Origin of the sequence: Bradyrhizobium lablabi (assembly GCF_018131005.1) — a bacterium.
Lineage (GTDB): Bacteria > Pseudomonadota > Alphaproteobacteria > Rhizobiales > Xanthobacteraceae > Bradyrhizobium > Bradyrhizobium lablabi_D.
Genome location: NZ_JAFCJK010000004.1, coordinates 55349 through 286034 on the forward strand (window position 1 = coordinate 55349; position 230686 = coordinate 286034).

General features: G+C 62.9%; 190 protein-coding genes, 1 tRNA gene and 11 pseudogenes (2 of these 202 cut by a window edge). 86 read left to right on the plus strand and 116 right to left on the minus strand.

Annotated features, from left to right (window positions below; translation table 11 throughout):
• The 4 genes from JQ553_RS13385 to JQ553_RS13400 form a co-directional block, all read left to right on the plus strand.
• Positions 1 to 1539 carry the 3' portion of a cation:proton antiporter gene (locus JQ553_RS13385; protein ID WP_212500447.1) on the plus strand. 189 nt of this gene lie to the left of the window's left edge, so only the last 1539 of its 1728 coding nucleotides appear in the window; its start codon lies beyond the left edge, outside the window; it ends in the stop codon at positions 1537 to 1539.
• Positions 1540 to 1705: 166 nt separating this feature from the next.
• Positions 1706 to 2782 (plus strand): 3,4-dihydroxy-2-butanone-4-phosphate synthase, encoded by a 1077-nt coding sequence (ribB, locus tag JQ553_RS13390; RefSeq protein WP_212500448.1) that lies wholly within the window; start codon positions 1706 to 1708, stop codon positions 2780 to 2782.
• Between the two features lie 139 nt (positions 2783 to 2921).
• Entirely contained in the window at positions 2922 to 4136 is a 1215-nt protein-coding gene (locus JQ553_RS13395) for an acyl-CoA dehydrogenase (RefSeq protein ID WP_212500449.1), read from the plus strand.
• A gap of 148 nt (positions 4137 to 4284) precedes the next feature.
• Positions 4285 to 5202, plus strand: coding sequence for an MBL fold metallo-hydrolase (locus tag JQ553_RS13400; protein ID WP_212500450.1), 918 nt, complete (start codon positions 4285 to 4287; stop codon positions 5200 to 5202).
• Between the two features lie 75 nt (positions 5203 to 5277).
• On the opposite strand, the gene JQ553_RS13405 is transcribed toward JQ553_RS13400, so the two are convergent.
• Positions 5278 to 6132 (minus strand): DUF1499 domain-containing protein, encoded by an 855-nt coding sequence (locus JQ553_RS13405; protein ID WP_212500451.1) that lies wholly within the window; start codon positions 6130 to 6132, stop codon positions 5278 to 5280.
• A 146-nt stretch (positions 6133 to 6278) separates the two neighbouring features.
• Complete coding sequence (locus tag JQ553_RS13410; RefSeq protein ID WP_212500452.1) at positions 6279 to 7907, minus strand: fatty-acid--CoA ligase; 1629 nt, start codon at positions 7905 to 7907, stop codon at positions 6279 to 6281.
• Positions 7908 to 7983: 76 nt separating this feature from the next.
• Here JQ553_RS13410 and JQ553_RS13415 point away from each other — a divergent pair, with 76 nt between their 5' ends.
• A complete protein-coding gene (locus JQ553_RS13415; protein WP_409363059.1) occupies positions 7984 to 9072 on the plus strand; it encodes an extensin family protein in 1089 nt (362 codons plus the stop codon).
• A gap of 25 nt (positions 9073 to 9097) precedes the next feature.
• Here the strand turns inward: JQ553_RS13415 and JQ553_RS13420 are convergent, their stop codons facing one another.
• Positions 9098 to 9775 carry a L,D-transpeptidase gene (locus tag JQ553_RS13420; protein WP_212500453.1) on the minus strand — a complete coding sequence of 226 codons (678 nt, stop codon included), beginning with the start codon at positions 9773 to 9775 and terminating at the stop codon, positions 9098 to 9100.
• A gap of 335 nt (positions 9776 to 10110) precedes the next feature.
• Here JQ553_RS13420 and JQ553_RS13425 point away from each other — a divergent pair, with 335 nt between their 5' ends.
• Complete coding sequence (locus JQ553_RS13425) at positions 10111 to 11088, plus strand: magnesium transporter CorA family protein (protein ID WP_212500454.1); 978 nt, start codon at positions 10111 to 10113, stop codon at positions 11086 to 11088.
• 138 nt (positions 11089 to 11226) lie between these two features.
• The gene (locus tag JQ553_RS13430; protein ID WP_249144265.1) at positions 11227 to 11448 is read left to right on the plus strand and encodes a hypothetical protein; all 222 of its coding nucleotides are present in this window, start codon (positions 11227 to 11229) and stop codon (positions 11446 to 11448) included.
• A 112-nt stretch (positions 11449 to 11560) separates the two neighbouring features.
• Here the strand turns inward: JQ553_RS13430 and JQ553_RS13435 are convergent, their stop codons facing one another.
• On the minus strand, positions 11561 to 12313 hold the full coding sequence (locus JQ553_RS13435; RefSeq protein ID WP_212500455.1) for an SDR family NAD(P)-dependent oxidoreductase: 753 nt from the start codon (positions 12311 to 12313) through the stop codon (positions 11561 to 11563).
• Positions 12314 to 12336: 23 nt separating this feature from the next.
• Positions 12337 to 12978, minus strand: a complete 642-nt coding sequence (gene pdxH / locus JQ553_RS13440) for a pyridoxamine 5'-phosphate oxidase (RefSeq protein ID WP_212500456.1) — start codon at positions 12976 to 12978, stop codon at positions 12337 to 12339.
• Positions 12979 to 12993: 15 nt separating this feature from the next.
• Between pdxH and JQ553_RS13445 the strand changes: the two genes are divergently transcribed.
• Positions 12994 to 13491 carry an RT0821/Lpp0805 family surface protein gene (locus JQ553_RS13445; protein WP_249144266.1) on the plus strand — a complete coding sequence of 166 codons (498 nt, stop codon included), beginning with the start codon at positions 12994 to 12996 and terminating at the stop codon, positions 13489 to 13491.
• Between the two features lie 146 nt (positions 13492 to 13637).
• Positions 13638 to 14594 (plus strand): DnaJ C-terminal domain-containing protein, encoded by a 957-nt coding sequence (locus tag JQ553_RS13450; RefSeq protein ID WP_212500457.1) that lies wholly within the window; start codon positions 13638 to 13640, stop codon positions 14592 to 14594.
• A 506-nt stretch (positions 14595 to 15100) separates the two neighbouring features.
• Here JQ553_RS13450 and JQ553_RS13455 read toward each other — a convergent pair.
• Together JQ553_RS13455 and JQ553_RS13460 are read right to left on the minus strand one after the other, a co-directional pair.
• Complete coding sequence (locus JQ553_RS13455) at positions 15101 to 15865, minus strand: anti-sigma factor (protein ID WP_212500458.1); 765 nt, start codon at positions 15863 to 15865, stop codon at positions 15101 to 15103.
• Positions 15866 to 15932: 67 nt separating this feature from the next.
• Positions 15933 to 16421 carry a sigma-70 family RNA polymerase sigma factor gene (locus JQ553_RS13460; protein WP_212500459.1) on the minus strand — a complete coding sequence of 163 codons (489 nt, stop codon included), beginning with the start codon at positions 16419 to 16421 and terminating at the stop codon, positions 15933 to 15935.
• A gap of 306 nt (positions 16422 to 16727) precedes the next feature.
• Here JQ553_RS13460 and JQ553_RS13465 point away from each other — a divergent pair, with 306 nt between their 5' ends.
• From JQ553_RS13465 to JQ553_RS13475, 3 genes are all read left to right on the plus strand, one after another.
• On the plus strand, positions 16728 to 17327 hold the full coding sequence (locus JQ553_RS13465) for a histidine phosphatase family protein (RefSeq protein ID WP_212500460.1): 600 nt from the start codon (positions 16728 to 16730) through the stop codon (positions 17325 to 17327).
• Between the two features lie 127 nt (positions 17328 to 17454).
• On the plus strand, positions 17455 to 18543 hold the full coding sequence (aroC, locus tag JQ553_RS13470) for a chorismate synthase (RefSeq protein WP_212500461.1): 1089 nt from the start codon (positions 17455 to 17457) through the stop codon (positions 18541 to 18543).
• Between the two features lie 51 nt (positions 18544 to 18594).
• The gene (locus JQ553_RS13475) at positions 18595 to 19782 is read left to right on the plus strand and encodes an adenylate/guanylate cyclase domain-containing protein (RefSeq protein WP_212500462.1); all 1188 of its coding nucleotides are present in this window, start codon (positions 18595 to 18597) and stop codon (positions 19780 to 19782) included.
• 213 nt (positions 19783 to 19995) lie between these two features.
• On the opposite strand, the gene JQ553_RS13480 is transcribed toward JQ553_RS13475, so the two are convergent.
• Positions 19996 to 21210: an MFS transporter gene (locus tag JQ553_RS13480; RefSeq protein WP_312015139.1), complete on the minus strand. Its 1215-nt coding sequence runs from the start codon at positions 21208 to 21210 to the stop codon at positions 19996 to 19998.
• A 22-nt stretch (positions 21211 to 21232) separates the two neighbouring features.
• Positions 21233 to 21538, minus strand: a complete 306-nt coding sequence (gene clpS, locus JQ553_RS13485) for an ATP-dependent Clp protease adapter ClpS (protein ID WP_212500463.1) — start codon at positions 21536 to 21538, stop codon at positions 21233 to 21235.
• A 201-nt stretch (positions 21539 to 21739) separates the two neighbouring features.
• On the opposite strand from clpS, the gene JQ553_RS13490 reads away from it, so the two are divergent.
• The gene (locus tag JQ553_RS13490) at positions 21740 to 22612 is read left to right on the plus strand and encodes a DUF1194 domain-containing protein (protein ID WP_212500464.1); all 873 of its coding nucleotides are present in this window, start codon (positions 21740 to 21742) and stop codon (positions 22610 to 22612) included.
• A gap of 128 nt (positions 22613 to 22740) precedes the next feature.
• Here JQ553_RS13490 and JQ553_RS13495 read toward each other — a convergent pair.
• The 9 genes and pseudogenes from JQ553_RS13495 to JQ553_RS13535 form a co-directional block, all read right to left on the minus strand.
• Positions 22741 to 22977: pseudogene (locus tag JQ553_RS13495) on the minus strand (N-acetyltransferase); the annotation flags it as partial.
• Between the two features lie 90 nt (positions 22978 to 23067).
• Positions 23068 to 24306, minus strand: coding sequence for a methyltransferase (locus JQ553_RS13500; protein WP_212500465.1), 1239 nt, complete (start codon positions 24304 to 24306; stop codon positions 23068 to 23070).
• The gene (locus tag JQ553_RS13505) at positions 24299 to 25051 is read right to left on the minus strand and encodes a TlyA family RNA methyltransferase (protein ID WP_249144268.1); all 753 of its coding nucleotides are present in this window, start codon (positions 25049 to 25051) and stop codon (positions 24299 to 24301) included. The genes JQ553_RS13500 and JQ553_RS13505 overlap by 8 nt, the downstream gene beginning before the upstream one ends.
• Positions 25048 to 25605 carry a nucleoside 2-deoxyribosyltransferase gene (locus tag JQ553_RS13510; protein ID WP_212500466.1) on the minus strand — a complete coding sequence of 186 codons (558 nt, stop codon included), beginning with the start codon at positions 25603 to 25605 and terminating at the stop codon, positions 25048 to 25050. Before JQ553_RS13510 ends, JQ553_RS13505 begins: the two co-directional genes overlap by 4 nt.
• Before the next feature lie 33 nt (positions 25606 to 25638).
• Positions 25639 to 27564 carry a 1-deoxy-D-xylulose-5-phosphate synthase gene (gene dxs, locus JQ553_RS13515; RefSeq protein WP_212500467.1) on the minus strand — a complete coding sequence of 642 codons (1926 nt, stop codon included), beginning with the start codon at positions 27562 to 27564 and terminating at the stop codon, positions 25639 to 25641.
• 489 nt (positions 27565 to 28053) lie between these two features.
• Entirely contained in the window at positions 28054 to 28305 is a 252-nt protein-coding gene (locus tag JQ553_RS13520; RefSeq protein ID WP_212500468.1) for an exodeoxyribonuclease VII small subunit, read from the minus strand.
• Positions 28306 to 28434: 129 nt separating this feature from the next.
• Positions 28435 to 29361, minus strand: a complete 927-nt coding sequence (locus JQ553_RS13525; protein ID WP_212500469.1) for a histone deacetylase family protein — start codon at positions 29359 to 29361, stop codon at positions 28435 to 28437.
• Between the two features lie 116 nt (positions 29362 to 29477).
• Positions 29478 to 31139, minus strand: coding sequence for a bifunctional UDP-sugar hydrolase/5'-nucleotidase (locus JQ553_RS13530; RefSeq protein ID WP_212500470.1), 1662 nt, complete (start codon positions 31137 to 31139; stop codon positions 29478 to 29480).
• Between the two features lie 46 nt (positions 31140 to 31185).
• Positions 31186 to 31947, minus strand: a complete 762-nt coding sequence (locus JQ553_RS13535) for an enoyl-CoA hydratase-related protein (RefSeq protein ID WP_212500471.1) — start codon at positions 31945 to 31947, stop codon at positions 31186 to 31188.
• A gap of 473 nt (positions 31948 to 32420) precedes the next feature.
• Between JQ553_RS13535 and paoA the strand changes: the two genes are divergently transcribed.
• From paoA to JQ553_RS13555, 4 genes are all read left to right on the plus strand, one after another.
• A complete protein-coding gene (paoA, locus tag JQ553_RS13540) occupies positions 32421 to 33065 on the plus strand; it encodes an aldehyde dehydrogenase iron-sulfur subunit PaoA (RefSeq protein WP_212500472.1) in 645 nt (214 codons plus the stop codon).
• Positions 33062 to 34012: a xanthine dehydrogenase family protein subunit M gene (locus tag JQ553_RS13545; RefSeq protein ID WP_212500473.1), complete on the plus strand. Its 951-nt coding sequence runs from the start codon at positions 33062 to 33064 to the stop codon at positions 34010 to 34012. Before paoA ends, JQ553_RS13545 begins: the two co-directional genes overlap by 4 nt.
• Positions 34013 to 34015: 3 nt before the next feature.
• A complete protein-coding gene (gene paoC, locus JQ553_RS13550) occupies positions 34016 to 36223 on the plus strand; it encodes an aldehyde oxidoreductase molybdenum-binding subunit PaoC (protein ID WP_212500474.1) in 2208 nt (735 codons plus the stop codon).
• A 261-nt stretch (positions 36224 to 36484) separates the two neighbouring features.
• Positions 36485 to 38074, plus strand: a complete 1590-nt coding sequence (locus JQ553_RS13555) for a class I adenylate-forming enzyme family protein (protein WP_212500475.1) — start codon at positions 36485 to 36487, stop codon at positions 38072 to 38074.
• Positions 38075 to 38788: 714 nt separating this feature from the next.
• Here the strand turns inward: JQ553_RS13555 and JQ553_RS13560 are convergent.
• Positions 38789 to 39352 carry a hemerythrin domain-containing protein gene (locus JQ553_RS13560; protein ID WP_212500476.1) on the minus strand — a complete coding sequence of 188 codons (564 nt, stop codon included), beginning with the start codon at positions 39350 to 39352 and terminating at the stop codon, positions 38789 to 38791.
• A gap of 285 nt (positions 39353 to 39637) precedes the next feature.
• Positions 39638 to 40009, minus strand: a complete 372-nt coding sequence (locus JQ553_RS13565) for a globin domain-containing protein (protein WP_249144269.1) — start codon at positions 40007 to 40009, stop codon at positions 39638 to 39640.
• 591 nt (positions 40010 to 40600) lie between these two features.
• Here JQ553_RS13565 and JQ553_RS13570 point away from each other — a divergent pair.
• From JQ553_RS13570 to JQ553_RS13580, 3 genes are all read left to right on the plus strand, one after another.
• Entirely contained in the window at positions 40601 to 41191 is a 591-nt protein-coding gene (locus JQ553_RS13570; RefSeq protein ID WP_212500477.1) for a histidine phosphatase family protein, read from the plus strand.
• Positions 41192 to 41366: 175 nt separating this feature from the next.
• Positions 41367 to 41714, plus strand: coding sequence for a hypothetical protein (locus JQ553_RS13575; protein ID WP_212500478.1), 348 nt, complete (start codon positions 41367 to 41369; stop codon positions 41712 to 41714).
• Between the two features lie 252 nt (positions 41715 to 41966).
• The gene (locus tag JQ553_RS13580; RefSeq protein WP_212500479.1) at positions 41967 to 42242 is read left to right on the plus strand and encodes a hypothetical protein; all 276 of its coding nucleotides are present in this window, start codon (positions 41967 to 41969) and stop codon (positions 42240 to 42242) included.
• A 132-nt stretch (positions 42243 to 42374) separates the two neighbouring features.
• Here the strand turns inward: JQ553_RS13580 and JQ553_RS13585 are convergent, their stop codons facing one another.
• Positions 42375 to 42764: a nuclear transport factor 2 family protein gene (locus tag JQ553_RS13585; RefSeq protein WP_212500480.1), complete on the minus strand. Its 390-nt coding sequence runs from the start codon at positions 42762 to 42764 to the stop codon at positions 42375 to 42377.
• Positions 42765 to 43342: 578 nt separating this feature from the next.
• Here JQ553_RS13585 and JQ553_RS13590 point away from each other — a divergent pair.
• The 5 genes and pseudogenes from JQ553_RS13590 to JQ553_RS13605 form a co-directional block, all read left to right on the plus strand.
• Positions 43343 to 44545, plus strand: coding sequence for a hypothetical protein (locus JQ553_RS13590; protein ID WP_212500481.1), 1203 nt, complete (start codon positions 43343 to 43345; stop codon positions 44543 to 44545).
• A 459-nt stretch (positions 44546 to 45004) separates the two neighbouring features.
• Complete coding sequence (locus JQ553_RS13595) at positions 45005 to 45196, plus strand: hypothetical protein (RefSeq protein ID WP_212500482.1); 192 nt, start codon at positions 45005 to 45007, stop codon at positions 45194 to 45196.
• Between the two features lie 122 nt (positions 45197 to 45318).
• Positions 45319 to 45801 carry a hypothetical protein gene (locus tag JQ553_RS13600; RefSeq protein ID WP_212500483.1) on the plus strand — a complete coding sequence of 161 codons (483 nt, stop codon included), beginning with the start codon at positions 45319 to 45321 and terminating at the stop codon, positions 45799 to 45801.
• 111 nt (positions 45802 to 45912) lie between these two features.
• A pseudogene (locus JQ553_RS35260) lies at positions 45913 to 46327 on the plus strand (hypothetical protein).
• Between the two features lie 442 nt (positions 46328 to 46769).
• Positions 46770 to 46946, plus strand: a pseudogene (locus tag JQ553_RS13605) (SOS response-associated peptidase); the annotation flags it as partial.
• 471 nt (positions 46947 to 47417) lie between these two features.
• Here JQ553_RS13605 and JQ553_RS13610 read toward each other — a convergent pair.
• Positions 47418 to 47684, minus strand: a pseudogene (locus JQ553_RS13610) (hypothetical protein); the annotation flags it as partial.
• Between the two features lie 646 nt (positions 47685 to 48330).
• Positions 48331 to 49215, minus strand: coding sequence for an ABC transporter substrate-binding protein (locus tag JQ553_RS13615; protein WP_212500484.1), 885 nt, complete (start codon positions 49213 to 49215; stop codon positions 48331 to 48333).
• A 951-nt stretch (positions 49216 to 50166) separates the two neighbouring features.
• Here JQ553_RS13615 and JQ553_RS13620 point away from each other — a divergent pair.
• Positions 50167 to 51177, plus strand: a complete 1011-nt coding sequence (locus tag JQ553_RS13620; protein WP_212500485.1) for an ABC transporter substrate-binding protein — start codon at positions 50167 to 50169, stop codon at positions 51175 to 51177.
• A 291-nt stretch (positions 51178 to 51468) separates the two neighbouring features.
• On the opposite strand, the gene JQ553_RS13625 is transcribed toward JQ553_RS13620, so the two are convergent.
• The 4 genes from JQ553_RS13625 to JQ553_RS13640 all read right to left on the minus strand — a co-directional run bounded on the left by JQ553_RS13625 (position 51469) and on the right by JQ553_RS13640 (position 59696).
• Positions 51469 to 51954 carry an AAA family ATPase gene (locus JQ553_RS13625; protein WP_212500486.1) on the minus strand — a complete coding sequence of 162 codons (486 nt, stop codon included), beginning with the start codon at positions 51952 to 51954 and terminating at the stop codon, positions 51469 to 51471.
• Positions 51955 to 53100: 1146 nt separating this feature from the next.
• Positions 53101 to 56604 carry a hypothetical protein gene (locus JQ553_RS13630; protein ID WP_212500487.1) on the minus strand — a complete coding sequence of 1168 codons (3504 nt, stop codon included), beginning with the start codon at positions 56602 to 56604 and terminating at the stop codon, positions 53101 to 53103.
• An 11-nt stretch (positions 56605 to 56615) separates the two neighbouring features.
• Positions 56616 to 57965: an HlyD family type I secretion periplasmic adaptor subunit gene (locus JQ553_RS13635; protein ID WP_212500488.1), complete on the minus strand. Its 1350-nt coding sequence runs from the start codon at positions 57963 to 57965 to the stop codon at positions 56616 to 56618.
• Positions 57966 to 58379: 414 nt separating this feature from the next.
• Entirely contained in the window at positions 58380 to 59696 is a 1317-nt protein-coding gene (locus JQ553_RS13640) for a diguanylate cyclase (RefSeq protein ID WP_212500489.1), read from the minus strand.
• Between the two features lie 329 nt (positions 59697 to 60025).
• Here JQ553_RS13640 and JQ553_RS13645 point away from each other — a divergent pair, with 329 nt between their 5' ends.
• From JQ553_RS13645 to JQ553_RS13660, 4 genes and pseudogenes are all read left to right on the plus strand, one after another.
• Positions 60026 to 63826, plus strand: a complete 3801-nt coding sequence (locus JQ553_RS13645) for an ABC transporter transmembrane domain-containing protein (protein ID WP_212500490.1) — start codon at positions 60026 to 60028, stop codon at positions 63824 to 63826.
• Positions 63823 to 64974: an amino acid ABC transporter substrate-binding protein gene (locus JQ553_RS13650; protein WP_409363060.1), complete on the plus strand. Its 1152-nt coding sequence runs from the start codon at positions 63823 to 63825 to the stop codon at positions 64972 to 64974. Before JQ553_RS13645 ends, JQ553_RS13650 begins: the two co-directional genes overlap by 4 nt.
• A gap of 360 nt (positions 64975 to 65334) precedes the next feature.
• Positions 65335 to 65568: pseudogene (locus JQ553_RS13655) on the plus strand (recombinase family protein); the annotation flags it as partial.
• A gap of 249 nt (positions 65569 to 65817) precedes the next feature.
• A complete protein-coding gene (locus JQ553_RS13660) occupies positions 65818 to 66045 on the plus strand; it encodes a hypothetical protein (protein WP_212500491.1) in 228 nt (75 codons plus the stop codon).
• A 205-nt stretch (positions 66046 to 66250) separates the two neighbouring features.
• Here the strand turns inward: JQ553_RS13660 and JQ553_RS13665 are convergent, their stop codons facing one another.
• The 3 genes from JQ553_RS13665 to JQ553_RS13675 form a co-directional block, all read right to left on the minus strand.
• Positions 66251 to 67582 (minus strand): AmpG family muropeptide MFS transporter, encoded by a 1332-nt coding sequence (locus JQ553_RS13665; RefSeq protein WP_212500492.1) that lies wholly within the window; start codon positions 67580 to 67582, stop codon positions 66251 to 66253.
• A gap of 841 nt (positions 67583 to 68423) precedes the next feature.
• On the minus strand, positions 68424 to 69392 hold the full coding sequence (locus JQ553_RS13670) for a LysR family transcriptional regulator (protein ID WP_212500493.1): 969 nt from the start codon (positions 69390 to 69392) through the stop codon (positions 68424 to 68426).
• Positions 69393 to 70190: 798 nt separating this feature from the next.
• A complete protein-coding gene (locus JQ553_RS13675; protein ID WP_212500494.1) occupies positions 70191 to 71312 on the minus strand; it encodes a branched-chain amino acid ABC transporter substrate-binding protein in 1122 nt (373 codons plus the stop codon).
• Positions 71313 to 71683: 371 nt separating this feature from the next.
• Between JQ553_RS13675 and JQ553_RS34435 the strand changes: the two genes are divergently transcribed.
• Together JQ553_RS34435 and JQ553_RS13685 are read left to right on the plus strand one after the other, a co-directional pair.
• Positions 71684 to 74065, plus strand: a complete 2382-nt coding sequence (locus tag JQ553_RS34435) for an ATP-binding protein (protein WP_249144296.1) — start codon at positions 71684 to 71686, stop codon at positions 74063 to 74065.
• Positions 74062 to 74480: pseudogene (locus tag JQ553_RS13685) on the plus strand (response regulator). The gene JQ553_RS34435 and the pseudogene JQ553_RS13685 overlap by 4 nt, the downstream one beginning before the upstream one ends.
• Before the next feature lie 18 nt (positions 74481 to 74498).
• Here JQ553_RS13685 and JQ553_RS13690 read toward each other — a convergent pair.
• The 5 genes from JQ553_RS13690 to JQ553_RS13710 form a co-directional block, all read right to left on the minus strand.
• Positions 74499 to 74885 (minus strand): ester cyclase, encoded by a 387-nt coding sequence (locus JQ553_RS13690; protein ID WP_212500495.1) that lies wholly within the window; start codon positions 74883 to 74885, stop codon positions 74499 to 74501.
• 300 nt (positions 74886 to 75185) lie between these two features.
• Complete coding sequence (locus JQ553_RS13695) at positions 75186 to 76442, minus strand: NAD(P)-binding domain-containing protein (RefSeq protein ID WP_212500496.1); 1257 nt, start codon at positions 76440 to 76442, stop codon at positions 75186 to 75188.
• A 35-nt stretch (positions 76443 to 76477) separates the two neighbouring features.
• The gene (locus JQ553_RS13700) at positions 76478 to 77035 is read right to left on the minus strand and encodes an OsmC family protein (RefSeq protein ID WP_027526663.1); all 558 of its coding nucleotides are present in this window, start codon (positions 77033 to 77035) and stop codon (positions 76478 to 76480) included.
• 85 nt (positions 77036 to 77120) lie between these two features.
• Positions 77121 to 77633 (minus strand): OsmC family protein, encoded by a 513-nt coding sequence (locus JQ553_RS34440; RefSeq protein ID WP_212500497.1) that lies wholly within the window; start codon positions 77631 to 77633, stop codon positions 77121 to 77123.
• Positions 77634 to 77686: 53 nt separating this feature from the next.
• On the minus strand, positions 77687 to 78502 hold the full coding sequence (locus tag JQ553_RS13710) for a class I SAM-dependent methyltransferase (protein ID WP_212500498.1): 816 nt from the start codon (positions 78500 to 78502) through the stop codon (positions 77687 to 77689).
• Positions 78503 to 79161: 659 nt separating this feature from the next.
• Here JQ553_RS13710 and JQ553_RS13715 point away from each other — a divergent pair.
• Together JQ553_RS13715 and JQ553_RS35265 are read left to right on the plus strand one after the other, a co-directional pair.
• The gene (locus JQ553_RS13715) at positions 79162 to 80739 is read left to right on the plus strand and encodes a winged helix-turn-helix domain-containing tetratricopeptide repeat protein (protein ID WP_212500499.1); all 1578 of its coding nucleotides are present in this window, start codon (positions 79162 to 79164) and stop codon (positions 80737 to 80739) included.
• A gap of 82 nt (positions 80740 to 80821) precedes the next feature.
• Positions 80822 to 81012: pseudogene (locus JQ553_RS35265) on the plus strand (hypothetical protein).
• Here the strand turns inward: JQ553_RS35265 and JQ553_RS13720 are convergent.
• Positions 81009 to 81314, minus strand: coding sequence for an ABC transporter ATP-binding protein (locus JQ553_RS13720; RefSeq protein WP_212500942.1), 306 nt, complete (start codon positions 81312 to 81314; stop codon positions 81009 to 81011). The pseudogene JQ553_RS35265 and the gene JQ553_RS13720 sit on opposite strands and share 4 nt — an antisense overlap.
• Positions 81211 to 81808, minus strand: a pseudogene (locus JQ553_RS13725) (ATP-binding cassette domain-containing protein). The gene JQ553_RS13720 and the pseudogene JQ553_RS13725 overlap by 104 nt, the downstream one beginning before the upstream one ends.
• Before the next feature lie 121 nt (positions 81809 to 81929).
• Between JQ553_RS13725 and JQ553_RS13730 the strand changes: the two are divergent.
• A complete protein-coding gene (locus JQ553_RS13730; RefSeq protein ID WP_212500501.1) occupies positions 81930 to 82388 on the plus strand; it encodes a hypothetical protein in 459 nt (152 codons plus the stop codon).
• A 145-nt stretch (positions 82389 to 82533) separates the two neighbouring features.
• On the opposite strand, the gene JQ553_RS13735 is transcribed toward JQ553_RS13730, so the two are convergent.
• The 12 genes from JQ553_RS13735 to JQ553_RS13790 all read right to left on the minus strand — a co-directional run bounded on the left by JQ553_RS13735 (position 82534) and on the right by JQ553_RS13790 (position 93050).
• Entirely contained in the window at positions 82534 to 83988 is a 1455-nt protein-coding gene (locus JQ553_RS13735) for an acetamidase/formamidase family protein (RefSeq protein WP_212500502.1), read from the minus strand.
• A 209-nt stretch (positions 83989 to 84197) separates the two neighbouring features.
• Positions 84198 to 84488, minus strand: coding sequence for a hypothetical protein (locus JQ553_RS13740; protein ID WP_212500503.1), 291 nt, complete (start codon positions 84486 to 84488; stop codon positions 84198 to 84200).
• Between the two features lie 23 nt (positions 84489 to 84511).
• Complete coding sequence (locus tag JQ553_RS13745) at positions 84512 to 86524, minus strand: DNA polymerase (protein WP_212500504.1); 2013 nt, start codon at positions 86522 to 86524, stop codon at positions 84512 to 84514.
• On the minus strand, positions 86514 to 86789 hold the full coding sequence (locus JQ553_RS13750; protein WP_212500505.1) for a hypothetical protein: 276 nt from the start codon (positions 86787 to 86789) through the stop codon (positions 86514 to 86516). The genes JQ553_RS13745 and JQ553_RS13750 overlap by 11 nt, the downstream gene beginning before the upstream one ends.
• 22 nt (positions 86790 to 86811) lie before the next feature.
• The gene (locus JQ553_RS13755; RefSeq protein ID WP_212500506.1) at positions 86812 to 87426 is read right to left on the minus strand and encodes an MT-A70 family methyltransferase; all 615 of its coding nucleotides are present in this window, start codon (positions 87424 to 87426) and stop codon (positions 86812 to 86814) included.
• Entirely contained in the window at positions 87416 to 87619 is a 204-nt protein-coding gene (locus JQ553_RS13760; RefSeq protein ID WP_212500507.1) for a hypothetical protein, read from the minus strand. Before JQ553_RS13760 ends, JQ553_RS13755 begins: the two co-directional genes overlap by 11 nt.
• A complete protein-coding gene (locus JQ553_RS13765) occupies positions 87616 to 87897 on the minus strand; it encodes a hypothetical protein (RefSeq protein ID WP_212500508.1) in 282 nt (93 codons plus the stop codon). Before JQ553_RS13765 ends, JQ553_RS13760 begins: the two co-directional genes overlap by 4 nt.
• A gap of 38 nt (positions 87898 to 87935) precedes the next feature.
• Positions 87936 to 88160: a hypothetical protein gene (locus JQ553_RS13770; protein WP_212500509.1), complete on the minus strand. Its 225-nt coding sequence runs from the start codon at positions 88158 to 88160 to the stop codon at positions 87936 to 87938.
• Between the two features lie 317 nt (positions 88161 to 88477).
• The gene (locus JQ553_RS13775; protein WP_212500510.1) at positions 88478 to 88696 is read right to left on the minus strand and encodes a hypothetical protein; all 219 of its coding nucleotides are present in this window, start codon (positions 88694 to 88696) and stop codon (positions 88478 to 88480) included.
• A 281-nt stretch (positions 88697 to 88977) separates the two neighbouring features.
• On the minus strand, positions 88978 to 89442 hold the full coding sequence (locus JQ553_RS13780) for a hypothetical protein (protein WP_212500511.1): 465 nt from the start codon (positions 89440 to 89442) through the stop codon (positions 88978 to 88980).
• A gap of 3 nt (positions 89443 to 89445) precedes the next feature.
• A complete protein-coding gene (locus JQ553_RS13785) occupies positions 89446 to 90696 on the minus strand; it encodes a site-specific integrase (RefSeq protein ID WP_212500512.1) in 1251 nt (416 codons plus the stop codon).
• A gap of 575 nt (positions 90697 to 91271) precedes the next feature.
• The gene (locus tag JQ553_RS13790) at positions 91272 to 93050 is read right to left on the minus strand and encodes an acyl-CoA dehydrogenase (protein WP_212500513.1); all 1779 of its coding nucleotides are present in this window, start codon (positions 93048 to 93050) and stop codon (positions 91272 to 91274) included.
• A gap of 220 nt (positions 93051 to 93270) precedes the next feature.
• Between JQ553_RS13790 and JQ553_RS13795 the strand changes: the two genes are divergently transcribed.
• Positions 93271 to 93345: transfer RNA gene (locus JQ553_RS13795), tRNA-Gln, on the plus strand.
• 672 nt (positions 93346 to 94017) lie between these two features.
• Here JQ553_RS13795 and JQ553_RS13800 read toward each other — a convergent pair.
• On the minus strand, positions 94018 to 94959 hold the full coding sequence (locus tag JQ553_RS13800; protein WP_212500514.1) for a helix-turn-helix domain-containing protein: 942 nt from the start codon (positions 94957 to 94959) through the stop codon (positions 94018 to 94020).
• Between the two features lie 472 nt (positions 94960 to 95431).
• Between JQ553_RS13800 and JQ553_RS13805 the strand changes: the two genes are divergently transcribed.
• Positions 95432 to 95788 (plus strand): hypothetical protein, encoded by a 357-nt coding sequence (locus tag JQ553_RS13805; protein ID WP_212500515.1) that lies wholly within the window; start codon positions 95432 to 95434, stop codon positions 95786 to 95788.
• 354 nt (positions 95789 to 96142) lie between these two features.
• On the opposite strand, the gene JQ553_RS13810 is transcribed toward JQ553_RS13805, so the two are convergent.
• The 12 genes and pseudogenes from JQ553_RS13810 to JQ553_RS13870 all read right to left on the minus strand — a co-directional run bounded on the left by JQ553_RS13810 (position 96143) and on the right by JQ553_RS13870 (position 107024).
• Positions 96143 to 96367: a hypothetical protein gene (locus tag JQ553_RS13810; RefSeq protein WP_212500516.1), complete on the minus strand. Its 225-nt coding sequence runs from the start codon at positions 96365 to 96367 to the stop codon at positions 96143 to 96145.
• A gap of 63 nt (positions 96368 to 96430) precedes the next feature.
• Positions 96431 to 96736 (minus strand): annotated as a pseudogene (locus tag JQ553_RS13815) (hypothetical protein); the annotation flags it as partial.
• Positions 96737 to 96765: 29 nt separating this feature from the next.
• Positions 96766 to 96975, minus strand: coding sequence for a hypothetical protein (locus tag JQ553_RS34445; protein WP_249144331.1), 210 nt, complete (start codon positions 96973 to 96975; stop codon positions 96766 to 96768).
• A gap of 197 nt (positions 96976 to 97172) precedes the next feature.
• Positions 97173 to 98033 carry an SDR family oxidoreductase gene (locus tag JQ553_RS13820; protein ID WP_212500517.1) on the minus strand — a complete coding sequence of 287 codons (861 nt, stop codon included), beginning with the start codon at positions 98031 to 98033 and terminating at the stop codon, positions 97173 to 97175.
• A 157-nt stretch (positions 98034 to 98190) separates the two neighbouring features.
• A complete protein-coding gene (locus tag JQ553_RS13825) occupies positions 98191 to 98739 on the minus strand; it encodes a PaaI family thioesterase (protein ID WP_212500518.1) in 549 nt (182 codons plus the stop codon).
• Between the two features lie 1053 nt (positions 98740 to 99792).
• Positions 99793 to 100005, minus strand: a complete 213-nt coding sequence (locus tag JQ553_RS13830; protein WP_212500519.1) for a hypothetical protein — start codon at positions 100003 to 100005, stop codon at positions 99793 to 99795.
• Between the two features lie 345 nt (positions 100006 to 100350).
• The gene (locus JQ553_RS13835; RefSeq protein ID WP_249144270.1) at positions 100351 to 101574 is read right to left on the minus strand and encodes a cytochrome P450; all 1224 of its coding nucleotides are present in this window, start codon (positions 101572 to 101574) and stop codon (positions 100351 to 100353) included.
• A gap of 383 nt (positions 101575 to 101957) precedes the next feature.
• Positions 101958 to 102743, minus strand: a complete 786-nt coding sequence (gene mddA, locus JQ553_RS13840) for a methanethiol S-methyltransferase (RefSeq protein WP_212500520.1) — start codon at positions 102741 to 102743, stop codon at positions 101958 to 101960.
• Between the two features lie 359 nt (positions 102744 to 103102).
• Positions 103103 to 103470: pseudogene (locus tag JQ553_RS35270) on the minus strand (tautomerase family protein).
• A gap of 378 nt (positions 103471 to 103848) precedes the next feature.
• Positions 103849 to 105174: a multidrug effflux MFS transporter gene (locus JQ553_RS13860; protein WP_249144271.1), complete on the minus strand. Its 1326-nt coding sequence runs from the start codon at positions 105172 to 105174 to the stop codon at positions 103849 to 103851.
• Positions 105175 to 105191: 17 nt separating this feature from the next.
• A complete protein-coding gene (locus JQ553_RS13865) occupies positions 105192 to 106568 on the minus strand; it encodes a nucleotide disphospho-sugar-binding domain-containing protein (RefSeq protein ID WP_312015140.1) in 1377 nt (458 codons plus the stop codon).
• 132 nt (positions 106569 to 106700) lie between these two features.
• The gene (locus JQ553_RS13870) at positions 106701 to 107024 is read right to left on the minus strand and encodes a hypothetical protein (RefSeq protein WP_212500522.1); all 324 of its coding nucleotides are present in this window, start codon (positions 107022 to 107024) and stop codon (positions 106701 to 106703) included.
• A 524-nt stretch (positions 107025 to 107548) separates the two neighbouring features.
• Between JQ553_RS13870 and JQ553_RS13875 the strand changes: the two genes are divergently transcribed.
• From JQ553_RS13875 to JQ553_RS13905, 7 genes are all read left to right on the plus strand, one after another.
• Positions 107549 to 108619 carry a helix-turn-helix domain-containing protein gene (locus JQ553_RS13875; protein WP_212500523.1) on the plus strand — a complete coding sequence of 357 codons (1071 nt, stop codon included), beginning with the start codon at positions 107549 to 107551 and terminating at the stop codon, positions 108617 to 108619.
• Positions 108620 to 109549: 930 nt separating this feature from the next.
• Positions 109550 to 110605, plus strand: coding sequence for an alpha/beta fold hydrolase (locus tag JQ553_RS13880; protein ID WP_212500524.1), 1056 nt, complete (start codon positions 109550 to 109552; stop codon positions 110603 to 110605).
• Positions 110606 to 110878: 273 nt separating this feature from the next.
• Positions 110879 to 111655 (plus strand): adenylate/guanylate cyclase domain-containing protein, encoded by a 777-nt coding sequence (locus tag JQ553_RS13885; RefSeq protein WP_212500525.1) that lies wholly within the window; start codon positions 110879 to 110881, stop codon positions 111653 to 111655.
• 464 nt (positions 111656 to 112119) lie between these two features.
• Positions 112120 to 113433 (plus strand): ABC transporter substrate-binding protein, encoded by a 1314-nt coding sequence (locus JQ553_RS13890; protein ID WP_212500526.1) that lies wholly within the window; start codon positions 112120 to 112122, stop codon positions 113431 to 113433.
• Between the two features lie 152 nt (positions 113434 to 113585).
• The gene (locus tag JQ553_RS13895) at positions 113586 to 114515 is read left to right on the plus strand and encodes a carbohydrate ABC transporter permease (RefSeq protein WP_212500527.1); all 930 of its coding nucleotides are present in this window, start codon (positions 113586 to 113588) and stop codon (positions 114513 to 114515) included.
• Between the two features lie 3 nt (positions 114516 to 114518).
• The gene (locus JQ553_RS13900; protein ID WP_212500528.1) at positions 114519 to 115370 is read left to right on the plus strand and encodes a carbohydrate ABC transporter permease; all 852 of its coding nucleotides are present in this window, start codon (positions 114519 to 114521) and stop codon (positions 115368 to 115370) included.
• Positions 115371 to 115440: 70 nt separating this feature from the next.
• A complete protein-coding gene (locus JQ553_RS13905) occupies positions 115441 to 116532 on the plus strand; it encodes an ABC transporter ATP-binding protein (RefSeq protein ID WP_212500529.1) in 1092 nt (363 codons plus the stop codon).
• 649 nt (positions 116533 to 117181) lie between these two features.
• Here the strand turns inward: JQ553_RS13905 and JQ553_RS13910 are convergent.
• Positions 117182 to 117526 carry a hypothetical protein gene (locus tag JQ553_RS13910; RefSeq protein ID WP_212500530.1) on the minus strand — a complete coding sequence of 115 codons (345 nt, stop codon included), beginning with the start codon at positions 117524 to 117526 and terminating at the stop codon, positions 117182 to 117184.
• A gap of 522 nt (positions 117527 to 118048) precedes the next feature.
• Here JQ553_RS13910 and JQ553_RS13915 point away from each other — a divergent pair.
• A complete protein-coding gene (locus JQ553_RS13915) occupies positions 118049 to 120220 on the plus strand; it encodes a carbamoyltransferase C-terminal domain-containing protein (protein ID WP_212500531.1) in 2172 nt (723 codons plus the stop codon).
• A gap of 281 nt (positions 120221 to 120501) precedes the next feature.
• Here the strand turns inward: JQ553_RS13915 and JQ553_RS13920 are convergent, their stop codons facing one another.
• Positions 120502 to 121215, minus strand: a complete 714-nt coding sequence (locus tag JQ553_RS13920; protein ID WP_212500532.1) for a 4'-phosphopantetheinyl transferase — start codon at positions 121213 to 121215, stop codon at positions 120502 to 120504.
• Between the two features lie 111 nt (positions 121216 to 121326).
• Positions 121327 to 121701 carry a hypothetical protein gene (locus JQ553_RS13925; RefSeq protein ID WP_212500533.1) on the minus strand — a complete coding sequence of 125 codons (375 nt, stop codon included), beginning with the start codon at positions 121699 to 121701 and terminating at the stop codon, positions 121327 to 121329.
• A gap of 564 nt (positions 121702 to 122265) precedes the next feature.
• Between JQ553_RS13925 and hutH the strand changes: the two genes are divergently transcribed.
• The 3 genes from hutH (at position 122266) to JQ553_RS13940 (ending at position 127172) form a co-directional block, all read left to right on the plus strand.
• Entirely contained in the window at positions 122266 to 123822 is a 1557-nt protein-coding gene (gene hutH, locus JQ553_RS13930) for a histidine ammonia-lyase (RefSeq protein ID WP_212500534.1), read from the plus strand.
• A 54-nt stretch (positions 123823 to 123876) separates the two neighbouring features.
• The gene (locus JQ553_RS13935) at positions 123877 to 125160 is read left to right on the plus strand and encodes a cystathionine gamma-synthase family protein (RefSeq protein ID WP_212500535.1); all 1284 of its coding nucleotides are present in this window, start codon (positions 123877 to 123879) and stop codon (positions 125158 to 125160) included.
• Between the two features lie 479 nt (positions 125161 to 125639).
• Positions 125640 to 127172: a porin gene (locus JQ553_RS13940; protein ID WP_212500536.1), complete on the plus strand. Its 1533-nt coding sequence runs from the start codon at positions 125640 to 125642 to the stop codon at positions 127170 to 127172.
• A gap of 86 nt (positions 127173 to 127258) precedes the next feature.
• On the opposite strand, the gene JQ553_RS13945 is transcribed toward JQ553_RS13940, so the two are convergent.
• From JQ553_RS13945 to JQ553_RS13955, 3 genes are all read right to left on the minus strand, one after another.
• On the minus strand, positions 127259 to 128293 hold the full coding sequence (locus tag JQ553_RS13945; RefSeq protein WP_212500537.1) for an LLM class flavin-dependent oxidoreductase: 1035 nt from the start codon (positions 128291 to 128293) through the stop codon (positions 127259 to 127261).
• 248 nt (positions 128294 to 128541) lie between these two features.
• Entirely contained in the window at positions 128542 to 129300 is a 759-nt protein-coding gene (locus JQ553_RS13950; protein ID WP_212500538.1) for an SDR family NAD(P)-dependent oxidoreductase, read from the minus strand.
• 39 nt (positions 129301 to 129339) lie between these two features.
• Positions 129340 to 129909: a TetR/AcrR family transcriptional regulator gene (locus tag JQ553_RS13955; RefSeq protein WP_212500539.1), complete on the minus strand. Its 570-nt coding sequence runs from the start codon at positions 129907 to 129909 to the stop codon at positions 129340 to 129342.
• Between the two features lie 109 nt (positions 129910 to 130018).
• On the opposite strand from JQ553_RS13955, the gene JQ553_RS13960 reads away from it, so the two are divergent.
• Complete coding sequence (locus tag JQ553_RS13960; protein WP_212500540.1) at positions 130019 to 130807, plus strand: crotonase/enoyl-CoA hydratase family protein; 789 nt, start codon at positions 130019 to 130021, stop codon at positions 130805 to 130807.
• Positions 130808 to 131081: 274 nt separating this feature from the next.
• A complete protein-coding gene (locus tag JQ553_RS13965) occupies positions 131082 to 131933 on the plus strand; it encodes a division plane positioning ATPase MipZ (RefSeq protein ID WP_249144272.1) in 852 nt (283 codons plus the stop codon).
• 13 nt (positions 131934 to 131946) lie between these two features.
• On the opposite strand, the gene JQ553_RS13970 is transcribed toward JQ553_RS13965, so the two are convergent.
• From JQ553_RS13970 to JQ553_RS13980, 3 genes are all read right to left on the minus strand, one after another.
• Positions 131947 to 133446, minus strand: a complete 1500-nt coding sequence (locus tag JQ553_RS13970) for a hypothetical protein (RefSeq protein WP_249144273.1) — start codon at positions 133444 to 133446, stop codon at positions 131947 to 131949.
• 356 nt (positions 133447 to 133802) lie between these two features.
• A complete protein-coding gene (locus JQ553_RS13975) occupies positions 133803 to 135149 on the minus strand; it encodes an MFS transporter (protein ID WP_212500542.1) in 1347 nt (448 codons plus the stop codon).
• A gap of 159 nt (positions 135150 to 135308) precedes the next feature.
• Positions 135309 to 136181: a phytanoyl-CoA dioxygenase family protein gene (locus JQ553_RS13980; RefSeq protein ID WP_212500543.1), complete on the minus strand. Its 873-nt coding sequence runs from the start codon at positions 136179 to 136181 to the stop codon at positions 135309 to 135311.
• 97 nt (positions 136182 to 136278) lie between these two features.
• On the opposite strand from JQ553_RS13980, the gene JQ553_RS13985 reads away from it, so the two are divergent.
• Positions 136279 to 137289 (plus strand): LacI family DNA-binding transcriptional regulator, encoded by a 1011-nt coding sequence (locus tag JQ553_RS13985; protein ID WP_212500544.1) that lies wholly within the window; start codon positions 136279 to 136281, stop codon positions 137287 to 137289.
• A gap of 59 nt (positions 137290 to 137348) precedes the next feature.
• Here JQ553_RS13985 and JQ553_RS13990 read toward each other — a convergent pair.
• Positions 137349 to 138587 (minus strand): annotated as a pseudogene (locus tag JQ553_RS13990) (SulP family inorganic anion transporter); the annotation flags it as partial.
• Between the two features lie 71 nt (positions 138588 to 138658).
• On the opposite strand from JQ553_RS13990, the gene JQ553_RS13995 reads away from it, so the two are divergent.
• On the plus strand, positions 138659 to 138919 hold the full coding sequence (locus tag JQ553_RS13995; protein ID WP_212500546.1) for a hypothetical protein: 261 nt from the start codon (positions 138659 to 138661) through the stop codon (positions 138917 to 138919).
• On the plus strand, positions 138909 to 139778 hold the full coding sequence (locus JQ553_RS14000) for an aldose 1-epimerase family protein (RefSeq protein ID WP_212500547.1): 870 nt from the start codon (positions 138909 to 138911) through the stop codon (positions 139776 to 139778). Before JQ553_RS13995 ends, JQ553_RS14000 begins: the two co-directional genes overlap by 11 nt.
• Here JQ553_RS14000 and JQ553_RS14005 read toward each other — a convergent pair.
• Complete coding sequence (locus JQ553_RS14005; protein WP_212500548.1) at positions 139771 to 140505, minus strand: SDR family NAD(P)-dependent oxidoreductase; 735 nt, start codon at positions 140503 to 140505, stop codon at positions 139771 to 139773. The genes JQ553_RS14000 and JQ553_RS14005 overlap by 8 nt on opposite strands.
• Positions 140506 to 140707: 202 nt before the next feature.
• Here JQ553_RS14005 and JQ553_RS14010 point away from each other — a divergent pair, with 202 nt between their 5' ends.
• Complete coding sequence (locus JQ553_RS14010; RefSeq protein ID WP_212500549.1) at positions 140708 to 141121, plus strand: DUF3830 family protein; 414 nt, start codon at positions 140708 to 140710, stop codon at positions 141119 to 141121.
• A gap of 1 nt (position 141122) precedes the next feature.
• The gene (puuE, locus tag JQ553_RS14015) at positions 141123 to 142061 is read left to right on the plus strand and encodes an allantoinase PuuE (protein ID WP_212500550.1); all 939 of its coding nucleotides are present in this window, start codon (positions 141123 to 141125) and stop codon (positions 142059 to 142061) included.
• 7 nt (positions 142062 to 142068) lie between these two features.
• Here puuE and JQ553_RS14020 read toward each other — a convergent pair whose 3' ends face one another.
• Genes JQ553_RS14020 through JQ553_RS14040 form a run of 5 tightly spaced genes read right to left on the minus strand, consistent with a single transcriptional unit; the run spans position 142069 to position 147449 of the window.
• Positions 142069 to 143601 (minus strand): ABC transporter ATP-binding protein, encoded by a 1533-nt coding sequence (locus JQ553_RS14020; protein ID WP_212500551.1) that lies wholly within the window; start codon positions 143599 to 143601, stop codon positions 142069 to 142071.
• Positions 143598 to 144281 (minus strand): cysteine hydrolase family protein, encoded by a 684-nt coding sequence (locus tag JQ553_RS14025; RefSeq protein WP_212500552.1) that lies wholly within the window; start codon positions 144279 to 144281, stop codon positions 143598 to 143600. Before JQ553_RS14025 ends, JQ553_RS14020 begins: the two co-directional genes overlap by 4 nt.
• Positions 144282 to 144305: 24 nt before the next feature.
• Positions 144306 to 145232 (minus strand): ABC transporter permease, encoded by a 927-nt coding sequence (locus JQ553_RS14030; RefSeq protein WP_212500553.1) that lies wholly within the window; start codon positions 145230 to 145232, stop codon positions 144306 to 144308.
• A 1-nt stretch (position 145233) separates the two neighbouring features.
• Positions 145234 to 146343, minus strand: coding sequence for an ABC transporter permease (locus JQ553_RS14035; protein WP_212500554.1), 1110 nt, complete (start codon positions 146341 to 146343; stop codon positions 145234 to 145236).
• Positions 146340 to 147449 carry a BMP family ABC transporter substrate-binding protein gene (locus JQ553_RS14040; protein ID WP_212500555.1) on the minus strand — a complete coding sequence of 370 codons (1110 nt, stop codon included), beginning with the start codon at positions 147447 to 147449 and terminating at the stop codon, positions 146340 to 146342. Before JQ553_RS14040 ends, JQ553_RS14035 begins: the two co-directional genes overlap by 4 nt.
• Positions 147450 to 147833: 384 nt before the next feature.
• On the opposite strand from JQ553_RS14040, the gene JQ553_RS14045 reads away from it, so the two are divergent.
• The 3 genes from JQ553_RS14045 to JQ553_RS14055 all read left to right on the plus strand — a co-directional run bounded on the left by JQ553_RS14045 (position 147834) and on the right by JQ553_RS14055 (position 150824).
• Positions 147834 to 149087, plus strand: a complete 1254-nt coding sequence (locus tag JQ553_RS14045) for an allantoate amidohydrolase (protein ID WP_212500556.1) — start codon at positions 147834 to 147836, stop codon at positions 149085 to 149087.
• Positions 149088 to 149215: 128 nt separating this feature from the next.
• Positions 149216 to 150454 (plus strand): ATP-binding protein, encoded by a 1239-nt coding sequence (locus JQ553_RS14050; RefSeq protein ID WP_212500557.1) that lies wholly within the window; start codon positions 149216 to 149218, stop codon positions 150452 to 150454.
• Positions 150455 to 150602: 148 nt separating this feature from the next.
• On the plus strand, positions 150603 to 150824 hold the full coding sequence (locus tag JQ553_RS14055) for a hypothetical protein (RefSeq protein WP_249144275.1): 222 nt from the start codon (positions 150603 to 150605) through the stop codon (positions 150822 to 150824).
• Here JQ553_RS14055 and JQ553_RS14060 read toward each other — a convergent pair.
• Positions 150766 to 151755, minus strand: a complete 990-nt coding sequence (locus JQ553_RS14060; protein WP_212500559.1) for a LysR family transcriptional regulator — start codon at positions 151753 to 151755, stop codon at positions 150766 to 150768. The two genes, JQ553_RS14055 and JQ553_RS14060, sit on opposite strands and share 59 nt — an antisense overlap.
• Before the next feature lie 134 nt (positions 151756 to 151889).
• On the opposite strand from JQ553_RS14060, the gene JQ553_RS14065 reads away from it, so the two are divergent.
• The gene (locus JQ553_RS14065; RefSeq protein WP_312015152.1) at positions 151890 to 152909 is read left to right on the plus strand and encodes a putative sulfate exporter family transporter; all 1020 of its coding nucleotides are present in this window, start codon (positions 151890 to 151892) and stop codon (positions 152907 to 152909) included.
• Positions 152910 to 152927: 18 nt separating this feature from the next.
• Here JQ553_RS14065 and JQ553_RS14070 read toward each other — a convergent pair whose 3' ends face one another.
• The gene (locus tag JQ553_RS14070) at positions 152928 to 153941 is read right to left on the minus strand and encodes a formamidase (protein WP_212500560.1); all 1014 of its coding nucleotides are present in this window, start codon (positions 153939 to 153941) and stop codon (positions 152928 to 152930) included.
• Between the two features lie 315 nt (positions 153942 to 154256).
• Here JQ553_RS14070 and JQ553_RS14075 point away from each other — a divergent pair, with 315 nt between their 5' ends.
• The gene (locus JQ553_RS14075; RefSeq protein ID WP_212500561.1) at positions 154257 to 154949 is read left to right on the plus strand and encodes a cysteine hydrolase family protein; all 693 of its coding nucleotides are present in this window, start codon (positions 154257 to 154259) and stop codon (positions 154947 to 154949) included.
• Here JQ553_RS14075 and JQ553_RS14080 read toward each other — a convergent pair.
• The 4 genes from JQ553_RS14080 to JQ553_RS14095 all read right to left on the minus strand — a co-directional run bounded on the left by JQ553_RS14080 (position 154936) and on the right by JQ553_RS14095 (position 159082).
• Positions 154936 to 155760, minus strand: a complete 825-nt coding sequence (locus tag JQ553_RS14080; protein WP_212500562.1) for a carbohydrate ABC transporter permease — start codon at positions 155758 to 155760, stop codon at positions 154936 to 154938. The genes JQ553_RS14075 and JQ553_RS14080 overlap by 14 nt on opposite strands.
• Positions 155757 to 156692, minus strand: coding sequence for a carbohydrate ABC transporter permease (locus JQ553_RS14085; protein WP_212500563.1), 936 nt, complete (start codon positions 156690 to 156692; stop codon positions 155757 to 155759). The genes JQ553_RS14080 and JQ553_RS14085 overlap by 4 nt, the downstream gene beginning before the upstream one ends.
• Complete coding sequence (locus tag JQ553_RS14090; protein WP_212500564.1) at positions 156689 to 158014, minus strand: sugar ABC transporter substrate-binding protein; 1326 nt, start codon at positions 158012 to 158014, stop codon at positions 156689 to 156691. The genes JQ553_RS14085 and JQ553_RS14090 overlap by 4 nt, the downstream gene beginning before the upstream one ends.
• A gap of 213 nt (positions 158015 to 158227) precedes the next feature.
• The gene (locus JQ553_RS14095; protein ID WP_212500565.1) at positions 158228 to 159082 is read right to left on the minus strand and encodes a VOC family protein; all 855 of its coding nucleotides are present in this window, start codon (positions 159080 to 159082) and stop codon (positions 158228 to 158230) included.
• A 75-nt stretch (positions 159083 to 159157) separates the two neighbouring features.
• Between JQ553_RS14095 and JQ553_RS14100 the strand changes: the two genes are divergently transcribed.
• Both JQ553_RS14100 and JQ553_RS14105 read left to right on the plus strand, forming a co-directional pair.
• Positions 159158 to 160459, plus strand: a complete 1302-nt coding sequence (locus tag JQ553_RS14100) for an FAD-binding oxidoreductase (RefSeq protein ID WP_212500917.1) — start codon at positions 159158 to 159160, stop codon at positions 160457 to 160459.
• Positions 160460 to 160649: 190 nt separating this feature from the next.
• Positions 160650 to 161837 carry a 6-phosphofructokinase gene (locus JQ553_RS14105; RefSeq protein WP_212500566.1) on the plus strand — a complete coding sequence of 396 codons (1188 nt, stop codon included), beginning with the start codon at positions 160650 to 160652 and terminating at the stop codon, positions 161835 to 161837.
• A 59-nt stretch (positions 161838 to 161896) separates the two neighbouring features.
• On the opposite strand, the gene JQ553_RS14110 is transcribed toward JQ553_RS14105, so the two are convergent.
• The 4 genes from JQ553_RS14110 to JQ553_RS14125 form a co-directional block, all read right to left on the minus strand.
• Positions 161897 to 163522: an ABC transporter ATP-binding protein gene (locus JQ553_RS14110; protein ID WP_212500567.1), complete on the minus strand. Its 1626-nt coding sequence runs from the start codon at positions 163520 to 163522 to the stop codon at positions 161897 to 161899.
• Positions 163519 to 164349, minus strand: coding sequence for an ABC transporter permease (locus JQ553_RS14115; protein WP_212500568.1), 831 nt, complete (start codon positions 164347 to 164349; stop codon positions 163519 to 163521). Before JQ553_RS14115 ends, JQ553_RS14110 begins: the two co-directional genes overlap by 4 nt.
• Position 164350: 1 nt before the next feature.
• Positions 164351 to 165328, minus strand: coding sequence for an ABC transporter permease (locus JQ553_RS14120; protein ID WP_212500569.1), 978 nt, complete (start codon positions 165326 to 165328; stop codon positions 164351 to 164353).
• Between the two features lie 237 nt (positions 165329 to 165565).
• Positions 165566 to 167179: an ABC transporter substrate-binding protein gene (locus JQ553_RS14125; protein WP_212500570.1), complete on the minus strand. Its 1614-nt coding sequence runs from the start codon at positions 167177 to 167179 to the stop codon at positions 165566 to 165568.
• Positions 167180 to 167600: 421 nt separating this feature from the next.
• Between JQ553_RS14125 and JQ553_RS14130 the strand changes: the two genes are divergently transcribed.
• The 5 genes from JQ553_RS14130 (at position 167601) to JQ553_RS14150 (ending at position 175625) form a co-directional block, all read left to right on the plus strand.
• Positions 167601 to 167900, plus strand: a complete 300-nt coding sequence (locus JQ553_RS14130; protein ID WP_212500571.1) for an HU family DNA-binding protein — start codon at positions 167601 to 167603, stop codon at positions 167898 to 167900.
• 435 nt (positions 167901 to 168335) lie between these two features.
• The gene (locus tag JQ553_RS14135) at positions 168336 to 169187 is read left to right on the plus strand and encodes a CmcJ/NvfI family oxidoreductase (RefSeq protein WP_212500918.1); all 852 of its coding nucleotides are present in this window, start codon (positions 168336 to 168338) and stop codon (positions 169185 to 169187) included.
• 506 nt (positions 169188 to 169693) lie between these two features.
• Positions 169694 to 172885, plus strand: coding sequence for an efflux RND transporter permease subunit (locus JQ553_RS14140; RefSeq protein ID WP_212500572.1), 3192 nt, complete (start codon positions 169694 to 169696; stop codon positions 172883 to 172885).
• Positions 172882 to 174144, plus strand: coding sequence for an efflux RND transporter periplasmic adaptor subunit (locus JQ553_RS14145; protein WP_212500573.1), 1263 nt, complete (start codon positions 172882 to 172884; stop codon positions 174142 to 174144). The genes JQ553_RS14140 and JQ553_RS14145 overlap by 4 nt, the downstream gene beginning before the upstream one ends.
• 230 nt (positions 174145 to 174374) lie before the next feature.
• On the plus strand, positions 174375 to 175625 hold the full coding sequence (locus JQ553_RS14150; protein ID WP_312015141.1) for an MFS transporter: 1251 nt from the start codon (positions 174375 to 174377) through the stop codon (positions 175623 to 175625).
• A gap of 128 nt (positions 175626 to 175753) precedes the next feature.
• Here the strand turns inward: JQ553_RS14150 and JQ553_RS14155 are convergent, their stop codons facing one another.
• The 5 genes from JQ553_RS14155 to JQ553_RS14175 all read right to left on the minus strand — a co-directional run bounded on the left by JQ553_RS14155 (position 175754) and on the right by JQ553_RS14175 (position 181203).
• Entirely contained in the window at positions 175754 to 177775 is a 2022-nt protein-coding gene (locus JQ553_RS14155; RefSeq protein ID WP_312015142.1) for an alpha/beta hydrolase domain-containing protein, read from the minus strand.
• Between the two features lie 194 nt (positions 177776 to 177969).
• Positions 177970 to 178734: an anti-sigma factor gene (locus tag JQ553_RS14160; RefSeq protein WP_212500574.1), complete on the minus strand. Its 765-nt coding sequence runs from the start codon at positions 178732 to 178734 to the stop codon at positions 177970 to 177972.
• The gene (locus JQ553_RS14165; protein WP_212500575.1) at positions 178731 to 179261 is read right to left on the minus strand and encodes an RNA polymerase sigma factor; all 531 of its coding nucleotides are present in this window, start codon (positions 179259 to 179261) and stop codon (positions 178731 to 178733) included. Before JQ553_RS14165 ends, JQ553_RS14160 begins: the two co-directional genes overlap by 4 nt.
• Complete coding sequence (locus JQ553_RS14170) at positions 179258 to 180715, minus strand: YncE family protein (RefSeq protein ID WP_212500576.1); 1458 nt, start codon at positions 180713 to 180715, stop codon at positions 179258 to 179260. The genes JQ553_RS14165 and JQ553_RS14170 overlap by 4 nt, the downstream gene beginning before the upstream one ends.
• 11 nt (positions 180716 to 180726) lie before the next feature.
• Positions 180727 to 181203: a DUF305 domain-containing protein gene (locus JQ553_RS14175; protein WP_212500577.1), complete on the minus strand. Its 477-nt coding sequence runs from the start codon at positions 181201 to 181203 to the stop codon at positions 180727 to 180729.
• Between the two features lie 291 nt (positions 181204 to 181494).
• Between JQ553_RS14175 and JQ553_RS14180 the strand changes: the two genes are divergently transcribed.
• From JQ553_RS14180 to JQ553_RS14190, 3 genes are all read left to right on the plus strand, one after another.
• Positions 181495 to 183147, plus strand: coding sequence for a hydantoinase B/oxoprolinase family protein (locus tag JQ553_RS14180; RefSeq protein WP_212500578.1), 1653 nt, complete (start codon positions 181495 to 181497; stop codon positions 183145 to 183147).
• 6 nt (positions 183148 to 183153) lie between these two features.
• A complete protein-coding gene (locus JQ553_RS14185) occupies positions 183154 to 185193 on the plus strand; it encodes a hydantoinase/oxoprolinase family protein (protein ID WP_212500579.1) in 2040 nt (679 codons plus the stop codon).
• A 187-nt stretch (positions 185194 to 185380) separates the two neighbouring features.
• Entirely contained in the window at positions 185381 to 186613 is a 1233-nt protein-coding gene (locus JQ553_RS14190; protein ID WP_212500580.1) for an ABC transporter substrate-binding protein, read from the plus strand.
• A 162-nt stretch (positions 186614 to 186775) separates the two neighbouring features.
• On the opposite strand, the gene JQ553_RS14195 is transcribed toward JQ553_RS14190, so the two are convergent.
• Positions 186776 to 187999, minus strand: a complete 1224-nt coding sequence (locus tag JQ553_RS14195) for a mandelate racemase/muconate lactonizing enzyme family protein (protein WP_212500581.1) — start codon at positions 187997 to 187999, stop codon at positions 186776 to 186778.
• Between JQ553_RS14195 and JQ553_RS14200 the strand changes: the two genes are divergently transcribed.
• Positions 187998 to 188375 (plus strand): hypothetical protein, encoded by a 378-nt coding sequence (locus JQ553_RS14200; protein WP_212500582.1) that lies wholly within the window; start codon positions 187998 to 188000, stop codon positions 188373 to 188375. The genes JQ553_RS14195 and JQ553_RS14200 overlap by 2 nt on opposite strands.
• Positions 188376 to 189009: 634 nt before the next feature.
• Here the strand turns inward: JQ553_RS14200 and JQ553_RS14205 are convergent.
• Entirely contained in the window at positions 189010 to 190641 is a 1632-nt protein-coding gene (locus JQ553_RS14205; protein ID WP_312015143.1) for an NAD(P)/FAD-dependent oxidoreductase, read from the minus strand.
• 253 nt (positions 190642 to 190894) lie between these two features.
• Here JQ553_RS14205 and JQ553_RS14210 point away from each other — a divergent pair, with 253 nt between their 5' ends.
• The 3 genes from JQ553_RS14210 (at position 190895) to JQ553_RS14220 (ending at position 194054) form a co-directional block, all read left to right on the plus strand.
• Positions 190895 to 192493 (plus strand): GMC family oxidoreductase, encoded by a 1599-nt coding sequence (locus JQ553_RS14210; protein ID WP_212500583.1) that lies wholly within the window; start codon positions 190895 to 190897, stop codon positions 192491 to 192493.
• A 7-nt stretch (positions 192494 to 192500) separates the two neighbouring features.
• Entirely contained in the window at positions 192501 to 192950 is a 450-nt protein-coding gene (locus JQ553_RS14215) for a hypothetical protein (protein WP_212500584.1), read from the plus strand.
• A gap of 81 nt (positions 192951 to 193031) precedes the next feature.
• Positions 193032 to 194054: a S1C family serine protease gene (locus JQ553_RS14220; RefSeq protein WP_212500585.1), complete on the plus strand. Its 1023-nt coding sequence runs from the start codon at positions 193032 to 193034 to the stop codon at positions 194052 to 194054.
• Here JQ553_RS14220 and JQ553_RS14225 read toward each other — a convergent pair whose 3' ends face one another.
• The 5 genes from JQ553_RS14225 to JQ553_RS14245 are packed head-to-tail and all read right to left on the minus strand — an operon-like array spanning position 194055 to position 201556.
• Entirely contained in the window at positions 194055 to 194834 is a 780-nt protein-coding gene (locus JQ553_RS14225; RefSeq protein WP_212500586.1) for an alpha/beta fold hydrolase, read from the minus strand. It abuts the gene before it with no gap.
• A 3-nt stretch (positions 194835 to 194837) separates the two neighbouring features.
• Positions 194838 to 196133 (minus strand): O-acetylhomoserine aminocarboxypropyltransferase, encoded by a 1296-nt coding sequence (locus JQ553_RS14230; protein ID WP_212500587.1) that lies wholly within the window; start codon positions 196131 to 196133, stop codon positions 194838 to 194840.
• A 45-nt stretch (positions 196134 to 196178) separates the two neighbouring features.
• Positions 196179 to 197483, minus strand: coding sequence for a nicotinate phosphoribosyltransferase (gene pncB, locus JQ553_RS14235; protein WP_212500588.1), 1305 nt, complete (start codon positions 197481 to 197483; stop codon positions 196179 to 196181).
• 60 nt (positions 197484 to 197543) lie between these two features.
• Positions 197544 to 201089 (minus strand): molybdopterin cofactor-binding domain-containing protein, encoded by a 3546-nt coding sequence (locus JQ553_RS14240; protein WP_212500589.1) that lies wholly within the window; start codon positions 201087 to 201089, stop codon positions 197544 to 197546.
• Positions 201089 to 201556, minus strand: coding sequence for a (2Fe-2S)-binding protein (locus tag JQ553_RS14245; protein WP_212500590.1), 468 nt, complete (start codon positions 201554 to 201556; stop codon positions 201089 to 201091). The genes JQ553_RS14240 and JQ553_RS14245 overlap by 1 nt, the downstream gene beginning before the upstream one ends.
• Positions 201557 to 201849: 293 nt before the next feature.
• Here JQ553_RS14245 and JQ553_RS14250 point away from each other — a divergent pair, with 293 nt between their 5' ends.
• The 8 genes from JQ553_RS14250 to JQ553_RS14285 all read left to right on the plus strand — a co-directional run bounded on the left by JQ553_RS14250 (position 201850) and on the right by JQ553_RS14285 (position 210055).
• On the plus strand, positions 201850 to 203298 hold the full coding sequence (locus tag JQ553_RS14250) for a 6-hydroxynicotinate reductase (RefSeq protein ID WP_212500591.1): 1449 nt from the start codon (positions 201850 to 201852) through the stop codon (positions 203296 to 203298).
• Positions 203295 to 204203: a UPF0280 family protein gene (locus JQ553_RS14255; protein WP_212500592.1), complete on the plus strand. Its 909-nt coding sequence runs from the start codon at positions 203295 to 203297 to the stop codon at positions 204201 to 204203. The genes JQ553_RS14250 and JQ553_RS14255 overlap by 4 nt, the downstream gene beginning before the upstream one ends.
• 20 nt (positions 204204 to 204223) lie before the next feature.
• Positions 204224 to 204808 (plus strand): amino acid synthesis family protein, encoded by a 585-nt coding sequence (locus tag JQ553_RS14260; RefSeq protein WP_212500593.1) that lies wholly within the window; start codon positions 204224 to 204226, stop codon positions 204806 to 204808.
• 26 nt (positions 204809 to 204834) lie between these two features.
• Positions 204835 to 206034, plus strand: a complete 1200-nt coding sequence (locus tag JQ553_RS14265) for an ABC transporter substrate-binding protein (protein ID WP_212500594.1) — start codon at positions 204835 to 204837, stop codon at positions 206032 to 206034.
• A gap of 177 nt (positions 206035 to 206211) precedes the next feature.
• Complete coding sequence (locus tag JQ553_RS14270) at positions 206212 to 208101, plus strand: ABC transporter permease (protein WP_212500595.1); 1890 nt, start codon at positions 206212 to 206214, stop codon at positions 208099 to 208101.
• Complete coding sequence (locus JQ553_RS14275; RefSeq protein WP_212500596.1) at positions 208098 to 208889, plus strand: ABC transporter ATP-binding protein; 792 nt, start codon at positions 208098 to 208100, stop codon at positions 208887 to 208889. The genes JQ553_RS14270 and JQ553_RS14275 overlap by 4 nt, the downstream gene beginning before the upstream one ends.
• Positions 208886 to 209590: an ABC transporter ATP-binding protein gene (locus JQ553_RS14280; RefSeq protein WP_212500597.1), complete on the plus strand. Its 705-nt coding sequence runs from the start codon at positions 208886 to 208888 to the stop codon at positions 209588 to 209590. The genes JQ553_RS14275 and JQ553_RS14280 overlap by 4 nt, the downstream gene beginning before the upstream one ends.
• Before the next feature lie 9 nt (positions 209591 to 209599).
• Entirely contained in the window at positions 209600 to 210055 is a 456-nt protein-coding gene (locus JQ553_RS14285) for a MarR family winged helix-turn-helix transcriptional regulator (RefSeq protein ID WP_212500598.1), read from the plus strand.
• Between the two features lies 1 nt (position 210056).
• On the opposite strand, the gene JQ553_RS14290 is transcribed toward JQ553_RS14285, so the two are convergent.
• The 3 genes from JQ553_RS14290 to JQ553_RS14300 form a co-directional block, all read right to left on the minus strand.
• Entirely contained in the window at positions 210057 to 210725 is a 669-nt protein-coding gene (locus tag JQ553_RS14290; protein WP_212500599.1) for a hypothetical protein, read from the minus strand.
• A 2-nt stretch (positions 210726 to 210727) separates the two neighbouring features.
• On the minus strand, positions 210728 to 212128 hold the full coding sequence (locus JQ553_RS14295; RefSeq protein WP_212500600.1) for a selenium-binding protein SBP56-related protein: 1401 nt from the start codon (positions 212126 to 212128) through the stop codon (positions 210728 to 210730).
• 260 nt (positions 212129 to 212388) lie between these two features.
• Positions 212389 to 213585, minus strand: a complete 1197-nt coding sequence (locus JQ553_RS14300) for an amidohydrolase family protein (protein ID WP_212500601.1) — start codon at positions 213583 to 213585, stop codon at positions 212389 to 212391.
• Between the two features lie 180 nt (positions 213586 to 213765).
• On the opposite strand from JQ553_RS14300, the gene JQ553_RS14305 reads away from it, so the two are divergent.
• Positions 213766 to 214539 carry a ferredoxin--NADP reductase gene (locus JQ553_RS14305; RefSeq protein WP_212500602.1) on the plus strand — a complete coding sequence of 258 codons (774 nt, stop codon included), beginning with the start codon at positions 213766 to 213768 and terminating at the stop codon, positions 214537 to 214539.
• Between the two features lie 91 nt (positions 214540 to 214630).
• Here the strand turns inward: JQ553_RS14305 and soxA are convergent, their stop codons facing one another.
• The 8 genes from soxA to JQ553_RS14345 all read right to left on the minus strand — a co-directional run bounded on the left by soxA (position 214631) and on the right by JQ553_RS14345 (position 222227).
• Complete coding sequence (gene soxA, locus JQ553_RS14310) at positions 214631 to 215404, minus strand: sulfur oxidation c-type cytochrome SoxA (protein WP_212500603.1); 774 nt, start codon at positions 215402 to 215404, stop codon at positions 214631 to 214633.
• Positions 215401 to 215721 carry a thiosulfate oxidation carrier complex protein SoxZ gene (gene soxZ / locus JQ553_RS14315; protein ID WP_212500604.1) on the minus strand — a complete coding sequence of 107 codons (321 nt, stop codon included), beginning with the start codon at positions 215719 to 215721 and terminating at the stop codon, positions 215401 to 215403. Before soxZ ends, soxA begins: the two co-directional genes overlap by 4 nt.
• Positions 215721 to 216200, minus strand: a complete 480-nt coding sequence (locus JQ553_RS14320) for a SoxY-related AACIE arm protein (protein WP_212500605.1) — start codon at positions 216198 to 216200, stop codon at positions 215721 to 215723. Before JQ553_RS14320 ends, soxZ begins: the two co-directional genes overlap by 1 nt.
• Before the next feature lie 63 nt (positions 216201 to 216263).
• Positions 216264 to 216713: a sulfur oxidation c-type cytochrome SoxX gene (soxX, locus tag JQ553_RS14325; protein ID WP_409363061.1), complete on the minus strand. Its 450-nt coding sequence runs from the start codon at positions 216711 to 216713 to the stop codon at positions 216264 to 216266.
• Positions 216706 to 217974 carry an FCSD flavin-binding domain-containing protein gene (locus tag JQ553_RS14330; protein WP_212500606.1) on the minus strand — a complete coding sequence of 423 codons (1269 nt, stop codon included), beginning with the start codon at positions 217972 to 217974 and terminating at the stop codon, positions 216706 to 216708. The genes soxX and JQ553_RS14330 overlap by 8 nt, the downstream gene beginning before the upstream one ends.
• A 55-nt stretch (positions 217975 to 218029) precedes the next feature.
• Positions 218030 to 220216 (minus strand): molybdopterin cofactor-binding domain-containing protein, encoded by a 2187-nt coding sequence (locus JQ553_RS14335; RefSeq protein WP_212500607.1) that lies wholly within the window; start codon positions 220214 to 220216, stop codon positions 218030 to 218032.
• A 10-nt stretch (positions 220217 to 220226) separates the two neighbouring features.
• Positions 220227 to 220676 (minus strand): (2Fe-2S)-binding protein, encoded by a 450-nt coding sequence (locus JQ553_RS14340; RefSeq protein WP_212500608.1) that lies wholly within the window; start codon positions 220674 to 220676, stop codon positions 220227 to 220229.
• A 153-nt stretch (positions 220677 to 220829) separates the two neighbouring features.
• Positions 220830 to 222227 (minus strand): MFS transporter, encoded by a 1398-nt coding sequence (locus JQ553_RS14345; RefSeq protein ID WP_212500609.1) that lies wholly within the window; start codon positions 222225 to 222227, stop codon positions 220830 to 220832.
• A gap of 226 nt (positions 222228 to 222453) precedes the next feature.
• Between JQ553_RS14345 and JQ553_RS14350 the strand changes: the two genes are divergently transcribed.
• Genes JQ553_RS14350 through JQ553_RS14360 form a run of 3 tightly spaced genes read left to right on the plus strand, consistent with a single transcriptional unit; the run spans position 222454 to position 226398 of the window.
• A complete protein-coding gene (locus JQ553_RS14350; RefSeq protein ID WP_212500610.1) occupies positions 222454 to 224223 on the plus strand; it encodes an iron ABC transporter permease in 1770 nt (589 codons plus the stop codon).
• 24 nt (positions 224224 to 224247) lie between these two features.
• Entirely contained in the window at positions 224248 to 225273 is a 1026-nt protein-coding gene (locus JQ553_RS14355) for an ABC transporter substrate-binding protein (RefSeq protein ID WP_249144276.1), read from the plus strand.
• 21 nt (positions 225274 to 225294) lie between these two features.
• Positions 225295 to 226398 carry an ABC transporter ATP-binding protein gene (locus tag JQ553_RS14360; protein ID WP_212500611.1) on the plus strand — a complete coding sequence of 368 codons (1104 nt, stop codon included), beginning with the start codon at positions 225295 to 225297 and terminating at the stop codon, positions 226396 to 226398.
• Positions 226399 to 226430: 32 nt separating this feature from the next.
• Here the strand turns inward: JQ553_RS14360 and JQ553_RS14365 are convergent, their stop codons facing one another.
• The 5 genes in view from JQ553_RS14365 to JQ553_RS14385 are tightly spaced (at most 15 nt apart) and all read right to left on the minus strand, a layout consistent with a single transcriptional unit that may run on beyond the window.
• Complete coding sequence (locus JQ553_RS14365) at positions 226431 to 227216, minus strand: ABC transporter ATP-binding protein (protein ID WP_212500612.1); 786 nt, start codon at positions 227214 to 227216, stop codon at positions 226431 to 226433.
• Complete coding sequence (locus JQ553_RS14370) at positions 227204 to 228259, minus strand: dihydrodipicolinate synthase family protein (protein WP_212500613.1); 1056 nt, start codon at positions 228257 to 228259, stop codon at positions 227204 to 227206. Before JQ553_RS14370 ends, JQ553_RS14365 begins: the two co-directional genes overlap by 13 nt.
• An 8-nt stretch (positions 228260 to 228267) precedes the next feature.
• Positions 228268 to 229092: a GNAT family N-acetyltransferase gene (locus JQ553_RS14375; protein WP_212500614.1), complete on the minus strand. Its 825-nt coding sequence runs from the start codon at positions 229090 to 229092 to the stop codon at positions 228268 to 228270.
• Positions 229079 to 230116 carry an NAD(P)-dependent oxidoreductase gene (locus tag JQ553_RS14380; RefSeq protein WP_212500615.1) on the minus strand — a complete coding sequence of 346 codons (1038 nt, stop codon included), beginning with the start codon at positions 230114 to 230116 and terminating at the stop codon, positions 229079 to 229081. The genes JQ553_RS14375 and JQ553_RS14380 overlap by 14 nt, the downstream gene beginning before the upstream one ends.
• A gap of 15 nt (positions 230117 to 230131) precedes the next feature.
• Positions 230132 to 230686: the 3' portion of an ABC transporter permease gene (locus JQ553_RS14385; RefSeq protein WP_212500616.1), read on the minus strand. The gene runs 216 nt beyond the window's last position; only the last 555 of its 771 coding nucleotides appear in the window; its start codon lies off the right edge, out of view; the stop codon is at positions 230132 to 230134.

Here is a 230686-nt window from a genome sequence, read left to right on the forward strand (position 1 = left end):
TTCATGCTGTTCATGATCGGGCTCGAGATCGATCTGAAGAAGATCGTGCGCGCCGGCAAGGTCATCCTGTTCGCGGGCGCCGGCCAGTTGCTCGGCGGCTGCCTGCTCGGGATCCTGTTCTTTGCCGCGATCGGCCTGTCGATCGGGGGCGGCAGGTTCGATGCGCTGTATCTCTGTGTTGCCTGCGCGCTGTCCTCGACGGTCATCATCGTCAAGGTGCTCTACGAGAAGCGTGAGCTCGATACGCTGCCTGGCCGCATCACGCTTGGCGTGCTGGTGTTGCAGGACATCTTCGCAATCCTGTTCCTCGCGGTGCAGCCGAGCCTCGACAATCTGCAAATCGGGGTGGTGGTGCTCTCGATCGCGCGCGTCGCGGCGCTGGTCGCGACCGCGCTGGTCCTGAGCCGCTATGTGTTGCCACGACTGTTCCACCAGATCGCCCGCCGGCCGGAGCTGGTGCTGCTCGGCGCGCTGGCCTGGTGCTTTCTGATCGGCGAGATCGCCGAGAAGCTGCATCTGTCGCGCGAGATGGGTTCGCTGGTCGCCGGCGTCTCGCTGTCGACCTTCCCCTATGCGCTCGATGTCACCGCCAAGGTGACGACGCTGCGCGATTTCTTCATCACCCTGTTCTTTGTCGCGCTCGGTATGACGATCCCGATCCCCGGCCCGTCGGTGATCGGGCTCGCGCTGGTTATCGCGGCCTTCACGGTCGTGAGCCGCGCGGTCACGACGTTCACACCGCTCTATCTGATGAAGCAGGGGCTGCGCGCAAGCCTGTTGCCCGCGGTCAACCTGGCGCAGATCTCCGAATTCTCGCTGGTCGTGATCCAGACCGGGGTGGCCGCCAACCACATCTCGATGGAGACCGCGAACGCCGCCTCGTTCGCCTTCGTGGTGCTGGCGGTGCTCAGCACTTTCGTGATGAGCCGCAGCGACCAGGTCGTGCGCGGCTTGATCGGTCCGTTGAAGCGGATCGGTATTCGCGACCTCGACCATCGCCAGCAGGCCGAACGCGGCCACGAGGGTGGCCACGGCGAGATCAGGCGCATCGTCATTCTCGGCTTTTTCCGTGCGGCGAGCGCCCTGCTCAGCCAGATCGAGCGGCAAAACCAGTCGCTGCTCGAGCAGATCAGCGTGATCGACTTCAATCCGCTGGTGTTCCGCACGCTCTCCGACCGTGGCATGCACGTGATCTATGGCGACATCAGCAATGTCGACACGCTGGTCCATGCCGGCATCGGCAAGGCCGAGATCATCATTCTGAGCGTGCCGGATTTTCTCCTGGTCGGCGCGGACAACGAGAAGCTCGTCCGCCATGTCCGGACCTTGAACCCGACGGCGAAGATCGTCGCGACCGCGGACCTGCTCGCCGACGTCGAGGACCTTTACGCCGCCGGCGCCGACTATGTGACCGTGACCCGGATCAGCGACGCCGGCGAACTTTATGCCGTGATCGAGGCCGCCGACGCCGGCCTGCTCGAGGACAAGCGTGCCGAGCTGGATGTCCAGCTCTGCGAGCGGCGCGAGGTGCTGCCGTAGGCGGGATGTTCGCTCACGTCTCCCGAGGGTGAGGCGAACCTTTCTACGCGGCGGTGGCCGGCTGTCCTGGTATGCCCGTGCAACGCATGGCGGGTTGCATTATGATACTGGCGCGCGGTTCGGAACCCGGCTAATCCAATGCCTGCAATAGAGAGATCTTTGGACAATGGCCGATACGATCGAGGAAGTGCTGCAAGCCTTTGCAAAGGGCGAAATCGTCGTCGTCACCGATGACGACGACCGGGAAGGCGAGGGCGATCTGATCGTGCCGGCCTCGCTGTGCACGGCGGAGAAGATGGCCTTCATCATCCGCCACACCTCCGGCATCGTCTGCGCGCCGATCACGATTGATGACGCGCGGCGCCTGCGGCTCGATCCGATGGTGGCGCATAACGAGTCCAATCACACCACCGCCTTCACGGTCTCGATCGACTACAAGGCGGACGGCGGTACCGGCATATCGGCGGAGGAACGCGCGTCCTGCTGCCGCGCGCTCGCCAATCCCAATGTCGGCGCGAGCGATTTTGCGCGTCCGGGCCACATCTTTCCGTTGATCGCGCGGGACGGCGGCGTGCTCTTGCGTTCCGGCCATACCGAAGCGGCGGTGGATCTCTGCAAATTGTCCGGGTTGCCACCGGTCGGCGTCATCAGCGAGCTGATGAACGACGACGGCACGGTGATGAAGGGCACGCAGGTCTCGAACTTCGCCGCCGCCCACAAGCTCAAGCATGTCACGATCGCTGACATGATCGCCTATCGCCAGGCCCGCGAGAAGCTGATCAAGCGGGTCGCGACCTTTACCACGGAGAGCCCGATCGGCCCGCTGCAGGGCTACGCCTACCGCTCGCCGTTCGACGAGATCATGCACGCTGCCTTCGTCTACAACGGCATCGGCGACGGCAAGAACGTGCTGACCCGGCTGCACAAGCCCAACATCGTGAAAGACCTCTTCACCGGTCGGGCGCGGATGGAGGCGGTCTTGCGTCATTTCAAGGACGCCGGCCGCGGCGTACTTGTCTATTTGCGCGACGGCGCTGCCGGCGTTCCGGTCGAGCCTGTGGGCGAGACGAAAACCGCGGAAGCCGATCGCAACAAGCAGTGGCTCGAGGTCGGCGTAGGCGCGCAAATCCTGAGGGATCTCGGCGTCACCTCGATCCGCCACCTCACGTCGACGACACACGACTACAAGGGCCTGTCGGGTTTCGGCATCGAGATCGTCTCCAACGAGAAACTCGAAAGCTGACGGGGAGTCATTCCGCCCATCGCGCGCAGGCAACAGACCGCAGCTGCGTGGTTTGCATGTCGAGTCACCCCAATTGCGCTTCGCAGCACAGAGCTTTACTTTATCACCAATTCCGAGACCCGAGACGAAAGGATGTTTCATGAGCGTGCGCCCCCAGGCCAAGGACAAGCCGGCTGCGGCCGGTTTCCAGTGGGATGATCCGTTCCTGCTCGACGACCAACTAACCGAAGACGAACGCCTGATCCGCGACACCGCGCGTGCCTATGCGCAGGACAAGCTCTTGCCGCGGGTTATCAAGGCCTATCTGGAAGAGAAGACCGACCGCGAGATCTTCAACGAAATGGGCGAGCTCGGCCTGATCGGCGTCACGCTGCCGGAGGAATATGGCTGCGCCAATGCGAGCTACGTGGCCTACGGCCTGGTCGCGCGCGAGATCGAGCGTGTCGATTCCGGCTACCGTTCGATGAATTCGGTGCAGTCGTCGCTGGTGATGTACCCGATCTATGCCTATGGCGACGAAACCCAGCGCAAGAAATATCTGCCCAAGCTCGCGACCGGCGAATGGGTCGGCTGCTTCGGCCTGACCGAGCCGGACGCCGGCTCCGATCCCGGCGGCATGAAGACCCGCGTCGAGAAGGTGTCGGACGGCTATAAGCTGACCGGCAGCAAGATGTGGATTTCGAACGCGCCGATCGCCGACGTCTTCGTTGTCTGGGCCAAGTCGGCCGCGCATGACAACCAGATCCGCGGCTTTATCCTGGAGAAGGGCATGAAGGGCCTGTCGGCGCCGAAGGTCGGCGGCAAGCTCTCCCTTCGTGCCTCGATTACCGGCGAGATCGTGCTCGACAACGTGGTCGTGCCGGAAAGTGCGCTGCTGCCCAACGTTTCCGGCCTGAAGGGACCGTTCGGCTGCCTCAACCGGGCCCGTTACGGTATCTCGTGGGGCGCAATGGGTGCCGCGGAGGACTGCTTCCACCGCGCGCGGCAATACACGCTCGACCGCAAGCAGTTCAACCGCCCGCTCGCCGCCACCCAGCTCGTCCAGAAGAAGCTCGCCGACATGGAAACCGAGATCGCGCTCGGCCTGCAAGCGTCGTTGCGCGTCGGCCGCCTGATGGATGAGGGCAAGATGGCGCCCGAGATGATCTCGATCGTCAAGCGCAACAATTGCGGTAAGGCGCTCGACATCGCCCGCGTGTCCCGCGACATGCACGGCGGCAACGGCATCCAGATTGAATATCACGTGATGCGTCACACCGCGAACCTGGAAACCGTGAACACCTATGAGGGCACTCACGACGTCCACGCCCTGATCCTCGGGCGCGCCATCACCGGCATCCAGGCGTTTTCGTAAGGACCGCGAGCGTGCCCTCAAACACCGCTGTCATCGTCCGCGAAGGCGGACGATCCAGTATTGCGGCGTCCGCTCGTTCAGGCTCGACTGCCGTGTTTACTGGATTCCCGCGTTCGCGGGGAATGACAGCGAGCAGGTAATCTCCTCCATGACCGACAATGACGACATCCCGTTCAACCGCGACTTTCCGCTGAAGCCCGGCATCGTCGAGCAGGTTCGCCCCGGCGTTCGCCGCGTGCTCTGCAACAATCCGAGCCCGTTCACCTTCACCGGCACGGTCAGCTACATCGTGGGCCACGGCAAGGTCGCTATCATCGATCCCGGCCCTGACGACGAAACCCATGCGATGGCGCTGCTGAATGCCGTCCGCGGCGAGACCGTGACGCATATCCTGGTGACCCACACCCACCGGGACCACTCGCCAAACACCTCGCGGATCAAGGCTGCGACGGGCGCAACCGTCTATGCCGAGGGACCGCACCGCGCCTCGCGCCCGCGGTTCGAGAGCGAGAAGCACAATCCGGAATCCGGCGCCGATCGCGAGTTCCGGCCCGACGTCCAGGTGAAGCACGGCGAGGTCGTCGAAGGTTCCGGCTTTGCGCTGGAGGCGGTGGCAACGCCCGGCCACACTGCCAATCATCTCGCCTTCGCGTGGGCCGCGCGCAGCATCACCTTCGTCGGCGACCATGTGATGGGCTGGTCGACCTCGATAGTCGCGCCACCCGACGGCTCGATGATCGACTACATGGCTTCATTGGAGCGGCTGGAGCAGCGGCCCGAGCAACTTTACTTCTCGGGCCATGGGCCGGAAATCCCGGACGGGCCGCGCTTTGTCCGCTTTCTGGCCCGCCACCGCCGCGCGCGCGAGGCCTCGATCCTGCATCGCCTCGGCAAGGGCGACGCTGATATCCCGACCATGGTGCGTGCGATCTATATCGGGCTCGATCCGCGGCTCGCAGGCGCCGCCGGCTATTCCGTGCTCGCGCATCTGGAGGATCTCGTCGCGCGCGGCATCGTGGCGACGGAGGGCGATCCGGTGATCGGCGGGACGTACCGGCTGGCGTAGGGGCGAATGGGAAGTAGCGATTAGGGAAAGCGCGATCAGTTCCTTTCCCTATTCGCTACTCGCCATTTGCTGCTTCTACTTTTTCACCGTTTTGGCGGCCGGTGCCTTCGGCGGTGGCGGGGCTGCCTTCACCGGCTTTTTGGCAGCCGCCTCGGCGGCGGTGTTGATGTCCTCGATCAGTTTCGCCACCCGCGTGGCGTTACTGCCGAGGTCCGCGTCGAAGTAGCGGGAGGCCGAGCGGATATCGACCCGAGAGTCCTCGCCGTCAGGCGTGACACGGATCGAGACGTCCTCGCGGAAGCCCATGATCGGCGTGCGCGCCACCGCCTCGATCCGGCCAATTCGGCGCGGCGGCTGCGGCGCCCGCTCGTCGATGACGAGCCATTTGCGCCGGTTCACCAGGCGCAGCGTCACATCGTAGGCGCGGTCGACTGGCAGTTCGAGTTCGACGGTCTCGATGCCTGGGTAGGCGCGGCGTTGCTGCTCGGCCGAGTAAAGCCCGGCATACACGGCGGGGTTTGTGCCCTCGCCGGTACGCAGCCGGGCCAGCGCTTCGAATTTCGGCGGATCGATCGGATCGGTGGTGATGTCGTAGATCGGCGGCAGCTTGCGGAACTGGTAGGCAAGATAGGCGGGGTAGGCGAGCACGGCGCAGTTGATCAGCAGCGCGAGCGAAATCCGCCCCATGCCGCGACTGCCGTTCTGCCAGATCGCGGCAAAGGCGGCGAGGCCGACCAGGATCGACAGGACGGCTAATCCCAGCGCGCCGAAGAACGTCGCCAGCGCGGGCTTCACCTCGAGGAAACCGAAGCGCACGATGATGATCGAGACCAGCACCGCAATGACGGAAAAGATGGCGAGATTGCGTGACCAGGTGGCGAGACCGGATACGGGCTCCTGTTGATAGGGAGCGGAAAACCTGCGGGCCATCGTCGAGAAATCTGCCGGTTGAAATGTGCGACGACCCAAGGCCGCCGTCATCGGCCGTGTGAGACCATGGCCCTGCGGCAAATTCAAGGGAATTTGGCCGAATCGTCCTCCCCCTCAGGGGTCCTCGAGGGGGAGGACAAGGCTCCTTACGCAGCCGCGTTCGGAAAACTGTAGCTCTTGAACTGGTCGCGCAGCGCCGTCTTCAGGATCTTTCCAGTCGCAGTGTGCGGAATGCCTTCGACGAAGGCGACGTCGTCGGGCATCCACCATTTGGCGATCTTGCCTTCCATGAAGCTCAGGATGTCCTCGCGCGAGGCCTTCTGGCCCTCCTTGAGTTGCACGATCAAGAGCGGCCGCTCGTCCCATTTCGGATGATGGACGCCGATCACCGCCGCCTCAGCGACCGCGGGATGAGCGACTGCGAGGTTTTCCAGGTCAATCGATGAGATCCACTCGCCGCCGGATTTGATCACGTCCTTGGAACGGTCGGTGATGCGCATATAGCCGTGTCCGTCGATGGTCGAGACGTCGCCGGTGTCGAAATAGCCGTCCTCGTCGAGGATATTGGCGTCGACCCGGAAGTAGGCCTTTGCGATCGCAGGACCCGAGACCTTGAGCCGGCCGAACGTCTTGCCGTCCCACGGTAGCTCCTTGCCGGCGTCGTCGGTGATCTTCATCTGGACCCCGAAAGGCGGGTAGCCCTGGGTTTGCAGGACGTCGAGCCGCTCCTCGCCGGAGCGTTCGGCAAACGGCGGCTTGAGCGTGGCGAGCGTGCCGAGCGGGCTCATCTCGGTCATGCCCCAGGCGTGGCGCACCTCGGTGCCCATGTCGAGGAACGACTTGATCATCGAGCGCGGCATCGCCGAGCCGCCGCACACCACCATCCTCAGATGTGGCAGCGTCAGTTTGTTTGAGGCCATGTGATTGAGCAGCATCAGCCACACCGTCGGAACGCCGGCGGTATGGGTCACCTTCTCGGTCTCGAGCAATTCATAGACCGACGCGCCGTCGAGCTTCGGGCCGGGCATCACGAGCTTGGTGCCCATCGAGGGTGCCGAGAAGGCGATGCCCCAACTGTTGGCATGGAACAACGGGACAACCGGGAGCATTGTGTCTGAGGCGGAGGTGCCGAGCGCGTCCTTCGAGTTGGCCATCAGCGCATGCAACACGTTGGAACGGTGCGAGTAGAGCACACCCTTGGGATCGCCCGTCGTGCCGGACGTGTAGCACATCGCCGCCGCGGTGTTCTCGTCGAAGGTCTTCCACTGGAACTTGCCGTCGGACGCCGCGATCCAGTCCTCATAAGCCACCGCATTCTTAAGCGTGGTGTTCGGCATGTGCGCCTTGTCGGTCAGCACGATGTAGCGCTCCACGCTCGGCAGGCTGCCGGCGATCTTCTCCAAAACCGGAACGAAGGTGAGGTCGGTGATCACCGTGCGGTCCTGGGCGTGGTTGATGATCCAGGCGATCTGCTCCGGAAACAGGCGCGGATTGACCGTATGGCAGATCGCGCCGATCCCCATGACGCCATACCAGACTTCGAGATGACGCCAGGTATTCCAGGCGATGGTGGCGACGCGGTCACCGAGCTTGATGCCGTCGCGCTCGAGGCTTTGCGAGACTTTCAGTGCGCGAGCATGAATTTCGGCGTAGTTGGTCCGATGAATCGGGCCTTCGACGGACCGCGTAATCACTTCGCGCGTGCCGTGGTATTTCGCGGCGTGTTCGATGATCCGGTGACACAGCAAGGGCCAATCTTGCATCAAGCCAAGCATACGCGCGTCCCTCCTCGTTTCTTACGCAAGACCTGCCGGCGCCTTGAGCGGCCGGCAGCGAAGTAATGGAATTGACATGAACTGTAGCGCGGAGAAAGCAAGCCGAAAATGGGCCACCGGCGCGTTTGGTCGCGGGGGGGCGGCAATGGTTACCGTCACGGCGGCGCTGCTTTGGCTTGGCATGCAAGCCGAACCGGCGGAGGCGGCACGCCGGCCGGTGCGCTTCCCGTGGGATGACCTGTTTGCTCCGGCTCCGTCGCGTCCGCGGGCAAGCCCGCATCGTCACGCCGTGCCCTTGCCGCGCCCGCGCCCGGCCGAGGCGCCGGTGGCCGAACCCGAGCAGCCAGCGGCGCGAGAGCAGGCGCCGGCGGAGGCAGCCAAACCGGCCGAGCCGGAGGCGCCGCCCGCGCCTTCGGCCTGTCGGCAGGCACTGACGGAGGCCATCGCAATCGCGCCCAGCATCCCCGACATCTATGGCGCCGGCGGCTGCGGCGGAGAGGACCTGGTGCGGCTTGAGGCGATCGTGCTGCCGGACAAGCGCAAGGTCGCGGTGAAACCCGCAGCGATCCTCCGCTGCAAGATGGCGGCCGCCATCTCCAACTGGATCCGATCAGACATTGCGCCGCTTTCACAGCAGTTCGGGAGTGCCATCAGCGACCTCGACAATTTCGACTCGTTCGAATGCCGTGGCCGCAACCGTGTCGCCGGTGCCCTGCTTTCCGAGCACGGTCGCGCCAACGCGCTCGACGTGCGAGCCTTTACGCTCGCCAACGGCAAATCGATCTCGCTGACCGACCGCGCGGTGCCGCGCGAGCTTCGCGAAACCGTGCTGCAATCGGTGTGCGCGCGGTTTACCACCGTGCTCGGCCCGGGCTCGGACGCGTACCACGAGGACCACATCCATCTCGACCTCATGGAACGGCGCAACGATTACCGGATCTGCCAGTGGAACGTGTACGACGCGCTGCCGCATGTCGCGCCGCTGTTGCCGGCCGAGCGGCCGGAGGAGGCACCGCCGCGCGAGGTCGCGGCCAAATCCGACTCCGCCAAATCCGGCAACGGCAAAGCCGAGACGGTGAAGTCCGACGAAGGGGCGGCACCGCGCGGCGCCGCCGGGACCGGGCCGCAACCAACAAAAAAGCGCCGGCATAGCCGGCGCCTTTGATTCGTTCGGGGCGTGTCGCGAGAACTCAGTAGGCGTAGCCGCTGTTGCCGCCCTGCAAGGCCATCTGCGGCTTGAAGGGCGAATCCCCATGCTTCGGTTCCAAAACCACGACGACCGTGCCAAGGCCGACCCGGTCATAGAGATCGATGACATCCTCGTTGGTCATGCGGATGCAGCCCGACGAAATCGAGGAACCGATGTATTCCGGCTGGTTGGTGCCGTGAATGCGGAACAGCGTATCCTTGCCGCCCGAGTAGAGGTAGAGAGCGCGCGAACCCATCGGGTTGTCCGGTCCCGGCGCGACATAGGTGGGAACGCCGAGGCGCGATATTTCGCCCGGAGTCGGGTGCCACGCCGGCCACTCCGTCTTGCTGCCGATCTTGGCGATGCCGGACCACGCCATCGCTTCCTCGCCGACAGTGATGCCGTAGCGGATGGCCTTGCCGTCCCTCTGGACCAGGTACAGGTAGTGGTTGTCGGTATCGACCACGATGGAACCAGGGGCTTCCTTGCGGTGATACTCGACGATGGCGCGGCGGAACGGTTCAGCGATCGGCGTCTTCACATAGGTGGTTTTCGCGAGCAGTTCCTTGTCGCGCGGCTTGAAATTGGCGGTGTTGGTGGCCTCGTAAGTCGTGGCCTGCATGCAGCCCGACAGCGTCAGGCCGGCGGCCAGGATTGCCAAGGTAACTTTGAGCGACATGAGTTCATTCCAATTGATCCGCGCTCAAAGGTGCCCAGATTGCGCCCCAAACGCCACGATTCCACTAATGGCATTATTGCCGAAACCTGCCATTATTCCCACCATTTAGATGCCAGTGCCGCGCTGCGGGATGCCTTCTGTTGCTTTTTTGCCTCAAGTCTGCTGATGAGGTGGCTGCTTTTTGTGCAAAAGGGCAACAATTGCCCGTTTAGCGCCATGCCACCGCCGTCCAGCCGCCGCACCTGTGGATGGCCGTTAATGAGCCGGTCATGAAGCACTTGCGAGAATCGCGCTAAATCCGCGGACTTCCATCTGCCCGCCTCGTGGAGTTCCCTATGCTGTCGGTGTTCGTTGCCTCCGATTTTTCGCTCAAGAAGAGCACGCCGTCCGATCTGACGTCGCTGCCGGAAAACGCCGTCTGGGTCGACCTCGTGAACCCGACGACGGAGGAGGATCGCGCGGTGGAGCGGTTGGCTGGCATCGCGGTTCCGACCCGCGAGGACATGCAGGAGATCGAGATTTCCAGCCGCCTCTACATTGAAAACAGCGCGCGCTACATGACCGCGACGCTGATGTGCAATTCTGACTCGGACATGCCACGCACCACGGCCGTCACCTTCATCCTGGTCGGTCATCGCCTCGTGACTGTGCGCTATGAACTGCCGAGACCGTTCGCTTTGGTGGAGGCCAAGCTGGCCCGCACGTGCTCGCCCGGCATCACCGGCGAGATGGTGCTGATGGAACTCCTCGACGCGGTGATCGACCGCTGCGCCGACATTCTGGAGCGTTGCGGGCTCGACATCGACCAGGTCTCGCATGACATCTTCGAACCCGAAAGCGAGCGCCACGGCCACGCCAAGCAATATTCGCAGATCCTGATCGCGATCGGCCGCAAGGGCGACCTGACCTCCAAGGTTCGCGAAAGCCTGGTCTCGATCGGCCGCCTGGTCACTTTCATGTCGGCGGTGATAGAAGGCATTAAATGGTCGAAGGACATGCGCGAGCAGCTCAAAACCATGCAGCGCGACGTGACGTCCCTGACCGACCACGCTTCCTATCTGTCCAACAAGATCACCTTCGTGCTCGACGCCATGCTCGGTGTCGTCAATCTCGAGCAAAACAACATCATCAAGCTATTCTCGGTGATGGCCGTCGTCCTGATGCCGCCGACGCTGATCGCCTCGATCTACGGCATGAATTTCAAGGTGATGCCGGAACTCGAATGGGTGCACGGCTATCCGATGGCGCTGGTCATGATGCTCTTCGCGGCGATCGTGCCGTACTGGCTCTTCAGATGGAAGAAGTGGCTATGAAGCTTGTGCCAGCGCAAACGTCGCGTTTTGGGATTGCGGCGGCGTGCCTTATTTCCTCTCATAAAATTTGAGCGTTGCGCTGAACGTTTGGGCGAAATTTGTCTGCGATAACGCCCGCCTCGAAGCCGGAGGATCGCAATGGTTGAGAAGATCATAACGCCACGGCGTAACGTCATCGACTTTGCGCGCTATCAACAGGACCGCGCACTCGGCAGGGTACGGGCGATCTCGCCCAGGCTCTGCCGTTTTTGTGGCGCTGCGCTGCTCGATGGTGAGAACGAAGACGAATGCTCCAGCGCGCTGAACGACATCGCGCTGCAGCCGATTGAGACGAAGCCGCGCAGGTTTTACGCGGACTAGAGGCAGGAGCCTCCTTGCATCATTGCATGTGCAATTGAAGCAATCCCGAGAAGAGGCCGCGGCGGCGGCCGGGATCGCTTTCTCCCTCCGGCAGTAATGGCCTCATTCGCTCCTAGACGTGCTGGCCGCCGTTGATGTGGATTTCCGCACCGTTCACGTAAGAGCTCGTTTCCGTACAGAGCACGTAGATGATTTTGGCGACTTCGTCGGGTGTGCCCAGGCGATGCATCGGAATCTGCTGGTCGACGATCTTCTCGGTGCCGGGCGACAGGATCGAGGTGTCGATCTCGCCAGGCGCGATCGCGTTGACCCGAACGCCGACACGGCCGAAATCCGAGGCCATCTCGCGTGTCAGCGAAGCGAGCGCCGCCTTCGATGTCGCGTAGGCAGCGCCCGCGAACGGGTGCACGCGTGAGCCGGCGATCGAGGTGACGTTTACCACCGCGCCCTTGGCGTGCTTCAACTCCTCGATCAGGCCGCGGGCCAACATGATCGGTGCGAAGAAATTGACGCGGAACACGTGCAGCCACATCTCAACGTCCGTGTCCAGGGTGCCAAGCCGCGCACCACCACCACCCTTCGGCGAGATCGCCGCATTGTTGACCAGCGCGTGCAGTTCGTCGTTCACCAGCCGTTTGCGGATTTCCGCGATCGCACGAACCGTGTCGTCATAGTCGCCGAAGTCGACCTCGATGTGATCTTCCGGTCCCGCGCCCCAGGGGCATACTTCCGGAAACGCGTGCCGTGAGCAGGTGATGACGCGCCAGCCGGCGGAAGAAAATCGGATCGCGGTGGCGTGGCCGATGCCGCGGCTGGCGCCGGTGAGAAGCAGCGTGCGCCGCGGCGCGTTGGAAGGAGGGGACATGGCAGTCTTTCAGGCTGTCGTCATCACGGATAGAGCCGCACCTTCGCCCACGCGCCGGCGGCGCCCTCGCGGCGGAATTCGATGCGGTCGTGCAGGCGATAGGGACGGTCGTGCCAGAATTCGATGCGCAGTGGTGTGATCCGCCAGCCGCTCCAGCCCGGCGGGCGCGGAACCGCGCCGATCATGTGCCTGGCGGCAACCTTCGCAATCGCCTGCTCGAAGGCGAACCGGCTTTCCAGCGGCTGCGACTGCTTGCTCGCCCAGGCGCCGATCTGCGCCTGCTTCGGCCGCGTGGCAAAATAGGCGTCCGCCTCGACATCGGTCACCGGCGAAACGTTGCCGCGAATGCGCACCTGCCGGCGCAGCGATTTCCAGTGAAACAGCAACGCGGCTTTAGGATTTGCGGCAAGTTCGCGGCCCTTGGCGCTCGCAATGTGGCTGTAGAACACGAAGCCGTCGGCATCAAAGCCCTTCATCAGCACCATCCGCACGTCGGGTAACCCGTCGGCATCGACGGTTGCGAGCGCCATCGCATTCGGATCGTTCGGCTCGGACTTGGCTGCCTCCGCGAACCATTCGCCAAACAGGGCGAACGGGTCCTCCGCCGTGGTGAAATCACCCGATGTTAACGGTGTCGGGTGTTTGATGGAGGTGGTGTCGGTCATTTCCGGAGTCCCGATTTGCGGGCGTTCGTGTCCGAGAACGCGTTGCTTGCCCTATATAGAATATGGGGACGCGTTGGCCTATCGCCGATCCGGCCGGCCGGCACGGTCGCGACACTTATTCTGATCGGCATCGGCGCGGGCGGCTGCAGCCTGTTGCGCACCGATGCCATCGCCGGGATGGACGATGGCGTGACCGGCTCGATCAGGCCGACGCGGGCAAGCGCGCCGGCGCCAACCGAGAGCGATCTCGCCTATGCCCGCAACGCCGCCTCCGACGTGCTGACCAAGGGCGGCAAGGATTACAGCCAGCCCTGGGAAAACCCCGAGACCGGTGCGCGTGGCTCGGTGACGCCGCTGGCCAACGCCTATGCGGGCGAGGACGGTCGGACCTGCCGGGATTTCCTGGCAAGCTACGTCAATGGGACCACGGAGAGCTGGCTGCAGGGCGCCGCGTGCAAGGCTGGACAGGGACGGTGGGAAATCCATACTCTGAAGCCTTGGAGACGGTCCTGAATGACATGGCGTTTTCGAGCGAAAAGCAGGCGTCTCATGGGACGCCGAGCTCGTTGCAAAAATGCCACTGAGCCCCCAAATGGTTGGTAGATGGGGCCAGCCGGTTCCGATTCCAGGACAGTTTTTCCGTGAAGGAGACGTGACGGATGCGCGACCCCTATGAGGTCTTGGGGGTGCAGCGGAGCGCCAGCGCCGCGGCGATCAAGAGCGCCTATCGCAAGCTCGCCAAGAAGCATCACCCCGACAACAACAAGAACGATCCGAAGGCCGCGGCGCGCTTCGCCGAAATTAATTCGGCCAACGAGATCGTCGGCGACGAGGACAAGCGCCGCCAGTTCGACCGGGGCGAAATCGATGCCGAGGGCAAGCCTCGCTTCCAGGGCTTCCCTGGTGGCGGCGGGGCGGGCGCGCGAAGCGGTCCGGGCGGCTTTGAGTACAGCTTCCGCACCGGCCCCGGCGGCGGCGCGGCCGGCGGAAGCTTCGAGGACATCCTCAACAGCATGTTCGGCAACGCCAGCCGTGCCGGCGCGCGCGGTGCACGGTCCGGCCAGTTCGAATTCGATACCGGCGGTGTCGGGCTCGACCTCGATCTCAGCGTCGCCATGACGGTGACGCTGGAAGAATCGGTGAATGGTGGCGAGAAACGCGTTCGCCTGCCGACGGGCCGCGAGCTCAACGTCAAGATTCCCGCCGGCGTGACCGCCGGCCAGCAGATCCGGCTGAAGGGGCAAGGTGAGACTGCGGCCGGTCATCCGCCCGGCGACCTCCTGATCACGGTGAGCATAACGCCGCATCCGTACTTCAAGGTGGACGGCAACGATCTCCGGATCGATTTGCCGATCACGCTGTATGAGGCGGTTCTTGGGGGCAAGGTCCGCGTGCCGACCCTCGGCAGCGCGGTCGAACTGTCCATCCCGAAGAACACGTCGAGCGGCCGCACCTTCCGCCTCAAGGGCAAGGGATTGCCGAAGGCCGGCGCCACAGGCGATCTCTACGTCACGACCCGCATTATGCTTCCCGACGGGAACGATGCCGAGCTTGAGGCATTGATGCAGAAGTGGCGCGACGGACACCCCTATAATCCGCGCAATGATATCGGCTGATCGCCGATAACGCGCACCAGACGCGAAACTGTCCTACCCCGGAGTCTTTCGGGGTAGACAGCGGGCGTCGGGAACGCGCTAGAACAAGGAACCACCGTCCGATTCTGCGGCGAGCAGACCAGCCGGGCGGCGGATAAAGGAGTGCGGCCTCGAGAGGGGGACCAGCGCGGTACCAAACCCCAATCGAGGCCGCGTGCGCCGATCGGCGGATCGAGCGCAGTCTCATTTTCGCGTGAACATACGGTGCGATATTGAGACGCGGTCGTGACGCGATTCCAGATTTTCAATGTCGGAATTGGGACCTTGAGTGAGGTATGATTCACTCTTTGCTTCGCCTCGGCCGGCTCATCGCAAGCGCAAGCGAGAGCACGCAAACTCGGCCTTGAGTGAATCACCAGTCCCGCTCAGCGAGGAAGCCAGCAGGAGCCCGGTTCCGCGAGTGGAACTTGTTGCAGGAGAGGTGCGCTCCGTGACGTGGTGGCGCAGGCGTGAGCCATCCCGGCAGCTCAACCGCTGCTCTTCTCCATCTGGTCGTAGACCGCCTGTGCGATCTGGGTGAGCCGCGCACGGTCGCTCGCGCCGCTGACGACATAAGCCACGCCGCGATCGGCCCAGAACAGCGCGCCATCGTCGCCGCGGCTCGAGTATCGCATCTGGGTTGCCTGGGTTGCCGCCTTCGCGGTGTAGACCGTGAAGCGCTCGCCGGATGCGCTTTCATACATCAGAAACGACGCCGGCCCGCTCGGCCCTGGCAGCAGCCGGCCGCCGACCAGTTTCAGCCCGGCGAGCTCCGGCGCGCGGACATCCCAGCCGCAGCGCTTGGTCAGCCATTGTTGCAGATGCGCGCGCTCGCTGCCGGGCACTTCGACGGGATGGCGGACTTCGACGACGTAGAGGCGGTGTGCATCGAGCGCATCGAGCGTGAAGCTTTGGGAGACCGAGGGCGCCGCCGCGGCGCCACGCGCGATCCAGCCGATGCCGCCGCCGGCGACGAACGCGGCGAGCGTCGCGGCCACCGCGCCATAAAGCCAGCGGCGCGGCTGGCGCACCAGCCGCTCGATCTCAAGCCGCCTCGGCACCGCCTCGTCAAGCACGGAATCATAACGCGCATGCAGTACATCCGCCATTGCCCGCCACGACCGCACGCGAGCCGCTTCGTCGGGATGCGCCGCGAGCCACGCTTCGACATCGCCGCGGCGCTCAGGCGGCAGCTCGTTGTCGATGTAGGCATGAAGCTCGTCTTCGGTGACGGGAATCTTGGGATCGGTCATATCGCTTGTCTCTGTCAAATCTCGTTTTGGTATCGCTTGTGCACAACGCGAGCCGCTACGCGCCTCGTCACTTTACCCGCCTGAGCGGCGGACGCTCTCCGTCCAACGATGCTTTCACGTGCGCGCGTGCGCGGGCAAGCCGGGACATCACGGTGCCGATCGGCACGCCCTGGATGTCGGCGACCTCGCGGTAGCTCATCCCCTCCAGCATCACCAAAAGCAGCACCGAGCGCTGCTCCTCCACCAGCGTCGACAGCGCGCGCTCGATGTCGCGTCCTTCCGCCTCGGTGCCGCTGGCATCGGCATTGTTGTCGAGCAGCGGCATGAATTGCGGCCGCCGCGCCAGCGAGCGGCGGCGGTTCTTGTTCAGATTGGTCAGGATCGTGTAGAGCCAGCTCCTGACATCACCGCCCAGGAACAGCCGCTCCGAGCGCAATGCGCGCACCAGCGTGTCCTGCACCAGATCGTCGGCGATGTCGGCGTCACGCGCGAGCGCGCGCGCGTAGCGGCGGAGCGCCGGAATCATGGCCTCGACACTTTGACGGAACGCGCTCATGCACACGGTCTCTTGATCATCACCAACAGGCTTGGCGCAAGCGCCTTGCCAAACATAACACCCGGATTGCGCGACTATTCCGGTCGCGCGGATTTGCCGGACAGCGTTGACCAGCAGTGATTTGGGCTGTACCCGGCCGGAGTGCTGGTGTACCTCCAGATCGAAAAATTGGAAGCGTGACCAAAAACCTCATGTCGCAGACGTCAACGACGCGAAATGCTCGAGGCGACTGAAATGCTTCCTTTCGACAAAACTTTTTTGGAGTGAAGGGCGTGCTCTCTATAAGGGACCTCCTCGATTAGTTCGATGCCCCTTCCCACCATCTACTACATCCGCCACGGCGAGACCTCGTGGAATGCGGAAGGCAGGCTACAGGGCGTGCAGGACATCGGCCTGAACGAGCTGGGCCGCCGCCAGGCGGCTCATGCAGGCCGCGTCCTCGCCGACCTGCTCGCGCGCGACGGCTGCGACATGGCGGCGCTGTCGTTCGTCGCAAGCCCACTGATCCGGGCGCGCGCGACCATGGAGCTGGTTCGCGCCGAACTCGGCCTGCCGCAGGGCGACTATGCGCTCGACAGCCGCCTGCGCGAAATCGGCTACGGCGCGTGGGAAGGCTCGACGCTGGCGGAAGCGCAAGCAGCCGATCCCGCGCTCTACGCACGGCGCCAGACTGAGAAATGGACGGTGTCGGTGCCCGGTGGTGAAAGCTATGTCGACGTGCAGGTCCGAATGACCGGCTGGTACCGCTCGGTGACCGCGGACACCGTCGCCGTCGCCCATGGCGGCACGGCGCGGGCGCTGATGGTGGCGCTCGGTTTCGAGACGCCGGCCTCAGCCGCAGACCTCTTCATCGAGCAGGGCGCAGTCTACGTATTCCGCGCCGGCGGGCTGACAAAATATAGTTAAGGGCGTCGGTCCCACACGATTCCGGGTCTGGTGCCCCGGACCATCCCGTAGTGACGCCGCAAGCCGTTTGACCGCGATGCCCCCGCGCGTTACGACAAGTCAGAATTGACTTACGCCCGGCAGGAACATGTCGTTCAACACCTTCGGCCATATGTTCCGCGTCACGACCTTTGGCGAGAGCCATGGGGTTGCGATCGGCTGCGTAGTCGATGGTTGTCCGCCCCTGATCCCGCTTACGGCAGAGGAGATCCAGCGGGACCTCGATCGCCGACGGCCGGGGCAGTCGCGCTTCACCACCCAGCGTCAGGAGCCGGACGTGGTGAAAATCCTGTCGGGCGTGATGGCGCATCCGGAGACCGGCGCGCAGGTGACCACGGGCACACCGATTGCGCTTCTGATCGAGAACACTGACCAGCGCTCGAAAGACTATTCCGAGATCAAGGACAAGTTTCGCCCGGGTCACGCCGACTTCACCTATGAGGCCAAGTACGGCCTACGCGACTATCGCGGCGGCGGCCGCTCGTCGGCGCGCGAGACGGCGACCCGCGTCGCGGCCGGCGCGATCGCCCGCAAGGTCTTGCCCGAGGTGAAGGTGCGCGGGGCGTTGGTGCAGATCGGCCCACACAAGATCGACCGCGACAAATGGGATTGGGACGAGGTCGCGAACAACCCGTTCTTCTGCCCGGACAAGGACAAGGCCGCCGTCTTCGAGAGCTACCTCGACGGTATCAGAAAGAGCGGCTCCTCGATCGGCGCGGTGATCGAGGTTGTCGCCGAGGGCGTGCCTGCCGGGCTCGGTGCGCCTATCTATGGCAAGCTCGACAGTGACCTCGCGGCCGCGATGATGAGCATAAACGCGGTGAAGGGCGTCGAGATCGGCGCGGGCTTCGCCGCGGCCGAACTTTCCGGCGAACAGAACGCGGACGAGATGCGCGCCGGCAACAACGGCACTCGCTTCCTCTCCAACAATGCGGGCGGCGTTCTGGGCGGCATCTCGACCGGGCAGCCGGTTGTGGTGCGCTTCGCGGTCAAGCCGACCTCGTCAATTCTGACGCCGCGCCGCACCGTTGACCGCGCGGGCACCGACACCGACATCCTGACCAAGGGGCGGCACGACCCCTGCGTCGGCATCCGCGCGGTCCCGGTCGGGGAGGCGATGATGGCCTGCGTGCTGGCGGATCATTTTCTGCGCGATCGCGGGCAGATCGGGCGCTGACCCCTATATAGTGGTGGTTGCCAGATCGGGTCCTTCGCCTGGGGTGCGGCCATGAACGCGGCGGATTTTCAGGAGATCAACGAGTGGCTGATCGGCGGCGCTCGGTCGGCTCCCACGCCCTCGCAGATGATGTCGGAATGCTGCGAACGCCTGGTGCGGGCTGGTCTGCCGCTGTGGCGCGTCGGAGTCTTCGTGCGTACGCTGCATCCCGAGATTTTCGGCCGCAACTTCATCTGGAAGCCCGGAGCCGAGGTAGAACTGGGCACCGTCGATTTCGACATCCAGAACTCCCCCGAATTTTCGGCCAGCCCGCTCGCGATCGTCTTCAGGCAGGGACTTGAAGTGAGGGCGCGGATCGATGACCCGGCAAGCACACGTTTTCCGATCGTTGAGGACCTGCGCGCGGAAGGCATTACAGACTATGTCGCCCTGCCGCTTGTCTACACCGACGGCTTCATCAATGCGTCGAGCTGGACCACCAAGCAACCGGGCGGCTTTACCGACCAGCAATTGAGCGCGCTCCGGTCGATCGCGGTTCCGCTGGCGCGCTATATCGAAATCGTCACCCTGCGCCGCACCGCCTCGCTTCTGCTGGACACCTATGTCGGCAACCGCGCCGGCGAGCGCATTCTAGGCGGCCAGATCAGGCGTGGTCACACCGATACGATGAACGCCGCGATCTGGTTGTCGGATCTGCGCGGCTTCACCGCCCTGTCAGACCGGCTGCCGCCCGAGACCGTGGTTGATATCCTCAACCAGTATTTCGATTGTCAGGTCGCCTCGATCCTCGCGCATGGCGGCGAAGTGTTGAAATACATGGGTGACGGACTGCTCGCAGTGTTTCCGATCGACGAATATGTCGATGACGCGCCCAACGTCTGCTCGAATGTGCTGGAGGCCGCGCGCGAATCCCGCGAGGCGGTCACGGCGCTGCAAGTGCCGGTCGGCGAGAGCACCGAGCGCTTTCGCTTCGGGGTCGCGCTGCATGTCGGACGCATCCTCTACGGCAATATCGGCGGCGGCAACCGGCTCGACTTCACCTGTATCGGCCCCGCCGTCAATCTCGCCGCGCGGCTGGAAAAGATCGCGAGCCGTCTCGGCCGCACGGTGGTGGCGTCCGAGGGCTTCGCCGGCATCTGCCGCGGCAGCTGGAGCGATCTCGGCGAGTTTCCGGTCGCGGGCTTCTCGAAGGCCGCACGTGTCTACGGCCTGTTCGATGAGACGCCGGTCGAGGTGTGAGCAGCAGCGGGATGCTTAGAGCATGATCCGGAAGAGAGAAGTGTGTCACGGTTTTCCCTCGCGACTAACGCGAAGCGTTTGCGCGGAAATCATGCTCAAACTATAGCGCTTTCAAGCGAAGTGGATGCCGGTTCGCGTGAAGAAAACGCGTCAAAACAAGAATCTAGAGCGTCCGTTCTGATTCGATCAGAACCGATAAGGCTCTAGAAGAGATCACAAGCCTTCCGGCTTGATGCGTCGACCGCTGATCGCAAGCAGCCCTGCGAACGACACCAGCGTGAAGGCAAAGCCCGCGAGAAAGGTGCCAGCCGGCCCGTAGGCGTCCCAAAGCGCGCCGGCGATGATGCTCGCGCCAAGCATGGCGATCCCCGTCAACAGGTTGAAATACCCGTACGCGGTGCCGCGTAGCGCCGGCGGTGACGTGTCGGCTACGAGCGCGGCGAACAGGCCCTGGGTGAATCCCATATGCAGCCCCCACAGCGAGACGCCGAGCACCAAGCCTCCGAGGCTCGGCAACAGCGCGAGCGCGAGGTCGGCACCTGCGAGGAACAACAGGCCGAACGCCAGCAGTCCGGTTCGGTTGATGCGGTCGGACAGGGCTCCGGCGGGGTAGGCCGACAACGCGTAGACGACGTTCATCAGCACCAGCACCGCGGGGACCCACATCGCATTGAGACCGACATTCTGCGCCCGCAGAATCAGGAATGCTTCGCTGAAGCGCGCCAGCGTGAACACGACGCCGACGCCGACGACGCGCCAGTATGCCGGCCCAAGCCGTCGAAGCGCGGCCATATTCAACGGATTCTGCGCTATGCGCCGCTCCGTCTGCGTCGCGGGTTCGTGGACCGCAAGGACGATGAGTGCCAGCGACAGGAACGCCGGCAGCACCGCAGCCCAGAATACCATCCTGAAGTTGTCCAACGTCCACCACATCAGGCCAATCGCGAGCAGGGGACCGAGGAAAGCGCCGACGGTGTCGAGCGATTGGCGAAGCCCGAAACTTGCCCCGCGCAGCTCCGGCGGGGCGACGTCGGCAATCAGCGCATCGCGTGGCGCGCCGCGAATTCCCTTGCCGATGCGATCGATGAAGCGGGCCGCGACCAGCCATTCCACGCTCGGCGCCAGCGGAAACATAGGCTTGGTGGCAGCGGCCAGGCCGTATCCGATCGCCGCCAGCAGCTTCCGCCGGCCGAGCCAATCAGACAGCGCGCCCGAGAAGATCTTGGTGATGGAGGCCGTCGCTTCTGCAACGCCCTCGATAAAGCCCACCGCTACCGCCGAACTACCCAGAACGGTGACGAGATAGATCGGAAGCAGGGCATGGATCATCTCGGATGAGATGTCCATGAGCAGGGAGACGAAGCCGAGCACCCAGACGGTCCTCGGGAGCCGGGTCGGCGAGGGGCTCAGCTTGTCTGTCGTCGTCACGTCGCAAACCGCCGTCGACGCCTTACTCTTCCGGTTCGGTGGTGAACAGGAGCGGATAGCCCTTGGCGCGACCGGCGTCGGTGGCGCGCGTTGCCTTGGTCTCGGCAACGTCCTTGGTGAAGACCGCAACGACGCAGACGCCGCGCTGATGCGCAGTCAGCATGACCTTGTAGGCCTGGTCGTCGGTCATGCGGAATTCGGCCTTGAGTACGGTCACGACGAATTCGCGCGGTGTATAGTCGTCGTTGACGAGGATCACCTTGTGCAGGCGCGGCCGCTCGACCTTGGTCTTCACCCTGGTTTTCGGCTTGACGACGGTATCGGGCATCGCCCGCCACCTCTCTCACATTTGACCTCCGTAAAGATACTGCCTTCCAGCCATCGTTGGAACTGGCCGATTTGCACGGGCTCATTGCGGCAGCAACGCGGCGCGCGTCACCTAACCTGAATGTGAAGGATGCATGATGTTGGCTCTTTGCGAAGGCCGATTTGCATGTCACGATAATGCTCACTCGACGGGAGGGCCACGATGCGTTGGTATGTCTCGATCGGAGCTGTACTTGTCGCGGGCGTGCTCGCCGGCGGCGATGTGGCTGGTTTTGCCGCGCCGGGCGTGACCGGACCAGGTCCGGGGAACAAAGCCAGCCGTCAATTGGCAGAGAAGGAATCCGCAGCAAGCGTCGATGTCGAACTGATCCTCGCGGTCGATGTATCCTATTCGATGGACCTGGACGAACTCGCGATCCAGCGCGAGGGCTACGCTCAGGCGATCGTCTCCAAGGAGTTTCTGCAGGCCCTGAAGGCCGGCCCTAACGGCAAGATCTCGGTGACCTATTTCGAGTGGGCCGCCTCTACCGACCAGAAGATAATCATTCCGTGGCGCGTGATCGACGGGCCGGAATCCGCCGACGCGGTCGCCGCCGAAATCATGAAGACGCCGATCCGCCGCGCCTCGCGGACCTCGATCTCGGGCGCGATCTATTTCGCAATGCCGCTGTTCGACGAGAACCCGCATCGCGGCTTGCGGCGCGTGATCGACATTTCCGGCGACGGTCCCAACAACAACGGCTTGCCGATCCTCGCTGCGCGCGATGCCGCGCTTGAGAAGGGTATCGTCATCAACGGCCTGCCGATCATGGTGAAGGAGCCGTCCTACTCGACGATGGATATCGACAATCTCGATTATTACTACGAGGACTGCGTGATCGGCGGACCGGGTTCCTTCGTGGTGACGATCAAGGACCGCGACAAGTTCAAGGAGGCGATCCGAACGAAGCTCCTGATGGAAGTTGCCGGGCGGGTGCCGGAACCGCGCTTCGTGCCGGTCGCCGAGAAAGAGAAAGAGCCGCGCGTCAACTGCATGATCGGCGAGAAAATCTGGCAGGACCGCTGGGGCAGATGAGGGGCGTCATAGCGATGCTGCAATATCTGCGATCGATCTGAACAGAACCAACGGATATCTTTTGAAGGAATGAACCCGCGCCGCTTCCAGAAAGCAGCAGCGCCGTCGTCGACCGCGTTGACGATCAATGCGCGGCCTTCGATCAGGCTCGCCGCAGTGACACAGCGTTCCAGCGCGTGCTTGAGCAGACCCGTACCAACTCCCTTGCCAGCCCAATTCACGTCAGTCGCAAGTTGCCCCAACAGCAGACAGGGCACGGGATCAGGCGGTTGTCCGGTCCGGATGGATCGCGGCAGTCGTGTTGGGACAATCGCTGTCGGGGCGAAACCGTAGTAGCCGATCACCCGGTTGGCTTCGTGGGCCACCAGGACGGACGGCTGTGAAGCCCTTTTCCTGATTTGAAAGCGCGCGGGTCTTGAGCCAGCGGTCAAGTGATTTTGCAATACGGGCAGGCTTCAGCGCGAAAACCGCGCCACCAGCTCGACATGCGGGGTGTGGCGAAACTGATCGACCGGCGTGACGCCCTCGATCCGATAGCCGCTCTCGATCAGGATATTCGCATCGCGCGCAAACGTCGCCGCGTTGCAGGAGACCGCGACGACGGTCGCCACTCTGCTCGCTGCAAGCTGCGTCACTTGCGCCTGCGCGCCCTGCCGCGGCGGATCGAACACGACAGCGTCATAGTCACGCAATTCCTGCGGCACCAGCGGCCGGCGAAACAGGTCGCGTGCCTCGGCCTTGATCGGCTTCAGCCCCTTGGTTGCGGTCGCAGCCTTCTGCAGGGACGTCACGGCGCCGGCGTCGCTGTCGAACGCGGTCACCCGCGCGCTCGTGGCGAGTCGCAGCGCGAAAGGCCCGACGCCGCAGAACAGGTCGGCAATGTGCTTGGCGCGCTTGCAGTGCCCCTGCACCAGCGCGGCCAGTGTCGCCTCGCCGGCCGCTGTCGCCTGCAGGAATGAGCCCGGTGGCAGCGGGACCTGCGCGGCGCCGATCGTGACGGTCGGGGCGTTGCGCATCAGCACGAGCTCGCCATGGCGGGTCAGCCGCGCCAGCCGATGCTTTTCCGCGACGCGCGACAGCGTCGCGACGGTCGCCGCCGGGACGGATCCCGAGCCGCGGACATCGACATCGAGGCCGTTGCCGGTGGCGGTGATCTGGATGTCGAGCGGCTTGTTGGTTGGCTTCAGCGCCTCGGCGACCGCGCGAGCGGCGTCGAGCGCGCCGCACATCGCTGGGTCGAGGATCGGGCAATCGGCGATCGCGACGATCGCGTGGCTGCCGGCGGCGGCAAAGCCCACGCGCAATTCGCCGTCGGCGCCGCGGCGGGCATGGACGGTGACGCGCCGCCGGCCCGCGCCATGAGCGTCGACGAGATCGGCGACGTTGCAGGTGATGCCGGCCTGCGCCAGCGTGTCGACGACGATCCGCCGCTTCCACGCACGATAGGCATCGGCGTGCCAGTGCTGGATGGCGCAGCCGCCGCATTGTCCGAAATAGTCGCAGAATGGCGGGATCCGCTCGGGGCTCGGCTGCGCGACGCGAAGGAGGCGCGCCCGCTCCGGATCGCCATCGGCGGTATCGATTTCGACGATTTCACCGGCCAGCGCATAGGGCACGTAGATCGACCTTGGGCCGTCGATGGCAACACCGTCACCGCGATGGCCGACGTGATCGATGGTGACTGTTTCAGCCACGTCGCGCGCCGATGAAGAATTCGATATTGCCGTCGCCGCCGGTGATCGGCGACGGAAATACCTGGATCTCAGTGCAGCCGAGCGAGGCTGCGAACGCGGCGATGTCGTCGCAGATTTCCTGGTGCACCATCGCGTTGCGGATGATGCCGCGCTTGGAATGCTTGCGCTGCGCCTCGAATTGCGGCTTGACCAGCGCGAGCAGATGCATCGGCGCCGCCGCGAGCGACAGCGCCACCGGCAGCACCGCCTTCAGCGAGATGAAGCTGACGTCGATCACGACGACGTCGGGCCGCGCCGGCAGGCGCTTGCTTTCAAAACTCCTGATGTCGGTCGCCTCCATCGAGACGATTTTCGGATGTCCATGCAGCGAGGGATGCAACTGGCCATGGCCGACGTCGATGGCGAAGACCAGGCTCGCGCCGTTGGCGAGCAGCACTTCAGTGAAGCCGCCGGTGGAGGCGCCGACGTCGAGGCAAACATGATCCTCGATCTCGATCGGATAGTGCTCCAGCGCGCCCGCGAGCTTGACGCCGCCTCGCGAGACATAGGGATGGGCGGGCTCGGCGGCGAGCGAGGCGTCGGGCGCGACGATCTCGGACGCCTTCAAGACCCGCCTGCCTTCGGCGATAACGAGGCCCGCGTCGATTGCCGCGCGCGCCCGCGCCCGGCTTTCGAACAGGCCGCGCTCGACCAGCAGCACGTCGATGCGCTTGCCGGGCGGCTCGCTGTCGCGCCTGCCGATCAAATTAAGCCCGCGTGCCTGGCGGCGACCCGGACACAGGCTTCAAAAGAGGCGAGATCGCGCCAGATGTCTTCCGGCGCTTGTCGCGGCGTCACCAGCGGGCTGCCGTGCAGCTCGAGCGCGTGCATCATCATCAGATTGTCGGGCAATCCGAACTCTTCCACCATCATTCCCTCCGCATCGATCAAGCGGCCGTCGGGCGCCGCCGCCACCTGGTGCAGCCGTGCCACGCGATTGGCGTAGGACGCGGGATCGTTGCTGTAGGCGAGGCACAGCTTGCCGCGCCCGGCCATGTAGCCGAGTTCGTAGACTGTGCCTGCGTCGGCACTGGGGCCGCGAAACGGCGTCAAATTGGCGATGATGGCGTCCGCGGACTCCATCATCGTTTCGTTGCTCCTGAAGATGGTGCGGGACGCGTGGGCGGCCGCCGGGTTCACGGCATTGTCAAGCGGATAGAGTCCCGTGAGCCCGTGCAGCGCGCAGATCTCGGCCTTGCGGCGGCCAATCTCGACGGCATCCGGCAGGAACACGTCGGGGCCGGCCAGGTAGATCAGCATGAACTTGCCGGCGCTTGCGCACCGCCCGGGCGGTTACGCGAGCTTGACGGTCTCGGCCTTGAACTCCTTGCCAAGGGTTTCGAATACCTTGGCAACGATGCTCTTTGCGTCGAGGCCTGCGCGGGCATACATCTGCGCCGGCGTATCGTGGTCGAGGAACACGTCGGGCAGGATCATCGAGCGCATGCGCAAGCCGCCGTCCAGCATGCCGTTGTCGGAGAGCAACTGCATGACATGGGAACCGAAACCGCCGATCGAGCCTTCCTCGATGGTGATCAGGATCTCGTGCTCGCGCGCAAGCTTCATGATCATGTCGACATCGAGCGGCTTCATGAAGCGCGCGTCCGCGATCGTGGCGGAGAGGCCGTGGGCGGCAAGCTCGTCCGCCGCCTTCTCGCACTCGGCGAGACGGGTACCGAAGGAGAGCAGGGCGACCTTCTTGCCCTCGCGGATGATGCGGCCCTTGCCGATCGGCAGCGGAACGCCGACTTCCGGCATCTCGACGCCGCGGCCTTCGCCGCGCGGATAGCGCACCGCGCTCGGACGGTCGCTGATCGCGACCTGTGTCGCCACCATGTGCACGAGTTCGGCCTCGTCGGCCGCCGCCATGATCACGAAGTTAGGCAGACAGCCGAGATAGGCGTTGTCGAAGGAGCCGGCATGGGTGGCGCCGTCGGCGCCGACCAGGCCCGCACGGTCGATCGCGAAGCGGACCGGCAGACTCTGGATCGCGACGTCATGGACCACCTGGTCATAGCCGCGCTGCAGGAAGGTCGAATAGATCGCGCAGAACGGCTTGTAGCCTTCGCTGGCGAGGCCCGCCGCGAACGTCACCGCGTGCTGCTCGGCGATGCCGACGTCGAAGGTGCGGTCCGGGAACGCCTTGTTGAAGATGTCGATGCCGGTGCCGGAGGGCATCGCGGCGGTGATGCCGACAATCTTGTCGTCCTTCTCGGCTTCCTTGGCGAGGCTCTGGCCGAACACGTTCTGATAGGCGGGCGCGTTCGGCTTGGCCTTCGCCTGGGCGCCGGTCGCGACGTCGAACTTCACCACCGCGTGATATTTGTCGGCGGACGCCTCGGCGGGCGGATAGCCCTTGCCCTTCTGCGTCACGACATGGACCAGGATCGGGCCGGTCTCCATGTCGCGGACGTTCTTCAGCACCGGCAGCAGGTGGTCGAGATTGTGCCCGTCGATGGGCCCGACATAGTAGAACCCGAGTTCCTCGAACAGCGTGCCGCCGTCCATCATGAAGCCGCGGGAGTATTCCTCGACGCGGTTGGCGCGGTTGGCGATCACCTTCGGCAGATGCTGGTTGATCTGCTTGGCGGCCTCGCGCAGCGAGCGGTAGGTCTTGCCGGAATAGAGGCGCGACAGATAGGCGCTCATTGCGCCGACCGGCGGCGCGATCGACATGTCATTGTCGTTGAGGATCACGATCAGGCGCGAATTCATCGCGCCAGCGTTGTTCATGGCCTCATAGGCCATGCCGGCCGACATCGCACCGTCGCCGATCACGGCAATGACGTTGTTCTTGGCGCCCGAGAGGTCGCGGGCCACCGCCATGCCGAGACCGGCCGAGATCGAGGTCGAGGAATGCGCGGCCCCGAACGGATCGTAGTCGCTTTCGGCGCGCTTGGTGAAGCCCGACAGGCCACCGCCGGTGCGCAGCGTGCGGATGCGGTCGCGCCGTCCGGTCAGGATCTTGTGCGGATAGGCCTGGTGGCCGACGTCCCAGATCAATCGGTCGCGCGGCGTGTCGAAGGTGTAGTGGATCGCCGTTGTCAGTTCGACCACGCCGAGGCCTGCGCCGAAATGCCCGCCGGTCACCGAGACCGCGTCGATAGTTTCCTGGCGCAACTCGTCGGCAACCTGCCGCACTTGCTCGATCTTGAGCTTGCGCAGGTCTTCCGGTGTGCGAATAGTATCAAGAAGCGGCGTTTTGCTATATGTGGTCACAGCGACATTCCAATTTTCCAGGTCGGAGCCTTCGCTCCGACGCGAGATGGGTTGCGCGCTCACCGCGCAGCGAAAAAGCCGGACACTGGGTGCCGTCCTGGCAGGCCGGTGCCCGAGTGAAAGCCTAGTGGTACTTCCGGATTGCACCCCGCGATGTCCGTCGCGTCGGTGCCTCATTCCCGTCCCGGTTCAGTCTTCTCGAACCATTCGAAGCGCTTGCCGCCGGAAGAATTTGGCCGCCCGCCGCCCTCAAATGCCCATAGAACCGAAACCTTTACACTAAAGCGGTGGCCAAAGCCAACCCGCAGGCACAATCGGGTTCCCGCCGCCGGAACACGAAAACGCCAAATTTTTCAACGTGAAAAGCGGCCGGAGGTTCCACCCCGCCCGTTTTGACGGCAGATTTGATCGGCCGAAAGCGCCGCGCGGAGAGCCGATCGCCGGCCGTGAGGTTCGGCCGGTCGAAGCGAAGTGCTCCCGCTTGCAACGTTACTGCACGTCCAGCGGCTCGGTGCCGGTCGCCTGGCCGGAAGCGTCGGTGGTGATTTTGTCGACCCGTGCTTCGGCCTGGCGAAGCAGTTCCTCACAGCGTCGCTTCAGCGATTCGCCGCGCTCATAGATCGCGACCGATTCCTCAAGCGGGACCTTGCCGTCCTCGAGCCGCTTCACGATCGATTCCAGTTCCTCGATGGCGCGTTCGAAGGAAAGCTTCTGGACGTCGACTTGGGTGATTTCGGCCATTTCATGTTCCCGGTTACGCAGGTCAGTTTGAGCATGATCCGATCCGGAAAAACCGGCTTCTACTTTTCCGGATCATGCTGCCTGAGCGCGGAATCAAACGAATTTTTGCGGGCGTATTGTGGCGGCGATTCAAGCGCCCATCAATGCGGTGACGTGGGAAGCCACCGACTCTTTCAGCCCCTCCAGGTCGTAGCCGCCCTCGAGCACCGAGACCACGCGACCCCCCGCGCGCTTGTCGGCGAGGTCCATCAGCTTGCGCGTTACCCAGCCGAAATCCTCGGCGTTCAAATTGATCGATGCCAGCGGATCGCGGTGGTGGGCGTCGAACCCTGCCGAGATGATCAGAAGCTCGGGCGAAAATTGTTGCAGCCGCGGCAGGATCAGATTCTCGAAGGCGGAGCGGAACTTGGCGCTGCCGTCTTCGGGAGCGAGCGGCGCGTTGACGACGGTGTCGTGCTCTCCGCGTTCGCCCTTGGCGCCGGTGCCGGGGAACAGCGGCATCTGGTGCGTCGAGCAGTACATCACGGTCGGATCGGACCAGAAGATGTCCTGAGTGCCGTTGCCGTGGTGGACATCGAAATCGATTACCGCGGCGCGCTTGATGCCGTATTTGCGCTGCGCATGGCGCGCGGCGATCGCGGCGTTGTCGAAGAAGCAGAAGCCCATCGGCGTCGATTTCTCGGCATGATGTCCGGGCGGGCGCACCGCGACGAAAGCGTTCGGGTGCTCGCCGGCCATGACTGCGTCGGTTGCCGCGACTGCGCCGCCAACGCCGCGCATCACCGCTTCCCAGGTGCCCGGCGACATCGACGTGTCGCCATCGATATAAATCATGCCGGAGGCCGGCGCGATGTGGCGGAGCTCGCCGACATAATGCTCGCCGTGGCAGAGCAGCACGGAATCGAGGCTGCCCTCCGGCGCCTCGCCGCGCACCAGCGGTTTGAAACGCTCTTCCGCCAGCACCTGATCGACCGCCCGCAGCCGGTCGGGCCTTTCCGGGTGTCCAGGTGGGGTGAGGTGGTCGAGGCAGGCAGAATGCGTCAGCAGCAGTGTCATGCAGAGTCCCGGCGCAAGCGGTGCGCGTTTGATCAATCGCCAATCTATCGCTTTTTGGCGGCGAGTGGAAACCGCTTCGCGCGACGAAATCACGTGAAGTACAACATTCTGAAACGTCAATTGATCCGCTGGATGCGCTGGCCCGCGGTCGGTCCGACCGGGCTGTTGTCTTTGAAATAGGCGAAAAGCGCATCGACGTCGTAGACGCCGAACCGCTGCGCCGTCCCTTGCGTGAACACCGTGAAGCCGTCACCGCCTTCCGCGAGGTAGTTGTTCACGGTGACACGATAATTCGCGGCCGGATCGATCGGCTTGCCCTCGAGCCACATTCTTTCCGCGATGATGCGATCTCCGTCCGGCTTGGCGGCGTCCCACGCATAGGCAAAGCCCTTGGAGACTTGCAGGACGCGTGCCCGCTTCGGATCGGTCCATTGCTGCTCGAGCATCTCCTTCAACTGCCTTCCCGTCAGCGTCATGGTCACGAGCTGGTTGCGGAACGGCTGGCTTGCGAAGATATCGGCATAGGTGACCGCGCCATCCTCGCGCCTGACGATGTCGGTGCGCACGCCGCCCGGATTGGTGAAGGCGATCACCGCGCCGCCCGTCGCCGCGGCGGCGGTTGCGGCGAGTTGCGCGTCGGCAACGATATCGCCGAGCGAGCTTTCGCCGGCCTCGTTCGGCGTGCGCGACAGCGTTTCCATCACCGCGCCTGCGGGGCGGTTGGCGAGCGGCGCCGCCAGCCGGTCATACGCTTCGAGCAGCGCACTCTGCTCGGGATCCTTGGCCGTGGTGGCAACGCGCACGATGGTGTTGGCAGCCTTGGCGCTGATTACGTCGCGCGTCCTGGGATCGAGCTGGACGTCGATCGCGGTGACCAGCGTGCCGTATTTGTCGGCCGAGGTGACGAGCCGTCCGTCGATCTCGCAGACATAGGCCTGATGGGTGTGGCCGGAAACCACGATGTCTACGGCGCGATCGAATTTCTTCACGATGTCGACGATCGGTCCGGAGATGCCAGGGCATTCATTGTAGTCGCCGGTCGGGAAGCCGCCCTCGTGAATCAGCACAACGATCGCCTCGACGCCGCGCGCCTTCAGTTCGGGGACCAGCGCGTTGACGGTCTCGGCCTCGTCGCGGAATTCGAGGTTCGCGACGCCGACCGGCGAGACCAGGTTCGGCGTGTTTTTTAGCGTCAGCCCGATGAAGGCGACCGGAATGCCGTCGAACTCCTTGATCTCGTAAGGTGGGAACAGCGTCGTGCCGGTGGCCTTCTCGATCGTGCTGGCGGCGAGATAGCGGAATTTGGCTCCTGTGAAGGGATGCGGTCCCTGGCATTTGTCGACCGGATTGCAGCCACCGTTCTGCATCCGCAGCAGTTCGTCCTTGCCCTCGTCGAACTCGTGATTGCCGACCGAGGAGATCGCGAGCCCCATCATCGACAGCGACTCGATGGTAGGCTCGTCGTGGAACATCGCCGACAGGAACGGGCTCGCGCCGATCAGGTCGCCGGCGGCGACGAAGATATTGTTCTTGTGCCCTTCGCGCAGTTGCTTGACGAGGGTTGCCATGCGCTCGGAGCCCCCGGCGGGCACCACGATCTTCTTGGTCCTGTCCTCGGGATCGGTGATGCGGATGCCGCCCGGCGGCGGCCGCAAATAGCCGTGAAAGTCGTTGATCGCGAGAATGCGCAAATCGACGGGTGCCGCGGTCTGCGCCAGGCAGGGGCCGGCAAGTGACAGCATCGCGGCGGCGACAAGCGAAAGGCGGGAGCGTCTCATCAGGCGACCTTCGGGCGGCGGCGCAACATTTTTGCGACGCGGCTGTTCACTCCTTCGTGCGCGCAATGAACGCCCTGAAGGCGGAGACGGCGTCGCTCGAGCGCATGCGCTCGGTGAACAAGTGGTTTTCCTGGTCGATCCGGCGGGTGACATCCTCGGGCGGCAGCCTGATCAGGCGACGCGAGATCGCGACCGCCTCCGCCGGCAGCGTGCAAATCTCACGCGCCACCTTGTGCGCCTCGACCTCGGCATGGCCCGGCGCCACCACCGTGTTGACGAAGCCGGCGACACGCGCGTCGTCGGCCGTCATGGTGCGACCCATCACCAGCATCGCAAATGCCCGCTGGTGGCCCATGCTACGGGGCATCAGCAGGCTGGAGGCGCCCTCGGGCACGAGGCCGAAATTGCTGAACGGGGTCGAGAACAGCGCTGTTTTGGTGGCGAGCACGTAATCGCAGTGGAACAGCATGGTCGTGCCGATGCCAATCGCAACGCCGTCGACGGCCGCGATGATCGGCTTGACGTTGTGGGCAAGCGAATAGAGGAACTTGACCAGGTTGGAGACGCGCGGCGGATCGCCTTGCGAGGAGCCCTCGTTCAGGAGGTCCTCGATATCGTTGCCCGCGGTGAACACGCCGGAGCCGCCGGTGACGATAAGGCAGCGGATCTTGGGATTGTTCTGCGCCTTGTCGATCGCGTCGCTCATCGCGCGATACATATCCTGGGTGATCGCGTTCTTCTTTTCCGGCCGACGCAGCTTGATCAGGCGCGTGGCGCCTTCATCGGTCACGATCACATGCGCAGTCATCACATGGTCCCTGGGCGGGCGGCGTCGCCGCCGCCGGTTAAGGTCGTGCCCGTATCCTACATGATCCGCTGCATGCCCCAAGTATTCCGGGCAGCTTTTCCTCTCAGGCGTGCATGAGTACGACGCAGGCCAGTTAACCGGAATTTACCATTCGGGGGCAGGCGGACGGTTGGTCGCGCGGGCCGCGAACTCGTAAGAAAATATTCCGCAAATGGCATCAACCCCGGATCAGCGTGCGCAGCCCGGACAGGGGCCGCGACATCCGGGGCTCGAGTCGCCGCGATCCCACATGTCGCTTCGCTCATGCAGGTCATCTCTTGGCTCATACAGCCTCGCGAATTGTTTAGCATCGCATCAGAAACAATCCGCCTCTCGGGGCATTCATGATTCCGGTTAATCATCCATGCCGAGTTCGGCCGCTCATCGCCGTCGGGTTGGTGCTCGGTTCCCATGGAGTGCATGAGGAGAGCGGCATGCAAATATCCGGTCGTTTGGAACTATCGCGGCGCCATTTGTTGATTGTGGGAGCCGCCTCGCTTGGCGCGTCCGCAATGCGGCCTGCGCCCTCAGTCGCGGCCGATCAATATGCGCCGACCGGAGCGCCCATGATGACCAGAGTATCCTTTGACGTGAACGGCAAGACGCACGCGCTCGAACTCGATACAAGAACCACATTGCTCGACGCGCTGCGCGAGCACCTGCATTTGACCGGCACCAAGAAGGGCTGTGACCACGGCCAGTGTGGCGCATGCACCGTCATCGTCGATGGAAGGCGGATCAATTCGTGCCTGACGCTCGCGGTCATGCACGAGGGCGACGAGATCACGACGATCGAGGGACTGGGCAAGCCGGACACGTTGCATCCGATGCAGGCCGCCTTCGTCAAGCATGACGGCTATCAATGCGGCTATTGCACGCCTGGCCAGATTTGCTCGGCGGTTGCCGTGCTCGACGAGATCAAGGCAGGCATCCCAAGCCACGTGACTGATGACCTCAACGCGCCACTGCGTTTGACCAATGCCGAACTTCGCGAGCGCATGAGCGGCAACATCTGCCGCTGCGGGGCCTATTCCAACATTGCGGAAGCGATTAGCGAGGTCGCCGGGAGGAGCGCATGAGATCCTTTACCTACGAGCGGGCACACTCTCCCGCCGAAGCCGCCGGCGTGGCCGCACGCACCACCGGCGCCAAGTTCATTGCCGGCGGAACCAACCTGCTCGACCTGATGAAGCTCGAGATCGAGACGCCGGCGCATCTGATCGACGTCAATGGTCTCGCGCTCGATAGGATCGAGCCGACGCCGGATGGCGGCCTGCGGATCGGTGCGCTGGTGCGCAACACCGATCTGGCGGCGGATGCGCGCGTGCGCCGCGACTATGGCGTGCTGTCGCGAGCGCTGCTCGCCGGCGCGTCCGGCCAGTTGCGCAACAAGGCGACGACGGCAGGCAATCTGTTGCAGCGGACACGCTGTCCCTATTTCTATGACACCAACATGCCCTGCAACAAGCGCAACCCCGGCAGCGGCTGCGCGGCGATCGGCGGCTTCAGCCGCCAGCACGCGGTGATCGGCGCGAGCGACGCCTGCATCGCGACCCATCCGAGCGACATGGCGGTCGCGATGCGCGCGCTCGATGCGACGGTGGAAACAGTGAAGGCCGACGGCACCACGCGAAGCCTCCCGATTGCTGAACTCCATCGCCTGCCAGGAGACACCCCGGAGATCGAGACCGCGCTGCAGCCTGGCGATCTGATCACCGCCGTTTTGCTGCCGAAGCCGGTCGGCGGCGCACAGGCCTACCGAAAGGTCCGCGACCGCGCCTCCTATGCCTTCGCGCTGGTTTCGGTCGCCGCGATCGTGCAGCGCGACGGCTCGGGCCGGGTCGCGCTCGGTGGCGTCGCGCCCAAGCCGTGGCGCGTCGAGGCGGCCGAGGCGGAGTTGCCGCGTGGCGGCAAGGCCGTGGCTGCGCGCCTGTTCGCCGACGCCAAGCCGACACAGGACAACGCATTCAAGTTGCTGCTCGCCGAACGAACGCTGTCGGCTGTGCTGCGCGAAGCAAGGGCCTAGACCATGCGATTCGAACATCCCGCCACCTTCAATCCGATCGACCAGCTCAAGGTGATCGGCCATCCGACCAGCCGGATCGAGGGGCCGCTGAAGACCACAGGCACCGCGTCCTATGCCTATGAGCGGCACGATGTCGCGCCGAACCAGGCCTACGGCTATGTGATCGGCTCCTCGATCGCCAAAGGGCGGATCGCCGCGATCGACCTCGAGGCGGCAAAGGCGGCGCCCGGCGTGCTCGCGATCGTTACGGCTGACAATGCGGGCAGGCTGGAGAAGGGGGAGCGGAATGCGGCGCCGCTGCTCGGCGGACCGGAGATCGCGCATTATCACCAGGCGGTCGCCATCGTCGTAGCGGACAGTTTTGAGCGGGCGCGCGCCGCGGCGCAGCTTGTTCGCGTCGATTACGTGAAGGCCGACGGCAAATTCGATCTCGCCGCGATCCTCGACACGGCCAGCACCCCCAAGCCTCAGTTTGGCGGCCCGGCCGACACCGCCGTCGGCGATTTCGCCTCGGCCTTCGCCGCGGCACCGGTGCAACTCGACGCGACCTACACGACGCCCGATCAGGCGCATGCCATGATGGAGCCGCATGCCACGATCGCGGCGTGGGACGGCGACCGAGTGACGCTATGGACCTCCAACCAGATGATCGCCTGGGGCGCCGACGACATGGCGAAGACGCTCGGAATCCCCAAGGAGAATGTTCGCCTGATATCGCCCTATATCGGCGGTGGTTTCGGCGGCAAACTGTTTCTGCGGGCCGATGTGCTGCTCGCAGCCCTCGGCGCGCGCGCCGCCGGGCGCTCGGTCAAGGTGGCGCTGCAACGCCCACTAATGTTCAACAACACCACACACCGGCCGGCCACGATCCAGCGCATTCGCATCGGCGCCGAACGCGACGGCAGGATTACCGCGATCGGCCATGAAAGCTGGTCCGGCAACGTCAAGGGCGGCGAGCCAGAGACGGCCGTCAGCCAGACGAGGCTGCTCTATGCGGGCGCCAATCGGATGAGCGCGATGCGGCTTTCGGAGCTCGACCTGCCCGAAGGCAATGCCATGCGCGCTCCGGGGGAGGCCTCGGGCATGATGGCGCTCGAGGTCGCGATCGACGAACTCGCCGAAAAGCTCGGCATGGATCCGGTTGCGCTGCGCATCAACAACGACACACAGGTCGATCCGGAACATCCGGAGCGGCGGTTCTCGCAGCGTCAGCTCGTGGAGTGCATGCGCGAGGGCGCCGAACGCTTCGGCTGGAGCCGGCGCAACCCGCAGCCCGGCCAGGTCCGTGATGGAGGCTGGCTGGTCGGCATGGGCATCGCAGCCGCCTTCCGCAACAACCTGGTGACGAAATCGGCGGCGCGCGTGCGCCTCGACCAGAGCGGGGCGGTGACGGTCGAAACCGATATGACTGATATCGGCACCGGCTCCTACACCATCATCGCGCAGACGGCGGCCGAGATGATGGGCGTGCCGCTGGAGAAAGTGATCGTTCGGCTCGGCGACTCCGACTTCCCGGTCTCCTGTGGATCCGGCGGCCAGTGGGGCGGCAACAATTCCACCGCCGGCGTCTATGCCGCCTGCATGAAGCTGCGCGAGACCATCGCGCAGAAGCTCGGCTTCAACTCCGCCGAGGCGGCGTTTTCCGACGGCGTGGTCAGCTCGGGCAATCGCAGCGTGCCGCTGGCGCAGGCGGCCGGCGAGGGCGGCATCATGGCGGAAGATGCGATCGAGTATGGCGACCTCGCCAAGACCTATCAGCAATCGACATTCGGCGCGCATTTTGTTGAGGTCGGCGTTGACGCTGCGACGGCCGAGATCCGCGTGCGGCGCATGCTCGCGGTCTGTGCCGCCGGCCGCATCCTGAATCCGAAGGCGGCGCGCAGCCAGGTGATCGGTGCGATGACGATGGGCGTTGGCGCGGCGCTGATGGAGGCTCTCGTGGTCGACAAGCGTCACGGCTTCTTCGTCAACCACGACCTCGCCGGCTACGAGGTGCCTGTGCATGCCGACATCCCGCATCTGGACATGATCTTTCTCGACGAGACCGATCCGATGTCATCGCCGATGAAGGCCAAGGGTGTCGGCGAGCTCGGCATCTGCGGCGCCGCCGCGGCGGTCGCCAATGCGGTCTATAATGCGACGGGCATCCGCGTGCGCGAGTATCCGATCACGCTCGACAAGTTGATTGAGCGGATGCCGGAGGTCGGATGAGAGGCGGCAGCTTTTGTCTGCCGGAACTTGGATGCCCGGCTTCGGCCGCAAAACCGATAGTCGCACGTGATCACGGATATGTTCCGCTTTTCGAGCTTGGTGGGCTCGGGCCTTAACAGACCCACCCCAGCCTTCGTCCGGCTCTAACATCGAAGTGACATCGCATGTCTTACAGATGCAATAATTTTTCGCGAACTGAAATCGCTCGGTAACGGGACCTGCGCAGCTTGGAGTCTCCTCGTCACATAGGAGATTCCCAATATGGTGCGCCCGACCGAAGTCTTGATGCAACAGGCAAAGTCTCGGCCCCAAGGCGCGGCCTTCACCTTTCAAGAACGCGTGTGGACCTACCATAGGCTTGCTCACGAATCCGAGTGTGTTGCGCGAGGACTTGCGGCAATCGGTGTCAAGGCCGGCGACCGCGTTGTGCTGCATATGATGAACCGGCCCGAAATGCTGGTTGCCTATTATGCATGTTTCAGGCTGGGCGCGATTGCGGCGCCGCTTCGCACTGCGTTTAGGTTTGCCGAGCTCGCGCCGATGCTGCAGCGACTGCAGCCCGCGCTCTATATCGGCCAATCCTCTCTCTACCCCAATGTTGAGGCGGTCGATGCCGCGATCCTTCCTCACGAGAGACGCGTCATCCTTGATGACGCCGACGGAACGCATGGCGTGCAGCCGTGGGAGGTTCTGCAACAATTCGCGGGTGCGGAGCTGCCTATTCCCCCCTCAAGTGAGCCCGCGGTGCTGATCAATACCTCCGGAAGCACCGGCCAGCCCAAATTCGTCATGCATACGCAGGATACGCTTGCTGCAATGACGCCTCTTCTTGGTAAGCATTTTGACTTCTCGGCGAACGACGTCATCATTTCGCCGTTGCAGTTGGCCCATGGCAGCGGCCTCTTCTGCTCGCTGAGCTTTGTCCAGGCAGGCCTGCCCTTTGTCATGCTCCAGACGGCAGATCCCGACGGGATCCTTGACAGTATCGAACGCTATCGGGCGACATGGCTGCTCGGCTTCCCCTACCAATATGCAGGGTTGCTCGAGGCGCAGCAGGCAAGGCCCCGCGACGTGTCGTCGCTCCGGATTTGCCTGACCGGAGCCGACACTTGTCCGGTCGATCTGCAGAATCGGGTCTCGGCAGCGTTGGGAGCGCCTCTCTATAATGTCTGGGCGTCCACCGAGGTGGTAGGCCAGTTGACCTATGGACGGCAACCCGGACCCGTGGTTCGCATCACCAAGGACGCCCAGATCCGGCTTGTCGACGAGTACGGCGTCGACGTTGCGCACGGTGAGATCGGCGAACTCCTGATCCGCGGCAAGAATGTTTTCGTCGGTTACTGGAACGATCCGGCGGCGACTGCCCAAAGCCTCAAGGACGGCTGGTATCATACCGGCGACCTCATGAGACGCGGGCACGGCGATGAGCTCTGGTTCGTATCGCGCAAGAAGGACATCATCATTCGTGGCGGCACCAATATCTCGCCTGCGGAGGTGGAGGAAGCATTGGTAGCCTGCCATCCGGCCGTGGTGGAGGCGGCTGTCGTCGGCAAGCCCGATCCGGTGCTCGGCCAGCGCGTATTCGGTTTTGTCAGGCTCACGGAGGGCGCCAACGAACGTATTGTCGCCGAGATTCTTCAAAATGTGGGGAAACGCCTTGCGCCCTTCAAGGTACCTGAAGGTCTTCGGGTGATCGATGCGTTGCCGCGCAATGCGCTGAGCAAGGTCGACCGCAGGGCGTTGGAGAAATTGATTGCCGAAGATGAGAGCACTGCTGGCTCTCGCTCCGCAGCGGTGTCTTCGCGCGCGGGCGGCGGGCTGCCCGCACGTCGCATCGCGCAAAAGAGATAATTCGCGCGGGCGAGAGACCAAGTGACACGGCAATGGCGTGGCTGCCTGCTACTGTCGTGTCACCTCCCGTCTCACTCACTGATTTGCCCGACGAGGCAAGTGCGCGCGGCAAAAATATTGTGCTTCCCCTCCGACCCCAAATCAGTGGTCTAATAGCGCATCCCACCCGGTAAGAGGGGCGGATCGCGATCGTCACGAACGTGGTGTGGGATGCGGTGGACGCGAAGCGCGCGAACGACGAGCATGCGCAGCGCGGACGGCGAAGTCGTGTGGTTCTTACGCCGCGACGCTGGCGGAAAGTTCGTGGAGAGGCCAACGCCTCTTGCGGATGACGGTGGCAAAAAAGCCCGCTCACCGGGAAGAGCGCGAAGTAAGCCGTAAACCATCGCGCAGGGAAAGTATTGTCATAAAAAGCATATATAAATCAATTAGATAGATCTTTTGTATCGTCATTTGTGTCGCGATCCGCGCGCTGAGGCGATCCCCAGCTTTTCGAGCACTGATCCTGCCCCGCTTCGCGGGGACGGACGCCCTTCGCCTCTGGCGATCGTGGCCCGTGGCCGCCTGTGCGCTGGCGCGGCCTGGCTCAGCGTCCTGCAGCCCGCGCGTTGTACGGCCCTTCCTGCGGCCTCGCCCCTGACGCCTTGCGCCGCCGCTCCCGGTGCGCGCTGCCTGCCGTCCCGTGAGGTCGAGCTATCGGGGTGCGAGTCTCGACTAATGTCGTGCGGCTTCAGCCTCTCGTTCCAACTGCAAAATGCGCGCTCGTAGCGCGCTGAAGGTTTCTTCGGCAGCCTCGTGGAACAGCGGATCCTCAGGATCGATTGAGGCCGAAGCGATCTCCGTCCAATCTTGAGCCTCTAAAGCCTTGAGGGCGACAGGAAAGAAATCACGATCTTCCATCATAATGTGACGCCGCTCGCTCTCTATGAAATCGCGAACGACCTGGTCCACATTTTGGCGCGGGATTTCACGATCCGCGAGGACACGATGGACTGCTTGACCAACGCGGCGCAAACGCTCAGCCGCTTTTTGGTGCTCGAGTGTGAGCTCACCGACCTTTGCAGCCGCGGCGGGATCGCGAAGTTTTAGCTTGGCAAACACCAACTCTTCTAGCGGGTGGTGATACAACTCAGGATAGAGTTCGAAATAGTAGATAATCCCGCGAATGACCTGATAGTCAGGGCGGTCCCCGCGATCGAAAATCTCTAGTTCGTGCTCGAGGACGGCGAGCAGCGTCTCAACATTGCGATGCTCTCGGGATAAGCGCTCAATGATCATTGCAGCCTCTGATGAAGCACTGAGAGACAGCCAAATTAGGGTGAAATCATCTAGGCTTCTTGTGCTAGATCAAACCCTGGTCCAAAAAGGCGATGTCGTCGAAAGGATCAATGGGTCAAGATGTCTTTCCTGATACACCCGCACTCCCGTTTGGTTCTGGACGTCATCGTCTTTGGCCCAAAGCGGCGATCCCGGATCGTCCGCTCTCGCGTCCCTGTTGGGGCTAAGCAGAAACCTCCCTGACGATCTAGATCTCTACGGCCGCGCGCTGCATCTCGATCTGCACTATGGCGTAGAGTGCCGTACAGGCTTCCCGCAGCTCCGGGGTGAACGACACACCGAACGGCAATCAAGGCTCCAGATCAACGCCTCGCCCATTGCGACATGTTGTGATGGCTGAACGCCAAATCTGGCGTGCCTGCGACCTGAATTCGTAACCAGCGATTGGAACAGCGGATGCTCGTCGAGCGAGCCGACCAGCGCCGCGATCATGTCCATCAGCTTGATCCGCTGTCGCTCCATGTCGCCTGCGAACAGGTCTCTTGCACCGGGGGCTAGTTCGAAGAACCGGCTGTAACACAGGTCGGCGATGTCGCGATGCATCGGCCACATCGCATCGAACGATTTCCTTATGAGATCGACCTGCTCAGGCGTCATTGATCAGACGAGAAGGCTCGTAAAGAATTGCTCCGTTACCTCGCTGACTGACGGCTCCTTCTCGTCGGAGGTGACGACCGTGACAAATTCGTTCTTGCAGTTCCAGCAGTGCCAAAGATCATGAACTTCCCGTGCATTGACACGTTCATGCCACTCGAGGTGGACTAACCCAGAACCACACCGAGGACATTCTTCGCGAGGTGTTTTTGAGATCGACGACATGTAGAACCTCCCTCGCTTCTTATGTGCAGCGTACCGTTCCGGGAAGTTTCGGACATGATCTGTATCAAGAGTGCTCGTTTTGATGGATGAGCGACGTGGCAAGTCCCTGCTGCCGGGAGGTGGAGCGTAGCCGCCTCTTATCTCCACGCGAAAACTCCTAAGGAACATCGGTCACCATCTGTGACCTAGTTGCACCCGACCATTCTTGGCCGGGGTCCTTCCAATCGGATCGATGAACGCGGGGTACGCGCGACTGCACCTATCGAGGATATTTGTTGCGAGAAAATCCCCGGTTGCAGTTGCGGGAAGACAGTGCGTCTTACTCGGCGTCAGCTATACTTTCCTTGAACCAAAAGCATCTGCAACCCAATGCTGACAAGTTCGAACCGGATAGCCCTCGTCCTCCTTTGTTTTGCGTCTTTACTAACGCAGTCGGCGGGATGGGCCTTTGCCAACGATGAGCAGATCTGGGCGGCGTTAAAGCGGGGTGGGACGGTCGTCCTCCTGCGCCACACTCACGTCGATATGCGAGAGGGGATAGGGCACCTCGCGCCCGGAAACTGTGCGGAGGAAATAAACCTTTCGTCCAGCGGCATAGATCAAGCCAAACGTATCGGAGAAGCCTTCCATGCTCACGGCATTGAGGTCGGGGAGGTCCTGACCAGCCCTTATTGCCGTTGCATCGATACCGGCAGGCTTGCATTCGGTCGCGCGACGCCTGTCCAATATCTGATGCCGCCAGGCGTTGTATCCGACACCCAAGCCAAGTTGAACCAAGAGCAGGTCTTGAAAGACATTCGGAACTATCGCTCCTCATCGAATTTGATGATGATCACCCACGATCTCAACATCTCCAACATTGTTCTTGAGCCATCAATCGCCATGGGTGACTTTTTCGTGCTTAGACCCAATGGAGCGGATTTCGACATCGTCGGTAAAATTCGCATAGGTGACAAGTAGCTTTACCTACACAAGCCTGCGCAGACGCCGCAGGCCGCCCCCTGGGGAGAACCTACTCCGTCGGCAAAGTCAGCGCTACCAGCGCTGATCCTTAACTTGGCCCGGCTTGGGTCTTGATACATGTCAAGGGGCGGTTCGTCGGTTGCCCTTTCTTTTTTCAAAAGGAAATAAGCCCATGAAACGCATGTTCGTTACCATCGCCATGATCCTTGCGGCATCAACACCAGCGTTCACTCAAAACACCGAACAGGAAAACAATGCGGCCATGGCTGCCGTGACCTACATGATCGCGCAGAAGCGCTGCAACCTGACCAGCGGGGAAGATGGCAAGCTTCGCGGAATGACCACCTCCGTGATCGAGGGCCAAGGCTTCAGCTGGGAAAAGGTGGTCTACGGTGAGAAGCCGATGATCAATGATTTCCTGAACGACAATCCGGTCTATGAGAAGGCTACCAAGAATGATCCTGCTGCCGTCAGGACCGTCTGCAATAGCGCGCGCTCCATGCTTGGCAGGAAGAAGTAGACCTTACGGTTTTCCGGCGGCAACATAATGACGGTCTATGACGGCGGGCGGCCGGAATGTCGGACGGTCCACGACGAACCGCTGACGCGTCGGCGCGCGAGACGCTTCAGCGTCGAAGGATGGGCGACCCCTCGCAAGCTTGGCTGGGTCCTCTGGGGCCTGCGGAAGACGCGGGGTCCGCGCGACCGCACCCTTTCAGCATATATGGAATTTTCGTTTTTCGACTTTCCTTTGCTGAATTATGCTCGCTACATGCGGCGCACTGATCTAGCCGAGGCGACGATGGAAGGCTGGGCGCGGCTCGACGAAGCGCAACGGCAGCGGTCTTTCATGGCGTTCGTGTCGGCGGCGATGCGGCTCGACAGGCTTGAGCTGCGCGCTTGGCTTTTGCGGCGGCTCAGAAATCCGCCGTTGGCCCCTCCGATCGATCCGGCTCGCTTGATGCTTGGGGATGTCGACATTGCCTTCATCCAGAGGACCGTGGGCGAAGCTGCCTGCGGGCCGGACAGGGACGAGGCTGGCGGCTAGCTAGAACCCGTAGCCCCAATGCTGTGGGCTCACTTCCGCTTTCGGCGGGATAGCGGACCATGCCAAACTTGCGACTGGTTCAATCCGGTTGCGAATTTGTGCTCGTATATCGCTCGAGGAGACGACGGCGTCTCAAGACCAGAACCGGTCCTCCCGCTGCTCATCGCCTTGATACTCGCGGAAGCCGGTCGCCTTTCCGTTCTTCATCTGCCAAACGTGGATCTCCGGAAACGACGCGGACAACCCGTTTCGTTCTGCGTTCACGGTAACCAAGGCGACAACGAGATCGTCTTCAGCCAGCACATTGTGCACATCGATACTGAACGCGCCTCCCGAAAGCTCCATCGTGCGTTGAAAGAAGCCCCCGACCTGATCATGACCAGTATAGTCGCCTGATAGGGGACTATGACCGGGAACGTGCCATGTGATGCCGGCGTCGAAAACCGCGAAAACCGAGGGGATGTTTCCTACCGCAAAGTCTTCGTAGGCCTTGCGGACAATCACCGAATTCAAATCGCCCATTGTTGTCTCCCCTAAAAGGGTCAGCACTTCTACGGGACTAATCGTGGTCACGGTGACGTACCAACCCCGAATATAGCAGGCAATCGGTCGCCTCGGAATGTCTCCTCCTAACCCATGGCGTCATTTTCATACGGAGGGAAAGTTCGTCGCTGTCAGCCCATCGCGGACGTTCGCCTTCGCCTGTAACTGCAACCACGGATTTTCTTGCGGCAGATATCCTCGATGAGTGCGGTCGCGCGTTCCGGCGCGCGAACTCGCTCCCGCAAAGGACCCTGAACACGGCTGCCACGAGTGGTCGCCGTCTATGCCCCGGCTCCTTATCCATTGATCTATCTCAATTCGCGCACGTTTCCCGGGTGCAGCCTACTGTGGCTAGGAAACTCGAACGGGGCGCACGTGCTACCCTCGTCCGATGGCCGCATTTCGCAAAAATTCGGCCTCGGATCACAAAACAGAACAGCAATGGCCGCCTAGCGACTTTTTCGCGGTCACCGCTTTTGCCTCCGATTTGGCGGCGGATTTGCTCCGGCTAGATCGCAAAGGAGCCGCAAGACGCTGCGAACAGAAAGATAGCAAACATGAAACTCAGCTTGCTGACTGCGGCTGGTGCCGTGCTATTTCCGATGACTGCGGCCATAGTTCAGGCTCAGCCTTTCGGTTTGCCGAACGTTGGCGGATTGCCAGTTCCGGGCATCTCAAACGCTCAACCTGCGCAAACCCGGCAACGTAGTGCGCCACCACCGTCCGAGGCCCTTAAGGGCACTTGCGGGGGCTTCGGTTCTCTCATCATCAAATGGATCGAGGAGACCGCTGAGGATTACAGCACCGCGAGGTTCGCTAATGGCCTTGAGGCGAGGAAGGCCGTGATGAAGGAAGCCAAGTCAAAATTTGACAAAGGGTGGCCGGAGATTGCGCGCCAGAACCCCAATGGCCGCTGGGCTGCACCGGATGGACGCATCTTGGTATCGCAGGGTCTTCTTATGCCAGCCCGGATGGGTAGTTTAGCAGACTACGTACCTGACGATCAGACATTGCGGGCGTGTTTCCCCACCCTTGCGAAGCTAATAGCTGACACCGACACGCGTGTGGTCACGGAACAGCAGGCGGAAACGGCGCGACAGGCGGCGGAAGCTGAGCGGCAGGCTGCGACAGCCAAGCGCCTCGCGGAAGAAGAGGCGGAGCGGCGTCGGAAAGCGAGAGAGCGCGAGGCCGAATTACGCGCGGCCGCAGAGGAGCAAGCCAAGCGTGAAGCGGAGGAACAGCGGGTCGCTGCGGAAAAACGGCGGGTCGCTGCGGAGGAGCAAGCTAAGCGCGAAGCCGATGCGGCTGCGATCCGTGCAGCGGAACAGAAGGTTGCCGCAGAGCAGCGCGCCAGACGCGAGGCTGAAGTGGCGGCGATCCGGGCGGAAGAAGAACGAACTGCAGCGGCAGAAGCCGCTAAGCGCCGCGCAGCAGAAGAGGCTGACGAGGCTTCGCCGCACGGCCAGGTCCGGCGCGCCTACGCAGCTTATGCGCTTGTTCGCTATTGCTACCAGATCAGGGAGGGCTACGCCGTCAAGTACATCAACGACGTGGAGATGGAACGCGCCGAGGTCATGATCAAGGCCGTCGTGGTCAAGTGGAAGAAGGAAGAGCCGGGGATGGACACTGACCTGATGTGGACACAGGCAATGCAGAGGGCGCAGGACAAGCCGATTGATGCCCAGTCGTGCACGCGCTACTACGCTGTGCTCGGCGAGTTGAGCCCGGTGCCCGCCATCAGCATTCAGAAGCCGTTGTGAAGGAACGGGCTCCAAGCCGGTCGGGGCCATGCATGCCCCATTTAAGCCGAGGGCAGCAGGACGAGGCAACCGCCACGAACGGGGGCAGCGCTAGAGGCCGCCGAGCAGGCCGCGCCAGCGTGCATTTACAGTGAAACTAGGGCCTATCGGGGCCTAGAGCGTTTCGGGCGCGCCTTCCACTTAATCAGCAGGGAAGGAAAATGCCTTTATTTTCCGGCATTTCCGGCTTCTCGATTGCACCCGGACCTACATCGGTAAGCTCGAAGCCGACGGCGTCATCCAGCAACAAGGTGACGGCTTCCCGCTCGACCGGAGCCGTGTCGCCTATCTACTTGCGGCGCGAGCGGCGGCAATCGCCGCGCAATGAGGCGGATGCTGAGCATGCAAAAGCTAGGGCGGCGTTGCTTCGCCTCCGCATCGCCGAGAAGCAGCGCGAGTTGGTGCCCCGAGCGGATTTCGATGCGGTCATCGACGACATTGCCGGGGTTGTTCTCGCATCGGTGCGGCGTGGCGGCGCGGTGCTCCAACGATCTGGCGGTTCGGCGCAAGATCGACGCCGTGGTGTATGAGGTCCGCAAGAAGATGGCGAAAGTCACCCTCGAAATGGCCGACAAGAACGGTTTTCCGCCGGTAAATGCTTCGTCCTCGTAGGGATCGGGTCGGCGACGGGGATTGTATCACCTAGCATTCGCTTGATCTGCATCAAGCGCTTTCGCGGTGCCCTGGGTGAAAGCGTTCGACAGGGTAGGAAGTTCAATCAAGGAGAATAGATCATGTCTGTCGCCTTCTTTGAGACCAAACCTCGTGTCTTCAATCCTCTGGCCACCTCTGGGCTCACCAAAGAGGCCCTCGAAGGCGCGAACGCAGCCCTGAAGGCATTGGTCACGTGGCGAAACGAAATTGCCGACACAAACCAGAAAAATGGCGAGCGTGTCCTCGACCAAATGGCGCTGGCCGCGAAGACACTCGGGTGGCCAGCGCAGATCGTCGATGCCGCCCGCACGCAGCTGAAAAGCGTCAGCGAACTCCAAGTTAAAACGATGGACCAAATGATGGACGCTTGGGAAGAGCAGCTCAAATTGCCGAACCCGATGACCGCGTCACCATCGGCTATGCTGTCAAAACTAACCTCCTTGCCGGGTCTCGCAGCAAGTCCGGTTGCGGCAGGGAACCCGGTCGAAGTGTGGATGAAGCTAGCAGAGCAGTGGCAACGAAACTGGGTCGACATGTTCGACGCGACCGGCAAGCGCCAATAGGTAGCCTGCGGGCAGGCCAGCACCGCGTAGTAGCGCGTTGTGCCCCTCGCGTTGTCCACCGCGATCTGTAGCGGCTTGCCTGTCCTGGACGGCCCGACGCATCCTCTCGCAATGGGCACCAAGTCACGTGAGGCCATTTACGGCGCATCAGTCCGGGCGGCGCAGAGCGGGCAGCCGAAGCGCGCAGGAAAGCCGACCGGCTCGCGTGCGAGCCGTCGACGATGCGCATCCTTGGCTTTCAGGATCCGGCGCAGCTATCGCCCACCCTCGGCGACGCTCTCAACGCGGGTTTTCGGTACCTTGAGGTGAAGTGCCTCGGCGCGACACGGACCAGACTGTTGCTCTTGACGTCGTGCGGCGACCGAAGAACACCGTCGGTTCACGAACCGGAGCGTTACATGCGGTGCAAGGACTGCTCGCAAGTGCGCAGCTATCCGTTCAAGCGCAGCCATCTGGTGGCGCTGCGCGCCACCAGATCACGGCGAGCGATCCGCCGTCAACGTGGTGGCCGGGCGAGCGAGACTAGCCATGCGATTTGCAAGCTACTAGCGCTCGCCGACAAGGTGATCGAATTGAGCGCAGCCCAACGGACGAAGCGACAATGTTCTTCAGCAAACTGGCCCGAGTACTAGCCATCGTAGCCCTTGTGCTTGGCTTACTTCGTGTCCTGGTTGGGTTTGGTGTCGCGACGATCGAACCGAAAGAAGCGTACGAGGCTGCTCGCGCTCGTTACATAGGCAGCAAATCATCCGGGCAGCGATTGATGATGGATTTACACGTTCCTCTTCGCGGTGGCGCTGGGCACTCTGGCCGAGATCAGCTTTTCAATGCGCAAGAGGTCATCAGCGGCGGGTCAGAACCCAGACATAGCCAGCAGGACAACTCGGTGTCTGCTTTGGCTTGCCCGGGGCATTCTGGCTAATATCAACGCTCCGCCTGCCGAACGGCCCGCGTACGCATCGACCACCATGTGCAATCTCTATTCGATCACGACCAACCAAGCCGCGATCATCAACCTGTTTCGCGTGATCAATCGATACGTCGGCAACCTCGCACCGACGCCCGACGTCTTCCCGGACTACTCCGCGCCGGTGATCCGCAACACCGACGCCGGCACCGAGATGACCCTGATGCGAGACGGCCTCCGGCTTTTTCTGCCGTCCGCTTGGCATCGGCACCAGTCGCCGGTTGCGGCTCATGTGACCTGATCGCCGTCCCGCCACGCACAACCATGTCGGTCGTCGTGTGCGCGGTCGCCGCATCTCCTCGACACGGAGTGAGCCATGGAGAAGAAGTACACCGGCGGAAGGATCGGCTTCCCGTGCGACCTGAAATGAGAATGCTCACTCCAGTGGCTGGACCGGCGGCGCGGTGGAAGGAGTGGTAGCGGGTCCTGCGGGCGCCGCCGCTTGAGGGGCTGCCTGAACCGGCGGCGCGGTGGAAGCAATGGCAGCGGGCCGTGCGGGCGCCGCCGCTTGAGGGGCTGCCTGATCTTGGGGCGCAGGTGGAGTGGAGCCGGGTTGACCCTCGCCGGTGGGAACACGTGGCTCACGACGTGCGACGCTACGGGGCTGGCGCGGCGCACTTGATTGGTTCGGGCTCCATGAATGCCGCGAGCGATAATAAGGCGTGCCGAACACGCCCTTGACCGCGCCCACGGCGCCACCGACCCCAGCGCCGACCGCGCCCCCGACGATGCCGCCGATAGGGCCCGCAACCCGGCTGCCTTCATAGGCTCCTTGCTGCGCGCCGCGCACGATGCCTTGGGCGTGACTGGCGCGCGGCGGCAAGAGCAATGCAAGCAGGATGACAGCTGTCACGAAGATGAACGCGAGCGCCAGGAAGGGCGGCCGCATCGCGCTCTGAGCCCGGGCTTTCTGCATTTTGATCCCTTGAATTTGTCACCAGGGACTCGGGAATTTGAACCGGCGATGCGGCCAAATGGTTGCGCCTCTGTGGCCAATTCGAGAAGGGATTGGGAACGACCAAGCCTCGTCGAGCCCGCACCCGTCGAGGTCAAACCTCACCCTTCCAATAACCCAGGCTGGCAGGAGGCTTAGGGGGCCCCACCTGTGGACCCTAGCTACTAGGTCTCGCGGCCCCTGAAAATGGACCAGCCAAGCTCCCCCAAGGTGGAACTTAGCGCCCGGAGCGCCTGAACCAGGCGGAGGTGGCTTGGCCTAGTATCGTTTTAGCTTCCAGCGTGCAGGCCGCAGCCTGTACGTCCGAGAGGAATCCGGCGGCGAGCGTCGGCGGTGAGGATCAGTGCAGCACCCGCGGCACTACGGTAACAGTCGTCGTCAGCACTTCGACATCATCGCCGCAACCCGGCGCCAGCAACAATACAATCAGCGGCACCAACCCGGAGCGGCGAATTGCGGCGGCATCACGGCGTGCCGGGGCCAACTCAGGCACGCAGCAACCGTCGGCTTCGGTGCGTCCTACTCAATGTCCGCTATGCCCCGATGGCGACCGGATTTCGCAGCGCAGAGAAATGTCGCGAAGGGCCAACACCAGAAGTGGGCCGGTCTATTCAATCACCTCGTCAGCACGGGCAACGAGCGACTCAGGGATCACGAGGCCGAGTGCCTTCGCGGTCTTGAGATTGACCACGAGCTCGAACGACGTCGCTGCCTGCACCGGCAGGTCGCCCGGTCTCTCACCCTTCAAGATGCGGTTCACGTATCCAGCAGCGCGTTGATAGGACTCGTGTGGCTCCGGCCCGTAGGAGACGAGGCCTCCGCTCACCACGTGATAGCGAAATGGATAAACCGCCGGCAAGCGGTGGCGGGCCGCAAGTGCAATGATCACATCGCGATTGACCGCGGTGTAAGCGCTTGCCGTTATGACCAACCCGCCATCCGGCTTCGCCGCGAAGGCGGTTATTCCCCGCTCAATTTCGCCAGCGTCGCGTACTCCGATCGGGACCGACTCCATGCCCAGCCCCGGTGCCGCCAACTGGACTGCTGCGAACTGCGCTGGCCCCTCGTTCGTCGCCAAGTCGCGCAAGATGGCCACCCGCTTCACGTGAGGCGCAATCTGCTTCAGCAGTTCGAGCCACTTGCCGCCCATTTTGTATTCAAACTGGGTAAACCCGGTGGCATTGCCGTCAGGTTTAGCGAGACTCGCAACATAGCCGGAACCGACGGGATCGACGGTCTGCACGAATACGATCGGGAGCGAGCGCGTGGCATCCATCAGCGCTGGCATTGTTGAACCTGAACCTGCAAGGACGACGTCCGGCGCAAGGCCAATTAGTTCGGCAGCGCAGCCGCGATAGCGCTCGGCTTTGCCGGCGCCCCAGCACGTGTCGACACGCAGGTTGCGGCCTTCGGCCCAACCCTGCTTTTCCAGCGCCTGCAGAAACACCTTGAGCCGAACCTGCCCCTCGGGGTCGTCGGGCGCGAGATTCATCAGCACCCCGACCCGCCGCACCCGCTCGGGCTCCTGCGCGCCTACCGCCAGGGGCCATACCGCCGCACCGCCGACTACCGTGATGAATTCGCGCCGCCTCATGTTCGCTTCCCGGACGAAGGGTTGGATCGTAGCGTGTCGAGCCTGTCGCCGGAAGAGGTCAACTCATGCCCGTTCCGGGTTGCGTTACTCAGGAGCGGCCGCGCGAGGTTAGCAAGTCACTCCACGAGCGCACCTGCTGGCGGCACGTCGGGTGGGAGTTCTGATGCAAACACCATTCGCAGTACGGCGCATACCCGGTCCACACGCTTCGCGGACTTGAATGATAATCGCGTCCGGCCGTTGGAGGGGTACCAGGGGCATGGCCTGCGCCGATGACACCAACGCCAGTGCGAAGGCAAGAGCAAATAACCTGATCATTGTTACTCTCCTGTTGAAGTCGCTCAAAGCAAGGTTGCTGCCCTTTGGGGCGCATCGGCCCACGCCTGGGCCGAAGGTCTTTGATCTAGGTCAACGCGAGTAGCCTGCCGAGTTGGGTCGTCGCGTACGCGGTGCGGTGACTGCATGAATGATTGGATCACTTGCGACCGGGTTGAGCCGGCAGCAAGTCCGGGCATGGTCCGCTATGCCCCCGAAAGGGAGCTGCCCGACCGCACTTATTGAGGACATCCGGTCCAGGAAAATCCGTGGTTGCAGTTACAGGGGAAGCGACACGTCTGCTGAGGACGCCTTCAAATCGAGATTGCAGTGCGTCCTACTGAATGTCCGCTATGCACCGATGACGGCCAGATTTCGCAGCGCAGGAAAGTCGCGATAGGCCATGAACGGACATGGTCGATAATGTGCGGCCGCACTAACTTCTCTTTTCCTTAGGGATGCCCAACTGATAAGTAGATTGCAAACCCAGCGAACACGAGACGAAATGTCCTCGCCAGATCGGGGAATGGTCACATGAAACGACGCTTCGTCATCACCCTGATCGGTTGCGGGATCGTGTCCGCACTGTGGCCGCGACGGGCGCGATCGACCGAAAAAGTCTTTCGCATCGCATTTGTCGTTCCGACCGGCCAATTCGTCGACGCCAAGGAGGGTGATGCCTGGAAAGGCCCTGTGGTCGCCTTCCTCCAAGGCATGCGGGAGCTTGGCTACGTGGACGGCAAGAACATGAAGTTCGATTTTTATTCGGCCGATGGGAAACTCGGACGAATCGATGAAATCGCGGCACGGGTCCTTGAGACTTCACCCGACGTTATCCTGGCGGGAGGAGGCGGCGCCAACGAGGTCGCGCACGCCTTCCAGCGCTCAACGCGAACCGTGCCGGTCGTCATGGCCAACAGCTCGGACCCCGCCACGCAGGGGCTCGTCGCCAGTCTCGCCCGACCGGGTGGCAACATCACAGGCTTTTCAGGCAACACAGGACCAGAATTTGAGGCGAGTAGATTGCAGTTGTTGACCGAGGTCGCACCGAATGCGAGCCGAGCGGCCTATCTGGGGCTGAAACTCGATTGGGAAAGCCCGGCCGCGATCGGCGTGCGCAACGCCGCGCAGAGGCTTGGGATTACGTTGCTTCATGCCGAGCACACGCCGACGAACTACGATGATGCGTTTGGGTTGATAGCCCGGGAGCGATTGCAGGGGTTGTTCGTTGCCCGCAATCCGTGGAATTTCTCAAACCGACGCGCCATCACCGGATTTGCAGCAGGTCAACGGATGGCGGCGGTATACCCGACGCGAGAGTTTGCCGAGGTTACCGGCCTGATCTCCTATGGGCCAAGTCTTTTCGACCTCTACCGCCGTGCAGCAGGTCACGTCGACAAAATTCTCAAAGGGGCGAGGCCGGCGGAGCTGCCTGTCGAACAGCCGACTAAGTTCGAGCTGGTGGTCCACCTCAAGACGGCTAGAACCCTTGAGCTGACCATTCCGCCTTCGTTGATTGCGGTCGCCGACGATGTAATCGATTGAGCGGGAGATGGCTGTGACCCGATGTCTGTTCCGGGATCATTTCGCGACCGGGTTGAGCTGGCGGTAAGTCCGGCATGGTCTGCTATGCCACTGAAAGCGCAAGTGAGCTAGCCGCCACCGGCTGCTCCACCACACGACCTCTGCCGCTTTGTGAACAAAGCGGAGATGCGCTTCGTTGTGCCACACCATCAGATTTGTGAGCACGCGCCTCTGGCGAAGCGTAACCCAACAATTCCGAATTACGGTGAGAGTAACTCGTCGCGACCGGCCGCGCTAACAAGTGCACTGTCACTACAATATTCGGAGGATCTCATCGACGGTTGCGTTGATCGGCCTAGTTGTGTCGATCTCGTAGTCCGCAGACTTCCTTAACACAGGCTCGATGGTTGAGATCAGTTGGCAAACCTTCTGCCGCTCCTCCGCGATTTGTCCGTAGCCGCTGGATCGCATCGCGAGCCGCTCCATGATTGTTGCGACCGGAGCAGAGAGAAGAATTATGGCGTCGATCAAGAAAAAAAGTTGGCGCATGTTTTCGGCACAGCCGCTAATGAACAGCATCCCGTCTCCTGGCTTGGACAGGAGCGCGCGGACACGATCTTCTCGCCAGGCCCAGTCCCTTCCTTGAGCTGGCGTCAACATGTCTGCGGGATCTGTGTCGACCCATTGAGACCATTCGGGTGTGTCGAGGTCGTAAGCGTGATGACCTCGCGCAACCAACTCTTCGATCACGGACGATTTCCCCGTTCCAGACATGCCCGTAATCAAGACGCGCTTCATACATGTTCCTCGCCCTGAAGGAATCGGCAGCTACCCGACGGCCGCTTCCCGGACCCACACCTACCTCGATCAAAAATGCTCGCGACGCCTCCGCATGCCAGAGCACGCCAAACGCTGCTTCTTTGTCAAGCGACTCCGCCAAATCTTCGACAAAGTGACGGCAGACCTCTCTCTATCGCTCCTGGCCCTCTCGGACCTCGCGGCATGTCTCCTTTTGCGCTGCTACTGGGGGGTTTTGCGCTGCTACTGGGGGGCAAGCGGACATCAATCGCTCCGGCAGCGGCTGTCGAAACCTTTGAGCGCCAAGTTAGAGCGATCTATGTGAACGGCTTCACGCACGGCTACTTTTTTGGGGTCTAACCTTAATCGTCCGATGCGAGGAATTTTGTGTTAGTTAAGGAGTTCGATTATGGAAACTTCCAAGCTAAGCACACTCGCTTTTGCGGCTTTCGCAGGTTTGATAGCCGCATACCTGGCATTTGAAGGGACGGGTCGAGAAGCGCTTCTTGCAATTGCAGTATTGGTGCAGTGACGCGGCGCCGACCCAAAAGCGGCATGAGGTTTGGGTCGATGCAGCGTCCGGCGAGCCCTTCCGATGGGCGTCGCCCTCGGGGAACAAACTGCACCCACATCGCGGCGCAAGTTGTGGTTTATCTTTCCCCACCCCTCATCCAGTAATTGTCAGCCCCCCAACACTCCCAGTCGTCGGCGCGGGAGGTCACGGCAGCCCCGGCGTAGTCTTTGCCGATTTGCGCCGGGGCTCGCCTGGAGGTGCGCTGGACCCCCTCCGCCAGCGGAGTGGCCGCCCTGGCGCGCCGCTTCGAGCTGGATCTTCTCGACGGCGCGGTCTGGTTCAAACGGACGAGGCAATCTGTACATCACCGCTTCCGACGGGACAGGGACGGTGTCGCGAATGTCCCTGGCCGTAGTTACAGGGAGGCAACACGTCTTGCCTTGCTGTGAACTTACAGACCTACCGCGAGGCTCGCCGGAAAGACTGGCGACGCTTCAACTGACGGCGGATGACCACTTGGCCGGCTGCATCAACGCCGTGCGCTCGATTTGTGCGCGAAACGTAATCTGAACCTCAAGACTTAATCGCCGACGGTGGAGTCGTTGCTTCTTTGAGAAGTGCGAGCCAATTGACTATCCGTGGTGGCCTCGATCCGTCTCCACCGGCGCCTCCATGGGCGGCGGGGCGTGGGCCGCGCCGCTATCGTCGTGCATCGGCTGCAAATCGTGGCTCGCGTCGCCCGGTCCATGCACGGCACCGGTCTCCACGAAAAGCTGGTCGGGTGCAATGGAATGCTGATGGTCCTCAGGCGGCGCAGCGTTGCCTGCCATTTGCGTGTAGTCGGACGCGCCCTGATCATGGCCGCCGCCATGGAGCGCTTGTCCCGCATCGCCTTCATGGGGCTGCGCCAATGCAAGATATTCGCTCGCCGGCGACGGCGCCTCGCCGTGATGTCCGCCGGCCGCATCGCCGATGGTGACATCGTGCCCGTGCTCGAATGACGACGTGCCGCCGGCCTCGGCTCGCGCCCCATCCTGGTGATCAGTCGCCTGCGACTGTGCGACCAGGTCCTGATAGGGCTGCGTGCCATCCGAGAACCCGCCGTGCCCCTGGCCGGTGTGCAGACCCATGTCGCCATGGATCCCCTGTCCATCATGGTCCTGGCCGATGTGGAGTCCCATGTCGCCGTGATGATCACCACCGCCATGGTCCTGACCGATGTGCAGCCCCATGTCGCCGTGGTGACCATGATCACCCTGATCCTGGCCGAGATGCAGTCCCATGTCACCGTGGTGATCACCGTCGCCATGGTCCTGACCGATGTGGAGCCCCATGTCGCCGTGATGATCACCACCGCCATGGTCCTGACCGATGTGGAGTCCCATGTCGCCGTGGTGACCATGATCACCCTGATCCTGGCCGAGATGCAGTCCCATGTCGCCATGATGATCGTGGCCGGCCTGGTGCTCGCCGGAATCCAACCCGATACGGCCATGGCTCTCACCGTCGCCGCCGTCCTTGCCAACGTGCAGTCCCGTGGCGCCGTGATCGACATCGTGCGCCGCGCTGCCTTGGTGTCCGCCGTTGTGGTCAGTCGCCGGTGCAGCGGCAATCTGTTTGGCGCCGCCTGCGTCGACAACAGATGCGTCGGAGTGAAGCGCGGTGTCGGAAGTCGTCGCGGAGTCGGTTGGATGCTGATCGCCGCCTGCTGTCGAGGCGGCCGTCGTATCCGTGGGCGTTGTGCCAGCCGATGCCGATGCGTCATGGGCCGTCGCATCCGCCGTCGTGGTTGCATCGGCAACATTCGTGGTCGATCCGCCATCATGCGTCGCGGTCGCCGTGTCCGAGTTCGCATGCGCGTCCGTGTCGCTCAAGGCCGGCGCTGTCGCACTCACTGCCGCGGCGGCCGCCGGATCGCTGCTTGCCGCAGCCGTGTCGGTCGTCGCCGCATCGGCCGAACCGGCCGCCGGGTTTGCGGAGGCGGTGGTCGTTGCCGTGGCGGCCGTCGGATCGAGATCTTGGAAGGAGAACGAGATGTCGCTCTGGTTGAAGCCGGTGTTCTGGACCTGAATAGTGAACTGGATCGTATCTCCTGCGTGCAGTTCGGGCTGGTAGGCCTGGCCCGCGTTGGTGAACGTGCCTGTCGCGGGATCGAAGGTCACGGTGCCGTTGAAGCCGTCGAGCCAGCCGGTCGAGATGCTCGCATTCGGATTGTCGAGACCGATCTGCAGGCTCCATCCGTCGACGATGCCGCCATGCAACATGTCGTCGGTGAGCGTGAGCTGGAACGTCGCGTTGTAGCCGCCGCCCCAGTTCGGATTGTACCAGTCGTTGACGCTGACGAGCGTGATCTGCCCGTCCGCGTTCACCGGCCCGCTTGCAGCGGGCGGCGTAACTTCGCTTCCGGTGCCGCCTTGCGTCGCGCCTGTGCCCGCAGCGCCGCCGTCTGTTGACGTACCGCCGCCTGCCACAGTGCTCCCGGAGCCAGCATCGCTGCTGCCTGTCGACGGGCTCCCGCCTTGTGCCGTGGTGCCCGAACTGGACGTGCCGTCACCTGTCGACGTGCCGCCGTCATGCGCTGTCGTGTCGAGGCCTGTGTCCGTGGTGCCGGTCGAGGTGCCGGAGCCTTGCGCGGTCGTGCCTGAACCATCCGTTATTGGATCGCCCGTCGATGACGTGCCGTCACCGATCGATGTGCCGCCGTCATGTCCTGTGGTGCCGGAGCCTGCGTCGCTGCCGCCGGTCGAGGTGCCGGAGCCCTGCGCGGTCGTGCCTGAACCATCCGTCGTTGGATCACCCGTCGACGATGACGCGCCGTCACCGCTGGAGCCGGTGTCATGGCCGACCTGATTGCCCTGGTTGATGCCTTGGTTGCCCACGCCATTGTCGGTGCCGGTGCCAGCCTGCTGACCAGTCTGGCCGTCACCGCTGGAGCCGGTGTCATGGCCGACCTGATTGCCCTGGTTGATGCCTTGGTTGCCTACGCCGTTGTCCGTGCCAGTGCCGATCTGGTCGTCTCCGCCGGAACTGGCGCCATGACCTGCACCCTGATTGCCTTGGCCGCCATGATTGCCTTGGTTGCCCTGATTTCCCTGGTTGCCTTGACTACCCTGGCCATCACCACCGCCGCCGGCGGTCTGACCGCCTTGCCCATCACCGCCCGACGTGGTGCCCTGTCCCGGATCGGTCATGCCCGTGCTGCCGCCCTGGTTGCCTTGACTACCCTGGCCATCACCACCGCCGCCGGCGGTCTGACCGCCTTGCCCATCACCGCCGGACGTGGTGCCTTGTCCCGGATCGGTCGTGCCGGTGCTGCCGCCCTGATCGCCTTGACTACCCTGGCCATCACCACCGCCGCCGGCGGTCTGACCGCCTTGTCCATCACCGCCCGACGTGGTGCCCTGTCCCGGATCGGTCGTGCCGGTGCTGCCACCTTGGCCAGTCTGTCCGTCATCGCCTCCACCGTGAGGAGTGCGGCCGTCATCGCCGAAGTTGGGAGCGCCGCCGCTGCCGCCAGTCTGGCTGCCCTGCGTGCCGTCGCCGGAGATTCCGCCGTGATCACCGCCGGTGTGGTCGCGCGTGGTCGTTGTCGGGCTTCGCGTCCCTCCAGTGACGTCGAGGAAGCTGGTCGCGCCCTTGTTCGATCCGTCGTCGGCACTACTGCCGCCACCGCCACCGCCGCCAGCATGCACCGGCGCAGGAGTGGATCCGGAATCATGGAGCGGCGCGGAGCGAGCGCCCGTCGTAGCGGGTGTTATCAAGCCGCCCGAGCCGATGTGAACCGTCGCGGCCGCCTGTGCGTGCGATGCCTGACCGCTGCTGGGATCGGCAGTGCTGACGACTTCGGCAGACGGACCAGCCGGCCTGGTATCTCCAGAGACCGCGCCGCTCGTCTGATGTCCTGAGTGCGGCGGCTCCGGCGAGAGTGGTCCCAACGGATCGACGTTTGATGGCGCACCGCCACGCTCGCCGCCCACCACGGGCACCAGATTGCCGTCGGCATCGAGCAGCCAGCCGAACGGCTGCTCCTCGCGCGCCGGGTCGGGCTGACCAATAGGCCTGTCGATCGCCTTCTTGAGGTCCTGCGGCGAGGACGGGATCGTGGTGTTTCCTGAGCCCTTCGCGGACTTGGCCATGAGTGACCTCCTCAGCGTTCGCGCATCGCCGTATCCATTGTCGTGTAGATAGGCTTCAGCAGATATTGAAAGATCGTCTTCTGCCCCGTGAGGATCGTTGCTTCACCGGTCATGCCTGGCGTTACCACATGCGCGACGTCGGCACCTACGTGAGGCCGGTCGAGCTCGATCTCGACCTGGAAGTAGGGCGCCTGGCCCGGTCCGCCGACGGTGCTTGATGGCGCAATACGCACGACCTTGCCCGGGATCGATCCAAAGCGGCTGTAGTCGAACGCATCCGATTTCACGATCGCCGCTTGGCCGAGCCGCACGAAGCCGATGTCGCGCGGCGACACGCGCGCCTGGATCAGCACGCCGCCCGCAGGCACGATCTCGCAGACGGTGCCGCCCGGCGGAATCACGGTGCCGATCGGCGTCTCCGAGATCTTCTGCACGACGCCGTCGACCGGCGCCCGTACCTCGATGTCCGCGGACCGGCTCTGATAGGCGGCCTGAGTTGCCTTGAGCTCGTCGAGTTGCACCATCAGCTCGGAGCGCTGGTTGCGCGCGTCGGCGGCGGACTTCGCGAGCACGGCTTGGCGCTGCGCCTCGAGCCCCTTGATCTTCGCGCTGTGCTGATCGAGCGAGGCGACGAGCTGGGTGTGGACTCGCTCGGATTCCGCCGCCTGCTCCTGTGCCTGCGCCAGCCGATTGGCGGGAATGACGCCCATGTCGACGCCCTGGCGCATGCGCTGCAGCAGTTCCTGCGTGGCATCCTGGCTGGTCTTGGCCGAGGGTATCTCGCGATTGGCCGCATCGAGTGCCGACTTTTCCGCCTCGATCTGCTTGTCCTTTTCCTCGAGGTTGTGCGTGAGCTCGCGCTGCTGCTGCTCGCCGAGCGACACGGCTTCCTTCACCATTCCAGGATACTTCGCCTGGTATTGGTCGAACACGGCGGGGCGGTTGAGGGCGAACGCATCCAACCGCTCGATCTGGACGGCCAGATAGGCCATTCGCACCTCGGAACGCGCAAGGTCGCGCAGGAGGTCCTCGGCGCGGAATTTTGCGATCAGCTGCCCCTTCGTCACCCGCTGGTCGTTTTGCACCGACACCGCTTCAAGCGCGCCACCTTCGGGCGCCTGGATCACCTGCATGCGTCCGAGCGGCACGAACTCGCCGCGCGCACGCGCGACCTCCTCGACGGGGATGATGATGGACAGCCCCACGAGAACCGCCACCAGCCCCACGACGCCGATCAGCAGCATGCGAACGCCGCGCGTGACCTTGGAATACTCGACATCACCTCCGATCTGCTCGGCCGGGCGCTGCTCCTGGGCCATCGACAGGACCGTGTCTTTGTCTTTGCCAGCTTGCGCGTCCAAGCAATCCTCCCGTCCGGTCGTCTATGAAGTTTGCGTCAGTCGTTGTGGAAACACGCATCCGGACGGGGCCGCATACGGCGCAGCGTCCGGATTGATCATCACGGTGTGAGCGCTGTCATGTCCAAGGCGGGAAAGTGCGCGCAGATCGACGCGGCCGCGCTCGGCGCGGCTATCGTTGTCGGCCTGACCTCTGCCGCTCAGCACCGCCGACGCTCCTCCCCTTGAACAACGAGGGCTTCATCAATGTCGGAACGCCTGAGCTTCTTCTCTGTCTCTCAGGCTATATCCTTGAGAACATGACGAGTTGAATACAATTCAACAAAAAGAGGCGGTCGAGTGTTCCCATAATAACATGCAACCAGTAATGGTGACCGATTGTCGCGAAAAGTTGATGGTCCTTGCGCGCGCGACGGTTCAAGAGCTTTGCTCCTCCTCGACGCGATTGCGTCCGTTTCCCTTGGCCCTGTAGAGAGCCAGGTCCGCACGTTTGAGGATGGCTTCGAGGTCACGCTCTCCGGGCGCGCGCGTTGCCACGCCGATGCTGACGGTGAAGGGAATGGCGTTCCCCGTGCGCCAGGTGTGCGGGAATTCCTGCCGCTCGAACGTCGATCTAAGCTTCTCGGCGGCGGCGCGAGCCTGTTCCGCGGTCTTTCCCGGGAGCGCCGCCACGAATTCCTCACCGCCCCATCGGGCAAACACATCCAGTTTGCTGCTGGCGGCGATGCCGACCTCGGCCAGCACGCGCAGAACCTCGTCGCCGGCATCGTGTCCGTACGTGTCATTGACCTTCTTGAACAGGTCCACGTCGAGCATGAGCACGGAGAAATCCTCGTTCGATCTCATTATGTTTTCCACGACATCGAGGAATTCCCGGCGATTTGGCAGGCCCGTCAACTCGTCCGTCACGGCCTGCTTCTGCAACAGATCCATCAGGCGCACGCGGTCGGCGATGTCCCTTATGATGGCGGTGAATTCGACCAATCCGCCGACATTGATCTTCGAGATGGCGATTTCCACGGGCAGCAGCGATCCATCCCTGTGCTGGGCGTAAATGCGGTTGCGTTCATTCATCTGGCGCGAACGCACGGGAGATCGTGCAAACTGGTGGACGTAACCGTCGTGCTTCTGTCGAAAGCTTTCCGGAATGAGCCGCAGAACCGGCTGGCCAATCATCTCGGACGAGTCGTATCCGAAGAGATCTTCGGCAGCGCGATTGAACAAGGTGATGTTGTGCTGCTGATCGATCGTGATGATCGCGTCATAGGCGGCATCGACCACAGACCGGAACCGCGATGTGCTGACCTCCAGTTCATGCGTCAGGATCATTTTTGGCGTGATGTTAAGTCCGGTAACGAGGATCTCGAGGACCGGTTCATTGCCGCCGGGATGCCGAAACGGCTTCAGGGACAGCCGCCACCATTCGGTTCCCTCCCTCAGGTCGTAGGCCTGCTCCAGCTCCTGCGCGAGGCCGGTGTCGAAGCATTCCAGCAGTTTCTTGCGGAGTTCATGCCGGGCATAGCTCGGCATCAAGAGGTCAAACGAGACGGGAAAGCGTCGAAAGGTTCCGCGCCGACCGCCGGACATGTCGAAGAAACTGTCGTTGCAGGCCAATACGACGAGTTCGCCCGCCTCTCCGCGTCCGACGATCGCCACGCTTGCAGCAATTCCGTCGACGAACTCCTGGATACTGTGGGGCCAGACCCCCGCAATGGAAACCTGTTCGGTTGTCACGTCCAGCTTCGACCTCCATCCGGCAAAACGGCGTGTAGGGCCGCGGCCGAATCCTTGGTGCCGGTCTGTCACGCGGTCTGCTCTGGGCCGTCACCAGTAACAGCAAATCCACTCCCGAGCGCGCGGCTCGCAGGAGTGAACAATTCGCAATTGAACTAATAAAAATTTGGCCGAGATGCGCCGCGACAAGGAAGCGGAAGTATCGTCAACCGGGCGCTGATTTCGAATTCTATCAAAAGATGTGTCGCCGTCAATCTGACACTGGCGGAACGCGCGGGCGGGAGTCTAGAATGCAATAGAGGCTGCCAACACGTGCAAGGACAGGTGCCTTGGCAAACTTCAACCTTGAGAAGCCACCAGGAGCGACAGCGCTCAGTGCAGCGGCCTCCGTCGCGAGCCATCTGCTCGCGCTCGCATTGCCGCTCGCCTTGCTCCAGACATACGACCGCATCCTGCCGAACCAGGCCTACAGCACGACCTTCGTCCTGGCCGTGGTCGTCACCGTCGCGATCGTTCTCGAGGCCGTGCTGCGATATGCCCGTTCGGTGCTGCTGGCCCATGTTGGATCGGCCTTCGAATCTCAGATCACGGTTCGCCTGCTCAATCGGGTGCTGCGTGCGGACGCGAAGGCCTTTCATCAATTGAGCACGCCCGACCTGAGTTATGCGATGCGCGGCGTCGGAGAAGTCCGCGAATTTTGGTCCGGCAGCGCCGCGGTGGCATTGCATGAGCTGCCCTTCGCGCTGATCTACATCGTCCTGATCGCATACATCGGCTCGTGGCTGGCCCTGATCCCGCTCGGGCTTACGATCGTGGCGCTGGTCGCAGCGATCATCGCCGCCCGCTCGACGGCGATGACGCTCGGTGATCTCGAACAGGCCCAGCAAAAGCGCCGAAATCTCGGATGGGGAATTTTCCAGGGTATCGTCGAAGCGAAGGCGATGGCCGCCGAGACTTTGCTGACGCGTCGCTATCACGATGCCGTGGTGCCCGTCATGGACGCGACGGCGCGCATGGAGAGACAGATGGCGGTGCTCTCCGAGAACGGCTCCCTGCTGGCGCAGCTATCGACGATCGGCATCCTCACCGCGGGCGCGTTCATGGTCGTCGGGGGTGGGTTGACGATCGGCGGTCTTGCTGCCTGCACCCTGCTTGCCGGCCGGTCGGTCGGCCCGGTGACGAGCGCTCTTCTTTATCTCAGCCGCCGCGGTCAGCGGCTCGAGGCCGAAAGCAGAATCGACAAGGTCCTGTCGCTGCCGGAGGCGCCGGTGTGGGCAGGGGAGTCGGCCGGCGAAAAGCGACCGTTCACAGGCGGCACCATCGTGTTGTCGGGGCAGGCCCTGCACAGACACGGTGGCTCGATTTCGATTCCCCAAGGTACGTTCGTTCGTCTCGACGTACCGAACTCTCCCGTCGCGGCCATGGCGCTTGGGACCGTGGCGAGGCTCCAGGACTTGCTGGGGCTGACCATCACCTTCGATGGCCGTCCGAGCGGCGCCTATGATCCGTGCAGCTTCCGGCGAGGCGTGACGATGGCAAGTTCGCACTGCGAGCTGATCCAGGGCACGCTGCTCGACAATCTTACGCTGTTCGGCAGGCGCTACGAGGCCGCGGCAATCCGGCTGTCCGGGCGCCTTGGACTCAGCGCGTTCATCGATGGCCTGCATCAGGGCTTCATGACACCGGTCGGTCCGGGTGGCGTCAATGTGAGCCCCGGGATTGCGGCGCGCATCGGTCTCATTCGGGCCCTGGTGCGTCAGCCTCTCGTGCTCTGTCTGGACAATGCCGATGGCTCGCTCGATCTTGCAGGGGTGAAGCATCTTCGCGAGTTCCTGAAGGAGTTGAAGGGGATCGCCACGGTGTTCATGGTCTCGAGCGCGCCGGCGCTGATGGAGCTCGCAGACGTCACAATTCATGTCGATCGCCGCATGGATGATGCCGCGGCGGTGGTCGCCGTCATCGCGCCGGTCGTGCCGTTGGCACCTCCACAGGAGCCGCCGGCCTGGAGCGAAAAAGTTTGGCGGGAACGTCTGGAGGATGCGATCGGCGCCGACAGATCCACCGCATCGCCCGTCGCTGCGGCGTTGCCGTCAATGCTCGTGGCGCTGGGCTGGGTCGGCACTGCGCGAACCCTTTCGGCTTTGCTGCCTCCCGCCGGTCAGCCGGTCACGCTCGACTATCTCGAGACCATATTGCCGGCGATCGGGTACCGCACGCGGCGGACGATCGCAACCGGCGCCCGGTCGGACACCGATCGGCTGCGCGCCGGCAGCCTTGCGCAGACCCGCTCCGGCTATGTTGGGGTCTATCTCGGTCGGCCGGATGGCAATGATCTGTGGCTGTTCGACGGCAGCCACCGCAGCCTTGCGCTGTCCGCCGGCGATACGGTCCTCGCGGTTGATCCCGACACCGGCTTCCAGCCGGTCGACCGGGCCCAGCCCAACTGGTTCCGCGGGCTCTTCGAGCAGATGCGCGATCAGCTCTTCAAGCTTTTCGCCATGAGCTGCGTCATCAACGTGCTGGCGCTCGCCGTGTCGCTCTACGTCCTGGTCGTCTACAGCGTCGTGATCCCGTCCGGTGCCACGAATGTTTGGGGCCTGGCGCTGTTCGCGGTCGTCGCGGTGATCGGCGGGTGGGCGCTCCGCATCGGACGCCAGTCGGCGAGCTCGCGGTTGGGCGCCTGGGCCGGCACACGCATCGCCACGGCGACAATGCGCAAGATGCTGGCGCTGCCGATCGAGACCACGACGCGGCTCGGCGTCCAGAACAATGTGGTTCGGATGCGCGGCTTCGAGACGGCGCGCGACTTCCTCAGCCGCTCGGGCGGCCTCTATCTTATCGACTATCCGTTCATCGCGATCTTCCTGCTGGCGATCGCACTGATGGGCGGATGGCTGGTCATCGTACCGATCGTTGCTCTCTTCGTCTTCGGCGTGCTGGCATGGCCGACGTCCGACTACGTGGCCAGCAAGTTGACCGAGGCAGGCATAGCCTCCGGACGCCTCGAGGAGCATGCGGTATCCGCCTTCCTCGGAGCCGACTCCTTCTTCCGGGCCGGCGCTGACAGCCACTGGCTCTACAACTTCTCCGATCTCGCGCGCAACACGGCGAACCGCAATCGCGACTATTCGATCGCCGTCGCCCGCGCCCAGGTGATCGGCCAGGCGCTCGGCATGCTGACGGTACTTGCGACCCTGTGCATCGGCATCCTGCTCGTGCTCGGCGACGCGATGAACGCCGGTGGACTGGTCGCGGCCATGATTCTGATCTGGCGTATTATCACGCCGGCGCAGCAGGGGTTCGGCTCACTGGTCCGCTTGCGCCAGGTTCGCAGTTCCGTGCAACAGGTCGACCGGCTGATGGCAACGCCGGCCGAACCTTCAGGCTCCGAGTTCACCAGCCCGGCTGCGCTCACGAAGGTCGGGCTGACGGTCGAACGGGTCTATTATCGCCCCGACGCCGACTACGAAGCTGCGCTGAACGGCGTCTCCTTCAGCGTGCCGGCGGGACAACGGGTTGCTGTCGTAGGTCCGAGCGGCTGCGGGAAAAGCGTGCTGCTGGAATGCCTGGCCGGCCTGCGGCGGCCACAGTCCGGACGCATCCTCCTGGGCGGGCGAGACATCAGGCAGTTCGATACCACGGAATATCGCGCCTGGATCGGCTACGTGCCGCAGATCGTGCCGGCACTGCCGCTGACCGTCCGCGACTACCTGCGGCTGCGCGCGCCGAAGCTCGAGGACGACGAGGCCTTTGCCGCCTTCGCGAGGCTGATCGGGCCGGACTGGCGCGGGCTTTCAGCGTTCGGCCGCAGCGCCGATAAGGTCCTGGACAGGACGTTCAACTCGTTCTCCCAGGATATCGCCGAACTGCAATTCCGTCACATCATCGCCTTCGTCGCCGCGACGCTCAATCGGCCGGCGGTCCTGCTACTCGACGGCGATGGCGTCGCCCGCTCTCCCGAATGGGAGCCGCGAATTCTTCGCTATCTCGATTCGATCCGCGGTTCGACGACGGTCGTGTGGGCGCCTCACCTGACGGCCCACATCCAGACCTGCCAGCAGATCGTCGTGCTCGACCGTGGAAATGTGCTGCGGGTCGGCCAGACGGCGCAACTGGCGGCCGCGCAGTGATGGGCGATGCGAGGAACGAATCCCATCGCGACAAGCGCAAATCCCTCTCGAGGAGGATCGCCATGACTTTGGCAGCTACACTGAAATCCTCCGCCGCTGCTGTTGTGCGCCGCTGCCGACTGGTGCCTGTGGCGATCGTGAGCTGCGTCCTCCTTGCGACCGCCGTCGCTTCAGCCAAGGCGCAGGCAATCTCTTCAAGGCCGACGCTGGATGCGGTCAAGCAACGCGGCAACCTCCGCTGCGGCATCCCCAGCGATGTGCCCGGCTTTGCCTCGAAAGACGCGAACGGTGTCTGGAGGGGCTTCACCGTCGATGTTTGCCGAGCCTTTGCGGCGGCGATTTTCGACGACCCGTCGAAGGTCACCTTCACGCCGCTCACCGTGGAGAACGGTTTCGTACCGCTTCTGTCTCGCGAGATCGACGTGTTGGCGCGCGTGAACACCTGGACGCTTTCCAGGGAAGCAGCGCTGGGGATCCAGTTCGCCTTTGTGAGCTACTATGATGGACAAGGCTTCATGGTGCGCAAAAGCCGCGGGGCTAACTCTGCACGCGATCTCGGCGGCATCAAGGTTTGCGTCCAGCGCGAAAGCACGAGCGAACTTAACCTCGCTGACTACTTTAGTGCCAGTGAGCTCAAATATGAAGAGGTAGCGCTGTCCAACCCGCGCGAGATCCTGGCGGCGTATGATGAAGGCCGCTGTGACGCCGTCACCAGCGACATATCGCGGCTTCATTCCGCACGGCTGCAGTTGAAGTCGCCCGATGAGCACGTCATTCTGCCGGACGTCATCGCGAAGGAGCCGCTCGGTCCGGCGGTGCGCAATGGCGATGACCAATGGCTTACCCTGGTCAAATGGGTCTATTTCGCCATGGTCAATGCCGAAGAGCTGGGCGTAAGCCAGAAGACGCTGTCCGACGAGCTGAACTCGGAGAGGACCAAGACCAAACGCCTGCTCGGAAGCTATGCGGCGCTTGGGGAAGCACTCGGCCTTTCCAATGATTGGGTCGTGCGCATCATTCGCCACGTCGGCAACTATGGCGAAGCCTATGACCGCAACCTGGGCGCCGGCTCCAGGCTCGCCATCCCGCGCGGGCTCAATCGGCTGTGGACCGACGGTGGTCTGCAATACGCGCCGCCGATGCGGTGACGTTTCCCTTCGGCTGCCCCTTGGGATGTCTAAGGCCTACAAACTTCCGAGACGCTCGGAGTTGAACTCTTAACCCGGGCCCGTCGAGGGATGCGCTTCGCTCATCTCAAGACCCACCACGGGTTACCGCAGGCCCTCTGTTGCTGGCAGCCGAATTCCCGGCGATCACAAAGGATAAGTGGGCGCTAACGAGTTGAGCGGTAAAGACGCCTCAAGGAGTTTGGCGCCCGTAACCGGTACCGGTACCCGCTCGCCTTCAATCCCGGCTAACCGCCCCCCGGGTCAGCCCACCCCCTCCAATGGCGGTCCGGCGATCCATTGATGCGCCTGCGGCTAATGTCACGCAGTCCGCTCTCCAGCACCTCGACGGCGGCGAGAAAGTACTTCCTCGACATGCTCGGCGTTTTCGAGACCAACCTTCGACAGCTTGAGGGGATAGCGAGCGCTAAGGCGCGCGGCGTCGACAAGGTGCGCAAGGCAAGCATTGACGCGGCGAAGATCAGATAGATGAAGGCTGAGGGCTTGGGTCCGTCCGCCATTGCGAAGCCACTCAAGATTGGTCGCGTATCAGTTTATCGAGCCCTCACGGAGTAACCGGCTCGCAGCTGCTGGTTGGTCTGGAGAAGCAAGGCCGCCTCGGTTGGCGGCCTCTTCGTTTGAGAAATGCCGACGCACGGTAACGTTGTCTGTTGCGGGCAGAGCGGTCGGTACCCCGGCCAAAACGACACGATTGGTCCATCTCGAACTGTTGACTCGACAGACTGCCGCCGACCCTGAAAATGCCGGCGATATTCGGGATTGTGGAACCAGCAGTGGTTGACGGCCCTATCGGGAGAAACGGCCATGCCCCAATTCGACCTCGTGCTCATCGAAGCAATGAAGAAGGTCCTTGAGGACACTATGACTAGAGTGCCCGTAGAACATTCAACCCCGGCAGTGAAGGCATACTTTGCCGAGTTTATTTTGAAAGCTGCCGCTCAAGGTCAAACCAGCTACGACGCGCCGATCGTTGCGGCAGCTGATCAAATAGAGGTGTTTGTATCTTTGTTCAGTCAGGGCATCACTCCTTGATGGCGGCTAGTTTCTCTGAAGCGTCATGACGGACTTTAAGTCTAAGCACCGCCCGAAGATGCGAAACCGGACGACGCCGTGCAAACACTGAGCGGCGCAGGACGGTAGGGCGATATGATCCTTCGTTGCCCATCCGCCGGACCGTGATGCGGATGTCGCCGTCGGCCTCGCCGGCTTGAGGCTGTGGCGCGCGTCCCCAGCCGCGTTAATGCCCTCCCTCGACCTGGATCGTCACCTCGTCCGATATCCCGACCCGGTACCATACAAAGACCGCCAACAACGCGACCGGGATGCCGATGAGCGAGGTCCAGATGAAGAACCAAACGAATCCCGTATGCTCGATCACGAAGCCCGAGAACCCAGCCAAAATGCTGCCTGGAAAGGCGCAGAGGGAGGTCAGCAGGCCGAACTGGCTCGCCGCATGCTCCACTGACGCGAGCGTCGACATGTAAGTGATGAGCACGATCGACGCGAAGGCGTAAGCAAAGCCCTCAACGCCGACCGCCAGCGCGAAAGTCCAGAACGCTTTGCCGCCATCCCCACCGTGCGCAGCAAGCAGCGCGAGCGCGAGATGCGATGACGAGCCCGCGACCGTGCCGATGATGAGACTCGACATCATGCCGATGCGCGGGATCAGCCATCCGGCCATGAAGGTGCCGCCAAGCGCGATCCAGAAGCCGAAGACCTTGGTGACAGTCGCGATATCCGTGTTCGTGAAGCCCTGGTGCTTGAACAGCGGCACGGCCATCGCATTCGCGATGTAGCCCGGCATGCGGAAGCCCGCAACGAGCAGTAGGATAGCGACCGCCATCGGACCGAGCCGCTTGAGGAGGTCACGGATCGGCGCCCAGATGGTCTCGACGAAGCCAGCATGCGGCTTGTGGGGCTCCACGTCGGAGGGTGGCTCGGGTGCAAATAACGTCGCCACGATCCCCACCAGCATCAGGACGGCCATGCTCAGATAGGCACCCCTCCAGCCGATACGATCAGCGAGGTAGAGTGCGCCTGCGCCGGCCGCGAGATTGCCGACGCGCCAGCCGATCTCAGTCCAAGAGGACAGCACCGCCTGTTTCTCCGGCGGGCGCACACTCGTGATACGCCAGCCGTCGAGCACGAGATCGAGCGTTGCGCCCGCGATCCCGAGCGCGAATGAGAATCCGACCGTCCACCAGATCCAATGGCTCGGATCGCCGACGGCGATCCCGGCCAATATGGCCATGACGGCGAGAATGGCCACGATCAACCAGCCGCGCCGCCGCCCCAGCACACGTCCGATCAGCGGCGGATCGTACTGATCGAGAAATGGTGCCCAGACGAACTTGAACTTGTAGGCCAGCGTCAGTTCGCTAAGCAGACCGATCGTCGCCAGCGGCACTCCCGCATCGGTCAGCCAAGCCGATTGCGTGGAATAGGTCAGCAGAAACGGCATCCCGGACGTGAAGCCCAGACCCAAGGCCGGGGCCATTCGCCTGTCCTTGACAAGGGCCGACCAGAAAGGGACACGTTCGGCATCGGTACTCGCGATCGTCGCCTGCATCCTGAGTCCTCGCGTTGACAACCGGCCCGAGACGGAAGCCTATCCTCACGAAGTCTCGACGGCTTCCTAAACCGGACCGCCAAACCGCAAAAAAGGTAGACCAGCCTGTCCTGATCGAAGCAGGAGTACATGTAGCAATAACCGGTAGCGGTACCCGACGCGATTCGATCCCGCATCACCGCCCCGGGGTCTCCCACCCTTGCCGCCCGGCCGACCGCTCGGGAGCGCCGTGGACGAAAATCGTGCGCTACAGCGTGAGCCGTAGGTCCGCCCGGCGTTCTGTTGGTTTGAGTGCAAGCAAGCGAAATCAACGCACAGGCGGCTCGCTCGGAGTCAGCCAGACGATTCTGATCACAACCGCAGAGACTAACGCCGAGCGTGTCGTTCTAGGCGCTGCGGCCGAATGAGCCTTTAGCCAACTTTCAAAAAGTAGAGTTTTTGAAAGTTAGAGATGCGCCGGGTGCCGCGCCAACTGCCGAGGCTATTCATTGCGTGTAGCCAAGCTTCTTGAGAACAGCCGGAGCGTACCCGGGCTGGTCCCGAAATCTGCCGCTCGACATCTAGCGACCACAGCGCTTAGCATTCTGAGTCCACCCCGCAATGGGGGACCAAAAGCGTCAGCATTGGAAAAAACAAGCCCAGCCGGGGCGGCCTGCGGATGTCCGTCTTTGAGGCTACAACGGACGTGCCGCGCAAGCAGGCGTACTTTCGAGTTTGACCCGGAGCGGACTATATCCTCGAACGTGGCTGGCGCGCTTCGACTCGCTGCATAAGCAAGAATGATGGGGAGGAAGACCGACGCAGCGTACGGCGAGCGCAGTGCTGAGACCTCGAGCGCACGTCATCGGCGGCGCACCGTTGGCGGATCCTCATGGTCCCGTGGTCTTGGTAACGGCGGTGCCACCGCGTTGAACGGCTTGCCCGGAAAGGTGCGGCGAGTGTATGCCTCCAGCTCCGCGATGAAGGCTTCCCCGTAGACTGGCAAGGACCGGCGCAAATCCCACACCACGGCGCTCCACGTACCGAGTGATTTCCCATCCTGGACGATCGGCATGATCCGGATCTTCCTTGACAAAAAGCGTACCGTCGACGGCACGACGGCGATCCCATGGCCCGCTTCGGCAAGGGCGATCAGCGAGTGGACTGCGTTACTCTCCAGCACGCCCCGCGGCCGGATGTGAGTGATCCGGCAAGCGGCATCGAAGAGCTGGCGGGTCCCGAAGTCGCGGTTGAGCAACAATAGGGGTTCATCGGCGAGGTCCACGACCTCGATCGTCGCGCGCTGCTTCCATCGCCGCCCGGCGGCCGCGATCGCGAGCAGGCGAATGGGAAACAGGAGGCGGCCGCCGAATCGCGCACCTGGGAGGATGCCGCCCACGGCGAGATCCAGGTCGCCGTGCGCGACGAGATCTAAGAGGCGAACGCCGCCTGCCTCGGTCAGGGTCACCTCAATACTCGGCCGCGAACGCCGGTATTCAGCCAGAAATCCAGCCATGACGCTCTGGAAAGTCTGCGACGTTGCGCCGACACGAAGGCGTCCCACTGCGCCAGCCGTGAGCTGCCGTGCCCGTTCGCGGATCGCTTCGGCCCGAGCCAGCACGTCGCGGCTTCGTTCCAACAGATCCTCACCTTCGGGGGTGAGCCGGATTCGGCGGCCGACGCGGTCGAAGAGACATAGGCCAAGCTCGTTCTCGAGGTTATGGATCTGCCGCGAGAGGGCGGGCTGGCTGATGTGCACCCGAAGGGCGGCCTTCGAGACGCTCGCCGTCTCGGCGACGTTGACGAAGTACCTGAGATGCCTCAGGTCCATCGACGCTTGATACCTTGTGCGCATGGATCATAGAGGATCTTGGCATTGGACGGCATAAACTAGAAGGGGCAGTCTCGTCACCAAGTGACGGGGAGGGCTCTTCGCAACGCCGGGCAGCCACTCCGGTGCGCGACGCAGGTGGCGTACGAACTGACCCAGTTCGTGAACGATCTCAGGACGATCACGGCCGAGATGCACGATCCACGTGCCGGCCTCGTGCGCGTTCCGCTCGCTCTGGCGAGCACGGCTCGTTTCAGCCCGACTCGGTCGAAAGCGTCGTCAACGAGTCTACGCCGCGTGACGGTCTCGCGATTACACGTCGCGCTCGGGGCACCGATACCAGGAGGCCATGATCATGAAGCGTCCAACAATAACCAGCCTAGTTCTCGTGCTGATGGCAGCGATCACGGAGGGCGCGATCGGCGTTCTCGAAGAGCGTTTGCAACCGCGTTTCATCCCTAAGTGAGAACGGGCGAGCAGGGGCCGGATCGGCCATGCTCCAATCCCACCACAGATAGAAACCTCACCGTCAATGCTGCTACCACAATACAGGAATGCTCGCTCCGCACCGGCGTTTGCCCTGCGATCTCCGCGCGGCGCACCGGTGGGTCGCGGCATTTTCCCGTGCTACTTCCGCCTGACAGAGGCGGACCGATTGAAATCGAAGTGGAGCTCGGGTTTGCGAGCGAAGAAAACACCTCGCCGTGTATGGTCTGCCTCGCCGAATAGAAAACGCAAGGGGTGACCATGTTCGTGAAAGCGTTGGTCTCGGCCAAGGACAGCGAGCGGAACGCGGCCCTATTTATTAGTTATGCCCTGCTCCACCGGCACATACGTGCCTTCCGCCCGCCACACGTACCATTGCCACGGTTCAAAACCAGTTACGTCGCCCTTTTCGTTGAAACCGATTTTCCCCAGGACTGTGTCGAACCGGCTGCCGTGCATGGCCTTGACCACCGCCGCGAGGTCCAGCGACCCCACTTCCTCCACGGCGCGGGCCCAAACTTGCACAGCGGCATAAGCATAAAGAGTAAAGCCGACAGGCTCGTAGCCATGCGCGCGGAATCGCGCCACGACCTCCGCCGCGCCAGGATTCGCGCGCGCGTCCGTCGCGGCGGCCATGAACGTACCCTCGACGCCCCGACCCGCAATCATTGGGAAGTCGCCGGTCGCGCTCGAGCTAGGCGCCACGAGTCGAACATCATAGCCGCGGTCGTGCGCCTGGCGAAAGATCAGGCCCGTCTCCGGGTGAAGGCCGCCAACAAAAAAGATGTCGATACCGGTGCTCTGCATCTTGGAAACTAGGGCGGAGTAGTCCGATGCGCCTGGGCTGAAGGTGTAGTCCAGAGCCACTCGCACACCGAGCTCGTCCAACCTGCGTCTAACCGCATTAGCAAGACCGGCCCCAAACGTCGTGCCGTCGTCCAGGATCGCGATCCTCTTGCTTGCCCACTGGTTGGCGAGGTGGTTGGCTACTTTCGTGCCTTGCTGGTCATCGCGGCCGCACAAACGAAAGACGTTTGGCCGGCCCTCGTCGGTCAGCTTCGAGCTGACAGAGCCCGGGCTAACCTGAAGAATTCCTGCCTCCTGATAGATCTGCGCGGCCACGATTGAGGAGTGCGAGCAAAAATGGCCAGCAACGAAGACGACTCCATCACTGGTCAGTTTGCGGGCGACCGCGGCGGCCTGATCGCGGTCGCAGAAGTCATCTCCCACGATGAGTTCGACCCGCTGGCCGAGCACGCCGCCACGAGAGTTGAGATCTTCAACCGCCATCTCGGCGGCACGCAGATATTGCTCGCCGATCCAAGCTGCGGGTCCGGTCATCGGGCCTGCTGTAGCGATTCGAATCTCGGCCTCAGCCCTTGGAGCGTGCAGCCCCGCAATCAAGACAATTGCAATCAGTCGTTGGCAGAGCATGGATTGATCCTCAACCATAGTGAGAGCAGGAGGGAGACCCAGATCTCCGGTACGGCCTTCGACTGGCAGGGATAATTCGACTGGCAGGATAATACTGCTCCCCCTCTCAGATCGGGTCAACTCTACGTCTTGGCCAACAAGCAAACGGAAACAGTAACCGGCACAGTGTCGGGGCCAAAGCAGATCCGGCCACTGTGCACCGCGTCATGCTCGCCGCCTCCAAAGGCGGCTTGCCAGAGCGTTGGCCTCTGAAGCGACTACCGTCGGGCCCACTAACGACTAGGGCGCTTTCCTCACCACATAACCTGTGCCAGTGTGTATCAAGATGCGCGTCGACAGCCCTGCGATCTAGGGGGCCGCCAGTGCTCACCATGAATGTCCGCGGGCGTTTCCTTCTCGCCTTTCTCGGCATCAGTACGTTTGCCGTGCTCGCCGCCGCCGCGGCGATGTGGGCATTTCTTCAGCTTGGTCGTGTGGTAGCCCGAATTACCGAGGAACGGGCCCCTGCGGCATTGGCGTCACTTGAATTATCGCGCCAAGCGGAGCGGATCGCCGCCGCCGCACCGGCGCTGCTGGCGGCACGCAGCGAGGAGGCGCGCATCAAGGTGGCGGCCCATATTCGGAAGCAATTCGCCAGCCTTGAGGCGTTGCGCGCGCACCTGGGCGGGGCTTCAACTGATCCTGACGCGATGAGAGCGATCGAGGCGGCTGTCGTCGGGCTCGATCGCAACCTCGACGCGCTCAACGGGCTTGTGGCTGAGCGACTTGGCGCCGCGAGGCGCAAGGAGGAGCTGCAGCGTCGACTGTCGACGACAATGATCGGCGCCCAACGGCTGGTGGATCCTGGCATCCTGGTCCATAACTACAAGCTTGCAGCTGCGCGACGCGGCGGGCCAGAAACAGGCGCAGGGGTAAGCGAAACTATCGCGCAGTTCGTTCCGCTGCAAAATGCAAAGTTCGAGATCGAGGCCGTCAACAACAACCTGCTACGAGCGGCCGAGGCGCAGGGCATCGCCGACTTGCCGCTTCTCGCCTTCGCGCTCCGACGGGCACTTGAGGCGCTTGAGGCACTGACGCCCGGACTTGAGCCGCAGCTCCAAGAGCGATTCGCGGAACGGGTGCGCGATCTCAAGAGCCTCGCTGAGGGACCTTCGAGTCTGCCCGCTGCGCGTGAGAAGGAGCTCCAAGCTCTCGCGCACGGCGAACAGCTGCTGGCGGAGAATGTGACATTGTCGGGCGGATTGACCCTCGCGGTTGATCGCTTGGTAGCGGCTGCCAAGGCCGACATCACTGCGGCGGGTGGCGAGGCCGTAATGGTTCGCCGGACCAGCACCGCCATCTTAATGGCCGCCGTGCTCGCAAGCCTTTTGAGTTCGGTCGTGATTGTCTGGCTCTACGTCGACCGCAATCTAGTGAGCCGGCTCCGGGCGCTGGCTCAGAGCATGCTGGCTATCGCCGGCGGGAATCTCCACGCGTCTCTGCCGGCGACCAGCCCAGACGAGCTCGGGCAAATGGCTCAGGCGCTACGGGTGTTCCGCGATACGGCTGTGGAGGTTGAGGAGCAGCGGCTGCGTGAGCGCCAAGTGGTCCTGGATACGATCGACTATGGCGTCCTCATTCTCGACCCCGAGTTACGGGTGAGAATGTACAACCGCGCTTTCCGCGATCTCTGGGAGCTTCCCGATGAGGTCCTCCGGGCGCGCCATACCCTGGAAGACCTGCTGCAGGGCTCCGCTGGCCGCCTGCATGGCGTGCCCGAGGAGGAGTGGGATGGTTATGTTGCCCGTCGCTTGGCTGAGGTGCGCGCGGCATCAACGCCGCCGCGAGAGTGGCATCGCCCGGACGGGCGTGTGCTCCAGTACGAGGTCATGGCTCTCCCAGATGGCGGACGGATGCTCACCTACTTCGACTTGACGCGTCTCAAGCGTGCCGAGGACGCATTGGTTCATGCGCAGAAGATGGCGGCGCTCGGGCAATTGACTGCAGGCATCGCCCACGAGATCAAAAACCCACTCAACTTCGTGAACAATTTTGCCGCACTCTCATCCGAGTTGACGAACGAGTTGAGCGACGTACTCAAGCCAGTTTCATTGCCCGGCAAGGTCCGCGAGGAAGTCGAAGAGCTGACCGGCACCTTGAAGGACAATCTTGGGAGGGTCGTGCAGCACGGCAAGCGCGCTGACTCCATCGTCAACAACATGCTGCTGCATTCTCGCGAGGGCTCGGGCGAGCATCGGCCAGTCGAGATCAACGCGATCATTGACGATAGTCTAAGCCTCGCCTACCATGGCGCTCGCGCCGAGAAACAGGGGTTCAATATCACGCTGGAGCGTGATTTCGATCCGGGCGCGGGCGTTGCGGACATTTACCCGCAGGAAATCACCCGGGCGCTCTTGAACCTGATCTCGAACGGATTCTACGCCGCAACTCAGCGCGCGAGAACGGCCGGCAACGGCTTTGAATCGAATCTGAAGGCGGTCACACGAAATCTCGGTGACTGGGTCGAAGTCCGTATCCGCGACAACGGGATGGGCATACCGCCTGATATCAGGGAAAAGATCTTCAACCCGTTCTTCACGACGAAACCGGCCGGCGAAGGTACCGGGCTTGGGCTATCGATGAGCCACGACATCGTCGTGAAGCAGCACGGGGGTACAATTGATGTGGTGACCGAGCCCGGTTCTTTTACCGAGGTCATCATTACACTACCGCGTGTCATGCCCACGCAACCAGGAGCGGGGGGCAGAAGTTGAGCACCTATATTCTTGTGGTCGATGACGAACCCGACGTCGAACACTTATTTCGCCAGCAATTCCGCCACGACATTCACTCCGAGCGTTTTGTCATAGAGTTTGCGAACTCAGCGCCGGAGGCTCTTGAGCGCGCGAAGACAATTGCAGACCCTTCGCTGATCCTGATGCTGTCGGACATTAACATGCCCGGCATGAGCGGGCTTGAAATGCTGCCGAAGGTGACGGCGGCGCGACCGAACGTGCCGTGATCATGATCAGTGCTTATGGCGATGAGGCGACCAAAAAGAACGCGGCCCAACTCGGGGCGCCTGGCTTGCTGACAAAGCCGATCGATTTTAGCCTTTTGCGAACCGGCCCGTGCAAGGTCACCACCGGAACGGTGCGAGTCGGGTACGAAGTCCGTGGTCGGTCTTGAGAACAAGCACCTGCGCCGCTACAGCTGCGCTTCGATAGCTGCTTTATCGATGACGGACCATACCGATCTGATTTTCCCGTGGTCGAACTCGTAAAACACGTTCTCCGCAAAGGATATCTTGCGCCCATTGACCTCAAGGCCGAGGAAACTTCCCTTCGGCGTGCAGTCAAATTTCAAACGGCTCGCGATCCGAGGAGGCTCGCAGATCAGAAAGTAAATATTGAAATGAAGGTCCGGGATTTCACGAAAATCCCTCTCCAGCATTTTGCGATAACCGGGCAACCCGATCTGTTCGCCGTTGTAGTGCACTTCGTCATGAACGAAATGCGTTAGCTCAGCCCAATCCTGCCGGTTGAGACAGTCAATATAGTCGCGGTAGATGGTGGAAAGACTTGTCTCGGCCAAAGTGTGTGGCTCCGTTGAGCCGTCGCCGCAGAGCGCGCTTGGGCGTCCAAGGTGGCTTGTCCACTCCTGACGGATATTTCGTAACGCCAATAATGGCTAAATCGGGTCTAGCCGTGACCTCTTACAGACGTAACAACAATGTCCGGAACTGGCCAGCTCACTTCGTGCAATGTCCGCTTCCGCGCCGCTGTTGGGGTAAAGCAGAAATCTTGTGCTCGATCCGAGTTTTACCGGTCGGGACCCATAGCGGACCTCAGCTCAGCTGCTCGCATAGCGCCAGTCCTGACGGATCAGACGCGATCACGCGCTCATCCGCTGAGCCGCATTGTCCAGATAGGCGGCGAGATGCGCGCTGAGGTCGCGCGCGTCATCGCCGGCGCCATCGATCAATGCTGACTTCCGACGCCGCAGGAACTGCATCCCCATGAGGTAAACGCCCGGCGCCGGGACAACGCCGCCGTCATGCGTGACGTAGCCTTTGCGGTCGAGCACCGGCAGCTCCAGCCAGGAATAATCCGGCCGATAGCCGGAAGCCCATATGATGGTCCTGATCCCGCTCTTGACGAGGTCCATGCCGAGCGGGGGTGCGTCCTCGACGCGGGTCGGCGGCAGCCGATCGGGCGGCGCCACCGCGCCGTCGAGACTGTTCGCGCACGCCCATTCATCGAGGAACTCGAGCAACCTCCGCATCTTGAAATCAGAAAGCGCGCACATGTTGCGCAGCGAGCCAGAAAATTGCGCCTTGCCGTCCTGTGTGATGCCAGCGAGCCGGCCGGTAAGCTTTACACCAATGTCGGAGAGCGCATTGAGGTCGAGCGTCGAGCGGTCCGGCGTGCCGGCAAGCTGCAGCGAGGGAACGCGCCGCGCCCGCACGACGTCGTCCACCTGGTCATAGCGTTCGTCGAGCACGCCTGCGGCGTCCATCCACCATTCCAGATCCTTGCCGCGATAGACGCGCGGGGCCCGGATATGCTCGCCGACCGCGAGCGTGACTGGCCGTCCCGAGCGCTGGAGTTCGTGCGCGATCTGTGTGCCGCTCGAGGACGCGCCGACGACGAGAACGCCACCGTCGGCGATCTGAGCCGGATTGCGATAGGATTGCGCTGTCAGCGTCGCGACCGACGGCGGCACGCTCACCGCAAAGCTCGGCACCTTCGCGGTGTTGCACGCACCCGAGGCAATGACGACGGTACGGCATCGCCAGTCGCCGCGATTCGTGCGCACGAGGTACCCCGCGCCATCGCTGCGCACGGAGGTGACGGTCGTATGCGTTCGCACCGGGGCCGAGATCGATTTCGCATAGCCTGCGATGAAGTCGACGATTTCCGGCAGCGTCCGATAACCATCGGGATCGCTGCCCGTATAGGTGAATCCGGGCAGCCGGCTCTGCCAGTTGGGCGTGAGCAGTCGCAGCGAGTCCCATCGCTCGGCACGCCAGCTCTGCGCGACTTCGCCGCGCTCCAGCAGGACATGGTCGATCGAACGCTCCGCGAGGCAGCGGCTCATCGCAAGAGCCGCGTGCCCCGCACCGACAATGACGGTGGTGACAGCGCTCATCGGCCCGCTCGGCAAGACATTGGTCGCTGCCGCGATCAGTTCACCACCACGGTAACGTTCGTCGGATTGGTCACGATGTCATAGACGGCCGAACGCTTCTGCGATTGCGCAACTAGCGCCTCGATGTCCTCGGGCTTCGCGTCGGCATCGATCTTATATTTCACCGTGATGCCCTTGAAGCCGTTGCGCACCTCGCTATCGATGCCGAGGATGCCGGCAAGGTCCATGTCGCCCTCGATGGTCGCGGTCACGGACTTCAACTGGATGTTCCGGTTCTGCGCGACCGCCGCGACGCCCGCGGTGAGACAGCTTGCCAGTCCGACCAGGACGAACTCCACGGGCGTCGCGCCCTTGTCCTCGGAGGCGAAGACCTCCGGATGATCGGCATCGAAGTTGAAGGTGGTCTTGCGGTGCTGCTCTTCGCCGAGGCCGAAGAAGCTTTCGACGGTCGAATGGCTGTGGGTGCCGTTCTTCCACTCGCACGCCGCGCGCCACTTGAACTGCGCGGCCTCCGGAGCCTTGGTGAGAGCGTCGCGCGCGTCGAGCAAAGCCTGAACGTTGACGCCATTGCTGACAGTTGTACCGTTTGCCATGATCTGTCTCCCTGTTAATATCCGTGCGGTTGAGTACTAATCCCGCGGTAATTTCGTTGCCGCGCGATCAGAAGTTCTGAAAGAGCTAGACAATCGAAACCTCGATTGCCAGCGGCGACCGCTCCCTGAGGGTGCAGTTCACGGTGGATTGCGTCTCGGCGATTTCGGCCAGATCACGCAATTGCTGATCAGGGACATTTTCCGCCCCGATCTCAATCGACATACGCAGGCTACTGAGCGCTGTCGAAACTCCATCGATGCCCGTCATTCCGCGAGCGTCTGTCTCACTGTGTACGGTCACCCTGAGCGATCTCAGGGTGATACCGAGGCGAGCAGCACGCATGGCGATCGACGTAGCAGTACATGAAGCCATAGAGGCTCGCAGCAGCCAGCCAGGGTTCGGCCCACTCGCATCACCTCCCATGGCAGGCGGCATGTCGGTGATGACCCTCTCCCCGTGGGGTCCCGTGACTTCACACCGCAATCCATTCTGCCACGTTGCGCTCGCCGGCGGGTTCGACTTCTTGGCTGCCGCCGGGCGTTCGAGGAACACACGGTGTAGTCTTTCCAATGACTCGCGCACGCGCGAATTTGACATGGTCAAATCCTCCCAAATGGACGTACCGAACTGTTCGTCCGGCGAAAGGGGTGTCACTTCGCTCCTGCAACGACAACGAATTCTCCCGGTATCGAATAGTGGTCGCTAATCAGATAGGCCCTGAGGGACTCGAGATATTCCTTGCGCGCTTCTGACTTCGTGTCGGGCGAAAAGTGACTGTAGGCGAGCGCCACCGGTCCGCCGACGAATGCCGCATCACAGGCTTCGTCGCCCGTGGCGTATTCGAGTCGTGTCTCAAGTCGCCTCTCGACAATGTCGCCAAACCCGGCAGCGCTGAACGCATGCTGCAGGTTCTGGGCTGTGCCAAGGCGAAAGAACATTGGGCAAACCTCCGATTGGACACGCGCATCAACGATGGGGAAAATTTCCGCCCACCCACACTTGCCCCGCTGGCCCCAAACGGCGCATACGGTGCGCCCCCCCGGCCGCAGCACTCTATGGAAGTCGCGTATCGCCTTCTCGGGATCAGGCACGTACATCAGGCCTAGAGCGCAAAGCACGACGTCGAATGAATTGTCGCCGAAGGTCGACTGCTCGGCCTCCATGCGTTCGAACTGAGCATTTGCGATTCCCCGACCGGCCGCGACGTCTCGCGCGGCGAGGATCATCTGCTCCGAAATGTCCGTGCCGACGATCCTGCCGCCAGGAACAATCAACGCGGCAGCTTTCAGGGCCACAAGACCCGTGCCACAGGCAACGTCCAAAACCTCTATCCCCGGCTTGAGGCCGGCCAGTTCGAGTAGGGCAGACTGTGCCGGTTCGAGTTGGCTCTGCCACGAACGCTCATAATGCGAGGCGGCCTTGTCCCATCCGTAGCGTTGAACGCGTCGTTGCAGCTTGGCGTCCATCTTCAGGAATCCTCGAAACGCTCAATAGCTGCGAGCGCAGCCGAACAAAAAGGCAGCAGCAATGCCCTAACCGGTTGGCGGCCATCAATTCGGGCCAGAACCGGTCGTCAAACGTGCGATGAGCTAGCGCCGTAGGATCAAGCGCGGCCATAAGGGCCTCCTACGCTTTGTGCTTCTATCGCAGAGCAGCTTCGCTCCGTATCGTGGGTTTGACCGTTTGAACCTGCGTTGAAAATGCCTCCTGCGCCTACCGTTCGGTGGACGCTTCTTCGTCGGTGACGGGTTCCACTGCGGCGATCTCGGCAAATGGCGCGAGTCGCTCGAGCGGCAGGCCGAACAGCCGATCGTTGTAGGAGGCGCCGTAACCCCGCCTTGACTTCTTTCGTCACTGGATTTGCGCCCGTGAATGGGCGAGGCTTCTCTTCTAGGGCCGGCGCGCCGGCGGGGATCTCGAAGGTCGTTTCCTGTCCTGACACGGGCGCCTCCATCACCGGCAAATCGCGATAGGATCGCGTAGATGGAGGCTGGCATGCCCGCTCCCAATTCGCTTTGACGCCGCGTCGATTTTTCGTCGAGACCGTCTTGATTTTTTCTTCGCCGGAATGCGCTAGAATGGAGCGACGCAGCGCCCCACCGGCCGGTCTGAGGGGCCACTTACGATGCTGTTTCTGTTCGAGAATTTTGCCCTGGATACGGATCGGCGGGAACTTCGCCGCGGACCCGATCTGCTGTCCTTGGAACCGCAGGTGTTTGATCTACTCGTCTTTCTTCTCGAGAACCGGGACTGGGTCGTCAGCCGAGACGATGTGCTTCAGTCGGTATGGGGTGGGCGAACTGTATCCGAATCGACGCTCGCTACCCGGATCAGTGCTGCGCGGCGGGCGCTCGACGACACCGGCGAACAGCAGCGCCTGATCCGTACCGTGCTCCGCAAGGGCTTTCGCTTCATCGGCGCCGCGCAGGAAGTGCAAACGCCCGTGGAGCGCCGTTTGACACCTTGCGATCGGACGCCCGATGCGGGGCGGATGGCTGAACCCCCGCGACCTTCACAGCACGGCCGCCGCGCATCGATCGCCGTCATGCCGTTCACCGCAGCGCCGGGATGTGCTCGCAGCTTCGCGGACGGAATCACCCACGATATCATATCTGGCCTGGCGAGGTTGAGGGCGCTCTTCGTCGTTGCTCGCGGCAGTACATTTGCGCTGCGCGATCAGATGTCGCATCCGGGTGAGATCGGCCGCGTGCTCCACGTCAACTATGCGGCGATCGGCTCCGTCGAGGACAATGGCGATCGGCTCCACATCACCGCAGAGCTATGCACGACCGACGACAACCGTGTCATCTGGACGGATTCCTACGAGATTCCGCGTGGTGACGCTTTCCTGATTACCGGCAAAATTGCGACGCGGATCGTCAGCTCGCTCGACGCCGAAATCGAGGCGACCGAGCGCAATCGTGCGGTACTTAAGCCGCCCAACTTGCTGAATGCCTGGGAGGCGCACCATCGTGGACTGTGGCACATGTATCGGTTTACGGAACCGGACAATGAGCAGGCGCAAAGGTATTTCAGGCGCGCCATAAAACTCGATCCCACGTTCTCGCGCGCTTATGCGGGGCTTTCCTTCACCCATTGGTACAATGCTTTCCAGTTCAAATCGACCGCCAAACAGGCGGAGGCCGATAGCGCTTTTGTTTCCGCCAGCCGCGGCCTCCTCGCGGACCATCGCGATCCCGCAGCGCACTGGGCCATGGGGCGGGCGCTCTGGCTTCGCGGCGAGGACGAGGCATCGATCCGCGAGCTCAACGAAGCCATTGGCTTGAGTCCCAATTTTGCCTTAGCTCACTATCAGCTCGGTTTTGTTCAAGCACAGACCGGTGATGCTCAAGCCGCCGTCGAGGCTGTCGAGGTCGCGCGTCAATTGAGCCCGTTTGATCCAATGCTATACGCGATGTGCGCAGCTCGCGCATGGGCCCTGTTTCGCCTGAAACGCTTCGAAGAAGCTGGCGAATGGGCTCTCAACACGATACGGCAACCCAATGCGTCTCTGCATGCGCGCGCTCTCTCCGCCCTCGTACTCGCTTGCGTCGGGAGGTTGGAGGAATCACTGCGCGAGGTCGACGTGGTCCGTCGCCTGCGACCGGGCTATACTATCAATGACTTTTTTCTTGCATTCCACGTGTTGGCTGACGACAAGCCCGTGTATCTCGCCGCAGCCAAGCAGATCGGCATGGGTTGATTGTTGGCGCGATCATGGACTTGATTGCGAAGTATTTGCGCTCCTTCCGTCCCGCCCAATTTGCCCACTAACCGAGAGGCCAATCGCATGTCGATTGCGTCCGTGGCTTTGCGACACCTACTCGCACATGATGCGACGCCCCCCGGCCGAGACCACCATTTCCGCGTCAGCCCACCCTCGGTCCATCAGATGGTCGTGACGCTCGAAAGAAATGGCTTGATCCGACGCCAACCCGACGCGCCGAGGAGCATCGATCTGCCCATCCTAAGCTAGTCGGCGTCGAACTTTCCGAATTGAAAGTTCCGCCCGGGCGCTGAATCAAACAGCGCCCGGGTGTAGTCGTGCTTCGGCGCCGCGAATACCGCCGCAGTCGAGCCTTCCTCCACGACCTCGCCCTTGTGCATCACGGCGATGCGGTCGCACACCTGCGCGGTGACACGCAGGTCGTGGGTGATGAACAGCACCGCGAGATTAAAGCGCTTGCGCGCGTCGTCGATCAGCTCGAGCACCTGCGCTTGCACCGAGACATCGAGCGCCGAGACCGGCTCGTCGGCGATCAGAATTTCCGGATCCATCGCGAGCGCGCGCGATGCAGATGCGCTGGCGCTGCCCGCCGGACAACTGGTGCGGATAGACGTCGATGGTGCGCTCGGGCTCGGGCAGGCGCACCGCGTGCATCACCTCGAGCACGCGCGCGCCGCTCGCGCTCGTTGAGCTTGGTATGGATGTCGAGCACTTCGGCGATCTGGTCGCCGACGCGCATCACTTGATTGAGCGCCGTCATCGGCTCCTGGAAGATCATCGAGATGCGGTCGCCGCGGATGCGGCGCATCTCGGCCGGCGACTTGGTCAGCAGGTCGTTGCCGTCGAGCAGGGCGCGTCCGCCGGCGACGGTCAACTGGTTCGGCGGCAACAGCCTCATGATGGCGTGCGCCGTCACGGACTTGCCGGAATCGGATTCGCCCACCACGCAGACGATCTCGCCCGGCGCCACTGCAAACGACACGTTCTCGACCGCGTTGACGCGGTCCGCGCCGGCAGGGAGGTGGGCGGCGAGGTCGTTATTCATCTGCACACCATCGTCCACGCCATTGCGCTGTTGGGGCGCGACTACGCGCCGACGCCAGCCGAGCTGGCCCGCGCTCGCAAAACGAAGGCTGACCGTTTCCTCTCGTTCGACGAGATACCCGGTGCCGCTAATCTATGACGGCAAATTCAATGCACCGATGCTGTGGAACAGCAACTTCTTCATGACGCTCGAAAGCATGAAGATCCTGCGCGTGCTGACCGACGTGTGGCTCCCCGATTTCAAATTCGGCCCCGGCCGTTGCGCGATGACGCTGGCGAAGACGCCATGGTACTGGGAGACGGTGACGCGCAACATTGCGCTGCTCGACGAATGGGGAGAGGATTTTTCCATCCGCCACCTGGTGATGCCCAGTCACGTCGAGTGTTGCACCTATCCGGTCCTGGAATGGATTGCCACGCGCGTGCCCGCAGCGCCCGTGAACGTGATTCGAAATCATTTCGTTCGAGCGCTGGAGTGCTTTTGGTATGTGATCGGGGCGGCCTCTGCGCGTTCTTGGCGAGCTCAATTCATGCCGAAAACGGCGCGCCTTAGGAGACTCGAACTGCTGACATATTCTTAGAATTTGTGACGATTGAAGACGCAGTCTAGTCCAATTCAACCGATCAGGTGGCGCTCCTGAACCGAGACGGACCTCAAAGCGGTTGCCCCGAAATGCAGCGCGACGCGGCCAGCTCCTGCGGAAGCCGACCGCGTCGGTGTAAGGATCAAGTTTCGCCGCCGGCGAAGATATCCTTCTTGATGACGGCGTGAACACCCCAATTTCCATCCACGACCTGGGTGATGCCGAAGTCGACGCCAATCGTAATCAAGGAGATCGCCTCATCCTCGGTTAGCTTCTTGGTTGTCATCAGGAATTTGCGCATCTTCCGGAACGCATCGCGCAAAGCGAGGTCAACCGACGATTTCGAGTAAATGTCCGACTGTGCCTTGTCCCCCAATTCGGTGAGATAATTGGCAAAGCTGAAGCCGTGCACCAGCCACTCGTCCTTGGTTTCCAGCATCGGATAGTCAAGAGCTTCGAGAGCCGTACCGACCAGATCGTTTTTCTTGTGCAGGATGATCTGGAAGGTGCCGTTCAACGAGCATTCGATTGCGGTGCCGCACAGCTCTGAATCTCCCTGAGAAGCATGCGAATCGCCAACCGATAACAGGCCACCTTCGACAGCAACCGGATAGTACATCGTGGCGCCCTTGCCGATCCGCCAATTGTCGATGTTGCCGCCGGTATAGCTCGGCGGAATCGAGTCGACGATATCAGCCTCCTTGGGTGCCAAGCCGATCACACCGAAATGCGGACGTATCGGAATGCGCACATTCTTCAGGATGCCATGATTTTCCTTGATCGTAGAGTGATCGACTGGAACGCCAGGATAGTCGATGGTTTTGTGAACTACGCCAGATGGGTCCGTCTGTGGCGTCCATCGGAAGTTATACACGGCCTTGGCCCAGTTGCGTTCGCCGGTGGCGTCGACTTCGTAGATCGTGATCACCTCACGCGGCTTTGGCTCGGTGAGCAGGTCCTTATAGTGAAATCCCCACCATGCGGCCGCGTTGCTGCCAAAAGCCTTTCCGGGATATTGCGGATTGGCGCAAGGCCGGGGTGTAACGTCGATAATGCGCAACTCGATCACGTCGCCCTCCTGGGCGCCGCGTACGTAGACTGGGCCGGTGCAAATGTGCACGCCAAGGCCCTCGCCAGCGCCACGCCCAAACAGCGAGGCATCCATCGGTCCCGCGCCGCGTCGGTTTACGCCCTTTTTCTCCTTGGTCCACAGGAACACGCTTTCGGCGCCGGGATCGCCCTTCACCATGCGCTCAGCGTCGTCGTTGGCATGGTGGGTTAATGCCTCAATGGTGATGAAGTCGCCGGAATCGATCTCGACCTGCGGTTTTAACTTCTTGCTGAAATAACCCCAATGCACTGTGTCGGCGTTCGCCGGCAAATGGTGATAGGACCGCTTGGCTGGCTGATTCCTCTCGGCGGCAGCCGCCATCTGCGGCGTCACCAGAGAAATGCCGCCCGCGGTCATCGCCGCCGCGCCCCCGGCTGCGGCGAAGCTGGACCTCAAGAACGACCGACGTTCCCGATCGAGCGTTTCCTTGAACTTGCGGTGGTGCAATTCGAATTCCGGACAGTTCTTGTCGTCACCCGCGCACATCGGATCTCTCCTGGTTTGAACGTGGATTAAGCGCGCCTTCATCCCATCGCAGTTCATCGGAACAGTCAAACTTGTGCATCATGTCAATTTGACTGTTGCATAGCGAATGTCGCGTCGCCGTCTAACAAGCCAGGGGATACACAGACGCTCGCCTATTGCTTCAGCATTGTGTGCTCAAATTTTGAGAGCACACGGACATTGGTTGAGAGCTAAGAGTGCTCACCGTTGTCATGCGATAAATTCTTAGCAACGCTCGAAGCAATGGACGGCTGTTTCTGGGTGATTGTCGATGCGTTTGCCGAAGGGCGTGAGCCAAGACATATCCCCCACCAGCGTGAGCGGGCGACGCCCGCAACCTTGGTGCGCTCGGCCCTGCCGGAGATCATCAAGCAATCGGAGGCGTCCTTCACCAACTTGCCATTGGCGTCGAGCGAGAGTTTCTTGGTGAGCGGCCCGCTCGTGTTGGTGAGCACTGTCAGCTCGATTTCCTTGGCAGCCATGGCAAACTTCCAGGTCATTTGCGTTAGCGCGGCCCCATCCAGGCGTTTGCCGCGATCGGCAGGTCCGGCGCCCACGAGGGGTTGCGCGTCATCAACTCGATGAATTCCTTGAGACTGGCGGATCCGGCCGGCACCTCGGCGACGATCTCATCGTGGACGTGCATGACGATTGGATAGCCGGCAGCGTCGATCCGCAGCATGGCCTCGGCCAGTATGTCGCGCGCGATTCCGGAGACGACGTTCTCAGTCCAGACACCGCCATAGGCGCCTTGCCCATTGCGGCAGTCTCGGAACTGACCGGCGCCGTTGTCGGCGTACACGACATGGTGCTTACCGCGGTCATCTTGGGTGAGGCGAGGAAAGGGATAGGACAACAGACGCCCGCTCGGCAGCTCGATCCGCAGGAACATTCCGGCGCATTCCAGCTTGATTCGGCCGCAGCGAACGGCCGAATTGTCGCGCACGCACATGGCGGCGACGGCGGCCCGGTCAATGTCAGACCAGAACTGCTTGATCCTCAGGTGGGTCGCGCGCCATTCGTTCTTGAACAGCTCAACCTCGGCGTCGGAGAACTGGTCCGGCTCGAACTTCCGCCAGGCACGCAAGCCGCCTTGGTAGCCGAACGCGAGGTCACAGGTCTTGCCGACTTTGCGCTCCGGCGAGTCTTTGGCGATCGAGCCGAGCGGTCTGCGATAGATCACACAGGCGGTCGTGCAGTAGGGCTCAAGCTTCGGATCCTGGGTCGCATCGAACTGGCGATAGGCGTCAATCTTCCAGACTTCGTTGGCAATCCACGCCAAGATCCGGCTTTCGATCGAACTGAAATCGGCGCCGATCAACACGTGCCCGGGCGTGGCTGATATCATCGCGCGGCTGCAATCCCCGATGACGGCGAGCGGCTTCGGATACAGCTTCTTCACGTGGGAGTAGTCGCCGGTCGCGACCGCGGCGATCGCGGAGTCGAGATCCTTGATCTTGGCCTTTTTCAGGTTCTGCGGCTGAACGCCTTCTCCACTCCACCTCCCGGTCGACGCGCCATGGAAACGGAAGGCACCCCGGACGCGATCATCGGCGTCGGCACGGGCCAGCAGGGCATCAATCTTCTTAGTCGCGGCCTGAGCGCCGTCAAGCCGGAGCTCGAGGACGCGGCGGACCGGCGCTGCGAGCGCGTCATCGCCGAGCAGCTTTTCGATGGTGTCGCGATCGAGCGCCGGCGTCATGCAGCCCTGCGCTTCCAGCCAACCCTTCATCCGCTCGATCTGGTTGATTCCGGTGCAGACGCCGCCGGTGATCCCGGCCAGCTCGGTGTCGATCTCAGGCGCTGCGGCTTTGGCGATCTGGCGCGCCGCTTGGGCGAATCGCCGATCGATGTGGAAGCCGCGAGCGTTGATTACATTCGAGAGCAGCCACAGCACCTGCTCGGAATCCGAGAGCGGTGGCAGGCGACCGTCTAGCTCGCGCTCGACTTCGACATCCGCCATGCAATAGGCGCCAAGCCGCTGCAGCCGCTCCTCGTCGTTGAACCAGTACAAGCCGAATGGGTCTTCTTCTTTGTGCGACCGCCGCGGCCTTGACATCAAGTGCATCAAGCGTTCACCGGCGGCATCCTTGCGGTGAACCAATCCTAGCGTGTCAGCGACGGCGCCGAGCTTGGCCGGCAGTCCGAGCGTGAGGCACGCCGCCATGGTGCAGCGGTGGCGTTCGGGCGGGATCAGCAGAAAGCCGTAGCGGGGATGCAGGACGTATCTCTCGATGAGACTCTCGAACCCATCATTATGCGCGACCGCGCACCAGCTCGGGTTTGTTGCAGCCTCGAAATATTCCGGCGGAATCGGATCGCCCAGGCGCCACAGCTGCACGGGACCGTCGTCGACGACGTATCCAACCCACAGAATTTCGGTTGACGGATCGGCAGCATAGACATGCGCGCCGACCTTTCTCAGATCGACCTTGCTCCGCGCCTCGTAGTCGCGGTGCAAAGTGTGCGCGGTTGCGATGTCGGTCGGGGCTGCGGTGCGGTGGGGCTCATGCATCATTGTCCGGCCTCCGCCGCCATTGCGGTATTGAGGCCTGCGTCGCTGCCGCTATCGTTGGTAATGATACGCCGAGATTGACCGCGGTGTAGCCGGGACCTTGATCATTCTGCCTCAGCGCCACCCAGCCGAAATCGTGGTCGATCAGGTCGAGAACGACAACGCCAAGCACTGCATCGTCGTCGGTCGCAAACCACGCAAGATCGCGGTAGAACGGGAGGCTGAGCCTCGCAATGTCATAATGGCTCTCGTCAACTGAACGGATCATTTTCGTTCCTCCCGCTTGGCGCCTACTCCGCCGCCTCGGCCGTTGGCGCTTCAAAGCCCCAGCAATCCCATCCCGGCCGCGCGCGACGCGCGAACAACTCGACCTTCGGAAGGTTCGGGAAATACTCTTCGGCCAGCCGGTAGTTCCATTCCGGTTTGGTCGAGTGCGCCGTGCGCCGCTCGACCATCACGCTTGGCCACTGCGTGCCCGGCGCCGGAGCCGGCACCTTGCCGCGCGTTCCGAGGAGAAGCAGCTCGTGCCGGTTACGAAACCAGTACCCGGTGCCTATAATTTCCTTGTCCCACACGACCTGGGATTTGTAGGTGAAGCCCCAGGCCTGCATCACCTCCCGCGCCTGCGGCATCATCGGTGACGTGGCCCACAGGAACAGAACGGAGTCGTCCGCAGCGATCGAAGCGACGTCGAGCGCCTTGATCACCGCAAGCTCGCAGGTCGCGTAGTGATTGTCGGCGGCGCGATCCATGCCGGTCTCGCGCGACCGTGGTTCGAAGCGCCAGCCAGGATCAGAGAGAATTGCGCCGTAACGCTTGTCCGGCAGCGCCAGGATCTTGCCGGCAAGTTCGCGCTCGCGTTCTGCGCGACGAGCCTGACGCTGGAGCGTCCAATCACTGGGCATTTTGCGCTCCTTCCTTCATTTGCCGCCGCACGTCGGCGCGCACGAGGCGCAAGGCACCGCGGCTGCGCGGTGTGCCAGAGAAGGTCACGGACTTTCCGCTGGGAAGTCGCAGGCGATAATGATTTCCGCCCGTGACGTCGATGGTGGCGTTGGGAAATTGGCGTTTGAGTTCGCGTTCAAGCTTGCGGGTCATGACGCGGACCTCTGCGCCTTGAGCCAGGCATTCAGTTCGCGGGCGATGGCTTTGACCCTGGCGGTCTTGTTGCTCAGGCCGTCAAATGTGCCGATGACGACGGCGGCAATGGACTTTTTGCTGTCGCTGCGACTGAAAGTATTCCCATCGCCGCGCTGCTTGAGGCGAAGCAATTCCTCCTGCAGCTCGACATTGGCCGCCTTCAGCTTCGCCAGCGGCGACGGCTCATGATCCTCCGCAGGCGTCGCCTTTGCCTTCGCCTTGAAGCGGTTAAGCACCGCTTTGGGGTGGTTCGGGTGACGTTTGTCCGGACCGGTCAGCGTCGAGCGCCACTCTGATATCGCGGGGTTGCTGATGACCTCGCGAAGGGCGCAGCGCTCCTGTTTCGAGAGCGGCTTGTCGTTTTTGCCAGCACTAGATTCATATCATCCCAACGCCGGTTGAATTCCTTCACCACGCGTTTGTTGTCCGGATTCCACTTCAAGGCGCCGACTTCAACCAGCGCCTCCTCGGTGATGATCGCCAGCGCCACGCCGACCATCAGCCAGTCCTCCCACGTCACGTCGCCGTGAAGGCGGCCGAGGCTCGCGAGGCCGTTCGCCTTGATCCGCTGCACGCGCTCGGCATCGTCGGGGGCGATGACTTGCGCCGCAGGCGCCGGCGGGCTGGACGAATTTGCGAGAGGCAGGTCTCCTAATGGGACCTTGCCGGGAGGGAGTGAGGCGCTTGTTGGTTCAGATGAGAATGAATATAAAGACATTGATGAGCCTCTTTTCTGCTTGGCGGCGGAGAGTGAAGTTTCATCGGACGGACGGCGCGTGGCTCGCCCCGGGTTGCGCGCCGTCGTCTTTCGGTAGTTCAGGAGTTAGCCGCGCGCTCGCGACGCCATGCTGCAGCGGCCTCGCGCGAAATCAGGACGCGGGTGCCCACATTGAAAGTTGCCGGCATCTGGGCCCTGAACTTGTAAAAAAGTTGAGGACTGATGCGGTGACGCCGGCAAAACTCGGCGACGCTGAACGCGTCAACATCGTCGGCGGTTGCAACCAGCTTTTCGCCCGTCACTTCGGGCCGTGCCATGCTTGATCCTCCGCATCTATCTCGATGCGCAGGATGATCAGGCCGAGTACCGTTTGAAGGAAATGGTTTCCCTTCGAAAATAAGCCTTTCTGTTCGGAAATAAGCGAGGCACCTAATTTCCGATTGCCAGTTTCTTATTTTCGAACAGAAAGGCTTATTTTCGAAGAGAAAATTCTTGACACGCGGGAAGCTAACTCTCCGTAGGCGAGTCGTTTAAGAACAACCGAGCCGGTTTAATGATATGGGCGTACAACGTGGTGTCGCCGGCATCGATGCCTGCGTCACGCAGCATTCTGCGCGCGCCTCTTTGTCTGACATTCCAGATAGGCGACCCGAGCCGCGCAGGAGATCGATGCCACGGTCGATCTGCTTTCGCGTGAGAACGCGATGACGACCGGCGCCGGGTCTGCGCTTGCGTTTGTCAGGCGAAGCGGGCGAGGTGTTCCCAATACGCGTCTGGCGACGTCGCTCTCTTGCTGCAGCCGGCTCGCCCTCTCCTCGCGAGCGATGGCGGCGATCGCCTTTTGCATCGGCGACAGCGGTTTGCGGTCCATGTCGACGACCACTTGCTCCGCAAGCGATAACGGTCTGCGGCTGATTGCGCGGAGAAGCGTCCGCTTTTTGAGTGCTGCCGGTGATGACAGTTCGCGTTCCACCTCGGCGATCGCTTGCTGCAACAGCGACGACGGCTCGCGATCGTGGCCGAAATTCAGCTTGCGCCAGATTTCCAACAGAGGGCGCGGCATGGATCACCGCGGCAGCGTAACGACGTTCTCGCCGCTCGGCGGCTCGGGCTGTAGCAGCGCCACGCGGGCGTGTTCGTCGCCGTGCTCGGTGATGTGCTTCGAGTAGTGTTTTTCGATCATCGCGACGCTGGTGTTGTGCAGGCTCGCGACCAATCGAACCGGGATATTCGCGAGCAGCATGCGGACGATGCTGCTGTGCCGCAGCGCGTACATCGTCACATCGGCAGGATCGAGTCCGATGGTCGTGACGACCTTGTCCACCTGGCGGTGATAGTTCTGCCCTGGATTTCTATCCCAAGGGCGGCCGTCGCCTTGCAGCAACAGGGGCGCATCGTCAGCGCGACCCTTAGCCGCTTCTTTCAGCTTCGCTGCCAACTGCGTGCTGATTGGAATGGAAAAGCGCTCGGTCTTTTTCACGCTACGGTTTCTGCCACCGCCCTTGGCGCTCTTCGGCATCATCAGTTTCGGCCGCACCGGATGATCGTGCAAGTCCTCGACGCGCAGCCGGACGGCCTGACTCGGACGTGCGCCGGTGATCGCCAGCGTATCGGTCATCAGCCCAAACTGAAGATCCAGCCCGTAGGCGGTGGCGACGAATTCGCGCACCTTGTCGTCAGGGATGATGACGTTGCGCGCCTCCTGCGCGTCCGGCAGAGCGGCCAGCCCGATCTCCCACGCCTGCCGATTCTTGATGCGCTCGTCGTGCTGTCGCGCCAATTCCAACGCGGCAAACAGGCATCGACAGACTCGATTAATTGTCGCAGGCTTGATCTTGCCCAGCAGGCTATCGCGCCATTTCTTCAGCTCGGTTGCGGTGAGTAACGCCACCGGCTTGGCGAGCAGCACCTTGGTCAGATGCACGCGAGGTGGTTCAGCGTTGTAGGGATTGGCATTGCGTGCTTCGAGATCGCGCCGGTAGTCCTTCAGCGCGCCATCGACCGTGACCGGCGCGGTGTCGGCGCTGCCATCCTCACCACGTGCCAATCGCTTTGCGGCGTCCTGCGCCGCGTAGAACGTCAGTATATTCTTGCCGTCGGCGTCCTCGAAGTCGTCAGCGAGCGCAAAGCCCTTGGTCCAATACGCGCCGTGGCCGTCGCTGCTCTTGAGCACCCAGCTGCCGTTCGTCTTGTTGCGGCGGTACATCAGCGAGATGCCGCGCGCGAGCGATGGGCCGCTGTAGGGCCTGCGGCGGATTTTCAATCGCAGCCGCGCGCTGCGGCTTTCCAGTGCGCTGAAGCTGACTTTGCGTGCCATGATGCCTGCCCCGTTCTCGCGAAGTGTCGCGATGGTGTCTGCGAACGCTTGTGGAAGCGCATGGCATCATATGGGAGTAAGTTTCGTTTGATCAATGACTTAGGCATTCCACGCGAGTCTCTACGAACCCATACGGATATTTATTTTCCCTCGCGCAGGGAAGGCCGGGTTGTTTCCGGTTTCACCTGTGGTCCTACCCCGTGCTTCTTGTTGCACGGGACCCATGGGTGCGATCGGCGCCCGGTCTTCCCTGCGCCCTCCGATCGATGAGAGGGCGGACGTTCAAGCAAGACTCGGACAATTCATGTCGCGAGAACGCGAACTCATATCCTCTCAACTGTCATGCCCCGCAGAAGCGGGGCATCCAGTACACCGCGGCCCTTCGGCTCACGCTGCCGCACGCCTGTTTGGCAAGGTTGATCGTGTGCGGCGCACTCAATTTGTCACCGTCATGCTGAGGAGGCCGCGTGAGCGGCCATCTCGAAGCACGACGGTCACCGGCCGGGTCGCGCATCCTTCGAGACGCGCGTTCCGCGCTCCTCAAGGATGACGGGTCCCACTCTCACCGCGCAGATCTACCCAAGCAGCACCGCATCCGCGCCGTTCACCGCCTCGGCGCTGTCGGTGACCGTCTTCTCCAGCGAGGTTGCCTGCACCGCGATGTTCTCGGCAAAGAAGCGAGCGAGGGCGAGATAGCGCTGAGGCTCGGTCTCGCCATTGGCCTTGGCGGCGAGCGCTTCGCCCGCCAGCAAGCAGCCGCCGAGCGTCACGCCGAACAGGCGCAGGTAAGGCGTGGCGCCGGCGAGCGCGTCGTTCGGCGCGGCGGCGAGGCGTTCGAGCAGCCATTTGCTGGTGCGCTCGAGCGCGCCGAGCGCATCGCGCAATTTTGCGCCTGTCGTGCCGAAGGCCGGATCGTTGGAGGCCTCGACCTGCTTGACGGTCGCGGACAGCTCGTCGAGCAGCGTCCACACCGAGGCTCCTCCATTGGCGCCAAGCTTGCGCGTGACGAGGTCGATCGACTGGATGCCGTTGGTGCCTTCATAGATCGCGGTGATGCGTGCGTCGCGATAATGCTGTGCGGCGCCGGTTTCCTCGATGAAGCCCATGCCGCCGTGGACCTGGACGCCGAGATAGGCGACCTCGTTGCCGATATCGGTGGAGAACGCTTTTGCGATCGGCGTCAGCAGCGCGCCGCGCGCGGCCGCATCGGCCCGCACCTTCGCGTCCTTGGCGCGCACCGAGACGTCGAGCGCCACCGCGGTGGCATAGCAGATCGAGCGCGCGGCCGCCGTCATGCCGCGCATCTGCATCAGCATCCGCTTGACGTCGGGATGCACGATGATCGGGTCCATCCCGTCGCCCTTTTTGCCGACGGCCTTGCCCTGGCGGCGCTCCTGCGCGTACGCGAGCGCCTGCTGATAGGCGCGGTCTGCGACGCCGACGCCCTCGAGGCCGACGCCGAGGCGGGCCTGGTTCATCATCGTGAACATGCAGCGCATGCCCTGGTTTTCCTCGCCGATCAGATAGCCGATCGCGCCGCCCTGATCCCCCATGGTCATGGTGCAGGTCGGCGAGGCATGCATGCCGAGCTTGTGCTCGACGCCGCTCGCATAGATGTCGTTGCGTGCGCCGAGCGAGCGGTCGGCATTGACCAGGAACTTTGGAATCAGGAACAGCGAAATCCCCTTGGTGCCGGCGGGCGCATAGGGCAGCCGTGCGAGCACGAAATGCACGATGTTGTCGGTCATGTCGTGCTCGCCATAGGTGATGAAGATCTTGGTGCCCTTGATGCGGTAGGTGCCGTCGGACTGCTTCTCGGCGCGGGTGCGCAGCGCGCCGACGTCGGAGCCGGCGTTGGGCTCGGTGAGTTGCATCGTGCCGGTCCATTCGCCGGTGACGAGCTTCTCCAGGTAGATTTTCTTCAACTCCTCGCTGCCATGGGCATCGAGCGCCTCGATCGCCGACAAGGTGAGCAGCGGGCAGAGCCCGAAGGCGACGTTCGAAGCGCTCCAGATCTCGGTGCATGCGGCGTTGATCGCGAGCGGCAGGCCCTGGCCGCCGAAGGCTTCCGGCCCCGACACCGCGTTCCACCCCGCTGCAGTCCAGCGCTGATAGGCGTCGGGCCAGCCGGGGGCTGTCGTCACCTTGCCGGCATCGAGCTTGATGCCGTGCTCGTCGCCGACCCGATTGAGCGGCGCCAGCACGTCGCTCGCGAACTTGCCGGCCTCCTCCAGCACGGCGGCGGTGACGTCGCCGTCGAAATCACCGTAGTGACCGGCCTTCACGGCGGCGGCGAGGCCCGCGCCGTGGTTAAGGGACAAGAGGATATCGGTGATCGGCGCGCGGTAGGTCATGGCGTTACTCCCGACGAGGCGTTTGGTGCTGGTCTTCCCACGAAACCGGTCGCCTCTCAACTCTTGGAAGGGACATCCCGCAGTCCGTTTCGGTCACCATGGGCGCCTGCGATCATGACGGTAGCGCAATGGTCGGGCTGCTTTCCCGGAATTTCGATTGCGGCCCTGTTGAAATCGTGGGGCTCACTCTATAGACCGGCGTTGCCCTCGATCGGCGCGTTGGGGCGTAGCCAAGCGGTAAGGCAGCGGATTTTGATTCCGCCATTCGGAGGTTCGATCCCTCCCGCCCCAGCCAACCATTCGTCTCTCCGGAGAATATCCTTCTCTCTCGCCGAAAAGCCGGCCAATTGCGGGCTTTTCTTATCTTTAAGAGCGCCCGGAGGCGCCTGTCGGCGGGCTTCCGGGGAGGGGGTGGCCAAATGTCTCCGTCCAAACCAGCAAAAGTTCCCATTTTCGGGAGACACTCGTCGGAGACTGTAGAATAAATCCACTGCGTGCCGAGGACGGCAGTCGATTTTGCGTACAGATAAGCTCCCGGCCGCAGCGATACGCCGTCGCAACGGACTTCACACTGGGCAGCATCGAACTGGGAAGTTCTTTGCTACCTGCACCGCGCGAAATGCACCGCGCTGGACCTTGCGCCTCGCATTGGCGCGGCGCCGACGCCCGATCCTACATATTTCCCGATGAGACCGCCGGCGGTCCGCAAATCCCGGAGCCCTTCCAGGGTCCGCTCTCCGGCCCGAGCGACATAGCCGTCCCGCCGGATCAACCCAAAGAAGGCTCGTTTAAGCGCTTTGGATGGGCGATAGTCGCGAAGACCAAGAGCCATCTAAAGGTTAATTGTTGGCGAGCAGAGCAGCGCCACGGGTCGGCAGTTGGTCCAGAAGCTGACTCTGCTGGTCACATCGCCTCGTCGAGGGCCTTTCGATGTTGCCCAATGTGCGCGCGGGCTCGTGTGTTGTCATTACCGGGGACGCGTTGCTCCGATGGAGCCCGGCGCGGTGCCGAAACGCTGGCGGAATCCGCGCGCAAAATACGTGTAATCGCGAAAGCCGCTGGCGTAGGCGATATCGCTGAGAGGCTGACCTGTCTTCATCGACGCGCGACACTCGATCAGATGCGCCGCATGATCCAGACGAAGCGAAGATATGTAGTGAGTGTATGTCGACCCTCGGGCCGTGAACAGCTTCTGCAAATAGCGTAGGGAGATTCCCATCTCGGTAGCCACCTCACGCGGAGAGATGTCCGGATCGGCATAACGGTCCTTGATGATGCCGCAGATTCGCGCGAACAGTTTGTCGGTGTGGCGAGAGCAAAGCGGGGCGGGCGGCGCAAACAGTGCGCCGAGGAGATCATAGACCACCAGACGCATATAGTCGTCAGCCGACGCGACCGCCGGCTCTGCATTGCCGACGGGGTCAAGAGCGAGTTGCCTGAGTATACGTGCTGCCTGCCCCTGCCCGCGACCGCACGTGCCACCGTGCGGCTCGAAGCCGAGATGCGACACCAGGTTCTGGCGCGGCAACTGCAAGCCAAGCCATTGCGCCTGCTGGACCCCAACGAGTGTCACGGGTCTCGTGGAATCGAGCAGGACGAGTTCGCCAGCAGCAGCATTTACAACTCGGTCGTTCTGAATGATTGTCGATCCGCCCGTCAGCTGAGCTACGACGAAGTAATACTCCATGTCATCACGGCGAATGTCCAGCTTCGTCCGGTCAACGCGGACAGTGTCGCAGGCGAGATCCACCGCAGCCAACCCGAAGACGCGCCGCGGGCGCACCCTGCCTGCGAAGATGTTGGTTCCGCGAGCAGGACTAAAACATCCAAAATTCTCGCGCAGTGCAGCTATGAAACCATCATAGCACAATTCTGGAGCGCTGAGAAAATCATTGTTCGGCTGCACCATCGACTCCCCAGGCAAATGATTTTCAAACCTAACATTAGGTTTTACTACTGCCCGCGCCGAAGCCACGGGCAAACGCTCTTCAGCTTGGCATGGTCCCCAGACAGGTGCCGCGCAACTCCGCGTCACGCTCGATCACACCTCCGAGATCGTATCAATGCTGCTGCGCGGCTTGCGCGCCAGTAAGGACGATTGGGCGCGATCGCCTCACGACGTCTAGGGTTCAACCGTCTAGGTTCCGATCTTGGCAGTCACGCGTTGCAGAGATCGGAGTCAAAGTATGAAAAGTTCGCCGCGCCAAAGCTGGTTCTTGGTGCCCTGTTCGAGAACTGCGCTCCGAATAACCGCATCAATCGGCGCGTCTGGTGACCTAAGCGACGCCGGATCGGTCGTGGGACAGCTGCAACTTTAGTCGCCCGATAGCTCACGCAATTTGATTGGCTTACGAGGTCGAATATTCCGGATCGGATGTGAGATGGACAATCGCTTTCGGCGCGCGACGCTTATTCTATTCATTATCATTCTGCCGATTTACACAATTGGTCACGCTCCCGGCCACGATCATCAGCGCCCGGAGCTAAACGGTTGGTACGCTAGCCTGCATAGCGGCAAAGGGCCTTGCTGCGACGGCACCGACGCGAGGCGCGTTGATGACGCCGATTGGGACACTAAGGACGATCACTATCGTGTGCGCATAGACGGCGAGTGGGTCGATGTTCCGAAAGACGCTGTTGTGGACGGACCGAACCGCGCTGGCCGCACGATGGTCTGGCCCTACTATCTGGATGGTCATCCGAAGGCACGCTGCTTTATGCCGGGGAGCATGGGCTGATGACGAACGCACGGCGACCAGCGCCTTGCACCAGCGTTCATACGCTGAGTTGTTTAACACGGGCGCTGCGCATCGTCCGGTTGTCGCCCGTGCCAAGTTGAGGTCGGAAAAATGACCTCAAGCCGACATTTAGCCCGAACCATGGTGCACACCGCCGCCGCGAGGCTGGCCCCTATGGTCTGATAAATTAGGTCAGATCAATCAACGGGTGCTTCGTGGCGAGCGAGGGCGTTGAGCATTGCAGCTATTGTGGGCACTGACGTGCCGGGCTACTCGCGGCTTATGCGCGACAACGAAGGGGCCACACACGTCTAACTGGTGGTGCGCTGCTCGCAGATGGTGTCGTGCCTGCCATTACGGAATGTCCGTGCGTACGCACAGGCTTTCATCGCGCTGATGAGCTTTATCGTCCTCGGCGTGTTTTGGCTCAGCCATCATCGACGCCTCATCCTTGCGCCGGAAAGCAACCCCCATCTTGACGAATGCGTCATTTCCGACGGATTGATTGACTAGAATATGTCCGGCGAGCTTGGGGAGACCCACACTGCTCAACTGGCGTTCGGTGACGGAGTGGGCCACAAAAGGGGTTTTACGAGATGGACCTGTTGGTTGATCAACTCGCGGTAAAGGTGAGCGTCTGCTTCACCGATCGCGGTCGAGATGACGGCCGCCGTTTTTCTTCCCGCTGCAAAGGCTTTCACGCCTTCGGCGATACGGCACCTTGCCGACATGGCCACGCTTATCGAATTTCCACTTTGCGCCAGAAGCGGACTTTTTTAGTTCAACAGTCGGGCATCGCGGTATTAACGTGTGCACGAGATCGATGAAAGCCAGATCGAAGAACACAACCACATCTTCGGCGTGGTTGATGATGTATATGATCTGCTCTGCGAACAGCCTTGGATTAATCGTGTGACAAACGGCTCCAATTCCGGAGATACCGAAGTATAGCTCGAGATGCCGATAACTGTTCCAGGCTAACGTCGCAACGCGATCGCTGGCTCGATGCCGATCGAGCCCAGCAAATTTGCGAGCTGAGAGCTGCGCCGGCGAAGGCCGCTGTAGCTGGTGATGTGATCGCGCTTGTCGGGGTGTCGGGATACGATCTCGACATCCGGAAAGGAGCGTGCCGCGTGCATAAGAATGGACGACAGGAGCAACGGAGTTTGCATCATCAAGCCGAGCATGGTGAATGGATCCTCGATTTCGACGCCTTCGCCTCAGCCGCAAGCAAACACTCGCGTAGGCAGGAGATCGTTTGCACCGGGGGGGCGTTTGGCGGGAAGTGCCGCTGATGCCATTCGCCCACGCCCATCAGGTTGGCCGTGGGACAAAGGCCATAATTCACCGCGGCACACTGCTAGTTCGCACGCACCAAAGCACTTCATGAGAGTTCTTCGAGATGCGCGAGGCCCAAACCGCCGACGACGGCTTTCTGGACGGGCGCGACGTCGGCATTGATCTTGTCAGCACCGAATGACGTGCCCACCACCGTCCGAGCGGCGCGACTGCCCTTCGACTGGCCGACGAGCTTGGCGACGGCCTCGGCAATGTCATGAAGCTGCGGAGCGTCCTTACTTTGCAGCATTGACGTGAAGGTCTTGTAAATCGCGTCGGGAATCTGGCCGACCTCGCCGTAAGACTTCGTGATGTCGTCGTCCGCAGGTCTTTGGATGCTCGAGTACAGGCTTGTCGGGTAAGCCCCAGGCTGAACTTCCACCACGTCTATCCCGAGTTGGGAGACCTCCAGCCGAATGCTGTCTGTCAAAGCTTCGATCGCCATCTTGCTCGCGCCGTAGATGCCGACGAAAGGGAATGTCACCCGGCCGAGGACCGAGCCCATGTTGATAATGAGGCCCTCGCGCTCCCGACGCATCGAAGGCAGCACTGCCCGCGTAACGCGAAGGAGCCCGATGACGTTGGTGTCGAAGATCGCCTTCGCCTGATCGGCCGTGAAGGCTTCGGTCACACCCACCGACGCAATGCCGGCGTTGTTGACCAGCACGTTGATCTTGCCGGCTTCGGCGAGGATCGAAGCAATGGCACGATCGACCGAGCCGTCATCGGTAACGTCGAGCTCCACGACGCCTATTTTCTGGCTTCGCAGCGCGTCGGCGTGGCCGCGATTGCGGCCGGCGATGTCGCGCATCGAGGCAAACACGCGATAGCCGTCGCGCGCCAGCCTTTCCGCTGTTCCGCGGCCGAAGCCGCTCGATGTGCCGGTGATGAGAATAGTTCTGGTCATGGTGTGCCTCCAATGATGAGGGTTGCGGGGCAATGCGAGATGATCAACCGGTATGGCTGGTCACGAACTGGCCGGGTGCCGCGACCAGGATGTCCGAGAGCGAGCTTGAACAGACGTCGGGCGCGGCGGTTTGGGGTGATGAAGCCTTCGACGTGAGTCAGAATGCGAATTCCAGGCTGGCGTGTGCAACCAGCTTTCCCGTAGACGCAAACGAAACGCGGGCCTCCGTAAAGGCCGAAGCTCGGCCAAAGCGCAGTACTTCTGCTCTTACATAATAGTCGTCGTTGACGGCTGGACGTAAGAAGTGAGTGTGTTGATATACGGTGCCTTTGGTGACGCGCTCTGTCGTGGCCATAGACAATGATGCAACGGTGTCAATGGCTGCCATAATAGCCTGACCACATACCGCGCCGCTTGAAAACTTGAGCGCATCATTTTGCGGAAGCATTGCAGACACGATGCCCGGACGGACCTTGAATTCACGAAGGTCGAGCATTCTCACCCAGGGCGCGATAACATACTCGTACAGCTCGAGAACCGTGTTATCTGTTAGTGGCAAGCAATGAACGGGAACTGGTATTGCCATATCGTTCGTCTCAGGCCGCCTGACTCCCAAGGCAGGAGCGGCCCCGTTTTGCGTTGCTTGCTCCGTCACAAGAGTCCGTGTTCCCGTTGGCATCATCGTATTTTCAACTTGCCTAATCATTCGTGTTCTCCGTTTAGCTCCAACGCGCGACTGCCGGATCGGAATCTAGGCGGTCAAACCTCAGATGTCGTGAGGCGATCGCGTCCAATCGTTCGTACTGGCGCGTATCGCGTGACGCGCCGAGCGGTGACGCTGACACGATCTCGGTGGCATGATCAGGTGTGACGCAGAGTTGGGCGGGACCTATCTTGCAACCAGCTAGGCTGCTTGAGGTCAGCCTACGGCTTCGCCGCAGGCTGCCATTGAAACCGATTATCGGTTCCCACGCACCGTGTTTTCTGACGACTGGCTCGTGCTGCAAGAGCGACGTTGCCGTTGAAAAGCAAGAAGCAATCTTCGCGCAGCGCCTTGGCCGAAGAAGCGGTAAGTTAGCAGGCGGCGTTAGAAGCAGAAATCGTCGCTGTCGACCCTGCGAACTGTCGATACTCCGCTGTTGACAAAACCCCTCGTGCTATCAGCGTCCGGTGTCTACCGACCTTCATATCTGGCCGGCGAGATGCGTCGTGTCATGCGCTGAACAAACACCTTGAGATGTACAAACCGGCGCCGGGCGCCGCCCAGGACGCTATGGGGATTGCGCACTACGAACGACGCCGCGATATATATCACTTCGATCCACATTATCATTTGGATTTCCGTTTCACGAATCATGCGAGTGTGTGGTTGACGTCAATCGTCAGCCACGGAGCCACGACCCGCCGGTGTGGTGCCGCCGATGCTACGAATGAAGCGAAGCTTCGGGGGGCTAGATGTCGTGAGCAGCAGGCGCCGTCCCCGATACGGACACGCACCGCTCACTGCCACATCGCATCGCGACCCCGGCGATTGGGAAGCTCACTGTCCCTGCGTGGGTACAACTGCGACCATCGGCATTCGTGACCGGCGATCCCGTACAATGACAGCGGGCACAGCTATTCGAACGCGAAAATCGTCTTCCAGTCGTTCTTCATGCTGATGACGGTGCAGTAGTTCTTCTTTGCCTCAGCATAGAGCTCGGGAGTGAACGCACCAATCTTGGTATCGGGTAGCCCCAGCGCCGGACCATAAGCGTACTCACGCTTTGCGTCGTCGTGCAATGAAGGTCTTGAAACCATTAGCTCGCAGGTAAGTCATCGCCTCCAGCATCGGTTGGTAGACCAGCTCCATATAGGGGCGGTTCCAGCGTGGGTGCTTCGCGGAGGCTAGCCAATTCTTTGCTTCGACCGCGAACTCGTCGGCTGTCAAACCGGTGAGTGTTGCAAGGGCGATTTTTTCGATATCGCGCATCGAGAGCCTGGCCAACGCTCCGCGGTTTCCCGAGAGCACCGTCTTGAATGGCTCGACCTGCGACGGTCGATGCCGGAGCGCAGAATGGTTTCTATCATGTTCGGCTTCTCCTTAATTCAAATGGATCGGGAGCTTTTCGAAGGTTGCTGCCGCCCCGGGCCACTTTCGCTTCTCTCAAGAGCGGGCTTTGGTCAGCTCATTTGGCATGACCGCTTCGTGTCGATATTGCTGGAAAGGTCTTTCTTGGCGTGGCGAACGGAAATGTCGCGATCCCGTAGCAGCCCCTGCGCGTTCCGGATGCGATGGACCGCACTGCCGCGGGTGCGCCTGGGCCATCGAGCGGTGCTAGTCAGCGCGCACCCAAAGCGCTGTTAGCCCATTGAAGTTCAGCATCGCCCGGCGCTCCAAGGGTCGCTCGGTTCTCAGGCGGAGCCTCGGGAATTGCTCGAAGAGCATCGAAAGAGCGATCTGTGCCTCGGCGCGGGCCAATGGCGCGCCGAGACAGAAATGGGCGCCGCCGCCAAATGAGATGTGACGTTTGTCTGGCCGTTCGATGTCAAACCGCTTTGGATTGGGATGGGCCGCGGGGTCATGATTCGCTGCATAGAGCATGGCATTGATGGTCTGCCCAGCGGCGACCGGACACCCGCCGATCTGCATCGCTTTGGTTGCGATTCGAGTGCCTTGCATGACCGGCGTGTCATAGCGCAACACTTCCTCGACGGCGCTACGGACCAGGTTTGGCTCAGCGAGCAGTTTGCTAAGTTCACTGGGATGCTGCAGCAGCGCCAACACTGCGTTACCGATAAGGTCGGTTGTCGTCACGTTGCCTGCCAAGAGCAAACTATGGCAAACATCTATGATCTCCGCCTCGTCAAGTTGCTCGCCGTCCTCTTCCGCGTCGATCAGGCGGCTGATCAGATCTGCCCGGCGTTCCTTGCGGCGCTTTTGGATCACCTCAGTGAGGTAGCCGGAGAGAGCAGCATTGCAGGATGCCAGGATGGCCTCCTGTTCCGGCGTGCGCTGCGGGCTGAACATCTGTATTATGCCGGCAAACCACCGCTTGAAGTCGTCGCTGCGGGCGATATCGACGCCCAACATCAGCGCGATGACTATCGTCGGCAACGGTCGGGCATAAGTGTCCATAATATCGAAGCAGGATGGATCGTCGATATCATCCAACAAGTCGCATGCGACCTTGGTGATACGCGGGCGCATGGCATCGACCGCGACCTTGTTGAACGCCTTTGCGACCAGGTTACGCAAGCGTTTGTGGTCCGGGTCGTCCATATGCAGTATGAGCGGCCGAAATGTCTCATCCACCGTCAGTTGCGCCCGAGAGAACGAACCCGAGCGGGATTTCCGCGGATCGGAGGCCAGGTTGCGATTATTCATAGCTGCATCGACATCGACCGCACGGGTCAGCACCACCCGGTCGAACATCCGATCCCGGTGCACCGGCTCCCGTGACCTCAGTATATCGAGATATTCGTTCGGCCGTTCGCGAAAGACGGGATCCAAGTGGGTCAGAGATACTCCCGTTGGCACCGTGGTCTCGTTATCACTCATGGTTTCATCCTTTCGCTAAGCTCTACTTCCGATCGGCCGGAGCGAGCCTCCATAGCTATGGCAGGCCGATCCGTCTCGCCGACAGCCCCAAGTGACAACGCTTGGAAGCTTCCGTTCTTTGTCTTCGATTGTTGCAACGCATGACCGTCAAGGTCAGAACCTAACCAGCCGGGCCGCAGGTGTCGTGAGGTGATCGCGCCCAATCAGCTGCACTCACGCGCACCGCGTGGCGCGCTCCAGCTTCAATCGATCGTGCCGCCAGCCTCTCTGTTGTCCTCAACAGCGCGATGTGCATGACAATCAATGCAACCGGAACGTACGCCGGAATGCTAATAGGCGTACAGCACGTCCAATGCAGTGTGCGAGGATGGCGCCACGTATGTTCAGAACAGGCCAGGCAGCAACATGGCGACCTTTTGCTTGTAGCGGCGGTATTCCTCACCGAACAACGCGGCAAGATCGCGCTCTTCGAGCCAGATACCGACAAAGATGTAAGTTGTCGTCACCGCCGCGAATAGCAGATGGCCCAGCGTCACGGTCGGCGTCGACCAGAATGCGATGATGAAGCCGAGATAGATAGGGTGCCGGATCACCCGATAGAGGCCGGGCGTCTTGAACTTGATCGGCTCGGCGATCCGGCCCGTGAAATGAGTGACCACCTGCGTCAAGCCGAACAGCTCGAAATGGCTGATCAGGAACGTGCTGTAAAGCACGATCAGCCAGCCGAGAAAGCCCCCGGCAATCGCGGCAGAGACAAGCGCAGGCGTTTTGATTTGCCAAACGACCGCCGTGATTGGCTCCCACTGCCAGAACAGTAGCAGAAGCGCCAAGCTCGCCAGCAGCACATAAGTGCTGCGTTCGAGCGCAGGCGAGGCAACGCTCGCAGACAGCTTCTTGAAGCCTTGTCGTGCCATGCCGCTGTGCTGGACAGCGAAGAGCGACATCAGCGCAAGGTCGACAATCAAGGCATGCAGACGTGAGTTCGCGGTACCACTATCGATTGTCTTCGGCACCAGTAGCTGCGACACGAAGCCGATAGCGTATAGGATCGCGCCGAGAAAGATGAGATAGGCGAGCGTCCCATAAACGAGCACGAGGCTCCGTGCGACGAGCGAGGCGAGGGCGGAGGCCGGCCGATGGGTTGGCCCGTCTTGCATGGATGTAGACATGTTTTCAGTTCCCACAATGCTAGGTGCGAAATCGCCGTTGCCAAATTCCGCAACGTGTGACAGCCAAGATCGGACTCTATGCAGCTGGACCTCAGGTGTCGTGAAGCGATCGCGCCCAATCGTCCGTCCTGGCGCGCCCGCGGCGATGCTGACACCATCTTGGCGGCGTAAGGCGGAGCGCGGAGGTGAGCGGGACTTATTGTGAGCCGTGCCAGGCTGATCAACGTCGGTCGGGTGGCTCGGCGCAAACCGTTACAATCTATACGATTAGGCTTGCAAGATTATCGCCTGGTGGAGCCGGTGGTGCACGGATTGATGGCCATCGCCGCAATCAGCTCGCTGAAGGTTGCGCCCCACACTCAGGTATATGCCGACGGGCGGTCTTCGCTGACCCAGTGCTTTTCAGCCTCGGAGTCGGGGGCCGGCGGCTTCATACCTTGGATGGTCCAGAATCGATTGGCGTTTCGTCAATATGGACCTCCCAGCGAAGACCCTGCTCGCGTGCGAAGGGATCGAGCGTCCTGTTGACGCGTTCCAGCCACCACGCGCGCCGCTCGGGAGCAGTTGCGCGAGCAATCTGATCAATCCAAATCCTGACAAAATCGTTCGTTGCCGTTCCGCCGACAAAGAACGAGTTCTGCGGCAACTCGTGAAAGACAACCCTTGCATAGAACCGGGGCAAGCCGACATCCGCGTAGAGCCCGTGATACGCGTCGCTAGCGCGCACTTGTCCTCAGCTGAGTACACATCTTCCGGATGATAAATATGCCACAGGGGCATTTGAGTTCTCCTTGTTAGGCCTTGGCGATATTCGCCATTCCCGAGATCGGAAGCTAGGCGCGCGGACCTTAGGTGTCGTGAGACGATCGCGCCCAATTTTCCGTACTAGCGCGCACCACCCGCTGCGCGCCGCACCAATGTGAGGCGCAAGGTCTGCCTTGGGTGATTAGTTGCGGTCAGCAGCAGCACTGGACAAGTCAGGCTTACCCGTCACAAGGAAGTGCGGAGACTTCGATCATCTTCGACTCAGAGGACGCCATCGGCTGTGCATGCCGTGGGCGCGGCCTACACTTCAGGGATATTCTCGCCCAGCGCGGGCATGACGCTAACTTGCAAAACCGCGACGCTCGGCGGGACGGGCAATCAGCAGATAGGATGCCAGCGCAAGAAGGGAACACGATGTCATGACCGCGGCCATCGATAGCGCTGATCGTCCATCGTAAAGACACGTCACAAGCCCGCTTGTGATGGCGCCTGCCATCATCTGAATGCTTCCGGAAACAGCGCTTACCGCACCGGCGATCTGTGGCAACGGATGCATCGCCGCGCTGATGATGTTCGAAATGCTCAATCCGAAGGCAACGGCAACAGCGACCAGAAGAGAGACGATAAGGGGTAGCGATGCCCAGCCGACCAATGTCGTGGCGAGGAACAGCCCTGACGCCGTCGCAGAGACTGTCAAGCTCGTCATCAGCACGTGAGTTGGTGAGAAGTGTCGAGCGGCGAGCCGCCGATCGAGGAAAGCCCCGGCCATGACTGATCCGGAACACCCACTGAAAATCAGACCATACTGGTTAGGCCGTAGCCCCATGCCGTTGATGAAGAACAGGGCGGACCCTGTGACATAAGCCATAACGGTCCCGCCGGCGGCTGCACCGACCAGAATGTATGCGGACGAGATCGGATGCGTCAGGACATGAAGATAGCCGCGGCCAATGATCGATGGTGCCAAGCTATCGGTCTGACCGGTCTTTCCGATCTTTGCACTTTCGGCAAAGCCCGTGACCAATGCGATTAACAAAGCCAGACCCATTATAAACTGAATCGTGTAAATCAGGCGCCAGCTGCCCAGCGCCAGTAGAGCCCCGCCTGCGGTCGGTGCGATCACCGTAACGGCATTTACGGCTATGACGACGTTGGCCATCTTCGCGCGCGCATTATCCCCCTCAAACAGGTCGCGGATGATCGCAAATGTCACCGTTGTACTGGCCGCGCCGCAGCCTTGGCTGAAGCGGCACACGAGCAGCACCGGCAGTGATTGGGCTAGCGCGCAAGCGAGACTGCCGACGACAAAGAGCGCGACACCGAATACAACGACGGGCCTGCGACCGTACCGATCGGATACTGGCCCATAGACAAGCGGCGCCGTCGCCAGGCTGAGCATAAAGACACTCATCGTAAAGCCGACATTTGCGGGCCGCGCGCCGAGAGCGACGCCAGTGGCCGCCAGTGCCGGTAGGCTCATGTCAATGCCTGAATACGGAACCGAGGCAAGAAGGCCCAGCAATAGCGTGAAGGCAAATGATGCAGGTTGAATACGCATGGGTTGAATATCCGATACGTTCCTTGTTCCATATCGCCAGATACGGAGCATGTCTGGGGAGATATCGATGGCCTCCCAGGCGAAAGACGGAAGAATCAGCCCTTCCATCTTTCCCGGGAGTGGAATCAAATTATCGATTGGCGGCGGTACGTCGGCCTTGCTTGGCGACCGTTGTGCCACCAGGGTCCATTCGAGCCTTGCCGAACTTGATTGATGATCCGCAGGATCTCGGAACGAGTGTCGATCGCCTTGAACTCGTCGGCCATAGCTGAGGCAGCCAAACGATAGTCCGGTTTGTCGAGTACGACCCGCACGGCCTCGCGCAACGTTTGCGGTGTCGGGTTGTTGGTAGCAAGATTGATACCGACGCCGGACCATGCCACACGCACGTTCACGTCCGCCTTGTCTTCCGTCAACCCTGCGGTCACAAGCGGAATTCCAAAGCTCATCGCCTGGTTGACACTCCCGTATCCGCCGTTGGTGACGAGCACATCTACCTTAGGTAGAAGCCACTCGAACGGCAGATAGCTGGCGAGACGCGCATTGTCGGGAATTGGGCCGGGAATGTCGTCGATCGCGCGACCGCCCGCTGTGATAACCACAAGCAAGTCAGGTTCGTTCGCGAGTCCTGCGAGCGCCGGCGCGATCAAGAGGTTGAGATCGTGGTTTGCCACCGTACCCTGCGTCACAAGCACGACCTTGCGCGAGCCGTCGAGTTCGTGCGCCCACGCCGGCAGCGGGACCTGATTGGGTATAATCGGAGGGACGCCAATAAAAGTCACGGAAGAAGGGATATCGCGTGGAAATTCAAAACGCGGCACCGTCAATTGCATATAGGCATCTGCAAGCTCTACGACCGATTCGAAGAGAGGCTTGGACACCGGTCCAACGCCCAGGTCCTTCAGGTACCGATTGACGCAAAGGCCGAGGGGCCCGTCGACGATCTTGTCGTGTTCCCGCGCGAAGGCAGCATATTCGTCGAGCTGCGCTTGGGTGGCCGCGGGCGGCAAACCCGCAAACGTCGGGGCCTTGTCCTTGCGCTGCCAGTGCAAGATGGATGTGCCGCAAAGAACAATAGGCAAGCGGTTCGACCGCGGTTCGACCAGCATGGGCAGGACACCGAAAAACATATCGTCGCCAATGATGATCTCGGCGGGGAATTCCCGCAGGACATTTTGCACGCCGCTGTACTGGGCGGGAATGGTATCGACGAAGAAGCGCTCGACTAGTGTGCGCAACCATTGTGGCCCGGGTGGTACGCCCTTCATCGCGTCGGACGTGATGACGTCCCGTGCGGTCAGATCCGCCTCTTCGGGGAGCGGATAGAATTTTGCTCCGAACTGTTCGACACGGTTACGCAAGAAGGTCCCAGTCAAACAGGCAAGTTCGTGGCCCTCCGAGTTCAAGATACGGCCGATCGCCAGAAGCGGATCGAGGTGGCCGGTTCCCGGGGTCGAGACGAAGAGAATCTTCATTTGATCGTTTCGTCCGATTGTCGACATAGCGATCTCCTTTGGGTTGCGATGCAAAGCCTGTAGCGCGCAGAGGCTGAAGCGCGCTGCGGTATTGCGTCCAGCTCCGGCCGCTTTCCCCGCATTGGAATCTTCGTGAGAGGCGGCAACTGGCCGGAAAATCTAGTTCGAGACTGATTTCACCTTGCGGACGAGCACGCTGTCGCCGTCCCGCCTGATTTCGACCGCACCTTCCTGGCGCGGTGTTGAGAAAGCCAAACGCTGACCCGGCGCAAGAACAGATACGACGCGGATCGGCGTTCCCGCGCCCTGTGCAAGGGTCGTGACAACATGGAATCCGTCGCGCCCGACGGTGTAGTAGGCAGCACCAGACACTTCGCCAAGGTCGATGCTTATGGCACTCATCGGACGCAGGCCATCGGCGTGGGCGGCGTAGAGAGAGGCTGAGGCGAGTCCTGCGGCAACAAGCATGCTACGGATCGACATAGCGATCTCCTTTGGGTTGCGAACTAAAAATTGTAAAACATAGAGGTTGAGGAGCACTGGGCCGGCCGGCCGGGTGAGTGCTGCACCGGTACGTTTTCGGGGTCCAGGCGTTCGCGCTGCTGTCGACGGCAAACGGCGAGCCGGTGACGTATTGGGCCGTCGCACTCGCCAGGAATGCCACCACGTTGACGCAAAATTGCCGAGACCATTGATCGACAGTGTTTGGAAATTTCCATTCGTTTCTCCATCTCTGCAGCGCGTGACGGCGAAGATCGAAAACTAAGCGGCTCGACGTCGGGTGTCGTGAGCCGATCGCGCCCAATCGTCCGTACTGGCGCGCACCACCCGGCGCGCTCACGGTGACGCTGACACGATCTCGGAGGCGTGACTTGACGTGACCCAGAGTTGAGCGCGTCTATCTCGGAGCCACGCTAGGTATATCGGCCTTCGCCCGTGGCTTCGGCGCGGGCCGTTACCGACCACACGATCTGGCTTCCAGGATTGTTTGCCCCACGGAGTCGATAGTGCATTCAAACGACGATTTTCTCAGCGCGCCAAAATTGGACTATGACGGTTTCCGAGCTGCGCTGCGCGAGGATTGGGGATGGTTTAGTCCTGCTTTCGAAGCCAATATCTTCACCGGCAAGGTGCGCACGCGCCGCGTCTTCGGATTCGTTGCAACGGATCTCGCCTGCAATACGACTCGCGTTGAGCGTACGAAATCGGATATTCGCCGTGATAACATGGAGTACTATTACGCCGTGGTCCAGCTCACAGGCGGATCGACAATCAATCAGGACGAGCGAGTCGTAAATGTCGCCGCTGGCGATGTCGTCCTGCTCGATTCCACAAGACCCGTAACATTCGTCCCGGACGCCGAGCACCGGAACGCGCGATGGCTTAGTTTGCAATTGCCGCGCCAAAACCTGGTTTCGCATCTCGGCTTCGAACCACAAGGTGGCGCGTGCGGTCGCAGGCAGGCGCAAGCGTCGCGTCTGCTCTGTCAACTCGCTCTTGAGCCAGCGAGCGAACCAGAACCGGCGTTCGCATCAGCCGACAGATTCATGCCTCTGGTGGTCTATGATCTCCTCGGGGCACTGTTTGCACCGCCCGCCCCGCTCGGCTCACGCCACAGCGATAAGCTGTTCATGCGCGCCTGCCACATCATAAAGAACCGCTTTGCCGATCCGGACATCTCTCCGCGCGAGGTGGCCGCCGAGGCGGGAATTTCGCTACGCTATTTGCAGAAGTTGTTCGCGGTCCGTGGTTCGACATGCAGTCACCACATATGTTCGGCCCGTCTGGATCACGCGGCGCGTCTGATCGAACGCCGCGCGTTGATGAAGACAGGTCAGCCTCTCAGCGATATTGCCTACGCTTGCGGCTTTCGCGATTACACGTATTTTGCGCGCGGATTTCGACGGCGTTTCGGCACCGCACCTGGCGCCGCCGGCAGCGGCAACGCACGATTCCGCGCTGAGATTGGCGATGTTGAAAGGCCCTCTACGGAGCGATGCGACAAGCGCGCCATTTGGCCTGCGCAAGCCGACGTAACAACAAGCGGTGCTCCCGAAGGGGAGGAATACGCCGAGTAACCCGATGGATGCGCGCGTCGTGGTCGCGGAGCGTGACGAGGCCTCGCCCGTAGGCGGAAACCTTCTACAAGCAGGCCAATGTCTGCTTTGGGTCTTGGCCGTGTAAAAATGGCTTTCAGCGGGACACATCCGGATGGCGGGGACGGAGTGTGGCTCAAGCCGCGATCGCGGCGATCAGTGGCTTGGTCCCGACGATCGAGCGAAGCAAGGAGCTTCTCGTAGACGGTAAGCTTGCCTATTTCCTCCTTCAGCTGGTCAGCTTCTCGGTCGGCCTCGTCACATTTGCAACCAGTGTCTTGGTCGGCTCCTGTCGGTCGGGCGGTGTCAAGCTGACTTGGATGGCGCGCGACGCTCTCCTCTAGCTGGGTACGCCGCCGCTGCACCTCCGATGGCCGCAATCGTCACCCGGGCAGGGAAGGTGAGCTTCACCCATCGCCGGGTTGGCGGCGCGACGTGGCGATGAGCGGTGCGCGCCAGTACGGGTGAAATGACGCACGCGGCTCGCGACATCCAGCTTCCAGAGTCCTAGCTTCATTCACATCATCGAATCCAAATCGTGCTTGGACGACACATGCCCCTGTCAATCATATGGCTCGTCACGTCCTTGCGATCAGACTGCTCGTCATGGACTTCATGCGTGTCATCCCTCTCAGGTCTCGCGCGAAGGCGCTTTCGGGGATCGGGCGCCCGAGGGGGCGAGGGGGGCGAGACGTCGCCCTGGCGGATCAAAACGTCCCGCCAAAGGGACCCGTGCGGACGATATCCTGCCTGCGCGAATAGTTGCTTGCGGCTGAAACGAAAGCCCGGAGCGGCCATCGGCATAGATCGGCGGCGTCGGCAACTACAGCCAGCAGTGTGACGCGATTGCAGCGAACGGCCACCGAGGCTTCGCGATGACCTGATGACAGCGGTGACGGGAGAAAAAATCCGATGAGCACGAATCCCTACTACGGTCAGGAAGGGTACGGTCCGTACGAATCGATCGGAATCGGCAGCCTCGAACTCGAGGAGGGCGGCACTATTCCGGATTGTCAGCTTGCCGTGGCGACCCACGGCACGCTGAACGCAGCGAAGGACAATGCCATCCTGGTTCCGACCTGGTTCTCTGGAACCAGCAAGATCGTAGAGCAGGTCTACATCGGAAACGGGCGTGCGCTCGATCCGGCGAAGTATTTCATTATTGTCGTCAACCAGATTGGAAATGGCCTTTCCACCTCACCGCATAACAGCGATGGAACGCAGGCCGGACCGATGTTTCCGAAAGTGCGTATTGGTGACGACGTTCGCGCCCAGTATAAGCTTCTGAGCGTGAAATACGGTCTGAAGAGCCTCGCGCTGGTCGTCGGCGCCTCCATGGGCGCTCAGCAGACTTATGAATGGGCCGTGCGCTATCCGGACTTCGTCAAGCGCGCCGCTCCGATCGCCGGCACCGCCAAGAACACCGAGCACGGCTTCGTCTTCACCGAGACACTTTCCGACGCGATCACATCCGATCCAGGGTTCAACGGCGGCAAGTACGGTTCGCCCACCGATGTCGCCGCCGGCCTTTCTCGCCACGCCAAGCTGTGGACAGTGATGGGGTGGAGCACCGAGTTCTTCCGGGAAGGCCGGCACAAGGCGCTCGGCTTCGATTCGATGCGGGCCTTCGTCGATACCTTCATGGCCGGATATTTCGCGCCGATGGATCCGAACGATCTTCTGGCGATGGCGTGGAGGTGGCAACGAGGCGACGTGAGCCGCAACACCGGTGACGATCTCGCGTCGGCGCTCGGCCGTATCAAGGCGAAGACTTACGTGATGCCGATTAGTCACGACATGTTCTTTCCGCCGAGCGACTGCGCGGTAGAGCAACGGCTGATCTCGGGTAGCCAGTTCCGTCCGCCGAAAAGCATCTGCGGACATCTCGGTCTGTTCGGCGTCGATCCCGAGCTGCTTGCGCAGCTTGACGCGAATCTGAACGAGCTGCTCGCGACACCTGTGAGCTGACGAGGCGGATGATTATGGGCACCGCTCACCTGTTTCGGCGGCGTCAGCGCCCAATAGCTCCGAGCCCTGGAGAATTGCATGACCGTTGTCCAGGCCGCAGCCGCGCAGATCGGCTCGTGCTGAACAGCATAGGACTGCCAAAGAGCGTGAGAATTAGAAGGGCGCCTGCGTTCGGTGGCAGTCACTGTGGCTACTGGGCGGACGGCGGTTGTCTCCCAAATGCATTTCCTGAAGGCCCGCGTGACTCCGGGATAGTCGCCAAGAGCAGCTAACATGTTCCACTCTCCACGCTCACGACTGCTTATCTTCGGAGTCGGGCTGGCGGTATGCATCTTCCTCGTCGATACTCTCTCATCTCTCCACTTTGCCGTGGCTTCTTTGTACGTGACCGCGATTTTGATTGGCACGCATGATCTTGAATGCGCAGGTATATTATTTGGCGGGGTTTCATGCGTGGCGTTTACCGCGCTCAGCTATCTGCTAACGCACGGGTTCACTTTTGTCGGCGCGGCGCCGTTGAGGCTCTTTGTCAGCTTCGTATCGATCGCAACTACGACAGCTTTGGTGATCAAGAACCGATCGGCAAGCCGGAATTTTGCCGAACTTAATCGAGAACGTGAGAACCTGGCACGCTTCTTCTCTCCAAAAATTGTGAAACAGCTTGTTGAGATCGACGTGCCCCTCTCCGTGGCGCGTCGTGGGAATGCGGCGGTGTTATTTGCAGATGTTGTCGAGTTCACCGCCTATTCGTCTGGAAAGGCACCCGATGAGATCATCGCATTCTTACGCGAGTTATTAGCTTTGCTTGGCGAAGCCGTATTCGCGCACGAGGGATCGATCGATAAATTCCTTGGAGATGGTCTAATGGCTGTATTTGGTCCGCCTCTTGCCAGCAACCAAGACGCAACGAACGCGGCGCTTTGTGCAATGCGAATCCGCGATCGCCTTAGCCGCTGGAATGCACAACACGCGAACGACCCTGGCAAGGCCATTCGCGTTGCGGTCGGTATCCATTGGGGTGAGCGAGCGTCCCCACAAGGACGCGATTGACTTAACTCAGATATGCGTTGCTTCGAGTGGCGGGATTTGGTGGGCAAAACCTTCAGTCCGGTCGCTAAGACGGCGGCCAGTTTAGGCGAAGGAAGGCGTCAAAAGGAGCACTTGATTTCCTGCTGCGACCAGTGACAATGAGCGCGCGCCAGTATTCCGGTACCAGATTGTTATAAGACGGGGAAAACTCGCTCAGCTACGGCAAACCGGCTGCGGCGCCAGGGAGGACACCGGTATGGCGGTATGGTCCATGCGCTGGCTGCAGCGCTCGCTCTGCGAAGAATTCACCCTGTTTCGCGCTGAGATCGCCACCGACACTGGACGGGTGGAAGCACCAACAAATGGTCGTCGAGACAACGCTTGCGCACGCGAGAATCCGCGCGCCCGTTGAACCATGGAGACGTGATGGACTGAAAGGGACTTCAAGCTGGCGTCAGACCGGCTGAATCACGGAGGAGGAATGCATGACGACGGTAACCCGACGACAGGTTCTCAAGAGCGGTGCCGCGGTTGCAGGCGGCATGGCGGGCATCCTCGCAACCGGCCGCGCGCCCGCCTTTGCTCAGGGCACGACGGTACACTGGCTGCGTTGGAACGATTTCGTGCCGGCTTCCGATCAGCTGCTGCGCAAGGAACTGCTGCCCGCCGCCGAGAAAGCGCTGGGAATGAAGATCAATTTCGAGACAGTGAATGGCAACGATCTGCAGCCGCGTATCACCTCGGCGATTCAGTCGGGTTCAGGTCCCGACATCATCATGCTCTTCAACAACCATCCGCAGATCTATTCGGAGAGCGTCATCGATCTATCCGACATCGCAGGTCGTGTGAGCGAGGCCGAAGACGGCTATTATGATCTGTGCAAGTCCAACTCCGCCGACGGCCAAAAGTGGATCTCTTTGCCGTGGACCATCGTCGGCGCCATGATCGCCTACCGAAGATCCTGGTTCGATGAGGTCGGCTCCTCGACCTTTCCCGACACGTGGGAGAAGTATCGCGAGGTTGGCAAGAAGCTCAAAGCCCAAGGCCGGCCGATCGGTCAGACGCTCGGCCACACGTTCGGCGACGCGCCGACGTTCAGTTATCCCTACATGTGGTCGTGGGGCGGCACCGAGGTTGAGAAGGACGGCAAGACTGTCAACATAAACAAGAAAGAGGTCATCGAGTCCGTCAAGTTCATGACGGCGTTCTGGAAGGAAGCTCACGACGAGGGCGGGCTTGCCTGGGACGATACCAACAATAACCGTGCGTTTCTGTCGCAAACGATCTGCGCCACGCTTAACGGCGCTTCGATCTACATTGAATCGCTACGCAACCCCGACAAGTACATCAGCGAGAAAGGCGCGCAGCTGAAAACCGACATCCAGCACTCGCCGCTGCCCAAAGGCCCGGCCGGCCAATTCGCCATGCACACCTACTTCTCTCACGTCATTCCGAACTATTCGAAGAATCAGGACGGTGCGAAGGCGTTGTTGAAGTGGATTCATACCAAGGCGAATTACGAGCCGTGGTTCGTCTCCCAGAAGGGTTTCGCGACGCCGCCGACCCACGAATGGGAGAAGCACAAGTTGTGGGAGGAGGACAAGGTCATGGCGCCCTTCAAGATCGCGGGCCTCCTTGGTCAGACGCCCGGGTATCCTCTGCCCTCGTCAGGCAAGAAAGCTGCCGAAGTACTCACCAAATACATCATCACAGATATGTACGCCAAAGCGGTTCAGGGTGCGACGGCGGAGGATTCCGTGAAATGGGCGGAAGTCGAGCTCAAGAAGATCTATGCTTGAAAGTATGCGCGCAGCCCGTCGGCACTGCCGCGAAAGTGGCTGCCGCGCATTTAGCGTCTCGGACTTGTACGATCGCGCCGTCTCCCTGTGAGGCAGCGCGATCACGGTTTCGCATGACCGGCCTCTTGGCGTGCGCATCAAGGTGAAGCGAGATGGCGATAGCCGAGACCCAAGTCTACATGCCGCAGGCGCCGCAGCCCAGATTCCGGCTGCTCGAGGACGAGCGATGGCTCGCATTCATGCTGCTGGTACCGACCATGGCGCTGCTCGGTACGTTCATCGCCTATCCGTTCCTGCGTGGCATCTTGTTGTCGGTGACCGACGCGCGCGTGGGTGTGCCCGGCGATTTTGTCGGCCTCGCAAACTTCTACAAAATCTTCAATGACGGGATCTTTCGGACCTCTGTCTACAACACCTTCCTCTACACCGGCGTGACCACCGTCTTCAAGCTCGCGCTCGGCCTGTGGCTCGCCATGCTGCTCAACCGCAATTTTCGCGGCAAGGCTTTCACGCGTGCCTTCATCCTGCTGCCTTTCATCATCCCGACCGTGCTTTCAACTTTCGCCTGGAAGTGGATGTTCGATCCAACATTCAGCGTTCTCAATTGGCTCCTCTATCATCTCGGCTTGATCACCGGTCGGATCAACTGGCTCGGCGATCCCGAGTTGGCCATGATCTCGATCATCATCGTCAATATCTGGCGCGGCGTGCCTTTCTTCGCCATCAGCCTGCTCGCCGGCTTGCAGACTATCAGTCCCGAACTCAGCGAGGCCGCCGCCATCGATGGCGCCAGGCCGTGGCAGCGGTTCTGGTATGTCACCTGGCCGCTGCTCTTGCCCGTGACCATGGTCGTGGTGCTGTTCTCGGTGATTCAGACATTCGCTGACTTCCAGATCGTCTATGTCATGACTGGGGGCGGACCAGCCAATGCGACGCACCTATTCGCCACCTACGCATATCAGATCGGCATCGGCACGGGCCTTTTGAGCGAGGGCGCCGCCATTTCGCTTGCGATGTTTCCGGTGCTATTCCTGGTTGTCATCATCCAACTTCTCTACATCCGCCGCGTAGAGGTCCGTTGAGTCATGATCGAAGGTGCATGGTGGCGAAAGTGGGTGTTCTTCTACGTCCCGATGGCGCTGTTCCTGCTTTTCCTGCTGTTCCCATTCTATTGGATGGTGATCACTTCGGTGCGCCCGGATGGCGAGCTTTACCGACCCTGGAATTCGATCAACTACAATCCGTTTTGGACCTGGAACCCGACCTGGGATCACGTGAGATATCTGTTCGAGGAGACGCTGTTTGCATCGTGGCTGTGGAACACGACGTTCATCGCACTCGCGTCAACCGCTATCTCGCTCGTGTGCGGAGTGTTCGCCGGCTATGCTCTCTCACGGCTTAACTTTCCATTTGCCGGCAGCCTGGGGACTGGCATCTTCATTACCTATCTGGTGCCGCAAACACTGCTGTTCATTCCGCTCGCCGAGATCATCCGCAACTATCGGCTAGGCGACACGCCGTGGTCGTTGATTCTGACCTATCCGACCTTTCTTATTCCGTTCTGCACCTGGCTCATGATGGGCTACTTCAAGGCAGTGCCCAAGGAGCTCGAGGAATGCGCGCGCATTGACGGCGCCTCGCGCTGGCAGGCCATGCTTTACATCGTCATACCGGTGGCGATCCCGGGTATCCTCTCGGCCGGCATCTTCGCCTTCACGCTGTCGTGGAATGAGTTCATCTACGCACTCGTATTTCTGTCCTCGCCTGGGCAGAAGACTGTGCCGGTTGGCGTCACATCCGAGCTGATCCGCGGCGATGTCTTCTTCTGGGGACCACTGATGGCTGGCGCCCTGCTCGGATCGATCCCAGTAGCGATCGCCTATTCGTTTTTCGTCGAGCACTACGTCGCAGGACTGACCGGATCGGTGAAGGGTTGACAGTCCCCGGATGCTGGCAATTGGAAAGCGGGCAGGCAGAATTACGGTGGATGGGAGGCAGGCGAGACCAATGGGACAGGTCGTCCTCAGAGAGGTCAACAAGTTCTACGACAGCGTCCATGCTGTCAAAGACGTCAATCTACAGATCCGCGACAAGGAGTTCGTGGTATTCGTCGGACCGTCTGGCTGCGGCAAGACGACCACGCTCAGAATGATCGCGGGGCTTGAACCGATCAGCTCCGGCGATATCTCAATCGACGGCAACGTGATCAATGAACTGGCGCCCATGGACCGCGACATCGCCATGGTGTTCCAGAACTATGCGCTCTACCCGCACATGAGCGTGTACGACAATATGGCGTTCGGCTTGAAGATGCGCAAATTCGGAAGGCCCGAGATTGAGAAGCGAGTGCGGGAGACGGCCGACGTCCTTGGCATCAGCGAATTGCTAGTGCGCAAGCCGCGCCAGCTTTCCGGCGGCCAGCGCCAGCGCGTAGCGTTAGGCCGTGCTATCGTGCGCCACCCGCGCGTGTTCCTGTTTGACGAGCCGCTGTCGAACCTCGATGCCAAGCTGCGGGTGCAGATGCGCGTTGAGCTCAAGAAGCTGCATCTGCGTCTCGGCACCACCGCCATTTACGTCACCCACGATCAGGTTGAGGCAATGACGCTGGGTGACCGGGTCATCGTCATGAAGGACGGCGTCGTGCAGCAGGTGGGGGAGCCACTCGAACTGTACAATCAGCCCGCCAACAAGTTCGTCGCCGGCTTCATCGGCTCCCCGGCCATGAATTTCGCCGCCGTTACAGTGACCGAGGCGAACGGATCACTGATCGCCGAGAACTCCGGCATGCGCATCAAGCTGCCGGACGAGACGGCTCAGCGCCTGCGCGGGTATATTGGCCACGAAGTCACGCTTGGCGTGCGCCCGGAGGACCTCACCGTGGCGGGGGCAGCCGATCTCGATCGCCCGTGCTTTGATGCTGTGATCGAGGTGGTCGAGCAACTCGGTTCGGAAATCCTGCTCGACATGAAGGTCGGCGAGGGTGTCATGGTGGCGTGCGTCGAGCCGACAGCGAGGGTGAAGGTGCGCGACAAGCTGCGCGTTGCCATGCGCCCTTCGAGGCTTCACGTTTTCGACGCGAGGACCGAGGCGGCAATCTAACGCAGACACAGTCGGCGCCTAGTGTCCTTCTTAGCGCGCGCCGACGAGGTGATCGAACGACGATGCTGTTGCTGCGGGGCCGATGTTGGCATTTTTCAGACCTCAAGCTTCATCAAGTCCGCTTTGCGTCATTTTCGACCGATTCAATCGATCCTTCCATCCCGTTCACGTCTGCTTCGCCCCGAAAGCCGATACGAGGACGACGGACCAAAGGCGCGTTGGCCAGACGTCTAAGTTTCAAGCTCCCAAACTGGGAGGGTCGCCCGTGCCCGCCGAAGAGCTTCTGTGCGAAGTACCTAGGTGGGAGTACCACCCGCACATGCGACGCTCACCAGCGCGGTCGACCCATGCGTTATTTTCAAGGGCGACAGTGAGACACCGACCGGTGCGTCGACGCGTCAGCGATCTCCGAACGCGGTTTGAGAGCCCGCAACGACCAGGCGCGGGAGGCGGTCGAAATAAGAGGGGCTCCTCCCTTTCGAGCGCGGCGGCTGGCATAACCAAATCTCGTCATCAACAAATCCGAAGGAGAGACAGTCCAAACGATTTTTAGGCTATATCTGGAGTTTCGATCGTTCGGAAAGCCGGTTGCAGAACTCGATCGTCGAAAGATTTTTACCAGACGCCGCAACACAAAAGCCGCAAAATATCAGGGCGGCTGGCTCATCGTGTCAATCAACAGTCGCGCAACAAGCGGCGAGGAAACATAAGAATCTTGGTAGGACGCTTGCACGATGCCAGATCTCGGCCAGCTGCCGCAGCTCGTCAGCAACTGGATAATGATCTTCGAAGCGCGAGCGCCGAAACTAACGAGGTCGCAATCTAGTTCCGAACCGATCTGAACGAGCTGAGCTTCCGGAGACGGAAGCAATGTGTCCAGGTCGATCGCAGTGAATTGCAGGGCGACCAACGCTCTCGGGGTCTTATCGTTCGGATCCGGGTTTTGTTTTCGGTGGCATGACAATGGCGCCAGTGTTCGGGTGATGATCGCCAACGAGCACCCTCTGCCGGGCGCCGTCACCCCGCATTCGCCCATCAAACAGGAACGGACTTGTTTTATTTGCGCCGGCGACGGCCGACGTGTTCGATTGTTCAGACTTGGTATCTTGCGCGTGGACCGCGGTTACTGCCAGTGTCAACGCAAACGCGATTGCTAGTCTCGACATGACGGGGCACATCCTTGGGTTTCGATCACTATCGGCGAGGAAGTTGGCGTCATGATGTCTGCGAAGAACGATGTGTCCGCTCAGGGCCATTTCCGTCATTTTTGGCCCATTCGCCGGATGTGCGCCCAGCCCCGGATCGCGGCGCGGAAGCAGACATTGCACGAGGTCCGAGAAGGGCCATGAACAGGCATTCACAGAAAGCACGTCCCTGCTTTCAGTCGCACGGGTTGATCCTTTCGAGGAGTGCAGGATGCTGATTTTCCAAATATGGTAGAATGGCGTGCCTGAGGTCCGCTTGGCGTTTGCCCAGGAGATTTGTTGTGCGAAATGCAAGTCGAGCCGGGCGCTTCATGCCACTTCATCCGCGGCTTGCGGCAGCGGGGTTCAAGGTCGCGCTACCACTTGCGGAACGATTCTTCCGGCATGAAGGTATTCATCGTCCGAACAGCCAATTCGCTGCCGAGCGGGCGCGGGATTTGGTCGCAAGGCTGGCGCGCGGCGAAACGGCCTATCTCGTTGGCATAAGTATCGGCGGATTCCACAACACTGGAGTTGCGCTCGTCGAGGTGACTCCTGCTGGCGGTCCCCGGATCATCTGCAACAATGAGGAAGAGCGCTTCTCGGGCCGAAAGCATACCAACGCCTATCCTCGCTCATCGCTCGAAGCGCTGACTGAAATCATGAAGGGTTTGGGCATTGGCCCCGAGCGGATCGTCGCTTGTCTCGCGACCTACGATTACGCTCTGCTTATGGCCTCGGGGCTTCGGTCCCTTCTGGAGGAATTTCCTGCAAGCCTGTACCTGCCGTTCCAGGGTAACGCTGCGGCCTTCGAAGGCGACCAATTGAAGGAGGGATTTAAAGCTCCAGCTCGGTTGGGTCAGCTTTTCGGCCTCAATTGCAGCGTGCCAATCATTGGCATGCCGCACCACGACAATCACGCATGGTTCTCATATTTGGCCTCGCCTTTCGCTAGAGAGCGGCAAAAGACGATGATCGTAGTTGTCGATGGTTCGGGCGACTTCGCCTCGACTACGCTCTATCTCGGCGAGAACGGCGTCGTTCGGCAAATCCGGAGCAACGCCAGCATATTCGACTCGCTCGGTATGTTTTACGCCATCATCAGCTCGACGCAGGGCGGCTGGACAGCGCTCAGCAGCGAAGGCAGATACATGGGCGCCGCGGCCTATGGCGACATGGATCGTTCGACCAACACTTTCTATCGGCAGCTGCAAAACATCTTTGATCTCCGGGCGGACGGCGACGTGTATCTCAACCGGTCGCTCGCGAATTGGCCCCGGCGCATGCTTCGTCAACCCTACACCGAGGGTCTCTCCCAAATCCTGGGCCCACCCATCGCGCCTGAGGAGATGTGGAACCCCGACGCCGTCCTGCGTGTCGAAGACATCCATCACCGGCCGAATACGCAGGAGAGGCTCGACAAGGCGGCGGCCACCCAGATGGTTTTCGAGGATGGGCTCGTCCACATCATTGACGGTCTCATCCGCATGACCGGCAGCGACCGGCTAGTACTCACCGGAGGGGCGGCGCTCAACGCAGTTGCGAACATGGGCGTGCTGGAGCATTTCGACGCCGGCTACTATGGCCGCGTCCTCAAGCAATCGACGCGGCTTCATTTGTGGACGCCGCCTGTGCCGAACGACGCCGGGGTCACGGTAGGAGCAGCTTACGCATTCGCCGCCGCCGCCGGGGTGGGTCTTGGGCCGTCGCTCCAGCACGCTTTCTATTGCGGTCGCGCGCCCCGCATGTCCGATATCCTCGTCGCTCTGGACGGTGCCGCCGACGTGGCCTGGATCGGCGTCGGCGACGCGTCGCACAAATCCGGGATAGAGGCCATCGCCGACCTCATGGCGTTCATCACCGCGAGAGATGGGATCATTGCGATCTTCCGGGGACCGGCAGAGACGGGGCCGCGGGCGCTGGGTCACAGATCGATCTTGGCCAACCCTTGCAACCCGCGCACGCGCGAACTGCTTAACGAGCGCGTCAAATATCGCGAAGCGATCCGGCCGCTCGCGCCTATGGCGACGCTTTCAGCGGCAAAGGCTTTGTTCGACTTGTCCGAGGGCGCCTCGGACGATGATTACAATGCCTATAACTACATGGTCCTGACCGCGAGAGCCAAGCCTCAAGCGCGCGCCCAAATTCCCGCCGTCATTCACGTCGATGGAACTGCCCGGCTGCAGATCGCGCGCGAGCATACCGATGCCGTAGCGCACGCCTATTTGACGGCGCTTGGAAGGCGAATCGGCGTCGAAGTTGCAGTGAACACATCCTTCAACGTCGGGGGACCGATCGCGCAAACCCCCATCCAGGCGCTTGATACACTGCGCCGCGCGAAGGGCATGGACGGTGTATTCATGTTCTCAGAGGAAGGGCAGGTTATCGCGGCCTGGATTAGGAAAACGGGAACCGGAGCGGCGGCCCGGATCCCTGAATGGCTCGTGGAATGGCAAAGCGAAACGAACGCCGCGGTCGAGTTATCTGGAGTGCGGGCATGTTGAAAAGCGATTGTGTCGACGGGCGGGATGTCCCGTTCGGGTCAATCGCGCCAGTTTGGTCTGTTCGCCGGATGGCGGCTTATCCCCTGACAGCGGCGGAATAGCAGACATCCCGCTAACGTCGCTTGGGGGCCAACAACAGACCTCGCCCCTATTCAATCACCTCGTCGGTGCGCGCGAGCAACGTGGCCGGAAATGAGCGGGCTCGTAGAGCCCGCTCCCAGGGAATCACGAATAACTGACGGGCTCCAACTGCTATACACGCCGATCACGGGATTCATCATTCAAGGATTTATCGCCTCCAAAACCGCAAGCGTGGCAATTACACCGTCGGACCTGCGGATTTTTCCAGTTGTCCTGCGAACCCTGTCCCACTCACCGCCGACGCGGCCAATTCCCGATACACAAAATGAACCGTTCTGAAGATCGATAGAGAGCTCCACATCAGTAAACTCAAGAAATTGTTCGGTGATAGCATACTGACATTTATAGAATGCCTCTTTTGCACTGAAGAGTATTTTTGCGGCGTGGCCACTTTCCGGACTTTTGTACTGATCAAGCCATCTTCTTTCAGTCGACGTGCATATCAAGGTCTGTAGTTCAGATTCAAGCGGCGCATCGATCTCGAGATCAAGACCGAGGCTTGCGATGCGAGGCGAGGTTGTGACTGCCACTCCGCAGAGTTTGTCGGTGTGGGAAATGCTCCCGACAACACCGGGCGGCCATTGCGGCGACCGATCGGCACGCGGAACCAAAGAACAGGGCGGAATGCCCAACCTGGATAGTGCGTGGCGCGCGCACACGCGTGCGGTACCGAATTCGGCTCTACGCTTCTCGACCGCATGCTGGATATATTTGACTTCATCCGGAAATAGCGCTCCGGAGTCGATCGAGGGAACACCTTCAGAAAAAACGATCTCGCGCTCGCAGGCGGATTCGAGTAAGGCCAAAGGCGAGCAGAAAGAACTAGGCGTCGACAGGCCATCGTCTCTCGGCATTTCGGCACTCTCCATTCTTGAACTCAGGCTTGGCGAGACATCATGAGCAGAACGCGTTGATCGCGAAGACCATGCCGCTCTACCTTTGCGCGATCAAGCACTCTCGCGACGTCAGTATTGCTCAAGGATCCTGGCGCTGAACTTCAACAACGTCTTGGGGATGTCGTGCCGATGATCGTCTTTGCGGTTGTGCGCCATGTGGCCGGTGGCGGCAATAAGGTATGCGAGATAATGCGCCCATCCGCGGCGGATGCAGCACGCGATGAACGGGGAGACATTGCACGACTTTATTTCCCTGTTAACGAGGTGCGGATTGGACTTCTCTTCGAGGCTTGCTTCGACGGGGCGAGGCCGGGCCGTAGTCGTCGTCCGAAACGAGGTCAGGAGGCGCGCCAGGTTGCTGCGCCGGCGCGCGAAGCAAGTCGCCGTGGAGGCCGTTCGCTGGGCGAGATGTTCGCCGGAATGCCTGCCGCCCGAGCGCGTCAAAGCCCGCCGCCGCGATCAAAGCCGAATGCTCAAAGCCCGGCAGACATTGCCGTCTGCCGGGCGAACGCAAGTATGACTAGATGAATGCAGGGATAATATGACGTTATTGGCCGCAGAAGTATCCGGGAAAATACCGCGTATGTTATAGCCCATTTGCGTGTGCCGGGTCGTCTTGCGAGCCTGCGGCTCTTAACTCTGTGCGCGGAAACCTGCGTTCAAAAGTGAACAGACACGCGATTGTCACGCAATCTATCTATGCCCGCATTACCGCGCAGGGAGGGTCGAGCAAAAAGACTCGAACAGCGACCACAATTTCAATTGCACGGTACGGACCGCCGGGGGATTGCGAAGGGCTCCGGCGGTCCACCCCCCCGTCACCTCTAAAGTTCCCATCTGCACCGCGATCGGCGTGACGGGCACGCGTCAAGCGCGATTTTCCGTGCGTCCACACGAAAACCAGCATCCGGCCGCTTTCCGCAGCAATCCGGCCAACGTTTCTTGACGCGCGCGTAGTGCTCGCGGAAGCTCATTCAATCACGTGCGCGACGGGGCGTGGAGAGAGCGATGAGCCGGCAGACGTCCATTCAGGTTTCGCCCGGGTGCGTCGGCCTCGACGATCTCGTGCAAGTGCTCGACGGCGCATCCGTGCTGCTTGATCCGTCCTTCTGGCCGCGCGTCGAGGCCGCCTCCGCCATCGTCGCGGCGGCGGCGGGCGCGGACGTTCCGGTGTACGGCATCAATACCGGGTTCGGAAAACTGGCATCGAAGCGCATTGCGTCCGATCAGACGGTGCTGCTCCAGCGCAATCTCATCGTGTCCCATTGCTGCGGCGTGGGGATGCCCACGCCCGAGCCGATCGTCCGGCTGATGATCGCGCTCAAGATCGTCTCGCTGGGCCGCGGGGCCTCCGGGGTTCGGCGTACCGTCATTGAGCACCTCCAGGCGTTGCTTGAGCGCGGGGTCTATCCGCTCGTTCCGCAGCAGGGCTCGGTCGGCGCGTCCGGCGATCTGGCGCCGCTCGCGCATATGACGGCGGTCATGATCGGCGAGGGGCAGGCGATCATAGACGGCAGGCTCGTGCCGGGGGGCGAGGCGCTGGCGGCGGCTAACCTCGCGCCGTTGACGCTCGGGCCGAAGGAAGGTCTCGCCCTTATCAACGGAACGCAATTCTCGACCGCCTACGCGGTTGCAGGGCTTGTGCGCGCCCACCGTCTCGCCTGTGCCGCGCTGTTGACCGGGGCCTTGTCGGTCGATGCGGCGATGGCCTCGACCGCCCCGTTCCGCCCCGAAATCCAGGAGCTTCGCGGGCATGCCGGGCAGATCGCCGCCGCCGCGGCCCTGACCGCATTGTTGGCGGGCAGTGACATCAGGATGTCGCATCTTGAAGGCGACGAACGGGTGCAGGATCCCTATTGCCTCCGTTGCCAGCCGCAGGTGGCCGGCGCGGCGCTCGATCTGCTCGCACAGGCTGCGCGCACCTTGACCATCGAGGTCAACGCCGTCACGGACAATCCGCTGGTCCTGGTCGAGACAGGCGAGATCGTCTCGGGTGGAAATTTCCACGCCGAGCCGGTTGCCTTCGCCGCCGACCAGATCGCGCTCGCCCTGTCCGAGATCGGCGCCATCAGCGAGCGGCGCATCGCGACCCTGGTCGATCCCGCGCTCAACTTCGGACTGCCGCCGTTCCTCACACCCGAGCCCGGCATCAACTCCGGCTTCATGATCGCGGAAGTGACCGCCGCCGCGCTCTATGCCGAGAACAAGCAACGCGCTGCCCCCGGCTCGATCGATTCAACGCCGACCAGCGCCAATCAGGAAGACCATGTGTCCATGGCCGCGCACGCGGCACGCCGGCTGTCTGACATGGCCGACAATCTTGCCGGCATTCTCGGGATCGAACTGCTGGTTGCCGCGCAAGGCATCACGCTGCGCCTGCCCCATGCGACCAGCGCTCCGCTTGAAGCTGTTCTTGCCTTGTTGCGCGAGCAAGTGCCGCCGCTCGGTTATGATCGCTACATGGCCGACGATCTCGCCAGGGCAAGGGAACTGATCGAGCGCGGCGCATTGCCTGCCGCAGCGATATCCGTGCTCGCGCACAACCCGTTCCCGGCGCTTGCCTGAAAGATTGCTCATGAGGTGCGGGGCGCGACGTTTCTTCAAGACTGCGAGGCAACCATGGTGAAACCGTTTCCGTCGAAGACCCATATCGGCAACCACGCGCTGCATCCCGAAACGCTGATGCTCAACTACGGCTACGATCCGCAATTGTCGGAAGGAGCCGTGAAGCCGCCGGTCTTCCTGACCTCGACCTTCGTGTTCAGGACCGCCGACGATGGCAAGGACTTCTTCGATTTCGTTTCGGGCCGGCGCGAGCCGCCCGAGGGCATGGGTGCGGGCCTCGTCTATTCGCGGTTCAATCATCCAAACAGCGAGATCGTCGAAGACAGGCTTGCCGTCTACGAGCGCACGGAGAGCTGCGCGCTGTTCTCCTCCGGCATGGCGGCGATTGCGACCACGATCCTCGCTTACGCGCGGCCCGGCGACGTGATCCTGCATTCGCAGCCACTCTATGGCGGCACGGAAACGCTGCTTGCGAAGACGCTTGCTGGCCTCTCGATCGGCGCCGTGGGTTTTGCCGACGGTGTCGACGAAGCTGCAGTCAGAGCGGCGGCGGAGAGCGCCATGCGCGGTGGCCGCGTGTCGATGATCTTCATCGAAACTCCGGCAAACCCCACCAACAGTCTGGTCGATATCGCGATGGTCCGTCGCATCGCCGAGGCGATCGGCAAGGCCCAGGGACACACGCCGATCATCGCATGCGACAATACGCTGCTCGGGCCGCTGTTTCAGCGGCCGATCGAACATGGCGCGGATATTTCATTGTACTCGCTGACCAAATATGTCGGCGGTCATTCGGACTTGATCGCGGGCGCCGCTCTCGGCTCGAAGGTCCACATGAAGGACGTCAAGGCATTGCGCGGCGCTATCGGGACCCAACTGGATCCGCACTCATGCTGGATGATCAGCCGCTCGCTCGAGACGCTGAGCCTTCGCATGGAAAAGGCCAACGCAAACGCGCGGCTTGTAGCTGATTACCTGCGCGACCATCCCAAGGTGATGAAGGTCCATTACCTCGCCCATCTCGACGCGGATTCGCCCGCCGGCGGTTTGTTCGCGAGGCAATGCAGCGGCGCAGGCTCCACCTTCTCGTTCGACATCGCCGGCGGCCAGGCCGCCGCGGCGCAATTTCTGAACGCGCTGCAGATATTCAAGCTGGCGGTAAGCCTGGGTGGCACCGAGTCGCTCGCCAGCCTGCCAGCAACGATGACCCATTCAGGCGTCCCGGCAGACATCCGCCAGAAGATCGGCGTTCTTGACACGACGATCCGCCTGTCGATCGGCATCGAGCACCCCTCCGACCTGATCGCGGACATCGCGCAGGCGTTGCAAAGTGCATAGGCGCATTTTTGGAGGTCCGGTTGGGAGACGGAATCAGTGCATCGAAAGGGAAGGTGATTCCGGCCTTTCCGTAGGACCACGCCTCCTGCATAGCGTTGCGCCAATCATTGCCCAATTTCCAGCCGTTGGCCGGGCTGCAATTATTCCCCTTTTCGGTCAATGGCTTAGGGATCACGAGTGACTCACATGCCCGTGATATTTGTGCAACAATTGTCCGAAAACCGCCGAAACTGGGCCGAAACGACGCGGTCTTTTGTTGCGTGATCGGGGGGCTTCTGTCTCTTATGGAACTACGACGGAGGGGGGCATCCCAAGGTCGTCCCGTCTTGGTGGTTCGCTTAAGTCCCTCGCGTTCATGCGGGTGTGTCCGAAGGCGCGAAGTGACTGAGCGGGGTTAAGGGACAAGGGGACCAACCTTAGGGTGTTTCACCCAGCGGATCCGGAACCTTCCCTGAGATAGAGCAACTTGGAGGTTTAACATGAAGATGGTTAAGAGCCTTATACTCGGCTCGGCGGCGGCTCTAGTCGCTGTCGGCGGAGCTCAGGCGGCCGATCTTCCCGTCAAGGCCAAAGCGGTCGAGTACGTGAAGATCTGTTCCCTGTATGGTCCCGGATTCTACTACATTCCCGGCACTGACACCTGCATCAAGCTGGGCGGCTACCTGCGCGTTGAAACTGCGTGGAACGGCTCGGTGTTCAACGGTGCGTACAACGGACAACTGGGTGCCCAGAACCGCTTGTCGAACTACTACACCTTCCGCTCTCGTGAAGACCTGAACATCGATACGCGCACCGCGACCGAATACGGCGTGGTCCGCACCTTCTTCGACGCCACCTTCTCATGGACCTCCGGTTCATACGGCGGAGCGGGCACGGGCGGCACCACGTACAGCGCTGCTACCGGCAACGTCGGCAACCCCTCAGACGGTGGTATCGCCGGTGGTTCGGTCGGCGTCTACTACGCCTTCATCCAGTTCGCCGGCTTCACGATGGGTAAAGCCGTGTCGCAGTTCGACACGCCCTGGACCAACTACCCGGCCAACAACTTCGACGGTCTCGTCGGCGGCGGCGGCACGGTCACTGGTGTGAACCAGTTCACCTACACCGCTGAGTTCGGCAACGGCGTGTCGCTTTCTTTGTCGGCTCAGGATCCGACGGCGTACGGCCAGAGCAACCTGTATAACGCAAGTGCTGCGCTCGTGACCCCGGCGGTCTTCACCGGCGGCGCTTACGGCCTCAGCGACTTCGGTGGTACAAGGTCTCCTGACTTCATCGCCATGTTGCGCGTCGATCAGGCCTGGGGTCTGTTCCAGTTCTCGGCCGCGGCGCATGACAACCATGCGGCGTACTACGGCACAACCGAGATCACGGGTCACCCCGACGACAAGTGGGGCTGGGCGGCGCAGGTTGCCTTGTCGATCAAGAACATCCCGACAGGCCCCGGCGACACCGTCAACATGCAGGCGGTCTACACCGACGGTGCAACCCGCTACAACTTCCAGAGCTTGAACGTATCGAACTACACAATGTTCGGCGGCTCCAGCTTGCCGGGCGTCTACCAGAGCATTGGCATCGCTGGCGTTGCTGACGGCGTGTTCGCGAACGGAACCGGTATCTCCACGGTTCAGACCTGGGGCTTCCGCGGTGGTTACACCCACAACTGGGATGCCTACTGGAACACGGGTATCTACGGTGCGTACGCTCAGCTGAAGTACGGCAACGGTGGTGCGGCTATCGTTTGCGCATCGATCGCAGGCCTGGGTGCAGCGACTGCTGGTATCACCAACTGCAACCCGGACTTCAACATCGCTCAGATCGGTGTGATCACCCGCTGGACTCCGGTGAAGAACCTGACGTTCTCGGCTGACGTCCTCTACACCCACCTCGACCAGAAGTTCTCTGGCACGATCAACGTGCCCGCGATCAACAGTGTCGCCAAGCCGGCGGCCGTGTACGAGCTGAAGGACCAGGACACCGTGGCCCTGCTGCTCCGCGCTCAGCGCAACTGGTAATACCGGTTGATCTGATCATCGATCTAACAGAACCCCCGGCGGGAAACCGCCGGGGGTTTTGCTTTCAAGTGTGCCGAGCGGACGAATCACGACGCGAGCATGTCGCGTACCAGCGGCACCACCTTGCGACCATAGAGCTCAATGCTCTTCATCAGCTTCGCGTGTGGCAACGGGCCGGCCGAATATTTCAGTTGGAATCGCGCAAGCCCCAGCGCTTTCACGTTCGAGGTGATCTTCCGGGCCACGGTTTCCGGCGCGCCGACGTAGAGCGAGCCGTGATCGGCCTCATGCACGAACTCGTCGCGGTTCATCGCCGGCCAGCCGCGCTCCTTGCCGATTCGGTCGCGCATGACCTTGTAGTCAGGCCACAGCTCCTCGCGCGCCTGAGCGTCGGTCTCCGCGACGTAACCCGGTGAATGCACGCCGATCGGCTGCGGCTCGCGGCCAAACTGCCGGTATGCGCGCTGATGGAGGTCGACGTAGGGGGCGAAGCGCCTCGGGTCACCGCCGATGATGGCGAGCATCAGCGGCAGGTCGTAATGCGCCGCGCGCACCACCGATTCCGGGCTGCCGCCAACGCCGATCCAGGTCTTCAACCTGCCACGCTCGACCGGCGGGTAGACGGACTGGCTGGCAAGTGGTGGGCGCAGCTTGCCCTGCCAGGTCACCGGCTCCTGCTTCAGCAGCTCCGCGAACAGACCAAGCTTTTCCTCGAACAATTCGTTGTACTGGCGGAGGTCGAAGCCGAACAACGGAAACGACTCGGTGAAGGAGCCGCGGCCGAGAATCACCTCGGCGCGGCCGTTCGACACTGCATCGACGGTGGAGAAGCGCTGGAAGACACGGATCGGATCGTCCGAGCTCAGCACGGTGACGGCCGAGCCGAGCCGGATTCGATGGGTGCGCGTGGCGATCGCCGCCAGCACCACTTCGGGCGAGGAGATCGCGAAATCGGCACGGTGGTGCTCGCCGAGCCCAATGGAGTCGATCCCGAGCTGGTCAGCCAGCACCGCCTCCTCGACGACGTTGCGGATCATTTGGGCATGCGGCAGAGGCGCACCGCCCGCATCCTTGGTGACATCGCCAAAGGTATCGAGTCCGAATTCGATGGGGGTTGTCATCGGTTGATCCATTCGTCGGCCTGACATCCACGGGCGCGATGAACTCGCGTCACGTCAACAAGCCCGAGCAAGTAGGTTACGGTTACATTTGATTGGAGCTAATGGCCGCCCGTGCCCGGACAAGGCCGCGTACCGAAACGCTGGGTTTCGATGTGCGGCTCACGGCCGGGCGGGCAGGGCCGCGCAGATACAAGATCTCGCGAGAGCGCAACGGATTTCCCGGCACACCGTCGCTGCCCGGTCGAGCGTCAGAACGCTTCCGCCCAAGGGCGCAGATCGAGCTCCAGCGTCCAGGCACTGCGATGCTGGTGATGCAACACCCAATAGGCGTCCGCGATGGCCGCGATGTTGAGCAGCCCGTCGGGTCCGCGATCGCCCTTCAATTGGGGACGAACGCCCAACAATCGATCGCCCTCGATGCCCCCGTCGACCACGATGTGCCCGACATGAATGCCTTGCGGGCCAAACTCGCGCGCCACGCTCTGCGCCAGCGCACGGAGCGCGGCCTTCGCCGCGGCGAACGGCGCGTAGTTGGCCTTGCCGCGCAGCGAGCCGCTGGCGCCCGTAAACACCAGCGTGCCGCCGCCGCGCTTAAGCAGCGCCGGGATCACGGCCTGCGCCAGCTGGAAGCCGCCGAGTGCGTGCTCGCGCCAATGCTCCTCAAACCGTTGTTCGGTCACCTTCAGGAACGGCGCGGGGCGGTTGGAGCCCGCATTGTGCACCGCCATCGCCAGCGGTGCGAGTCGCTCGGCGGCTTCGACGAAGCGGGCTACATCTGCGGCGACTGAGGCATCGCCGACGACATGGACGACCTTCGCCCCGGTCGCGACGAGCTCGGCCGCAGTCGCTGCAAGCTTGTCGGCATTGCGGCCGGCGATTGCGACGGGATAGCCGCCCGCGGCAAAGCGGCGCGCAATCGCGGCGCCGAGACCGTTCGACGCACCGACGCCTGCGATCAGCACGCTTCCCTGTACCGCACTCGATTCGAGAGCCGATTGATCGTTCATTGCTTTGCTCCGTTCGACACGCTAGCAGCGCAGGCTGATTCATTCATCCGGGGACATCGCGACGATGCCGTCGCGAACCGCGCGCAACACGGCGTCCGACCGCTTCGGGTCGGTGATGACACGCGACATGGCGAGCGCGCCGACCATCGCGCTCACCGCCAGGATCGCCCGTTCGTCGTCATCATCGCCGAGCACCTCCGTGACCTTGGCGATGAACGCCTCGATGTAGGGCTCCATCACGGCGCGACACTTCTCATTGGCGCGTCCAACGTCTGAGATCAGGGCGGCGATCGCGCAGCCCGTCTTGCGAGAGTCGCGATGCGCGCGGCTGAGATAGCTTCTCGCCATCGCGCTCGCGCTGCCCGGCTTGTCGGGATCGTTGGAGACGCGCGCAGCGGCCTCGCCCCCGGCCAGCGCCTGACCCAGCGCGGCGGCAATCAAGTCCGATCGCGAGTCGAAATGGCCGTAGAAGCCGCCATGGGTGAGGTTTACCCGTTGCATCAGGCCGCCAATGCTGAGCGCATCCAATCCGCCCTCGCGGATCTGCAGGGCGGCCGCGTTCAGTATGCGTTCGTGGCTCCTCGCCTTGTCAGCCCGGGAATGACCCATGTCGTGCTGCCCCCAATGCCGTTTGACTCTCCACCAAGATTATGGCCATCATACTACTGGATGACAAGCGTCATCCAGAATTCGTCAGCCAAAAAGATGGGAGGATCGGATGACGGACAGCGCGAGAGAGGGCCAGGTTCGTCACGAACAGCACGACCACATCCTGAAGATCGTCATCGACAATCCCACCAAGAAAAACGCTTTCAGCCCGGAGATGATGGCTCAACTGTCGGACGCACTGACGCTTCTCGACAGGGACGACAGCCTCTGGGCGGGCGTGCTCTGTGCAGCCGGCGAAAACTTCACTGCGGGCCTCGACATGCCAAAATTCTTCGGCCCGACCGCAAAGCGCAGGCCGGTGCCGGACGGCAACATCGATCCGTTCGGACTGTCCAATCGCTGCCGCAAGCCGATCGTTACCGCGGTGCAGGGTATCGTCTTCACCATCGGCATCGAAATGATGCTGGCCGGCGACATCGTCGTCGCGGCGGACGATTGCCGCTTCTGTCAGATGGAAGCCAAGCGCGGCATCGCGCCGCTGGCCGGGGCGCATTTTCGCTACATCAGTCGTGCCGGATGGGGCGATGCGATGTATCACCTTCTGCTGTGCGACGAGTTCTCGGCGGCGGAAGCGCACCGGATCGGGCTTGTACAGGAGGTCGTGCCCGCGGGTCAGCAGGTCGACCGCGCTATGACGTTGGCGCAAATTATCGCGCGCAACGCGCCGCTTGGCATCCAGGTGACGAAGGAGGCGGGGCGCAAGTTCATCGAGGCCGGCGAGCAGGCGGCGATTGCAATCATACCTCAGATCCGCGAACGCGTGCTCAACACCGCCGACGCGGCCGAGGGCATCAAGTCGTTCGTGGAGCGCCGCGCGGCGGTGTTTCAGGGACGCTAGAGCTTCGGTTCTGATTGAATCAGAACCGAAGCTCCGGATACTTGTTTTGACGCGCTTTCTTTCGCGCGAACCGGCATCGACCTCGATCGAAGCGCTATGGTCGCGCTCACGAGCATGACACGCTGCGGCTGTGGCATTGATGTCGCAGCCGCTCCGGATAAATTGTGACGAAGTCAAGACGACTCTTGTCGCGATTCGTCGAATCAACGAGATTCGTCCTTACCCGAAATCAATTTCATTCAGCTTTTGACTCAAGCGTCCGATGAGGAGCCGCATGACAAGCGCACGTGTAATTGTCGTAGGAAATAACAAGGGCGGCTCCGGCAAATCGACAATTGCCATGCATGTCGCCATCGCCCTGATCAAGGCCGGTCAGCGCGTCGCCACCATCGATCTCGACACAAAGCAGAAGACGCTCACCCATTACGTCGACAATCGGCGGGACTGGGCACGGGAAACCTCGCTCGATCTGGGCGCTCCGACGCATATGTGCTTCGAGACGGTCGGCAGCGGCAACAGCGAAGTCGAGACGCTCGGGCGCAGCGCGCTTGGCGAGATCGTCGAACGGCTGAGCCGGTCGCATGATTTCGTCGTCATCGACAGTCCTGGCCACGACACCTATCTGACGACATTCGCGCACTCGCTGGCGAACACCTTGATCACTCCGCTCAACGACAGCTTCCTGGACTTCGACGTGCTTGGCACCGTCGATGCGAACGACTTCAAGGTCACCGGCATCAGCCACTATTCGATGATGGTGGAGGAAGCGCGGCGGCAGCGCGGCCTCAACGATCAGGCGGCGTTCGACTGGGTCGTGTTGCGGAGCCGGCTCTCCACGCTGGGATCACGCAACAAGCGCCTGGTTGGCGAAGCCTTGAGCGAACTGTCGAAGACGCTGAACTTCAGGCTGGTCGATGGCCTTGCCGAGCGGGTGATCTTCCGCGAATTCTTTCCGCGCGGTCTGACCGCTATCGATGATGTCAGCCAATTGACGCTCGGCGCGCGGCCGACCATGTCGCATGTCACTGCGCGGATCGAGATGGAGCGCCTGATAACGGCAATCATGCTCGGCCATCTTGTCGCGGTGCCGCAGGATTCGACGGAGGCTAGCCGAACCGCGGCGTGAGATGCCCCTTTCGCTAGCGGCAATCGGCGTTGTGCGCTTCGGCAACGACAAGGAAGGTGATAGTTGCCGGAGCGAGCGTGATCGTTCCTGCCGGAATCGCTTCACCGGGGAGGGATGGGAGTTGATCCTCGGAATCGAGCGTCAGCGTTCTGCCGTTGAGCTGGACGGTGCCGTCCCCGAGATGTTTGCTTGCTAACGTGTAGCGTTGCGACGCGGCTGGTAACGCCAGCTCGTGCGGCTTCTCCCGATCATTGTTGATCACGAGCAGGGCAACCCCGCTTGGGATGTCGCGCGCGCAATGGGCATACAGATGAATGCCGGGCTGAAGAGCAGTCCCTGTGTCCAGCACGGTGGTTGCCATCAGCCGCCGCCACAACAAGGCGGCCCAATAGTTTGGCCGCGGCTCATGCGTCCGCTCGTCGAGCAGGCCATAGTCGCTTGCGGCGAGAGTGTTGTGCATTACGACCTGCACGCCGGCCTTGGCGAGACGCCCGAGCTGATCGAGATAGCGGAAGCTGTCCAGGAAGGTGGCAGCCCAGCGGTTGCCGCCGCACGCCGCCTCCGCCGTCTCGGTGAGCCAGAGCGGCTTGCCCGGTGCGAGGCGATCCCTCAGCAGGCGGTAGAATGCAAACGTGTTCTCGCTTCGCGCAAGCCAGCCGTCCGCGAGCGCCGCTTCCGGCGTGCGATCACCGCCGCATCGCGCCGAGAGCGCACCATAATGATGATAGGAGATCGCATCGACGTCTTGCGCGGACGCGGCGAAAAGGGCTTCAGCGTCGGCTCCGGTGCCGGCCGTGCCTGGACCGAGGATCGTCACATCAGGCGCGGCCTGCTTGATGAAAGCACGAAACGCGGCAAAGTCCCGCGCGTAAGCCGAGGCGTCGTAGCCGTCAGGCGCGCCGCCAATCGCCGGAAGATCGGGCTCGTTCATGAATTCGGCCGCGGCGATGCGTCCGTTGATGGATCGTGTGTAGGCGAGGAGGTGCTGCGCCTGCTCCGGAATCCAGACGCCCTTGGTGTTGCGCGTACCCGCACTGATTGCGAATGATGTGACGACGGGCGCATCGACAGCACGCGAGAAGTCGATCACGCCTCGCCATTGCTGGCGTGTCAGCGTGCCCTTGAAGCCTGCCGGCGGTGCGGATGGAGGCGTGTCGGAATCCGCGAAGAAGGTGCTGTTGGCCCAGGTGCCGCTGACGCGCAAATAGGCCGGTGACAGGGCCGCCGCCAGCCTGCGCAGCCTGGCGTCGCCGAGGTCGATCGGGGCGCGCTCGGCGAACAGGTCGGGATTCGGGCCCGCAGGCGCATCGGTTGACGCGTAGGGCCGCCAGAAGCGGCCGCCGGTGACCTCGACCATCTCGATGTTGTAGGACTGGAATCGCGGGTCGACCGTCGCAACGCGCGGCATGTCCGCGACGTTCAGCGACAGTTCGGCCGCGCGGATCTCGGCGCCGATGGAGGCAGCAGAGATCAGCGCGACAGTGCGTGCAAGGCATGGGAGCAGGTTGGTCAAGCTGCTAACGTGCACGGCGTCCGGTGCTTCCTGAAGTTTCGCTTGCTTCAGGATGCCGCTGGACTCGGGTGGAATCAACGCGCCGGCTACGGCGTTTTCGATCGAAGTGGATGCCAGTTGGAGTAAGGAAAACAAAACAAGATTCTAGAGCTTCGGTTCTGTTTCAATCAGAACCGATATTGCTCTGGCTTTGCCTCTCGTCGGCGATCTGGTCCCACAACGCGCGGATCATACTCTTCATCACCAGCGCATTGCGCCTGCCAGATCATGCCGTGCGCAAAGGAAATCGGTCACATCGCGCGCAAAGGCGGGATCGATGAAGCGCACGCCGACACCGTCAAACCCGGCGTCGCGGATCAGGCCCGCGCCGGCATCGCCGAGGGCAATTCGTCCGTTGCGGCCTCATTGGCCTCGATGTCCTCCCGATAGGTCTCGGGCCCGATCCAGATTGCGACCACGGTACAGGCGGACAGGAACATCGCGTAGCAGGCCACCGGCCACCACGTGCCGTAAGCCGCCACCAGAGCGGTTGCGACAAACGGCGCCGGGCCGCCTGACAAAAGCGAGCCGAGCTCGCGCGCGAACGCGAAGCCGGCGAAACGGCGCTGCGGCGGGAACAGCTCGGCGAAATAGGCCGCCTGCGGTCCGAACATCGCGGCCGTTACCACGGCACGGGCCAGGATGAAGGCGAGCGCGATCATGATCCACTGCTTGGTGCCGACCATCCAGAAGAACGGGAAGGCAAGAGCGACGCCGGCGAGCGCGCCGAACATGTAGACCGGCCGCCGTCCGATCCGGTCGGACAAGGCAGCGAAGCCAAGAATCGCGAACAGCTCGATCGTGAATGCCAGCATCAGCGCACTGAGCGCATCCGATTTCGGAACGCCCACGGTGTTGATTATGTAGCTCAGGCCGAACACCGGGAAGAAATAGCCGAGCCCGTTCTCGGCCATCCGCGCGCCCAGCACGACAAAGAAATTGCGCGGGTGCCGGCGCAGCGCCTCCATCGCCGGATTGCTCTCCACCTTGCCGCGCGCGACCACCGCATCGGTATAGACCGGCGTCTCGGTCACGCGGATGCGGACGAAGATGCCGACGAGAATCAGGAGGAAGCTCGCCAGGAAGGGCAGGCGCCAGCCCCAGTTCATCAGGTCCTCGCGCGGCAGCATCGTCACCAGCGCGAACGCGCCGGCGGCGAGCAGATTGCCGACGGAGACGCCGAGCGGCGCAAAGCCACCCCAAAGGCCGCGATGCTTCGGCGGTGCGTTCTCGACCAGATAGATGACCGCGCCGCCATACTCTGCGCCGGCGCCGAGGCCTTGGACGACGCGCATCGCGACCAGCAGGATAGGCGCCCAGGCGCCGATCTGCGCATAGGTCGGCAGGAAGCCGATCGCGGTGGTGCCGATGCCGATCATCAGGAGCGTTGCGACCAGCACCGGCTTGCGGCCGTACCGATCGCCGAGGATGCCGAACAAGAGGCCGCCCAGCGGCCGCACCACGAAGCCCACGCCGAAGGTCAGGAACGAAAGCAGCGTGCCGACCACGGGATCACTCTTCGGAAAGAACAGCTCGCCGAACACCAGAGCCGCGGCGGTGCCGTAGAGGAAGAAGTCGTACCATTCGAGCGCGGATCCGATGCTCGCAGCCAGGATCACGCGCAGGCGCGATTTGCTGGCGCCGTCTTTTGCCATCTCGGTCATTCGTTTCCCCGTTGTGTCTATTTTTTGTGGTCGTTTTGTTTGAGCATGGTCTATTCGGAAAACCGCTGCCTACTTTGGGCTACGCGGCCCTCCGGGTCCGGATCATGCTCTGGCAAGCAGCGATGCCCGCGGCTGGCCGCGGGCATCGTGGTCGGTTCTTCAGGCAGCACGCGTGAAGTAGGATTTCTTCGACGCCGACTGGGTCTCGTAGATCGACCCCTGCCGCTTCGCCGGCGGCAGCGGCATCCGCACCGGCACGTCAGTGAGTCGCGGCGCGATCACCGGAGGGCCAGCCAGCAGGCGGCCGTTGAACTCCTCGAAGTCCTTCACCCCCATCAGCGGCCAGGCGTCGCTGGCAGCGACTTCGTAAAGCAGCAGGTTGCGCGGCTTGTTCGAAGTGTTGGTTGCCGAGCCGTGCAGCGCGCGCACATGGTGGAACGACATGCTGCCGGCCTTGCCCATGCAGGGCACCGCGCGCTTGATGTCGTCCTGGATCAGGTCGGGATCGATCAGGCCGGCGAAGCAGCCGTCGTCGCCATGGTGATCCCACATGGTGTCGCCGCTGTGCGAACCCGGCGTCACCAGCATCGGGCCGTTCTCGATATCGCAATCGTCGAGCAGCACGCCGATCGCGAGAATGTCGTCATTGGTGTGCGGATAGAACGCCCAGTCCTGGTGCCACTCGACCGGCGAGCCGTATTGCGCCGACTTCATGTTGAGCTTCGAGCCGTGCAGGCGAAGTCCCGGGCCGATCAGCCTGGTGAGGATCGACATCACGGCCGGGCTACGGACGATCTCGTCGAAGATCGGGTGTACCTTGTGCGGCGCCTTGATGCGGCGGACGCGTGGGTTTTCGGGCGTATGGCTGGGCTCGAGGTCGTAGACATCGGTGTGCTCGGTCACTTTTGCCGCGCCGGCGACCAGTTCGGCAAGGACACTGCGCACCCGCGCCAGCGTCTCTCGGTCGAGCACCTCGGGTACCACGATTACCCCGTCGCGCTTGTAGGTCTGAACCAGGTCGTCCGAAATCATACTGCTTTCCCTTCTTGACGTTATGTTAGCGCTAACATACACGGGTGTTAGCGCTAACATCATGGTTTGGCAACCCGGAATCGTGCAGGCTCCCGCCATGAGTTCCGATCTGACTGAACCCGAGGCGGGCCCGGCCGACGTCGCGCCCACGCTCTCAGCGGTGGCCAAACGTGCCGGCGTGTCCGCGATCACGGTCAGCCGCGTGGTGCGAACGCCTGAGCTGGTGGCGCCGGAAACGCGGGCGCGGATCGAGCAGGCAATGCGCGACCTCGGCTACGTGCCGAACCTGGTCGCGGGCGCGCTGGCGAGCGCGCGGACCAATTCGGTCGGCGTGCTGGTCCCAACCATCGCCAATTCGATCTTCGCCGATACGGTGCAGGGACTGTCCGACAAGCTCGAGCCGCTCGGCTTCTCCGTGATCCTGGCGCAGTCGCGCTACGACGCCGCGCGCGAAGACCGCATGCTGGCGGCGCTGCTGTCGCGGCGGCCCGAGGCGATCATCATGGTCGGCTCACCCGCGACGGAGGAAGGCAGCCGCCTGTTGCGTCACGCGCGCATTCCGATCGTCGAGACCTGGGATCTGCCGGCGATGCCGATCGATGCGGTCGCAGGCTTTGACAATTACAAGGCCGGCGTTGCGGTCGCGAAACATCTCGTCGCGCAGGGACGCAAGCAGCTCGCTTTCATCGGCGGTGACGATCCGCGCGCGACGCGACGCTGGCTCGGCTTCAAGGACGAGATTTTGGCGAGCGGCCTTGCCGAGCCGCGCCGGCTGATCCTCGATCGCAACGCATCCGGCAGTGTTGTGGCGCATGCGCGATTACCCGGGGTCGACGCGGTGTTCGCCGCAAATGATGCTCATGCGATCGGATTCATGGCGGGACTGCGCCGTGCCGGACTCCTGCGCGAGGGACCGGCGTCCGCGCAGCCGGTCGCGGTGATCGGCCTCGGCGATCTCGAGATGGGTCGGCTGATTTCTCCGACATTAACCACGATCAGCGTGCACGGCGACGCCATCGGCAGCACCGCGGCGACACTTACGCTCGAGCGCGGCGGCGAGCGCCACGTCGATCTCGGCTTCGAGCTGGTGCTGCGCGACAGCGGTTAGCGATACTGGGGGCGGGGCTAGCCCTTCTTGCCGGCATACCAGCGGTCGATGCCGGCGAACATTGCGGCAAGCAGGCATCCGGTGATGATGCCGAATGTCAGGTCCTTGAACAGCGTCAGCGCAAAGGTCGTGGTCAGCACCGCGGCGCTGCGCCGATCCCCGATCAGGCGCAGGAATTCCTCCTTCTCCGCCATGTACCAGCACACCACGACCAGAACGCCAGCCAGCGCGGAGAGGGGAATATAGGCCGCGAGCGGCGCGCCCAGCACCATGAACAGGAGCAGGAACGCCGAATGCATCATGCCCGAGAGCGGGCTGCGCGCGCCGGCGCGGATGTTGGTCGCGGTGCGCGCGATCGTGCCGGTGACGCTGATGCCGCCGAACAGCGCGGAGGCGACGTTGGCGATGCCCTGCGCCACCAGCTCCATGTTGGAACGGTGCTTGCGGCCCGTCATACTGTCGGCGACCTTGGCTGAGAGCAGGCTCTCGACGCCGCCGAGCAGCGTGAAGGAAAACGCCGCGGGCAGGATCTGCCAGAGCAGCGCCGACGAGAACTCCGGCACATGCGGCATGGGCAGGCCGCGCGGAATCTCGCCGAACCGGCTGCCGATGGTCTCGACCGGCAAATGCAGCAGCTGTACCGCGATCGACGCGAGCACGATCGCGATCAGCATCGCCGGCCATGCCGGCCGCCAGGCGCGCAGCGCAAAGATCACCGCCGCCGACCCGGCGCCGACGGCCAGCGTAGGCCAGCTCAGCGTCGGAAGCGCGTGCGACAGCACGATGAGTTTCGGCAGAAACAGGCCCGGCTCGGGCCCGTTCAGCGTCAACCCGCCGAGATCGCGCAATTGGCTCCCCAGGATGGTGACGGCGATGCCGCAAGTGAAGCCGACAGTGACCGGATGCGGGATGTAGCGGATCAGCGATCCCAGTCCCGACGCGCCGATCAGCGTCAGCATCGCGCCGGAGACCAGCACGGTCAGCACGAGCCCGTCGATCCCGAACTGTGCGGCGGTCGCTGCGACCAGCACGATGAAGGCGCCAGCCGGGCCGCCGATCTGAAACCGGCTGCCGCCGAGCGCGGACACCAGGAAGCCGCCCACGATGGCGGTAAAAAGCCCGCGCTCCGGCGTCACGCCGGACGCGACCGCGATCGCCATCGACAGCGGCAACGCCACCACCGCCACCGTCAGCCCCGCGATCACGTCTTGACGGAAGGCGGCAAGGCCGTAGCCCTCGGTCAGCGTCGTGACGAGCTTGGGACGATAGAGATGCGCCGTGGAAGAACCGTCAGGCATGGGGATGACCGCGCGATAGGGATTTTGGAGCGAGGTTAGCAGAATCTTCAAGTGCAAGAAACGCGCCCGCGATGATTGGCGTGGAGCGGGCAATCACGGGTGTTGAACGCGGATTCGCGTTCATCCTTAAGTTGCAAGAAAATGCAAACTCGGACCGGGCAAACGCGAAAATTGCATGGCAAGCTTGCTGTTTTGACGTCATCGCCGCGCGATCAGTCAAATTCACGCTGACCTGCGCCGCGCATGGTCACAAGGTGGTTGACGGCGTCACCAGGATGAAACATCTGCTTCCATTGCATAACGCTTTCGGCGAGGCAAGGCATGAGCGATAGTCACACCTTGCGCGGCGACAGGATCGTCGCGACCATTTTGGCTGATGGCGCCGAGTTGAGTTCGCTCAGGAACGCCGATGGTGTCGAATTGCTGTGGCAAGCCGGCCCGCAATGGCGGCGCCACGCGCCGCTGCTGTTTCCGATCGTCGGCAAGCTCAAGAACGACACGCTGCATCACGATGGCAAGGCCTATCCGATGACGCAGCACGGTTTTGCGCGCGACCGGCGGTTTCAATGGATGGCGCAGGGTCTCCGCTCCTGCAAGCTCGCACTGGCCGACGACGCCGAGACCCGCGCGCACTATCCCTTCGCATTCCGGCTTGAAGTCACTTACACGATCGACGACGCCGATCTCGAAGTCGCCTTTGACGTCACCAACACGGGCACGGAGACGCTGCCGGCCTCGCTTGGGGGCCATCCCGCCTTCAACTGGCCGCTGCTGCCCGCGTTGCCGAAGGAAGCTTACACGCTGACCTTCGCGAAAGAGGAGCCGGCGCCGATCCGGCGGCTGAAGGGCGGTCTGCTCCGGCAGCAGGTCGAACCGAGTCCCCTCCAGGGGAGGACGCTCACATTGTCGGAACGGCTGTTCGATGATGACGCGGTCATCCTCGATCAGCTTTCGAGCGCGTCGGTCCGCTTCGCCGCCGGGGAGGGCCCGGCGGTCGATGTATCCTGGAACGGCTTTCGCGAACTCGGCGTCTGGTCCAAACCCGGCGGTGCAGCGTTCCTGTGTATCGAGCCCTGGCGCGGCTTTGCCAGCCCCGCGGAGTTCGACGGCGAGTTCACCGAGAAGCCCGGCCTGATGCACATCGCTGCCGGCGAACGCCAGTCGCTGAGCTACCGCATCCGCGTCAGTTGAACGCCATGCCGCCGCTCATCGCGATGGTCTGTCCGGTCATGTAGGGATTGTTGACCAGCAGCATCACGGCCTGCGCGACCTCTTCCGCCGTGCCGAAGCGTCCCAGCGGAATCCGGCTGACCAGTCCGCTCTGCCCCTTCATCATGTCGGTCTCGATCAGCGACGGAGCGACGGCATTCACGGTAATGCCATCCTTGACGAGACGCGCGGCATAGCCGCGGGTCAATCCTTCGAGGCCGGCCTTCGACGCGTTGTAGTGCGGTCCGATCGAGCCGGCGCCGCGTGCCGCGCCCGAGGAGATGTTGACGATGCGGCCCCATTTTTGGGCACGCATCATCGGCAGCACGGCGTGCGTGCACAGGAACGCCGATTTGAGGTTGACCGTTATGGTGCGGTCGAAATCCTCTTCCGTAAGATCGTCGACACCTTTGACGATCGCGATGCCGGCATTGTTGACGAGGATATCGACCGGGCCGAGTTCGGCTTTCGCCTGCGCGACGAGGCGGGCGACGGCGGCAGCTTCCGATACGTCCGCGGCGATCGCAACGGCGCGGCCTCCGGCTGCGGTGATGCCCTTCGCGAGCGTCTCTGCTTCAGTTGCGCGCTCGCGATAGTTGACGGCAACGGCCGCGCCGGCATCCGCAAGCATCTTGACGATGGCGGCGCCAATGCCGCGCGATCCGCCGCTCACCAAAGCAACATGGCCGTGCAGACTGTTTGTTGTCATCGAGTCACCTCTTCGCGTTCCCTTTTTCAGGCTCGCAAAAGCTGGAGGGGCGCGCAATGCGCCTCGACACAAATCTGCATTGCGGGCTGCGACGTCGCGAAAACGGGCAGGAACGGGCGGAATCTCTCTTGCTTCCCAGGTGAGCCGGCGGCAATGGTGGGATGTCACGTCTTTCCGCAAGGTCACCCAAGAGCAAAGACCGATGAGCAAACTGATTGTCCGCGCCGGCGACTTCACCTTCGACGCGCGCTTCGAGGAGCAACTCGCGCCGAAGACGGTTGCCGCGTTCCGCAAGGCGATGCCATTCGAGAGCCAGGCGATCCATGTGCGCTGGAGTGGCGAGGGCGTTTGGATGCCGCTCGGTGACCTCGATTTCGGCGTCTCTTACGAGAACCACACCAGCTATCCGGCGCCGGGCCAGGTCATCCTCTATCCCGGCGGCATCAGCGAGACCGAGATTCTGCTTGCCTATGGCGGCGTGCATTTCGCAAGCAAGATGGGCCAGCTCGCCGGCAACCATTTCATCACACTGACCTCGGGCCTTGAGAACCTGGCCGCCTTCGGCAAGACCGTGTTGTGGAAGGGCGCGCAGAAAATCCGCTTCGAGGAAATCTGACGTGACCGAGTCCCGCTACCCGCGCGACCTCCGCGGCTACGGCCGCAATCCGCCCGACCCGAAGTGGCCGGGACAGGCGCGCGTCGCCGTGCAGTTCGTGATCAATTTCGAGGAAGGCGGCGAGAACAACATCCTGCATGGCGATCGCGCGTCGGAGGCATTCCTGTCCGACGTGCTGGGCGCGCAGCCCTGGCCGGGCCAACGCCACGCCAATATCGAATCGATGTTCGAATACGGCTCGCGCGCTGGCTTCTGGCGGCTGTGGCGGATCTTTACCGAACGCAACGTGCCGGCCACGGTGTTCGGCGTCGCGATGGCGCTAAAGCGCAGTCCGGAAGCGGTCGCGGCAATGCAAGAGGCGGGCTGGGACATCGCAAGCCACAGCCTGCGCTGGGTCGAGCACAAGGAGATGTCGGAGACCGAGGAGCGAACGGAAATCGCCGAGGCGATCCGTGTCCACACCGAGGCGACCGGCGCGCACCCGCTCGGCTGGTACACCGGCCGCTGCTCGATCAACACGCTGCGGCTGCTGATCGAGGCCGGCGGCCTGCGCTATCTCTGCGACTCCTATGCCGACGACCTGCCGTATTGGATCAGGTCGCGCGGATCGGAGCCGCATCTGGTGATCCCCTATACGCTCGATGCCAACGACATGCGCTTCATCAACCCGCAGGGCTTCGGCGGCGGCGAGGAGTTCTTCACATATCTCAAGGACAGCTTTGACGTGCTCTATGCCGAGGGCGCGACGTCACCGAGGATGATGTCGGTCGGGCTGCACTGCCGGGTGGTCGGCCGTCCCGGCCGCGCCGCCGCGCTGATGCGCTTTCTCGACTATGTCGGGAAGCACGAGCGGGTCTGGGTCCCGACCCGGCTTGCAATTGCCGAACACTGGCACGCAAATCTCAAGCATCTCGCGCAGCACGCGTTCGATATTGGATAGGCCTACGTCAATGCCCCGCCATGTGCCGGCCGATCTCGGTGAGGTCGGCGTCACTGGCACGGGCTTCGTGGACGAATTGGCCGTGGAACATCACGACCAGCCGGTCCGACAGCTCGAGCAGCTCGTCGAGGTCCTCACTCACCAAAAGCACGGCGGCGCCGCGGTTGCGCGCGGCCATGATCTCGGCGTGGATTTGCGCCACCGCGGCGAAGTCGAGCCCGAAGCAGGGATTGGCGGCGATCAGCACCTCGACATCGCCGCTGAGCTCGCGCGCCAGCACCGCGCGCTGCACATTGCCGCCGGACAACGCCGCGATCGGCGTATCCGGCGTGCGGGTCTTGATCTTGTAGAGGCCGATCTTACGGGCGGCATCCTTGCGGAAGGCCGCTCGATTGAGCCACCAGCCGCCTGTCGCGAACGGCGCGCGGTCGAATTCGCGAAACGCGATGTTGTCGGCGACACTCATGCCGCCGACGCAGGCGTTTTTCAGCGGCTCCTCCGGCAACAGCGACATCCTGTGCCGGCGCATCTCGTCGCGGGTCGCCGAATAGGTCTCGCCCTGGACGCGGATGACACCGTTCTCCGCCTCGCGCTGGCCCGCCAGCACCTCGACAAGCTGCCGCTGGCCGTTGCCGGAGACGCCGGCAATGCCGACGATCTCACCGCTCTTCACCGTCAGCGACACGCCATGCACGGCGATCGCCCCGGCGTCATCGCGCGCGGTGAGCTTGTCCAGCTCGAGCCGCGGTGCGCCGGCGTCGCCGGTCCGCGGTGGCTGCACCGTCAACTGCTCGGCGCCGATCATGGTGCGCGCCATCTCGTCCGGCGTGAGATCGGCGACGCGGCCGCTTCCGGCGAGCTTGCCGCGGCGCAGGATCGTTACCTCGTCGGCAAAGGCCATCACCTCGCGGAATTTGTGCGTGATCATCAGGATGGTCAACTCGCCCGCGACCACCATGGCGCGCAGCATGCCCAGCACCTCGTCGGCCTCGCCGGGCGTCAGCACCGAAGTCGGCTCGTCCAGGATCAGGAAGCGCCGCTTCAGATAGAGCTGCTTGAGGATCTCGCATTTCTGCCGTTCGCCCGCGGAGATGTCGGAGACCTTTGCATCCAGCGGCACCTTGAACGGCATCCGCGACAGGAACGCCGCGAGCGCCTTGTTCTCCTTGCTCCAGTCGACCACGGCGGGCACGTCGTCGCGCGCCAGCACCAGGTTCTCGGCGACCGTCATCGCCGGCACCAGCGTGAAATGCTGGTAGACCATGCCGAGCCCGAGCGCGTGCGCGTCCTTCGGATTGGCAATCTTCTGCTCGCGGCCGCCGACGATGATGTCGCCTTCGGTCGCGTGGTAGTAGCCCATGATGCACTTCACGAGCGTGCTTTTGCCCGCGCCGTTCTCGCCGAGCAGGGCGTGGAACGAGCCCGGCCGCACCCTGAGTTCGACATTGTCGAGCGCGAGGAAGTCGCCGAAGCGCATGGTCATGGCGATGGCGTCGACGCCGAAGGCGCCTGCTGGTGCGGGCGGCTCGCCGATGATCACGACAGCGCTCCGATCAGGTCAGTCGATCTCGCTACCGCGCCGAACACGCCGCCCTGCATCTTGATCATCTTGATCGCGTGGTCGTGGTTGCCCTTGTCGGTCGCGCCGCAGCAATCCTCGACCAGCACGCATTCGAAGCCGCGGTCATTGGCCTCGCGCATCGTGGTGTGGACGCAGACGTCGGTGGTGATGCCGGTCAGCACGATGTTCTCGATGCCGCGCAGCCGCAGCATCAACTCGAGGTCGGTAGCGCAGAACGAGCCCTTGCCGGGCTTGTCGATGATGGGCTCGCCGGGAAGCGGAGCCAGATCGGAAATGATCTCCCAGCCGGGCTCGCCGCGCACCAGGATGCGGCCGCAGGGACCGGGATCGCCGATGCCGGCGCCGATCTGCCGCGAGCGCCAGCGCTTGTTGGCGGGGAGGTCGGCGAGATCGGTCCGATGGCCCTCGCGGGTGTGGATGACGTGAAAGCCGTTAGCGCGCATCACGGCGAGCAGCTTCTTGATAGGCTCGATCGGCGCCCGCGTCAGCGACAGATCATAGCCCATCTTGTCGACGTAGCCGCCGACGCCGCAGAAGTCGGTCTGCATGTCGATAATGATGAGCGCGGTGTTCTCGGGGCGCAGATCACCGTTGTAGGGCCAGGCATAGGGTTCGGACTTGATGGTGCGCTCGGGCATTTGACGATCTCGTTCTGGCGCGTGTTATCGGGTGATCGAGAGTTCGGCCGGCGCGCCCGTCAGCGTGCGCTTCGGCGAGCAGGTGATGATCATGATCGCCAGCGTCAGGATGTAGGGCGCGGCGTTGAAGAGGTGATAGCCGGAGGTGACGCCGACCGATTGCAGCGCCGGCCCGAGCGCGGCGGCGCCGCCGAAGGCAAGCGAGGCCCACAGGCACAGCATCGGATCCCAGCGCGCGAAGATCACGAGCGCGACCGCGGTGATTCCCTGGCCGGAGGAGAGGCCTTCGTTCCAGCTTCCGGGATAGAACAGGGAGAGGAACGATCCGCCGATGCCGGCAAGGAAGCCGCCGACCATGGTGGCGCGCAGTCGGATCAGCAGCACCGAGTGGCCCATGGCACGCGCCGCGTCCGAGCTTTCGCCGGCGGTGCGGATCAGCAGGCCCCAGCGCGTGGTCCTGAATGCCCAGTAGAGCAGCGGCGCAATCGCAACGCCGATCAGGAACAGCACGTTGATGCGCAGCGCCGCGCGCACCTGCGGCACGTCGCTCCACCAGCCGAAATCGATCGCCGGCAGCCTCGGAGCCGTGGGCTCGATCAGGGGCTTGCCGAGGAAGAAGGCGAGCCCGGTGCCGAGCAGCATCAGCGCAATGCCCACCGCGATGTCATTGACGCGGGGCAGTGAGCAGATGCCGGCATGCAGCGCGCCGAACAATGCGCCCGTTATGCCGGCGGCGAGCACGCCGAGCCACGGCGATCCGGACAGATAGGAGATGCCATAGGCGCTCATCGCGCCCATCACCAGCGTGCCCTCGAGGCCGAGATTGATGCGGCCCGAACGCTCGGTGATGCACTCGCCAAGGCTCACGAACAGGAACGGAGTCGAGACGCGAATCGCGCCGCCGAACACCGCCAGCGGAACGGTCCACAGCCCGATCGAAGGGTCCGCCATGTCAGGACTTTCCTTTCAGGAAACCGATGCGCCCGTAGAGCGCGTCGCTCGCCAGCACGAACACGAAGATGATGCCTTGCAGCACCATTACCGACGCGTCGGGCAGGCCGAGCCGTCGCTGCAGCAGGCCGCCGGAGGCGCTGATGCCGCCGAGCAGGATCGCGACCGGAATGATCGCGAGCGGATTCTGTCGCGCCAGGAAGGCGACGAGGATGCCAGTGAAGCCATAGCCGGCGGCAAGGTTGGCATTGGTGCGGCCCTGCACGGCCGCGACCTCGATCATGCCGGCAAGGCCCGCGCAACCGCCGGCGAGGAAGCAGATGGCCAGGATCAGCCTGCCGACGCTCAAGCCCACGATCTTGGCGGCGCGGATATTGCCGCCGGCGACGCGCGCGGCAAAGCCGAAGGTGGTATGATAGATCAGGACGTAGGCTGCGACCGCTGCGGCCAGACCGAACGCAAGGCCCCAATGCACGTCGGTGCCGGGAATGGTGCCGATCATGTTGACGGCGCCGATCTCGCGCGTCGACGGCTTGTTGAGGCTCGCCGGATCGCGCATCGCGCCCTCGACCAGATGGTTGAGGATCGCAAGGGCGATATAGACCAGAAGCAGGCTCGAGATCGTCTCGTTGACGCCGCGATATTGCCGCAGGCTTCCCGACAGCGTGATCCAGAGACCGCCGCCGGCCACGCCGGCGATCACCATCGCGATCTGCACGATGATCGGCGAAGCGCCCTGCAGCGCCAACGCGGCCGCGGTCGCCGACAGCGCGCCGATCAATAGCGCGCCCTCTCCGCCGATGATCACCATGCCGAGTTGCGCCGGCAGCGCCGTGCACAGCGCGGTGAGGATCAACGGCGCTGCGCGGGTCAGCGTGTTCTGCCAGGAGAACCAGGTGCCGAACGCGCCATAGTACATGTAGAAATACAGGTCGAGCGGGTTCTTCCCGTACAGCGCGACGAACACGCCGAACACCGCGAGCGCGCCGAGCAGCGCCGCGCCTGGGATCAGGATGTACTCGATGGTCGCACCGTAGCGCTGGAGGAAACCGGCGTCGGCGGCCGGTGCAACTCCGACCGCTTCCGCCGACTCCGCCACCTCGGAGGTCACGCGGTCGCTCCGATCACGCCCTCGACCAGATAATCCATCTTCTCGAGTTCGGCGTCCTTCTGACCACGGTCGGTGCCGCCCGCGATTACGGTCTTGCCCTTGTTGTCGACGATCGGGCCCTTGAAGATGGTGTAGCCGTCGGCCATGAACTTCGCCTTGACCTCGTCGGCATGCTTGCGCGCTTCCGCCGAGACCGCTTCGCCATAGGGCGAGACCTTGACGAGTCCTTCCTTCAGGCCGCCGCGGTAGAAGTTCGGGATCGATTCACCCGACATGATCATCTTGACGAACTTCGGATACAGCGCCTCCCAATTCCACTCGGCGCCGGTGAGATAGGCCTTCGGTGCCAGCGGCGACTGGTTGACGTGATAGCCGCAGATAAAGGCGCCGCGGCGGGCGGCGTTCTCGACCATGGTCTTCGGACCGTCGACGTGGCAGGTCAGCACATCGATACCCTGGTCGATCAGGCTGTTGGTGGCCTCGGCTTCCTTGACCGGCATCGACCAGTCGCCGGTGAAGATCACCTGCGTCGTCGCCTTGGGGTTCGCAAGCCTTGCGCCGAGCGTGAAGGCGTTGATGTTGCGCAGAACCTGCGGAATCGGTTTCGCGGCGACGAAGCCTAGCTTGCCGCTCTTGCTTGTGTAGCCGGCGACGATGCCGGAGATGTACTGCGCCTCGTCGATGTAGCCGAAATAGCTGCCGGCGTTCTTCGGGTCCTTGTCAGCCCACAGGCCGCCGCAATGCTCGAAATGCAATTTCGGAAACTTGTTCGCCATCTTGACGACGTGCGGGTTGTAGTAGCCGAACGAGGTCGGGAACAGCAGCGTCGCGCCGTCGAGGTTGACCATGGACTCGACGGTCTTCTCGACCGCGTCGGTCTCCGGCACCTTCTCCTCTTCGACCACCTTTACGCCGGGCAGCTTCTTCACGGCGGCCGCGCCCTGCGCGTGCGCCTGATTGTAGCCGTAGTCGTCGCGCGAGCCGACATAGATGAAGCCCACGGTCGTCTCCGCCGCGGCGGCGCCGCGGACGCCGAGCGTGCCGCCGAGCGCCAGCGCCGCGCTTCCCTGCAACAAATGCCTTCGTGAAATGCTGCCAAAATCCATGCCTGCTCCCTCCGGCGGTCCGCCCGCCTTTTCGTTTCGCAGCCGCGCCGAGACGGCGGAGCCCGGAGGTCGTGTCGCAAGCTTCATGCCAGAGCACGTTTGTTAGCCAGGCTCCCGGAAGTATTTGAATTTGAAAAGCAACGGTAATCGCTTGGATCAAGCAACGTAGACGTTGGATGATGATGTGCATATAATTTAGGCGATCATGGATCGTTGTATGCAAGGCTGTTAAGCAGCCGGTAACTGGCGAGATCGGGAAAAGGGCGCCGCAGGTCGGGCGCGAGACCGGCAATTTGCCGACTGGTGAATCGGACCGAGGCTGCTACGAGTGGGGCTGGTGGCGGCCCTCGCGGCTGGCCGCGGATGCGACCTGCACCGGAAAGCATGAACGAGAAACCGCCAACGCTTGGCGACGAAATCGCGGCGCGGATCAGTCAGCTCGGGGCGATTTCCGAAACCCCGGAGTATCTGGCACGCGTTTTCCTGACGCCCGAACACCGCCAGGCCGCCGATCTCATCCTGTCCTGGATGCGCGAGGCCGGCATGAGCGCGCATTTCGACGCGATCGGCAATGTCTGCGGGCGCTATGAGGGCGATCGGGCGGGCCTGCCATGCCTGATGCTGGGCTCGCATTACGACACCGTGCGCGACGCCGGCAAATGGGACGGACCGCTCGGCGTCATCACCGCGATCGCCTGCGTGGCGGACTTGAACCGCCGCGGCAGGCGGCTGCCGTTCGCGATCGAAATCATCGGCTTTGCCGACGAGGAGGGCGTGCGTTTTGCCTCGACGCTGCTCGGCAGCCGTGCGGTTGCCGGCGCGTTCGACGACGGCGTGCTCGTTGCCCGCGATCGCGATGGCGTCTCGATGCGTGACGCCATGGTTCAATTCGGCCTCGACCCCGAGCATATCGGCAAGGCGGCGCGTGCCCGCCGCGAGCTGCTGGGCTATGTTGAACTGCACATCGAGCAGGGGCCGGTGCTGGAGCAGAGGGGGTTGCCGGTCGGCGTCGTCACCGCGATATCGGGCGCGACCCGGCTCGCCGCCAGCCTCGCCGGCGTTGCCGGCCATGCCGGCACGGTGCCGATGGCCCTGCGGCGAGATGCGCTGGCGGGCGCCGCCGAATGCATCGTCGCGATCGAGGAGTTCTGCAAGAGGGACGAAAGCGGCCTCGTCGGTACCGTTGGCTGTATCACCGCGCTTCCGGGCGCCACCAACGTGATCCCGGGCAAGGTCTCCTTCACCGTGGATATCCGCGCGCCAGGCGACATGCATCGCAAGCGTGCGGTGGCGGACGTCGTGCGGCGGATCGAGGCGATTGCAGAGCGCCGCGAGCTCGCTCTGCAGATCGACGTTACCCATGAGAACCGCAGCGTGCCCTGCGCGCCCTGGCTGAAATCGCAGATCGCCGACGCTGTCACGGCCGAGGGCTTTCCGGTGCTGGAGCTGGCGAGCGGGGCAGGGCATGACGGCATGGCGATGGTCGACATCACCGATATCGGCATGATCTTCGTGCGCTGCCGCGGCGGGATCAGCCACAATCCCGCCGAGCATGTCGACTTGGCCGATGCCGATACGGGCGCGCGGGTGCTGCTGCGCTTCATCGAGAATTTCAGGCCGCGGAATTTCGCGACCTGAGGCGTGCCGAGGCGGGGGCACCCGCGCCGATCTGTCCCCTTCCGAACGGCTTCGCCCTACATGAGAGGTCATTGGGGCTATTGCGCCCGGCCGCGACCGGTTAAGCTCCCTGAACGGGGAGAAATCACATGAAGTCGTCCGTCGTCCGGGACGTGCAGTTCCCGAAGCAACCGGCGTTGCAGTTGATCTATGACACTGCGCCGATCGGCCTCGCCTACCTTTCCCCTGACTGCCGCTATTTGCAGATCAATCAGCGCCTCACCGAGATCTGCGGCATTTCGGTTGAAGGCCATCTGGGGCGCACGGTGCGCGATTGCGTGCCCGCGCTGGCGTCGGCGGTCGAGGGCATCGTGCGCTCGATCATGGAGACCGGGGAGCCCGTGACCGACATCGAGGTCTACGGCCAGCGCCCCGGACATAATGACGAGCGCTGCTGGATCACCCATTGGCATCCGCAGCGCGGGCCGAACGGGAACATCGTTGGCGTCAACGTGGCGGCCGAAGAGATAACCGAGCGCAAGCGCAGCGAACGCGAGATCCGCGCCGCGCGCGACGCGGCCGAGACGGCGCTGCACCACCTCCAGGAGACCCAGGCGTCCCTGATCGAGGCGGAGAAGCTCGCTGCGTTGGGCCGGCTTGTGGCTGGCGTTGCGCACGAGATCAATAGCCCGATCGGAACCAGCCTCACCGTCGCCTCGGTCCTGGAGCGCAAATGCGCCGACTTTGCCGCCGAAGCCGCGCGCGGCAAGCTGAAGCAGTCCAGCCTGAAGAATTTTATCGAGGTCGTCGAAAGCGCGTCGTCACTGCTTGTCGGCAACCTCAACCGCGCAGCCGAACTGGTGCAATCGTTCAAGCAGGTCGCCGTCGATCGAAGCTATCTCGACCGACGCGAGTTCGATCTCACCGAACTCACCGAGCAGGTTCTCTTGAGCCTGCGTCCGGCATTGCCGAAAAACAAACTGACCCTCGAGGTCGATGGCGCACCTGATCTTGCGATGAACAGCTATCCCGGCCCTTACGGCCAGGTGTTGACCAACCTGTTTCTCAATTCGGTCACGCACGCATTTCCTGACGGCAAGGGCGGCGCCATCGCGATCAGGCTGCGCGCATCAGGCGCGGACCACGTGGACATCCTGTTCGCCGACGATGGCTGCGGCATGAGCCGCGACGTGCGGCGGCAGGCCTTCGATCCGTTTTTCACCACCCGTCGCGACAATGGTCGTATCGGGCTTGGCCTGCACATCGTGCATAACATCGTGACCAATCGGCTGGGCGGAGAACTCCATCTCGACAGCGCGCCGGCGGAAGGGACGAGTGTGCGGATGACACTGCCCCGGGTGGCGCCGCGGCGCGCGGCCGATAATTGAGCCCAATCAGGTCGACGAGAAGAAAACACTCTTCTAGTCCAGCGTTAGAAAACGTCCTTCCAAGTCACTGCCGCAAAAGGCATTTCGCTGCCCTTGCTTCTGCGTCAATTGTCGCGACATTAACGGAGCATTACAGATGGTTGCGGCAATGAGCGAATTTGATCCCTACGGCGAGCCAGTCCCCCCAGTCGACAACTCGATCGCTGGCGAGCGTGCCTCGAAATGGCTGAAGTCGGCCGGCACGAGCGTATTCTGGGTGCTGGTTGTCGGAATCGTGGTGGCGCGCGCGGCCTTTTTCGAACCGGGCCAGTTCAGCTTCGAAGGTGCCGTTGCCTGGGCGCAGGAATTGGTTGCGCTCGTCGCGCTTTGATCGATGGCCGGCGCGCGCTGGCCGGCACCTCTCCCCCATCCCGGATGATCCGCTCGAACGCGGTCGCCACCGGCACGTCCAGCCGGCCGGGCGACCTCAATTGCCAGAGCGTGCGCTCGATCCTGACGCCCGTGATCGGAATCACCTTGAGTCGCCTAAGCCTGACCTGATCGTCGATCGTCGCCATCGACACGATGGCGACGCCGACGCCCGCGGCGACCGCCTGCTTGATCGCCTCGGTACTGCCGATTTCGAGCGTCCGTTTGGGCTCGACACCGTGGGCGGCCAGCGCCTGCGCCACGATCTCGCGCGTACCGGAACCCGGTTCGCGCACGATCAGGATCTCCTCGTCCAGCCGGCGGAAATCGATCGGGGCAGGTAGCAGACCAGGACCCGCAGCAAAGCGGTGATCCGGCGCCGCGATCAGGCCCATGACGTCGGTGCGCCAGGCCTCGCTGACCAGGTTCTCGTCCTCGACCGGTCCCTCGACCAGCGCGATCTCGATCTCCTGTGCCAGCATGAGGTCGGCAATATCGCTGGTATTGGCGCTCACCAGATGCAGGTCGATGCCGGGATAGGCGCGATGGAAGATGCCGAGGTAGGCCGGGATCATGTAGGTCGCGATCGTGGTGCTGGCGCCGATGCGCAGCGAGCCGCTGTCGAGGCCGCGCAGCGCCTGCAATTCGTCTTCGGCCGCCCGCTCGGCCGCAAACAGCGCCTCCGCGTGGCGCGCCAGCGCCCGGCCTTCCAGGGTCGGCCGCACGCCCTTCGGCGTACGGTCGAGCAGGCGGCAGCCCACTTGCAGCTCGAAGTCGCGTACTCCCTTGGAGATCGCAGGCTGGCTGATGTGCAATAGCTCTGCGGCCCGGGAGAAACTCCCGGTCCGTGCCACGGCCGCGAACAGGCGGAGCAGATGCAAGTTTAGGGACATAACTTCTCTCTATCGCGGCAGCTCGAAAATATATTAGCCAACAGGCGCGGCTTGGCGCATAAAATCTTCTCGAACAAGAGGATTTCGTGCCGGAATCATCAAAAGGGTCTGCCACTCAGGAGCAGAAAGCCGGTGTGCTGAAGCGCACCTTTTCACTCATTCCCGGCATCCTTCTCTGCGGGGTGATTACGGTCATCTCACTCGGCGTCCAGGCCGCTGAGGAGCGCATTTTCGATCATCCCTATATCGAGGCTCTTGTTGTCGCGATCCTGCTGGGGATGGTGGTGCGCACCGCCTGGCAGCCATCGGAGCGCTGGCGCTCCGGCATCGCCTTCAGCGCGAAGCAACTGCTCGAGGTTGCCGTGATGCTGCTCGGCGCCTCCATCAGCTTCGCCGCCATCGTGGCGTCGGGCTACCTGCTGATCGCGGCGATCGCGGCCACCGTCGCGATCATGCTGGCGGTGAGCTTCGGCCTCAGCCGGATGCTCGGGCTCAAGACAAAGCTCGCGATCCTGATCGCCTGCGGCAACTCGATCTGCGGCAATTCGGCGATCGCGGCCGTGGCGCCCGTCATCGAGGCCAGCGGCGACGACATCGCCTCGTCGATTTCGTTCACCGCCATTCTCGGCGTGCTGATGGTGCTGGGCCTGCCGCTCCTGATCCCGCTCCTGAAACTGTCGGCAACGCAATACGGCATCCTCGCCGGCCTCACCGTCTATGCCGTGCCGCAGGTGCTGGCGGCCACCGTGCCGGCCGGCATCGTCAGCACCCAGATAGGCACGCTGGTGAAGCTCGTCCGGGTGCTGATGCTCGGGCCGATCGTGGTCGGCCTCTCGCTGTTCGTCGCCCGGCGGAAGCGTCAGACCGGCAACGCGAAGACCGTCCCGATCAGCCCGTTCAAGCTGGTGCCCTGGTTCATCATCGGCTTCCTGGCGCTGGCGGCGCTGCGCTCGTTCCAGCTCGTGCCCGACATCGTGATTGCGCCGGTCACGAAGACGGCTGTGATCCTGACCGTCGTCTCGATGGCGGCGCTTGGGCTCGGCGTCGATGTGCGCGTGCTCTCAACCGTTGGCGGCCGGGTGACCGCGGCCGTCACCCTGTCGCTGCTGCTGCTGCTTGGCCTGAGCATCGGGCTCGTTCACTTCTTCAGGTAATGGACGTCGCCCCGCCGGTTACTCGGCGGCCTTCGCCGTCTTGCCGAACATCCGCGTCGGCGCGGGGAAGCCGCACGAGGTGCCGTCGGTGATCTTGACTTCATCCTCCCAGGGAAGGCGGAAACGGCCCGAAACCATGTCCTGCATGAAAGTGTAGGGGCAATCCATCGCGCCGCCCTTCACCGCGACATAGCCGCGGTGCCAGAGCTGATAGATGTTGTTCTCGACCCCCCAGTGGATCCGCGCCTCACGCACGAGATCCGGCCGTACTTCCGCGGTGATGATCTCGTCCGCGCGCCCGGTCGTGCCGTGCGCGATGATGCTGCCGTCGAAATTGACGATCATGCCTTCGCCCATCGAATCGAACGAGCCGTCCGAGCCGCACATGCAGACATTGGCCGTGACCATCAGGTTCTGGAACGCGTTGGCCTGGTTGGTGAAGCGCCAGCTCTCGCGGATCGGCGCGGTGTAGCCCGCGGTGCGGATCATGATCTCGGCGCCCTTGTAGGCGCATTCGCGCGCCATCTCCGGGAACATGCCGTCATGGCAGATGATCAGTGCGATCTTCGCACCCTTCGGTCCCTCGATCACGGGAATGCCGATGTCACCGGGCTCCCACGGCTCGACCGGGATCCAGGGATGGAATTTGCGGTAATAGAGCTTGATCTCGCCGTGATCGTCGATGATCAGACCCGAATTGTAGGGATTGCCGTGCGGGTTGAACTCCATGATGGAGAAGCAGCCCCAGATATTGTTGTCGATACAGGCCTTTTTGAAGGCTGCCACCTCCGGCCCGTCGAGCCGGCACATGATCTCCGGATTGGTGTCCATCGACAGGCCGTGCAGCGAGTATTCGGGAAACACCACGAGATCCATGGTGGAAAGATTGCGCCGTGCCTTGCCGACCATCCAGACGATGCGCTCGGTCTGCCTGGCCAGATCCGCTTTCGTCGCGACAACGGGTAGCTGCAACTGCACGAGCCCGATCACGACCCCGTTGGGTGATTTGTTGAGACCGCCAAGTCCGTTCATGCTCGTCCTCCCAGAACCATCGCTCGTCGCGTCTTGCCGCGAACATTCTCTGCGCCCGACCGCCAATATCAGCAACAACCGTGCCAATAAAATGGTGCCCGGTCTCCCAGGCCGACCGGGCACTCGATGCCCAGGCATTGAGCATATGGACCCAACGCCAGCGCCGCCATGGCGTGCCGCCACGCATCGGCGATTGCCCAACGATTTGAGGGACAGACCAAATCCGCTCCGGCATGAACGTGCGGCGTCATTGCACACACTGGCATAGGCCTTGCTTGATTATTGGCCGGCGTTTCCTTCAAAGGCCTTGCCGTCATGACGAATCCGAGCGGCACCGTCGCAGCCGAGCCTGAACCGATTACGCTCGATTGGAGCAAGACAGCGCTTGTCATTATCGACATGCAGCGTGATTTCATGGAGCCCGGCGGCTTCGGTGAGACGCTCGGCAACGACGTGAGCCGACTCGCACGGGCCGTGAACCCGATCGCGTCCGTGCTCTCCGCCGCACGCGATGCCGGTATGCTCGTCATCCACACGCGTGAAGGCCATCTGCCCGATCTTTCCGACGCGCCGCCCGCGAAGGTCGAGCGTGGAGCGCCGAGCCTGCGCATCGGCGATCCCGGCCCGATGGGGCGGATCCTGATCCGCGGCGAGGCCGGCCATGACATCATTCCCAAGCTCTATCCGCGCCGCGGCGAGATCGTGATCGACAAGCCCGGCAAGGGCGCGTTCTATGCCACAGGATTTGATGACATCCTGCGGAAGCACGGCATCGAGAATCTGCTGGTATGCGGTGTCACCACGGAGGTGTGCGTCAACACGACCGTGCGCGAGGCCAACGACCGCGGTTACCGCTGCGTCGTGATCGGGGACGGCTGCGCGTCCTACTTCCCGGAATTCCACGAGATGGGCCTGAAGATGATCAAGGCCCAGGGCGGTATCTTTGGCTGGGTGACGGAATCGGCCGCGGTGTTGCAGGCGCTCAAGCCACAGCCTAACCGCCCTTGACGGCGCCCGCGGTGAGCCCGGCGACGATCTGGCGCTGGGCCATCACCGTCAGCAGCAGCACGGGAGCCGTCACGATCAGCGCGGCCGCGGCGAGCGGGCCCCAGCTCAGCTGGTCGAACGAGATCATGTTGTAGACGGCGACCGGCAGCGTCCGCGTCTCGCGCCCCGCGAGCACGATGCCGAACACAAAGTTATTCCAGGAGAAGATCACCGCGAGGATGAAGGCGACCGCAAGCCCGGGGCGCGCGATCGGCAGCGCGACGTGGCGGAACACCTGCCAGCGCGTGGCGCCGTCGATCAGCGCAGCTTCCTCGAGTTCGAGCGGCGTGGTCTCGAAATAGCCGATCATGATCCAGATCACGATCGGCACGGTGACCACGAGATGGATGATGATTTGCGGAACCAGCGTGCCGAGCAGGCCGAGCCACTGGAACAGCAGAAACAGGGGGATCAGATAGGACAGGCCCGGCGTGATGCGCGCGATCAGGATCACGATCGCCGATTTGTGCGCCGCCATCCGCGCTATGCCGTAGCCCGCGGGCACGCCGACCAACATCGCAAGCGCCGTCGCGCAGCCGGTCACGACCAGGCTGTTGATGAAATAGGTCAGGAAGCGATTGGACCCGAGCACGTCTGCATAGTTCTTCCAGGCGATGTTCTCGGGGATGAACACGGGTGGATAGGCGGCGTTGTCGACCTCGAATTTCAGCGACAGGGACGCCATCCAGAGGAAGAACAGGATCGCCGGCGAGACGATGATGAACACCGACAGCCACAACCCGATCCGCCCCATGATCTGACGCGGGTTCATGCGCCGGCCCCGATCTCGGTCCACAGCATGCGCTTGCGCAAATAGAGCAGCAGCGCGGCAAGCGCGACGATCAGCAGGAAGAACACCACCGCGATCGCCGAGCCGTAGCCGAGGTCGTAATAGACGAAGGCGACGCTGTAGAGATAAAGGTTGATGGTCTCCGATGCCGAGCCCGGCCCGCCCTGCGTGATCGCGAAGATGATGTCGAAGCTTTTCACCGCATCGATCATGCGGATCATGCCGGCGATGAACAGAAACGGCGTGATCAGGGGCAGGGTGATGTAGCGGAACATCTGCCAGAAATTGGCGCCGTCGATCTGCGCGCTTTCATAAGGCTCGGTCGGGATCGCGGCGAGGCCACCGAGCACGATCAGCATCACGAGTGGCGTCCACTGCCAGGTCTCGACCAGCACCAGCGACGGAATGACGGTGGCCGGATTGAACACCCAGAGCTGCGGCGGGATGCCGACCAGCGAGAGCAAATAGTTGAGTACGCCGAGCTGCGGATGGAACATCATCGTCCACACCAGCGCGATCGCCACGGGTGTCGCCATCATAGGCATGATGAACACGCCGCGCAGGAAGCCGCGGCCGGCGAATTTCTGGTGAAACACCACGGCGGCCAGGGTGCCGAAGATCAGCGGCAGCAGCACGGACAGCACCGTGTAGAAGACGGTGTGCCAGACGGCCTCGACGAAGCGCGGATCGTTCGGCAGACGCAAATAATTGGCGAGCCCGACGAAGGTGGTCGGCGAGCCGACCTTCCATTCGTTCAGGCTCATCCAGATCGTGAACAGCCACGGGAACACGATTACCGCCAGCACCACGACCAGCGCGGGGATCACGAACGGCCAGTAGGATGGCGGACGCCATTCACGCTCCGGTGCGGCGTTCTGAGCCGCGGCCGGAGAAGCTTGCGTTACGACACTCACGCTTTTTCGCTGCGCTCCAGAATCGGCCGGAATTGTTCGTGCGCCTTCTTCAACTCGATCGCGGGATCGGCGCCGGACAGCGTCGAGGTCAGCGCCGCGCCGACGAGATCGCGGAATTCGGCGACGGGGATCACGACAGGCAGGCCGAGCTTTGAGATCTTGGCGGAATCGATCACCGACTGTAGCCATTCCTTCGGCATCTTCACGCCCGACTGAATCTCGGGATCGTTGAGGACCGAGCTGCGGAACGGCACGCCGCCGCCGGCCTGCAGCAGCCGCGCGCCCTGCTTCTTGGAGACCACCCATTGGCAGAGCAGGTAAGCGGCCTCCTTGTTCTTGCTCGCCGCCGCAATGCCGATGCCGTCGCCATAGGTCGCCGAATATTGCCCCTTGGGTCCCGCCGGCACCACGGTGTAGCCGACCTTGCCGACCACGCGCGAGGCCGCCGGGTCTTCCAGCGGCGGCGCCCAGCCGACGCCGTCAATCCACATCGCCGATCGCCCCTGCGTGAAGGAGGCCATCGATTCCATCCAGTTGAAGCCCGCGACGCCGGGCGGCGCCACCTTGGTCAGCAGCGTCTGATAAAGCTTGGTCGCCGCCACCGCTTCGGGCCCATCGGTCAGGATGTTGCCCTTGTCGTCGAGAAATTCGCCGCCATAGTTCAGATAGAAGTTGGTCCACAACGTCATATTCGCATTGCGCAGACCGCGCCCGACGAAGCCGAATGTGCCATCCTTGGGATCGGTGAGCTTTTCGGCGGCTGCGACCATCTCGTCGAGGGTCTTCGGTACCGCGACACCCTTCTTCTGGAACAGCTCCTTGTTGTAGTAGAGGATGAAGTAGTCGACGGACCATGGCAGCGACAGCATCTGCCCCTTGTCGTTCTTGGCATATTGCAGGCCGGCGGCGGAGAAGTCGCTCTCGACCAGGTCGGGCGCGGTCAGCGTCGGGTCCTTCATGTAACCTGTGATATCGGCGAGCCAGCCGGCCTTTTCGAACTGCCGCTTCTGCACATGGTAGCTCAAGTGAATCACATCGAAGCTCGGCTTGCCCGAGGCGAGCTCGATCACCGCCTTCTGACGCTGCTGCTGTTCAGGGATCTGCTCGGACTCGACCTGGATGCCCGTGAGCTCGGTGAATTCCTTGATGTTCTTTTGCAGATTGTCGCCGCGCGGTCCCTTGGCGAGGATGACCTCGAGTTTGGTGCCGGCATATTTCTTCCAGTTCACCTCGGCCCGGGCGGGCGCGCCGGTCAGACCGAGCGCGCCGGCGGCCGCCGAGCCGGCCAGAACCGCGCGGCGCGAGATCAATTGTCTTGTCATGCTTCTCTCCCGATTGTTGGTCTTGGTTTTGGGGGAGGATACTAGAGCATGATCCGGAAAAGTATGTAGCGGTTTTCCGAAAAGGATCGTGCTCAAACAAACACATGAGATCGTGATGCGATTCGACAGAATCGCATCGTGATCGCATATGCGCGGATCGAATGCCCAGCCTCAATGTGCGCGGCACCGCTATGCTGCAGCATCTGGACGGGCCTATGCCCTGACGAAGGCGAGCAGCGTCCCGTTTGCCGCAGCCGGCGGCACGCAGATACTGCTGCCACTGCGGACGCCGCCCGCACCAAGGGCCTTCTCGGTCGCCGCAAGATCGGCAGCGATCACGAGACCGGCGCCGCCGCGTTCGGGCAGGCCGTCAAGCGACACGCCAGGGTAGCGCTTGCCGAGCTGGTCCCTGGTCAGCAACACGAAGTCGGCACGATCCCCGCCCGATGGCACTGCAACGGCGCCGTCGGCTTCATTCTTCACCGCGACATCGATCATCCTTGACAGATGCGCGGCGTCGGCCGCCGGCTCGGGCGAGACGATGAGCACCTGTTTGAGACGCTTTGCCCCGTTGGCGTGCGTCATCAGTTCGGGAATCCACACCGTCTCGCGCGTCTTGTGCTGGCAGGCGAAGATGCGCACGCCGCCGGGCGCCTCCGCGGTCGGCCACTGGAAGGTGCGGAATTTTGCCGCAGAGACCGTGCCATCGGGCAGGGTCACCGGACGCTCGAAGTCAGTCGGTCCGATCGGCGTGTAGCCGCGCGCGCGGATCTCCTCGGCACCGGCGGCCGAGTCGACTGCGGTAAAGGCGATGCGCTCGATGCCTTCACCGCGCTTTTCCAGGAACGCGCGCGCGGGAGCATTATGTTCCGTCGGCGTCAGCACGCCGAGCAATTCCATGTAGTCCGGATCGAACATGATGGTGTAATTGCCCGACCCCATGTGGGCGCTGTGGGTGCCGCGCGGCGAGATCGTGAAGCCGAGCCGCTTGTAGTTCGCAGCGGCCTTGTCGAGATCCTTCACCATGACCACGGCATGATCGATTCCGATGACGTTCTTGAGTGCCACTTCTGGTCTTTCCCGGGCTGGAATGAGGGACTAAAGCTAACCAGAACGTTCAGGGGCCCGCAAGGAAGGATCATGATGGACAGCAACGCCGTGGGCTGGCCCAATTCGCTCTGGGCTGCGGTGACGCCGCCGGGGCCCGAACTTCCCGAACTGAACGGCGCAGGGCAGGCCGATGTCGTCATCATCGGTGGCGGGTTCACGGGTCTGTCGACGGCGTTGCATCTGCGTGAGGCCGGCGTCGATGTTGCGATCGTTGAAGCGATGGAGCCGGGCTGGGGCGCCTCGGGCCGCAACAATGGACAGGTCATCCCGACGCTGTCGCGGCCGGATCCCGAGGACATCATCGCGACCCATGGCGCCGCCGGCGAGCGCTTCGTCGGCATGTTGCGTGACAGCGCCGCTGATCTGTTCGATGTCGTCAGGCGCTATCAAATCGAAGCCGAACACGAACAGGCCGGTTGGGTGCAGCCGGTGCATTCACCCGGCCGTATCAAGATCGCCGAGCGGCGCGTGCGGCAATGGTCGGCATTCGGAGCGCCGGTCGAGCTTCTGTCGCGCGAGCAGGTCCGCGATATCTTGGGTTCGGATGCGTGGTATGGCGGCTTCTGGAACAGGTCGGGCGGCCACATCAATCCGCTGGCACTGGCGCGCGGCCTTGCGCGCGCCGTGCTCGGCCTTGGCGCGCGCATCTATGCCCGCTCGCCGGCGACAGGATTCGAGCGGCGCAACGACAAATGGGTGGTGAAGACGGAGAGGGGCGAAATTTCCGGCCGCGCGCTGGTGGTCGCCACCAACGCCTATAGCGGCGAATTCCACAAATCGCTGGTCCCGCAGATCGCAACCGAGGTCATGCCGGTATTGTCGTGGCAGATGGCGACGCAGACGCTGTCGGACAACGTCCGCAAGACCATTATCCCGGGCCGCCAGGCGATGTCGGATACCCATGGCGAGCTCTATTTCGCGCGCTACGACGCCCGCAACCGCCTCGTCACCGGAGGCGCGGTGATCGGCCCGGGCGACAAGGCCACGCGACTCAAGGCCGAGCTCAGCGAACGGCTGCAGCGCCTCTGGCCGCAGATCGGCGAGGTGTCATTCGACTATGTCTGGAACGGCTATGTCGGCATGACCACAGACTTCCTGCCGCGTATCCACAGGCTCGGACCCAATGCCTATGGCTGGACTGGCTGCAACGGCCGCGCCGTCGCGCTCACGATGCCGCTTGGCCGGGAGTTGGCGAAGGCCGTGCGCGGCGTGCCGGAGGTCGAGCTGGCGCTGCCTTTCAGCGAGCCGGTCACGATCCAGGCGCACAGCCTGCTTCGCAGGCTTGCGCCGCTGATGCTCCTGGTCTACCGCCGACGCGACGCCCGGGAAATGTAGAGTGGAGGGCCCGGTATCGCCAAGTGGCGATCGATTTCTGGGAAATGTCGTGCTTCCAGGATATTGCGGCGCGTCCTGGCAAGCCTCACCGGCGCGCCGATGTCCGTTATCGTATCGCGGGCGGACGGTCTCAAGGAAACGACGGCGTAACGTCCGCGTTATTGCAACATACCGACTCTGGGAGGTGGGCATGGCGAGGAAGCGCATTGGTATTCTCACCGGCGGCGGTGACGTCCCCGGCCTCAACGCAGTGATCAAGAGCGTGACTTATCGCGGCAGCGAGGACGACATCGAGGTTGTCGGTCTCCGGCGCGGCTGGGAGGCCCTGACGCACCTGAACCTCGACGACCCCGCCAGCAAATCCCACTACGTCATCCCGCTGAACCGCGAAAACACGCGCACCATCGACCGGCGCGGCGGCACTGTGCTGCACTCGAGCCGCACCAATCCGTTCAACATGAAAAAACTTCCCGATCATCTGGCGGGCCAGGACTTTCCGGTTACCCAGAGCACCAAGGGCACCGTCGTGACCAAGACGTGGGACCTCACCGGCCAGGTGCTGACGAATCTCGCGGGGCTCGGCATCGAGCATCTGATCGCCATCGGCGGCGACGATACGCTCAGTTATGCGGACAAGCTCAATGAACTCGGCGTCAAGATCATTGCCATCCCCAAGACGATGGACAACGACGTTCGCAATACCGAATACTGCATCGGATTCTCGACCGCGATCACCCGCGCCAGCGATGCGATCCAGCGGCAGCGCACTACTGTCGGCTCGCACGAGCGAATTGGCATTTTTCGCGTCTTTGGTCGCGATGCCGGATTTACAGCACTCTACACCGCCTACGCGACCTCGATCCGATGCGTCATACCGGAGTACAAGGTCAATCTCGACCGCCTGATCCAATTGCTGCTCGAAGACAAGCGCACCAACCCCAGCAACTACGCGCTGATCGTGCTCAGCGAGGGCGCAGAGTGGGAAGGCTACAAGGTGCAGGAATACGGCGAGTCTGACGCCTACGGTCACCGCAAGAAGGCGAGCGTCGCCGAAGCATTTGCCGACGAGATCAAGCGGCGCGCCGGCGAAGAGACCATCGTCTCCGACCTCACTTACGACCTGCGGTCGGGCGATCCGGATTTCATCGACAAGCTCGTTGCCATGACGTTCGGCAACATGGCCTACGATGCCGTCCTGGAAGGCAAGACCGGGCTTATGTCGGCACTGGTCGAGGGCCGCTATGACCTCGTACCGATCCCCGACGCCAAGCTCGGGCCGCGCAAACTGGACGTCGCCAGCACGTACAACACGGAGCGCTATCGTCCTCTCTATTCCAACAAGCGGGGATTGCCGATCTTTCTCACCCGCGCATCATAGGCGACAGGTAACCGAATCGAGCTTGTCTGGCTATTGTGGATGCGTCGCTGCGGGCCCGGCTAGATGGCCGTCGTGTCGTGCTCCCGCGTGAAATCGCCGCCGGGGATCGCGGCGAGCAGCGCCTGCGTATAGGGCTGCTGTGGATTGCCGAATACGTCGGCGGTCGGCCCGTGCTCGACCACCGCGCCGTCCTTCATCACAGCGACGAGATCGCAGATTTGCGCGGCGACGCGCAGATCATGCGTGATGAAGATGATGGAGAGGCCGAGCTGCTGACGCAGTTCGGCGAGCAGTTTCAATACCTGCGCCTGTACTGAAACGTCGAGCGCCGAGACCGGCTCGTCGGCCACCAAGACATCCGGCTTCAGCGCCAGCGCGCGCGCAAGCCCGATACGCTGGCGCTGGCCTCCGGAGAACTCGTGCGGAAAGCGGTCGCCGGCGGACGGATCGAGGCCGACCAGCGCGAACAGCTTTCGCGCCTCGGCGATCGCGGTCACGCGATCCGTGCCGTGCACGATCGGTCCCTGCGCCACCAGCTCGGCCGCCTTGCGGCGCGGGTTGAGCGAGGCGAAGGGATCCTGGAACACCATCTGGATATGACGCGCCTCGCGCCTGATGTCGTCGCGCGACAGCTTCGCCCAGTCCTTGCCGTCGAGCAGGATGGCGCCGGCGTCCGGGTCGATCAGCCGCACGATGCAGCGCGCGAGCGTCGATTTGCCCGAGCCGGATTCGCCGACGATGCCGAGCGTCGCGCCACGCGGCAGATGAAGCGACACGTCCTTCACGGCCTCCGTGACCCGCGCGCCACGGCCGAGGAAGCCGCCGGTGCGGTAGGTTTTCGAGACGTGAGTGATCGTCAGGATGTCCTTGTTTGAGAGGATACGCGGCGGCGGCGCTGTCAACGGGGGAACGGCGGCGATGAGTTGCCTGGTGTAGTCGTGTTGCGGATCGTTCAGCACGCTGGCGGCGGCGCCTTGTTCCACGATCAGGCCGTGCTGCATCACCACCACGCGGTCGGCGATCTCGGCGACCACGCCGAAATCATGGGTGATGAACAGTACTGCCGTCTTCTTGCGCCCTTGCAGGTCGCGGATCAGTTTCAGGATTTGCGCCTGCGTCGTGACGTCGAGCGCCGTGGTCGGTTCGTCCGCGATCAGGAGTTTCGGATCGAGCGCCAGCGCCATGGCGATCATGGCGCGCTGGCGCTGGCCCCCCGACAGCTCGTGCGGATAGGCTTTTGCCGCGGCTTTCGGATCGGGAATGCGGACGTCCTCGAGCAACGCCAGTACCCGCGCCTCGATCTCTGCCTTCGACAGGCTGGTGTGGATGGAAAACATCTCGGCGATCTGGTCGCCGATGGTGCGCAGCGGATTGAGCGCGGTCATGGGCTCCTGGAAGATCATCGCGATCCCGGCGCCGCGCACCTCGCGCATCTCGGCGGGGCCCGCCGCGCAGAGATCGCGGCCGTCGAACATCATCCGTCCGCGCTCGATTGCGACCTCGTTCGGCAGCAGCCGCATGATGGCGTTCGCCATCATCGATTTGCCCGAGCCGGATTCACCGACCACGCAGAGGATCTCATCCGGCGCGATCGAGAGCGTGACGTCCGACAGCGCATGCGGCCGGTCCGCGCCCTTTGGCAGGCGCACCGTCAGGGCGTCGAGCGATAGGACGGCATCGCTCATCGGCCCTTCAGCCTCGGGTTGAGCGCGTCGTTCAGCCCCTGGCCGACCAGGGAGACCGCGAGCACGGTAGCAAGGATCGCAATGCCGGGGATCGCGGAGACGTACCATTGCACCCTGAGCACGTCCCGGCCGAGGCCGATCAGATTACCCCAGGAGGCAACGTTGGGATCGGAGAGCCTCAGGAAGGCGAGCGCGCTTTCAAGAAGGATCGCGACCGCCATCACGACGCTGGCGTAGACGATGACCGGCGGCAGCGCGTTGGGCAGGATCTCGCCGAGGATGAGGTGGATGTCCTTCATGCCGAGCGTCTTGCCGGCCTGCACGAATTCGCGGTTGCGCAGCGACAGGAATTCGGCACGGGTCAGTCGCGCAGGCGCGGGCCACGACACCACGCCGACCGCGATCGTTACGGTGGTCAGCGTCGAACCGAACACGGCGACCAGCACGAGCAGCAGCACGAAGTTCGGCAGCGTCTGGAACGCCTCCGTGATCCGCATCAGCACATTGTCGACCCAGCCGCCATAGTAGCCGGAGAACGCGCCGACCAGGATGCCGATCACGATCGCGATCGCAGTGGCCACGCCGCCGATCAGCAGCGATATCCGCGCGCCGTAGAATATCTGCGCGGCGATATCGCGCCCCGAATTGTCGGTACCGAGCAGAAAGCGCGGGTTGGAGAACGGCCATATCAGTGGCCGCCCGGCGAGCGCCAGTGGATCGCGCGGATAAAGGAGGCCTGCGCTGATCGCCATCGCGATCACGAACAGGAGCAGGATCAGGCCGATCACCGCGGCGGGGCTGCGGAGATAGCGTTTCATGGCGTCCATCTCAGCCCTCCGCCGCTATCCGCGGGTCGAGCCGCGCGTAGAGCAGGTCGACGATGAAATTGACTGTGATGACGAGCAGCGCGGAGACGAACACGATACCGAGCAATGTGTTGAGGTCGCGCTGCACGACGGACTCGTAGGCCAGGCGGCCGAGGCCGGGCAGCGAGAACACGCTCTCCACCACGACCGAGCCGCCGAGCATGGTGCCGGCCTGCAGTCCGATCAGCGTCACCATCGGCAGCAGCGCGTTGCGCAACACGTGACGGGTGACGACATGGGTTTCGTCCAGCCCCTTGGCGCGCGCGGTGCGGACGAAATCGAGGTTCGATACCTCAAGCATCGAGGCGCGCATGATGCGCAGGTAAATCGCGAGGAAGATCAGCCCGAGCGTCAGGGTCGGCAGCACGAGGTGCGACGCGATGTCGGCGATGCGCCAGATCCCGGTCTGCACCGTCCCGATGTCTTCGAAGCCGCCGGGCGGCAGCCACTGCAGGTAGACCGAGAACACCACGATCGCCATCAGCCCGAACCAGAACGAGGGGGTGGCGTAAAAGATCAGGCCGAGCGTCGAGATCAGCGTATCGGGCCAGCGGTTGACGCCGCGCGCCGCGATCACGCCGAATATGAGGCCGAAGAAGAATGCGAACGACAGCGACGCCGTCATCAGCAGGATGGTCGGCGGCAGCCGCTCCAGGATCACGGTTGCGACCGGCTTGCCGTAGATCGAGGAGAAGCCGAGATCGAGCCGCACCAGCCGCCAAAGATAGTTGGCAAGCTGCGCAGGGACCGAGAGGTCGAGCCCGTAGAACTTGCGCAGCTCCCGCGCTGTCGCGGCATCGCCGCCGCCCATCTGCGCCATCAGCGCATCGACGGTGTCGCCCGGCGCGAGCTGCAGGAGCAGGAAGACGCCGATCAGGATCAGGAACAGGGTCGGGATCGACGCGGCGAGCCGCCGCCCCGCAAGGCTCAGGATGCGCATGCCTTTATCTATAGCGCTTTCGAACGGAGTGGACACTGGTGCGCGTCGATGGCGCTGGTCTCTCGGTCACCTCGCCCCGCTTGCGGGGAGAGGTCGAAATTCAGGCGCAGCTTGAATTTCGGGTGAGGGGGTACAGGTCTATCGACGGAGTAACGTGGTGGAGGGAGCCCCTCACCCCAACCGCTCCCCGCAAGAACGGGGAGAGGGCGAAGTGGGCCGGCCCAGACGGATAACCGATCAGGCCGAAAGCCAAAGATCGTGCCAGCTGGTCGAGCCCCAGCGCGGGGTGTTGGAATGGTTGCGCGCCCTGGCCGCGATCACGGTGACGAATATCTGCTCTATCGGCATCCAGACCGGCAGCTCCGTGTTGACCTCCTTGACGAACTCGGCGTAGAGCGCCTTCCGTTTGGCGGGATCGAGCTCGGTCAGGGCATTGTCGATGGTGCCGTCGACGGCCTTGTCCTCCCAGCCCCACTGGTTGGTCCAGGGTGCGCCCTTGGGCTGGCCGGAGCGGTACCAGACCGTGGTCGAGACTGCCGGATCGTTGCGGTACTGGTGCCAGCCGGTGGCGAGATCGAAGGCGTGGTCGTCATAGACCTGCTTCAGGAAGCCGCCGCCATCGTTGCGCACGATGTCGACCTGGATGCCGACTTCCGACAACGACTGTTGGATGAAGGTCGACCACAGCGAGATGTCCTCGCCCCACGGAGCCGGCAGAAGTTTGAGCGAGAAGCGGTTGCCGCCACTGGCCTTGAAGCCGGCTTCATCGAGCAGGGCGATCGCCTTGGCCTTGTCATAGGGATATTGCGGCGTGTTCGGGCCCGGATAAAAATCGCTTGAGGTCGAGGGGATCGGCCCGGTGCCGAGTTTTGCGAAGTCGCCGAGGAAGTTGTCGATGAAGAAGGGGACGTTGATCGCGTGCGCGATGGCGCGGCGGACTCGGATGTCGGAAAGCTCCTTGCGCCGGAAATTGAACTCGATGGTGTTGGTGCGGGCGTTGCCCTCATTGCCCTTGGTCGAGACGACGAACCGCTTGTCCTTGGAGAGCCGCGCCATGTCCGAGATCGTCAGCCCCGAGAACGGGCTGTAGTGCAGTTCGCCGGCCTCCATCTGCGCCGCCGCCGCCGCGCGGTCGGTGATCACCTTCCAGACGATGCGGTCGAGATAGGGCGCATTGGTCCTCCAATAGTCCGGATTGCGGTCGGCGATGATGTACTGCCCGCGCTCATATTTGACGAATTTGAACGGGCCGGTGCCGATCGGCGCGAGGTTGGTCGGGTTCTGCCTGATGTCGCCGCCCTCATAGAGATGCTTTGCCGAGACATAGCCGAGGTCGGGTAGCGCGCGCAGCAGCAGATTGAGCGGCATCGGCCGCTCGTAGCGGAAGATCGCGGTCTGCGGGTCGGGGGTGTCGACCGCGGTGAGGAAGAGCTGAAGGGTCGAGCCGTAGTTGAGGATCTTCTTCCACATGTTCATTGCGGTGAAGGCGACGTCATCTGACGTGAACGGCTTGCCGTCGTGCCAGGTGATGCCCTTGCGCAGCCTGAAGGTGACGGTCTTGCCGTCGGGCGTCGCCTCCCAGCTCTCGGCGAGCACGCCGACCGGCTTTCCGTCGGCGTCGAGGTCGACCAGGTTTTCCTGGATCTTGCCGCCGATGATGTAGACTCCGGTGGAGGCCTGGATGCTCGGGTTGAGCTGGCGCTGCTCGGCGCCGTAATGGACGTTGAAGACGCCGCCCTTGCGCGGGGTTTCCTGCGCGAACGCCCGCATCGGGTTGATGACGTTGGCGGCGATCGCGGCCGAGGTCAAAAGTGCCGTGCGGCGGTTGATCTCAAGACGGGGCAAGTCCATACGCGGGTCTCCAAGGCTCACATCTGGCGGCCTTGCGCTTGATCGCGGCGGCCTGTGACCGATGTTACGATGGAAGGAGAACTCGAGTCATTTTCTAATGTCCCGGCCTTTCGGAAGATCATTTCCGGAACCTGAAGTAGAGCGCCGCCCCACCGGCAACTTGAATCCTGCCTGCCTGGAGCGCAATCCGGCGACCGAGCTCTGCGCGGTGATTCTCCGCGGCACCAGTTTTCGCGGCCGCCGCGAAGCGTGAAAACCCTGTTTTTCTAGGGGTCTGAAGCGCCTTGACTTCGAAAAACCCTGAAAAAATCGACGATTCGGGTGCCTGTCCACAACGATATTGCTGTTAGAATGCGAAAAACCCTGTTTATTTAGCCGTTTTCCGCCATATCGTGCCCACTCCAGAATCAATGGAGCAACCATGGCTACCCAAATGTCGAAGTCGCAAGTGATCGAGAAGATCGCGACCACCACCGAACTTTCCAAGCGCGACGTCAAGAATGTGTTGGAGACACTCGTCGACGTCGGCCACAAGGAGCTGAAGAAGAACGGGGTGTTTCTCGTCCCGGGCTTCGCAAAGTTCGTCGTGGTCAAGAAGCCTGCGACCAAGGCGAAGAAGGGCACCAACCCCTTCACGGGCGAGGAGATGATGTTCAAGGCCAAGCCGGCCAGGAAGATCGTCCGCGCACGGCCGGTCAAGGCCGCCAAGGACGCGGTTTAGGAAACGAAGGGCCTCCGGTGACGGAGGCCTTTTGCTTCTGAATCGCCCGGTCGCGGTGGCTGCGCCGTTGACTTGCCGGGGTCGCCGATTGCGACGAACCCGGCATCAGCCATTTTCCGGTCCGCAGAGTTCGATTGGTCGGTCAACGGCATCACCAGCGGGGCGCGAGTCGTTCGCCGGGCGTCGACACAGTTGAAGCCGCCTGCGCGGCAATGCGACGGCCGGCGCCGTCGGCAAGGCGGCACGGACCTCGCGGGCGCCGCTCACGCATACCCCCTCGAAATAACCATCCACGCGGTACGCCCGGCGTCGAACAATTTTTTCCGTTTCCTACTGACGGGAACGGCAACGTTGCTTTTTTCGCGGCGGCCTTGTCGCGACGGGTGCGCTCACCGAAATCGACAAGAACGAACAATCGAGTCCGGGGAGATCACCGTGGGCCTTCAACAAACTCATATCGAATCGCTGCCGTTCGTCACCGCTGAACTGAATTACCTGGCGCCGATGCCGGGAAAACCCAGAACCTACGCGTTCGATCCGCCGTCCGGCGAACCCAAGTCCACCGCTCTTCCAGAACCTCATATCGTTCCGATCTTCGATGCACGCTTGATCGCCAAAAATTTCTCGCTCGATCGCGAGGGATTTGCCCTCGTCAGGCATCCGACCATCGTGAAGGATTTCTACGACGACAAGGAAGTCCGCAACGTCTATTATCCTGCCGTCGAGGCCTTCCTCAAAGCGGTGCTGAAGGCGGACCGCGTCTTCATCTTCGATCATACGGTGCGCAAGCGCGTGGAGGGGGCCGCCGACATCAGGGGGGCCGGGCCCCGCCAGCCCGCGACGCGTGTGCATGTCGACCAGACCGGTGTCTCGGGCCGCAACCGCGTCTTTGAGCATCTGCCCGACGAGGCCGAGGAACTCGTCAAGGGCCGCGTGCAGGTGATCAATCTGTGGCGCCCGATCCGTGGCCCCTTGCAAGATTCACCGCTCGCGATGGCCGACGGCACCACGGTCGCGCCCGGCGATCTCATCGCCTCGGACCTCATTTATCCGAACCGCAACGGCGAGAACTATTCGGTGAAGTACAACCCGAACCATCGCTGGTTCTATTTCCGGGAAATGATGCCCGACGAGGCGATCCTGCTCAAATGCTACGACTCGGCAACCGATGGCCGCACGCGGTTTGGGCCGCACACGGCGTTCGTCGATCCGACCACGCCGGCCGACGCCGCGCCGCGCGAGAGCATCGAAGTGCGGACGTTGGTGTTCCATAGGCAGCCAGGTTGACCTCGTCCCGCTTGCGGGGAGAGCAACGGTGGCTGCCGATGTGCTACATTTCGGTGCGAGTGTTTGGCCGATATGTCCAATTGCGGGCGAGCCCGGAGTTCTCCGCCGCTGTTCATCATAGTTGAGGTCCTCAACTATTCTTGAACCAGCCGCGCCTTCACATCACCGATTCTTGTCACCCGGCCTGGGTCTTCTTGATGCGGTGCCGGCGACGCACCCTGCAATATCGACCGAGCCGTCCTAAATGACATAGCAAGAGGTGTAGCGGCGGGCGCCTGATCGACTGAACAGGGGCCCTCGCTGCGTTGGCCTTGTGTGCACGACATTCAGAGCAAACCTCGAAGAAAAGAACTTTGGGAAACGCATTGGCGGGCCAGCATAAACGTCCACGCACACGCGAACGCCTGCCAATGTCCAGAAGCAATTTGATTCTGATCCTGTCTACCTCTTTATGCATGCGCGGAATACCGTACCTAGTCCGTCCTTGGAATGCGTGAGGACGGATCATGGGCATTGTTCGCTTTGCGCTGCGCTTTCCGCACACCTTCTACGTCGTCGCCGCCCTAATTCTGTTTCTGGGCTCGATCGCGTCCATCAAGATGCCGACCGACATCTTCCCGGAGATCAACATCCCCGTGGTGACGGTGATCTGGAGCTATACGGGATTGAGCACGCCCGAGATGGAGCAGCGCGTTACCACCTATAGCCAGTACTCGATTAGCGCCAACGTCAACGGCATCAAGAACATTGAAGCGCAGACAATGGCTGGTCTGTCGGTGCAGAAGATCTACTTCCAGCCCGACGTCAATCTCGACCTCGCGATTTCGCAGATCGTCTCGGCGACCAATGCGATCCGCGCGCTGATGCCACCCGGCATCCAGCCGCCGACCATCGTGCAGTTCAATGCCTCCAGCGTGCCAGTGCTGCAGATCAGCCTGAGCTCCGACACGCTGAGCGAACAGCAGCTCTATGATTACGGCATCTACCGCATCCGCCAGCAGCTCGCCCCCATCCCCGGCATTACGCTGCCGACGCCAGCGGGCGGCAAATACCGCCAGATCATGGTCGATATCGACCCCTCAAAATTGCTGGCCAAGGGCCTGACGCCGCTCGACGTCGCCAACGCGGTCAACGCGCAGAGCCTGACGCTGCCGGCAGGTACGGCAAAGTTCGGTAAGACGCAATATGTCGTTCGCACCAACGCCACGCCTCCGTCCATCGACGATCTCAACAATATCCCGATCAAGGTCGTGAACGGGGCGACCGTCTTCGTCAGGGACGTCGGCCAGGTTCATGACGGATGGCTGGTGCAGCAGAACGTAGTGCGCAACAACGGCCGCCGCTCGGTCCTGCTCTCGATCATCAAGAACGGCAATGCCTCAACGGTCGCCGTGGTCAATGCCGTGCATCAGGCTCTGCAGACGGCGCGTGCCGCGGCACCGTCGGGCATGAAGATCACCGAGCTGTTCGACCAATCCGTGTTTGTAAAGGACTCGGTGCTGGGCGTGCTGCGAGAAGGGGCGATCGCCGCCGCGCTGACCGCGCTGATGATCCTTCTGTTCCTTGGATCCTGGAGATCGACCGTCGTAGTCATGATCTCGATCCCGCTGTCGATCCTGACCTCGCTCGTGGTGCTCTATTTCCTCGGCGAGACGTTAAACACCATGACCCTCGGCGGGCTCGCGCTGGCGGTCGGCATCCTGGTGGACGACTCTACCGTCACCATTGAGAACACCCATCGGCTCCTCACCGAAGAAGGCCAACCACTGCCGCAGGCGACGTTGCACGGCGCCGCGGGCATTGCTGTGCCGACGCTGGTTTCGACGCTTGCGATCTCTTGCGTGTTCACCTCCGTGGTGTTCCTCGATGGACCGGCCAAGTTTCTGTTCACGCCGCTCGGGCTTGCGGTGGTGTTCGCGATGCTGGCGTCCTACGGTCTATCGCGGACGCTCACGCCCATTGTCATTGGCCTGTTGCTCAAGGGCGAGCATCATGGCCCCGCCGGCGAGGCCCCGCGCGGCCTGTTTGCGCGCTTCCACGCTGCATTCGAGCGCAGTTTCGAAGCGATGCGCCATTCCTATTCGCGCTCGCTTACCGAGTTGCTCAGGCACCGATTCATCATTCCGGCCGGTATGCTCGCAATGGGCGGACTTGGCGTCGCGCTGTTTCCGATGGTCGGCCGCGATTTCTTTCCCGTGATCGATGGCGGACAGATTCAGCTTCACGTCCGCGCGCCCGCCGGAACCCGCATTGAGGCCACGGAGCGGATTTTCCAGCAGGTCGAGGACCGGATTCGCGAGGTCATCCCGGACAGTGAACGCGAGCTGATCGTGGACAATATCGGGCTGCCGGCGCGCTCCTACAATCTCGCCTTCACGGATGGCTCGACCATCGGCGTCAACGATGGCGTGATCCTGGTGTCGCTGAAGGAGGGCCACCGGCCGACCGCCGAGTATGTGCGGAAGCTGCGCGAGCTGCTGCCGACTTCCTTCCCCGAGGAGACCTTCTATTTCCAGGCCGCCGACATCGTCACGCAAATCCTCAATTTCGGGCTGCCGTCGCAGATCGACGTCCGCACCGTCGGCTATGACCGGGAGAACAACCTGCGCGTCGCAAAGGAGTTGCGCCGGCGCATTGCGGCGATCAGAGGTATCGTCGATGCCCATCTGCAACAGGAGGTCGATGCGCCGGCGTTCCTCGCCGATATCGATCGCGCGCGCGCGGCCCAGCTCGGGCTTAACGCGAGCACGATCGCGAACAACGTCAATGTCAGCCTGAGCTCGTCGGAGCAGGTGACGCCGAATTTCTGGACCGATCCGAAATCGGGCATTCCCTATTATCTCGCCGTGCAAACGCCGGAGAACAAGATCTCTTCGCTGAATGATCTTGCCAACACGCCTGTCTCGACATCGCTGGCATCGACCGAGAGCGAAACACCGATCCCCGGCATGCTCGGCAATGTGGCGACCTTCAAGCGCACCAGCATTCCGACAAATGCCAATCAGGCGAACATCCAGCCCGTCTATGAGATCTACGCCAGCATACAGGGCCGCGATCTCGGCGGCGTGGCCAGCGAGATCAGCAAGGTCGTGGCGCAGCTGCAGAAGGAGCTGAAGCCCGGCAACAGGATCCAGGTCATCGGCCAGATCCAGAGCATGGATGGGGCCTTTGTCAACCTCAGCATCGGCCTCCTGTTCGCCGCCGTGTTCGTCTACCTCCTGATGGTCGTGAACTACCAGAATTTCGGCGATCCCTTTGTCGTCATCCTGGCATTGCCGGCAACCTTGTGCGGCATCCTGACCATGCTGTTCATCACCGGCACGACGCTCAACGTGCCTTCGTTGATGGGAGCAATCATGGCGGTCGGCGTCGCGTCCGCAAACTCGATCCTGCTTGTGACCTTTGCGCGCGAGCAGCAGCTTGCAGGCAAGACCGCTTTCGAGGCGGCGATCGAGGCCGGACATACCAGGATCAGGCCGGTCTTGATGACGGCGGCGGCGATGATCGTCGGCATGATCCCGATGGCGATTGGGGGTGCCGGCGAGGAGCAGAATGCCGCGCTGGCGCGCGCGGTGATCGGCGGACTCTTGTTCGCGACGCCGACGACGCTTTTGGTCGTGCCCTATCTGTTTGCGATGCTGCGCAAGGGCAATGACGGCAAGACACATCACGGAGTATTCGACGAGGTGCTGGAATGAATTTCAACGGACCGGTCAACACCGAAGGCACGGCCGAAACCGACCGCGCCCCGGAACAACCGGGGCATACGGAGCGGCGCGGTCGGAAAGGGCGCCTGATTGTCGTCGGTGTGGCGGTGGTGTTGATGGGGGCACTGACTGCCGGCGCCTGGACTCATTTGACCCAGTATCGCCTGAGCGCCGATGCCGCGGAACAGGAGCGCGACCTCGTACGCTCAGTTCACGTCGCAACCGTGAAGCCGAGCGGTGAGTTCGACGTCGTCAAGCTGCCCGCGACCACGTCGGCCTTTGCTACCGCCAACATCTTCGCGCGCGCCTCCGGCTATATCACCAAGCGCGAGGTCGATATCGGCGACCGGGTCAAGCAGGGGCAGTTACTGGCCGAGATCGAGGCGCCCGAGCTCGATCACCAGATAGCGCAGGCCGAGGCAACGCTGAGCCAGCTCAAATGGGCACTGCAGCAGGCTGAGGCCAATCGCGTGCTTGCGAAGATCACCTGGGATCGCGACAGGCCGCTGGTGGAGAAGGGTTGGGTGACCGCGCAGCAAGGCTCGATCGACGAGCAGACGCTGAAGGCTCAGGAGGCCGCGGTGTCCGTCGCGCAGGCCAACGTCAAGGCCGAGGAAGCCCAGTTGCAGGTGCTGCATCAGCAGAAGCTTTATCAGAGCGTGGTGGCGCCATTCGACGGCGTCATCACCCAGCGCAATATCGATGTCGGCAGCCTGGTGCAGGCCGATGCCACGTCGGGCACGTTCATGTTCACGATCATGCAGGGCAGCGTCATCCGCACGCAGGTGTTCGTGCCGCAGGACTCCGCGTTCGGTGTCAAGCCGGGCATCGATGCGGCGGTCCATGTGCCGGAAATCCCGGACCGCGCGTTTCCGGGCACCGTGACGCGGATCGCGGACGCTATCCAGCCCGGCTCGCGGACATTGCTCACCGAGGTCGACATTCCTAATCCGGATGGCGCGCTGAGGCCCGGCATCTATTGCACAGTCGAGCTGCATATTCCGCGCAAGACGCCGAGCTTCACGGTGTCCGCCGATGCGATCATCTTCAACCAGGCCGGGCTGCAGGTGGCGGTGGTCGAGAACGGTGTGGTGCATTTGCACAAGATTGGCGTGGTACGCGACCTCGGACGCGAGGTTTTGATCAACACCGGGGTGAAGCGCGGTGACCAGGTGATCCTCAATCCGGCAGTCGATCTTGCCGACGGTACCAAGGTGCGGACGCAGCCTGAGCCGGTGCGGACATCCTGAGGCGGATTTCAGAATCCGCCTCTAGGAGATGACCCGGAAGAGCGGGTGGCGGTTTTCCCTCGCGACAAACGCGAGGCGTTTGCGCGGAGATCACGCTCAAACAAAGAGCCGGAGCGCGATGATAGCGCATCCTCGTCTCACGCGCTCTGACAGCGCCGGCGCACGCGAGTTGGCGGCGGCCGTCCAATAGTGTTACGCCCTCCGCAGGACGCTGAGGGAAGAGACGATTCGTGGACGGCGCGGCAAGGAACGGCGCGGAGATCGGTTTCCGCGCACTGATTTTAGCGCTTCTGGCATTGGCCTGCGGCCACATGTTGTCGACGCTTTTGCGGACGATTCCGGCGATCAGTCTGGATCTGATGGCGGCCGACTTCGGCACCTCGCCGCAGGCGCTCGCGAGCCTCACCTCGGTCTATCATTTCTCCTTTGCCGCTTCGCAGGTGCCGGTCGGCGCGGCCATGGACCGTTTCGGCGTTCGGCCGGTGTCGCTCAGTCTGCTGATCGGGACCGTGATCGGAACCGTGGTGTCGGCGCTCGCGGTCGGGCCGGTGACGTTCCTGTTCGGACAGCTCCTGCTCGGGGTTGCGACCTCGGGCATGCTGATGTGCCCGATGACGCTCGCCGCAAAGCAGATGTCGGCCGCGAAGTTCGGCCTGTGGTCCGGCATGATCTTGTCGATCGGCAATATCGGCATGCTGCTGTCGTCGAGCCCGCTCGCCTACGTCGTCGATCACCTGGGCTGGCGCGCAGGATTCTGGGTTTCAGCCGGTTTCGGCATTGCCGTGCTGGTCGCGGTTTTTGCGCTGGTGCCGCGGCAGCCTGCCGCCCATGCCGATGATTCCTCGCCGCTCTCCCAAATGACCGAGGTGCTGCGGCTTGGGCTGTCGCGCGGTCTGCGCGGGCTGATCGCGCTGTCGCTGGTGTCGCTCGGCGCATCGCTGGTGCTGCGCGGCCTGTGGGGCGGGCCGTGGCTGATGGACGTGAAGTCGCTGAGCCGCATCGACGCCGGCAACGTGCTCGCCGCGTTCACATTGGCGCAGATCGTGGGTCCGATCTGTGTCGGCATGCTCGATCGCAAGCTCGGGCACCGGCGCACGATGGTTGCGGTGGCCCATGGTTTCAGCGCAGTGCTGCTCGCCCTGATGGCCGCGGGCGCGCCACACTATCCGGTCTCGAACCTGTTCGGCGTCACGGTGATGCCACCTGGCTATGACCTCACGCTTCTGGTGCTGATCGGCCTTGCGATGTCCGCGCAGCCGCTGATCTTCGGCATGACGCGCCAGCTCGTCGACGCCCAGAACACCGGCAAGGCGCTCTCGGCGGTCAATCTCGCGTTCTTCCTCGGCGCAGCGCTGATGCAGTCGACGACCGCCGGTGTCGCGGCGCTGTTCGGCCTGCCGGCGGTGCTGCTGTATATGGCGGCCGCGCTTGTCATCGGGACCGTGCTGTTCCTGATCTTCACCAAGGCCTCAGCCGTCTAACGCATGATCCGGAAAAGTGTGTCGCGGTTTTCCCTCGCGACAAATCTTACGATCAGTCAGAGCATTTCCGCTCGTGACCGCGAAGGCGACATTCGCGCGGAGTAGTCTCCGGCGAGTGCCAACCTGATCTAATTGATGTTTGCCATAAACAGATCGACGTCCTGCTCCAGGAGGAGGCGGTCTTGAACGAGCTGCCTTGCGGCCTTCGAAACAGCCGCAGCACGGTCGCCTTCTTTTGGATAGCGCTCAGCCAACGATGGACGCGTATCGTTGTTTTTGAGCCGCTCGTCGCGAGTGGCCGCGAACGGGAACATCGACCCGTTGTTCTCGCATAGCTCGCCCTCTGCAAATCCGGCCTTGCGGAAATTCCAGCCCGTGTGTGTTGCGATAGGGGCCTCCAGAGTCGGCAGCCGCACCCCGGCGATATTCCGGCCGTCGCCGTCGGTACTTGGAACGAATATCGGATAGGCTGCTCCTTTGGCCGGTGGCATCGCGTCGAAATCGATAACCGTTGGTCGTGTCAGCTGCCCGGAGTAACGAACGCCCGGGATTTGCGGAAAGCCCACCGCGTCGGCAGTCGGCGGCACAAGCGTGCCCTCGTTTCGGCCTGGATAACGGCTTGGGGGCGGCAGGGTCCCGTCCGTTATCCACGCATCAAGCGCAACCAACAGCGCTCGCGCTGGCGGGCCTGCATGAAGCGGGTTAGTCGGGAACATGCAGGTCCGTGTGGGCGCGGATCGGTCATTTGCGAGTGCGAAATGTTGGAGATTGGAGATCAGAAACAGCCGAACATTGTCAGGCATCGCCAAAGCATTGCCTTGTGTGTCGGTCGCCACCAGGGATGCGCGTTGCTGGTAAAACTCGATGTCGCTGTCGGTCTTGATGATCTTCGGACAATTGCCGGCAGCGAGACACCGCGCCAGCAGGCCATCGGTGCGCCCTGTGAGGTTGTCCGTGATCACTGGATAGGTGAACGGAAATTCCGAACCCGGATATACCGTATCAGCGTGCTGGTAGGGCGAGCGGCCGGGTTGGCTGAAGCGATAGTTGGTGAATGTCTTCTTTCCGCCGGCGATATGCGGCATCAGGCCCTCGAAGACGGCATGGCCTGCCTCATCGGTGTTGAAGCCAAGATAAAGGAAATCATGCAGGTATCGGCCACTCTGTGAGGCGCCGAACGCGACGGCGCGATCGATCTGGCCGGCCAGCAAATTCGGAGTGCCTTCTGCATCGGCCTCGTCGTGCCGAAGGAACGAGACGATATCGCGCGTCGCCGCGAAACCGAGCCCCATCACCTTCGGATCCTTGGCAAGGTAAATGAGTTCGTAGATCGCCCCGGCGTCAAAGCCGGCAGGGCGGCTGATCGCAATCCGATTTGGGGCGTCAAACCTCACCGAAAGGTCGTTTGGCGCAGTTCGCGGGTCGCTCTCGCGCTCGCGCACGGAGAGCTTTACGTGCGCTGGATCGAGATCGGCAGCGGGATAGCTCAGCGTTGCGAGCACAGGATTGTCCAGGTGATCAAAAACAAATTCCTCGCGCGCCAGGCCGGTTACCTGCGGCACGATGGGTGGCGAAAACGTAAGACGCCCGCTCGCAGCAGCCGTATCGCCCTGCCAGCCACTCCACACGACTGTGTAGCCGCGGCTCATCAGGAAGCCATTACCCGCGTCAGCCACCTTGGCCAGATCGTTTGTAACCCCGGTGTCATTGAAGAGCGCCAGCCCAAGCTTGTTGCCGCGATTGACCACTTCGTAGAAAAGACGACGATTTGCGTTCGCGGCGACCGTCGGGCGCAGGATCTCGACATCGCTCACCGCCTCGACCAGGCCGTGCGCATTGCGCGGCGCGCGGTCGATATCCACGATCAACGAATTGTGCGGATCATCGGGCGCCACCGCAATTGTGGCGCGGGCGATAATTCGGTCATAGGTGCCCACTGGTCCGAACATGCGGCCTTCGAATGCCGGTGATTCGGTGCGTAGAATCTCGAACTTGACGACCTTTGCGTCCACCGGTTGTGGTGGAGCCGCGACACTTATCGCGAAAGCGAGTCCCTGCAATATACGCTTCATCTCTTCCTCCCAGCGACGGCGCGCAAATGCGCGGTTCCAGGTCAATGATGAAGGTAACGCCCGCACCGCCTTCGGCACAGGCGCTGCCAGAGAAGATTAGTCTGAGGGGCTCTATTCCGGCAGCTCGATCATGGACACTACCACCATTTGTAGCGCGCCGAGAAGAGCCGGGATTTCGGCAATTGGCCCGACGCCGATCCGCTACCGCTGCTATCCAACGGACCTCACTTCATATGCGCCCTGATCTGCGCGCGCGGTCTGTGAGCACCGCCTTAGATCGTCTGCGCCTGCTTGCGGACCTCGTTGGCAAGCGGCCTCAAGGATTCGGCTGCGCCCGGTCCCACGAGGCTATAGCCCATTCCACCGTCAGCCCAGGAGAAGCCTGCGACGTCGCCGCTCGACAGCGGGGCCATCGGCGCGTTCCGATCTGACGTCATCGGGCGCGTGAACACGACAAGCCGGTCGCCCCGATCGTCGTCGTACATGAACATGGCTGCGGGACCATGCGCGGTCGCCACCATGCGTCCGCCCATGAAGCGATATCCCGACTTCGACAGGTCCGGCAGCTTGACGGGCTGACGCAGCCGGTCGGAGACCCATCGCACGAGCTCGGCGCTGTCACGCAGCTCGACCGGCCGGGTTCGATCGGAGGCGTAGACCTGGTAGGACGCGCTTGCTTCCTGGGCGAGCTCGGCAAGTCCGCTTGCGGGCGCCACTGTGGCGTCACGGATCACCCATCCGCCGAGGCCTCCGATCGAGAGCATCAGCATCGCCGCAATCGCCCAGCGCAATGACGAGGGGCGGCGGCGCCGGCTCTCGATGATCCTGGCAAGATTGAGCTGCGGCGGCAGGGGTTCTTCCGCAATCGGTGCCAGCGCAGAGCGCAACAGGCCTCGCTGATCGGAGAAGGCTGCGACGCGCTTAGCGACATCCGGATGGTTTTCCAGATAGGCAGCAACCTCGGCCTCGCGCTCGGGCTCCAGGGCCCGGTCGACATAAGCGTGCAGATCGTCCTCCGCGATGGGGCGATTGGTCATGAATTGCTCCGCAGCTGTACCACGTTGTCTGATGGTCTGCCGGCGGGCCGTTCCAGCTCCTGCTGCAGCCTCTCGCGGGCGCGCGACAGGCGCGACATCACGGTGCCGATGGGGATGTCGAGCGCCTTGGCGGCCTCCGCGTATGTCAGGTCTTCGACGGCTATCAGCAACAGCACGGCGCGCTGCTCGTCGGGCAGCACGGCGAGCTTCTTCATCACGTCCTGATACATCAATTTCTGCTCTTGTGACGCGTTCTGCCCGATCTCGTGCTCCCGAACCTCGTCGATAGCGACATGCTGGACGCGCGTCGCCGTGCGGCGAAACTGGTTGACCGCCAAATTGTGGAGGATCGCGAACAGCCATGGCCGTGGATTGCCGTCGTCGCGCCGTTGGTGCCAGTGACCGACGGCGCGCTCCAGGCAATCCTGCACCAGATCGTCGGCAGTGGCGCGATTACGGACCAGCGCCCGCGCGTAGCGCCGCAATGCCGGAATGACCGGCTCGATCTGGCGTAGCATGTCGCTCATGGCGTCTGCACCTGCACGACCGCGCCGAGTTTTGACGGCTCGCCGGAAGCAATGACGAGGTAGCGTCGCTCCTCCTCGGCCGAGCTTTGCACGATCTGCCGGATCGGGCCAGCGGCGTTGACGATCGCGGAGCCGGCGGGGTTCGTCCTGAAAGCCGCGAGCGGCTGCACCATGCCGCTGCCGTCGGCGTGGTCGGCCAGCGCAAGCACATAGGGCTGCTTCGCTCCGAGGCCGGTGACGGAGGCCTGTAGAACCTGGATGAGGCCCTGATCGAACAGCGAAATGCTGGTCGACGGCTTGTCGCCGCTTGGCTGCTTCGTCGATGCGAGCGTGAGGTGAGCGACCTGACCGGCGACGCCGAGGCCTTGCAGGTTCTGCCGGTCGTCCGGATCGGCGACAGCGTTTGGCACATAGGTGATGGCCTGCGGCGCCTGCCCGATCGGGATATTCGCGATCACTTTGTTGGTTGCAGTGTCGATCGCGGCGAGCGCGTCGGCATTTTCCAGGCCGACATAGATTCGCGTGCCGTCGCCGGATGGCCAAACGCCATGCGGAAGGTTGCCAACGGGAATGGTGGCGACCTGCGAGAAGTCGTCGGTCCTGTACACCTTCACCTGGTTGGTGCCGCCGATGGTCACATAGGCGAAGGTTCCCTTGGCGGTCCTGGCGAAATTGACGTGGTTGGTGATCGGGCCGGTGTCGATCGTCTTGACCGGGTTGAACGGCGGCTTCGCGTTGAACACCTGCGTCTTGCCGATATCCTTCAGCGTGAACCACACCTGCTCGCCATCGGGGCTAGCCGCGATGTTCGGGCAGAACGGGCTTTCCTGCTTCACTTTCGCAACGATCTGGTGATCTGCGACCGAGACCACGTCGGTCTCCGGATTGAACGACGAGCAGATGTAGCCGTATTTCCCATCGGGAGAGAAGATTTGCATGCCCGGCCCGGGCGGCACTTCGATGCGCGCTGTTTCCTTGAACGTCTTCGCATCGATGACCGAGATATAGTTCTCGCCGCGGACGGTGACCCACACCTCCTTGCCGTCGGGCGTGAAGAAGGCTTCGTGCGGCGAACGACCGACATAGGTGACGTGCTTGACCGCGTTTGTCGCCGTGTCGATGAAGGTCACCGAATTCGAGCCGATCGAGACCACCGCGAGCGTGCGGTGGTCGGGCGAATAGCCCATGCCATGGACCAGAACCTGGCCCTTGTAGAGCGGGCTGAAATTGCCCGGTTGCGGATCGCCCAGCCGGATGACGCCGAGCAGCTTGTTGTCGACCGGATCGGTGACGGAGACCGTGTTGGAGAATTGCTCGGCGGCGTAGACACGGTCATGATGGCTGATTGGAATGTCGGGCGCGGACGCCGCGCCCGGCGCCTGTCCGGCGAAGGCGGAGGTCGATATCACGACCACGGTCGTGGCCAACAGGCTCTTCAGGAAATAGCGGTTCATGGTCTTGACTCCTACTTCTTCATCTCGTGGGACATCTTCATATGATCGTGAGCGGCCGGCGCCGCCGAAAGGGATTGCGTCGGGGCAGGCGCCGACGCGGCGATCTTTTCGCCGATCGCGAGCTTCATCGCGTCGATCTCCTGCATCTGGTCGACGATGATCTCCTGGGCGATCCGGCGCAGCTGCTCGTTCTTGCCGTAACGCAGTTCGATCACGGCCATGTCGATCGCGCCCTGGTGATGCGGCGTCATCATCGCGACGAAATCGCGATCGATGTCGCCGCTCGGCTTGGCAGCCATATTGTTCATCATCTTGGTCATCGCGGCCTCGTTCTCGCCGAGGAACGCGCTTTCCTCGGCCGTCGGCGCGCTTTGGGCCGCCTGATGAGCTTCGTGCGCGTGCACTACCGGAGAAGCGACAAGGGCGAACAGCGCGCCTATGCCAAGCAGCGTGGCGCCGAAGCCGGGTCTGAAAAATCGCAGGATCATGATGTCCACCCTGAAGGTTGATTGGGAGTGCCCACGTCATCCGGCCGAGGCTGGTCACCGCGAACCGCTCGAAGCGCCTGACTTGCATGGGTGGACGCGGCGCGGCGCGTTCTATTCCGCCGGAAGAGTGGGATTCTCGCCGATCACGAATTCCTGAACGAGCGACCTGGTCGTCGGCGCAGGAGGCGCCGGTTTGCGATCCGGAGTGCTCTGGCTATAAGAGGGAACTCCGGTTCCGATCGGCCGGTTCCTCGACCCCGTCAGCGCAATGGAAGCGCAAGCAAGGCAAAAATGTCCTCCAAGATCGACCCGATCACCCGCTCCGTCGTTCAGCACCGCCTCAGTTCGATCGTGAAGGAAATGGGCGAAGCCATGCTTCGCACCTCCTATTCGCAGATCCTTAATTCCAGCCGCGATTTCTCGCTCGCGATCTGCGACACGCGCGGCCGCCTGATCGCGCAGGCCGACCACATCCCGGTCCACGTCGGCGCGCTGCCTTGGGCGACGCTGGCGGTCGAGGAGCGTTTTGCGGACGTCGCGCCCGGCGATGTGATCCTGCTCAACGATCCCTACCAGGGCGGCAGCCATCTGCCCGATCTCACCGCCTTCGTGCCTGTCTTCGACGGCGGCAAGCGCCTGTTGTGGACCATCGTGCGTGCGCATCAGAGCGACATCGGCGGCGCGACCCACGGGGCCTATAATCCCGGCGCGACCGAGATCTATCAGGAAGGCATCCGCATCCCGCCGATCAAGCTCTACGAGGCCGGCAAGCCGCGCGAGGATCTGCTCGACCTCCTGGCGCTGAATGTTCGCAACCCGCGCGACTTCCGCGGCGATCTGGCTGCGATGCTTGGCGCCGCCCATCTCGGCGAGCGGCGCATCGCAAGGCTGTTCGCCGAGTTTGGGGCCGAAACCGTCGAGGCCGCGATCGAGGCCATTCTCGACGCCACCGAACAGCAGACCCGCGACGTCGTCACGACCTGGAAGGACGGTGTGTTCTACGGCGAAGCCTTGCTCGACGACGACGGCCACGGCCGCAGCGACATCAAGATCGCGGCGAAGGTGACGAAGAAAGGCAGCGACATCGAAGTCGATCTCACCGGTTCCGACCCGCAATCGACCAGTTTCGTCAATTCTTCGCACGCGAATATGCAGGCTGCCGTCGCGATGGCCTTTGCCTATCTGATCGATGCGGACATTCCCAAGAATACCGGCGCGCTGCGGCCGCTGAAGGTCGTGGCGAAGCAGGGTACGATCGTGTGGGCGGATCCCGGCCGCCCCGTGACGCTATGCACCAGCCATCCCTCCAACGAGATCGTTGAGGCGATCATCAAGGCGATGTCGGCCTCCTGTCCGGACCGTGTGATGGGTGGATGGGGCCGAAGATTCCGTATCGCGATCCAGGGTGAGGACCCGCGCAACGGGCGCAATTTCATCTGGCACATGTTCCAGGCCCGCCCCGGCGGCGGCGCGTCCCCCGGCGGTGACGGCTATTCGTCGATCGGCGAGTGGCACACAGTCGGCGGTTTGAAGTTCGGCAGCATCGAGGTCGCCGAGGTGCGCTTCCCATTGCATTTCCGCCAGCACGAATTCCGCCCCGACTCCGGCGGCGACGGCCAGCATCGCGGCGGCCTCGGCGTTGCGCTCGACATGGTGCTGGAGACGGAAAAGCCCGCCAAGGGCAACACCGCCGGAGACGGCGCGCGTCACGGTCCCTGCGGCATGCTCGGCGGCAAGGACGGCGAGCCGCACCGCTACCGTCTGCTGTCGCAGGGCCGCGAGCCGCGGGTGCTGAAAACCAAGGAGGTCGGCATCGAGCTTCGCCCCGGCGATTGTCTTGAAATCCGGTCTTCCGGCGGCGGCGGCTGGGGACCGCCGGAAAAGCGATCGGCGGACGCTCGCGCGCGCGATGTCGCGCAGGGTCTGGTCTCGAAGGCGGTATAGACGCTCATGTTCACGATTGGAGTCGATATCGGCGGCACCTACACCGACCTGGTCGCCACGGATGAAGCCGGGCGCACGGTTTTCGCAAAATCGCCATCCACCCCGGCCGACCAGTCGATCGGCGTCATGGCCGGGCTCGACGAACTGGCGCGTCGTCTCGGCGTGACGCGCGCGGCGATGCTCGCGGCCACCGATCGCCTGGTCCATGGCACGACAGTCGCGACCAATGCGCTGCTGGAGCGCAAGGGTGCCAAGGTCGCGCTGCTCACCACCGAGGGTCATCGCGACGTCGTCGAGATGCGCGAAGGCCTCAAGCCCGATCGCTATGATCTCCGCACGCCGCCGCCCGAGCCGCTGGTGCCGCGCGAGCGACGCTTTGGCGTGCGCGAGCGGCTGAAGGCGGACGGCAGCACGGCTGTTGCCCTCGACGCCACCGCGCTCGGCGATGTCATCACGGCGGTGAAAGGATCGGGCGCGACCTCGGTCGCGGTCTGTTTCCTGCATGCCTATCTCAATCCCGCGCATGAGCTCACCGCCGTGGAACGACTCGCGCGCGAGTTGCCCGATGTCAGCGTGTCGCGCTCCAGCGACGTGCTGCCGCAGATCAAGGAATATGAGCGCGTCTCCACCACGATCGTAAACGCCTATGTCGCGCCGATCGTGCGGCGCTATCTCATCAATCTGGAGCAGCGCCTGCATGAGGCCGGCTTTTCGGGCACGCTGTTCGTGGTGCTGTCGCATGGCGGCATGGCGCCCGTGGAGGAGGCTTCGCGGCTCGCCGCGGGCACCGTGCTGTCGGGTCCTGCCGGCGGCATTTCCGGCAGTCGCCGCTGCGCCGACCTGCTCGGCATCCGCGATCTCGTGCCGTTCGACATGGGCGGCACCTCGACCGATGTCTCGCTGATCGCTGACGGCCAGGCCTCGCTCTCGGCCGACGGCATGCTTGCAGGCCAGCGCATCGCGCTACGCAGCCTGGATATCGCGAGCATTGCGGCCGGCGGCGGCTCAATCGCGAGCGTCGATGGCAGCCGCACCTTGCGCGTGGGGCCGGAAAGCGCCGGCTCGGTGCCGGGGCCGGCCTGCTATGGCAATGGCGGCACGGCCGCGACCGTCACCGACGCCAACGTCGTGCTCGGCTACCTCGATGCCGCGGCCTTCATGGGCGGCGCAAGGCCGCTCGATCGCGCGGCCGCCGAGGCCACGGTCGATCGCATCGCCGCTGCGCTTGAGCTCTCGCGGATGGAGGCCGCCGCCGGCATCTACAAGATGATCAATCTGAAGATGGCCGACGGCATCCGCCTGATGACGTTGCGCCGCGGCGTCGATCCCCGTAAATTCGCGCTGCTGAGCTTTGGCGGCGCGGCCGGCTTGCACGCAGCCGAAGTGGCGCGCGAACTCGAGATCAGGCGCATCATCGTGCCGTCGGTCGCCTCCGTACTGTCGGCCTGGGGCATGCTGACCAGCGACCTCCGCTATGAGGTCAGCCGCACTCACTACGGGACGGGCAGGATTTCTGCCGATGACGTGCGCGCGCTGTTCGCCGCCCTGGACGAGCAGGCCGCCGGACGACTGCGCGCCTGGTTCAAGGGCGACATCACGAACGAGCGCTCCGCGGAGATGCGCTATGGCGAGCAGGTGTTCGAGATCGATGTGCCGCTCGGCGACCTCGACCTCGGTACCGCCGATCTCGTCGCGGAGATTGAGGAGCGCTTTCACCGCCGCCACGAAGAACTCTATACCTACGCGTCGCGCGGTCAGGAGGTTGTGTTCGTCAACGCCCGCGTCGCCGCAGTCGGCAAGGTTGCGCAGGCGCGCGGCAATGTCAGCTCGGCGTCGCCGGCCGCGCCGTGCGCGCCGCGGTCGAAGCGCCAGGCCTGGTTCGGCGCATGGCGCGAGGTGCCGGTCTATGCGCTCGACGATCTCCGGCCGGGTCATTCGCTGACCGGCCCCGCCGTCATCGAGGCCGAGACGACGACCGTCCTGATTGACACCGGCGACCGCGTCCTGGTCAATGCGCTGGGTTGGCTCGACATCACGTTGCGCTGACGGCCACGCTGGACTGCACCCCTCTCCCGCAAGCAAGCCGAAGGGGTGAGACGATCCGTGATCGACTGCATGCCGTAATGGCCGCTTCGCCATCAACATTTCATTTTTCACGCCTTGCCTTGCAAGATAAGGTTCGCTTCGCTGGGAGGAAGCGCGGCGATGTTGCCGGCGTCTTAAGGCGATGCTGATGCGAACAAGAAAACAAATTGCGCTGTCGATATCCCTTCTCGTTGCCGTGCTGCTCGTCGCCGCGCCGTCGCGCGCCCAGACCCCTGAGGCGCCCGCCGCCGACACCGATATCCGGATCGGCAATGTCATGCCCTATACGGGGCCGTTGGCCGCATTCGCGACCATCGGACGGGCGGAGGCGGCCTATTTCGACATGATCAACGAGCGCGGCGGCATCAACGGCCGCAAGATCCGCTTCACGTCGGTCGATGACAGCTCCAATCCGAAGACCGCGCTCGAGCAGACCCGCGATCTCGTCGAGAAGCAGAATGTGCTGTTGATGTTCGGCTCGTTCGGCACGCCGAGCAATCTGGCCGTGCGGACATACCTGAACGAGAAGCAGGTTCCACAGCTCTTCGTCGCGTCTGGCGACGAGGAGTGGGCGCATCCGAGGACCTATCCGTGGACCATGGGCTGGCAGCCCACGTTCCGCGCGGAAGGTCGAATCTATGCCAATTACATCCAGGCGGCTTATCCCGATCGCAAGATCGCGGTGCTCTGGCAGAACGACCAGTTCGGCCGCGATCTGTTCAGGGGATTGCAGGAAGGGCTCGGCGACACCGCGGGGATGATCGTCGCCGATCTCGCCTTCGACGCTTCCGAGACCGCAATCCAGGTCCAGGTCGGCATCTTGAAGGACTCAGGCGCCGACATCCTGGTGTTCGATGGCGCGCCCGCGATCGCCGCGCGCGCGATCCGCGTTGCTGCCGAGCTCGACTGGCACCCTGTCTTCATCCTCGACAATGCCTCGGCCTCGATCGCGAGCGCGCTGCGTCCCGCCGGCCTGCAGAATGCGCTTGGCGTGATCTCGACCTCGTTCCTCAAGGATGCCAGCGACGCGTCCTGGAAGGAGGATCCGCACATCAAGGCGTGGCTCGACTTCATGGACAAGTATTTCCCCGACGGCGACAAGGATGATCTCTACGCCGTGTTCGGCTATGCTGCGGCTGATACGCTGGTCCAGGTCCTGCGCCAATGCGGCGACGGTCTCTCGCGCGAGAACGTCATGCGGCAGGCGGCCTCGCTGGATTACCAGAGCCCGATCGCGCTGCCCGGGATTGTGATCAAAACCGGGCCGAAGGATTTCCGCCCGATCAAGCAGATGCGCCTGGTACAGTTCGACGGCACCGCCTGGCAGCCGATCGGTGACGTCGTCGACAGCGCATTCGCGAAGGTGAAGGATGATAATTGAGGGCCATACTTCTCCCTCTCCCCGCTCTTCGCGGGGAGAGGGTAGGGTGAGGGGCTGTCTCCGCGAAGATGGTGGGTCACGAGCATGCGCAGAGTCCCCCTCACCTGGATCGCATCTTTCGATGCGATCCGACCTCTCCCCGCAAGCGGGGCGAGGTGACACTCAACGCTTCGCTGCCGCCAGCCCGTAATTCAACAGCCCGCCCTTGTTCTTCGGTGGATGCGCGCGCAGGCCCTCTTCGTTCGGCTCGGTGCCCCAGCCCGGGCGATCCGGGATCACAAGGTGGCCGTCGACATATTCAGGCACATGGGTGAACAGCTCGTGGTCCCATGCAAGGCGATCGATATCGGTCTCCATGATCCGCAAGTTCGGCACCGCCGCGCAGAAATGCGCGTTCATCATGGTGCAGAGGTGGCCATAGAAATTATGCGGCGCGACGTTGACCTCGAAGTGCTCGGCGGCGTTGGCGATCTTCATCGACTGCCAGACCCCGTTCCAGGGCGTGTCGATGATCGCGACGTCCATTGCCTGCTCGGTGAAATAGGGCAGGAATTCCCGTAAGCCCAAGAGCGTCTCGCAGGACGAGATCGGATGCGGGCTCTGGCGGCGGATATAGCCCAGCGCCTGCGGGTTGAAGGTGTCGATCTCGACCCAGAACATGTCCATCTTCTCGATGGCGCGCAGGATTTTCAGATAGCCTTCCGTCTTCGCATTGAAGTTGAGATCGAGCAGCAGATCGACATCCGGCCCCGCGCCGTCGCGGATGGCTTCAAGATGCATGCAGAGATTGCGCAGCACGCTGCGGTCGACATTGATCTCGGGCTGGAACGGCGCGCCGAAGCCGGGACGCCAGCCCAGAGGTTTCCCGTCGGTGTAGAGGAAGATGTTGGTCTTCATCGCCGAGAACTTCTTCTCGCGCACCTCGCGGCCGATCGCCTTGACGCCGTCGAGATCGGTGATGGCGGGCTTGTACCAGTCGGGATGATTGATGCGCCAGGTCGCGCAATGCGACCAGTAGACCCGCACGCGATCGCGGATCTTGCCGCCGAGCAGATCGTAGCAGGGGACGCCCAGCGCCTTGGCCTTGACGTCGAGCAGCGCGTTCTCGATCGCGCCCAACGCCAGCGCCACCACGCCGCCGGCGGCGGGGCGCGTCGCCGCAAACAGCTCGACATAGATCCGCTCATGCTCGAACGCGTTCTTGCCGATCAGGCGCGCCGACAGCCGCTCGATCGCCGCGGTGACGCCGGGCGCGCCAAAGCCCTCGTCGTATTCGCTCCAGCCGACCAGTCCGTCCTCGGTCGTGACCTTGACGAAGTGATAATTCCGCCAGCCGGCATCGCAAGCGAGCGTTTCGACGCTTCTGACAGTGGTCGATTTGGCCATGGTTTCCTGCCCCGATTTTGTTGGTATTGCCCGATACCAACAACGGATCGGCGAGCGCGTCAATCGCGCCAGGGCAGGGCATCAATGCGGATTGGCCGGTTGTGGGGCCGAATGGTTTGCCGTGCGGCAAGGTGAGGTTGAGACTTTCCAGGCGGGTCGCTTCGCTTGCAATAGCGATTTTAGGCGATGGGTGTATCAAGACAGCCTGACGGGCAAATCACTCGAAAACCTGTCCAGTCCTCAGGCGAAAAACATTTCGCTTCCGTCGTCGGGCAAATCAGTTGTTCAATTCCGCCCGTCTCACCTGATCGAGGGGCGCTTCGCGATCGTCACGAGTGTTGCGGTGGGATGCGGTGGACGCGGAGTGCGCAACTGACGAGGGCGCGCGAGGCGGACGGCGAAGTCGTGTGGTCCTGACGCCCCAGTGGCTGGCGTTAAGTTCTTAAGAAGCTCACGCTTCTCAGGGATGACGGTGACAACCAAGCCTGGTCTCGCCGGGGAGAGCGCGAAGTAAGCCGTAAACCATCGCGCAGGGAAAGCCGGGTTGTTTCCGGTTACACCTGTGGTCCTACCCCGGTGCTTTTTGTTGCACCGGGCCCATGGGTGCGATCGGCACCCGGCTTTCCCTGCGCCCTCTCCCTCAGGAGAGGGCAGAACGACACGCAAAACTCGAGCAGATCGTGCCGCGAGACCGCGGCTTCACATCCTCATCGTTGTCGGACAATTGAACTCGAACCCATCCCATCATTGCGAAGAGCTCGCGACAAAATTGCAAAAGCAATTTTGCACCGAAGCGACGAGGCAATCGATCGTTCTCATATGTTGTACGATGTATGCTCCGCTAACGCTCGCAATGACGACGGAGAGGATCGCGATCCCTATCCCCGTCATGCTGAGGAGCGGAGAACGCGCGTCTCGAAGCACGACGGCCACCAGCGGGGGCGTGCACCCTTCGAGGCTCGCGTTCCGCGAGCGCCTCACGATGACGGGTCTAACAAGACGACGAAAAGCTACCCGAGCCTCAGTTCGTCATAGCCCTTCGCCGCCACCTCGTCGCATCGTGCGCGATAGTCCGGCGCGCTGCCGCTGTAGCGGGCGACGATGCGGGTCTGCTTGCCTTCGACGTTGGAATTGATGCCGGTCATCCAGGAGTTGACCTCGTTGGAGAGCAGGCCGACGCCGAGCGCCTTGACATGATCGGTCCAATTGGCAGTTGCCTCCGGCGTTGCATCGAGGAAGGTCAACCCCTTTTCATGTGCGAAGCGGATCAGCCCGGTGACCCAGTCGACGCTGTATTCGATGCTGCGCGGGATGTTGCCGAGCGCGGTGTGCGGTCCCATCAGCATCATCATGTTGGGGAAGCCGTCGACCATCAGCCCGAGATAGGTTTCGGGACCGCGCTTCCACTTGTCCCTCAAGAGCGCGCCGCCGGCACCGCGAAAATCGATCTTGTCGAAGCTGCCCGTGATCGCGTCGAATCCGGTCGCGAAGATGATGATGTCGAACTGGTAGTCCTTGTCGCGGGTCTTGAGGCCGTCGGGCGTGATCCGCTCGATCGGCGTCTCCGTGAGGTCGACAAGCTCGACATTGTCGCGGTTGTAGACCTCGTAATAGAACGTCTCGAGCGGCAGCCGCCGAGTTCCAAAGCCGTGGTTTTTCGGAATCAGCTTTTCGGCAACCGCCGGGTCCTTGACGCGCTCGCGGATTTTTCGCGCCACGAAATCGCTGATTGTGGCGTTCGCCTTGCGGTCGATCAGGATGTCGCGGAAATTGCCCTGCCAGATGCCGAAGCCGCGTTCGCCATAGAGCTTTTCGTAGAACGCCTCTCGCTCCTCGTCAGAGACTTCGAACGCACCACGCGGATCGGGCGTGTGGATGAAACAGGCAAACGTTTCGTGGCAGCGCCGAAAGATCTCAGGATAGCCGGCCTTGATCTTCAGCTGCGTCTCGGCGTCGATCTTGCCGTTGTGCAGCGGCGCGCACCAGTTCGGCGTGCGCTGGAACACGGTGAGGTGCCCGACTTCGGCTGCGATGGTCTGGATCGTCTGCACGCCGGTGGCGCCGGTGCCGATCACAGCGACGCGCTTGCCGGCAAGATGCACCGGCTGCTTCGGCCATCGCGCGGTGTGGAAAGACTGGCCGCGAAAGCTGCCGAGATCTTCGATGCGCGGCAGCGTCGGCGTCGAAAGCGGGCCGATCGCGGTGATCAGAAAGCGCGTAGTGTGGCGCGCGCCGCTGGCAAGCGTGATCGCCCAGCTTCTTGTGTCGTCCTGATAAATCGCGCTCGCAACGCGGCTCTCGAACTGGATGTCGGGGCGCAAGTCGAATTTGTCGGCGACGTAGTTGCAGTAGCGCAGCGTCTCCGGCTGGCCGGCGAAATGCTCGGACCATTCCCATTCCTGCAACAGCTCCTTGGAGAACGAGTAGCCGTAGGAATAGCTCTCGGAATCGAAGCGCGCGCCGGGATAGCGGTTCCAGTACCAGGTGCCGCCGACGCCGGTGCCGGCCTCGAACACACGGACCCGCAAGCCCAACTCGCGCAGCCGGTAAAGCTGATACATGCCGGACAGGCCGGCGCCGATGATGATGACATCATAGTCGAACTGATCGGTCGGACCCATGTCCTCGCGCGAACCGGTCACGTGGCGTTGCTCCCGCAGATATTTATTGTCCGCAAGGCTAGCCGGAATGGCAGCGCAAGCCAAACGTCGAAAAGCGGAGCTGGTATCGCGATTTGCAAGGCGAGGCAGCCGTCCGCCACCGAAGGTCCTGCGCCGGGTGATCGCCTGCCTTTACTCCGCATCCGGATTCACCCTATCGTCGCTCGTGAAGCAACGGTCGCCCCGCCAGGGGCGGCGGAAACGCCCGCAAGAAAGAAGAACAACAGGAATCCGAATGAACGATCCCGTTGACGTCCTGATCATCGGCGCCGGCGCCTCCGGTGCTGCGGTGGCCTGGAGCCTCGCCGACACCAAAATGCATATCCTCTGTCTCGACCAGGGCGGCTGGATGAATCCGGCGGAATATCCGAGCACCGGCCGCGACTGGGAGGCCAAGTTCTATGGCGACTGGTCGACCAGCCCCAACGTCCGTCGCCGCCCTGAGGACTATCCGATCAACGACGACAATTCGCCGATCAAGGTCGTCAATTTCAACGGTGTCGGCGGGTCGACCGTGATGTACACCGCGCACTGGCCGCGGCTTCATCCGAGCGATTTCCGGGTCAAAACGCTCGACGGCGTCGCCGATGACTGGCCGATCGACTACGACACGCTGGTCCCGTTCTTCGAAGAGAACGACCGGATGATGGGCGTCTCTGGCCTGTCAGGCGATCCGCTGTCGCCGCTGACACGTCCGCCGATGCCGCCGCAGCCGCTCGGCCTGTCGGGTCCGATCGTCGCGAAAGCGATGAACAGGCTCGGCTGGCACTGGTGGCCGTCGGACACCACGGTTGCGACAATGGATTATGAGGGCAGGGCACGCTGCATCAATCTCGGCCATTGCACGCCGGCCTGCGCGCAAGGCGCAAAAGCCTCGACCGACATCACCTATTGGCCGCATGCGATCCGCGCAGGTGTCGAGCTCAAGACCCATTGCCGGGTGCGCGAGATACTGACCAACGAGCACGGCATGGCCTCCGGCGTCGTCTACTACGACAAGGATGGTGTCGAGCAGTTCCAGCCGGCCGAAGTCGTCATCATCGCCTGCAACGGCGTCGGCACGCCGCGGCTGCTGCTCAATTCGGTGTCGGGCAAATTTCCGAACGGCCTCGCCAATTCGTCGGGTCTGGTCGGCAAGAACCTGATGTTTCATCCCTATGCGCAGATCTACGGCTTCGTGAACGAGCCGACCGACAGCAACCGCGCGCCGCCGACCTGCCTCTGGAGCAAGGAGTTCTACGACACGGATCCGTCGCGCGGCTTCGTCCGCGGCTACGGCATCCAGTTCGGCCGCGGCGCGGGTCCGGTGTTCGAAGCGGTCGCGAGCGAGCAGAAGGGCATTCTGCCGTGGGGCGCGGATCATCACCGCGTTTTCCGCAAGCTCAACGGCCACCGCATCGCGGTCTCGGCGATCTGCGAGGATTTGCCGGAGGAGCGCAACCGCGTCACGCTCGATCCCATCCTGAAGGACGATCATGGCATTCCCGCACCAAGGATCGACTACACGATCAGCGAGAACAGCCGGAAAATGATGGAGCACGGACTGGCGCGCGGCAGGGAGATTCTCGAAGCCGCCGGCGCGTCCGACATCTGCATCAACAACCCGATCCCGTGGGGCGGCTGGCACCTGCTCGGCACTGCGCGGATGGGCACCGATCCCGCGCGCTCCGTGGTGAACGAATGGGGCCGCTCGCATGACGTGAAGAACCTCTTCATCGTCGACGGCAGCGTGTTCGTCACCTCGGGTGGCGTCAACCCGACCTCCACCATCCAGGCCATCGCGCTCTACGTCGCCGACCAGATGAAGCAGCGCCTCGCCAATCTCTTCGACTGAGATCGCCATGTCCGACTTCAATGAACTGACACTGACACAGCGTAACGACCTGCGGACCGTCGCCGCGATGATCATTCCCGCAAGCGACGAGTACAGGGTGCCCGGTGCCGATGATCCCACCATCCAGGCCGACATGCTCAAGACGCTCGGCCGCGACACTGCGCTGGTGCGGCACGCGCTCGATCAGCTGGCGCGGCTCGCCGGCATGCCGCTTGCCGAGCTCGATGATGCGGAGCGCGAGGCGGTGGCGAAGGAGTTCCGAGGCGGCGGCGGGGCTGCGGCCGCAACCCTCGTTCGCGTCGTCCTGCAATGCTACTACCGCGACGATCGCGTGCTGCGCTCGCTCGGGCTCGAACTGCGCGCGCCGTTCCCCAAGGGGCATGTGTTGCCAGAGGGCGACTGGTCGCTGCTCGATCCGGTCAAGGCACGGGGCGGCGGGTTGAGACGGGCGCGCTAGCGGGCCAGCCTTGCGCCCAGGCGTGGCCACTTGCGGCGGCGGTTCCCGGCCACCATCTGTGTGACCCAAAGGATTCTCGCCATGTTGGATTTTACCTCTGATACCGCCGGTGACAGGCCGTCACCGCGGGCGGCTGCCCCTGCCCGCGACGATGAGCGGGTTTTGCTCGATGCCTATTCCAATGCCGTGATCGACGTCACCGAACGCGTCGGTCCCGCCGTCGTCCGGGTCGAGACCGGGCCGAAGGTGCGCAATGCGCGTGAGCGCGGCGGCCTCGGCTCGGGCATCGTCATCTCGCCCGATGGCCTCGTGCTCACCAATAGCCATGTGGTCGGATCGTCGAAGGAGATCCGCCTGCGCGACACCGAAGGCTTCGTTACCGACGCCCATGTGCTCGGCGTCGATCCCGATACCGACCTTGCGCTGCTGCGGGCCGATGGCGCACGAGATTTATCCTACGCTTCGCTCGGCAATTCCAAGACTTTGCGGCGCGGCCAGCTCGTGGTCGCGATCGGAAATCCGCTCGGCTTTGAATCGACCGTGACGGCGGGCGTCGTGTCGGCGCTCGGCCGCTCGATCCGTTCGGTCAGCGGGCGGACCATCGAGGACGTGATCCAGACCGATGCCGCGCTCAACCCCGGCAATTCCGGCGGGCCGCTGGTGTCGTCGAATGCGGAGGTGATCGGCATCAACACCGCGATCATCAACGGCGCGCAGGGCATCTGCTTTGCGGTTGCGAGCAACACCGCGCAGTTCGTGCTGTCCGAGATCATCCGTCACGGTTATGTCCGCCGCGCCTATATCGGCGTCGCCGGGCAGACCGCGCCGGTTCCGCGGCGCCATGCGGTGATTGCCGGCGTCGAGAACAGGATGGGAGCGCTGCTCGCGCAGATCGAGCCGGACGGTCCGGCCGCGAAAGCCGGGCTGTTGCCGGGCGACGTCGTGATCAGGCTCGACGGCATCGAGATCAACGGCGTCGACGACTTGATCCGCGCGCTCGACCGCGACCGGATCGACCGGATGCTTTCGATGGACGTGCTGCGCCTCGGCCGCTTGCGCGCGATCGACATCCATCCGATCGAACGGAAGCCGGCGAAGCAGTGATCACCGCAATGCCGCCAGCAGTTCGTCGGGCTGCTCGACCATCATCATGTGGCCGGCGCCCGCGAGCACCACTATGCGGGCGTCCGGCGTCGCGGCGGCGAGCGTTTTGCCGGCTTTCGCCGGGGTCATCATGTCGCGCTCGCCGAGGATGAAGGTCGCGGGCACCTTGACGGCGGCGGCGGCGGCGAGCGCGTTCTGATAGGTGTTGCAGGCGTTGAGGTCGTTGTACAGCACGCCGGGCCTCGTCTCCTGCAGCACGCGCTGCGCGCCCTGGTGCATCCACAGTCCCGGCGCGAGGCTGCCGCCAAGTTCGGCCTTGAAGCCGAGGCCCCAGATCGAGACCATGTCGATCGCGGCGGGATCGTCGGCCTCAGCGGCCTTCAGGAGATCAGGACCGACCGTCATGGTCGCGGCGGTACCGATCAAGGCGAGGCCGGAGACCTTGTCGGGATGGCGCGCGGAGGTCTCGAGCGCGATCAGCGAGCCCATGGAGTGTCCGATCAGCCTTGCCTTGGGCGCGCCGGCAGCCGTGAGAAGCGCCGCGGTCCAGTCGGCCATCTCGGCGACGGTCGGAAGCGGCTTCCCGGATGACCGGCCATGGCCCGGCAGGTCCGGCGCCAGCACGGAATAGCCGTGGTGGGCGAACCAGCGGCTGTGCAGCGCCCAGGTCGAGGAATCGAAGCCGGCGCCGTGGATCATCGCAACAACCGGCAGAGACGGATCGAACGGCTTGCCGCCGGTGGCGATGAAAGTGTCGATACCGTTGACGGAGAGTTGCATGTCTCAAGTCCTTTGCGAGGCGCGCAACGCCTGGCCGAGATCGTCGATGATGTCTTGAACGGCTTCGATGCCGACCGAGAGCCGCACCAGCTCTTCACCGACACCGGCCGCCTTGAGTTGCTCCGCATCCATCTGTTGATGGGTGGTGCTGGCCGGGTGGATCACCAGCGTCTTGGCGTCGCCGACATTGGCGAGATGGCTGATCAGCTTGAGCTGCTCGATGAACTTCTTGCCGGCGGCGCGGCCGCCCTTGATGCCGAAGCTGACGATCGAGCCCGCCCCGCGCGGCAGCAGCTTCCTGGCAAGCGCGTGATCCGGGTGGGTCTCCAGGGCAGGATGCAGAACCCAGTCGACCGCCTTGTTGGCGGCGAGGAATTCCAGCACCGAATGCGTATTGCTCATGTGGCGGTCCATGCGGACCCCGAGCGTCTCGATTCCCTGCAGGAGCTGGAAGGCGTTGGTGGGCGAGAGACACGCGCCGAAATCTCGCAAGCCCTCGGTGCGGGCGCGCATGATGAAGGCGGCCTTGCCGAACTGTTCGTCGAAGACGATGCCATGATAGCCGGCGTAGGGCTCGGTCAGTTGCGGAAACTTGCCCGAGGAGTGCCAGTTGAACCGCCCGCCATCGACGATGACGCCGCCGATCGCGATCCCATGGCCGCCCATCCATTTCGTCGCCGAATTCATCACGATGTCGGCGCCGAGCTCGATCGGGCGGCTGAGATAAGGCGTCGCGAAGGTGTTGTCGATCAACAGCGGAATCTTCGCCTCATGCGCGAGTTGCGCGACTGCTGGAATGTCGAGCACTTCGAGACCGGGGTTGCCGATGGTCTCGCCGATCACGAGCCGCGTGTTCGGCCTGATCGCGGCGCGGAAATCGTCAAGTGCTCGCGGCTTCACGAAAGTCGTGGTGATGCCAAAGCGCGGCAGCGTGTGGGCCAAGAGGTTGATGGTGCCACCATAGAGAGAGGCCGAGGCAACGATGTGGTCGCCGGCATTGAGTAGCGTCGCGATGGCGAGGTGCATCGCGGCCATGCCGCTCGCGGTGCAGACCGCGCCGACACCGCATTCGAGCGCGGCGATGCGTTCTTCCAGCACCGCGGTGGTCGGGTTGGAGATGCGCGTATAGATGTGGCCGGCGCGTTCCAGGTTGAACAGTGCCGCGGCGTGATCAGCGTCCTGGAACACGTACGACGTCGTCTGATAGATCGGAACGGCGCGAGAGCCGGTCGCGGCATCGGGGCGCTGGCCGGCGTGCAGGCTCAGGGTTTCGAAGGCAGGCGGCTTGGGTGCGGGCATGCGGAGCTCGTCGGGTCAGTCGATGAGAAGAATGTGCGCGTCAGTCTAGACGTGAACTGCGGTGCGAACGCGGCCGACATTGCCGAACACGCGCAAGTATCGGTCGACCTCGGACGCAATACCCGTCCCCTTCTCCGGATTGTCGGAAAGCTTCACGGCCGGCCGGCCGTCAACCGACGTCACCTTGCAGACGATCGAGATCGGGTCGAGCTCAGCGGAGCCGTCGGGCGCGCAGCCGACGAAATCATTGGTGAGGTTGGTGCCCCAGCCGAAGCTGATGCGGACGCGGCCCTTGAAATGGTTGAACGTCTCCTCGATCGAGCCCACATCCATGGCGTCGGAGAAGACCAGCAGCTTCTCCTTGGGATCGCGGCCCTTCTGCTTCCACCACTTGATGATCTCTTCGCCGGCCGTGATCGGCGGTGCGCTGTCGGGACGAAACCCGGTCCAGTCCGCCACCCAGTCCGGTGCGTCACGCAGGAACGACTTGGTGCCAAACGCGTCGGGCAGCGCGATCAGCAGATTGCCACCGTAGGCGTGACGCCATTGATCGAGGATGCGATAGGGCGCCCAGCGCAGCTCCTCGTCGGAATCGGCAAGCGCCGCGGCCACCATCGGCAGTTCATGCGCGTTGGTGCCGATCGCTTCGAGGTCATTGTCCATCGCCAGCAGCACGTTCGACGTGCCGGTGAAGGACGAGCCGAGGCCCTCCTTCACCGCCTCGACGCACCAGCGCTGCCAGAGGAAGCCGTGGCGGCGGCGCGTGCCAAAATCGGACAGGCGCAACCCTTCCAGCTTGCGCAACCTCTCGACCTTGGACCACAGCTTGGCTTTCGCGCGGGCGTAGATCACGTCGAGCGCGAAGCGGCCATACGTCTTGGTCGCCGCGCGCGAACGCAACTCGTTCAGGATAGCGAGCGCCGGGATCTCCCACATCGTGGTGTGGGTCCAGGGCCCGTGGAAATGCAGTTCATACTGCCCATCGACCTTGTTCAGCTCGTATTCGGGCAAGCGGAACGTCGAGAGCCAGTTGATGAAGTCCGGCGAGAACATCTGCGTCGTGCCGTAGAACGTATTTCCGGCGAGCCAGATCAGCTCCTTCTTGGAGAAGCGGATGGTGCGGGCATGGTCGAGCTGGGCGCGCAGTTCGCCCTCGTCAATGACCTCGGCGAGCCTGATATGGGTGGAGCGGTTGATCACCGAAAATGTCGTGCGCGTCTCCGGGTAGCATTCCCGGATCATCTGCTGCATCAACAGCTTATAGAAATCGGTGTCGAGCAGGCTGCGCACGATCGGATCGAGCCGCCAGCCATGGTTGTAGGTGCGGGTTGCAATATCAGTCACCGTCATGCCCGAACCTTATCGTGCCGGAGGCTACCCGCCCAGTGGGTTTCGGTGAAGCATGGCAGCTCAGCGCGCCATGTTCCGCCGGATACGGTCGATGGAGGTGGCGACATTGGTCCAGGCCGGCTTGTCGGGGGCAAATTGTCGCCTGAGGTAGGAGACGAGTTCGGCAATCTGTCCGTTCGTCATGCTGTCCTTGAAGGCCGGCATGTAGCCGAGGTCGGTGACGGCGGGCTTGGCGATACCGTGCAGGATGACCTGGATAAGATTGTCGGGCAGGTCGCTATGCAGATTGCTGTTGAGCGCCAGCGACGGCCTGCTGCCGAACAGCGGCGGCCCGCCCACCTCGTGGCACACCGCGCATGCGCCCTGGTAGATTCGCGCTCCGACAAAGGATGCCGTGGTCGCGGCCGTGCCGGTTTCGAGTCTGGCGGCGAGCGCGACCTGGGCCGGCCGATCGACGGCGCTCTCGTTGAAGGAGGCAAGGTAGACGGCCATCGCACGGATGTCCCGATCGGGCAAGGAAGCGAGCTCCTTTACGACCGGCGCCATCGGTCCGGCCGCGACGCCGTGGAAGCGAGATTCGCCGGTGCGCAAATAGGCGTAAAGCTCGTCCTCGCTCCACGGGATCGGTGCACGCGACAGCGACGTCAGCGCCGGCGCCTCCCAGCCCTCGGCAAATCCGCCGGCGAGGTAAGCGGTCTGCCGTTCCGCGCCAAGTGCGTTGCGCGGCGAATGACAGGCGCCGCAATGGCCGAGGCCCTCGACCAGATAGGCGCCGCGATTCCACGTCTGCGATCTGGCAGGATCGGACTCAGACATCCGCGGCTGGTGGAACAGCGCGTTCCATCCTGCGAGCAGCGGGCGCAGATTGAACGGAAATGCGAGCGTATTCTGCGGCGCTTCGGCGCGCACTGGCGCCTGCGCCATCAGATAGGCGTAGAGCGCCTGCAGATCAGCATCCGTTGCCCTGGCAAAATGCGTGTAGGGAAATGCGGGATAGAGATGCCGTCCGTCGCGGTGGATGCCCTCGCGCATCGCGCGCTCGAAGGCAGGGTAGGACCAGTCGCCGATGCCGGTTTCGACATCGGGGGTGATGTTGGTCGCGTGGATCGTGCCGAAAGGCGTTTCGAGCGGCCGGCCGCCGGCGTTCACTTGGCCATTCTCGGATGTGTGGCAGACCGCGCAAGCGCCAAGCGCCGCGAGTTCCTTGCCCCGGGCGATCGTCGTGGCGGAATAGGCGGAAGCATCGGGCCGCGCGATCGGCGCGATCGCACGCCATGGCAGCATTGCCGCGCCGATGCCGATGACAGCGGCGCACGCCGCTGCGATGCCTGCAAGCACGCCGCAACGCTTGACGAATGGATTTTGCCACCCCTTGAGGCGAGGTGTTGGCGCGGGTGGTGGCAGCGGGGCGGGCGCCGTGAGCTGCTCGCCGCGCAATCCCTTCAGAATGCGTTCCGGCGTGAAGGGCAATTCGCGGAAGCGCACGCCGGTCGCATCGTAGATCGCGTTCGCGATCGCGGCGGCGCTCGGCACGGAGGCGGACTCGCCGACGCCGAGCGGCGGCTGATCCTGTCGCGGCAGCATCAGGACGTCGATCTTGGGCACGTCGGGGAATGTGATGACCGGGTAGGCGCCCCATTCCCGAGCCGTCACCGTGCCGCGCTCGAAGGAGACTTCTTCCATCAGCGCGCGGCTGGTGGATTGAATGACGTTGCCTTCGATCTGATGCCGCACGCCGTCCGGATTGATCATCAGCCCCGAATCCTGGCCGGCGACGACTCGCGTCACGCTGACGTCGCCGGTCACCGTGTTGACCGCGACGTCGGCGATCCAGGCCGACCACGCAGCTCCATATCCGGGAAACGCGCTGTGCACATAAAGCGCATAGGCAAAGCCGCGGCCGTGAACGATGTCTCCCACGGCCTCAGACGCCTCGCGCACGGGACGCGGCGTCCAGCCCGCCCGCTCGGTGACCGCATTGACGAGCTCGATCGCGCGCTGGTCCTTCAGGTAGCGCAGGCGATACTCGATCGGATCGACCCTGGCCTCGCTTGCAAGCTCGTCGATGTAGGATTCATGCGCAAATGTGTTCGGCAGCGCGGAGACGCCGCGCAGCCAGGCCGCGCGCACGATTGGCGGCATGTCGTTCGCAACGACACGCAGATTTTCGTAGTCGTAGGGCGGGATCGCGGTGCGATCGCCCATCTCGAACACGGCAGGCGTCGGCGCGATGCGCCCGGTGAGCAGGAGAGCCAGTGTCGGCGCGCCGTTCGAAGGATAGTGGGTCGCAAAGTCGTAAGCCGCGACACTGCCGTCGGCATTGAGCCCACCATTGACGTCCATGAGTTGCGCGGTGCCCTTGGGCTCCCAGGCGTGCTCCTGCTCCCGCGTGAGCTGGACACGCACGGGACGACCGACTGCGCGCGACAGCAGCAGCGCATCGGCGGAAACGTCGTCGGCGCAATTGCGTCCGTAGCAACCGGCGGCTTCCATCCTGACAATCTCGATCTCGGTCTCCGGCCGCTCGATCAACAGCGCAAGATCGCCGCGCAGGATGTGCGGGTTCTGCGTGCCGGACCAGACGCGGATCGCGCCGTCTTGATAATCGGCGACCGCGCAGGACGGGCCGATCGAGCCGTGCATCTGGTACGGCCACACATAGGTCCGCTGCATCGGCTTGGCCGCGGCCTTGATCGCGGCATCGACATCGCCCTTTTCGATCAGTCGGCGTGGCGTCGATGGATTGGCGCGCAGCGCCTTTTCGATGTCGCCGAGATCGGTCGGTGCCGGGCCCACCTTCCAGGTGACCTTGAGTTGCGCCGCCGCCTTGACCGCATTCTCCTCGCGCTCGGCCACCATGCCGACGAAATCGCCGATCCGTACCACCGCGACGAGACCGGGAATGCCGCGCACCGAGGCTTCATCAACCGCGATCAGGCTGGTGCCGACAAACGAACCGGCATCGACGCCGGCATAGGGCGGGCGGACGACTCGTCCGTGCAGCATGCCGGGGACCCGGACATCGTGGACGTACACGAACTCGCCGGTTGCCTTCGCAGGCAGATCGACGCGCGGCACGGATTTTCCGACGATAGAGTAGCCGCTCACTGCCTTTACGGGAACGTCGTCGGCAAGCTCGAGCCGGATCGTCTCGTCGGCGATCAATTCGCCATAGCTGACGCTGCGATTATCCTTGCCGCGGATCAGCCCGTCCTCGACCGTGAGGTCATCGGCCGGCAGCTCAAGCCGGTGCGCGGCGCGCGATACCAGAAAGTGCCGCGCTTGCGCCGCCGCCTTGCGCAGGGGCACGGCGGTGATCTGGATCGTCTCGCTTGCGATCGTCGCGCCCTGGTTGGGAACGACGGCGGTGTCGCCGAGTACGACGACGACGCGGGCAAAGGAGACGTCGAGCTCTTCGGCGACGATCTGCCCGAGCGCGGTACGGATACCGGTGCCGAGATCGACATGGCCGTTATAGGCGTTCACCGAGCCGTCGGCGGCGATGGTGATGAAGGTTTCGAATGATCCTTCCGCACCCAGGACCGCGGGACGAACGATGGACAGCGATCCGCGCGGGCGTTGCGCTGGCGAGCTCGAACCCTCCATCAACTCCGCGCCTCGAGCGCGTGGCCGGCCGCGCGCATCGCCGCGCGGATGATCTCGATATGCGCGCCGCAGCGACAGAGATTGTAGCGCAGCGCCTCCACCACCTCGTGCTCCGACGGCCGCGGGTTGCGCGCGAGCAGCGCCTTTATGGTGATGATCATGCCGTTGATGCAGTAGCCGCATTGTGCGGCTTGCTCGCGAATGAAAGCGTCTTGCACGACATCCGGGTGCTCGCGGTTGCCGAGGCCCTCGAGCGTCACGATGTCGCGCCCCTCGCAGCCCTCGATCGGAATCACGCAAGCGCGCGCGGCGACACCGTCGATCAGCACCGCGCAGGCGCCGCATTCGCCGAGGCCGCAGCCATATTTCGGGCCATTCAGTTCAAGGTCATTGCGCAGGACATAAAGCAATGCGGTGTCGGGAGCGGCATCGACGTCGTGGTTCCTGCCGTTCACGGTCAGGCGCATTGCCCTGGCTCTCCCTCGTGTTTGCGCTGCAGCGGCGCCGCCAAATCGAGTGTCGAGGATAACGTTCGTATACGAACGTGCAAGCGGCGGCGTGCCGCCCCGCAGCGCGTGCCCGCTTTATGAACAGCGCGTGCAGGCAAATGGACTATTGTTCGGCAACTGTGGCTTTTGAGCGCGAACGCCGCTTGACAGGTCTCGAGGTCGCGCGCAGGATCATTCGTATACGAACGATATGCGCGGCAGGTGGAAGCGCAGTATGATTGATGGCCGCCACAAGTCCAGGCTTGGTCACGATGGCTGACACAATGAGCGTCGCCGCCGGCGACAAGATCCGCTGCGATGCGTGCCCGGTGATGTGCTACATCAAGCTTGGCGCGGCCGGCGCCTGCGACCGTTATGCCAACCATGACGGTCAGTTGGTCCGGGTCGATCCGCATCTGGTGCTGGAACGCACCGTGTCGCACGGCGGCAGGCTGGTGCCGTTTCAGGCGAGTGGCGACTGGGACGGCAAGATCGTCCGCCAGCCCGACATCTTCGTCACCGCGATCGGCGCCGGCACCACCTACCCCGATTACAAGCCGGCGCCCTTCATCGTGTCGTCCGAAGTCGACGGCGTCGACATGGTTACCGTGGTGACCGAGGGCATCTTCTCCTATTGCGGCGTCAAGGTGAAGATCGACACCGACCGCTATCTCGGCCCGGAGACTGCGACGGTGCGCGCGCAGGGTGAGGCAGTCGGCCATGTCACGACCAGTGAATATGGCTCACAGATGTTGTCGCTCGGCGGCGTGCATCATCTTACCGGCGGATCGAAGAAAGAGGGCCGTGTCACCTGCGACACGCTGATGGACCTCTCCAACTGCAAGCCGGTGGAACTGACGATCGACGGCGGCGCCAGGGTTATCGTGCAAGCCGGCCAACCGCCGATCGTCAATAGCGTGCAGGAAGAGCGCATGCGCGTCGGCTGCGGTTCGGCGACGATCGGCATGTTCGCCAAGCAGTGGCACGGCAAGGTCGACGAGGTCGTCGTGGTCGACGACCACATCACCGGCGTGCTCAGCGAGCATCAGGCGGGAAAGCTGCTCGACATCGCCGACACCGGCATCAAGATGAAGGGGCGGCGCTCGACGCCCGGCCGCTACTTCCAGGTCGCCGAGCCCGGCACGGGTTGGGGAGGGACCAACATCTCCGATCCGCTGTCGATCCTCGGCCCCTTCAATCCGAAGGAGGCGCGCCCGGGGCTCTCCATGCTGATGGTTTCGACCACCGGCGAACATGCGACCTATTACGTGCTCGACGAAGCGCTGAAACCGGTCGAGACCGACATGCCACCCGAACTGAGGTTCTCGGTCGAGCGCATCCAGGAAAATTGCGAGCCGGCGCTGTGCACGGTGCTGTTCATGGGCGGCGCGGGCGGTTCGCTGCGCGCCGGCGTCACCGACAACCCGGTGCGGCTGACGCGCTCGGTGAAGGATGCGCTGACGAGGGTGACCAGCGGCGGTGCGCCGGTCTACGTCTGGCCGGGCGGTGGCATCACCTTCATGGTCGATGTCACGCAGATGCCGGCCGGTGCCTTCGGTTATGTTCCGACGCCTGCGCTGGTTGCGCCGATCGAGTTCACGCTGAGACTGTCTGACTATGCCGCACTCGGCGGCCACATGGATTATGTCCGGCCGCTCTCCTCCTTGCGGGATACTGCCGAGGTTCGGCCGATGTCTTACGGTCCGGGACGGCGCGCATGACCCGGCTTCCGCAAATCGCGCTTCTTCCTGATGGCAAGCGGCTGCATTTGCAGGACGGTCCGATTGATCTGATTGTGGAGGCGAAGGGGAGGGATGGTGACATCCGCGCCGGCTACGAGGCTGCTGCGCAGCGCTTCACCGGCCTGCTCGATGAGCTTTGCGCGGAACTTGCCGAGTTGCGCAAGCCGGCGCACCCACGGCTGTGCGCGCTGCAAGGCGTGGTGGCGCGGCGCATGCACAAAGCGGTCGCGCCTTTCGCCGCCGATTGCTTCATCACGCCGATGGCCGCGGTGGCAGGCTCGGTCGCCGAGGAAATTCTTGCCGCGATGCTGCGGATAGCGCCGTTCGATCGCGCCTATGTCAATAATGGCGGCGACATCGCTCTGCACCTGACCGGCCCCGAGAAGTTCACCGTCGGCCTGATGGACCGGCCGGACCGCGATGGCGTGATGCGCACCATGATCGTCGATGCCGGCATGCCGACCCGTGGTGTTGCAACTAGCGGACGACACGGCCGCAGCTTTTCGCTCGGTATCGCTGATGCCGTCACCGTGCTGGCACGCACGGCATCGCAGGCGGATGCGGCGGCGACGATCATTGCCAATGCGGTCGATCTGCCCGGGCATCCCGCGATCCTCCGCATTCCCGCCACCGACCTGCAGCCGGACAGTGATCTCGGTGTGCGGCTGGTCACCCGCGATGTCGGGCCATTGTCCGCCGGCGAGATCGATCAGGCGCTTGAAGCAGGTGCGGTACGGGCGGGCGATCTACTGACGTCGGGATTGATCGAGGGCGCCGCGTTGCGTCTACTGGGTGAAACGGTCATCGTAGGTGCGACCGGGAGCGCGGTGTCGACTTCGCAGGCGTCTCACGGAACAACGATGGCAAGGATGATGCATGCGTGAGCGGGAGCGAGGCTGACAAGATGAGTGCCGTCATTCGCAAGATCGTCACCGTGGTCGAGGAAACCCATCTTGAGATGGGCAAGACAATCGCGCCACCGACGCGCCGGGCGGCCGCGATCGCCGTGATCGAAAATCCATTCGCAGGCCGATATGTCGAGGATCTGTCGCCCTTGATTGCGATTGGCGAGGAACTCGGCGAATTGCTGTCAAAGCGGGCGGTAGCCGCGCTGGGCATCGACGGTGCCATGGCGCACAGCTACGGCAAGGCTGCCGCTGTCGGCGAAAACGGCGAACTCGAGCACGCGGCCGCGATCTTGCATCCGAAGATGGGGGCGCCGGTTCGGAAAGTGCTCAGCAAGGGCGCCGCGCTGATACCCTCGTCGAAGAAGCGCTCGGGCCCGGGCACCACGCTGGATATTCCGCTCGGGCACAAGGACGCGGCCTTCGTGCGCAGCCATTTCGACGGCATGGAGGTGCAGATCAACGACGCGCCGCGGGCCAACGAAATCATGGTCGCGGTCGCCGTGACCGACAGCGGACGGCCGCTGCCGCGCGTCGGCGGGCTGACGGTGAGCGAGATCAAGGGCGAAGACGGATTGAGATAATTCTTTTCAGAAACCGGAGGCACGGGATGCGTGGTTATTTCGCAGGGGCAGGATTGATGGTTGCGGTCGCGACCGTGGCTGGCAGCGCCATGGCGCAGAGCGTGATCAAGATCGGTGAAATCAACAGCTATTCGCTGTTGCCGGCATTCACCGAGCCCTATCGCAAGGGCTGGCAGCTCGCAGTCGAAGAGATCAATGCCGCCGGCGGCATCAACGGCAAGAAGCTCGTGGTCATTTCAAAGGATGACGGCGGCAAGCCCGCCGACGCGCAAACCGCAGCGAACGAGCTGGTGTCAAGCGAGAACGTCGCGATGCTCGCGGGCACGTTCCTCTCCAACATCGGCCTTGCCGTCAGCGACTTCGCAAACCAGAAGAAAGTGTTTTTCCTCGCCGCCGAACCGCTCACCGACGCCATCACCTGGTCCAAGGGCAACCGCTACACGTTCCGCCTGCGTCCGTCCAACTACATGCAGGCGGCGATGTTGGTGGAAGAGGCCGCGAAGCTGCCGGCGAAGCGCTGGGCCACGATCGCGCCGAACTATGAATACGGCCAGTCCGCAGTTTCGGTGTTCAAGAAGCTGATGTCGGAGAAGCGGCCCGACATCCAATGGGTTGACGAGCAGTGGCCGCCGCAGGGCAAGATCGATGCGGGGCCGGTGGTGCAGGCGGTTGCCGCCGCCAATCCGGAAGCGATCCTCAACGTCACCTTCGGCGCCGACCTCGTCAAGCTCGTGCGCGAGGGCAACACCCGCGGCCTGTTCAAGGATCGCAAGGTGGTGAGCTTCCTGACCGGCGAGCCGGAATATCTTGATCCGCTCAAGGACGAGACGCCGGAAGGCTGGATCGTGACCGGCTATCCCTGGTACTCGATCAAGACGCCGGAGCATGAGGCGTTCCTGAAAGCCTATCAGGCCAAGTACAACGACTATCCGCGGCTCGGCTCGATCGTCGGCTATCAGACCATCAAGTCGGCGGCCGCGATTCTGGCAAAGGCGAACTCGACCGATCCGGAAAAGCTGATCGCGGCGACCGAGGGCCTGTCGGTGCCGTCGCCGTTCGGCGAGATCACCTTCCGCAAGATCGACCACCAGTCCACGCTCGGAGCGTTCGTCGGCAAGACCGCGCTGAAAGCCGGCAAGGGTCTGATGGTGGACTCGGTTTATCGCAGGGGCTCGGACTATCTGCCGAGCGACGCCGAGATCGAGAAGATGCGGCCGAAGGATTGAGGCCCATCCTTCGTCGCCCGCGTAGGGTGGGTTAGCCGCAGGCGTAACCCACCACCTCGCGGCGCAAATGGAATCGGCGGGTTACGCTGCGCTAACCCGCCCTACACAGCGACGTTTGAATGCGACGTCTCCCCTGCAAATGGGGCGACGTGAAGCAAACTCCAACGCGGACCGCCTATGGCCTTTTACGTCGCCCAGTTCCTGACCGGCCTTGCCAGCGCGGCGTCGCTGTTCCTGGTCGCGTCCGGCCTGTCGATCATCTTCGGCGTGACGCGGATCGTGAATTTTGCCCACGGCGCCTTCTATATGCTCGGCGCCTATGCCGCCTTCACGCTGACCGAGCGCTTTTCCGGCGCGCTCGGCTTCTGGGGCGGCATCGTTGCCGCGGCGCTGATCATCGCCGCGGTCGGGGTGCTGGTGGAGATGGTGCTGCTGCGGCGCATCTATCATTCACCCGAATTGTTCCAGTTGCTCGCGACCTTCGGCCTCACGCTGATGGTCGAGGATGTTGTCGTGCTGATCTGGGGTCCGGACGATCTGCTCGGCCGCCGGGCGCCAGGTTTCAAGGGCGCGGTCGATTTCTTCGGCCAAAGCATTCCAAGCTATGACCTGTTCCTGATCGTGCTCGGGCCCGTCGTGCTCGGCGTCCTCTGGCTTTTGTTCCAGCGCACACGCTGGGGCATCCTGGTGCGCGCGGCAACGCAGGACCGCGATATGGTCGCCGCACTCGGCGTCAATCAGAAATGGCTGTTCACCAGCGTATTTGCCCTCGGCGTTTTCCTTGCCGCGCTCGGCGGCGCGCTGCAGATTCCGCGCGATGCCGTCAATCACGCGATGGATCTGCGCGTCATCGTCGAGGTCTTCGTCGTTGTCGTGATCGGCGGCCTCGGCAGCATCATCGGCGCCTTTGTCGCGGCCGTGCTGGTGTCGGAGCTCAACGCCTTCGGCATCCTGATATTCCCAAAGATCTCCATCATCCTGGTGTTCCTGGTGATGGCAGTAGTGTTGATCGTCCGCCCGTGGGGCCTGTTCGGGAGGCCGGAAGCGCCGGCGCGCCGCACGCCCGGCCTCACCGTCAATCCGTGGCGGCCGCTGACGACGAACGAACGTCTTGTCGCGCTCGCGGCGCTGGCCGTGGCCGCCGCTTTGCCGCTCGTTGCCGGCAATTACGTGCTGACCGTCGGCTCAGAGATCGCGGTCTTCGTGATCTTCGCGGTCAGCCTGCATTTCCTGATGTCGGTCGGCGGGCTCGCATCCTTTGGGCATGCCGCCTACTTCGGCCTCGGCGCCTACGGCGTCGCGTTCCTTGCCAAGCTGGCCGGGCTGCCGACGATCGTCTCGCTGCTGCTCGGACCGATGCTCGGGCTGCTCGGCGCCGCCGTGTTCGGCTTCTTCGCCGTGCAGCTCTCCGGGGTCTATTTCGCGATGCTGACGCTCGCCTTTGCCCAGATCGTCTGGTCGATTGCCTTTCAGTGGGTCTCGGTCACCGGCGGTGACAACGGCATTCTCGGCGTCTGGCCGGATAAATGGGCGGCGACCCCGTCGCATTTCTATTGGCTGTCGCTGGGTGTCGCGGCGCTCGTGGTCGTGATCCTGCGCGTCATCGTATTCTCGCCGTTCGGGTTCGGGCTGCGCGCCACGCGGGATTCGCCTCTGCGCAGCGAAGCGATCGGCATTAACGTCAAGCGCATCCAGTGGACCGCCTTCGTGATCGCGGGCACCGTCGCCGGATTGGCGGGCGCGCTGTTCGCCTATCTCAAGGGCAGCGTCTTCCCGGACAATATGGGCATCTCGCTGTCTGTGGATGCACTCGTCATGGTGCTGCTCGGCGGCGTCGAGACGGTGTCGGGTCCGGTGATCGGAGCCATTGTCTACAAGGCGCTCAACATCTGGCTGGTGAGCCAGACCGATCTCTCCAAGCTCGTGCTAGGCGCCTTCGTGGTGCTGATCGTGGTCGCGTTCCCGAAGGGTATCGTCGGCACGCTGGAAGCGATCATGCAGCGCGGGCGCAAGTCTGCCTCCTCGGCTTCGCCGCTGCTCACCTCCCGCATCGAGACTGCCGAATGAGCATGGTTCCCACATTGCTATCGGTTGAGGGGCTAACCAAATCCTATGGTGGCGTGCACGCCGTGCGCGGCGTTTCGTTCGATCTACGCGCCGGCGAGATCCTGGCGCTGATCGGGCCAAACGGTGCCGGCAAGAGCACCTGCTTCGACATGCTCAACGGCCAGAACATTCCGGATTCCGGCGGCATCCGCGTTCTGGGCGAGGAGACGACCGGCAGGAAGCCGCGCGTGATCTGGCGGATGGGCGTGGGCCGCACCTTCCAGATCACCGCGACATTCCCGACCATGACGGTGCGTGAAAACGTGCAGGTCGCGCTGGTGTCGTATGGCCGGCAGCTCTTCAATCTGTGGAGCTCGACGGCGCGCTACGCGCGCGAGGAGGCGGGGCGCCTGCTCGATCTGGTCGGCATGGGAGCCTATGCCGGGCGCCCGTGTGGCGAACTCGCCTATGGCGACCTCAAGCGGTTGGAGCTTGCGATCGCGCTTGCAAACCAGCCGAGGCTGCTCCTGATGGACGAACCGACCGCCGGCATGGCGCCGCGCGAGCGCATCGAGCTGATGCGGCTCACCGCGCGGATCGCGCGGGAGCAAGCGATCGGGGTGCTCTTCACCGAGCACGACATGGACGTGGTGTTCGAGCACGCCGACCGCATCCTGGTGCTTAACCGCGGCACTTTGATCGCCGAGGGCTCGCCCGAAGAGGTTCGGGGCAACGCCCAGGTCCGCGCCATCTATCTTGGCGAGGGCCTGGTCTACGACGCGCGCCACCGCGACGGAGCGCACGCATGAAGCTCACCGTGAAGGATCTCAACAGCTTCTACGGTCCCGCGCATATCCTGTTCGACATCGCGCTCGAGGTTGGCGACGGCGAGGTGGTTGCTCTGCTTGGCCGCAACGGTGCGGGCAAGTCGACAACGTTCCGCTCCATCGTCGGCCTGGTCGAGAACCGCTCGGGCCAGATCGTGTTCGAGGGCAGGGATGTCTCGCGCGAGCCGACGCACGCCATCGTGCGCGGAGGGCTCGGCTATGTGCCGGAAGAGCGACGCATCTTCACAGAGTTGACGGTCGAGGAGAATCTCGAAGTCGGCCGCCAGCCGAGACGGCCCAATGCGCCGCAATGGGACCGCGAAAAGCTGTTCAAGCTGTTTCCCAATCTCGGCGAGATGCGCGGACGGCCCGGCGGGCGGATGAGCGGCGGTGAACAGCAGATGCTGACCATCGCGCGCACGCTGATGGGCAATCCCTCGCTGGTGCTGCTCGATGAGCCGTCGGAAGGACTCTCGCCAAAGATTGTCGAGCAGATGGTCGATGCGATCCTGGCGATGAAGAAGGAGGGGGTGAGCATCGTCGTCTCCGAACAGAATCTGCATTTCGCGCGGCTGATCTCGGATCGCGCCTATATCATCGAGCGCGGCCGTATCTGCTTCGGCGGTACAATGGCCGAGCTCGACGCGCGTCCCGATGTCCGCGACGCGCATCTGTCGCTGTAAGGGCGGACAATGGTCAGGAATGGTGCACAGAGGCGAGGCGTGAAGGCGGCCAAGCCGATCTACGTGCTCGACGAGCAGATCGGTTTCATCCTGCGCCAGGTTTCCCAGCGCCATGCCGTGATTTTTGCCCGCGACATCGGCATCAACCTGACGCCGACGCAATGGGCTGCGCTGTCCAAGCTGTGGCAGGTCGGTCCATGCTCGCAGAACCAGCTCGGGCGGCTGACCTCGATGGACGTCGCGACCATCAAGGGCGTGATCGACCGCCTCACTGCGCGGGGCCTGACCGAGACATCGCCCGACCCCGACGACGGCCGTCGCCTGCTCGTCAGTCTCACGCGGTCGGGCCAGCAACTGGCCGAGAAAGCTGCGCCGAATGCGCTGGCGATTTCCAAGGAGACACTCGCGCCGCTGGATGCGAAAGAGCGCGACACGCTGATCGCGCTGCTGAACAAGCTGCGGTGAGCTAGCCGGCGAGGCCGAGCGCCAGGGCGACGGCGCCCACCAGCACGAGGCTGGCCGCCCAGATGGCATCCAGATTGAACCAGCTGCGGGACAGGAATTTGAGACCGAGATAGCGGTAGACCAGCCACGCCAGGCACCCGCCGGCGGCGACCATCGCGCCGGCATGGACGACGGACACCAACACGGCCATCGTGAGATTGGCGTCGATCAGCGCGCCCGCCGCCTCGTGGCCTTTATCGGCCTCCGCTCCCCGGCAAAGCCCGAGATAGATCGGCACCAACATTAGCGCCGCACCGTGGGCAATCGCCACCGCAAAGGACCAGAACGCCAGTTGCGTCGGCCGTATCCGCGCCAATGCCCTTGGATGACGCCTGTCGACAAGCCGATAGATGCCGAAGGAGATGACAAGGAGGCTTGCGCCAATCCGGATCGCCCGCTGCCATTCGACGAGGGCGACCAGCAGTGCGAATGGAAGGATCACGAGCAGCATTGCGAGCAGGTGGCCGATCGCGAGCGGTCCGAGCGCGGCGACGAGGGCGCGCGAACTTCGTTGCATCAATCCGGCCGAAACGGCGAGCGGCCACCCCATTCCCGGGTTGATCCCGTGGTAGAGGCCGCTCGCGATGACTGCCAGCCACAACCAAGCCGGCGTCCAGTCGACTGCACTCACATTCAGGCCGATGGATAGCAGAACGAATCTGTCGAACAGTCGCCGCCGTCGAGCCGGATCTGGTGCGCCCGATAACCATCGGGGAAGCTGACCCAGTAGTCCTTTGCCAATTCGAGGCCGCCGCCGGGGCTTGCTTGTGCCATCACGCCGGCGCCGGGAACGCCCTGCGGATAGAACTGGTCGTCCCAAGTCGAGTAGAGCGAATTGGTCCAGTAGACGCGCTTGCCGTCGCGGCTGATCTCGACCATTTGCGGCCCGCCTGCAAATACCTGTCCATTCGGGTGAGGCGCCCGGTTGGCAATGCCGCCGATGCGGACCGATCCGGCGAGCTTAAGCTTTCGAGGATCGCTCACATCATATTGGCGCATCTCGCCGGTGCCCCAGCAAGCGACGTAAAGGAACTTGTCGTCCATCGACAGGTCGATGTCGGTCACCAGTGGCGGCACGGCGCCAAAGCCCTGCAGGAGCGGCGGCAACTGGTCCTTCGGTGCGGGCTCGGGCGGGATCGTCGCCGTCTTCTCGATGTGAAACTTGCCGCCTTCGCGCCACCAGGTCCAGATCGAGCCCTCGAGGTTTGTGGTATCGACCACCACGCCGACGAAGCCGTATTCGCGAACCGGGTCATGCGCGGGACGAACTTCCAGCGCCATCTGATGGTTGGCGCCGAGATCGATGGTCTGGACATTGCGGCGGGCCCGCAGATCCCAGAAATGGAGTCGATGCCCATATTTGTTCGACAGCAGATCCTCCGGCACGATTCCGTTCTCGAACTGCGGCGGCAAGGCCCACTCGCTGCTCACCATGTAGTCGCGCGGCAGGTTCCACCAGAAGTCGTAGTGCTTGGTCTGGGGGCCACGATCGATCTCCCAGCGCCCAAGCACCTCGAATGTCTCGCAGTCCATGATGAAGATACCGGGCGGCCCATCGGTGCCGTCCTTGCCGCCGCCGCCGAGCGTGCTGATGTAGATACCTTCCGGCCCGCAATGGATCGTATGCGGCCGCGAGTAGCCGGTCTTCTTGAAGACTTCTTCGGGCTCGATGATCTTGTGAATCTTGGCCTGCGTCGGATCGGGCTTGGTGTCGACGACGTAGATCCTGGAAGACCGCATGCCGGGGATGATCAGATAGCGGCGCTCGATGAAGGCGTGTCCTGCAAGCGGGGACAGGGCCGATGAGCAGGCGTTCCAACCGAAATGGTGAAACTCGTCGCCCTTGTTCGGCATCGTCACGGTATGGACGATCTTGCTGTAGGTCGGCGAGCCCGGCTTGACGTCGATGACGGCGAGCGCGTCGGGCTTGGAGAAGTCCGGGCTAAGCAGCACGGTGTAGGCGAAGTTCTCTGCCGGAGCTTCCATCGCAAGCTTCGGCGACGCGTGAAACGTGGGATCTGGCCTCATCGTCATCGTGCAGCCTCCTATTTGCCTGGTGTGGACCAACGTGGCGCGGCGGCATGCAGCAGCAAGCAACTAATCCGGATCGTTGATTGCCTCTTGGGAGTGTCGCCGGCTAGGTTCGCTTGCGCTCACAATACACTCCGATGATGACGCGCGAAAGCCACGCGGGGAGGGCAAAGGCGCGCAGCATCGCGCCGAACGATCCAGCACTCCGCTCGTGATGGTGGGCGCGCTCCGCTTTGCCCACCCTGGGGTCGTTGTCCTCTGGACTACTTGGCCATGATCTCCGGCACCTTACCGGCCGGCGGCGTATTGCGGCTGCGCTGGGTGCGGACGATGCCGTCGATGATGGTCATGCCGATGCCGGGGAGATCGCCAAGCTGCACACTCTCCAGGATATTCCTGCCCGGTGAATGCTGAGCCTTGTCCATCAGCACGAAGTCGGCGGAACGGCCGACCTCGATCAGGCCGCAGTCGAGCTGCCGCATCCGCGCGGTGTTGCCGGTCGCAAGGCAGAAGGCGAGCTCGGCGGGCAGGTCGCCGAGCGACGACAGCATCGACACCATGCGCAGAATGCCGAGCGGCTGAACGCCGGAGCCGGCCGGCGCGTCGGTGCCCAGAATGACGCGGGAAAGATCGCCCATTTCGCGCGCGATGCGCAGCGTGAACAGCGCCGAGCGCTCGTTGCCGTTGTGAACCAGTTCGAGCCCGCGCTTGCAGCCCTCGCAGATGCAGCGGATCTGGTCGTCGGGAAGCGCGGTGTGGCCGCCATTGATGTGGCCGACTACGTCAGTGTCGGCTTCGAGCACCACATCCTTGTCGATCAGGCCGGAGCCCGGGATCGACGGACCTCCAGTGTGGATCGTGCTCTGAATGCCGTACTTGCGCGCCCAGCCGACCATTTTCCGCGCGGTAGGGCCGTCCTTGACGCCGCCGAGTCCGACCTCGCCGAGCAGCTTGACGCCGGCGGCGGCCATCTCCTTGAAGTCGTCCTCGACCATCTCGCATTCGATCACCGGCGCGCCGGCATGCACCTTCACGCCGCCGGGGCGAAGCGTCCAGAACGCGCGCTGCGCGAACACCGCCATCGCTTTCAACCCGACCACGTCGCGGGGACGGCCGGGCGTGTGCACCTCTCCGGCGGAGATCATGGTTGTGACGCCGCCATGGAGGTAGCTGTCGATCCAGTTGATCTGGTTCTGCCGCGGAGTCCAGTCGCCGGCGACCGGGTGAACGTGGCTGTCGATCAGGCCGGGAGCGACCGTCGTGCCATTGGCATCGACGATTGTGGTGGCGCCTTCGACGTCGACATCCTTGGCGCGTCCGACCGCCGTGATCCTGCCGTTCTCGGCAACGATCGTATCGGCATCCAGGATCGGCTTCTCCAAGGCCCCCGACAGCAGAAGCCCGATATTGCGGATCACCAGCTTGCTGGGGCCGGTGGCCTGGGGCGCATCATGGGCCATGGGGCGTTTCCTTCCGTTCACTGAAATTGCTGGCGAATTTGAGCCCGGCTTGACTTTTCGATCAAGCCGGATTATTCGTTTGTATACGAATGATCGTATACAAACGATCTGGCCGTCAACGGGCTTGGAGCCCGGCCCGTTCCAGCGGGGATCAGGGATCAGGGATCAGGGAATGATGGGATGAGCAATTTCAACCAGGAAAGCGTCGTCAGCGTTCAGCACTGGACCGACACGCTGTTCTCCTTCACCACCACCCGCAATCCCTCGTTCCGTTTTCGCAACGGCGAGTTCACCATGATCGGGCTCAAGGTCGGCGAGAAGCCGCTGTTGCGGGCCTACAGCGTCGCCAGCGCGAATTACGAGGACACGCTGGAATTCTTCTCGATCAAGGTTCCGGACGGCCCGCTCACCTCGCGCCTCCAGCACCTGAAGGAGGGTGACGAGATCATCGTCAGCCGCAAGGCGACCGGCACGCTCGTGATTGACAATCTCGAGGATGGCCGCAATCTCTATCTGGTCGGCACCGGCACAGGCCTCGCTCCGTTCCTCAGCCTGATCAAGGATCCCGAGACCTATGATCGCTTCGAGAAAGTCGTGCTGCTGCATGGCTGCCGCCGCGTCAAGGAACTCGCTTATGGCGAGATGGTCACCGAAAAGCTGCCAAACGACGAATTGATCGGCGAACTCGTGCGCGAGCAGTTGATCTATTACCCGACCGTGACGCGCGATCCGTTCCGCAACCGCGGCCGGATCACTGACCTGATCACCTCCGGTAAGCTGTTCAGCGACATCGGCCTGCCTGCGCTTGATCCCGCGCATGACCGCGTAATGATATGCGGCTCGCCGGCGCTGGTGCAGGACACCCGCGCGCTGCTCAACGGCCGCGGTTTTGTCGAAGGCAACCACGGTGAGCCCGCGCAATTCGTGGTCGAGAAGGCGTTCGCGGAGCGCTGACTTCCCGCGTCACAATCAGCTTTCGATCCTCATCCTTCGAGACGCTTGCTCTGCAAGCTGCTCGGACGAGGGGCTGGCGCCGTCCCCTTGATCACGGCCTGACTGCCGGCGCCTCCATCTTCATCCCCTGCGCGCGCGACATCAAATAGAGCTCGAGTTCGACCAGTTCCGGCGAGCCCCAGTCATAGGCTTGCGCGCGGACGCCGGTGATGCAGGCGCGCAGCCGCCGCTGCAACGAGCCCAGTGATTGCCATTCCAGCCGGTAAAGCGGATAGCCGGTCGGATGTGCTTGCGTGATCGCGGACCCCGCGAGTTTCTTGTCCCAATTATCGTCGTGGCAGTTGATGCAGCCGAGATTGAGCTGGCCCTGCCGCTGCATGAACAGTTCCCGTCCCTTCTCGACGAACGGCGCCAGTTTCGGATCGCTACCGGCCTCGATCGGCATGCCGCGCGATTGCCGCGCGACATAGGCGGAAAGCGCGAGCAGGTCGCGGCTTTCGTAAGCAAACGGCGACGCCTGCTGATGATTGGTGCGGCAGAGATTGATGCGCTGCTCGAGATCGACCGGCCTGCCGAGCGTCTTCTCGAAGGCGGGATAGTGCGCCGCGACGCCCTTCATGCTGGCGCGAGCGTCATTGTGGCAATCGGCGCAGGCCTTGTCTGCAGCACCCGCCCTTCGTTTCCAGAGGGCTTCGCCGTCGAGCACCCAGAGCATGCCCGGGTTGGCGGTGTCCTCATCCTGCATCGCCTCGGTATCCGCCGTCATGAAGCTGTAGCCGGAGCGTCGCTCGGCTTGCGGGATCTCGGCGGCAACGGCCGCGCCCGCCAGCGTCGTTAGGACCGCGATGCAGCCGAGAAGCTTCATTCGACTGTGATCGAAGCCGACGCGGTTTCCGAGAATCCCTTGTCGCCGATCCATTCGAATTCGAACTTGCCGCTTTCGGTCACGGTGGTGAAGAAGGTGATGAATGGATTCGCGGCAATCGCCGGGTAGAGGTCGGTGCGGAAGATCTCGGTGCCGTTGTAGCGGCAGGTGAAGCTCGTGATGATGTCGCGCGGCACCACCTCGCCTGAAGCGGTGTGGCGGTAGCCGGTTTCCATGATGTGCGACATCAAGGTCTTGATCTCGATGATGTCGCCGCGCTTCGCCTTGGCGGGGACGTTGATCAGGGCGGAGGGCATCAGATCGCCTCCTCGGTGCAGGCGGCAAGCGTCACCACGACGTCGGCGGTCGCCGACCAGAACGTATCGTCGGAGAGACGCGCGATCGCGACCACCTTCTGACTGTCGGCGAGACGGATGCGGGTCGACACCTGCGCGCGGCCGGCGTGCGGACCGAGATAGAAATTGCCGATATTGGGCTGTGGGTTTTTCTCGTTGAAGACGTGGATGCTCTTTACATAGTGATCCGCCGTCATCGGGCTTGCAATGCTGACCGTCATTGGCACCGTATTGCCGTTCTCGACCAGCGGCGGGATGTCGAGCTTGACCTTGCCGGTCCGCACATTGGCCTCGCCGACGATGTTGCGGATTGCGGACGACAGCATCGCCGGCGTTGCGTCGGCCGGCCGCACGGTTACGATGGGCACCCCGCCTAGCGCGACGGCGCCGCCGGCAAGGCCCAGAAAGGTTCGGCGCGTGGTGTGGTTCGCATTCGCCATCACTTGCCCTTTGTCTGAAAATGATCCTTTCGGCAATCGACTCCAGCCTTTCCGGATCACGCGCTAGTCCCTCAGCGTCGCCAGATACGCCACGATATCCTCGATCTGTTCCGCCGACAGGATCGGCTTGCCCCGCCAGGAGGTGCCGACACGATTGAGCCCGTCCACGCGATAATAGGAGGGCATGATGGTCGCGGCATTGAGGCGCGAGGCGTCCACCAGCCGCAAGCGTAATTGCCCTTCCGACCAGCGGCCACCACTGCCGGACAGATTTGGCGCGAGGTCGCCCTGGAATTTCTGCTCGGGAAATGGGCCGCTGTGACAGAGGATGCAAGTGCTGGCGCGCTCAACCAGCAGCGCTCGTCCACGTGCGGCGTCGCCCCTGGTTCCCGTCAACGACTCCGGAACGGCGTCGCCGACGACCGAGTAGGGGCGCACACCCTGCGCCGCGGCAGTCCAGGGCAAGCCCAGCAAGGCCGCCGCGAACGACGTGATGATGGCCACCCTAGCCAAAGGTGTTCACCGTGATGGTCTGGAACCAGTCCAGCGCCTGTTCGGCCTCGCGCCGGCGCACCTCGCGCGTCGCCTCGACCGGGCTGGTCGTCACCTCGGCCTCGGCATATTGGTCATCCCTGGGTTGATAGATTCCCCGGAGTGAAAACGCGTAGCCCGGTGCAACCGTGTTGTAGCAGGCACCGTTCAGCCGCGGCGTGTCCGGCGGCTTTCCCGCGAACGCGTTCACGATGGCCGCGGCACACGCCTCGCCTTGCGCGCCAGCCGCGGAGGCGGATTTCGGGATGCCTCCGGCAATGCAGGCGTCGCCGATGACATGGATATCGGGCACGAGCTTTGATGCGAAAGTGACGGGATCGATCGGGCACCAGCCGGTGTGGTCGGCCGCCCCGGCGATCGCGGCAATGTGGCCAGCTCGTTGTGGTGGGATAACGTTGGCGACGTCGGCGGTGTAGTTGCCGAAGTCGGTGACGATTTCGTTGGTGGCCGGATTGACCGACGTGACGCGCCCACCCTGCGACAGCGCGACGCGCTCGATCATGCCGGGATAGAGCTCCTGCCACGCGTTCTCGAACAGTTTCTGCTGCGAATAATTGTCCTTGGCGTCGAGGATCAGGATCTTCGAGCGCGGCTTTTTCGTCTTCAGGTAATGCGCGATCAAGCCGGCGCGCTCGTAGGGTGCAGGCGGGCAGCGCAACGGCGCGGCAGGGACGGCGATCACAACGAGGCCGCCATCGTTCATCGCCTCGATCTGTCGGCGCAGCAGCGCGGTCTGCTCGCCGGCCTTCCACGCATGCGGCATCTTCGCTGATGCGGCCTCGTCGTAGCCAGGCATGGCGTCGAAGCGCATGTCAATGCCTGGCGACAGCACAAGGCGGTCGTAGGGGAGCGTGCTGCCATCGGCGAGGCCGATGGTGCGCGCATGCGCATCGACCTTCGCCGCGGCCTGTGCGACGACGGCGACACCATCGGCCGCGATCCGGTCGTAGCCGAATTGCTGCTCGGAGAGTTCGCGCAAGCCCGCGATGACCTCGTTGCTAAACGGGCAGGCGACAAACGTCCTGTTCGGCTCGATCAGCGTGACCTGCAGCTTTGGATCGAGCCGCCGCAGCGCCCGCGCGCAAGCCGCGCCGCCGAAGCCGCCGCCGATCACAGCGACCCGCGGAGAGGCTTGCGCAAATGACGGCTGCGGCAACGCCGCCGCGATGACGGCAACTCCGCGGACGACATCCCTGCGCGTCGGGCGACGCGTGACGGTCATGCACGATATTCCGGCAAGGGGAACGGCGGCCGGGTGGCCGCCGTTCGTTGTTTGATCAGGCGAAGGTGATGTTCTGGTTGCGCAGCGGGATCGAGCGGATCCGCTTACCCGTCGCCGCGAAATAGGCGTTGAGCACCGCGGGCGCGGCGACACCGATGGTCGGCTCGCCGACACCGCCCCAGAATCCGCCGCTCGGGACCATCACCGCTTCGACCTTCGGCATTTCGTTGATGCGCATCGAGTTGTAGGTGTCGAAGTTGGTCTGCTCGATGCGGCCGTCCTTCACGGTGCAGCCGCCGTAGAACAGCGCGCTCAGGCCGTAGACGAAGGATCCGGCGATCTGGCGTTCCACCTGCGCCGGATTGACGATATAGCCGGGATCAGTGGAGGCGACGATGCGATGGACCTTGATCTTGCTGCCGTCGGTCACCGAAATCTCGGCGGCGCCGGCCACATAGCTGCCATAGCCCATCACCTGCGCGATGCCGCGATAGACCCCCTGCGGCGCGGGCTTGCCCCAGCCGATCTTCTCGGCCACGGCATTGAGCACGGCGAGGTGCTTGGGATGCTTGCCCATCAACTTGCGGCGGAATTCGAGCGGGTCCTGGCCTGCGGCCTGAGCCAACTCGTCCATGAAGCATTCCATGTAGATCGCGTTGTGATTGACGTTGACGCCGCGCCAGAAGCCCGGCGGCACGTGCGGATTGCGCATCGAATGCTCGACCAGCAAATTCGGCACCGAATAGCCGATCGCCGCCTCGCCCGTTTGCGCCACGCCCTGGAACGCGGCCGGGTCCATGCCGCTCTGCAGGGCTTCGGGGCGCACCGAGAACAGGATCGATTGCCCTGACAGCCGGTAGTGCAGCGCGACCAGATTGTTGTCGGCATCGAACGCACCCGTCAGCTTGCATTGCGTGACCGGGTGATACTTGCCGTGCGCCATGTCCTCTTCGCGCGACCACAACAGCTTGATCGGAGTGCCCGGCATCTGCTTGGCGATTGCGACCGCCTGGCGAACATAGTCCGTCATGCCGCGTCGGCCGAAGCCGCCGCCGAGCATCAGCTTGTGCACCTCGCATTTCTCGGCCGGGAGGCCGGAAGCTTCCAGCGTCGCCGCGAAAGCCGCCTCGCCATTTTGCGTGCCGCACCAGACCTCGCACTTGTCCGCCGTGTAGAGCGCGGTGGCGTTCATCGGCTCCATCGTGGCATGGTTCTGATAGGGATAGTTGTAGACTGCCTCGATCTTCCTGGCGGCGCCGGCGATGGCCGCCTTGGCGTCGCCGTTCTGGTTTCCGACATAGGCGGGCTGCGCGTTGTCGAGGCCTTCGGCGAGCCACTTCGCGATCGAATCGCTGGAAACCTTGGCGTTGTCGCCTTCGTCCCAGACGATCGGCAGCGCTTCCAGCGCGGTCTTGGCGTGCCACCAGGTGTCGGCGACAACGGCGACCGCGGTATCGCCGACTTTGACGACCTTCTTGACGCCCTTCATGCTGGCGATCTTGGCGTCGTCGTAGCTTTTCACTTTGCCACCGAACACCGGGCAATCCTTGATCGCGGCGTTCAGCATGCCCGGCAGCTTGACGTCGATGCCGTAGATCATCGCACCGGTGGTCTTGTCGGCGGTATCGAGCCGCTTCAATCCCTTGCCAGCGACCTTCCAGTCCTTCGGGTCCTTCAGCTTGACGTCGGTCGGTGGCTCAAGCTTCGCGGCCGCTTCAACGACCTTGCCGTAGGTCGTGGTCCTGCCGGACGGCGCATGAGTGATGACGCTGTTGGACGCTGTGCATTCCGAGGACGGCACCTTCCATTCATTGGCCGCCGCCTGGATCAACATCATGCGCGCGGTCGCGCCGCCCTTACGGACATAGTCCTGCGAGGTGCGGATGCCGCGGCTGCCTCCGGTCGAGAAATCGCCCCAGACGCGCTTGCGGGCGACGCTCTGGCCGGGGGTCGGATATTCGGTCGTCACCTTCGACCAGTCGCATTCGAGCTCCTCGGCGACAAGCTGGGCGAGGCCCGTGAGCGTGCCCTGGCCCATCTCGGAGCGGGCGATGCGGATTACGACGGTGTCGTCGGGCCGGATCACGACCCAGGCGTTGATTTCGGGCGAGCCGTCCGCGGCGCGTACCACGGTCGGGCCCCCGAAGGGGATGTCGAGGCCGAGCGCGAGGCCGGCGCCGGCAGCGGCCGCGCCGATTACGAACACACGGCGGTTGAGCTTTGGCATGACATGCTGATTCATTGCTGCCTCCTTAAACGTTCGCGGCAGCATGGATCGCCTCGCGCACCTGCTGGAAGGTGCCGCAACGGCAGATATTGGTGATTGCTTCGTTAATGTCGTCGTCGGTCGGTTTCGGCTTCTCCTTCAGGAGCGCAGCCACCGCCATGATCATGCCGCTCTGGCAGTAGCCGCATTGTGGGACGTCGTTGGCAATCCAGGCCAGTTGCACCTTGTGCAGGGCGCCGTTGGCGCCGAGGCCTTCGATGGTGGTGATCTGCTTGCCGACGGCCTCGCTAACCGTCACGCCGCAGGAGCGCATCGCGACGCCGTCGATGTGCACGGTGCAAGCGCCGCATTGCGCGATGCCGCAGCCGTATTTGGTCCCCGTCAGTCCGACATTCTCTCGAATCGCCCACAGCAGAGGCGTGTCATCCTCGACTTCTACGTTGATTGTTTTGCCATTGATATTGAGGTTTGCCATCGCGTTCCCCTGATTGGTCCAATCCTCCGACTGGACTTCAACGCAATGTTGGCCCTGAAACTCGAATGATTCAAATCAAGAAAATACGTGAGCGACGCGGAAGAAAAATGATAGTGCGGGGTTGAGGCGGGGGTCGCGTTCAACGCATAGCTGTCATGTCCGTTGCGACGAACCGACAACGAGCCGCAGGAAGCTCATGACGCCGCCGAGCGCGGCGAAGCCTGCACCGAGCGCAAGCGCGATCGTCGCTCCTTCGCGGTCGGCCAGCGCAAAACATAGGGCTGCGAGTGCCGCGCCGGTGGTCTGCCCGATCAGCCGCGCGGTCGCTACGATACCGCTGGCGCTGCCGCTGCGATGGGCCGGTGCGCTCGACATGATCGCCTTCATGTTGGGCGTCTGGAAGAAGCCGAACCCGATGCCGCATATCACCATGCGCCAGACGATGTTGGCGACGCTGGGCTCGGCGGGCAGAGTCGCCAGCAACACCATGCCGACCCCGAGCAGCAGCATACCGATGCCGCCAAGAATCCCTGCGGGATAACGGTCGGCGAGGCGCCCGCCGATCGGCGCCATGAAGGCCACGACCAGCGGCCAGGGCGTCATGAAGAAACCGGTCTCGACCTGCGAGCGGCGCAGTATGTCCTCGAAATAGAATGGCAGTGACACAAAGGCGAGCCCCTGCACAGCGAATGAGCAGACCGCGGTGGCCGCTGACAGCGCGAAGATCGGGCGGCGGAACAGGTCGATCGGCAGCATCGGCGCGGGATGATCGGCGTGCCGCCGGGTAAGGATCCAGCCGAAGATCAACGCGCCTGCGAGTTCGGTGATCACCAGCGCCGGCGATGTCCTGTGGGCCGCGCTTCCGATGCCGATAATGAAGAGGCCGAGACAGGCGGAGGCGAGCACCGCACCGGTGAAATCGAAGCCGTGGCCGGCGCGCGGCGTGGCCGGCAGCGTTTTCATCCCGATCACCAGCGCGATCACGCCGAAGGGGATGTTGACGGCGAACAGCCAGGGCCACGGTCCGAGGGCAAGGATTCCGGAAGCAATCGTCGGCCCCAGCGTGAAGGCGGTCGCAACCACCAGCGCATTGTAACCGAAGGCGCGGCCGAGCAACCGGCTTGGATAGGCGAAGCGCACCAGCGCTGAGTTCACGCTCATCAGGCCGCTCGCGCCGAGCCCTTGCAGGATGCGGGCGACCAGAAGGCTCGGCAGCGACCATGCCAGTGCACAGCCGAGCGACGCCAGTGTGAACACGAGCAGGCCGACGAGATAGATACGCTGGTGCCCGACGATTTCGCCGAGCGCACCGAGCGGCAGCAGGGTCGCGACCAGAGCGATCTGGTAGACATTGACGACCCAAACGACCTCGGCCGGGCTGACGTGAAGATCGTTGGCGATTGCGGGCAGGGCGATGTTGGCGATCGCCGTATCGAGCGAGGCCATCGCCAGCGCCGTGAAAACCGCCGCCACAGCCCAGCGCCGGCGTTCCGGCGGCAGGCCGTCCATGGCAGGCGGAGTGTTCACCCTCGCCGCGACCGTATCCAACATCCTGAAAGATTCTCCGCCAGACCGCCGAACGGCGCCTCGGTGGCATTTAATACAGCAGCGGAGCCGGCCCCACAGACGCCGCTGCATGATGCATATGCGAAAGAAGATCATCCGCGGCAAATTGGCCGCCGACTTTCGACTAGCTTTGCGCCACCGGAGCGATGGACTACGCTTGGCATACAAGGCGGCCGCTACGTCAGAATGAGGCCGCAGGAGGGGAAACGCATTGCACGGACAGGCGGACCGGCGCAACGAGGTCACGCGTGGCGCCAGCGAGGGAACTCGTCGGCGTGTGGTCACGGGCGTGTGGGTCGCGACGCTGCTGGCGATTCTGACGTTTCTCGTCATCTATCCGGTTTTCATGCTGCTGCTCGGCGCCCTGACCGACACCAATCCGGTGGTCGACGGCATCGGGCTGAGCGGCCTCTCGATCGCCAATTTCCTCACCGTGCTGGCGAACCCGAATGTCGGCGAGGCGCTGCTAAACACGTTGATCGCCTGCGGCGGTGGCACGGCAATCGCGGTCGCGATCGGGCTGTTGTTCTCCTGGATCGTGGTTCGCACCAATACGCCGTTCAAGGGCTTCATCGCCGCGGCCAGCATCCTGCCGCTGTTCGCTCCGCCGCTGGTCGCGGGCGTCGCCTGGGCCATCCTCGGTTCACCCAAGACGGGGCTCATCAACACGGTTTTCAAATGGATGGGATCCGACTTCCGCGTCGACTTCTATTCGATGTGGGGGCTGGTGTTCGTGTTCGGCATCTACTATGCGCCCTATGTCTACATGTTCACCTCGTCGGCGCTGCGGAACATGGATCCGAGCCTGGAGGAGGCCGCCGAGATCGCCGGCGCCAGCGCGTTCGCAACGCTGTTCACGGTGACGTTCCCTTTGATCATGCCGGCGATCGTCTCGGGCATGCTGCTATCCTTCATCGTGATGCTCGGCATCTACGGCATCCCGGCGGTGCTGGGCGCGCCGACCAATCTCAATGTGCTCACGACCTATATCTTCAAGCTCACCAATTGGTCGCCGCCGCTTTACAACACCGCGGCCGCCGTCGCGATCGTGCTGATGGTGGTGACGGGGCTGCTCGTCTATCTGCAGCAGAAGGTGCTCAGCGGGCGCAGCTACACCACCGTCGCCGGCAAGGCGTTTCGGCCGCGCAGCCTCAATCTTGGACCGTGGCGCTGGTTCACCTTCGCCATAGGGATCGTCTATCTCCTGATCGTCGTGGTGCTGCCGTCGCTGGCATTGATCGTCGCCGCCTTCCGCAAGTTCATGTTCATCCGCGACGTCGCGAGCCTGTTCGACATGCGGCAATACTCGCTGATGCATTTCGAGGCCATCTTCGACAATCCGCTGACGATAAGGTCGATCTACAATGCGGTCGAGGTCGGCATCATCACCGCGATCATCGGCGGCGCGCTCGCCTTTGCGATCGGTTACACCATCCATCGTACGCAGGTGCCGGGCCGCCGCAGCATTGACTTGATCTCGACCCTGCCGGTTGCGATTCCCGGGCTCGTGGTCGGCGTCGCCTATCTCTGGGCCTGGATCGGTGTGCCCGGCGGGCTCTACGGCACGATCTGGATTCTGGCGCTGGCCTTCATCGCGCGCTTCATGCCCGACACGGTGAAGGCGCTGTCAACCTCGTTCCTGCAGATACATCGCGAGCTCGAGGAGGCGGCCTGGGTCTGCGGCAAGGGCATGCTCGCCACGATCAGGACGGTCGTGCTGCCGTTGGCGCGGCCAGGCGTGCTGGCGTCCATGACACTGCTGTTCGTGCTGGCGATCCGCGAGCTCGGCTCATCGCTGTTTCTCTACACCAGCAACACCATGGTGATGTCGGTCTTGCTGCTCGACTATTACGAGGGCGGCAATATCGGAAAGACGGCGGCGTTCAGCCTGGTGCAAACCGTGCTGCTTGGCGTTCTCATCGGCGGCGCCAATTGGCTGTCGCGCGGATCGGCGCAGGGCAGCGTGGCCCGAACCGGATAACAACAAAGCGAGGGAGGATTGGCGATGGATAGACGGACTTTCACCGCGTTGGCCTTGGCCGGAGTCGCGGCGCTCGCGTTGGCGCCGGTCGCGCAGGCGCAGGAGTTCGGATCCCCGGAACTGGTCGCTGCCGCCAAGGCCGAAGGCAAGCTCGTCTACTATACGGCCAATTTCGCCGAGATCGAGCAGCAGGTCATCAAGGCCTTCAACAAGCGCTTTCCCGAGATCAAGATCGAGATGGTGCGCGCGCCCGGCGGCCAGCTCATTACTCGCGTGAAGACGGAAGCCGCCGCCGGCAAGCTGATTGCCGACGTGGTCGATCACTCCGATCGCGCGCTGATGCAACCGCTGGAAGACCTGTTTCAGGACTATGCGCCGCCGAACGCGGCCGATTACAGCAAGGATGCGTTGATCTCGCCAAAACTCTGGCCGCGCGCCACCATCGCCTGGTCGATCGCCTACAACACCGAGCTTGTGAAGGATCCGCCGAAGTCGTGGAAGGACCTGACGCAGTCGAAATACGACAAGATGACGGGACAGGTGTTCGCGCAGTCCGGCGGCACGACCTGGACGCGGATCATGTTTGAGCGCCAGGTGTTGGGAGAGGACTATTGGGCCAAGCAGGCGGCCACCCATCCGGTGCTCTATCCCTCCGGCGCGCCTATGGCGGATGCCCTCGTGCGCGGCGAGGTCGCGATGGGGCCGCTGCTCTACAACGTGATCTACCAGAAGAAAAAAGACGGCGCGCCGATCGAGATCTTCTTTCCGCCCGAGGGTTCGCCGGTCAACCCTTATGCCACCGGCATTCCCAAGACAGCCGCGCATCCCAACGCGGCAAAGCTGTTTCTGAACTGGTGCCTGTCCAAGGAGGGGCAGACGTTCATGATCAAGGAGCTCGGCAATCTCACCTCGCTGAAGGAGCCGCCAGCCTATCCTGAAGGGTTCGATCCCAAGGTGGTCAAGGTCTGGTACCCCAAGTTCGACGATTACGTGAAATTGCACGGCGCCTGGGTTTCCGACTGGGACAAAACATTTGGATACCGGCAGTAAGTAAGCGACGCGGGTGCAACGATGACGGCGACGCTCGAGGTCACCGAGCTCAGAAAACAGTTCGCGGTCGGCCGTCCGGCCGTCGATGGCGTCAGCTTTGCGGTCCCGGCGGGCGAGATCGTGGTGTTGCTCGGGCCGTCCGGCTGCGGCAAGACCACCACCTTGCGCTGTGTTGCCGGGCTCGAGCATCCGACCGGCGGCGAGATCAGCATCTCCGGCCGGGTGGTGTCCTCGCCGGCACGGGGCATTTTGGTTCCGCCGCGCTCGCGCGATCTCGGCATGGTGTTCCAGTCCTACGCGGTGTGGCCGCACATGACGGTGCGGCAGAACGTGATCTATCCGCTGAAGCACCGGCCGATGTCGCGCGGTGACGCCAACCGCAACGTCGAGGAAGCGCTGACGCTTGTCGGCCTCTCCGAATATGCCGACCGGCCGGTGGTGGCGCTGTCAGGCGGGCAGATGCAGCGCGTGGCGCTGGCGCGCAGCATCGTCTATCGGCCGCAATTGCTGCTGTTGGACGAGCCGCTGTCGAATCTCGATGCCAAGCTGCGCCTGCGGCTGCGCGACGATCTCCGCGTCATCCTCAAGCAGACCGGCATGACGGCGCTTTACGTCACCCACGACCAGGCCGAGGCGGTTGTGCTCGGCGATCGTATCGGCGTCATGCGCGACGGCAAGCTGTTGCAGATGGATACGCCAGATGCAATCTACAACCGTCCGGCCGATCTGTTCGTCGCCAATTTCACCGGCGCGACAAACGAACTCGCAGGCACGCTGGTTGCGCGCTCCGGCGACTTCGGCGTGGTCGATTTCGGCGACGGCAGGCGGGGCGAGGTTGCCCTGTTTCAGGCGATTGGGCCGGACCAGAAGGTCCGTGTCGCCTTGCGGCCGGAAAACGTCGCGATAGGCCGCCACGACGGCACCAACACGTTCTCGGCGAAAGTGCTCGATCGCCGCTATCAGGGCACGCAAACGGCCTACGGCATCGAACTGTTCGGCAGGCGGCTCGAGGTGATCGAACTTGGAACGGCAGCCCGGCATGAAGTCGGCGTCGAGACTCCGGTCTCTCTGCCACGTGAATGCCTGTGGGCCTATCGCGACACCGGACCGTCGCCCTATGAATAGCGATTGCTGGGCGATCGTCGATATCCGCAATCCTAAGCGTGCGCACCTAATCCCAGGCTCGCATAGATCCGCCGCGCATAGGCGCCGAACTCGTCTGTTGTCTTGATCGGCAGGTCGCGCGGAAAGGGGAGGTCGATCGGGAAGTATTCGGCCATCCGCGCGGGGCCGGCCGTGAGCACGGCGCAATGCGACGCCAGGAACACGGCTTCCTGGATGCTGTGCGTGACGAAGATGATAGTCTTGCCGCTTTCGCGCCAGATGCGCAGCATTTCGAGGTTCATCTGCTCTCGCGTCAGCGCGTCCAGCGCGCCGAACGGCTCGTCCATCAGGATCAACTTGGGATCATGCACGAACGCGCGCGCAATCGCGGTGCGCTGCTGCATGCCGCCGGAGAGTTGCTGCGGATACTTAGCCTCATAGCCGGCGAGGCCGACCAGCCGCAGCAGGTCGCGCGCTCGCTCGCGCGCCGCCTTGATCGGCAGACCAACGATTTCGGCCGGCAGCAGCACGTTGTCGAGGATGGTACGCCATTTCAACAGCAGCGCCTGCTGGAACACCATGCCGATATCGCGCGCGGGATCGAACGGCGTCGTCGTATTGCCGATCTTCACGGTACCGCCATCGGCTCCATGCAGGCCGGCCAGGATCTTCAACACGGTGGTCTTGCCGCAGCCGGACGGACCGACCAGCGACACCAGCTCACCTTCCTGTACGTCCATGGTGACGTCGGACACCGCGAGGAATTCGGCGCCCTTCGACCGATAAACCTTGCGGACGTTGCGCAGGCTGATGAACGGCTCCGCCGTCATGCCAGCCATTTCTGCAAATTGGCGACGACGAAGGGATCGTCGGAGAGATCGGCGTGCTCGCGGCAGACGCGATCGATCTCGGCCATCTGGCCGGGGCTCAGGCCCTCGTCGGGATCGAGGCACCAGATGCCTTCCATCAGCCCCTGGCGCCGCAGGATCTCGTGGCAACCGGCGATGCAGCCGTGGAAATTGTTGGCGACGTCGAAGAAAGCGCTGTTGCAGTCGGTCACGCGGGCATCGAGCGCAAGCAACTCGGCCGGCACCATGTCCTTGTGCCGCGCCGCCTTGCACATCTCGAACTGCTTGATGGCGCTTGCGGTCCAGACCGACCAGTGGCCGAGCAGGCCGCCCTTGAAATAGGTGCGCGTGGTCACACCGTTGTCGCGCAGGTCGAACGGCAGGGTGAGGTCGAGCAGGATATGGTCGTCATTGCCGGTATAGAGCGCGACGCGGTCGAGCGCGCCTGCCGCTGCCACCCCGCGCAGCACGTCGAGCGTGCGGTAGCGGTTGAACGGGGCGATCTTGATCGCGATGGCATTGTCGATTGCCGCAAAGCGCCGCCAGAAATTGGCGCTGAGGATGACGCCGCCGACCGCCGGCTGCAGGTAGAAGCCGACCAGCGGAATCTCCCGCGCAACTGCCTCGCAATGAGCGATGATCTCGTCCTCGGAGGCCGATTTCATCGCGGCGAGGCTGAGCAGGCCGGCGTGATAGCCGATGCCGCGCGCCACACCGGCTTCCGCAGTCGCCTGGCTGGTTGGACCGGCGAGACCCGCGACCATCGCAAGCGGCCGTTTCGTCCAGCTTGCGGCGGTCTCGGCGGCGAGTTCGAGCACCGGCTTGTAGAGGCCGACGTCGCGGATCGCGAACTGCGTGGTGTGGACGCCGACCGCGAGCCCGCCCGCGCCGGCGTCGATGTAGTAGCGCGTCAGTGCGCGCTGATGCCTGGTATCGAGCTTGCGGTTCGCATCGAGCGCGAGCGGGTGTGCGGGCAGCACCGTGCCGTCGGCGATCAGCTTGCGTATCTCGGACTTGATCTCGCTATGATGCATGGCGTGTCCTATCCAAATTCCGGGCCAGCGACGGCAAACGGCGGCTCGGCGCCTTGCGTGGTCGGACGGCCGAACCGCATGCGCTGGAACGGCCGTTCGATGGCCCAGCCGGACGCGGTGAGGCCCTTGATGAAATCCGCCTGCGAATGCACGGCGTCGATGATCAGCGGCCGTGTCTCGGATTGCGAAACGGCGTCGACCAGTGCCACGGCGGCTGGGGCATCCTGCGCGAACAACGGCCCGACATGCCGCGCGACCCGGCCGTCGCGAATGAGGGCCATTGCACTGCCCGCGGACACGAGGCGCGAGCCGGCGCGCTCGCTGAACTCCCGGAGCAGCATTTCGCGGTCAAAACCGATGGTGCGCTGGTCCCGCACGATCAGGTCATCCAGATTGCCGGCCGGCGGCGCTCGGGTGTTCGCTTCCTGCGCGGGAGCCGTCAGGCGAAGCCGGCGCAGTTCCAGCGTCGGCGTGAAGCCGAGCGGTCCGTAGACTGCTGCGCCGGCGGGCGTCGCGTCGAGCCAGGTCGTGAGATCGCGCCTCTTCGCCGTGACCAGGCACGCATCGACCAGGCGAGTCGCGATGCCGCGGCGTTGCCATTTGGCGGTGACCAGCACCATGCTGATCCAGGCATTGCCGGCAGAGTAGGGTAATAGCGCCGCCGTGGCGATCAGGTGGTCCCGATCGCGCATGCCGAGCACGATGCCCTGACTGAGAAAGAACCGCCAGTCGGCTTCGTTCTGGTTCCAGTGTGCCTCGGCCGACAGCGCAAGACCGGCCTGCGCGTCGTCGACGCTGAGTTCGACGATCGCGAGGTCGTCAGTACCGGCCATCGCGCACCTCGTATTTGGTGGGCTTTCCGAGGCTCGGCATCGCGCGGGCGACCCAGTCGGCGGTCCACGTAATCAGGCGATCGGTATCGACGATCGGCACGCCGAACAGATGCACGGCCTGCGAGGTATTTGTGAGCCAGGCCGTCGGCTCTTCCTTGCCGACAATCATCGGCGCGCGGCCGAACAACTCGCCAAACCTGGCGGCGAGGTCGCGCACCGCGAGGATCTCGTGGCCGCTGACATTGATCGGCGAGGTCGGCACGTCGCAATGAGCGAGACACCGCAGCGCCTGTGCGGAGGCATCGCCCTGCCAGATGAAATTGACATGGCCCAGGCTGACGTCGATCGGTTTCCCGTTCAGCACCTTGCTCGCGATGTCGTGCAGTACTCCGTAGCGCATGTCGATTGCGTAGTTGAGGCGGAACAACCGGCCCGGCGTCGAGAACTTGCGGGAGAAATACTCGAACATGCGCTCGCGCCCGACGCAAGATTGTGCGTATTCGCCGGGCGGGTTCGGCGCCATGGCCTCATCCGAACCCTTGCCGTCGACCGGAACGAACGGATAGACGCAGCCGGTCGAGAACGCGACGATCCGCGAGCCGGCAAAGGCCTGCGCGACCAGCGCAGGCACATGCGCGTTCATCGCCCAGGTCAGCGACAGGTCGCCTTCGGCGCCGAACTTGCGCCCCGCCATGAAAATGACGTTCGGGCTTCTTGGCAGCGCCTTGATCGCGGCCTCGTCGAGCAGGTCGCAATTGATGGTCTCGATGCCACGGGCCTGCAGCCAGTCCTTCACGCTCGCGTCGCTGAAGCGCGCAACGCCGATCACCCGCCGCTCGGGCAGCGCGTGCTTGGCCAGTCCCGCAAGCGTCGGACCCATCTTGCCGGCGACGCCGAGGATCATGATGTCGCCGTCCACGCTGCGAAGATCGTCGATCAGCGCCTGGCTCGGCCGGCACAGCAACTCGTCGAGGGCAGCGGTGTCGGGGATGATATCAGGCAGATTGTCACGCGCGAGCAGCATGTTCCGTCCCTGTTGTCATTGCAGCCTGACGTCGCGGACCACGAACAGCCGCTCGAGGCCGAGCACGAGGCCGTAGAGCCCGACGCCAAGCAACGTCAGCAGCACGACCGCCATCACCATGGCCGGCGTGTCGAGCGAGGACTGCACCTGGATCATGAGATAGCCGAGGCCCCGCTCGGAGGCGATGAACTCGCCGACGATCGCCCCGGCGACGGCGAGGATAGCGCCGACCTTCATCCCCGAGAACACGTAGGGTAACGAGCCCGGTAGCTGGATCTTGCGGAACAATGTCCAGCGCGAGCCGCGCAGCGATTTGACGAGATCGAGCAAATCGGGCTCGACCTCGCTTAGGCCCCGCGCGGTTGTCAGCAGGATCGGGAAGAAGCAGATGGAAAACGCTATCAGGATGTTCGGGAAAATTCCGTAGCTGAACCAGACGATGAACAGCGGCCCCAGTGCGACCTTCGGGATCATGTTCAAAGTCACGAACAGCGGCAGCAGCAGGAGGCTGACCAGCGGCGCCCATGTGAAGATCACGGCGAGCGCCACGCCGACCAGGGCGCCGAGGCA

Coding starts and splice junctions, on each gene's coding strand:
- ribB (WP_212500448.1), top strand. CDS start 1,706: ATGGCCGATACGATCGAGGAAGTGCTGCAAGCCTTTGCAAAGGGCGAA.
- JQ553_RS13395 (WP_212500449.1), top strand. CDS start 2,922: ATGAGCGTGCGCCCCCAGGCCAAGGACAAGCCGGCTGCGGCCGGTTTC.
- JQ553_RS13400 (WP_212500450.1), top strand. CDS start 4,285: ATGACCGACAATGACGACATCCCGTTCAACCGCGACTTTCCGCTGAAG.
- JQ553_RS13405 (WP_212500451.1), bottom strand. CDS start 6,132: ATGGCCCGCAGGTTTTCCGCTCCCTATCAACAGGAGCCCGTATCCGGT.
- JQ553_RS13410 (WP_212500452.1), bottom strand. CDS start 7,907: ATGCTTGGCTTGATGCAAGATTGGCCCTTGCTGTGTCACCGGATCATC.
- JQ553_RS13415 (WP_409363059.1), top strand. CDS start 7,984: ATGAACTGTAGCGCGGAGAAAGCAAGCCGAAAATGGGCCACCGGCGCG.
- JQ553_RS13420 (WP_212500453.1), bottom strand. CDS start 9,775: ATGTCGCTCAAAGTTACCTTGGCAATCCTGGCCGCCGGCCTGACGCTG.
- JQ553_RS13425 (WP_212500454.1), top strand. CDS start 10,111: ATGCTGTCGGTGTTCGTTGCCTCCGATTTTTCGCTCAAGAAGAGCACG.
- JQ553_RS13430 (WP_249144265.1), top strand. CDS start 11,227: ATGGTTGAGAAGATCATAACGCCACGGCGTAACGTCATCGACTTTGCG.
- JQ553_RS13435 (WP_212500455.1), bottom strand. CDS start 12,313: ATGTCCCCTCCTTCCAACGCGCCGCGGCGCACGCTGCTTCTCACCGGC.
- pdxH (WP_212500456.1), bottom strand. CDS start 12,978: ATGACCGACACCACCTCCATCAAACACCCGACACCGTTAACATCGGGT.
- JQ553_RS13450 (WP_212500457.1), top strand. CDS start 13,638: ATGCGCGACCCCTATGAGGTCTTGGGGGTGCAGCGGAGCGCCAGCGCC.
- JQ553_RS13455 (WP_212500458.1), bottom strand. CDS start 15,865: ATGACCGATCCCAAGATTCCCGTCACCGAAGACGAGCTTCATGCCTAC.
- JQ553_RS13460 (WP_212500459.1), bottom strand. CDS start 16,421: ATGAGCGCGTTCCGTCAAAGTGTCGAGGCCATGATTCCGGCGCTCCGC.
- JQ553_RS13465 (WP_212500460.1), top strand. CDS start 16,728: ATGCCCCTTCCCACCATCTACTACATCCGCCACGGCGAGACCTCGTGG.
- aroC (WP_212500461.1), top strand. CDS start 17,455: ATGTCGTTCAACACCTTCGGCCATATGTTCCGCGTCACGACCTTTGGC.
- JQ553_RS13475 (WP_212500462.1), top strand. CDS start 18,595: ATGAACGCGGCGGATTTTCAGGAGATCAACGAGTGGCTGATCGGCGGC.
- clpS (WP_212500463.1), bottom strand. CDS start 21,538: ATGCCCGATACCGTCGTCAAGCCGAAAACCAGGGTGAAGACCAAGGTC.
- JQ553_RS13490 (WP_212500464.1), top strand. CDS start 21,740: ATGCGTTGGTATGTCTCGATCGGAGCTGTACTTGTCGCGGGCGTGCTC.
- JQ553_RS13510 (WP_212500466.1), bottom strand. CDS start 25,605: ATGCTGATCTACCTGGCCGGCCCCGACGTGTTCCTGCCGGATGCCGTC.
- JQ553_RS13520 (WP_212500468.1), bottom strand. CDS start 28,305: ATGGCCGAAATCACCCAAGTCGACGTCCAGAAGCTTTCCTTCGAACGC.
- JQ553_RS13525 (WP_212500469.1), bottom strand. CDS start 29,361: ATGACACTGCTGCTGACGCATTCTGCCTGCCTCGACCACCTCACCCCA.
- JQ553_RS13530 (WP_212500470.1), bottom strand. CDS start 31,139: ATGAGACGCTCCCGCCTTTCGCTTGTCGCCGCCGCGATGCTGTCACTT.
- JQ553_RS13535 (WP_212500471.1), bottom strand. CDS start 31,947: ATGACTGCGCATGTGATCGTGACCGATGAAGGCGCCACGCGCCTGATC.
- paoA (WP_212500472.1), top strand. CDS start 32,421: ATGCAAATATCCGGTCGTTTGGAACTATCGCGGCGCCATTTGTTGATT.
- JQ553_RS13545 (WP_212500473.1), top strand. CDS start 33,062: ATGAGATCCTTTACCTACGAGCGGGCACACTCTCCCGCCGAAGCCGCC.
- paoC (WP_212500474.1), top strand. CDS start 34,016: ATGCGATTCGAACATCCCGCCACCTTCAATCCGATCGACCAGCTCAAG.
- JQ553_RS13555 (WP_212500475.1), top strand. CDS start 36,485: ATGGTGCGCCCGACCGAAGTCTTGATGCAACAGGCAAAGTCTCGGCCC.
- JQ553_RS13560 (WP_212500476.1), bottom strand. CDS start 39,352: ATGATCATTGAGCGCTTATCCCGAGAGCATCGCAATGTTGAGACGCTG.
- JQ553_RS13565 (WP_249144269.1), bottom strand. CDS start 40,009: ATGACGCCTGAGCAGGTCGATCTCATAAGGAAATCGTTCGATGCGATG.
- JQ553_RS13570 (WP_212500477.1), top strand. CDS start 40,601: ATGCTGACAAGTTCGAACCGGATAGCCCTCGTCCTCCTTTGTTTTGCG.
- JQ553_RS13575 (WP_212500478.1), top strand. CDS start 41,367: ATGAAACGCATGTTCGTTACCATCGCCATGATCCTTGCGGCATCAACA.
- JQ553_RS13580 (WP_212500479.1), top strand. CDS start 41,967: ATGCGGCGCACTGATCTAGCCGAGGCGACGATGGAAGGCTGGGCGCGG.
- JQ553_RS13585 (WP_212500480.1), bottom strand. CDS start 42,764: ATGGGCGATTTGAATTCGGTGATTGTCCGCAAGGCCTACGAAGACTTT.
- JQ553_RS13590 (WP_212500481.1), top strand. CDS start 43,343: ATGAAACTCAGCTTGCTGACTGCGGCTGGTGCCGTGCTATTTCCGATG.
- JQ553_RS13595 (WP_212500482.1), top strand. CDS start 45,005: ATGCGGTCATCGACGACATTGCCGGGGTTGTTCTCGCATCGGTGCGGC.
- JQ553_RS13600 (WP_212500483.1), top strand. CDS start 45,319: ATGTCTGTCGCCTTCTTTGAGACCAAACCTCGTGTCTTCAATCCTCTG.
- JQ553_RS13615 (WP_212500484.1), bottom strand. CDS start 49,215: ATGAATCTCGCGCCCGACGACCCCGAGGGGCAGGTTCGGCTCAAGGTG.
- JQ553_RS13620 (WP_212500485.1), top strand. CDS start 50,167: ATGAAACGACGCTTCGTCATCACCCTGATCGGTTGCGGGATCGTGTCC.
- JQ553_RS13625 (WP_212500486.1), bottom strand. CDS start 51,954: ATGAAGCGCGTCTTGATTACGGGCATGTCTGGAACGGGGAAATCGTCC.
- JQ553_RS13630 (WP_212500487.1), bottom strand. CDS start 56,604: ATGGCCAAGTCCGCGAAGGGCTCAGGAAACACCACGATCCCGTCCTCG.
- JQ553_RS13660 (WP_212500491.1), top strand. CDS start 65,818: ATGCCCCAATTCGACCTCGTGCTCATCGAAGCAATGAAGAAGGTCCTT.
- JQ553_RS13665 (WP_212500492.1), bottom strand. CDS start 67,582: ATGCAGGCGACGATCGCGAGTACCGATGCCGAACGTGTCCCTTTCTGG.
- JQ553_RS13670 (WP_212500493.1), bottom strand. CDS start 69,392: ATGGACCTGAGGCATCTCAGGTACTTCGTCAACGTCGCCGAGACGGCG.
- JQ553_RS13675 (WP_212500494.1), bottom strand. CDS start 71,312: ATGCTCTGCCAACGACTGATTGCAATTGTCTTGATTGCGGGGCTGCAC.
- JQ553_RS34435 (WP_249144296.1), top strand. CDS start 71,684: ATGAATGTCCGCGGGCGTTTCCTTCTCGCCTTTCTCGGCATCAGTACG.
- JQ553_RS13695 (WP_212500496.1), bottom strand. CDS start 76,442: ATGAGCGCTGTCACCACCGTCATTGTCGGTGCGGGGCACGCGGCTCTT.
- JQ553_RS13700 (WP_027526663.1), bottom strand. CDS start 77,035: ATGGCAAACGGTACAACTGTCAGCAATGGCGTCAACGTTCAGGCTTTG.
- JQ553_RS34440 (WP_212500497.1), bottom strand. CDS start 77,633: ATGTCAAATTCGCGCGTGCGCGAGTCATTGGAAAGACTACACCGTGTG.
- JQ553_RS13710 (WP_212500498.1), bottom strand. CDS start 78,502: ATGGACGCCAAGCTGCAACGACGCGTTCAACGCTACGGATGGGACAAG.
- JQ553_RS13715 (WP_212500499.1), top strand. CDS start 79,162: ATGCTGTTTCTGTTCGAGAATTTTGCCCTGGATACGGATCGGCGGGAA.
- JQ553_RS13720 (WP_212500942.1), bottom strand. CDS start 81,314: ATGGATCCGGAAATTCTGATCGCCGACGAGCCGGTCTCGGCGCTCGAT.
- JQ553_RS13735 (WP_212500502.1), bottom strand. CDS start 83,988: ATGTGCGCGGGTGACGACAAGAACTGTCCGGAATTCGAATTGCACCAC.
- JQ553_RS13740 (WP_212500503.1), bottom strand. CDS start 84,488: ATGGCTGCCAAGGAAATCGAGCTGACAGTGCTCACCAACACGAGCGGG.
- JQ553_RS13745 (WP_212500504.1), bottom strand. CDS start 86,524: ATGATGCATGAGCCCCACCGCACCGCAGCCCCGACCGACATCGCAACC.
- JQ553_RS13750 (WP_212500505.1), bottom strand. CDS start 86,789: ATGATCCGTTCAGTTGACGAGAGCCATTATGACATTGCGAGGCTCAGC.
- JQ553_RS13755 (WP_212500506.1), bottom strand. CDS start 87,426: ATGCCCAGTGATTGGACGCTCCAGCGTCAGGCTCGTCGCGCAGAACGC.
- JQ553_RS13760 (WP_212500507.1), bottom strand. CDS start 87,619: ATGACCCGCAAGCTTGAACGCGAACTCAAACGCCAATTTCCCAACGCC.
- JQ553_RS13770 (WP_212500509.1), bottom strand. CDS start 88,160: ATGGTCGGCGTGGCGCTGGCGATCATCACCGAGGAGGCGCTGGTTGAA.
- JQ553_RS13775 (WP_212500510.1), bottom strand. CDS start 88,696: ATGGCACGGCCCGAAGTGACGGGCGAAAAGCTGGTTGCAACCGCCGAC.
- JQ553_RS13780 (WP_212500511.1), bottom strand. CDS start 89,442: ATGCCGCGCCCTCTGTTGGAAATCTGGCGCAAGCTGAATTTCGGCCAC.
- JQ553_RS13785 (WP_212500512.1), bottom strand. CDS start 90,696: ATGGCACGCAAAGTCAGCTTCAGCGCACTGGAAAGCCGCAGCGCGCGG.
- JQ553_RS13790 (WP_212500513.1), bottom strand. CDS start 93,050: ATGACCTACCGCGCGCCGATCACCGATATCCTCTTGTCCCTTAACCAC.
- JQ553_RS13800 (WP_212500514.1), bottom strand. CDS start 94,959: ATGGTGCAGCCGAACAATGATTTTCTCAGCGCTCCAGAATTGTGCTAT.
- JQ553_RS13805 (WP_212500515.1), top strand. CDS start 95,432: ATGGACAATCGCTTTCGGCGCGCGACGCTTATTCTATTCATTATCATT.
- JQ553_RS34445 (WP_249144331.1), bottom strand. CDS start 96,975: ATGCTCGGCTTGATGATGCAAACTCCGTTGCTCCTGTCGTCCATTCTT.
- JQ553_RS13820 (WP_212500517.1), bottom strand. CDS start 98,033: ATGACCAGAACTATTCTCATCACCGGCACATCGAGCGGCTTCGGCCGC.
- JQ553_RS13825 (WP_212500518.1), bottom strand. CDS start 98,739: ATGATTAGGCAAGTTGAAAATACGATGATGCCAACGGGAACACGGACT.
- JQ553_RS13830 (WP_212500519.1), bottom strand. CDS start 100,005: ATGCGCGATATCGAAAAAATCGCCCTTGCAACACTCACCGGTTTGACA.
- JQ553_RS13835 (WP_249144270.1), bottom strand. CDS start 101,574: ATGAGTGATAACGAGACCACGGTGCCAACGGGAGTATCTCTGACCCAC.
- mddA (WP_212500520.1), bottom strand. CDS start 102,743: ATGTCTACATCCATGCAAGACGGGCCAACCCATCGGCCGGCCTCCGCC.
- JQ553_RS13860 (WP_249144271.1), bottom strand. CDS start 105,174: ATGGAAGGGCTGATTCTTCCGTCTTTCGCCTGGGAGGCCATCGATATC.
- JQ553_RS13865 (WP_312015140.1), bottom strand. CDS start 106,568: ATGTCGACAATCGGACGAAACGATCAAATGAAGATTCTCTTCGTCTCG.
- JQ553_RS13870 (WP_212500522.1), bottom strand. CDS start 107,024: ATGTCGATCCGTAGCATGCTTGTTGCCGCAGGACTCGCCTCAGCCTCT.
- JQ553_RS13880 (WP_212500524.1), top strand. CDS start 109,550: ATGAGCACGAATCCCTACTACGGTCAGGAAGGGTACGGTCCGTACGAA.
- JQ553_RS13885 (WP_212500525.1), top strand. CDS start 110,879: ATGTTCCACTCTCCACGCTCACGACTGCTTATCTTCGGAGTCGGGCTG.
- JQ553_RS13890 (WP_212500526.1), top strand. CDS start 112,120: ATGACGACGGTAACCCGACGACAGGTTCTCAAGAGCGGTGCCGCGGTT.
- JQ553_RS13895 (WP_212500527.1), top strand. CDS start 113,586: ATGGCGATAGCCGAGACCCAAGTCTACATGCCGCAGGCGCCGCAGCCC.
- JQ553_RS13900 (WP_212500528.1), top strand. CDS start 114,519: ATGATCGAAGGTGCATGGTGGCGAAAGTGGGTGTTCTTCTACGTCCCG.
- JQ553_RS13905 (WP_212500529.1), top strand. CDS start 115,441: ATGGGACAGGTCGTCCTCAGAGAGGTCAACAAGTTCTACGACAGCGTC.
- JQ553_RS13915 (WP_212500531.1), top strand. CDS start 118,049: ATGCCACTTCATCCGCGGCTTGCGGCAGCGGGGTTCAAGGTCGCGCTA.
- JQ553_RS13920 (WP_212500532.1), bottom strand. CDS start 121,215: ATGCCGAGAGACGATGGCCTGTCGACGCCTAGTTCTTTCTGCTCGCCT.
- hutH (WP_212500534.1), top strand. CDS start 122,266: ATGAGCCGGCAGACGTCCATTCAGGTTTCGCCCGGGTGCGTCGGCCTC.
- JQ553_RS13935 (WP_212500535.1), top strand. CDS start 123,877: ATGGTGAAACCGTTTCCGTCGAAGACCCATATCGGCAACCACGCGCTG.
- JQ553_RS13940 (WP_212500536.1), top strand. CDS start 125,640: ATGAAGATGGTTAAGAGCCTTATACTCGGCTCGGCGGCGGCTCTAGTC.
- JQ553_RS13945 (WP_212500537.1), bottom strand. CDS start 128,293: ATGACAACCCCCATCGAATTCGGACTCGATACCTTTGGCGATGTCACC.
- JQ553_RS13950 (WP_212500538.1), bottom strand. CDS start 129,300: ATGAACGATCAATCGGCTCTCGAATCGAGTGCGGTACAGGGAAGCGTG.
- JQ553_RS13955 (WP_212500539.1), bottom strand. CDS start 129,909: ATGGGTCATTCCCGGGCTGACAAGGCGAGGAGCCACGAACGCATACTG.
- JQ553_RS13960 (WP_212500540.1), top strand. CDS start 130,019: ATGACGGACAGCGCGAGAGAGGGCCAGGTTCGTCACGAACAGCACGAC.
- JQ553_RS13965 (WP_249144272.1), top strand. CDS start 131,082: ATGACAAGCGCACGTGTAATTGTCGTAGGAAATAACAAGGGCGGCTCC.
- JQ553_RS13975 (WP_212500542.1), bottom strand. CDS start 135,149: ATGACCGAGATGGCAAAAGACGGCGCCAGCAAATCGCGCCTGCGCGTG.
- JQ553_RS13980 (WP_212500543.1), bottom strand. CDS start 136,181: ATGATTTCGGACGACCTGGTTCAGACCTACAAGCGCGACGGGGTAATC.
- JQ553_RS13985 (WP_212500544.1), top strand. CDS start 136,279: ATGAGTTCCGATCTGACTGAACCCGAGGCGGGCCCGGCCGACGTCGCG.
- JQ553_RS13995 (WP_212500546.1), top strand. CDS start 138,659: ATGATTGGCGTGGAGCGGGCAATCACGGGTGTTGAACGCGGATTCGCG.
- JQ553_RS14000 (WP_212500547.1), top strand. CDS start 138,909: ATGAGCGATAGTCACACCTTGCGCGGCGACAGGATCGTCGCGACCATT.
- JQ553_RS14005 (WP_212500548.1), bottom strand. CDS start 140,505: ATGACAACAAACAGTCTGCACGGCCATGTTGCTTTGGTGAGCGGCGGA.
- JQ553_RS14010 (WP_212500549.1), top strand. CDS start 140,708: ATGAGCAAACTGATTGTCCGCGCCGGCGACTTCACCTTCGACGCGCGC.
- JQ553_RS14025 (WP_212500552.1), bottom strand. CDS start 144,281: ATGCCCGAGCGCACCATCAAGTCCGAACCCTATGCCTGGCCCTACAAC.
- JQ553_RS14030 (WP_212500553.1), bottom strand. CDS start 145,232: ATGGCGGACCCTTCGATCGGGCTGTGGACCGTTCCGCTGGCGGTGTTC.
- JQ553_RS14040 (WP_212500555.1), bottom strand. CDS start 147,449: ATGGATTTTGGCAGCATTTCACGAAGGCATTTGTTGCAGGGAAGCGCG.
- JQ553_RS14045 (WP_212500556.1), top strand. CDS start 147,834: ATGAACGAGAAACCGCCAACGCTTGGCGACGAAATCGCGGCGCGGATC.
- JQ553_RS14050 (WP_212500557.1), top strand. CDS start 149,216: ATGAAGTCGTCCGTCGTCCGGGACGTGCAGTTCCCGAAGCAACCGGCG.
- JQ553_RS14055 (WP_249144275.1), top strand. CDS start 150,603: ATGAGCGAATTTGATCCCTACGGCGAGCCAGTCCCCCCAGTCGACAAC.
- JQ553_RS14060 (WP_212500559.1), bottom strand. CDS start 151,755: ATGTCCCTAAACTTGCATCTGCTCCGCCTGTTCGCGGCCGTGGCACGG.
- JQ553_RS14070 (WP_212500560.1), bottom strand. CDS start 153,941: ATGAACGGACTTGGCGGTCTCAACAAATCACCCAACGGGGTCGTGATC.
- JQ553_RS14075 (WP_212500561.1), top strand. CDS start 154,257: ATGACGAATCCGAGCGGCACCGTCGCAGCCGAGCCTGAACCGATTACG.
- JQ553_RS14080 (WP_212500562.1), bottom strand. CDS start 155,760: ATGAACCCGCGTCAGATCATGGGGCGGATCGGGTTGTGGCTGTCGGTG.
- JQ553_RS14090 (WP_212500564.1), bottom strand. CDS start 158,014: ATGACAAGACAATTGATCTCGCGCCGCGCGGTTCTGGCCGGCTCGGCG.
- JQ553_RS14100 (WP_212500917.1), top strand. CDS start 159,158: ATGGACAGCAACGCCGTGGGCTGGCCCAATTCGCTCTGGGCTGCGGTG.
- JQ553_RS14105 (WP_212500566.1), top strand. CDS start 160,650: ATGGCGAGGAAGCGCATTGGTATTCTCACCGGCGGCGGTGACGTCCCC.
- JQ553_RS14110 (WP_212500567.1), bottom strand. CDS start 163,522: ATGAGCGATGCCGTCCTATCGCTCGACGCCCTGACGGTGCGCCTGCCA.
- JQ553_RS14115 (WP_212500568.1), bottom strand. CDS start 164,349: ATGGACGCCATGAAACGCTATCTCCGCAGCCCCGCCGCGGTGATCGGC.
- JQ553_RS14120 (WP_212500569.1), bottom strand. CDS start 165,328: ATGCGCATCCTGAGCCTTGCGGGGCGGCGGCTCGCCGCGTCGATCCCG.
- JQ553_RS14125 (WP_212500570.1), bottom strand. CDS start 167,179: ATGGACTTGCCCCGTCTTGAGATCAACCGCCGCACGGCACTTTTGACC.
- JQ553_RS14130 (WP_212500571.1), top strand. CDS start 167,601: ATGGCTACCCAAATGTCGAAGTCGCAAGTGATCGAGAAGATCGCGACC.
- JQ553_RS14140 (WP_212500572.1), top strand. CDS start 169,694: ATGGGCATTGTTCGCTTTGCGCTGCGCTTTCCGCACACCTTCTACGTC.
- JQ553_RS14145 (WP_212500573.1), top strand. CDS start 172,882: ATGAATTTCAACGGACCGGTCAACACCGAAGGCACGGCCGAAACCGAC.
- JQ553_RS14160 (WP_212500574.1), bottom strand. CDS start 178,734: ATGACCAATCGCCCCATCGCGGAGGACGATCTGCACGCTTATGTCGAC.
- JQ553_RS14165 (WP_212500575.1), bottom strand. CDS start 179,261: ATGAGCGACATGCTACGCCAGATCGAGCCGGTCATTCCGGCATTGCGG.
- JQ553_RS14170 (WP_212500576.1), bottom strand. CDS start 180,715: ATGAACCGCTATTTCCTGAAGAGCCTGTTGGCCACGACCGTGGTCGTG.
- JQ553_RS14175 (WP_212500577.1), bottom strand. CDS start 181,203: ATGATCCTGCGATTTTTCAGACCCGGCTTCGGCGCCACGCTGCTTGGC.
- JQ553_RS14180 (WP_212500578.1), top strand. CDS start 181,495: ATGTCCTCCAAGATCGACCCGATCACCCGCTCCGTCGTTCAGCACCGC.
- JQ553_RS14185 (WP_212500579.1), top strand. CDS start 183,154: ATGTTCACGATTGGAGTCGATATCGGCGGCACCTACACCGACCTGGTC.
- JQ553_RS14190 (WP_212500580.1), top strand. CDS start 185,381: ATGCGAACAAGAAAACAAATTGCGCTGTCGATATCCCTTCTCGTTGCC.
- JQ553_RS14200 (WP_212500582.1), top strand. CDS start 187,998: ATGGTTTCCTGCCCCGATTTTGTTGGTATTGCCCGATACCAACAACGG.
- JQ553_RS14195 (WP_212500581.1), bottom strand. CDS start 187,999: ATGGCCAAATCGACCACTGTCAGAAGCGTCGAAACGCTCGCTTGCGAT.
- JQ553_RS14210 (WP_212500583.1), top strand. CDS start 190,895: ATGAACGATCCCGTTGACGTCCTGATCATCGGCGCCGGCGCCTCCGGT.
- JQ553_RS14215 (WP_212500584.1), top strand. CDS start 192,501: ATGTCCGACTTCAATGAACTGACACTGACACAGCGTAACGACCTGCGG.
- JQ553_RS14220 (WP_212500585.1), top strand. CDS start 193,032: ATGTTGGATTTTACCTCTGATACCGCCGGTGACAGGCCGTCACCGCGG.
- JQ553_RS14225 (WP_212500586.1), bottom strand. CDS start 194,834: ATGCAACTCTCCGTCAACGGTATCGACACTTTCATCGCCACCGGCGGC.
- JQ553_RS14230 (WP_212500587.1), bottom strand. CDS start 196,133: ATGCCCGCACCCAAGCCGCCTGCCTTCGAAACCCTGAGCCTGCACGCC.
- pncB (WP_212500588.1), bottom strand. CDS start 197,483: ATGACGGTGACTGATATTGCAACCCGCACCTACAACCATGGCTGGCGG.
- JQ553_RS14240 (WP_212500589.1), bottom strand. CDS start 201,089: ATGGAGGGTTCGAGCTCGCCAGCGCAACGCCCGCGCGGATCGCTGTCC.
- JQ553_RS14245 (WP_212500590.1), bottom strand. CDS start 201,556: ATGCGCCTGACCGTGAACGGCAGGAACCACGACGTCGATGCCGCTCCC.
- JQ553_RS14250 (WP_212500591.1), top strand. CDS start 201,850: ATGGCTGACACAATGAGCGTCGCCGCCGGCGACAAGATCCGCTGCGAT.
- JQ553_RS14255 (WP_212500592.1), top strand. CDS start 203,295: ATGACCCGGCTTCCGCAAATCGCGCTTCTTCCTGATGGCAAGCGGCTG.
- JQ553_RS14260 (WP_212500593.1), top strand. CDS start 204,224: ATGAGTGCCGTCATTCGCAAGATCGTCACCGTGGTCGAGGAAACCCAT.
- JQ553_RS14265 (WP_212500594.1), top strand. CDS start 204,835: ATGCGTGGTTATTTCGCAGGGGCAGGATTGATGGTTGCGGTCGCGACC.
- JQ553_RS14270 (WP_212500595.1), top strand. CDS start 206,212: ATGGCCTTTTACGTCGCCCAGTTCCTGACCGGCCTTGCCAGCGCGGCG.
- JQ553_RS14275 (WP_212500596.1), top strand. CDS start 208,098: ATGAGCATGGTTCCCACATTGCTATCGGTTGAGGGGCTAACCAAATCC.
- JQ553_RS14280 (WP_212500597.1), top strand. CDS start 208,886: ATGAAGCTCACCGTGAAGGATCTCAACAGCTTCTACGGTCCCGCGCAT.
- JQ553_RS14285 (WP_212500598.1), top strand. CDS start 209,600: ATGGTCAGGAATGGTGCACAGAGGCGAGGCGTGAAGGCGGCCAAGCCG.
- JQ553_RS14295 (WP_212500600.1), bottom strand. CDS start 212,128: ATGACGATGAGGCCAGATCCCACGTTTCACGCGTCGCCGAAGCTTGCG.
- JQ553_RS14300 (WP_212500601.1), bottom strand. CDS start 213,585: ATGGCCCATGATGCGCCCCAGGCCACCGGCCCCAGCAAGCTGGTGATC.
- JQ553_RS14305 (WP_212500602.1), top strand. CDS start 213,766: ATGAGCAATTTCAACCAGGAAAGCGTCGTCAGCGTTCAGCACTGGACC.
- soxA (WP_212500603.1), bottom strand. CDS start 215,404: ATGAAGCTTCTCGGCTGCATCGCGGTCCTAACGACGCTGGCGGGCGCG.
- soxZ (WP_212500604.1), bottom strand. CDS start 215,721: ATGCCCTCCGCCCTGATCAACGTCCCCGCCAAGGCGAAGCGCGGCGAC.
- JQ553_RS14320 (WP_212500605.1), bottom strand. CDS start 216,200: ATGGCGAATGCGAACCACACCACGCGCCGAACCTTTCTGGGCCTTGCC.
- JQ553_RS14330 (WP_212500606.1), bottom strand. CDS start 217,974: ATGACCGTCACGCGTCGCCCGACGCGCAGGGATGTCGTCCGCGGAGTT.
- JQ553_RS14335 (WP_212500607.1), bottom strand. CDS start 220,216: ATGAATCAGCATGTCATGCCAAAGCTCAACCGCCGTGTGTTCGTAATC.
- JQ553_RS14340 (WP_212500608.1), bottom strand. CDS start 220,676: ATGGCAAACCTCAATATCAATGGCAAAACAATCAACGTAGAAGTCGAG.
- JQ553_RS14345 (WP_212500609.1), bottom strand. CDS start 222,227: ATGTTGGATACGGTCGCGGCGAGGGTGAACACTCCGCCTGCCATGGAC.
- JQ553_RS14355 (WP_249144276.1), top strand. CDS start 224,248: ATGGATAGACGGACTTTCACCGCGTTGGCCTTGGCCGGAGTCGCGGCG.
- JQ553_RS14360 (WP_212500611.1), top strand. CDS start 225,295: ATGACGGCGACGCTCGAGGTCACCGAGCTCAGAAAACAGTTCGCGGTC.
- JQ553_RS14365 (WP_212500612.1), bottom strand. CDS start 227,216: ATGGCTGGCATGACGGCGGAGCCGTTCATCAGCCTGCGCAACGTCCGC.
- JQ553_RS14370 (WP_212500613.1), bottom strand. CDS start 228,259: ATGCATCATAGCGAGATCAAGTCCGAGATACGCAAGCTGATCGCCGAC.
- JQ553_RS14375 (WP_212500614.1), bottom strand. CDS start 229,092: ATGGCCGGTACTGACGACCTCGCGATCGTCGAACTCAGCGTCGACGAC.
- JQ553_RS14380 (WP_212500615.1), bottom strand. CDS start 230,116: ATGCTGCTCGCGCGTGACAATCTGCCTGATATCATCCCCGACACCGCT.